The organism is Vibrio lentus, assembly GCF_030409755.1.
In the GTDB taxonomy this organism is placed as follows: domain Bacteria; phylum Pseudomonadota; class Gammaproteobacteria; order Enterobacterales; family Vibrionaceae; genus Vibrio; species Vibrio lentus.
In genome coordinates, this window is record NZ_JAUFQE010000002.1 from 1,326,445 (window position 1) to 1,557,130 (window position 230,686).

At 43.6% G+C, this 230,686-nt stretch carries 170 protein-coding genes, 10 pseudogenes and 1 riboswitch (2 of these 181 running past the window's edge); of the genes and pseudogenes, 94 read left to right on the forward strand and 86 right to left on the reverse strand.

Annotated elements, in window-relative coordinates:
• Window positions 1-385, forward strand: the 3' portion of a protein-coding gene (locus QWZ07_RS14520; RefSeq protein WP_192854207.1) for an MlaD family protein. It extends 2,273 nt beyond the left edge of the window; only the last 385 of its 2,658 coding nucleotides appear in the window; its start codon lies off the left edge, out of view; the stop codon is at window positions 383-385.
• 149 nt (window positions 386-534) lie between these two features.
• Window positions 535-1,956 (forward strand): 16S rRNA (cytosine(1407)-C(5))-methyltransferase RsmF, encoded by a 1,422-nt coding sequence (rsmF, locus tag QWZ07_RS14525; RefSeq protein ID WP_102518876.1) that lies wholly within the window; start codon window positions 535-537, stop codon window positions 1,954-1,956.
• Between the two features lie 293 nt (window positions 1,957-2,249).
• On the opposite strand, the gene QWZ07_RS14530 is transcribed toward rsmF, so the two are convergent.
• Window positions 2,250-3,158: a CvfB family protein gene (locus QWZ07_RS14530; protein ID WP_192854208.1), complete on the reverse strand. Its 909-nt coding sequence runs from the start codon at window positions 3,156-3,158 to the stop codon at window positions 2,250-2,252.
• A gap of 28 nt (window positions 3,159-3,186) precedes the next feature.
• On the opposite strand from QWZ07_RS14530, the gene QWZ07_RS14535 reads away from it, so the two are divergent.
• On the forward strand, window positions 3,187-4,542 hold the full coding sequence (locus tag QWZ07_RS14535; RefSeq protein ID WP_017106997.1) for a hypothetical protein: 1,356 nt from the start codon (window positions 3,187-3,189) through the stop codon (window positions 4,540-4,542).
• A gap of 101 nt (window positions 4,543-4,643) precedes the next feature.
• Here QWZ07_RS14535 and QWZ07_RS14540 read toward each other — a convergent pair whose 3' ends face one another.
• Together QWZ07_RS14540 and QWZ07_RS14545 are read right to left on the reverse strand one after the other, a co-directional pair.
• The gene (locus tag QWZ07_RS14540) at window positions 4,644-5,129 is read right to left on the reverse strand and encodes a PaaI family thioesterase (RefSeq protein WP_017082222.1); all 486 of its coding nucleotides are present in this window, start codon (window positions 5,127-5,129) and stop codon (window positions 4,644-4,646) included.
• A 135-nt stretch (window positions 5,130-5,264) separates the two neighbouring features.
• Window positions 5,265-6,152, reverse strand: a complete 888-nt coding sequence (locus QWZ07_RS14545) for a putative PEP-binding protein (RefSeq protein ID WP_102558602.1) — start codon at window positions 6,150-6,152, stop codon at window positions 5,265-5,267.
• A gap of 207 nt (window positions 6,153-6,359) precedes the next feature.
• On the opposite strand from QWZ07_RS14545, the gene QWZ07_RS14550 reads away from it, so the two are divergent.
• Both QWZ07_RS14550 and QWZ07_RS14555 read left to right on the forward strand, forming a co-directional pair.
• Complete coding sequence (locus QWZ07_RS14550; RefSeq protein WP_017106999.1) at window positions 6,360-7,418, forward strand: 3-deoxy-7-phosphoheptulonate synthase; 1,059 nt, start codon at window positions 6,360-6,362, stop codon at window positions 7,416-7,418.
• A gap of 12 nt (window positions 7,419-7,430) precedes the next feature.
• Window positions 7,431-7,913, forward strand: a complete 483-nt coding sequence (locus QWZ07_RS14555) for a YajQ family cyclic di-GMP-binding protein (RefSeq protein ID WP_004733632.1) — start codon at window positions 7,431-7,433, stop codon at window positions 7,911-7,913.
• 164 nt (window positions 7,914-8,077) lie between these two features.
• On the opposite strand, the gene QWZ07_RS14560 is transcribed toward QWZ07_RS14555, so the two are convergent.
• Together QWZ07_RS14560 and tnpA (QWZ07_RS14565) are read right to left on the reverse strand one after the other, a co-directional pair.
• Complete coding sequence (locus QWZ07_RS14560) at window positions 8,078-9,019, reverse strand: precorrin-2 dehydrogenase/sirohydrochlorin ferrochelatase family protein (protein ID WP_192854209.1); 942 nt, start codon at window positions 9,017-9,019, stop codon at window positions 8,078-8,080.
• A gap of 554 nt (window positions 9,020-9,573) precedes the next feature.
• Window positions 9,574-10,011 carry an IS200/IS605 family transposase gene (gene tnpA / locus QWZ07_RS14565; protein WP_192854767.1) on the reverse strand — a complete coding sequence of 146 codons (438 nt, stop codon included), beginning with the start codon at window positions 10,009-10,011 and terminating at the stop codon, window positions 9,574-9,576.
• A gap of 161 nt (window positions 10,012-10,172) precedes the next feature.
• Here tnpA (QWZ07_RS14565) and QWZ07_RS14570 point away from each other — a divergent pair, with 161 nt between their 5' ends.
• The 6 genes from QWZ07_RS14570 (at window position 10,173) to QWZ07_RS14595 (ending at window position 15,698) form a co-directional block, all read left to right on the forward strand.
• Window positions 10,173-11,150 carry an amino acid ABC transporter substrate-binding protein gene (locus QWZ07_RS14570; protein ID WP_192854623.1) on the forward strand — a complete coding sequence of 326 codons (978 nt, stop codon included), beginning with the start codon at window positions 10,173-10,175 and terminating at the stop codon, window positions 11,148-11,150.
• A gap of 71 nt (window positions 11,151-11,221) precedes the next feature.
• On the forward strand, window positions 11,222-12,427 hold the full coding sequence (locus QWZ07_RS14575) for an amino acid ABC transporter permease (protein ID WP_192854625.1): 1,206 nt from the start codon (window positions 11,222-11,224) through the stop codon (window positions 12,425-12,427).
• Between the two features lies 1 nt (window position 12,428).
• The gene (locus QWZ07_RS14580; RefSeq protein ID WP_065104242.1) at window positions 12,429-13,526 is read left to right on the forward strand and encodes an amino acid ABC transporter permease; all 1,098 of its coding nucleotides are present in this window, start codon (window positions 12,429-12,431) and stop codon (window positions 13,524-13,526) included.
• Between the two features lie 22 nt (window positions 13,527-13,548).
• Entirely contained in the window at window positions 13,549-14,313 is a 765-nt protein-coding gene (locus QWZ07_RS14585) for an amino acid ABC transporter ATP-binding protein (RefSeq protein WP_009846639.1), read from the forward strand.
• 234 nt (window positions 14,314-14,547) lie between these two features.
• Window positions 14,548-15,213 (forward strand): Bax inhibitor-1/YccA family protein, encoded by a 666-nt coding sequence (locus tag QWZ07_RS14590; RefSeq protein WP_017110713.1) that lies wholly within the window; start codon window positions 14,548-14,550, stop codon window positions 15,211-15,213.
• A 155-nt stretch (window positions 15,214-15,368) separates the two neighbouring features.
• Complete coding sequence (locus QWZ07_RS14595) at window positions 15,369-15,698, forward strand: TusE/DsrC/DsvC family sulfur relay protein (RefSeq protein ID WP_192854627.1); 330 nt, start codon at window positions 15,369-15,371, stop codon at window positions 15,696-15,698.
• A gap of 47 nt (window positions 15,699-15,745) precedes the next feature.
• On the opposite strand, the gene yccX is transcribed toward QWZ07_RS14595, so the two are convergent.
• Window positions 15,746-16,033 (reverse strand): acylphosphatase, encoded by a 288-nt coding sequence (gene yccX, locus QWZ07_RS14600; RefSeq protein WP_102339095.1) that lies wholly within the window; start codon window positions 16,031-16,033, stop codon window positions 15,746-15,748.
• A gap of 88 nt (window positions 16,034-16,121) precedes the next feature.
• Between yccX and QWZ07_RS14605 the strand changes: the two genes are divergently transcribed.
• Window positions 16,122-17,525 carry a methyl-accepting chemotaxis protein gene (locus QWZ07_RS14605; RefSeq protein ID WP_192854629.1) on the forward strand — a complete coding sequence of 468 codons (1,404 nt, stop codon included), beginning with the start codon at window positions 16,122-16,124 and terminating at the stop codon, window positions 17,523-17,525.
• A gap of 123 nt (window positions 17,526-17,648) precedes the next feature.
• On the forward strand, window positions 17,649-18,842 hold the full coding sequence (locus tag QWZ07_RS14610) for a class I SAM-dependent methyltransferase (protein ID WP_017110716.1): 1,194 nt from the start codon (window positions 17,649-17,651) through the stop codon (window positions 18,840-18,842).
• A gap of 72 nt (window positions 18,843-18,914) precedes the next feature.
• Here the strand turns inward: QWZ07_RS14610 and QWZ07_RS14615 are convergent, their stop codons facing one another.
• On the reverse strand, window positions 18,915-25,271 hold the full coding sequence (locus QWZ07_RS14615; RefSeq protein ID WP_261890941.1) for a VCBS domain-containing protein: 6,357 nt from the start codon (window positions 25,269-25,271) through the stop codon (window positions 18,915-18,917).
• Window positions 25,272-25,674: 403 nt separating this feature from the next.
• Between QWZ07_RS14615 and QWZ07_RS14620 the strand changes: the two genes are divergently transcribed.
• The 4 genes from QWZ07_RS14620 to QWZ07_RS14635 all read left to right on the forward strand — a co-directional run bounded on the left by QWZ07_RS14620 (window position 25,675) and on the right by QWZ07_RS14635 (window position 30,294).
• Window positions 25,675-26,982: a TolC family outer membrane protein gene (locus QWZ07_RS14620; protein WP_446697940.1), complete on the forward strand. Its 1,308-nt coding sequence runs from the start codon at window positions 25,675-25,677 to the stop codon at window positions 26,980-26,982.
• Window positions 26,982-27,599, forward strand: coding sequence for an OmpA family protein (locus QWZ07_RS14625; protein WP_102315329.1), 618 nt, complete (start codon window positions 26,982-26,984; stop codon window positions 27,597-27,599). The genes QWZ07_RS14620 and QWZ07_RS14625 overlap by 1 nt, the downstream gene beginning before the upstream one ends.
• 136 nt (window positions 27,600-27,735) lie before the next feature.
• Window positions 27,736-28,086, forward strand: a complete 351-nt coding sequence (locus QWZ07_RS14630) for a DUF2750 domain-containing protein (protein WP_017106730.1) — start codon at window positions 27,736-27,738, stop codon at window positions 28,084-28,086.
• Between the two features lie 366 nt (window positions 28,087-28,452).
• Entirely contained in the window at window positions 28,453-30,294 is a 1,842-nt protein-coding gene (locus tag QWZ07_RS14635; protein ID WP_225998528.1) for a diguanylate cyclase, read from the forward strand.
• Here QWZ07_RS14635 and queC read toward each other — a convergent pair.
• Both queC and queE read right to left on the reverse strand, forming a co-directional pair.
• A complete protein-coding gene (queC, locus tag QWZ07_RS14640; protein WP_065103989.1) occupies window positions 30,254-30,949 on the reverse strand; it encodes a 7-cyano-7-deazaguanine synthase QueC in 696 nt (231 codons plus the stop codon). The two genes, QWZ07_RS14635 and queC, sit on opposite strands and share 41 nt — an antisense overlap.
• A 60-nt stretch (window positions 30,950-31,009) precedes the next feature.
• Entirely contained in the window at window positions 31,010-31,678 is a 669-nt protein-coding gene (gene queE, locus QWZ07_RS14645) for a 7-carboxy-7-deazaguanine synthase QueE (RefSeq protein WP_318842399.1), read from the reverse strand.
• Window positions 31,679-31,863: 185 nt separating this feature from the next.
• Between queE and QWZ07_RS14650 the strand changes: the two genes are divergently transcribed.
• On the forward strand, window positions 31,864-32,673 hold the full coding sequence (locus QWZ07_RS14650; RefSeq protein WP_192853835.1) for a Cof-type HAD-IIB family hydrolase: 810 nt from the start codon (window positions 31,864-31,866) through the stop codon (window positions 32,671-32,673).
• 88 nt (window positions 32,674-32,761) lie between these two features.
• Here the strand turns inward: QWZ07_RS14650 and QWZ07_RS14655 are convergent, their stop codons facing one another.
• From QWZ07_RS14655 to QWZ07_RS14705, 11 genes are all read right to left on the reverse strand, one after another.
• Window positions 32,762-34,174, reverse strand: coding sequence for a bifunctional NUDIX hydrolase/phosphatase PAP2 family protein (locus QWZ07_RS14655; RefSeq protein WP_192853836.1), 1,413 nt, complete (start codon window positions 34,172-34,174; stop codon window positions 32,762-32,764).
• A gap of 80 nt (window positions 34,175-34,254) precedes the next feature.
• Window positions 34,255-34,734, reverse strand: coding sequence for a GNAT family N-acetyltransferase (locus QWZ07_RS14660; protein ID WP_017106725.1), 480 nt, complete (start codon window positions 34,732-34,734; stop codon window positions 34,255-34,257).
• Between the two features lie 189 nt (window positions 34,735-34,923).
• Entirely contained in the window at window positions 34,924-35,325 is a 402-nt protein-coding gene (locus QWZ07_RS14665) for a YMGG-like glycine zipper-containing protein (RefSeq protein WP_017106724.1), read from the reverse strand.
• Window positions 35,326-35,541: 216 nt separating this feature from the next.
• Window positions 35,542-35,988, reverse strand: coding sequence for a hypothetical protein (locus QWZ07_RS14670; RefSeq protein ID WP_065103993.1), 447 nt, complete (start codon window positions 35,986-35,988; stop codon window positions 35,542-35,544).
• Between the two features lie 146 nt (window positions 35,989-36,134).
• Window positions 36,135-38,039 carry a propionyl-CoA synthetase gene (locus QWZ07_RS14675; protein ID WP_192853837.1) on the reverse strand — a complete coding sequence of 635 codons (1,905 nt, stop codon included), beginning with the start codon at window positions 38,037-38,039 and terminating at the stop codon, window positions 36,135-36,137.
• 116 nt (window positions 38,040-38,155) lie between these two features.
• A complete protein-coding gene (gene prpF / locus QWZ07_RS14680) occupies window positions 38,156-39,328 on the reverse strand; it encodes a 2-methylaconitate cis-trans isomerase PrpF (RefSeq protein WP_192853838.1) in 1,173 nt (390 codons plus the stop codon).
• Window positions 39,329-39,337: 9 nt separating this feature from the next.
• Entirely contained in the window at window positions 39,338-41,974 is a 2,637-nt protein-coding gene (gene acnD / locus QWZ07_RS14685) for a Fe/S-dependent 2-methylisocitrate dehydratase AcnD (protein WP_192853839.1), read from the reverse strand.
• Between the two features lie 100 nt (window positions 41,975-42,074).
• Window positions 42,075-43,274 (reverse strand): bifunctional 2-methylcitrate synthase/citrate synthase, encoded by a 1,200-nt coding sequence (prpC, locus tag QWZ07_RS14690; protein WP_099165530.1) that lies wholly within the window; start codon window positions 43,272-43,274, stop codon window positions 42,075-42,077.
• A gap of 146 nt (window positions 43,275-43,420) precedes the next feature.
• The gene (gene prpB / locus QWZ07_RS14695; RefSeq protein ID WP_102575876.1) at window positions 43,421-44,317 is read right to left on the reverse strand and encodes a methylisocitrate lyase; all 897 of its coding nucleotides are present in this window, start codon (window positions 44,315-44,317) and stop codon (window positions 43,421-43,423) included.
• Window positions 44,318-44,413: 96 nt separating this feature from the next.
• Window positions 44,414-45,133: a GntR family transcriptional regulator gene (locus QWZ07_RS14700; protein ID WP_102474823.1), complete on the reverse strand. Its 720-nt coding sequence runs from the start codon at window positions 45,131-45,133 to the stop codon at window positions 44,414-44,416.
• A gap of 426 nt (window positions 45,134-45,559) precedes the next feature.
• On the reverse strand, window positions 45,560-48,733 hold the full coding sequence (locus QWZ07_RS14705) for an HD domain-containing phosphohydrolase (protein ID WP_192853840.1): 3,174 nt from the start codon (window positions 48,731-48,733) through the stop codon (window positions 45,560-45,562).
• Window positions 48,734-49,105: 372 nt separating this feature from the next.
• Here QWZ07_RS14705 and QWZ07_RS14710 point away from each other — a divergent pair, with 372 nt between their 5' ends.
• From QWZ07_RS14710 to QWZ07_RS14820, 23 genes and pseudogenes are all read left to right on the forward strand, one after another.
• Window positions 49,106-51,088, forward strand: coding sequence for a type VI secretion system Vgr family protein (locus tag QWZ07_RS14710; protein ID WP_192853844.1), 1,983 nt, complete (start codon window positions 49,106-49,108; stop codon window positions 51,086-51,088).
• Between the two features lie 86 nt (window positions 51,089-51,174).
• Window positions 51,175-51,735: a DUF6931 family protein gene (locus tag QWZ07_RS14715; protein ID WP_017110733.1), complete on the forward strand. Its 561-nt coding sequence runs from the start codon at window positions 51,175-51,177 to the stop codon at window positions 51,733-51,735.
• A 24-nt stretch (window positions 51,736-51,759) separates the two neighbouring features.
• The gene (locus QWZ07_RS14720; RefSeq protein ID WP_192853845.1) at window positions 51,760-52,059 is read left to right on the forward strand and encodes a PAAR domain-containing protein; all 300 of its coding nucleotides are present in this window, start codon (window positions 51,760-51,762) and stop codon (window positions 52,057-52,059) included.
• 220 nt (window positions 52,060-52,279) lie between these two features.
• Window positions 52,280-53,740 carry a type VI secretion system protein TssA gene (locus tag QWZ07_RS14725; RefSeq protein WP_192853847.1) on the forward strand — a complete coding sequence of 487 codons (1,461 nt, stop codon included), beginning with the start codon at window positions 52,280-52,282 and terminating at the stop codon, window positions 53,738-53,740.
• Window positions 53,741-53,772: 32 nt separating this feature from the next.
• On the forward strand, window positions 53,773-54,294 hold the full coding sequence (locus QWZ07_RS14730) for an Hcp family type VI secretion system effector (protein ID WP_017110736.1): 522 nt from the start codon (window positions 53,773-53,775) through the stop codon (window positions 54,292-54,294).
• 19 nt (window positions 54,295-54,313) lie between these two features.
• Window positions 54,314-54,817 carry a type VI secretion system contractile sheath small subunit gene (gene tssB, locus QWZ07_RS14735; RefSeq protein WP_017110737.1) on the forward strand — a complete coding sequence of 168 codons (504 nt, stop codon included), beginning with the start codon at window positions 54,314-54,316 and terminating at the stop codon, window positions 54,815-54,817.
• Complete coding sequence (tssC, locus tag QWZ07_RS14740) at window positions 54,817-56,295, forward strand: type VI secretion system contractile sheath large subunit (protein ID WP_102277928.1); 1,479 nt, start codon at window positions 54,817-54,819, stop codon at window positions 56,293-56,295. The genes tssB and tssC overlap by 1 nt, the downstream gene beginning before the upstream one ends.
• 38 nt (window positions 56,296-56,333) lie before the next feature.
• Window positions 56,334-57,728 carry a type VI secretion system contractile sheath domain-containing protein gene (locus QWZ07_RS14745; RefSeq protein ID WP_192853849.1) on the forward strand — a complete coding sequence of 465 codons (1,395 nt, stop codon included), beginning with the start codon at window positions 56,334-56,336 and terminating at the stop codon, window positions 57,726-57,728.
• Window positions 57,728-58,150, forward strand: coding sequence for a GPW/gp25 family protein (locus QWZ07_RS14750; protein ID WP_102513337.1), 423 nt, complete (start codon window positions 57,728-57,730; stop codon window positions 58,148-58,150). The genes QWZ07_RS14745 and QWZ07_RS14750 overlap by 1 nt, the downstream gene beginning before the upstream one ends.
• Window positions 58,143-59,894, forward strand: a complete 1,752-nt coding sequence (gene tssF, locus QWZ07_RS14755; protein WP_192853853.1) for a type VI secretion system baseplate subunit TssF — start codon at window positions 58,143-58,145, stop codon at window positions 59,892-59,894. Before QWZ07_RS14750 ends, tssF begins: the two co-directional genes overlap by 8 nt.
• Window positions 59,895-59,958: 64 nt before the next feature.
• Entirely contained in the window at window positions 59,959-60,891 is a 933-nt protein-coding gene (locus QWZ07_RS14760; RefSeq protein WP_076669415.1) for a type VI secretion system baseplate subunit TssG, read from the forward strand.
• A gap of 46 nt (window positions 60,892-60,937) precedes the next feature.
• Window positions 60,938-63,550 (forward strand): type VI secretion system ATPase TssH, encoded by a 2,613-nt coding sequence (gene tssH, locus QWZ07_RS14765; protein WP_192853855.1) that lies wholly within the window; start codon window positions 60,938-60,940, stop codon window positions 63,548-63,550.
• 10 nt (window positions 63,551-63,560) lie between these two features.
• A complete protein-coding gene (locus QWZ07_RS14770) occupies window positions 63,561-65,804 on the forward strand; it encodes an MFS transporter (protein WP_290255624.1) in 2,244 nt (747 codons plus the stop codon).
• Window positions 65,805-65,875: 71 nt separating this feature from the next.
• The gene (gene tnpA, locus QWZ07_RS14775; RefSeq protein ID WP_192854767.1) at window positions 65,876-66,313 is read left to right on the forward strand and encodes an IS200/IS605 family transposase; all 438 of its coding nucleotides are present in this window, start codon (window positions 65,876-65,878) and stop codon (window positions 66,311-66,313) included.
• A 58-nt stretch (window positions 66,314-66,371) separates the two neighbouring features.
• A pseudogene (locus QWZ07_RS14780) lies at window positions 66,372-66,749 on the forward strand (MFS transporter); the annotation flags it as partial.
• On the forward strand, window positions 66,746-67,744 hold the full coding sequence (locus tag QWZ07_RS14785; protein WP_192853858.1) for an ABC transporter substrate-binding protein: 999 nt from the start codon (window positions 66,746-66,748) through the stop codon (window positions 67,742-67,744). The pseudogene QWZ07_RS14780 and the gene QWZ07_RS14785, both read left to right, overlap by 4 nt.
• Window positions 67,731-68,459, forward strand: coding sequence for a type 2 periplasmic-binding domain-containing protein (locus QWZ07_RS14790; RefSeq protein WP_065104007.1), 729 nt, complete (start codon window positions 67,731-67,733; stop codon window positions 68,457-68,459). The genes QWZ07_RS14785 and QWZ07_RS14790 overlap by 14 nt, the downstream gene beginning before the upstream one ends.
• 3 nt (window positions 68,460-68,462) lie before the next feature.
• Window positions 68,463-69,413 (forward strand): FHA domain-containing protein, encoded by a 951-nt coding sequence (locus QWZ07_RS14795; RefSeq protein ID WP_192853859.1) that lies wholly within the window; start codon window positions 68,463-68,465, stop codon window positions 69,411-69,413.
• Window positions 69,410-69,898 carry a type VI secretion system lipoprotein TssJ gene (gene tssJ, locus QWZ07_RS14800; protein WP_065104009.1) on the forward strand — a complete coding sequence of 163 codons (489 nt, stop codon included), beginning with the start codon at window positions 69,410-69,412 and terminating at the stop codon, window positions 69,896-69,898. The genes QWZ07_RS14795 and tssJ overlap by 4 nt, the downstream gene beginning before the upstream one ends.
• Window positions 69,899-69,939: 41 nt before the next feature.
• The gene (tssK, locus tag QWZ07_RS14805) at window positions 69,940-71,271 is read left to right on the forward strand and encodes a type VI secretion system baseplate subunit TssK (RefSeq protein ID WP_029223513.1); all 1,332 of its coding nucleotides are present in this window, start codon (window positions 69,940-69,942) and stop codon (window positions 71,269-71,271) included.
• Window positions 71,271-72,473 (forward strand): type IVB secretion system protein IcmH/DotU, encoded by a 1,203-nt coding sequence (gene icmH, locus QWZ07_RS14810; RefSeq protein ID WP_192853860.1) that lies wholly within the window; start codon window positions 71,271-71,273, stop codon window positions 72,471-72,473. The genes tssK and icmH overlap by 1 nt, the downstream gene beginning before the upstream one ends.
• Window positions 72,474-72,475: 2 nt before the next feature.
• Window positions 72,476-75,868 carry a type VI secretion system membrane subunit TssM gene (tssM, locus tag QWZ07_RS14815; RefSeq protein WP_192853865.1) on the forward strand — a complete coding sequence of 1,131 codons (3,393 nt, stop codon included), beginning with the start codon at window positions 72,476-72,478 and terminating at the stop codon, window positions 75,866-75,868.
• Between the two features lie 103 nt (window positions 75,869-75,971).
• Complete coding sequence (locus QWZ07_RS14820) at window positions 75,972-76,703, forward strand: protein kinase domain-containing protein (RefSeq protein ID WP_261891364.1); 732 nt, start codon at window positions 75,972-75,974, stop codon at window positions 76,701-76,703.
• A gap of 81 nt (window positions 76,704-76,784) precedes the next feature.
• Here the strand turns inward: QWZ07_RS14820 and QWZ07_RS14825 are convergent, their stop codons facing one another.
• Window positions 76,785-78,014, reverse strand: a complete 1,230-nt coding sequence (locus QWZ07_RS14825; RefSeq protein ID WP_192853866.1) for a hypothetical protein — start codon at window positions 78,012-78,014, stop codon at window positions 76,785-76,787.
• Between the two features lie 321 nt (window positions 78,015-78,335).
• Here QWZ07_RS14825 and QWZ07_RS14830 point away from each other — a divergent pair, with 321 nt between their 5' ends.
• The 7 genes from QWZ07_RS14830 (at window position 78,336) to QWZ07_RS14860 (ending at window position 88,038) form a co-directional block, all read left to right on the forward strand.
• Window positions 78,336-79,379, forward strand: coding sequence for a response regulator (locus tag QWZ07_RS14830; RefSeq protein ID WP_192853868.1), 1,044 nt, complete (start codon window positions 78,336-78,338; stop codon window positions 79,377-79,379).
• A 32-nt stretch (window positions 79,380-79,411) separates the two neighbouring features.
• Window positions 79,412-83,086, forward strand: coding sequence for a response regulator (locus QWZ07_RS14835; protein WP_192853869.1), 3,675 nt, complete (start codon window positions 79,412-79,414; stop codon window positions 83,084-83,086).
• A 290-nt stretch (window positions 83,087-83,376) separates the two neighbouring features.
• Window positions 83,377-84,348: a tripartite tricarboxylate transporter substrate binding protein gene (locus tag QWZ07_RS14840; RefSeq protein WP_009846588.1), complete on the forward strand. Its 972-nt coding sequence runs from the start codon at window positions 83,377-83,379 to the stop codon at window positions 84,346-84,348.
• Between the two features lie 245 nt (window positions 84,349-84,593).
• Window positions 84,594-85,094, forward strand: coding sequence for a tripartite tricarboxylate transporter TctB family protein (locus QWZ07_RS14845; protein ID WP_065111250.1), 501 nt, complete (start codon window positions 84,594-84,596; stop codon window positions 85,092-85,094).
• Window positions 85,095-85,104: 10 nt separating this feature from the next.
• Complete coding sequence (locus QWZ07_RS14850; RefSeq protein WP_192853870.1) at window positions 85,105-86,625, forward strand: tripartite tricarboxylate transporter permease; 1,521 nt, start codon at window positions 85,105-85,107, stop codon at window positions 86,623-86,625.
• A 195-nt stretch (window positions 86,626-86,820) separates the two neighbouring features.
• Window positions 86,821-87,579: a sulfite exporter TauE/SafE family protein gene (locus tag QWZ07_RS14855; RefSeq protein WP_192853872.1), complete on the forward strand. Its 759-nt coding sequence runs from the start codon at window positions 86,821-86,823 to the stop codon at window positions 87,577-87,579.
• A gap of 267 nt (window positions 87,580-87,846) precedes the next feature.
• Window positions 87,847-88,038: a hypothetical protein gene (locus QWZ07_RS14860; RefSeq protein WP_009846584.1), complete on the forward strand. Its 192-nt coding sequence runs from the start codon at window positions 87,847-87,849 to the stop codon at window positions 88,036-88,038.
• Window positions 88,039-88,206: 168 nt separating this feature from the next.
• Here the strand turns inward: QWZ07_RS14860 and QWZ07_RS14865 are convergent, their stop codons facing one another.
• On the reverse strand, window positions 88,207-88,620 hold the full coding sequence (locus QWZ07_RS14865) for a VF530 family protein (protein WP_192853873.1): 414 nt from the start codon (window positions 88,618-88,620) through the stop codon (window positions 88,207-88,209).
• A 423-nt stretch (window positions 88,621-89,043) separates the two neighbouring features.
• Here QWZ07_RS14865 and QWZ07_RS14870 point away from each other — a divergent pair, with 423 nt between their 5' ends.
• Window positions 89,044-90,204: an HD-GYP domain-containing protein gene (locus QWZ07_RS14870; protein WP_192853874.1), complete on the forward strand. Its 1,161-nt coding sequence runs from the start codon at window positions 89,044-89,046 to the stop codon at window positions 90,202-90,204.
• A 145-nt stretch (window positions 90,205-90,349) separates the two neighbouring features.
• Here the strand turns inward: QWZ07_RS14870 and gnd are convergent, their stop codons facing one another.
• From gnd to QWZ07_RS14895, 5 genes are all read right to left on the reverse strand, one after another.
• Entirely contained in the window at window positions 90,350-91,798 is a 1,449-nt protein-coding gene (gnd, locus tag QWZ07_RS14875) for a decarboxylating NADP(+)-dependent phosphogluconate dehydrogenase (protein ID WP_004733587.1), read from the reverse strand.
• A gap of 28 nt (window positions 91,799-91,826) precedes the next feature.
• The gene (pgl, locus tag QWZ07_RS14880; RefSeq protein WP_065104019.1) at window positions 91,827-92,543 is read right to left on the reverse strand and encodes a 6-phosphogluconolactonase; all 717 of its coding nucleotides are present in this window, start codon (window positions 92,541-92,543) and stop codon (window positions 91,827-91,829) included.
• Complete coding sequence (gene zwf, locus QWZ07_RS14885; RefSeq protein ID WP_065104020.1) at window positions 92,540-94,042, reverse strand: glucose-6-phosphate dehydrogenase; 1,503 nt, start codon at window positions 94,040-94,042, stop codon at window positions 92,540-92,542. Before zwf ends, pgl begins: the two co-directional genes overlap by 4 nt.
• Window positions 94,043-94,496: 454 nt before the next feature.
• Window positions 94,497-95,192 (reverse strand): response regulator, encoded by a 696-nt coding sequence (locus QWZ07_RS14890; RefSeq protein WP_102291114.1) that lies wholly within the window; start codon window positions 95,190-95,192, stop codon window positions 94,497-94,499.
• A gap of 69 nt (window positions 95,193-95,261) precedes the next feature.
• On the reverse strand, window positions 95,262-96,917 hold the full coding sequence (locus QWZ07_RS14895; protein ID WP_435434141.1) for an ATP-binding protein: 1,656 nt from the start codon (window positions 96,915-96,917) through the stop codon (window positions 95,262-95,264).
• A 595-nt stretch (window positions 96,918-97,512) separates the two neighbouring features.
• Here QWZ07_RS14895 and QWZ07_RS14900 point away from each other — a divergent pair.
• Window positions 97,513-97,740, forward strand: a complete 228-nt coding sequence (locus QWZ07_RS14900) for a hypothetical protein (protein WP_017110762.1) — start codon at window positions 97,513-97,515, stop codon at window positions 97,738-97,740.
• Between the two features lie 247 nt (window positions 97,741-97,987).
• Here QWZ07_RS14900 and QWZ07_RS14905 read toward each other — a convergent pair whose 3' ends face one another.
• On the reverse strand, window positions 97,988-99,505 hold the full coding sequence (locus QWZ07_RS14905; protein ID WP_080967516.1) for an ISNCY family transposase: 1,518 nt from the start codon (window positions 99,503-99,505) through the stop codon (window positions 97,988-97,990).
• Between the two features lie 210 nt (window positions 99,506-99,715).
• On the opposite strand from QWZ07_RS14905, the gene QWZ07_RS14910 reads away from it, so the two are divergent.
• The 4 genes and pseudogenes from QWZ07_RS14910 to QWZ07_RS14925 form a co-directional block, all read left to right on the forward strand.
• Complete coding sequence (locus QWZ07_RS14910) at window positions 99,716-101,170, forward strand: TolC family protein (RefSeq protein ID WP_192854703.1); 1,455 nt, start codon at window positions 99,716-99,718, stop codon at window positions 101,168-101,170.
• A gap of 3 nt (window positions 101,171-101,173) precedes the next feature.
• The gene (locus tag QWZ07_RS14915) at window positions 101,174-102,148 is read left to right on the forward strand and encodes an HlyD family secretion protein (protein WP_065104022.1); all 975 of its coding nucleotides are present in this window, start codon (window positions 101,174-101,176) and stop codon (window positions 102,146-102,148) included.
• 7 nt (window positions 102,149-102,155) lie between these two features.
• The gene (locus QWZ07_RS14920; protein WP_192854701.1) at window positions 102,156-103,412 is read left to right on the forward strand and encodes an ABC transporter permease; all 1,257 of its coding nucleotides are present in this window, start codon (window positions 102,156-102,158) and stop codon (window positions 103,410-103,412) included.
• Window positions 103,409-104,197: pseudogene (locus tag QWZ07_RS14925) on the forward strand (ABC transporter permease); the annotation flags it as partial. The gene QWZ07_RS14920 and the pseudogene QWZ07_RS14925, both read left to right, overlap by 4 nt.
• 20 nt (window positions 104,198-104,217) lie before the next feature.
• On the opposite strand, the gene QWZ07_RS14930 reads toward QWZ07_RS14925, so the two are convergent.
• Complete coding sequence (locus QWZ07_RS14930) at window positions 104,218-105,174, reverse strand: IS110 family RNA-guided transposase (protein WP_192854760.1); 957 nt, start codon at window positions 105,172-105,174, stop codon at window positions 104,218-104,220.
• Between the two features lie 202 nt (window positions 105,175-105,376).
• Between QWZ07_RS14930 and QWZ07_RS14935 the strand changes: the two are divergent.
• Window positions 105,377-105,754, forward strand: a pseudogene (locus tag QWZ07_RS14935) (ABC transporter permease); the annotation flags it as partial.
• A 680-nt stretch (window positions 105,755-106,434) separates the two neighbouring features.
• Window positions 106,435-107,976: an alanine/glycine:cation symporter family protein gene (locus QWZ07_RS14940; protein ID WP_065104025.1), complete on the forward strand. Its 1,542-nt coding sequence runs from the start codon at window positions 106,435-106,437 to the stop codon at window positions 107,974-107,976.
• Window positions 107,977-108,069: 93 nt separating this feature from the next.
• Here QWZ07_RS14940 and QWZ07_RS14945 read toward each other — a convergent pair whose 3' ends face one another.
• Window positions 108,070-108,255 carry a hypothetical protein gene (locus tag QWZ07_RS14945; protein ID WP_065104026.1) on the reverse strand — a complete coding sequence of 62 codons (186 nt, stop codon included), beginning with the start codon at window positions 108,253-108,255 and terminating at the stop codon, window positions 108,070-108,072.
• A 233-nt stretch (window positions 108,256-108,488) separates the two neighbouring features.
• Entirely contained in the window at window positions 108,489-109,703 is a 1,215-nt protein-coding gene (locus QWZ07_RS14950) for an MFS transporter (protein ID WP_225998580.1), read from the reverse strand.
• A gap of 152 nt (window positions 109,704-109,855) precedes the next feature.
• On the opposite strand from QWZ07_RS14950, the gene QWZ07_RS14955 reads away from it, so the two are divergent.
• Window positions 109,856-110,758: a LysR family transcriptional regulator gene (locus QWZ07_RS14955; RefSeq protein WP_192854312.1), complete on the forward strand. Its 903-nt coding sequence runs from the start codon at window positions 109,856-109,858 to the stop codon at window positions 110,756-110,758.
• 140 nt (window positions 110,759-110,898) lie between these two features.
• Here the strand turns inward: QWZ07_RS14955 and QWZ07_RS14960 are convergent, their stop codons facing one another.
• Entirely contained in the window at window positions 110,899-111,633 is a 735-nt protein-coding gene (locus tag QWZ07_RS14960) for a chromosome partitioning protein ParA (protein ID WP_076669467.1), read from the reverse strand.
• 149 nt (window positions 111,634-111,782) lie between these two features.
• The gene (locus QWZ07_RS14965; RefSeq protein WP_004733573.1) at window positions 111,783-111,941 is read right to left on the reverse strand and encodes a hypothetical protein; all 159 of its coding nucleotides are present in this window, start codon (window positions 111,939-111,941) and stop codon (window positions 111,783-111,785) included.
• A gap of 301 nt (window positions 111,942-112,242) precedes the next feature.
• A riboswitch (glycine riboswitch) is annotated at window positions 112,243-112,362 on the forward strand.
• Window positions 112,363-112,490: 128 nt separating this feature from the next.
• Between QWZ07_RS14965 and QWZ07_RS14970 the strand changes: the two genes are divergently transcribed.
• From QWZ07_RS14970 to QWZ07_RS14985, 4 genes are all read left to right on the forward strand, one after another.
• Window positions 112,491-113,861 carry an alanine/glycine:cation symporter family protein gene (locus QWZ07_RS14970; RefSeq protein WP_192854311.1) on the forward strand — a complete coding sequence of 457 codons (1,371 nt, stop codon included), beginning with the start codon at window positions 112,491-112,493 and terminating at the stop codon, window positions 113,859-113,861.
• Between the two features lie 363 nt (window positions 113,862-114,224).
• Window positions 114,225-115,031 (forward strand): winged helix-turn-helix domain-containing protein, encoded by an 807-nt coding sequence (locus tag QWZ07_RS14975; RefSeq protein ID WP_102558225.1) that lies wholly within the window; start codon window positions 114,225-114,227, stop codon window positions 115,029-115,031.
• A complete protein-coding gene (locus QWZ07_RS14980) occupies window positions 115,028-115,489 on the forward strand; it encodes a hypothetical protein (RefSeq protein ID WP_076669475.1) in 462 nt (153 codons plus the stop codon). The genes QWZ07_RS14975 and QWZ07_RS14980 overlap by 4 nt, the downstream gene beginning before the upstream one ends.
• Before the next feature lie 555 nt (window positions 115,490-116,044).
• Window positions 116,045-117,520 (forward strand): aerolysin family beta-barrel pore-forming toxin, encoded by a 1,476-nt coding sequence (locus tag QWZ07_RS14985; RefSeq protein WP_192854310.1) that lies wholly within the window; start codon window positions 116,045-116,047, stop codon window positions 117,518-117,520.
• A 105-nt stretch (window positions 117,521-117,625) separates the two neighbouring features.
• On the opposite strand, the gene QWZ07_RS14990 is transcribed toward QWZ07_RS14985, so the two are convergent.
• Window positions 117,626-118,261 (reverse strand): LysE family translocator, encoded by a 636-nt coding sequence (locus QWZ07_RS14990; protein ID WP_065104032.1) that lies wholly within the window; start codon window positions 118,259-118,261, stop codon window positions 117,626-117,628.
• A 296-nt stretch (window positions 118,262-118,557) separates the two neighbouring features.
• On the opposite strand from QWZ07_RS14990, the gene QWZ07_RS14995 reads away from it, so the two are divergent.
• The 3 genes from QWZ07_RS14995 (at window position 118,558) to QWZ07_RS15005 (ending at window position 122,853) form a co-directional block, all read left to right on the forward strand.
• Window positions 118,558-120,030: a carboxypeptidase M32 gene (locus QWZ07_RS14995; RefSeq protein ID WP_192854309.1), complete on the forward strand. Its 1,473-nt coding sequence runs from the start codon at window positions 118,558-118,560 to the stop codon at window positions 120,028-120,030.
• Between the two features lie 492 nt (window positions 120,031-120,522).
• The gene (locus QWZ07_RS15000) at window positions 120,523-122,010 is read left to right on the forward strand and encodes a SulP family inorganic anion transporter (RefSeq protein WP_192854308.1); all 1,488 of its coding nucleotides are present in this window, start codon (window positions 120,523-120,525) and stop codon (window positions 122,008-122,010) included.
• Between the two features lie 9 nt (window positions 122,011-122,019).
• Window positions 122,020-122,853 (forward strand): universal stress protein, encoded by an 834-nt coding sequence (locus tag QWZ07_RS15005; RefSeq protein WP_192854307.1) that lies wholly within the window; start codon window positions 122,020-122,022, stop codon window positions 122,851-122,853.
• A gap of 208 nt (window positions 122,854-123,061) precedes the next feature.
• Here QWZ07_RS15005 and QWZ07_RS15010 read toward each other — a convergent pair whose 3' ends face one another.
• The 13 genes from QWZ07_RS15010 to QWZ07_RS15065 all read right to left on the reverse strand — a co-directional run bounded on the left by QWZ07_RS15010 (window position 123,062) and on the right by QWZ07_RS15065 (window position 131,305).
• The gene (locus QWZ07_RS15010) at window positions 123,062-123,412 is read right to left on the reverse strand and encodes a YbbD-related protein (protein ID WP_192854306.1); all 351 of its coding nucleotides are present in this window, start codon (window positions 123,410-123,412) and stop codon (window positions 123,062-123,064) included.
• A gap of 139 nt (window positions 123,413-123,551) precedes the next feature.
• On the reverse strand, window positions 123,552-123,794 hold the full coding sequence (locus tag QWZ07_RS15015; protein WP_225998579.1) for a hypothetical protein: 243 nt from the start codon (window positions 123,792-123,794) through the stop codon (window positions 123,552-123,554).
• Between the two features lie 165 nt (window positions 123,795-123,959).
• A complete protein-coding gene (locus QWZ07_RS15020; RefSeq protein WP_192854305.1) occupies window positions 123,960-124,430 on the reverse strand; it encodes a GNAT family N-acetyltransferase in 471 nt (156 codons plus the stop codon).
• An 83-nt stretch (window positions 124,431-124,513) separates the two neighbouring features.
• The gene (locus tag QWZ07_RS15025; RefSeq protein WP_192854304.1) at window positions 124,514-124,846 is read right to left on the reverse strand and encodes a YnfA family protein; all 333 of its coding nucleotides are present in this window, start codon (window positions 124,844-124,846) and stop codon (window positions 124,514-124,516) included.
• Window positions 124,847-125,038: 192 nt separating this feature from the next.
• On the reverse strand, window positions 125,039-125,485 hold the full coding sequence (locus QWZ07_RS15030; protein ID WP_136994864.1) for a methyltransferase family protein: 447 nt from the start codon (window positions 125,483-125,485) through the stop codon (window positions 125,039-125,041).
• Between the two features lie 60 nt (window positions 125,486-125,545).
• Window positions 125,546-126,136, reverse strand: a complete 591-nt coding sequence (locus QWZ07_RS15035) for a Crp/Fnr family transcriptional regulator (RefSeq protein WP_192854303.1) — start codon at window positions 126,134-126,136, stop codon at window positions 125,546-125,548.
• Window positions 126,137-126,237: 101 nt separating this feature from the next.
• On the reverse strand, window positions 126,238-126,720 hold the full coding sequence (locus tag QWZ07_RS15040) for a tetratricopeptide repeat protein (RefSeq protein WP_192854302.1): 483 nt from the start codon (window positions 126,718-126,720) through the stop codon (window positions 126,238-126,240).
• A gap of 164 nt (window positions 126,721-126,884) precedes the next feature.
• Window positions 126,885-127,304, reverse strand: a complete 420-nt coding sequence (locus QWZ07_RS15045; RefSeq protein WP_102558237.1) for a GNAT family N-acetyltransferase — start codon at window positions 127,302-127,304, stop codon at window positions 126,885-126,887.
• A gap of 62 nt (window positions 127,305-127,366) precedes the next feature.
• Complete coding sequence (locus QWZ07_RS15050; RefSeq protein ID WP_192854301.1) at window positions 127,367-128,368, reverse strand: metal-dependent hydrolase; 1,002 nt, start codon at window positions 128,366-128,368, stop codon at window positions 127,367-127,369.
• Between the two features lie 245 nt (window positions 128,369-128,613).
• Entirely contained in the window at window positions 128,614-129,072 is a 459-nt protein-coding gene (locus QWZ07_RS15055; protein WP_192854300.1) for a GNAT family N-acetyltransferase, read from the reverse strand.
• Between the two features lie 133 nt (window positions 129,073-129,205).
• Window positions 129,206-129,562 carry a hypothetical protein gene (locus QWZ07_RS15060; protein ID WP_136994853.1) on the reverse strand — a complete coding sequence of 119 codons (357 nt, stop codon included), beginning with the start codon at window positions 129,560-129,562 and terminating at the stop codon, window positions 129,206-129,208.
• A 221-nt stretch (window positions 129,563-129,783) separates the two neighbouring features.
• Window positions 129,784-130,683, reverse strand: a complete 900-nt coding sequence (locus QWZ07_RS26405; RefSeq protein ID WP_192854299.1) for an EamA family transporter — start codon at window positions 130,681-130,683, stop codon at window positions 129,784-129,786.
• A gap of 61 nt (window positions 130,684-130,744) precedes the next feature.
• Window positions 130,745-131,305 carry a Crp/Fnr family transcriptional regulator gene (locus QWZ07_RS15065; protein ID WP_136994851.1) on the reverse strand — a complete coding sequence of 187 codons (561 nt, stop codon included), beginning with the start codon at window positions 131,303-131,305 and terminating at the stop codon, window positions 130,745-130,747.
• A 680-nt stretch (window positions 131,306-131,985) separates the two neighbouring features.
• On the opposite strand from QWZ07_RS15065, the gene QWZ07_RS15070 reads away from it, so the two are divergent.
• The 3 genes from QWZ07_RS15070 (at window position 131,986) to QWZ07_RS15080 (ending at window position 135,372) form a co-directional block, all read left to right on the forward strand.
• The gene (locus tag QWZ07_RS15070; protein WP_099165485.1) at window positions 131,986-132,510 is read left to right on the forward strand and encodes a hypothetical protein; all 525 of its coding nucleotides are present in this window, start codon (window positions 131,986-131,988) and stop codon (window positions 132,508-132,510) included.
• 478 nt (window positions 132,511-132,988) lie between these two features.
• Window positions 132,989-133,441 (forward strand): hypothetical protein, encoded by a 453-nt coding sequence (locus QWZ07_RS15075; RefSeq protein ID WP_192854298.1) that lies wholly within the window; start codon window positions 132,989-132,991, stop codon window positions 133,439-133,441.
• A gap of 413 nt (window positions 133,442-133,854) precedes the next feature.
• Window positions 133,855-135,372 (forward strand): ISNCY family transposase, encoded by a 1,518-nt coding sequence (locus tag QWZ07_RS15080; RefSeq protein ID WP_080967516.1) that lies wholly within the window; start codon window positions 133,855-133,857, stop codon window positions 135,370-135,372.
• Between the two features lie 208 nt (window positions 135,373-135,580).
• On the opposite strand, the gene QWZ07_RS15085 is transcribed toward QWZ07_RS15080, so the two are convergent.
• The 3 genes and pseudogenes from QWZ07_RS15085 to QWZ07_RS15090 all read right to left on the reverse strand — a co-directional run bounded on the left by QWZ07_RS15085 (window position 135,581) and on the right by QWZ07_RS15090 (window position 136,945).
• Entirely contained in the window at window positions 135,581-135,862 is a 282-nt protein-coding gene (locus QWZ07_RS15085) for a hypothetical protein (protein ID WP_102297952.1), read from the reverse strand.
• 149 nt (window positions 135,863-136,011) lie between these two features.
• Window positions 136,012-136,098, reverse strand: a pseudogene (locus tag QWZ07_RS26500) (GNAT family N-acetyltransferase); the annotation flags it as partial.
• 1 nt (window position 136,099) lies between these two features.
• Window positions 136,100-136,945: an MBL fold metallo-hydrolase gene (locus QWZ07_RS15090; RefSeq protein ID WP_192854751.1), complete on the reverse strand. Its 846-nt coding sequence runs from the start codon at window positions 136,943-136,945 to the stop codon at window positions 136,100-136,102.
• 147 nt (window positions 136,946-137,092) lie between these two features.
• On the opposite strand from QWZ07_RS15090, the gene QWZ07_RS15095 reads away from it, so the two are divergent.
• A complete protein-coding gene (locus QWZ07_RS15095; protein ID WP_132982278.1) occupies window positions 137,093-138,292 on the forward strand; it encodes an IS4 family transposase in 1,200 nt (399 codons plus the stop codon).
• A gap of 140 nt (window positions 138,293-138,432) precedes the next feature.
• On the opposite strand, the gene QWZ07_RS15100 is transcribed toward QWZ07_RS15095, so the two are convergent.
• The 5 genes and pseudogenes from QWZ07_RS15100 to QWZ07_RS26410 all read right to left on the reverse strand — a co-directional run.
• Window positions 138,433-138,858 (reverse strand): hypothetical protein, encoded by a 426-nt coding sequence (locus tag QWZ07_RS15100; protein ID WP_192854570.1) that lies wholly within the window; start codon window positions 138,856-138,858, stop codon window positions 138,433-138,435.
• Window positions 138,859-139,031: 173 nt separating this feature from the next.
• Window positions 139,032-139,439 carry a GFA family protein gene (locus QWZ07_RS15105; protein ID WP_192854569.1) on the reverse strand — a complete coding sequence of 136 codons (408 nt, stop codon included), beginning with the start codon at window positions 139,437-139,439 and terminating at the stop codon, window positions 139,032-139,034.
• 54 nt (window positions 139,440-139,493) lie between these two features.
• Window positions 139,494-139,646: pseudogene (locus QWZ07_RS26505) on the reverse strand (opioid growth factor receptor-related protein); the annotation flags it as partial.
• 18 nt (window positions 139,647-139,664) lie between these two features.
• On the reverse strand, window positions 139,665-140,528 hold the full coding sequence (locus QWZ07_RS15110) for an MBL fold metallo-hydrolase (RefSeq protein ID WP_192854567.1): 864 nt from the start codon (window positions 140,526-140,528) through the stop codon (window positions 139,665-139,667).
• Between the two features lie 55 nt (window positions 140,529-140,583).
• Window positions 140,584-140,880, reverse strand: a pseudogene (locus QWZ07_RS26410) (hypothetical protein); the annotation flags it as partial.
• On the opposite strand from QWZ07_RS26410, the pseudogene QWZ07_RS15115 reads away from it, so the two are divergent.
• Window positions 140,856-140,977 (forward strand): annotated as a pseudogene (locus tag QWZ07_RS15115) (IS5/IS1182 family transposase); the annotation flags it as partial. The pseudogenes QWZ07_RS26410 and QWZ07_RS15115 overlap by 25 nt on opposite strands.
• A 259-nt stretch (window positions 140,978-141,236) precedes the next feature.
• Here QWZ07_RS15115 and QWZ07_RS15120 read toward each other — a convergent pair.
• From QWZ07_RS15120 to QWZ07_RS15130, 3 genes are read right to left on the reverse strand one after another with little or no spacing between them, the layout of a single operon-like run.
• Complete coding sequence (locus QWZ07_RS15120) at window positions 141,237-141,710, reverse strand: response regulator (RefSeq protein WP_099165477.1); 474 nt, start codon at window positions 141,708-141,710, stop codon at window positions 141,237-141,239.
• Window positions 141,697-143,052 (reverse strand): ATP-binding protein, encoded by a 1,356-nt coding sequence (locus tag QWZ07_RS15125; RefSeq protein WP_192854566.1) that lies wholly within the window; start codon window positions 143,050-143,052, stop codon window positions 141,697-141,699. Before QWZ07_RS15125 ends, QWZ07_RS15120 begins: the two co-directional genes overlap by 14 nt.
• A 6-nt stretch (window positions 143,053-143,058) precedes the next feature.
• Complete coding sequence (locus tag QWZ07_RS15130) at window positions 143,059-144,477, reverse strand: SLC13 family permease (RefSeq protein ID WP_016768662.1); 1,419 nt, start codon at window positions 144,475-144,477, stop codon at window positions 143,059-143,061.
• 354 nt (window positions 144,478-144,831) lie between these two features.
• On the opposite strand from QWZ07_RS15130, the gene QWZ07_RS15135 reads away from it, so the two are divergent.
• On the forward strand, window positions 144,832-145,740 hold the full coding sequence (locus QWZ07_RS15135; protein ID WP_192854564.1) for an IS5 family transposase: 909 nt from the start codon (window positions 144,832-144,834) through the stop codon (window positions 145,738-145,740).
• Between the two features lie 202 nt (window positions 145,741-145,942).
• Here the strand turns inward: QWZ07_RS15135 and QWZ07_RS15140 are convergent, their stop codons facing one another.
• Together QWZ07_RS15140 and QWZ07_RS15145 are read right to left on the reverse strand one after the other, a co-directional pair.
• Entirely contained in the window at window positions 145,943-146,833 is an 891-nt protein-coding gene (locus QWZ07_RS15140; RefSeq protein WP_192854562.1) for a hypothetical protein, read from the reverse strand.
• A gap of 38 nt (window positions 146,834-146,871) precedes the next feature.
• A complete protein-coding gene (locus tag QWZ07_RS15145; protein ID WP_192854560.1) occupies window positions 146,872-147,321 on the reverse strand; it encodes a GNAT family N-acetyltransferase in 450 nt (149 codons plus the stop codon).
• A 54-nt stretch (window positions 147,322-147,375) separates the two neighbouring features.
• Between QWZ07_RS15145 and QWZ07_RS15150 the strand changes: the two are divergent.
• Window positions 147,376-147,656: pseudogene (locus tag QWZ07_RS15150) on the forward strand (transposase); the annotation flags it as partial.
• Between the two features lie 14 nt (window positions 147,657-147,670).
• On the opposite strand, the gene QWZ07_RS15155 reads toward QWZ07_RS15150, so the two are convergent.
• The gene (locus QWZ07_RS15155; protein ID WP_192854559.1) at window positions 147,671-149,410 is read right to left on the reverse strand and encodes a hypothetical protein; all 1,740 of its coding nucleotides are present in this window, start codon (window positions 149,408-149,410) and stop codon (window positions 147,671-147,673) included.
• A gap of 156 nt (window positions 149,411-149,566) precedes the next feature.
• The gene (locus QWZ07_RS15165; RefSeq protein ID WP_192854557.1) at window positions 149,567-150,220 is read right to left on the reverse strand and encodes a hypothetical protein; all 654 of its coding nucleotides are present in this window, start codon (window positions 150,218-150,220) and stop codon (window positions 149,567-149,569) included.
• Window positions 150,221-150,847: 627 nt separating this feature from the next.
• Here QWZ07_RS15165 and QWZ07_RS15170 point away from each other — a divergent pair.
• Window positions 150,848-151,276: pseudogene (locus QWZ07_RS15170) on the forward strand (hemagglutinin); the annotation flags it as partial.
• 61 nt (window positions 151,277-151,337) lie between these two features.
• On the opposite strand, the gene tnpA (QWZ07_RS15175) reads toward QWZ07_RS15170, so the two are convergent.
• Window positions 151,338-151,775 (reverse strand): IS200/IS605 family transposase, encoded by a 438-nt coding sequence (gene tnpA, locus QWZ07_RS15175; RefSeq protein ID WP_192854770.1) that lies wholly within the window; start codon window positions 151,773-151,775, stop codon window positions 151,338-151,340.
• A gap of 116 nt (window positions 151,776-151,891) precedes the next feature.
• Between tnpA (QWZ07_RS15175) and QWZ07_RS15180 the strand changes: the two are divergent.
• Window positions 151,892-153,292, forward strand: a pseudogene (locus QWZ07_RS15180) (M4 family metallopeptidase); the annotation flags it as partial.
• Between the two features lie 62 nt (window positions 153,293-153,354).
• Here QWZ07_RS15180 and QWZ07_RS15185 read toward each other — a convergent pair.
• On the reverse strand, window positions 153,355-154,260 hold the full coding sequence (locus QWZ07_RS15185) for a LysR family transcriptional regulator (RefSeq protein ID WP_065111202.1): 906 nt from the start codon (window positions 154,258-154,260) through the stop codon (window positions 153,355-153,357).
• Window positions 154,261-154,572: 312 nt separating this feature from the next.
• Between QWZ07_RS15185 and QWZ07_RS15190 the strand changes: the two genes are divergently transcribed.
• The gene (locus tag QWZ07_RS15190; RefSeq protein ID WP_099165470.1) at window positions 154,573-155,115 is read left to right on the forward strand and encodes a DUF3332 family protein; all 543 of its coding nucleotides are present in this window, start codon (window positions 154,573-154,575) and stop codon (window positions 155,113-155,115) included.
• Between the two features lie 197 nt (window positions 155,116-155,312).
• Here the strand turns inward: QWZ07_RS15190 and QWZ07_RS15195 are convergent.
• Both QWZ07_RS15195 and QWZ07_RS15200 read right to left on the reverse strand, forming a co-directional pair.
• Window positions 155,313-156,463 (reverse strand): IS3 family transposase gene (locus QWZ07_RS15195; protein ID WP_192854759.1). Its coding sequence is split into 2 segments (ribosomal slippage): window positions 155,313-156,220 and window positions 156,220-156,463, totalling 1,152 coding nucleotides; the frame shifts between segments, so codons are not numbered across the junction.
• 98 nt (window positions 156,464-156,561) lie between these two features.
• The gene (locus tag QWZ07_RS15200) at window positions 156,562-158,031 is read right to left on the reverse strand and encodes an MltF family protein (RefSeq protein ID WP_225998472.1); all 1,470 of its coding nucleotides are present in this window, start codon (window positions 158,029-158,031) and stop codon (window positions 156,562-156,564) included.
• A 438-nt stretch (window positions 158,032-158,469) separates the two neighbouring features.
• Between QWZ07_RS15200 and QWZ07_RS15205 the strand changes: the two genes are divergently transcribed.
• Window positions 158,470-161,130 (forward strand): beta-N-acetylhexosaminidase, encoded by a 2,661-nt coding sequence (locus QWZ07_RS15205; RefSeq protein WP_192853365.1) that lies wholly within the window; start codon window positions 158,470-158,472, stop codon window positions 161,128-161,130.
• Between the two features lie 380 nt (window positions 161,131-161,510).
• Entirely contained in the window at window positions 161,511-162,722 is a 1,212-nt protein-coding gene (locus QWZ07_RS15210; protein ID WP_192853366.1) for a DUF3103 domain-containing protein, read from the forward strand.
• A 93-nt stretch (window positions 162,723-162,815) separates the two neighbouring features.
• Here the strand turns inward: QWZ07_RS15210 and QWZ07_RS15215 are convergent, their stop codons facing one another.
• Together QWZ07_RS15215 and QWZ07_RS15220 are read right to left on the reverse strand one after the other, a co-directional pair.
• Window positions 162,816-163,133 carry a Dabb family protein gene (locus tag QWZ07_RS15215; protein ID WP_192853367.1) on the reverse strand — a complete coding sequence of 106 codons (318 nt, stop codon included), beginning with the start codon at window positions 163,131-163,133 and terminating at the stop codon, window positions 162,816-162,818.
• 214 nt (window positions 163,134-163,347) lie between these two features.
• Window positions 163,348-163,587, reverse strand: a complete 240-nt coding sequence (locus QWZ07_RS15220; RefSeq protein WP_017081013.1) for a VPA0252 family protein — start codon at window positions 163,585-163,587, stop codon at window positions 163,348-163,350.
• Between the two features lie 277 nt (window positions 163,588-163,864).
• Here QWZ07_RS15220 and QWZ07_RS15225 point away from each other — a divergent pair, with 277 nt between their 5' ends.
• Window positions 163,865-164,749: a LysR family transcriptional regulator gene (locus QWZ07_RS15225; protein WP_065111197.1), complete on the forward strand. Its 885-nt coding sequence runs from the start codon at window positions 163,865-163,867 to the stop codon at window positions 164,747-164,749.
• An 83-nt stretch (window positions 164,750-164,832) separates the two neighbouring features.
• Here the strand turns inward: QWZ07_RS15225 and tnaA are convergent, their stop codons facing one another.
• The 3 genes from tnaA to QWZ07_RS15240 form a co-directional block, all read right to left on the reverse strand.
• Window positions 164,833-166,305, reverse strand: a complete 1,473-nt coding sequence (gene tnaA, locus QWZ07_RS15230; RefSeq protein ID WP_017105824.1) for a tryptophanase — start codon at window positions 166,303-166,305, stop codon at window positions 164,833-164,835.
• A gap of 829 nt (window positions 166,306-167,134) precedes the next feature.
• Window positions 167,135-168,823 (reverse strand): GTPase family protein, encoded by a 1,689-nt coding sequence (locus QWZ07_RS15235; protein ID WP_192853368.1) that lies wholly within the window; start codon window positions 168,821-168,823, stop codon window positions 167,135-167,137.
• A complete protein-coding gene (locus QWZ07_RS15240; RefSeq protein ID WP_192853369.1) occupies window positions 168,810-169,922 on the reverse strand; it encodes a YcjF family protein in 1,113 nt (370 codons plus the stop codon). The genes QWZ07_RS15235 and QWZ07_RS15240 overlap by 14 nt, the downstream gene beginning before the upstream one ends.
• 285 nt (window positions 169,923-170,207) lie before the next feature.
• On the opposite strand from QWZ07_RS15240, the gene QWZ07_RS15245 reads away from it, so the two are divergent.
• Complete coding sequence (locus QWZ07_RS15245; protein WP_192853370.1) at window positions 170,208-170,717, forward strand: peptide-methionine (S)-S-oxide reductase; 510 nt, start codon at window positions 170,208-170,210, stop codon at window positions 170,715-170,717.
• Between the two features lie 177 nt (window positions 170,718-170,894).
• Here QWZ07_RS15245 and QWZ07_RS15250 read toward each other — a convergent pair whose 3' ends face one another.
• Window positions 170,895-172,511: a polysaccharide lyase 6 family protein gene (locus QWZ07_RS15250; protein ID WP_192853371.1), complete on the reverse strand. Its 1,617-nt coding sequence runs from the start codon at window positions 172,509-172,511 to the stop codon at window positions 170,895-170,897.
• A gap of 85 nt (window positions 172,512-172,596) precedes the next feature.
• Window positions 172,597-174,369, reverse strand: a complete 1,773-nt coding sequence (locus QWZ07_RS15255; RefSeq protein ID WP_065104081.1) for a sodium:solute symporter family transporter — start codon at window positions 174,367-174,369, stop codon at window positions 172,597-172,599.
• A 509-nt stretch (window positions 174,370-174,878) separates the two neighbouring features.
• Here QWZ07_RS15255 and QWZ07_RS15260 point away from each other — a divergent pair.
• The 3 genes from QWZ07_RS15260 (at window position 174,879) to QWZ07_RS15270 (ending at window position 178,997) form a co-directional block, all read left to right on the forward strand.
• The gene (locus tag QWZ07_RS15260; protein WP_192853372.1) at window positions 174,879-175,490 is read left to right on the forward strand and encodes a toxin-antitoxin system YwqK family antitoxin; all 612 of its coding nucleotides are present in this window, start codon (window positions 174,879-174,881) and stop codon (window positions 175,488-175,490) included.
• Between the two features lie 350 nt (window positions 175,491-175,840).
• Window positions 175,841-177,394, forward strand: a complete 1,554-nt coding sequence (locus tag QWZ07_RS15265; protein WP_192853373.1) for a methyl-accepting chemotaxis protein — start codon at window positions 175,841-175,843, stop codon at window positions 177,392-177,394.
• An 853-nt stretch (window positions 177,395-178,247) separates the two neighbouring features.
• Window positions 178,248-178,997, forward strand: a complete 750-nt coding sequence (locus QWZ07_RS15270; protein WP_065104084.1) for an oligogalacturonate-specific porin KdgM family protein — start codon at window positions 178,248-178,250, stop codon at window positions 178,995-178,997.
• Between the two features lie 139 nt (window positions 178,998-179,136).
• Here the strand turns inward: QWZ07_RS15270 and QWZ07_RS15275 are convergent, their stop codons facing one another.
• From QWZ07_RS15275 to QWZ07_RS15285, 3 genes are all read right to left on the reverse strand, one after another.
• The gene (locus QWZ07_RS15275; RefSeq protein WP_065111188.1) at window positions 179,137-179,853 is read right to left on the reverse strand and encodes a 3'-5' exonuclease; all 717 of its coding nucleotides are present in this window, start codon (window positions 179,851-179,853) and stop codon (window positions 179,137-179,139) included.
• Window positions 179,853-181,715 (reverse strand): DUF294 nucleotidyltransferase-like domain-containing protein, encoded by a 1,863-nt coding sequence (locus tag QWZ07_RS15280; RefSeq protein WP_192853374.1) that lies wholly within the window; start codon window positions 181,713-181,715, stop codon window positions 179,853-179,855. The genes QWZ07_RS15275 and QWZ07_RS15280 overlap by 1 nt, the downstream gene beginning before the upstream one ends.
• A 285-nt stretch (window positions 181,716-182,000) precedes the next feature.
• Window positions 182,001-182,720, reverse strand: coding sequence for a FadR/GntR family transcriptional regulator (locus QWZ07_RS15285; protein WP_192853375.1), 720 nt, complete (start codon window positions 182,718-182,720; stop codon window positions 182,001-182,003).
• A 342-nt stretch (window positions 182,721-183,062) separates the two neighbouring features.
• On the opposite strand from QWZ07_RS15285, the gene QWZ07_RS15290 reads away from it, so the two are divergent.
• The 3 genes from QWZ07_RS15290 (at window position 183,063) to QWZ07_RS15300 (ending at window position 186,231) form a co-directional block, all read left to right on the forward strand.
• On the forward strand, window positions 183,063-183,839 hold the full coding sequence (locus tag QWZ07_RS15290) for an SDR family NAD(P)-dependent oxidoreductase (RefSeq protein ID WP_065104088.1): 777 nt from the start codon (window positions 183,063-183,065) through the stop codon (window positions 183,837-183,839).
• Between the two features lie 151 nt (window positions 183,840-183,990).
• Window positions 183,991-184,713: a FadR/GntR family transcriptional regulator gene (locus QWZ07_RS15295; protein WP_065104089.1), complete on the forward strand. Its 723-nt coding sequence runs from the start codon at window positions 183,991-183,993 to the stop codon at window positions 184,711-184,713.
• Window positions 184,714-184,941: 228 nt separating this feature from the next.
• Window positions 184,942-186,231: an MATE family efflux transporter gene (locus QWZ07_RS15300; RefSeq protein WP_241906909.1), complete on the forward strand. Its 1,290-nt coding sequence runs from the start codon at window positions 184,942-184,944 to the stop codon at window positions 186,229-186,231.
• Between the two features lie 349 nt (window positions 186,232-186,580).
• Here QWZ07_RS15300 and QWZ07_RS15305 read toward each other — a convergent pair whose 3' ends face one another.
• The gene (locus QWZ07_RS15305; RefSeq protein WP_102311298.1) at window positions 186,581-187,618 is read right to left on the reverse strand and encodes a polysaccharide lyase family 7 protein; all 1,038 of its coding nucleotides are present in this window, start codon (window positions 187,616-187,618) and stop codon (window positions 186,581-186,583) included.
• 535 nt (window positions 187,619-188,153) lie between these two features.
• Here QWZ07_RS15305 and QWZ07_RS15310 point away from each other — a divergent pair.
• Window positions 188,154-188,912: an oligogalacturonate-specific porin KdgM family protein gene (locus QWZ07_RS15310; RefSeq protein WP_065104092.1), complete on the forward strand. Its 759-nt coding sequence runs from the start codon at window positions 188,154-188,156 to the stop codon at window positions 188,910-188,912.
• A 236-nt stretch (window positions 188,913-189,148) separates the two neighbouring features.
• On the opposite strand, the gene QWZ07_RS15315 is transcribed toward QWZ07_RS15310, so the two are convergent.
• From QWZ07_RS15315 to QWZ07_RS15335, 5 genes are all read right to left on the reverse strand, one after another.
• On the reverse strand, window positions 189,149-190,681 hold the full coding sequence (locus tag QWZ07_RS15315; RefSeq protein ID WP_192853376.1) for a polysaccharide lyase family 7 protein: 1,533 nt from the start codon (window positions 190,679-190,681) through the stop codon (window positions 189,149-189,151).
• A 998-nt stretch (window positions 190,682-191,679) separates the two neighbouring features.
• Complete coding sequence (locus QWZ07_RS15320) at window positions 191,680-192,561, reverse strand: NAD(P)-dependent oxidoreductase (RefSeq protein WP_004733521.1); 882 nt, start codon at window positions 192,559-192,561, stop codon at window positions 191,680-191,682.
• A gap of 629 nt (window positions 192,562-193,190) precedes the next feature.
• Window positions 193,191-195,269, reverse strand: coding sequence for a DUF4962 domain-containing protein (locus tag QWZ07_RS15325; RefSeq protein ID WP_065111180.1), 2,079 nt, complete (start codon window positions 195,267-195,269; stop codon window positions 193,191-193,193).
• Window positions 195,270-195,473: 204 nt separating this feature from the next.
• Window positions 195,474-197,252 carry a sodium:solute symporter family transporter gene (locus QWZ07_RS15330; RefSeq protein ID WP_017110873.1) on the reverse strand — a complete coding sequence of 593 codons (1,779 nt, stop codon included), beginning with the start codon at window positions 197,250-197,252 and terminating at the stop codon, window positions 195,474-195,476.
• Window positions 197,253-198,023: 771 nt separating this feature from the next.
• Window positions 198,024-198,740 (reverse strand): FadR/GntR family transcriptional regulator, encoded by a 717-nt coding sequence (locus QWZ07_RS15335; protein ID WP_192853377.1) that lies wholly within the window; start codon window positions 198,738-198,740, stop codon window positions 198,024-198,026.
• A 265-nt stretch (window positions 198,741-199,005) separates the two neighbouring features.
• Here QWZ07_RS15335 and phnD point away from each other — a divergent pair, with 265 nt between their 5' ends.
• The 4 genes from phnD (at window position 199,006) to phnE (QWZ07_RS15355) (ending at window position 202,615) form a co-directional block, all read left to right on the forward strand.
• Window positions 199,006-199,962: a phosphate/phosphite/phosphonate ABC transporter substrate-binding protein gene (phnD, locus tag QWZ07_RS15340; protein ID WP_192853378.1), complete on the forward strand. Its 957-nt coding sequence runs from the start codon at window positions 199,006-199,008 to the stop codon at window positions 199,960-199,962.
• A gap of 142 nt (window positions 199,963-200,104) precedes the next feature.
• Complete coding sequence (gene phnC, locus QWZ07_RS15345) at window positions 200,105-200,923, forward strand: phosphonate ABC transporter ATP-binding protein (RefSeq protein WP_102311293.1); 819 nt, start codon at window positions 200,105-200,107, stop codon at window positions 200,921-200,923.
• The gene (gene phnE, locus QWZ07_RS15350) at window positions 200,920-201,774 is read left to right on the forward strand and encodes a phosphonate ABC transporter, permease protein PhnE (protein ID WP_017110881.1); all 855 of its coding nucleotides are present in this window, start codon (window positions 200,920-200,922) and stop codon (window positions 201,772-201,774) included. The genes phnC and phnE (QWZ07_RS15350) overlap by 4 nt, the downstream gene beginning before the upstream one ends.
• Window positions 201,775-201,784: 10 nt before the next feature.
• Window positions 201,785-202,615: a phosphonate ABC transporter, permease protein PhnE gene (gene phnE, locus QWZ07_RS15355; protein WP_192853379.1), complete on the forward strand. Its 831-nt coding sequence runs from the start codon at window positions 201,785-201,787 to the stop codon at window positions 202,613-202,615.
• Window positions 202,616-202,718: 103 nt separating this feature from the next.
• On the opposite strand, the gene QWZ07_RS15360 is transcribed toward phnE (QWZ07_RS15355), so the two are convergent.
• The 3 genes from QWZ07_RS15360 to QWZ07_RS15370 all read right to left on the reverse strand — a co-directional run bounded on the left by QWZ07_RS15360 (window position 202,719) and on the right by QWZ07_RS15370 (window position 208,275).
• On the reverse strand, window positions 202,719-203,543 hold the full coding sequence (locus QWZ07_RS15360) for a fumarylacetoacetate hydrolase family protein (protein ID WP_192853380.1): 825 nt from the start codon (window positions 203,541-203,543) through the stop codon (window positions 202,719-202,721).
• 353 nt (window positions 203,544-203,896) lie between these two features.
• The gene (locus QWZ07_RS15365; protein ID WP_192853381.1) at window positions 203,897-206,065 is read right to left on the reverse strand and encodes a heparinase II/III domain-containing protein; all 2,169 of its coding nucleotides are present in this window, start codon (window positions 206,063-206,065) and stop codon (window positions 203,897-203,899) included.
• Between the two features lie 2 nt (window positions 206,066-206,067).
• Window positions 206,068-208,275, reverse strand: a complete 2,208-nt coding sequence (locus QWZ07_RS15370) for a heparinase II/III domain-containing protein (protein ID WP_192853382.1) — start codon at window positions 208,273-208,275, stop codon at window positions 206,068-206,070.
• A 332-nt stretch (window positions 208,276-208,607) separates the two neighbouring features.
• On the opposite strand from QWZ07_RS15370, the gene QWZ07_RS15375 reads away from it, so the two are divergent.
• The 5 genes from QWZ07_RS15375 (at window position 208,608) to QWZ07_RS15395 (ending at window position 214,060) form a co-directional block, all read left to right on the forward strand.
• Window positions 208,608-208,943 (forward strand): cupin domain-containing protein, encoded by a 336-nt coding sequence (locus QWZ07_RS15375; RefSeq protein WP_009846518.1) that lies wholly within the window; start codon window positions 208,608-208,610, stop codon window positions 208,941-208,943.
• A 34-nt stretch (window positions 208,944-208,977) separates the two neighbouring features.
• Window positions 208,978-209,910 (forward strand): 2-dehydro-3-deoxygluconokinase, encoded by a 933-nt coding sequence (gene kdgK / locus QWZ07_RS15380; protein ID WP_192853383.1) that lies wholly within the window; start codon window positions 208,978-208,980, stop codon window positions 209,908-209,910.
• 73 nt (window positions 209,911-209,983) lie between these two features.
• Window positions 209,984-210,610, forward strand: a complete 627-nt coding sequence (locus tag QWZ07_RS15385; RefSeq protein WP_017110887.1) for a bifunctional 4-hydroxy-2-oxoglutarate aldolase/2-dehydro-3-deoxy-phosphogluconate aldolase — start codon at window positions 209,984-209,986, stop codon at window positions 210,608-210,610.
• 618 nt (window positions 210,611-211,228) lie between these two features.
• Entirely contained in the window at window positions 211,229-212,995 is a 1,767-nt protein-coding gene (locus QWZ07_RS15390) for a sodium:solute symporter family protein (protein WP_017110888.1), read from the forward strand.
• 300 nt (window positions 212,996-213,295) lie between these two features.
• The gene (locus tag QWZ07_RS15395) at window positions 213,296-214,060 is read left to right on the forward strand and encodes a transporter substrate-binding domain-containing protein (RefSeq protein ID WP_102350745.1); all 765 of its coding nucleotides are present in this window, start codon (window positions 213,296-213,298) and stop codon (window positions 214,058-214,060) included.
• 74 nt (window positions 214,061-214,134) lie between these two features.
• Here QWZ07_RS15395 and QWZ07_RS15400 read toward each other — a convergent pair whose 3' ends face one another.
• A protein-coding gene (locus QWZ07_RS15400) for a retention module-containing protein (RefSeq protein ID WP_192853384.1) crosses the window boundary here: on the reverse strand, window positions 214,135-230,686 show its 3' portion. 3,863 nt of this gene lie beyond the right edge of the window; only the last 16,552 of its 20,415 coding nucleotides appear in the window; its start codon lies off the right edge, out of view; it ends in the stop codon at window positions 214,135-214,137.

Here is a 230,686-nt window from a genome sequence, read left to right on the forward strand (position 1 = left end):
GTTGCAGAGTGAAACAAGAGGTTCGGTATCTGAAGGCACACCAATTCTATTCAGAGAACTAGAGATTGGTTCTGTAATTGACGTACAGCTAGGTGAATTCGCTGACCGTATTATCTCAACCATTCAGATCAAACCTGAATTCGCCTATCTGATTCGCTCAAACAGCGTTTTTTGGAATGTGTCAGGTGTTGATGTCTCAATCGGTTTATCTGGTGCAAACATCAAGGCTGGTACAGTAGATAGCTTGTTAAGAGGCGGGATTACTTTCTCAACGCCACCAACGAATGAACTCCAACCGTTGGCAGAAGAAGACCAATCTTTCTATTTATATCCTCAAGCCGAAGATGAATGGAAATCTTGGAGAACCGCCATACCTCGCCCTTAGTGAACTAAGTTTCTACACTGAAACACACACGATTCAACTTAAAATGCAGCCAAACGGCTGCATTTTTATTGTTTGAAGCAAATTTGGTTTAGGACAATCTCATTTTGCTTTAAACTGCGCGCATTAACGCTATAAATCGAGATACCCTTTTGCACGCTAACGTATATATCCCAGAAGAATTCCTGACTCATATTGAAGGCATCATGCCAAGCCATCTAGATATGGCTTCATTTGTCGCTTCTTGTCAAAAGCCACTTCGTAAAAGTATTCGAGTGAACACACTGAAGATCAGTGTTGAAGATTTCCTCGTACGCGCGAAAGACAAAGGTTGGGAACTGGAACCAGTACCTTGGTGTGAAACGGGTTTTTGGATTACTGCAGATGAAAGTGAAGCGCCTTTAGGCAACACAGCAGAGCACATGTCTGGCCTATTCTACATTCAAGAAGCCAGCTCGATGATGCCACCGTCAGCTCTATTCCAAGGTGAAGAGAATTATCAAGCCGTGTTAGACACAGCTGCTGCGCCCGGCTCAAAAACGACTCAAATAGCGGCCTTGATGGATAACCGTGGCGTACTGGTTGCTAATGAATACGCAGCAAGCCGAGTGAAAGTCCTTCACGCCAACATCGAGCGCTGTGGCGTGCGTAATGCAGCCCTAAGTAACTTTGATGGCAGAGTCTTCGGCGGTTGGCTACCAGAGCAATTTGATGCTGTGTTGTTAGACGCTCCCTGCTCTGGTGAAGGTACGATTCGTAAAGACGCCGATGCAATGAAAAACTGGACTTATCAGTCTGTGGTCGATATTGCTGACACTCAAAAAGATCTGATTGAAAGTGCGTTTCACGCTCTTAAACCTAACGGTGTGTTGGTTTACTCAACCTGTACATTAAGTACCGAAGAGAACCAACAAGTATGTCATCACCTAAAAGAAACCTTTGGTGACGCGGTTGAGTTCGAGTCTTTAGAAAACTTATTCGACAATGCAAAAGCGACGACGACTGAAGAAGGCTTTCTTCACATCTTCCCGCAGGTTTATGACTCGGAAGGTTTCTTCGTTGCACGTATTCGTAAACTTGCTTCTGTGACGCCACCAGAAGTGAAAAAGCGTTTGGGTAAATTCCCATTTGAAAAAGCCAATAAGAAAGCGCAGCAAGAAGTCGCTGATCAGCTTTTAGGCGCACTGGATATCGAGTTACCAAGTGACACTCAGGTATGGATTCGTGACAAAGACGTTTGGCTATTCCCTGAAGCACTAGAGCCGATGATTGGTGAATTCCGTTTCTCTCGTATGGGCATTAAGATCGCAGAGACCCATAAGAAAGGCTACCGCTGGCAGCATCAGGTAGCGACAACGCTCGCAACGGGCAACGAAGCCAACATTGTAGATCTGAATATTGAAGACGCACGTGAATGGTTTATGGGACGAGATGTTCGCCCAGAAGGCTTGTCAGGTAAAGGCGAAGTGCTGGTTAAATACAACGGTGCGATCATTGGCCTTGGTAAGTGGGTTGGCAACCGAGTGAAGAACGGTTTACCGCGAGAGCTAGTACGCGATAAGAACCTGTTCTAATTATGCTTAAAGCATGCGAATAAACAAAAAGCCCAAACAACGTAAATTGTTTGGGCTTTTTCTATTCACATCAGATAACTCGGTACGATTAAAACAATGTCGAATCAACGCTTAATTACATAAACATCAATTCAAGTCACTATTTGCGTTATGGAAAATCGCATATCGAGAAATTTAAACTAGACTTCCGTCTATCAGACAAAGAATTACAACGATTAGCGTAGGCTCTTCGGAGCCCTTTCCCCTAAGCCCAAACAGGAAAGTTTGGGCTTTTTTTTAACCGAGAGGCTCGCTTATTCTGCTAAGCGAATGCCTTCTTTATCAATAGAGATTTTACCTGACTTGTACAGACCACCGATGGTCTTTTTGAACGTACCTTTACTGGTTCTGAATGCCGTGAAAATCGCTTCAGGTGAAGACTTGTCGTTCAGTGGTAAAAAGCCGCCTTTCTTCTCAAGCAGATCTAGAATCTTAGTGCTCAAGTCATCCATCTTCGCAACACCGATTTTTTGAAGAGACAAGTCAATCTTACCGTCTTCTTCACGAATGTTTTTGATGTAGCCTTTTAGTGATTTACCAATGAATAGCTTACCAATAATGTCTGATGGGAAAATCATTCCCCAGTGTTCGCCATTAACGATCGCTTTGTAGCCCAATTGGCTGCGCTCAGCGATGATAAGATCAACTTGTTCGTTTTGCTTATAAGTCGCAGGCGTGTTGTCTAACCATTTGTTGAACTTAGTTGTTCCAACAATACGGCTCGATGCTTTATCGATATACACATATACTAAGATTGACTGACCTTCGTTTAAACGGCCACGCTGCTCGCTGAAAGGAACCAGAAGATCTTTGCCTTTCACACCCCAGCTCATGAATGCACCGGTGCTGTTTACACCTTCAACTGTCATCAAACCAAACTGCCCTACTTGAGCTATAGGTTTTTCAGTGGTTGCAGCGATCTGGTTGTCAGAATCAATGTATAAGAAAACATCTAGCTTTTGACCAATTTCAACACCTTCAGGAGTAAATCGTTTCGGCAGCAACACCGTTCCATAGTCGCTAGCGTCAAGGAATACACCGAAGTCTGCTTGTTTTACTACTTCTAGGTTGTTTATTTGACCAATATTAATCATCAAGATTGTCTCTACTTTAAATTTGGCGGTGATTATACGTGATCTCTGATATGCTTTCGCTAGTTTCATTCATATTTTTATATTCTAGGAGACATCGTTGATCACCGTTGATAAACAAGATGCGATAACACTTAAAATTAACCATGCGATGGCTAAGACAAAAAAGCTCGATATGGACGTTTATCTATTCATTCCCGGTGAACTCGGACTGACGCCTGAAGTCCTTTCTGAAAGCGCATTTTTCTACAGTTCAATTACTCAGAAACGCGCTTACTACAGTGATAAAACGCTGCTACCTCTAGTACACAGCCGTTTAGCAAAACGTGGTCGACTCTCCATCACGCAGTATCGTGTCAGTTTGAGTTTGTTCGCTTATCAATATGTTATCGCGCTAGACAAAGCCGTCAGCAGCTTGAATAAAAATGAGAGTGACAATGTCACGGCTGATGAAGTAGATGAAGTCATCGAACTGGCTCTCGATATATTAAAGAAACTGCGCCGAAGCATTCCTTATGAAGAAAACCTTAAACGTTACTATGCCAATATAGATAACTACCTATCTTGGTACACAGAGCAGAAGTTCTTATCACTGGTTTCCCATATGCCACGCGGCAGTGAATATTCCACCATCAAAGAGCGCCTATTAACGCTTTGTGATAAAGAAACTGCCCACCGCAAGCTGAATCGATACAACTCAGCCAAGGTTCGAGAAGATGTCACTCGTTTGAGCAACAAGATGCGATTGCTGCGTCGTTTGATTGAGCACCCTATCGTCCTTAAAGAAAAGACGACATCAATGGGTAAGAACGTGAAGAGAGCCGTTAAAGGCATTGCCACGGGCTTAGTCATGGTGGTGGTTACCACGACCGTCATATTGGCTCGTGACTTCCTAGGAGAGATTACCGCGTCTTTCATCGTATCCATGTCATTCATCTACGCTTTGCGTGAAATCTTCAAGGATGATTTAAGGGATATACTTTGGCGTTGGCTCCGTAAAGGAAAACCAAAGTGGAAGCGTCGCTACTTTGACCCGACAACAAATAAGTCAGTCGGTCATAAACTTGAATGGTTGGATTACGCCAATTTCTCTAAGTTAGCGGACAAAATTCAGTTGATTCGTAAGAAGCGAGTTGTTCAGCGTGAAGAACAAATTTTGCATTATCGTTCCCAAACCGAAATGTCGACATCGACGTTTATGAGTGGTTACGAAGAGACGCGTGAAACACTGTCTGTCAGCCTGAGAGCTCTCACTCGTTTGATGGATAAGGGTTCAAATAACGTATATCGACTAAATGAAGGTCAAGTAAGTCGTGAGTCAGTAGAAAAACGTCACCTGCTGAACTTGATCATCAAAGAGAACAATCATGATAGCGAACCGACTTATTATCGTTGGAAAATCGTAATGAACCGTTCAAAAATCGTTGATATCGAGCAGATCACTCAAGAGTCATAGTCTTTAGGGGATGTGGGTACGAAATAAGGTATGTGGGTACGAAATCCACATACCGCTCTTTCATTTCTCACCGTTTCTTAGTGTTTCCACAAAGCTTTTAGCTACTTTCTAGAAGGCACTTTCTTAATAGAAAGCGTTAGCGTGAATTCAGCCATCGGTTCATCACCATGTAGAGACGGACAAGTCGCGATAATGGTCACAGGTTGGTTAACACGCTCTCCAGTCGACATGGTTTCAGCCAACATGGTATTGATCAGCTCTCCATCGTTACACGTAAAATGCACATCTCCCTCAGGGCGCTTCAAAAAATTACCCGTCACCTCTTTAAATGCCAGCGAGATTTTTTCACCTTGTTGCTGCGACTTACTCATGGCAAGAAAACCGCCTGCGACATCAGCACCCACAGCCAACACACCAAAGTACATACTATTAAGGTGATTCTTCGTTCGCCTTTTAAGAGGGATTTTCACTTCAACATGTTGGTTATCCAATGCGAGTAGCTTTGGGCGACACAACCAGATCAATGGCACTTTGAAAAAGCCAAACATACTTAAATAGAAATTTGCTTTTTGTAGAGGGGTCAACATTCGGATTACCTAATCAAATCAGTCATCAGACCAGTTAATCCGTTAGCGATAGAGATGTCAAAAAAATGTTACAAAAAAGAGATATCACGTCTCCATGATATCTCTTCATTTTCAAACTCTTGCAACAAGGGAAGATTAAGCCGTAATGACGGTATCAACCCCTTCCAGATCCGCAATATACCCTTGAAGCCTTGGGTAATCGACCAAACCTTGAGTCACGATTAGCACAGGCTTCTTCGCGTGTTGAGTCGCTTTTACGATGCTAGAGATTAACGTAATCACCGCTTCGTTCTGTGGGTCAAACGCATGTTGCTGAGCTTCATTCTGCTTATCAACACCCAACGCAAATTGAGTCAGACTATCAACGTTCACCGCCGCACCGTCAAAGTAATGCAGAAGTCGTTCACTAAGAAGAACGGCAGAAGGGACATCACACGAGAAGAGCACTTTTAGGCCATTCAAGCCGCGTGGTAAACCTTGCTCAGCTAATAGATCAATGATTTTCGCGGCGTCACTCAGTGCTCGAACATAAGGAACAACGATTTCAACGTTGATACCTTGCTCACGCAGGGTTTTGATCACCTGACACTCTAGCGCAAAAGCCTTGCTGTATTCTGGTGTCGCATAACGCGCTACGCCGCGTACACCGAGTGCCGGGTTTACTTCTTCAACTTCGCAGTTGCCGCCAAGTAGAGAGCGGAACCCATAGCTGTCGGCACTGCTCAACGCAACACGAACCGAATTATGGTTTGGCTGAACGGCAGCTTGAATAGCGACAACTAAGGTTGAAACAAAATGTTCATCAACACTTTTATCACCAAGAATAGCGTCTAAAGAGGTTTTCTCAATATCAGACAAAGTATCTAAGTGGCTTTCAATACTTGGATGATAGAACACACGATCCATGACCAATTCAGACAGGGAAACGTACAAGTGGTTGGAATTATTATTATCGTTATAAGAAGGCAGCACATCACCTAAGACAAGTTCTGGGTGCAAAGTGCTTTGATTTTCTTGAGTCATTGCTGCTCCAGCATTTTTATGTTGTGTTCAAACGAAAATACCGATAGCTGCCTGTTAATACAAGTGAAAATCCCCTATTTGACGCTGGCCTGCTGATAAAAATAAGAATATTAGCAATAACTGAGATAACTTTGACGTAAGAGAGTTTATTCCTCTGTTCAATTCCGTTATCTTAACCACTTCGCAATAGAATAAAAAAGCTATCACATGCCATTAAAAACTGATGAGTTGAGAACCCAAGCTCTGGGTCCTATGCCAACTCCTGCCGAATTAGGCAATGCACACCCTATTACTGACGACGTTGCTGAGCGCATTAAAAACTCTCGCCGCCAAATCGAAGATATCCTAACGGGTCGTGATGACCGCCTATTAGTTATCGTTGGCCCTTGTTCTGTTCACGATACAGATGCGGCACTTGATTACGCTGAGCGCTTAAGTCAGATTCAAGACCAGTATAAAGATGAACTGTTCGTTGTCATGAGAACCTACTTCGAGAAACCTCGTACAATTGTAGGTTGGAAGGGTTTGATTACCGATCCGAATCTAGATGGTTCATACGCACTTGAAACTGGCTTAAACAAAGCACGTAAACTACTGCTTGATATCAACAAGCTTGGCCTAGCTACCGCGACTGAATTCCTTGATATGATCACAGGTCAGTACATTGCAGACCTTATCACTTGGGGCGCGATTGGCGCTCGTACGACAGAATCTCAGATTCACCGTGAAATGGCTTCAGCACTTTCTTGCCCAGTAGGCTTCAAGAACGCAACCAATGGCAACATCAAGATTGCAATTGATGCGATCCGTGCTGCGCATGCTTCACACTACTTCTATTCTCCAGACAAGAATGGTCGTATGACAGTTTACCGCACTTCAGGTAACCCATACGGTCACGTTATTCTACGTGGTGGTGATAAAGGCCCTAACTTTGACGCTGAATCTGTTGAGAACGCATGTAAGCAACTGGCAGAAGTTAACCTTCCTGAGCGCTTAGTTGTCGACTTCAGCCACGCAAACTGCCAAAAGCAGCATCGTAAGCAGTTAGAAGTGGCACAAGACATTTGCGAACAGATCAAATCTAACAAAAACCAAATTGCAGGCATCATGGCAGAAAGCTTCATTAAAGAAGGTAACCAGCCAATGACTGACATCAATAACCTAGAATACGGTAAGTCAATCACTGACCCTTGCCTAAGCTGGGAAGATACTGCAACCATGCTAGACATGCTTGCAACTGCAATTAAAGATAGAAATTTAGCTTAAGGAACGAACACAATGCCATCATTTGACATTATCTCTGAAGTAGAAGCAGTAGAACTACGTAACGCTGTAGACAACGCAAACCGTGAGCTATCGACTCGTTTCGATTTCCGTGGCGTTGAAGCTAGCTTCGATTACAAAGACGAATCAGTAAAACTGACAGCGCAAGATGACTTCCAACTAAAACAGATGCGCGACATTCTTCGTAGCAACTTAACGAAGCGCAACGTTGACCCGAACGCGATGGAAGCGAAAGCAGCAGACCAAACAGGTCGCACTTGGCACCAAACGGTTATCTTTAAGCAAGGCATCGAAACTGATGTAGCGAAGAAGATCGTTAAGCTAATCAAAGACAACAAAGTGAAGGTTCAAGCGTCTATCCAAGGCGACAAAGTTCGTGTAACTGGTAAGAAACGTGATGATCTACAAGCAGTTATGGCTTTAGTTCGTAGCGGTGAACTTGGTCAACCTTTCCAATTTGATAACTTCCGCGACTAATTTCTGAGTTTTAGCGACTGCTTATTTGGGTTGCTCATTCATCAGCACAATGTCGTGTTCGAAATAGCAAAAAGCCACTTCTTTGGGAAGTGGCTTTTTATTTATCTAGAGACTTTATTCAAGGATCGTAAAGTAAGTACGAGCTGAACTAGATAGTTCTAGTCTTAGCTAATAACTTTAGCGGAAGACAGTTTCAAGTCTTTGCCGACTAATAGATTGAACTCAACACTTGCTGGTGGAATAAACACACACACACGTAAGTTCTCTTCCCTTGCCTTCTCAAGCTTTGTCGATAACTCTCCACTATCGCTGAAACTCTCTCTCTCGGCGTCTCTACGGCACAAGTCAATGTAATCAAATGGGCACTCTTTAGGTGACAACACCAATTCTGCTTCTTGCATCAGGCGCAGCGCCTTCATTGAGAGAAGTTCTACATCTTGCTCGAACTCAATCCAAGTCACTTGCCCTTCATTATCGACAGGTTCCGCCAAAGATTTCTGATAATAAGCTTCAAGTTGCTCCCGCTCCGTGACTTGATTGATGAAACTGGAAGACAAAAATCGCTCCCAGAATTTGCGGCGTTCATCAACAGTAGGAAAGGACTCTTTAATCGAATTGCGTTTTGATGCACCAAAGTCTGCGATCAAACCAATATTCTGAGGCAAGACGGTTTCGAGTTTTTCTCTAATATTTCTCACCAAAACAGGTGATGCACCCCCGCTTGAGATCGCAATTTGGATTCTTCCGCGATTTATCATTGAGGGAGTGATGAAGTCACAGTAGGGTAAGTCGTCGACCACATTGACAAGAATACCCAACTTTTTTGCATCATTATGTACTTGATGATTTAGGTCTGGGTTGTCTGTGGTTGCCCACACTTGTAAGTAGTTTTTCGAGATAAGTTGCGAAGAATAAAAGTTTTGAACCCAATGGACTTTATTATCATCAACAAGCTGCTTTAAGTAAGGCTCTACCTTGGGGGATACTAAAGTGACATCCGCCCCAGCTCTTAACAAGCTATCTACTTTTCGGCAAGCAACCTCACCCCCACCCACCACTAAGATCGGCTTATTTTCTACATCTAAAAACATTGGGAAATAACGCATGTTCTTCCTTGAGATGACTTCAATAACTATTCAGCCATGCTACCAAATTTGGAGCATATTAATAACTATCCGAGTGCAATAAAAATATTTATTCACCAAATTTCAATCTTTCTGAAGTTTAATGTTTCATCATTGTGATGTTGATTCAGAATATTTATCTAGTCAATTGTCAATATAAAAATCTAAATCTCGTTGCACCAACAGTGTGAACCGCTGCACTATTTACATTAAGTTAACATTTGGTCATTCTAATTGTGTTCGGATTTGTGATTTCATTCAAAATTCTTTTTAAATTATACATTTGTGAAAGTACGGATCCTTTCCTAACCTTATAAATAGTTGTTTAAATCGCACACAGTTTCATTTGCAAAATGCAACCAGTTTGATTTGAGTAACAAGGTCTTAGAAAGCGCAACACATATAGAAAAACTCAAATGAGCACGAGTATCAGGTGTCACCTGGTTAACAAGGAAGGATACAAATGACAAAAAAATATCCGCCTTCTTAGAAGGCGGTTTTGCTTTATAACCCCCTAAAAGGGGGCGTCCGCGCTATCAGTTCTTCAATAACTGTAATTGTTGTTCATACTCTATGTCCTGCTTATCTTGGTGTCGTACATATCGCCGAATGACTTCTTCATTCACACCGACCGTATCTACAAAATACCCTCTAGCCCAAAAGTGATTTCCCCATAATTTCTTACGTATATGTGGGAATCTATTGAAAAGTCGAATTGCTGTTCGGCCTTTTAAAACTCCTAACAAACTCGATACTGATAACTTGGGAGGAATAATGACAACAAGATGAACATGATCTGGTTGAACATTTAATTCTAAAACTTCGCAGTCTTTCATATTGCACAAAATATAGATTGAACGATAAAGCTCCTTTCCTACCTTATCTTTCAAAATCTTATATCTGTACTTTGGAGTCCAAACTATATGGTATTTGCAACGCCAATAGACATGTGATGAACTTCTGTAATCGCCCATGTGGTTGTTTCCTCTTACTTGTGGTGAATAAGAGGTTACTTCTAACATGGGCACTTCTTCAGGCTATAGCCTCAAGGAACAATCACCACCGCCCTAGGCGGTGGTTTTGAGGAGCCAATAAACTAACACTTCTTGCTTCAGTAGTAGCTGCATCAACTGCGATGATGGCAACATCAGCATCAGCGGCAGAAAGCACTCTGGACAAAGTCACATCTCAAGGATTTTTAACTTGTGGTGTAAGTACAGGTCTTCCAGGGTTCTCTAACCCTAACTCAAAAGGTGAATGGGAAGGAATCGATGTTGAGTATTGTCAAGCTCTTGCAGCGGCTGTACTCGGTGACAAGACTAAAGTTAAGTATGTACCTTTAACAGCGAAAGAACGTTTCACTGCCCTTCAATCGGGTGAAATCGACGTACTATCTCGTAACACAACATGGACACTACATCGTGATACTGCTCTAGGTCTGAACTTCGTAGGTGTTAACTACTACGATGGTCAAGGCTTCATGGTTAAGAAAGAACTTGGCCTGACAAGTGCTCAAGAACTTGATGGTGCTTCAGTATGTGTACAATCAGGTACAACGACTGAACTTAACCTAGCTGATTACTTCCGTAACAGTGGTATGTCTTACAAGCCAGTAGTATTTGATACTGCAGCACAAACGTCTAAAGGTTTTGATGCGGGTCGTTGTGATGTTCTTACAACTGACCAATCTGGCCTATATGCACTTCGCTTGAACCTAGCCGATCCTAAATCTGCGCAAGTACTTCCTGAAATCATCTCTAAAGAACCACTAGGTCCTGTTGTTCGTCAAGATGATGACAAATGGTTCAACGTCGCTAAATGGACACTTTCAGCGATGATTAACGCGGAAGAGTACGGCATCTCTTCTAAGAACGCTGATGAAATGCTTAAGTCAAAAGATCCAAACATCAAGCGTATTCTTGGCGTTGACGGTCCTAAAGGTAAAGGGCTAGGTATTCGTGACGATTGGGGTTACCAAGTAATTAAACAAGTTGGTAACTACGGTGAGAGCTTCGAACGTACTGTTGGTACAGGTTCACCACTACAGATCTCTCGTGGCGTAAACGCACTATGGAATGCGGGCGGCTTTATGTACGCTCCACCTATCCGTTAATAAATTTCCAAGCATCAATTAGGGCGGACTTTTCCGCCCTATTTATTAAATGGATTTGAGGTTATAGCAGTATGAAACCTAATGAAACTATTTCTCCAGCTCAGGCAAAGCCACAGCCCAAAAGTGCCAACCTTTTTTACAACCCCACTTTTCGCTCAGTTATTTTCCAAATTCTCGCTGTCGGAGCACTCTGTGCTTTCTTTTACACGATCGTAAATAATGCACTCACTAACTTAGATTCCCGTGGTATCGCCACTGGTTTTGATTTTCTCTCCCAAGAAGCTGGTTTTGGTATCGGCTTAACTCTCATTGAATACGACGAAACGTTCTCATACGGTCGTACTTTCTTTATCGGTCTTCTCAATACCGCTTTAGTTTCTGTGCTAGGCATCATGCTAGCCACGGTACTGGGCTTTAGTATGGGTATTGCTAGGCTTTCTTCAAACTGGCTAGTGAGCCGATTTGCGGCGGTCTACATAGAAATATTCCGAAATATCCCTCTTCTTCTACAAATATTTTTTTGGTATTTCGCCGTTCTACAAGCATTACCTTCCGCTCGTCAAAGTATGAGCCTTGGTGAAGCTATTTTCTTGAATGTACGTGGTCTGTACTTCCCTGCCCCTATCATGGAGCAAGGCAGTAGCATTGTTATCGCATCGCTAATTGTCGGTATCATCGCTACGTTTGTTATCAACATCTGGGCTAACAACAAGCAGAAATTAACTGGTCAGCAAACACCTATGGGGCGTATTGCCGCAGCACTCATTGTGGGTTTACCACTGGTTACGTACTTTGTTATGGGCATGCCTATCTCTGCTGAATACCCTGTTTTAAAAGGATTTAATTTCAAAGGTGGTATTAGCATCATTCCTGAACTTGCCGCATTGATGCTTGCTTTAAGTATCTACACAGCTGCATTCATCGCTGAAATTGTGCGTTCAGGTATCAACGCGGTAAACCATGGGCAAACAGAGGCTGCTATGTCTCTAGGGCTCCCGCGAACAAGAACTCTTAAGCTAGTCATTATTCCGCAAGCATTAAGAATTATTATCCCACCACTAACCAGTCAGTATTTAAACCTGACCAAAAACTCATCACTTGCGATGGCCATTGGTTATCCCGATCTTGTGTCTGTATTTGCAGGAACAACATTGAACCAAACTGGACAAGCTATCGAAGTAATCGCGATGACAATGGGCGTCTACCTGACTCTAAGCCTATTAACATCCGCTCTAATGAACATATACAACCGCAAAGTAGCGTTAGTGGAGAGATAAGATGAGTACACATCAATTTCAACCTGATCTTCCGCCTCCAGCGAATACCGTTGGGCCTGTCGGTTGGTTAAGAAAGAACCTATTTAATGGACCAGTTAACAGTGTCGTCACTGTGGTGCTTGCTTATTTTGCTTTCACTTTATTGTGGGCGATAGCAGATTGGGCATTCATTAATGCTGATTGGATAGGAACAACACGAGATGCTTGTACAAGTGATGGCGCTTGTTGGGTGTTTATTAGCGTGCGCTGGGATCAATTCATGTATGGCTTCTATCCTGAGGCTGAGCTGTGGCGCCCACGCTTATTCTATATCACACTAGCGATATTTGTTGCTTTGTTAGCCTACGAAAGAACACCAAAGCGTACTTGGATTTGGTTATTTTTTGTAAACATCTACCCTTTCTTGATCGCTGGTCTTCTTTACGGTGGTATCTTCGGACTAGAAGTCGTCGATACACATAAATGGGGTGGATTGCTAGTTACACTGATCATCGCGCTTGTGGGTATTGTGGTATCACTGCCTATTGGTGTCGCACTCGCACTGGGTCGACGTTCAGAGATGCCAATCATCCGCAGTATGTGTACCGTTTACATCGAGATTTGGCGTGGTGTACCGCTGATTACGGTTCTATTCATGGCCTCGGTAATGCTTCCCCTCTTTCTATCAGAAGGGACAGAAACCGATAAACTGATCAGAGCGCTTGTTGGGGTTGTACTCTTCAGTGCAGCTTACATGGCAGAAGTAATCCGTGGCGGTTTACAAGCGATACCAAAAGGTCAATACGAAGCGGCTGACGCCTTAGGGTTAAGCTATTGGAAAAAAACGGGGCTTATTATTCTGCCTCAAGCTCTAAAAATCACAATCCCTTCAATTGTGAACACCTTTATTGGTTTGTTCAAAGATACCAGTCTAGTTTTGATTATCGGTATGTTTGATGTACTAGGGATTGGCCAAGCCGCGAATACCGACCCTGAATGGCTTGGTTTCTCAACAGAAAGTTATGTATTTGTCGCGTTAGTGTTCTGGGTGTTTTGTTTTGGCATGTCGAGATACTCGATTTGGCTAGAAAACAAACTTCACACCGGTCACAAACGATAATTAACAAGATCAAGGACGTATTATGACGCAGCAAACAGAAAACAACTCTCAAGGTCTTATGATCGAGTTAAAGGACATGAACAAGTGGTACGGTGAGTTCCACGTTCTTAAAAACATCAACTTGGAAGTTAAAAAAGGCGAGAAGATCGTTATTTGTGGCCCTTCAGGTTCAGGAAAGTCAACGATGATTCGTTGTATCAACCGCCTAGAAGAGCACCAAAAAGGCCATATCTTTGTATCCGGTAATGAGCTAACGGAAGACCTGAAAAACATCGAAGCCGTTCGCCGCGATGTCGGTATGTGTTTCCAGCACTTCAACTTGTTCCCTCACCTAACGGTATTAGAAAACTGCACCTTAGCACCAATCTGGGTGAAGAAGATGCCGAAAGAGGAAGCAGAAGCCATCGCGATGAAATTCCTCGAGCGTGTAAAAATACCAGAGCAAGCGGATAAATTCCCAGGCCAACTGTCTGGTGGTCAACAACAACGTGTGGCAATTGCTCGTTCTTTATGTATGAACCCGCAAGTTATGCTGTTTGATGAACCTACATCAGCGCTCGATCCAGAAATGGTACGTGAGGTGCTCGATGTAATGGTCGAACTTGCAGAAGAAGGCATGACGATGTTGTGTGTAACGCACGAGATGGGCTTTGCTAAAGAAGTTGCCGACCGCGTTATCTTTATGGATGCGGGTGAAATTATCGAAGAAAACAACCCAGTCGATTTCTTCGAGAACCCACAATCGGATCGAACTCAGAACTTCTTGAGTCAAATCTTGCACCATTAATGTGATACTATACTGATATAGGCAGAGGCGGCTTCGGTCGCCTCTTCGTTATTAAAGCTTCTTAAAATTGTAAACATGAAACACTAGTAACAATTTGTTACATCTTGAGAAACACTTAAACGACTATTTTGATTATTATTTTAAGTATACAGAAGGAATGAAAGACTTGATTTTTCGAACTTTCAGCCCCATAAATGTACTAATAACTATTGAAGTCACCTTACGAGGAAGATTATGAACAGCCCTATGTTTTCACGCACAGCAACTCAAGAGAATGCTCTGCAAACCAATAAAGTGTTGCGTAACACATACGCACTACTGTCTATGACACTACTTTGGTCTGCTGTTGTAGCAGGCGTATCTATGGCGATGAACCTTCCTCGTCCTGGTCTTATTATCATGCTGGTTGGTTTTTACGGCCTACTATTCCTAACAGAAAAGAACCGTGACAACGGCATGGGTCTTGTGTTTACGTTCCTGTTTACAGGTTTCCTAGGCTACACGATCGGTCCAATCTTAAACATGTATGTCGGCGCAGGTATGGGTGATGTCATCTTAACTGCACTTGGCGGTACTGCGCTTGCCTTTATGGCAGCATCAGCTTACGCACTAACAACTAAACGCGACCTTTCATTTCTTAACGGTATGTTGATGGCTGGTTTCGTTGTACTGCTAGTGGGTATGGTTGCAAACATCTTCCTACAGATGCCTCTACTATCATTGGCAATGAGCGGTATGTTCATCCTGTTCTCGACTGGTGTTATCTTGCTAACAACGCAAAGCATCATCCGTGGCGGTGAAACGAACTACATCTCAGCAACTATTAGCTTGTATGTTTCGATCTACAACATCTTCATCAGCCTACTAAGTATCTTAGGTATTATGAACAGCAACGACTAATCATAGTTCGTTCAAAATCGAGCCCAAGAGCCTGTCTCTTGGGCTTTTTTGTATCTGTAGATGCAATATTCCTATAGATAACGACAATATCTCTTGAGAAAGGTAAACGTGGTCATGTACCCTATTTACTGAGTTAAACTGATTCTGGACTAAACATGTTTGAATATAACGGCAAACAAATTGAAACCGACGCTCAAGGCTACCTATTGGACTACACACAATGGGAAGAAGGTATGATTGAAATCCTGGCTGAAGACGAAGCGATTGAACTGACTGAAGCACACTTGGAAGTCGTCCATTTTGTAAGAAGCTTTTACGAAGAGTTCAAGACCTCTCCAGCTGTTCGCATGCTCGTTAAAGCAATGGAAAAAGCCCACGGCCCTGAAAAAGGTAACAGTAAATACCTGTTCAAATTGTTCAAGAAAGGCCCAGCTAAACAAGCAACAAAGTTAGCGGGTTTACCTAAGCCAACGAAATGTTTATAAGCTCCATCCGCTAACAAGATCTACCTGTCAATACTGTAGTAACAGCGCTACAGTATTTTAAACTCTCCAACAGAAACAGTCCGCTTATCCGTCTCACTGATTCGATGCTTAACAACCTGGTCTACTGTAGCGCTAGAAGGCCCTAACTGTAACCACGCGTATAACTTCTCTATCTGCTCCATATCCCCAACCGCTAATACTTCGACACAACCATCGTTTAAGTTCATTGCATAGCCTGAAATACTCAAGGCGCGCGCCTGCCTGCTTGTGTGATAACGAAAGCCAACACATTGAACTCGGCCTGATACGACAAATATACATTGTGAATTTTTCATAACGTTGCCTCATAAATTATATGAATGATATAGTTGAGACTCTATTCAATCACCGTTTGGCGGTGGCATTACTTCGAGTATAACGATTATGAAAGAAATCCCATTTCGTTGGATTGACAAATATCTCATTCACCTAAAAATCCAAGAAAAGTTCTATCTACTCTTCTTATTACCTCTTCTCGCCCTGGTTATTTTAACGCTTGTTTTAGATAGTGCTGCGGACTCTTTACTGGCCCACCTTTACCAAGAAGAGATGCTCTTGATGAAAGGACTAATCGAGGCCGGTCAACTCACCAAAGACCAAGTGGCACAGCTTGTCAGTAACTCTGACACCATCTCCCTAGGTTATGGCGCTGGCTCAGTCTCGGTCATGAACGGTGCATTCAGCTTGATCGCCAACCACGATCAAAACCTTTGGTCAGCGCTCTCTGCGACTCAAGTTTCAATCATTGCCGTTACTCTATCCCTGATCGCGCTAGGCGTTTATTACATCATGACGTTCATTGGCGGTGCGATGTTCTCTATGAACAAAGCATTAAGCACGTTGGCGAATGGCGATCTCACCTGTCGTATGAACTACTTCCTCGTTCGTGATGAATTCAGTGAAATCGCAATTACTATTGATAAAGTAGCAGAGCGTGAACAAAACATGGTGTTATCGATTCAAGAGTCTGTCGCACTCATGCAGCAAATCAGTTCTGACTTAAACCAATCGACACAACAAAGCTCAGACATCTCAGGTAATCAACAAGAACACCTGAATAGCTTGGCAAGTGCAACAGAACAAATGGCTGCGACGATTCGTGAAGTCGCAACGCTTGCTCATGAGTCGAGCTCTCAAACCATGGATGCTCGTGGTGTAGCGCAAAGCGGACAATTGAAGGTTTCGAATACGCTAGAGTCTATCTCTAATTTATCTCAAGAGATCCAATCGGCTTCGCAAGCAGTAGAAGAACTTGATGCCAACGCCGCACAAATCGATGAAGTGGTCGCGACCATTAATGGGATTTCAGAACAGACCAACCTATTAGCTCTCAACGCGGCTATCGAAGCGGCTCGAGCTGGTGAACAAGGTCGTGGTTTTGCTGTTGTTGCTGATGAGGTTCGCGCTCTTGCGGGACGCACGCAACAAGCTACTGTCGAAATTCAAAGCATGATTGAATCATTACAACGTAACAGCCAATCTCTCACCAAACTGATGGAAGTGACGGTTAACAATGCGAATGAAGGTCAAACTCTGATGTCAGAAGTGAACGTTGAGATCGGCTCGTTAGCTGAGAAGAATCAATCAATATCTGACAGCAGTACCCAAATCGCGACCGCCTCTGAAGAGCAAGGTGTGGTTGCTGATAATATTGCACAGAGCGTTGCTGAAATTCGTCACCAATCAGACAACATTTGCGAAATGATCAGTAAGAGTAATTCCAATGTCGATCAGCTGCGCAAGCAGAGCGACACCATGGAAGGCTTACTAACAGGTCTGAAAGCGTAATCATTAAGATCTGAACATAAAATATCGATATTTGGGCTGCTTCTGCAGCCCTTTCTTATTTGCTTTTCGATTTGACTTCCCCGACAATACGTCTCCTTCAAATTTCAACCAACAGAGTAAATTATGACTCCTTCTATTCATCTAGCTAAAGCCCGAGACAAATCGTTACGTCGTAAACACCCATGGGTATTTTCACGCGGTATCGATAAGGTTGAAGGCGAGCCACAACAAGGTGAAACTGTAGACGTATATGCTCAAAATGGTCAGTGGCTTGCAAAAGCAGCTTACTCTCCTGCTTCTCAAATTCGTGCTCGTGTTTGGACATTTGAAAAGGAAGAAATCAATAAAGCGTTTTTCATCAAAAGATTTAAAGACGCACAATCACTGCGTGAAGATATTATCGAACGCGATGGTTTGACAGGATACCGCTTAACGGCAGCTGAATCTGACGGCCTACCAGGTATTACTATCGACAAGTACCAAGACTTCTTAGTTTGCCAGCTACTGAGTGCTGGCGCTGAGTTCAACAAGAGCATTATCGTTGAAGCCCTAGTTGAGTGCTTCCCTGATTGCAATATTTACGAACGCTCTGACGTAGCAGTTCGTAAAAAAGAAGGCTTAGAACAAACTGTAGGTGTACTGCATGGCGAAGAGCCACCTAAGTCAGTAATCATTGAAGAAAACGGCGTGAAGATCAGCGTGAACATCATGGAAGGCCATAAAACAGGCTTCTATATGGATCAACGTGATAGCCGTAAAGAGTCAATGAAGTACGTTAAAGGCAAAGATGTTCTTAACTGTTTCTCATACACCGGTGGTTTTGGTCTGTATGCCCTTAAAGGTGATGCTAAGCGTGTAATCAACGCAGATGTATCTCAGCTGGCTCTCGATACAGCTAAGTTCAACGCTGAACTGAATGAATTCGACATCTCGAAAAAGCGTGCTGTATTCCTAAACGCAGACGTATTCAAACTGCTTCGCGAATACCGAGATCAAGGCACTAAGTTTGATGTCGTTATCATGGATCCACCAAAATTCGTTTCAAGTAAGAACAACCTAACATCGGGTGCTAACGGCTATAAAGACGTTAACATGCTTGCGATGCAAATCCTTAAGCCAGGTGGAACACTACTCACTTACTCTTGCTCTGGTTTGATGGGTGCAGATCTATTCCAAAAAATCATTGCTGATGCCGCTCTAGATGCAGGCAGAACTGTGAAATTTGTTGAACGCTTCGAGCAAGCTGCCGATCACTTGATCGATACAGCTTACCCAGAAGGTTTCTACTTGAAAGGTTTTGCTTGTAAGGTTCTTTAATTTCAGAGCCTTAGAATCAAGCTTCTATAGCAAAACAGATGTATTAAAAAAGGGCCTTTCGGCCCTTTTTTGTTATTGGTCTGGTAAGTTCACAAAGAGTTGATTAACCAAGTTACTCAAATCACTGCTTATCACACTACCGTCACCTTGAGCGTTCACAGAGTCAAACTGATTCCCCGTATTATCGAGTACAATCGTTTGTGTCTGACCACTGTTATTGGCACCTTCAGAGATAGTGATCACCAGATCTTTATCACCACCGCCGTTATCCACTTTTTCAATAGCGATGTGTTCTAAAAGATCTGACATATTATTCTCAGTCGGCAGCAGTTGAGAGATATCCAAATGGTCTTCACCCAAAGCAAAGTCGGTAATGGTATCAACATCGCCTTGGAATGGTTGGTCAACCCATTGGAACAAATCGTCACCGTCATCCCCGGTTAAAATGTCATCTCCAAGGCCACCAATAAGGATGTCATTACCATCCTCACCTCTCAAATGATCATCTCCTGAGCCTCCAATAACAATATCATTACCGCTACCGGCACGAATGTAATCATTTTCTGAGCCACCATCTAGATAGTCATTCCCAGAACCGCCAGAAATCAAATCTATGCCAGACTCACCTAAAATCACATCATTTCCAGCACCACCTTGACCTACATCAGCCCAACTTGGCGCCACGTACGGAGATTCAAGAGTACCGTCTTCATTGTTCCCTTGGTAAATATCGTCAACATCCAGTTCAACGAACTCTGTAGCATCCTGCAAATCGAATGCCGCATTGCTGCCACTATCGCCAAGATGGATAATGTCATCAAAATCACCACCTTCTACATGGTCATTATCACCACCGGTAACAATCAAATCCGCGGCATCAGTCAGTGAAGGGTTTTGCTGGCCGCGTTCTACTTTAATACCGTTAACGGTTATAGATGGTTGTGGCTGATTTTGCCAATCATCGCCATGGTTACTTGAAACGGTCCCTTGAGGCATATAAACCGCATTGATACCTACTCCATCAGATATGATGTTTCCGCTGTGCCCTGTCATCGTAACTGACATAGTAGCTGTATCACTATTACCATTCTTATCGGTAGCTGTGTACGAAATTTCCACTATGTCACCAGCACTAGCGCTATCGTTCGGCACAAACAAAACTTTACCATCGACAATTGATACTTGACCTAAAGCTGGATTGACCAAAGCCACACTGGATAAAATCAAAGCTGATGTCAATGCGTGTGGGTTGTAATCATTCGCTAGTACATCAATCAAAACAGGAACCAACTCAATAGTTGATGTCACGTCATCGTTAGCATCGAGCACTGGAGCTTGGATATTAAAAGTCATACTGCTATTGCTCGTATCGCCATCTAAGTCGGATAGTTCATAATCAAAATCTAACGAAATATCGTTATCAACAACAGCAGCGAAGAATTGGTAAGACCCTGTAGCCATGTCTAAAACTAACGTATGACTATTGTCGATAAAAATCGATATTTCGCTACCGTCTATCGCAGTACTAACACCTGGTTCCAAACCTGAAACAGATACTGTACTACCATCATAAGAAACTGTTGTTCCACCGTATTTCACTTCAGAGACGTGCCCGCCATCAGCTCCAAAACCGCTAATAGAACCGTTGCTGCCGTCGTTCACAACCTCACCTGAAATAGGATCAACAACCGATTGAAGAATGATTGGTGGAAGCTGAGTAATATCAGGAACAACAACGGCTCCTATTTCACTGTCTGTTGCGCCGTTATAAGCAATGTCTTCAAGGTAGCTTATTGGTACGGCTTCGCCCATTCCGTAAGCCAATGCCGTAATATCGTTAGATTCTACGAAGCTTTCCCAGCTAGATTTTTCCGAGTCTGTTAAGGCACCGCCAGAATTTGGCGCACCATCAGATAAAAAGTAAGTAATGTTAGATGGGTTACCGTCAACCTTACCTACGTCAGTCCAGTGGTCCATCGCCGCATCAATAGCACTGTCGTAATAAGTTGCGCCATCTGCCGTCAAATTATTAATAAGCTCTAAGGCTTCGGTAACAGACATCCAGCTTGTACCACTTGCGCCATCTTGGGCATTTGAACTGCCTGAAAACGTGACTATTTGAACCTGTGTAACACCTAAGCTTTGGTATTCAGCAAGCAGCTGTTTCGCCGCGTCTTGCATAATCGACAATCTAGACTCGTTCGTAATAGTGCTTTGACCCGTAACTGAATCCCACGCCATAGAGCCGGATACATCCAAGATAAGCTGCACGTTTGCACCAGCTTTTGCTGAGGGTTGTAAGTCATTAATAATCGGCTGAGCGACAGGAACATCATCATCGATAGTTAGAGAAATAGATCCGGTTTGAGTACCAGCTTCGTTACTTGCAACGATCCCAATAGCAATGGACATTTCGTCTAATGGAACATTGGCGTCTAAATGATCGACCGGCCCATTGAGAGTCACAGAGTAATTCCCAACATCATCGATAATTGCAGTAATCACTGCTAGGCCATTCGCACTACCAATTAAGGTTTGGCCACCGTTTGATGAAGACCAAGTGATATTTTGTCCCGCTGATGTATAACTCTCCGAAGGCTCTTCTAAAACTATGCTATCCGCGTATAAAACCTCTATATTGCCAGAAACAGTTTGTACTGAATCAGAGTCTTCAGAAACATCTCGAGAAACACTAGTAACCTCTGGTGACGGTTTTACTATTGAATCCGTGACGATCGTTACCTGTGCTGACGCACTCTCTAAATCGGTAGAGTCTTCCGCTTTATAATCAATAGTCTCTGTTACTTTGGCGTCCACTACGTCTACGCCTTTAAAAGTAATATTTGAATTTCTATTTGGATTAGCAGAGCCATCTTGGGTAGTAAAGACTCTTAACTCTGTAAATGGTACAAATCCGCCGTTGCCATCTGGAATAGATACATTAACTATAGAGTTGCCATTACCGTCTATAGAAAGCGTATATTCATTACCAGAATTTGAAGTGTTTTCAGTATTAAAGTTAAATGTCCCAACAACATTGCCAGATGCGTCTAGTGCAACGACATTAATTTCACCATCGGCACTACTGTTAGCGTTGTAGTTACCAAAAACGCTTCCAAATTCTAAATTAGCAGACAAAATTTCGGCGCCACTATTTCCAAAATCAACAGAAATAAATTCTTTTGATGTAACGTCTAACTCACTTTGACCGCTCTTACTGGTTGAGACGCCAAAGCCATCTTCTACTCTATAGTCATCGTAATTTAGGTAAACCCCTGGATTACTCACTACGTCATTACCTACTGGGGAATTACCAGTATAAGTTCCGGCTGAAATAGAAACTAGGTCGTTGAAGTAACCGATTGATGTACTTCCATTCGAAGTGTCAATTAGTGATGAAAGATCTGACGCACTAAAACTAAGCTGCTCGGCAATATTTGAATCAACTACATATTCAAAGTTGTCTGAATCGCCATACTCTTGACCGATAACGACTTCTGTCTTAGTTCCGTCGTCTGCAACTTCATACAAAGTACCAAACACTGGGGCACTCTCTACGATAACGGAAGTCTCAACGCCTACAGCATCATCTTCTTCGTCACTAGTGTGGGGAGCAAAGTCGATAGAAGTAGCGCAGTCCACGGTTGTTTCAGTGAAGCTCTCTGCCGTCGGAACGTCATCGGTGCCGTTGATGGTGATCGTCACGGTCGTCGTGGTCACGCCATCCGCGTTCGTCACCGTGATGGTGTCTGTTAGCGTCTCATTCGCTTTCAGCCCTTGGATTGCCGCTTGCTCGTTGTCTGCGGTGTAAGTCCAGTTGCCATTCGCGTCGACATCAAGCGTGCCGTAGCCACCCGTGCCGGTCAGACCCGTCTCTGCTGTGAACTTGTCTTCGCCCGCGTCGCCGCCTGTGCCCGCCGCCAAGGTGCCGCTGTCGGTCAGGTTGCCGCTGCCATCAACGCCTGTGTCTTCGGTCACCGAACCGGTATCCGCCGTTAAGGTCGGAACGTCATCGGTGCCGTTGATGGTGATCGTCACGGTCGTCGTGGTCACGCCATCCGCGTTCGTCACCGTGATGGTGTCTGTTAGCGTCTCATTCGCTTTCAGCCCTTGGATTGCCGCTTGCTCGTTGTCTGCGGTGTAAGTCCAGTTGCCATTCGCGTCGACATCAAGCGTGCCGTAGCCACCCGTGCCGGTCAGACCCGTCTCTGCTGTGAACTTGTCTTCGCCCGCGTCGCCGCCTGTGCCCGCCGCCAAGGTGCCGCTGTCGGTCAGGTTGCCGCTGCCATCAACGCCTGTGTCTTCGGTCACCGAACCGGTATCCGCCGTTAAGGTCGGAACGTCATCGGTGCCGTTGATGGTGATCGTCACGGTCGTCGTGGTCACGCCATCCGCGTTCGTCACCGTGATGGTGTCTGTTAGCGTCTCATTCGCTTTCAGCCCTTGGATTGCCGCTTGCTCGTTGTCTGCGGTGTAAGTCCAGTTGCCATTCGCGTCGACATCAAGCGTGCCGTAGCCACCCGTGCCGGTCAGACCCGTCTCTGCTGTGAACTTGTCTTCGCCCGCGTCGCCGCCTGTGCCCGCCGCCAAGGTGCCGCTGTCGGTCAGGTTGCCGCTGCCATCAACGCCTGTGTCTTCGGTCACCGAACCGGTATCCGCCGTTAAGGTCGGAACGTCATCGGTGCCGTTGATGGTGATCGTCACGGTCGTCGTGGTCACGCCATCCGCGTTCGTCACCGTGATGGTGTCTGTTAGCGTCTCATTCGCTTTCAGCCCTTGGATTGCCGCTTGCTCGTTGTCTGCGGTGTAAGTCCAGTTGCCATTCGCGTCGACATCAAGCGTGCCGTAGCCACCCGTGCCGGTCAGACCCGTCTCTGCTGTGAACTTGTCTTCGCCCGCGTCGCCGCCTGTGCCCGCCGCCAAGGTGCCGCTGTCGGTCAGGTTGCCGCTGCCATCAACGCCTGTGTCTTCGGTCACCGAACCGGTATCCGCCGTTAAGGTCGGAACGTCATCGGTGCCGTTGATGGTGATCGTCACGGTCGTCGTGGTCACGCCATCCGCGTTCGTCACCGTGATGGTGTCTGTTAGCGTCTCATTCGCTTTCAGCCCTTGGATTGCCGCTTGCTCGTTGTCTGCGGTGTAAGTCCAGTTGCCATTCGCGTCGACATCAAGCGTGCCGTAGCCACCCGTGCCGGTCAGACCCGTCTCTGCTGTGAACTTGTCTTCGCCCGCGTCGCCGCCTGTGCCCGCCGCCAAGGTGCCGCTGTCGGTCAGGTTGCCGCTGCCATCAACGCCTGTGTCTTCGGTCACCGAACCGGTATCCGCCGTTAAGGTCGGAACGTCATCGGTGCCGTTGATGGTGATCGTCACGGTCGTCGTGGTCACGCCATCCGCGTTCGTCACCGTGATGGTGTCTGTTAGCGTCTCATTCGCTTTCAGCCCTTGGATTGCCGCTTGCTCGTTGTCTGCGGTGTAAGTCCAGTTGCCATTCGCGTCGACATCAAGCGTGCCGTAGCCACCCGTGCCGGTCAGACCCGTCTCTGCTGTGAACTTGTCTTCGCCCGCGTCGCCGCCTGTGCCCGCCGCCAAGGTGCCGCTGTCGGTCAGGTTGCCGCTGCCATCAACGCCTGTGTCTTCGGTCACCGAACCGGTATCCGCCGTTAAGGTCGGAACGTCATTAATAGGAGTAACATCGATATTAACGATTATTGTGTCTGTGCCACCTTGGCCGTCAGAGACTTCTACGGTAAAGCTGTCATCACCGTTGTAGTTTTCATTGGGTGTATAAGTCCAGTCGCCGTTTTCATCGATAACAACAGAGCCGTTCGAAGGATCTGTAGCTTTAACGAAAGACAGAGAATTGCCATCTTCGTCTGAAGCCGACAAGGTTCCGTTTACTGGCGTATCTTCATTTGTGGTAAAAGAGACAGTGTCACCGATAGGTGAATTGTTGTTATCAACAAAAGTGGGATCGTTGTTAGGTTGCTCAAACGAGCGAAAGGCATCTAGAAGGCTTAGGCTCTGAGTGCGGGACATGCCCAGAGCTTCAAAACCCGTTGTTACAAAATCGGTACCGGGGATAGTTTCTTCGCCATCTCGCTCGATGGTTCCGCTCGCACTCAAACTAGAACCATTCTGACCAGCAGCTGTAGCGAACTCTTCACCTAACTCTGTTGGGTCTTGACCTTCTTCTAATGCAGCAAAAATATTCGCTATGTCTTGGTCAAGTTCAACTTCCCCACCTTCTTCTGGTGAAAAACGCTTTACTGATACCTGAGGTTCATTGGATCCGTTCTGAGATTCAAGAACTACATCCCCTGTTTGTAGTGGTTGGCCTTCTTCTAAGACTTTAATCGTACCATCTACCGAGATAACAATGCGCTGGCCAAGTGCTAATGCACCACCCAAATTCAATGTTGTCATGTCCATATAAACCCCTAAAAAAGCATTTCTTGTCATTAACGTCAAAATAGTGACATTATATTTATAATATTAGTTAAAATATAACACTTAAAGTCATATAATTCCTAGTTATGAATCTAGTATTTAACAACTTGAGTGACAAGCTAATGACGGTGATCACATCGCATAACAATCTTAGTGCTCACACCAGTAATATAAGTTATTGTGTTTGCGGAAAATAATAGATTTAAAAACGTAAGATTGACGTGTCTAAAAACACCATAAAACGCACGCTGATCGGTTAACATTTTGACAACCATTTGCGAACGCCAGCTTAGCGAACGTGATTTTTTTGGCGGTTCATCTAAATTTCGTATATAACATCACGAATTCAAGATTTAGATGCGAGCTAACTTTAGGGAGATGCACATTGAATAGGCTTCAAAAGACAACATTAGGGTTAGCTATAGCACTGAGTTTACCGGCTAAAGCCCAGACCTTAGAGCAAGCCGTTGCGTTTACTTTAGAAAGTAACCCTGAAATCAAAAGTGCTTATAATGAATACATCAGTAAGCGTTATCTTAATGACGCTTCTGGTGGTGCTTACCGTCCAAGTATAGACTTAGATGGCGGGATTGGATATGAACATACCGACCTTGCTACCAATCAGGACACAACTGACCTGACACGAAAAGAAGCAACGATTACGCTTACCCAACTGATATGGGACGGTGCAAACACCTCTAATGATATCGACCGAACTGCCGCAGACGCTGAATCTGTTCGCTATCAATTGCTATCAAATGCTCAAGATATCGCATTAGAGGTGACTAAGGTGTATCTTGACGCCGTAAAAGCCTATGAAGTGCTGTCACTTTCTGAAAACAATCTAGCGACACACAAAGAGATATACAGCGATATTCGTAAGCGTGTTGAGTCCGGTATTGGTTCAACAGCAGATATGTCACAAGTAGAAGCTCGTATTGCGAAAGCACACGGCAATTTACTTGCGGCTCAAAACAATCTTTTTGATACTCACACTCAATTTAAGAGGCTTGTTGGCCAATCTCCGCTTGGACTAACTTTCCCTCGTGCAGACGCGGGCGCTATTCCTTACACTGTTGACGGTGCATTGGCAAAAGCGTTTAACCAGCACCCAGTAATTAAGATCGCTCAAGCCGATGTTGACTCAGCAAAGTATCAATACAAGCAATCTAAGAGTACCAACTACCCGACGGTTTCTTTTGAAGCCGCTCAAACCTGGCGTGATGATGCCGGCGGTACAGAAGGCAGCAGCGATGAGTTTTCCGCTATGGTTCGTTTAAGGTACAACCTATACAACGGCGGTGCTGACCAAGATCGTGCTGAAAGTGCCGCTTATCAACTCAACAAAGCCAAAGACCTCCGCGAGAGTACTTACCGTAATGTTGAAGAAAGCTTACGTTTATCATGGAGTGCGCTTGATTTAACCGTACAACAAAAAGAGTTCCTGTCTGACCACGTAGACTCGGCATCAGACACAGTTATCTCGTATGAGAAACAATACCGCATCGGTAAGCGTACCCTTCTCGATTTACTTAACACCGAGAATGAATTATTCGAAGCTCGTAAAGGCTATTTAGACGCTAAGTATGACGAGCAATACGCAAAATATCGCGTAATGAACGCAACTGGTAACCTACTCATCGGTTTACGAGTTGAGATCCCAGAAGAATGGAATGAAAAGGTGGAATATTAATGAAGCTTACCAACACAGTATTATCGCTTTGCTTCATGGTTGTATCTGCCAATGCTTTAGCTGAAAACAACGAGGACGAATTTGAATATCGCGCTCTTCCGCCTGTTACTCAAATTTACGACCTTCAAGATGATGACAATGACGGTGTAATCAACGCGCGAGATCTGTGTATCGATACTCAGATTGGTGCAGAAATCGATAACGACGGTTGTGGTTCATATTTCGAGTCATCAGAGAAAAAAGAGCTTCACATACTCTTTGCTAATAACTCTACAGAAATTAATCCAGTCTTTCTTGGCCAGATACGCCAGATGGCTGCGTTTTTGAAGCGTTACGAGGGTACATCGATTGAGTTACAAGGTTATGCTAGCAAAGTAGGTAACGCGGCACACAACCTAAAGCTTTCGAAAGAACGAGCATCGCATGTAAGACGTGCACTCATCAGCAACGGTATTCAGCCATCTAGAGTCAACATCGTCGGTCATGGTGATTCTGAATTCAGCAGCGATGACACCCAAATCAATCACGCGTTACATCGAAAAGTTGTCGCTTCTGTTGCTGGCTTTAAAGGCAATATCAAAGAAGAATGGCATATCTTCACCAAAATCAAAAAGTAGCTTCTACCTCACTCCACCCATACTGAAACGTTATCTTAAGCTAACGTTTCAGTATTCTTATAATTCCTTGAATAGCATATACCTAAGCCGTCTATAATGTTAATCTTGCGTCGTTATCAACATAGAGAATTAATCCATGAGCAAACTAACTGCTGATATTCAAGCAAATCTAGAACTTTTCGTTTCTGAAACACAAGAAACTAAACTGGTGTGGGGCCTTCGCAATGATGAAGGTTGGCTAGCATGTGATTCAAGTGAATTCGAAAACAGCGAAGTGATGCCGTTCTGGTCTTCAAAAGAAGATGCTCAAACTCATAACGTTGAAGAATGGGCTGATTTCGAAGTACTAGAAATTCCACTAGATATCTTTGTAGAAGATTGGTTACTGACTCTTGCTGAAGACGGCGTTCTTGTTGGTACTAACTGGAATGCAACATTAGAAGGCAAAGAACTTGAGCCTTCTGATCTGGCGAAACTATACATCTAGTTTCCAGTATCGGCCGTGTAAACGCGCATGGCCGATATCTCTCTAATTTATGCTATCTGTCTGAGAGATATCATAAATTAGAGACTTCACCCGCATAACTTCATACCAAAACCATTCAAAATTTGAAGCAAGATCAAACTAAACATAGAATGCCGTTCTTTATCTGAATAATAGTCTGTTGTGATTCGTTCCGTTTTAGTTACCTCCCTGATTTTCATTAGCTTTTTTACTGCTAGCCAAGAATCACCATCAGATCGATATTCCTCAAAAAATACTTCTATTCTCGGGGCTATTGCAACCCCCAACGCTGACTGGAATGCCCTCTATCTTTCTACATTAGAACGCTCACCTTCTCGCGCATTGAATATGTTGCAAACCCGCTATACAAGCTTGAGTTCTTTTGGAGACAAACTCTATATATCATCTCTCTTGTATCACTACATGAGCCACAGAGATCAGCCCTTCTATGGTATTGCCTCAATAAACGACGAGTACCAATCCATAGAAGAGTCTTTTATTTCAGCGCTAGTGATGGATGGACAAGGCCGATATCAAGAAGCTCAGCAAGGCTTTTTAACACTATTGACCAAAATGCAATCACGTAACGATTTGACGGGACGTGCGTTGTTAAAATATCAACTTTGTCGCTCTCTTAACGAGCAGGCCAAATATCATCAAGCTAACTACTACTGTTCTGCGCTTCAAGCTGACTTAAATGGCATTGCTGATCCAGTCTTACCAAAGTTTGCAACTTATCGAGTGATTGCCAACAATCAACATTTTCGTAGTGACTATCAAGCGGCTCTAAGTACTTATCTGTCACTGATCAATGTCTTTCCACAAGGTCACGATATCTCCGGGATCTACAACGATGTCGGCAATTTACTCAAAGAACTCAAACAATACAAAAAATCAGAACAATACTTGGAAGAAGCTCTGGTACTAAGGGACGATGCCTCTGATTTAATGAAAGCTCAAGTACACCATAGCCTTGCTGATTTATATTTAACTCAATCCAACAATGAACGAGCGATTGAACACTTCCTAAAGGCTAAGGTATTGCTAAGTACGTCTTCTCATAGCTACGGAATCGCACTGACAAATTTAGGCTTAGGCAAAGCCTATACACAAACACGACAATATGATTTAGCGAGAGATTACTTAATCGAATCTCTGTCGGCTTCCAATGAAATGAACAATGATGTCATTCGTATCAACGCCTATTTGGCAATCAGCGATATGTTTGAGGAGCGTAAGTTAACAACAGAAGCACTCAATTATGCTCAACAAGCGTTAGAGTTAGCAGAACTTGTCACGAGGCATAAATACATCGCTCAAGCACTTCTTCAACTTTCAACAATCCATCAGAAACTCGAAGACTACAAGCAAGCTTTCTATTTCTATCAACGATACTCATCCATTCAGATGGAAGCACGAGACATCGACAACCGACTTGCTTTTGAGGCGCTTGATCTTACGCACGCTAAATACGAACAAGAATTAGAAAACTCTTTTTTAACGAATCAAACTAGACTCGATCGTCTTCATATCGAGAAAATGGAACACCAGCGATTGATGTACAACATCATTGTCGTACTTTTAATATGCGCAGCGAGCTTTACTGTGTTTACCAACCGGAGTATTCGCGCGAGAGCGGCTATTGATAGGATGACTAAGGCTTATAGTCGAACCGAAATAATACGAAGAATCAAACGAGTGAAACGTTGTAAAGGCACGAACAGGCAACACGTTCTGGTTTTGCTTGACCTAGATAAGTTCAAGAAGATAAATGACGAACATGGCCACCCTACTGGTGATCGAGCACTCGTCCATATTAGTCAACAAATAAGAAAGCACTTGATGAGTGATGAATTGTTTGGCCGCTTAGGCGGTGAAGAGTTTCTTATCATGCTGACCGATACTAAACCTTCAGAAGTCCGGGAGCGTGTTGAAGAGTTGCACTACGCGATATCAAGCACTGTCTTCTTATCAGAAAGCAAAAAGCCACTTAATGTAACCGCGAGTTTTGCTTATCTAGCAACCTCAAACGCATTAAGTGACTTTGATGACTTGTACTCGGTTCTTGACCAAGCACTTTATCAAGCGAAGAGTAATGGCCGAAATTGCATCATCGATGCTTATAACGACCCAATAGACTTACCTGATGTTATTTATTCTCAGCTTGTTTACGAACCAACTCAGCCATAATGCCTTCGCGATCACCTAGGTAATCGTTAAGGCCAACTTTTCTTAGTTCACATGCAGGACAATCACCACAACCGTCGCCGATGATGCCGTTGTAGCAAGTCAGAGTTTTATTGCGAACAAGCTCAAGTGCTGAATATTGGTCAGCCATCGCCCATGTTTCAGCTTTGTTCAGCCACATCAATGGTGTTTTGATATCGAGCTTCTTGTCCATGCCTTGTACAAGCGCAGAATTCATCGCTTTTACAAAATCATTGCGGCAATCAGGATAGCCCGAGAAATCGGTTTCACACACACCAGTAATCACAGTTTCAGCACCGATTTGGTACGCGTAAATACCGGCCAGTGTTAAGAAAAGAATATTACGACCAGGAACGAACGAGTTTGGCAATCCATTCTCTTGTAGCTCGTGTGATACAGGAATATCGTCACGCGTTAGAGAGCTAATCGCTAGCTCATTCAACAGGGTCACATCCATCACTTTGTGTGCTTTCACACCAAGCTCTTTTGACAATGACTCTGCCACTTCAATCTCTAGCTTATGGCGCTGACCATAATCAAACGTAATCGCATGAACTTCATCATACTCTTTTAGAGCTTGAACAAGACACGTTGTTGAGTCTTGACCACCACTGAATACTACAACTGCTTTTTTCATCTTAAATCCTTACGAGAATCTTTTACTAGCGACTTATCTAGGCCAGTAAACAAATACGATCTATGCGATGCTCAAATATTTGTGGGTTTGAATAGATAAACGCCAGTTACGTTCAATACAAGTGTCGATACACAGCTGTGTTGCACGTTCTTTTTGGCTAATAGGTTGAAGTGCAATGACTGTCTTTTCTGGAACGTCGGCTCTAGCAATAAGAGCATCTAGTTGCTCGATATCTTTACCTGTGCCAACAGGGTGCTTGATTTCATTCGCACGAACGAGTGCGCTGTCAAGGATGTCCAACTTGGCTTTCATTGCGACTTTCGGTGACACCGTAACCCAAGTGTCCGGTGTGGCTTTTACTTCTGATGTTCCGCTGGTCTCAATCTGACAGCGACAACCGTGTTGCTCAAATGCTTCAGTAAGAGGGACAAGATCATAAATGCACGGCTCGCCACCTGTGATCACAATGTGCTTAGCTGTGTAACCTTGTTTGATGTATTCATTCACGATTCCTTGAGCATCAATTGCTGACCAAGTTGGTGAATCCTCTGTCTTAACCATAATATCGCCAAGGCTAGTTTCATCTTCAGGTAATGCTTCCCACGTCTGTTTGGTGTCACACCAAGAGCAGCCTACTGGGCAAATTTGTAGACGAACAAAAACAGCAGGAACGCCGGTAAATACGCCCTCGCCCTGGATGGTTTCAAACATTTCATTAATCTTGTACAACTTACCCTCAGCTCAATCATTTGATGAAATTAATCAACCGCAGACCTTAAAGCACTTACCCCTTTTGGTCAAACAAATGAGTACTGATAAATGAGTTGATCAAAGCCCTAGCCTGAGCTTTCAAGTTCCCTTATCCTTTCGCCCATTAGATTTTGTTAGCTTTTAATTTTTTGGTAAGGAAAAACATGTACAAACTGATTGCTCTTGATATGGATGGCACACTACTTAACAGTGAAAAAGTGGTTTCTCAAGAGAACAAAGACGCGATAGCTAAAGCTCGCGCTGCAGGTGTGAAAGTGGTTCTGGCTTCTGGTCGCCCTTTAGAAGGCATGCAGAGTAAGCTAGACGAGCTTTCGATTAACGGCGAAGATGACTTTGTGCTTTTCTACAACGGCTCCATGGTTCAGAACGTTTCAACAAAAGAGAGCATTCACAGCGAGATCAGTAATGGCAAAGCCGCGAAACAGATTGCTGCATTAGCACAAGAGCTAGGTGGTTATGTGCATGCCTTCAGCAAGCTTCATGGCTTAATCACACCCGAGAACAATGAGTACACAGCGATTGAAGCGCGTATTAACGGCTTAGAGATTACCGAGTTCGACTTTTCGCAACTAGAAGACGACCACAAAATCATCAAAACAATGATTGTCGCTGAGCCAAGCAAGCTGACTGAAATCATCGGCAAGTTGCCACAAGAGCTTAAGACTCAGTTTACTATCGTGCAAAGTGCACCATTCTTCTTAGAGTTTTTAAACCCAAATTCAAACAAGGGTGTGGGTATTGAAGCAATCGCTAAACATTTGGGGATTACAGCGGAAGAAGTGATCTGCATGGGCGATGCTGAAAACGATCACCATATGCTTGAATACGCGGGCATGGGTATTGCGATGGAAAACGCAATGGAAGAAACCAAGAAGCTCGCTGACTACATTACAGCAAGTAACGATGACCATGGTGTCGCATTAGCTATCGAGAAGTTTATCTTCAACTCATAATCGCTAAAGTGACATTAATACTCTATTGCAAGAACGACAAAGGCTGTGCATTGCACAGCCTTCTTTCATTATAAGTGACTAAGTTCGCTTACTGTCTTTTCCAAGGCAAACGAAAGGCCACGACCCCCAACAAGATCAACAGCGGGAAACGTAAAGTTTCAATAACAAACGAAGCGAGACCACTGAAAGACACGAAACTACCAGCCCAACTTATCAATAGATTCCCCGCTAGCAACATCACAATCACGCCAATCACAATAGTAAACGAGAACTGACCCGTTAGCGGTTTTGAATCTGTTAACGTCACCAAACACGCAATCGTCATTAAAATCGCAACCCAAAACGTGAAGGTCGGCAATGGCCAAATTACGGTTAAGACGATTGAGAGTAAGCATAAGCCCCACCACACGCTTTTTGAGCTTAGTAATACACTGATGTCGATATCAGGCTTACTGTCTAATCTCACGATATGCCACGTCGTTAAGGCACCTAAGACGCCGCCCATCAACACATCACTAAAGAACGCGCTGCCTGAATAAGTTTTGAATAACATGATCCACAATAGTCCAACTGTCACTATCAACAGCGATTTCTGATCTGTTAAGCGTTTGAGTTTCCAACAAACTAACAAGGTTAAACTAACCCATAAAGCCGCCAACAAGCTCGGAAAGCTATACCCACTACTCGTCACTAGCTTTAACGTTGGGAGATAAGCATGTGGGCGAGGAAAACCAAAACCTTGATGAGCGATTAACGTAAGCAGAGTCACTGATATCAGCGTGAAACCAAATTTCAATGCGAAATTACGACCAAAATGCCAAGCAACTAGCGGCAAGATCACGATAAAGATCCACGGCTTTGCTAAGAAGTCAGTCAAAAGTACCGTATTAGCAAAAACATTCGGCAGGTTATCGAACGTGTTTTGAAGTGAAACAATCCCGTTCAATTCAGATTGATGAACTCTAGGGGCTGCGCCCACCAGCTCAGTCACGTAAGTCACTGGTTGATTTTTCGCGGATAGAAAGAATTCGTTAATCTCAGACCATTGTTCAGGATAGCGGTATTGGTTTGCTTCCAATTCAGTTGGCGGCAATAACATCGCGCGACTCACTTCCACTCCATAATGAGGAGCGAACCAAATTGGTAGCTCAAAGCCACCTAACTCATTTCGAGCTTGGTAGCTGATCACTTCAGAATCAGAAATACAATCATACACAACGGCACTATCGGTATAACCCAACACATCACCGACCGTAACAGACAAGCCGGCCTCTTCCCAAGTTTCACGTTGCGCTGCGATAGCTGGCGGCTCACCAGAAACAACAGTACCACCGGGCAGAGATAAATGACCGGTGATCAATTCATCAACCAACACGATTTGGTTATCAGCACGTACTACACACAAAGCGCCCGCAATGTGATCAGGCAAGGTATTGTTAGCCCAAGCGGAGGTTGCACTCAAAAGGGACAGAATAAAAACTAATAGATATCGAGTAACCAACGAATTTACCTAAAAATAAGAGAAAAAATGAAAGACTGCTAATGCATCGTATTGTAATCAAACCCACACAAAATCGCTGTCTATGTTTTGTTCAAAGCCTTTCTCATCCATTGAATGTGAGGTGTGAACCCCATTTTTTGATAGAAGTCCTTGGCAGGTGAATTAAAGTCCCAAACCTCTACAAAAACCTGGGTAACACCATAGTCTTCAAAAGTAGATTCAACGCGATTAAACAACATTTGAGCCACATCCGCTTTTCGATATTCCGGCAACACAAAAAGCTCATCGACACTGCCCATCTGAACCGGTTTACTCACGGTAGAAATAAGCTCACAGAAATGCCCCGAGATAAAGCCAACAATCAGCTCTCCTTTTAATGCCACATATACCAGACACTCAGGATCATCTAAGTATCGTGCAATACTCTTTTCCTGCTCTATCTCTTCCGCCGTTTTAAAATGTTCAGGACACGCAATATGATGATGGTGGTGAAGATCAAACATCAACTCATTCAGTTGCTCTAGATCGGTATGCTTTGCAGCCCTTAAGGTGACATTCATGACAAGTACGCTTCTCAAACCCAATTGATAATTAAACTGAGTCTAGTTTACTTACAGTGAGTATCTATACAAGTTATTGAATTAATTCGTTGTTTGAACTGCGTGCTTTAGATGCAAAAATGGCCACATAGAGTGACCATTTGTTTTGATTTGGATAGAACTGATAGAACGTGTCTCGAAGCTCTCGCTTTATGCGCCGTTGTCTTCTTTCTCTTCATTGAGTTCAGCAAGCTGTTGTTCCAGTTCAATAAGCTTAATTTCCGCTTCTACTTCAGCGACACGCTTTTCTGCATCAGTACGGTTATCCTGTGCCAAACCATCTGCTGTAACTTGGGTTCTTTGAGCATTTCGAGCGTCGTCAGTATCTTTCATCGAACCAGCAACACCGCCAGTCACGCCACCCAGAGCTGCGCCCTTAACGGCCAAACTTGCATCTCCAGTCAATGCACCAGCCGTAGCACCTAGCAATGCACCACCTATAGCACCGCGATTACGCGCAGCGTTTTCATTTTCGTTGTCTGTCGCTGGTGATGCACAACCAGAAAGAGTCACAATTAATGTTGCTAGCAATAAAGGTTTAGTGAATGTCATAAGTGTCTCGCTTAGTTCTTCGTTTGGAATGAAGCTATCTTAAGCAGAACCGTTAACTAGATAAATAAAGCCACCTTTAGATGATACATCATACTTAGCTATGTATTTCGTAGTAAACACATAACCGATTGATGACGCATCGCATTGGTGTACTTAATTCATCAGACACAAAAAAGCGACCAACAAGGTCGCCTTAAGAATGATTGCCGTTCAGGTTTAGTCTTTGGACCAAAAGTTCTGCATATCCGCAGCACTTGGAGGTGGTCTTACGCCACAATCTCGATAATGATTTTTGTCACCTATCCCCAGTATTTTACCATTTTCATCATTAATCATCGCTGCGACTTTCACACCATCACCAACATGACGGGTCAACACGACTATTTCACCGGCCCTTTCAGATCTTACCGCGCCCAAGATTTGGTATTCATAGCGGCCTTTCCTTGAATTAACAATCATCTTCGAGTTAATAGGATCTGCTTCATACCCTACGCCAATATCAAAAACCGCTTGATACAAATCGACACCAGTCTTAGATACGCATTTAAATACCTTCGGATGACTCAAAGGTTCTAACAACGTTCTGCTGATATCATGCTGTGAAGTGGCAGCATTAGCAGATCCACTAACAAGCAAAATTATGAGTAAAAAGTAGGCTCGCATAAAAAGACCTCAATATGTGGGATTCATAATGAGGTCATAGTAAGCGCAATGGGTAAGCGGATGAATAAAGTAGAGTTTAGGTAAACCATCACGTTTGGCTATGCGTTTATAAACGCACCAAATAGAGATTAATTAATCTTCAAAGTTCATCTACCTAGCTTTTCTGCAATTTCCGTTAAGCTTGTTGGATCATCAATAGTAGAAGGCACCACATATTGCTCGCCTTCGGCTATCTGTCGGATAGTTCTACGCAAGATCTTACCTGAACGCGTCTTAGGCAACCTCTCAACCACCAAGGCTTGCTTAAAACAGGCAACCGCACCAATCTCGTTACGAACCTTACCCACTAGCTCGGCTTGCAGTTCAATGCTATCTACTTTCACGCCATCTTTTAGCACAACTAAACCCAGTGGTAATTGCCCCTTCAAATCATCGTGAATACCCACAACAGCACATTCAGCAATGGCTGGGTGACCGCCAACGATCTCTTCCATTTCACCAGTCGACAATCGATGTCCTGCGACATTAATCACATCATCAATACGCCCCATGATAAATAGGTAACCATCTTCATCGAGATAACCACCGTCACCAGAAACATAATAGCCCGGGAACTGACTCAGATAGCCAGATTCAAATCGGTCATGATTGCGCCAAACCGTCGGTAGACAACCTGGTGGTAATGGGCGTTTAAGAGCCACAAATCCTTGTTGATTAGGCTGGGCTACTTCACCGAGTTCATTGAGGATCTCCACTTGGTAACCGGGTACAGGTTTCGTTGAAGAGCCGGCTTTCACTGGCAAAGATTCCAGCCCTGTTGGATTGGCAGAAATAGCCCAACCCGTTTCGGTTTGCCACCAATGATCGATAACCGGCTTATTGGTATGAGATTCAACCCAATCCAATGTTGGCGGGTCTAAGCGCTCTCCCGCCATGAAAATCGACTTGAGCGATGATAAGTCATACTTGGTGAGCAACTCGCCTTCGGGATCTTCTTTCTTGATTGCCCTAAACGCTGTTGGCGCAGAAAACAACACATCGACGTTGTACTCTTCACACACACGCCAGAATGCACCCGGATCTGGCGTTCGTACTGGTTTGCCTTCAAACAAAATGGTCGTGCAGCCATGAATCAATGGTGCATACACAATATAGGAATGCCCCACTACCCAGCCGACATCAGAAGCTGCCCAAAATACACCATCTTGCGGCATATCATAGATAGTACTCATCGAGTATTTCATTGCGACCGCATGACCACCGTTGTCACGCACAACACCTTTTGGCTTACCCGTAGTACCTGATGTGTAAAGGATATACAACGGATCGGTTGCCAAGATAGGAACACAACTGTGTGGCAATGCATCGCTAACCGCTTGCTGCCAAAGTACATCGCGTTCATTGTTCAATTCGGCTAAAGACTGCTCTCTTTGGAACACTACGACTTTTTCAGGCTTCCAGCGGCTGTCCATGATTGCGCGATCAACCATCGGCTTATATGGCAGCACCTTGTTTATCTCGACACCACAGGATGCCGTGATCAACACCTTAGGCTCGGCATCTTCAATTCGAACGGCAAGCTCATGAGGAGCAAACCCACCAAACACCACGGAGTGAACCGCGCCTAGTCGAGCACAGGCTAGCATTGCCATTGCCGCTTCAGGAATCATTGGCATATAAATCACCACACGATCACCTTTGGTAACGCCTTGCGCCGCTAACATCCCCGCGACTTTAGCCACTTGATCACGCAATTGGTTGTAAGTGTATGAGGATTGATTTCCTGTCACTGGAGAGTCGTAAATCAGCGCCACTTTATCACCACGACCATGTTCGCAATGATAATCTAGGGCCAACCAGCACGTATTCATCACCCCATCAGGAAACCAACGCTCAATACCGTTATCGTCAGTTTGTAATATCGTTTTTGGTGACTCAAACCAATCTATCGCTTGTGATTGTGTTTCCCAGAACGAATTTGGGTCTTCCCTCGCCCATTGATACTCGGTGATGTAATCTGTTTTTCTATTCATTCGATTCGTAGCAGACATAGTGCCTCCTCCATGATTTATCCATTTTCCAAGCGCCTAGCTTTTGGCTGTCCACTTGGGTGCACTCTTTTCTCAGCGTTGTGTTCGTGAACATTTAGCCGTTCACGACAATCGCTTTACTTGGAAAAAGGCACACGAATGGCACCTTCCATGATCACTCGGGCACTACGACTCATAATCGCCCTTTCAATTTTCCAACCGCTTTCGGTCTGCAAAGCTTTAGCTCCCACCTTTAAGGTTCCTGATGGATGGCCAAAGGTCACAAAATCACGGGAACCCTCACCGGCTGCCAAGTTCACTAACGTGCCCGGAACACTCGCCGCTGAAGCAATGGCGACTGCAGCTGTGCCCATCATGGCGTGATGCAATTGCCCCATAGACAAAGCTCGCACCAGAAGGTCGGTATCGTCAGCTAATACCGATTTACCACTTGAAGCTTGATACGCTTGAGGCTTAGCAACAAACGCGACTTTCGGTGTGTGTTGGCGTGATTCCGCTTGTTCTAAAGAATCAATCAGCCCCATTGCAACCGCGCCATGTGCTCGGATGGATTCAAACAATGCCAAGGCTTTTGAATCGCTGTTGATATCCGATTGAAGCTCTGTGCCTTGATAACCCACCGATTCAGCATCAACAAAAATGGTTGGTATTCCTGCATTGATGTATGTCGCTTTGATGCAACCCAGATCTGGGACATCTAAGAAATCGACAACATTCCCTGTTGGAAACATTGAACCACTCGCATCGGCTGGGTCTAGGAAATCAACTTGGATTTCAGCGGCGGGGAAAGTGACACCATCGAGTTCAAAATCACCCAATTCTTGGACTTCACCATTAACGATAGGCACGTGAACAATGATGGTTTTCTCTATATTCACTTGCCATACTCGCACCTCGACCACACCGTTTTCTGGAATACGATTTGAATCAACCAATCCACTATGAATAGCAAATGGGCCCACTGCAGCAGACAAATTACCGCAGTTACCGCTCCAATCAACGAAAGGCTTGTCTATTGCCACTTGACCAAAGAGGTAATCAACATCGTGATCGGCTTTACTGCTCTTCGAAACAATCACGGTTTTACTGGTACTCGAAGTTGCGCCACCCATGCCATCGGTTTGTTTACCATAAGGATCTGGACTGCCAATTACTCTCAGCAACAACTTATCTCTCGACTCTCCAGCAACTTGCGCTGATTCAGGTAAATCACTTAGGTTGAAGAAAACGCCTTTGCTCGTCCCGCCTCGCATATAGGTCGCAGGCACTTTTATCTGTTTAGTGTTCATCACAAGCTCCTACTGGGCGAGAAAGTCTTTGGCGAAACGTTGCAATACGCCACCAGCGCTATACACGTTCACTTCGTCTGCTGTGTCTAATCGGCAAGTTACTGGCACATCAAGCTTTTCACCGTTTTTACGAGTGATTACTAGAGCCAAATCAGAACCAGCTTCAATGTCGCCGTAAACGTCGTAAAGCTCGGTGCCGTCCAGTTCTAAAGTATTTCGATCCGTTCCCGCTTTAAACTGCAAAGGCAACACGCCCATGCCAACTAAGTTGGTTCTGTGGATTCGTTCAAAGCCTTCAGCCACAATCACTTCAACACCCGCTAAGCGCACCCCTTTGGCTGCCCAATCACGTGATGAACCTTGTCCATAATCGGCACCCGCAACAACAATCAAGGGTTGTTTACGGTTCATGTAGGTTTCTATCGCTTCCCATATTCGCGTAACTTGACCTTCGGGTTCAACCCTTGCCAATGAACCTTGCACGACTTCTCCTGCGTCCTTCACCATTTCGTTGAACAGTTTAGGGTTGGCGAAGGTTGCTCGTTGTGCGGTTAAGTGATCACCTCGATGGGTCGCGTAAGAGTTAAAGTCCTCTTCCGGCACTTCCATTTTGGTGAGGTATTCCCCCGCAGCGCTCGAAGCGAGAATCGCATTTGAAGGGGATAAGTGATCTGTGGTGATGTTGTCACCCAGAATCGCTAAAGGTCTCATCCCTGAAAGGCTTCGTTCTCCCGCAAGAGCCCCTTCCCAATAAGGTGGTCTGCGTATATAGGTGCTTTGAGGTCGCCAGTCATAAAGCGGCTCAGTAGTCACCTGCTCCTCGTCTGTCTGGAACATTTTTACGTAGATTTGTTGGAATTGCTGAGGCTTAACATGCTCACCGACAACGGCATCGATCTCTGCATCACTCGGCCATAAATCACTTAAGTAGATTGGCTTTCCATTGTTGTCCGTACCTAAACTGTCTTTCTCGATATCAAAGCGCATCGTACCCGCTAAGGCATAAGCAACCACCAATGGCGGTGACGCTAAAAAGGCTTGCTTTGCGTATGGATGGATTCGACCATCGAAATTTCGGTTCCCCGATAACACAGCGGTTGAATACAGGTCGCGGTCGATGATCTCTTGTTGGATTTTAGGATCCAACGCCCCACTCATTCCGTTACAGGTCGTACACGCATAACCCACGATACCAAAGCCTAATTGTTCAAGCTCTGGAAGCAAACCTGCGGACTCAAGATAGAGCTTGGCAACTTTAGAACCCGGAGCAAATGATGTTTTCACCCACGGCTTGCGAACTAATCCAAGTTGATTGGCTTTCTTAGCCACCAGTGCGGCGGCGACCACGTTTCTTGGATTACTGGTGTTAGTACAAGAGGTAATTGCCGCAATGATCACGGCACCATCTGGCATTTGTTCATCAGAATATTGTTCAGCGTGTTGCTCTTTCCAAGAAGCTTGGCTGATACCTTGCTGGGCAAGTTCGCGGGTAGGCAAACGGCGATGAGGATTCGAAGGCCCCGCAAGATTTCGCTCAACCTTCGATAAATCAAACTCAAGCACACGTTCGTATTGAGCGGAATCTAAGTCATCAGCCCAAAGTCCGGTTTGCTTGGCATAGCGTTCGACTAGTTCAACTTGTTCAGGCTCTCGTCCTGTGAGTTTAAGGTATTGAATAGTCTGCTCATCGATGTAGAACATCCCCGCAGTCGCACCGTACTCAGGCGTCATATTGGATATAGTGGCACGGTCGCCAATAGTCAGTGCACGAGCACCTTCACCAAAGAACTCTAAGTAACTAGAAACCACTTTTTCATTTCGAAGAAACTCGGTAATCGCAAGCACAATATCCGTTGCCGTTATCCCTTCTTGTCGTTGACCCGTTAGCTTCACGCCGACGATGTCCGGCAATCGCATCATCGAAGGCCGACCTAGCATCACAGTCTCAGCTTCCAAGCCACCTACACCAATCGCAATAACGCCCAGAGCATCAACGTGAGGAGTGTGGCTATCGGTACCAACACAGGTATCGGGGAACGCAATACCTTCTTTAGATTGAATAACCGGAGACATTTTCTCCAAGTTGATCTGGTGCATGATCCCATTACCCGCAGGAATCACACTCACGTTTTTAAACGCGGTTTTACACCATTCAATAAAATGAAAACGGTCTTCGTTTCTGCGTTCTTCAATCGCGCGGTTTTTATCAAATGCTTCGTTATCAAACCCGGCATGTTCCACTGCTAAAGAGTGATCAACAATCAGTTGAGTTTCGACTACTGGGTTCACCTTGGCAGGGTCTCCACCTTGATCGGCAATCGCATCGCGTAAGCCAGCTAAATCAACTAAAGCGGTCTGACCTAGAATGTCATGACACACCACTCGCGCAGGATACCAAGGAAAATCTAAGTCACTCTTGCGTTCAATGATCTGCTTTAAGCTGTCTTCAAGGGTTCTAGGATCACAGCGTCTTACTAATTGCTCTGCCAATACTCGCGACGTATAAGGTAAGGTTTTATAAGCGCCCGGGGATATTGCTTCTACCGCTTCGCAAGCGTCGAAATATTCTAAACCCGTTCCCGGTAAAACCTTTCGATACTTGTTTTCATCAAGCTCTTGGTTTCTTTCAAGTTTTACATCAGACATACATCCACCATTATCTGTTAAATTCTATTCGTTGGTTCTCGAGGTCTTATCATGTGAAGACAAAGTCGCCTCGAGATATAAGTCGGTTCGATATAGAGGACTAACGTAGATGAATAGGTAGCCAGTCTTGATGCTCTGGCCCGGTGTAGTCTGCACTTGGACGAATGATGCGATTGTTTTCTCTTTGTTCGAACACGTGTGCCGTCCAACCTGTGAGGCGGCTCATCACAAAGATTGGCGTAAACAGTTTGGTTGGGATGTCCATGAAGTGATAAGCCGACGCATGGAAGAAGTCAGCATTACAGAACAAGCCTTTCTCGCGCTTCATAACCGCTTCAACACGCTCTGAAACGGCATAAAGCTGTTCATCACCCACCTCTTGAGCTAGCTCTTTCGACCAGCGTTTGATTAAGGCGTTTCGTGGGTCGCTCTCACGATAAATGGCATGCCCGAAGCCCATGATTTTGTCTTTGTTGGCGAGCATATTCATGATGTTCGCTTCCGCTTCATCGGCGGTTTGCCAATCTTGGATCATTTCCATCGCAGCTTCGTTTGCACCGCCATGTAAAGGGCCTCGCAACGTACCAATCGCTGCGGTGACACATGAGTGAATATCCGACAACGTTGATGCACACACACGAGCTGCAAAGGTTGAAGCATTAAACTCATGCTCCGCGTAAAGGGTTAGCGAGCAGTGCATCACCTTCTTATGAAGTTCACTAGGCGCTTTATCCGTTAGCATCTTCAGGAAGTAGCCACCCAGACATGCTTCGCTTTGGTCTTCAGTATCTATACGCACACCATCATGGCTAAAGCGGTACCAATAACAAATAATCGCAGGGAAAAGCGCGAGCATTCGTTCAGTCGCAGGCAGTTGCTCGGAGAAATCAGTCTCTTGCTCTAGGTTACCCAACATTGAACAACCCGTTCTCATCACATCCATCGGATGAGCGTCTGCTGGGATAAGCTCCAGTGCTGCTTTCAAAGGTTGAGGTAAGCCGCGCAGACCAACCAACAGTGTTTTGTAATCATCTAGCTCTTTTTCACTGGGTAAATGACCTCTTAGTAGCAGATGCGCCACTTCTTCGAACTGAGCGTGATTAGCAAGGTCAGTAATATCATAACCGCGGTAGGTTAAGCCGGTTCCTGATTTTCCTACCGTACATAGCGCTGTGGTTCCCGCACTCTGGCCACGTAGACCAGCACCACCGATTGCAGGTGTGCTTGTTGTTTTTGTGCTTTGTTGTTCTATTTTTGAAGCATTTTCGACAGCTGCTTTATCACTCAAAGATACAGACATGGTGAACTCCTTTTCTGTGTTAGCCGCCTGCACTCTTTGGTGCTGCCTGTTTATGTGTCCGATGATCTTTATCATCGGTACTGGATATGGCGACTAACCATTTCACGTTATTGGATTAAGTTGATTTTTGATTAATTGAAACTGGTTTACCCTTCACTTGAAAACAACTGATCAAGCTTGTTTTCGTAGTCGTGGTAATTCAGGTGTTCGTAAAGCTCTTTACGGGTTTGCATTGAATCCAACAGGGCTTCTTGATTGCCTTCAACTAACAAGTGCTTATAAACATTCTCTGCCGCTTTGTTCATCGCACGGAACGCGCTCAATGGGTAAAGCACCATGTCGACACTTGATTGGGCCAACTCATTACAGTTGTAGAGTGGTGTTTGGCCAAACTCAGTGATGTTCGCAAGAATAGGCACGTGCTTACCCGTTGCTGATTTCAGCGCCGCCGAGAACTTCACGTATTGATCGAGTTGATTCATCGCTTCAGGGAAAATCATGTCAGCACCCGCTTCAACACACGCAATAGCTCGTTCAATCGCACTGTCAATACCTTCAACCGCCAATGCATCCGTACGCGCCATAATCACAAAGCTGTCATCGGTTCTAGCATCGGTTGCCGCTTTGACTCTATCGACCATCTCTTGCTGACTAACAATTGCTTTATTTGGTCGATGGCCACAGCGTTTCTGAGCAACTTGGTCTTCCATATGAATAGCAGCCGCGCCCGCCTTCTCCATCGCGCGAATCGTACGCGCAATATTGAACGCGCCACCAAAACCTGTGTCGATATCCACCAGCAAAGGCAAATCACACGCATTGGTAATACGTTCAACATCGACCAATACATCGTTCAATGTCGTAATACCTAAATCAGGCAAGCCATAAGACGCATTGGCGATGCCTCCACCAGACAAATAAATCGCCTGATGACCCAAGTTCTTTGCCATCATCGCGCAATATGGATTCACAGTGCCGACGATCTGCAATGGATCGTTGTCTTTCACAGCTTGTCGGAACTTTGCTCCTGCTGATAACTTCATAATGACGCTCCCTGTTAATTGTTTATTTCTAATCTTTATGACTAATGATGCTTAGCTCTCGCCAGCGAAGAACCGCTAGCAAATACCAGTCGACAGTTAATCAAGATCTTTGGATTGAATTTGTTGCTCTATAAGCAATCGGCTACCCGAGATGTGTCTTCGCATTAGCATTTCTGCTAGCTCTTCATCACGGTTGCGAATAGCTTGTAAAATGTATTTATGTTCATCAAGCGCCTCTTTTGGTCGAGACTGTGCTCGAGGCGATTGGTAGCGGTACATGCGTAATAGGTGATAAAGCTCATCACACAACAGCGAAATGAGTTTGCTGTTACGACTCGCTTTGATAATGCGGTAATGGAAATCAAAATCCCCATGTTGATGAAAATAAGAAGAGCCTTCGACTTCATCGATATGTTTAGAATGTGTCGACAATAAGCCTTCAAGCCCGATCAACTCTTCTTGTGTGATGTGTCTCGCCGCCAATCGAGCAGCCATGCCTTCTAATGCTTCACGCACCGCATAAAGCTCAAGTAGTTTGTCTGCTGAGAATGTAATAACTCGCGCACCAACATGTGGAATACGTTCTATCAGACCAAGTCCTTCAACACGCATTATCGCTTCACGTAATGGACCTCGACTTACTTCAAAGCGTTTAGCCAGTTCAGGTTCCGAGATCTTACTGCCCGGAGGTAATTCACCGCTAACAATTGCCTCAACGAGGTATTCCGTCAGGTTTTCTGACTTGGTGTTTTCTTTATCGCTCACACGAGTTTTCGTGTTTGCACTTAAGGTGAGATCTTTTATCGCAGTATTCATATTCACGCTGCTCACTTCTGATTGTTGAGCCTTAATTGTCAACAATTCCATAACATGAACATAAAATACACGATTAAATTGTCGACAATCAAGTAAATTGTCGACAATTTAGACTAAGGTAGTATTTTTATTAATCGGCAGAGAAATAGTAAAACGAAGTAACAAAAGACAATAAATACATGTTATTCATAAACTTAAATTATAAATGAGTGAGCAAAACCCTTACCACCCCAAAGTTACTCGAAAGCAATGTGTCGACAACTGACAGTCAACTTTTCAAACGCAGATCCATCCATCAAGGATCTCAACCAAGATATAGGTATCAACACCCTTCCGCTCCGTTTAACTCCAAACCACAGATATAAAAAAGGCGCACTCATGTGCGCCTTTCATTCATAGAACTCGTTCTAACAAGCCAACCTTTGGTCAAGCAATCTGGCGAGTCACTTCGAGGTATTTATTGATATCAACAAAATCAATCTGTTCCGGTTTTAGATACTCTTCTGCATATCGGATATGCGTACCGCTGGTTAAGAACAGCCTAAACAGTTCAATATCGATATGCTCATCCAGCGCCATTTTGTGCATGATGTCGACAGCAACACTAATTGGCTTCGCTTTCTTGTAAGGTCGATCGGCAGCGGTTAACGCCTCAAAGATATCTGATATCACCAGAATGCGTTCTGGGATTGAAAGGTCGTCACCAGTCAACTTCCTTGGATAGCCTGTACCTTTAAGGGTTTCATGGTGAGTCGACGCATAACGAGGCACGCGGCTTAACTCTTTCGGGAATGGTAGGTTTTCAAGCATCTTGATGGTACCAAGCATGTGCTCATTTATCTTGAACCTATCTTCAGCAGTTAAGGTGCCTCGCGCAATACTCAGGTTATAGACTTCACCTAGATTGTATAAGTGCTCTGGAACGTCCATCTTGATCTGATGTTTCGGGTCAAATTCTAATGGTCTATCTCTTTTCACTATGTGTTCAGGTTTGTCACTCAGAAGTGGCTCTGTCGCAGGTAAGCTTGAACTCGATGCCCTATTCATCGCTTCAATTGGCGATAGGCCGAGTTGATCGTCGAAATTACGCGTCCAAGTCGTTTCAGCGATAGAATGAATACGGGCAACCTTATCATCACTCATAAATTCACCACCCACATTAGATGTTGCGATAAACGCAAAATCGTCTTGTAGCTTTTTCTTCGTTATAGCTAACTCTTCGGCTATCTGATCCGTTGGTAATTCACCTTCAAGCTGCTTACGCAAAGCCGTAATTTCTGCATCACGCCAAAGCACCTCAAATCGTGTTCTCACCTCGTGAATACGGTTATAGTTCGCTTCTAGCTTAGAGCCTTTATCCACGATATGTTCTGGCGTGGTGATCTTTCCGCAATCATGCAGCCACGCAGCTATTCTAAACTCACGGCGCTCATCATCATTCTCAAACTTAAAGTCTTTGAAGTGCTCAGATTGTGATTGTTCAGCCGCATCAGCCAGCATCAAACCGAGTTCTGGCACACGATTACAATGTCCTGCCGTATAAGCGGACTTATCATCGATCGCTTGAGCGATGAGCTTGATAAACGACTCAACAAACGCCTCTTGAGTTTGCTCATGTTGCTTGAGTTCTGTCGACATCTCTTTGACTGCAACCGACAACTCCCATATTTCCTTAATTCGAGTATCCAGCACGGTCACGCTGTCATAATCACGCAGTTTAATCTTACTCGTCTCTGCTTTTAATTGACGAATAGGACGGACAATAGGCGCACCAAAGATCCAAGCTACAGGCAAGGTTAGGCTCATCAAAAGCACGGTCACGCCAATAGAAGTTGCCACTCGCTTGTTCACCGCACTGTAAATTTCCGCTTCTGGTATCGCTACTGCAAAATATTCAGAGTACTGCGCGCCCGTCTCAATCTTTTTCAGATATAAGCGCTTAGCTTCACCATTAAGCACAATCTTAACCATTTCGCCTTCAGTGGTCGCTGTCGCAGTTCTTTCATAGAGCTCCGCATAAGGAATAGTTGTACCGGTATTTAGGGCCGGATGTTGAAACCACTTTTGCGATAATGCGGCTTTCTGCTCTTCCGTTAATGCATTTATGGCTTGGTTGATGATTGGTAACAGCTGTTGATGTTTATTCTGCAGCACAATGTGAAACTGGTTTGGATAGATCGCTTTCAAGTCTGATAGCGCTTCATTCACTTTGAGGTTTGCATGGAAAAATTTATCCAATGAAAACGACAGCACGGGCTTAGCATCGAGTACCGCAAAATATTCACCATTTTCAACAGCATCCAATGCCGATTCCATGTCGGAAAACTCAACAAGCTCGATATTTGGGAAGTCTGTTCTCAACTGAGGTGTAATCGACCACCCTGATAGAATCGCGACTTTTTCACCTTCAAGCTCAGCGTAATTTGAAAGGGTTTGAACGTCACCTCGAGTGACAACAGAGAAAGGCAGTTCATAGATAGCGTCAGTGTATAAACCTTTCACGCCGTTGCTTTCGTAGTTCTGAATTGAATGCAGGCCATCAATGCTTCCCTCTTGAAACTTGCCGGTTAACTCCGCCCACGAAAAGCCATTCACAAATTCAAACCTAACCCCGCTCATCTCACTGATCATTTTTAAGAGATCAATCGCGTAACCGTGTGGTTCTCCAGATACAGAGAAGTCCATCGGTCCCCAATCATTTTGATTAGAGAACAACAAAGGAGGTGTTTTTTCTATAATGGCTTGTTGCTCAGAAGACCAATTGATTTCACTAGCTTGAGGAAGTACTTGTGTCGTTTCAACATCACGATTAGACGCGATAATGTTGCCGGATTTGGAGTATAAGAAAGATTCAACCTGACTGTCTTCATCAAGATCCAATGCACTCGCAGATAACTTGCTTGCCAAAGATGACAAGACGATATCGATGCCTATCACATGTTGTGTATCGCCGGCAGCTTTTGATTCAAAGGCTAGAGAATAGGTTTGTCCCGTTATCTGGAGATGCTGGAAAAGATAAGGCTGCGTTTTTTCAACCGTCTCTGTATTAGCGGATTCATACCAAGGTCTTGTCGTCGGAAAGTAATTACTCGGTTCTGTCTTTGACTCCCTGAGATTAAACTCAAGGTCATAGTATTTGGTCGTACGGATACGGCCGGCTTCTCTATCACTGATCTCAATCACAACCCACCGGTCTGAACCATCAGCACCGATTTTATCTCTAACAAAAGGAGATGATTCCAGATTGATAATCTGAAAGAAACGCTCGTTAGAAGATCCAATATAAATACTGTAAAACAGCGGATTGTCTTTTATCGCTTCTGAGAGAATTCCACGCGACTCTTCCCGAGAGATCTGGTGGCTAATAGAGCGATGTACTGAAGAGAGTAAACGAGCAGTATTTATCGCGTCTGAGTCGACGTTACCGATATAGTCGCTTAAGTCCTGAGATACCATGGTCAACTTGGACAAGGTATGCTCTGTCGCCATTTTTTTACTGAAGTAATATTGAAGTGAAACCGCAACGATCGCTGTCAGTACCGTTGCAAGCAAAAACATCCCTCCAACGGTAAACCGTAACGAGATTTTTGTGTTCGTCATTATTCTATCCTTGAATAACCACTAGCCCAGAAATGTAACATGCTAGCAATATTTATATTATTACTACGGCATACTGTCTCTAGCAACACATTATTCTATATATTATTTAAGATCTCCCTATATCCCCCTCTGTGTCGCAATAACCTCGTATTTAAATGACACTTAACAATATAAACCAGCAAGTAATTACCCTAATTAAATTAATGGTATTTGTTTTCATAAAATGGAAACACCTCACGCCTTTGTTATGATGCTTATTATATTATTTACTTTATGCTATAAATTTAGATATAAAGTTTTAACATCAAGTTAGTTCGTTAGTATCGACATAACCTTATGTCAGGACACCTTCGAGCATTATCAGGCGAGCCTATGACGGATAATTTCTCCCCTTCTGCCAGTACGATTGTGGCAAAAGATTCTAAAAGCAACGAGCATGCAGTCAGTGATTTTGCTATTTCTGAGTATTTATCGAAGCCTTTTAAAATCGAACTCACAGTCATTTCAAAGAACTTCGTTATCGATGACCAACTGGGCCAAAAACTCTCTATCACCCGCTTTGTTAATGACACCGATAACTTGACCGCTACGCGAGTTTTCAACGGCATTGTTACACAAGTTCAACTGCTGGGTATGGACAGTAATCTGCAGTACTCTAGTTACCGCGTCACCCTAAGGCCATGGTTTTGGTTATTGAAACACACCCACTCTTTCCGCGTTTATCAAAGCCAATCGACCAAAGACATCGTTTCAGATGTGCTAACCCAAGCTGGTTTCAGTGGCTCCTTTAAGGCTGGCACGATGCCCTCATCGAAACGTGAATATTGCGTTCAATACGATGAAAGCGACTTTGATTTTGTTACGCGCTTGTTGGCTGAGGAAGGCGTTCACTACTTTTTCCAGCACAGTGATTCCGATCATCTAATGATGCTTCAAGATGCGCAGAGCCCTTTTCAAAAGTCTGATGCCAGCAAACTCGACATGATTGAAGTTCCTTCAGGCAGTAATCCATTACTTGATAAATGGATGCCACAAAGCCAGTTTCATGGCGCCAGCATCGAATTAACCAGTTATGACTACTCACAGACTAAACTTGTGAGCAGTAAAGAAAAGAAATCCAGCCATACAATCGCTAACAACACCAAGTTAACGAAACAGTTTTACCCGAAACTTGGCATCACGGGTGGAATGGAAGATCTCGCCAGTAATCTAGTTAAGCGACGTATTGAGCAACTCGAGCAAAACTATCAAACTGTCGAAGCCGAAGCACAACACGACTCATTTGAATTAGGTACATGGTTCTCACTGTCATCCCACTTAGACAAAGCTCAACTCGGCGATTATCTGGTCACGGAACTTCACATTCGATACAGCACTGAAAATCACTGTGATACACGCCTCACTCTACTTGATACTTCAATTCCTAATTACCCGACACCGCGAGATAAGGCCAGAATACACGGTCTACAAAGCGCAATTGTCGCAGGAAGCACCGCGGGTGAGATAAATCAAGATGACCAAGGCAGAGTTCGTATTCAGTTTCATTGGGATACGGAGGCCTCTGGTGACAAAACAAGTTGTTATGTGCGGGTTGCTCAGATGATGGCAGGCAGTGGTTATGGTGCTCAGTTTATCCCGAGAGTAGGACAAGAGGTTCTGGTCAGCTTCATCGATGGCGACCCAGACCAACCGATTATTACAGGAAGCGTTTATAACAGTAAAAATCCGCCCCCATACAAAGAAGCCAATTCGACGAAAACAGGCATTAGCACTCAGTTAAGTGGATTAGCCAACGAGCTCTATTTCGATGATAAGAAAGACAATGAGCTCTTATATATGCACGCGACCAAAGACTTCACCAAAGAAGTCGAGAACAACCTGACTGAGACAATCAAAGGCGAACTGCTACAGAAAACAACCAAGCAAGTTACTGTCTCAACAGAAGATAATTACACACTGAGTTCAGACAAAGCGATCAGTGAGAAAGGCAAATCAATCTCATTAGAAGCCGATGACAAGATAGAGCTGACAGTAGGATCGAGTAAGATCACCATGTCTTCATCTTCCATCAGTATTGAAGCCAGCAACATTGATATTAAAGCGAGCAGCGCGCTAAACCTTGAAGGGTTGAATGTGACGAGCAAGGCAACATCCGCCAATAAGATATCCGGTGTGACAACCGCTCTCGAAGCAACAAGCTCCAACAGTATCAAAGGACTCAGTGTCGCCATTAAAGCGGATACGACACTGTCAGCTGAAGGCTCATTAAGTGCCGAATTTAAATCTGGTTTGAAAGGCACTTTTGATGGTGGAGTGATGGGCGAGTTGAAAGGCGCAATTGTTAAGGTGAATTAATGTGTTCAAAGAAAGTCACCTCTCAATATCAAATCGCGATGGAAGTTCATCAATCGCCTCGGACAAAATTTAGGTAGAACGAAAACATGTATAAGAAAATTCCATATCAGACTGGCAGACAGCTGCTAGACAGGTTCTCGAGCTCTGACGAAGCACAAGCACTGATTGATGAAGAGCTCAACATTGATGATTCCATTGAAGCTTTGTTGGAAAACGAACTCTATTTCGACTTGGTTCAGTTTCTTGCGCATGGGCTGCCTGTTCGAGAAGCCATTTGGTGGGGCGCGCATACACTCGATGCAAGAAATGATGTGTGGTCTACAATGCAAAAGCAGTGTATTTCAACAGCCAAGGCTTGGGTGAAATCGCCTTCAGAAGAACAGAGACGTAAGAGCGAACTCTTTTCTAACAAGCTTAAATTGAATTGCGGGCCATCTTGGTTGGCTCAAGCTGTATTCTGGAATGGAACTGGCAGTATCGTGGCACCAGATTTACCCAGCGTCCTGCCCGACCCGTTCCTATACTCTAAGGCAGTCGCAGGCGCGATCAACCATTCTGCGGCCTTACCCAATTGGGATAAAACCAACGAGTACTATAAGAAATCCATTGGTATTGCTCTCGAGCTTGCCAAAGGCAGCCAATCATAAAGTTACGGATGACAGGAGTGAACGATGACATTAGCCGCACGAATAACTGATATGCATGTTTGCCCAATGCAGACGCCTGCGGTTCCACCCATTCCCCACGTTGGCGGGCCAATCAGTGGACCAGGAGTTCCTACGGTTCTCATTGGCAATATGCCAGCCGCGACGCTTGGGGACATGTGCGTTTGTGTCGGGCCTCCAGATAGCATCATCAAAGGCAGTGCCACTGTGCTCATAATGAGTAAACCCGCTGCGCGTATGGGCGATACTACAAGCCACGGTGGCACGATTGTTCTTGGTATGCCAACCGTGATGATTGGTGGTTAAACACCTTACATTTCATAGGGTTTCAAATAATCGTGACATCCGTCCACTTTCTTAGATGAAGTTCAAAGTTTTAAGTAAATATCTATTTTGCATGAGACTTTTCAAGAAAAAGCTCTAGAATTAATAAATGTTAACAAGTGTTTACGAAACATAAGGAATATGTATCGAAATGAACACTTAATGCGAGCGGGATAACAAATAGATTTTTTACAGGATGTATATGACAGAAATCGCTAACTTACTTGTTCCAATCTCAGATGAAGAGCCATCAGGCTCTTACTTGAAGTTAGATCGAAGTGCCTACCGCAGCTTGAGAAACGTTTACAATAGCGCTCAATCTTCATTTCGACAGTTGGTTGAAACGCCTGATGCATCGTCTGACCCCGCCATTGTTGATGCCAATACAGAAAATTGGGCTGAATTGAGAAAAGTTTCAGAAGAAACACTTGCTAAGCAATCTAAAGACCTCGAAATATTAGGTTGGTACATCACTAGTCAACTTTTCACTTCACAGCCGTTTTATAACCTTGCTAACGCTGTCCCTACTCTGAATCTTTTCATCGACCAATTTTGGGACACACTCAATCCAATGCTGCCAGAAGCTAAACTCAAAGCTTCTGACGAGGCAGGGAAAGCAAAGGAAATCACTGAATTCAGAACTAAACCCCTACTTCAATTAGTTGGAGAGTCTGCTGACTCAAGCTCTGTGTACATCCCTTTTCAAATGCTCGATTTTTGCGGTGGTGTTACATTCGGCGATTACCTCACAGCTGAGCGTAAAGGCAACATTGCAGAGCTGAAAGAAACAGCATTAGGTTCATTTGATCAAAGCGTTTCAGAGACACTCTTTCAATTAGCGAGTATTTATAGTGAATTGGAAGTTGCTGAGAAAAACCTAGCTGAAAAATGCCAAGCTGTTGGCGCAACCGTTATCAGTTTCAACTTCATCAAGACCAACGTGCGTGATCTGATTAAAGCAATACATTTTCTTGTTGGAGAAAAATTCACGCCTTGGCCTTTGGATAACGACTTCCACGTTCTGCAAAACACAGCTGAGGAGCCTCAGCAAAGTGATTCGATACATTCGGCATCCCAACAATCGAATTCAGCCTCGAACGACTTAGGTTCTGCATCTGAAGCAAACCAAAGTCCAGGCCAAGCTAACCCCGTAAATCAGGGCAATGAAAGTGTTGCTAATGGTAGTCCGGCTCAGGCAGCAAACGATCAACCCGCTCAAACTCAAATGACCGTACAAAATGTATCGAGCATCAACGGCATTGTGAATCGTGACCATGCGTTTCAAGAGATTAGAAAAATAGCGGAATATTTTAAAGAAACAGAGCCTCATAGCCCTATCGCTTTCTTACTTGAGCGTTCTATTCGTTGGGGCTACATGAGTTTCCCTGAGTTACTCCAAGAAATGGTTGGCAATGACAATGTCATCGCCCAGATCAATCAAATGACCGGAATGGACAACCTAGACAAACTCGATTTGTCGGGAAAGTCGGTTCCTGTAACAACTTCCGCTCCGGTGAGAACTCCGGTAGCGACCTCGACTATTGAAGAGCCAGCGGCAGTATCGCCAGTTCCTGATAGTTCAAATAGTACGACAGATACAAACCAAATATCTGAACCGACTTCCAACTCATCATCGAGCAGCCTGCAAGATTTTGAGTGGTAAAGCACATTAATGCGTTGAGCAAGGAGAAAGTAATGGCTTCTATTTTTATGAGAATTGATGGTACGACACCAAAAGGTGCAGCAACGGTAGAAAAGATCGGGGGTAAAGATGGATTCTTTGCACTTGATAGTGTTTCTTGGAGTGCGGTACGTGGTGTTGGTATCGATGTAGGTAATGCAAACAATGCGGACCAAGGCATGGTTGCTCTTGGTGAAGTCAACATGACTCGTGGCTGTGATGGTGCAACACCGCATCTAACCACATTCTTATATGCGCCAGGCCCTGAAGGTCGCACTGTTGAAATCGTTATGACAAAACCAAACCGTGAAGGTTCTGGTGCTGATCCATACCTGATTCTAACGCTAAAAATGGCTCGTATGTCTAGCTACAACATGTCAGGTACCGACGGTTCACTTCCAAGCGAATCATTCAGCCTAACCTACACAGAAATTTCTAAAGCTTACTACATTGAAGCAGACGGCGGTAAGATCGAGAAAGGCCCTGAAGTTGGCTTCGATGCTACTACAGCTAAAGTTACTTCAACTGCTAAGTAATTAAACAAGGAGAGTTACCGTGGCACTAAATTCCCAACATAAACGCGTAAGTAAGAACCGCGTAAGTATTACCTATGACGTTGAGACTAATGGCGCTGTAGAAACCAAAGAGCTCCCTTTTGTTGTTGGGGTTATTGGTGACTACTCAGGCCACAAGCAAGATAAAGAAGAAGTAGAAGATCGTACCTTCTATAACGTTGATAAAGACAACTTCGACACAGTAATGAAGCGTGTAGGTCCAGAGCTATCATTGAAAGTCGATAACGTTCTTGCTGGTGATGACAGCCAATTTGCGGCGAGTCTTAAGTTCAATTCGATGAAAGATTTCGAACCTGAAGCGATAATCGAACAGGTTGAACCGCTTAAGAAGCTAGTCGAAACCCGTAATCAACTGAAGGTACTGCTTTCTAAAGCCGATCGTTCTCGCGACCTAGAAAAGCTGCTTAAAGAAGTTCTACAAAGTGCAGATACGATTAATGCTCTTTCTGATGAGCTTGGTATTAAAGAAGAAGGAGCTGAGTAATGAGTACTGAAACTGAAAATCAAGCGCAACCGGAGGCGGCGGAAGGCTCACTGAGCTTCCTAGACCGTGCGATTGAAGCAACCACTCAAACACCCGCTGACACAACGAAAGAACTGTTTTCTGTACTAACAGAGCAAGCTCTTTCTGGCACAGTGACATGGGATAAGAACGTTACAAAGACCATTGAAAACGCAATCTCTGAAATTGACAAAAAGCTGTCTCAACAGTTGTCTGAAGTCATGCAACAGAAAGATCTGCAAAAGCTTGAAGGTTCTTGGCGCGGTCTACAAAAACTGGTTAAAGAGAGCGAACTTGGCCGTGATCTGAAGATCAAAATGGTCGATTACACTCAAGAAGAGCTGCTTGATCAATTCGAAGATGCGCCTGCGATTGACCGCAGCCCACTATTCAATGCGGTTTACCAAGGTGAATTCGGTACTGCTGGTGGTGAACCTTACGGTACATTCATTGGTGACTACGAGTTTAGCGCTAAAGATGAAGATGTTGCCCTACTTCGCTACATGGGTGAAGTTGCTGCAGCGTGTCACGCGCCATTCATTGCCGCTGCAAATGCTGAGATGTTTGAGTTTAACGACTTCCAAACCTTCTCTGAAGGCAAACCGGTAGCCGCTGGTTTCGACTCTCCTGCTTACGCAGCATGGAACTCTTTCCGTGAGAGTGATGATGCACGTTACGTAACGCTAACGCTGCCTCGTACTCTGGCTCGTCTACCTTATGGTGACAAAGGTCTAAGTACGGATGTGTTCTCTTATGAAGAACTTGGCACTGATATGGATGGCAATCCTAAACCAACCAGCAATGACCAGTTGGTTTGGTCAAATGCAGCGTATGATCTGGGTCTGAAAATGACTCAAGCGTATACCGCTTCTGGCTGGTGTACTTCCATTCGTGGACTTGATAACGGTGGTAAGGTCGAGAATCTTCCAAACCTAACTTACAAGTCTGAAGCTGGCGATCTACTTCAGCAGTGTCCAACAGAAGTTAACCTAACAGATGAGCGTGAGAAAGAGCTTTCAGACCTTGGTTTCCTTCCTTTGGTTCACTACAAAAGCTCTAACTACGCAGTATTTATCGGTGGTCAAACAACTCAGAAGCCTAAAACCTTCACTGACCCAGATGCAACAGCAAACGCTGCAATTTCTGCGCGCCTACCTTACATCATGGCGAGTAGCCGTATCGCCCACTACTTGAAAGTAATGGGTCGAGACAAATTAGGCTCGAATCTTGAAGCTCCGGATATCAAACGAGAGCTACAACTATGGATCGACCAATACACCAACGCTGGTGCAATTGGTAATGAGCAACGTGCAAAAACCCCTCTTTGTGAATCTCGCATTGAAGTGGTCGAGCAACCTGGTAAGCCCGGTGCCTACTCAGCAGTCGCTCATTTAAGACCTTGGTTACAACTTGAAGAACTGACGACCTCAGTTCGAATGGTTGCGAAGATTCCAGGCTAATATGGATTTGGCCGGAGCAATCCGGCCAAAAATTTTGTATGAAGTTAAATACAGAATGGCAAAACAAATTCAACCAATTAGATGACACAGATAATACCTTTATGGAAGAGGCTTTATCTCTGTTATCTGAGCTAGACAAACACTCCTTAAGCTCTAAATCCTCACTAATTTCATTGATATCAACACTTATATCAACAATCGATACTAAGCTCAGTTTGCAGCTTGATGAAGTCTTACATGAACCAGAGTTTCAAAAGCTAGAGCGTAACTGGCTAAGCCTTCAACAACTTGTTTCCCTACCCGTCAGCTATCAAAGAGCTCATGTGAAGCTACTCGATATGAATTGGGCGGAGATCTCCAGTGACGTAAACCAAGCTTATTCAACCAAATCCAGCGACTTGTATAACAAGATAGGCAACAACGAATTGAATACCTTAGGTGGACACCCTTTTGGTTGCATCACATTCAGTCACCCTATCTCGATGGACATCGATTTTGACGCTGATTACGACGATCTGTTTACCGTAGAACTGTTAGGTAAATTAGGCGAAGCGACACTCTGCCCTATGTTGTTTTCGCCAGTCTCCACGTTCTTTGGTGAAAGTGGCGCAGATTGGCTATCAGACATAGAACGTATCAACAAGATCCTTTCCGGCCCCGACTTTAAAGCGTGGCAAGATTTACGCAGTAAACCAAGTTCTCGCTTTATCGGCATGGCGCTTCCTCAAGTGCGCCTTCGTGAGGCTTACCAAAACCGACGAGCAGGATTTATTTATAACGAGCAAGGCAAAGGCTGTTGGGGTTTAGCCAACATGGTGCTGGCAACCACGATCATGCGAGAGTTCCACCGTGTGAACTGGTTTGGTTTTTTGAAGTCTCGTTGGAACGATAAGCTTCAAGGCGCCGTCATCAACCTCCCTGCGAATCACTATTTCGATAGCCACCTGCAAAAGCCAGTAACGGACATTAGCTTGTTCGGGCAACTGTCGAATTTCTACGCGCAGAGCGGCTTTATCCCATTAGCGAAGAGTCCTTTAACCGATAAGTTTTACTTCAATGGTAACAATTCGATTTGGCAATGCGGACAAAGTGACAACGACAAAGTACTGACCCAAATTCAAACCACACTGATGTCTTGCCGAATCGCGCACTACCTAAAAGTTCAAGTAAGAGAGATGATAGGTAGCTTCAACAACGCCACAGAATGTGAGTTGTTTTTAACACACTGGATAGAGAAGTTCTCAAGTAACGTTTCATTTGCCAATGAGGAAACCTTATCCAAATACCCACTCAGCTTCGCCAAAGTGAGCGTGACGGAATCGAGTTCTCAAGCTGGCAGCTTCGCTTGTACTCTGCGCATTGTTCCTCAATACCAGTTTGATTACTTCAGTGGCGAAGTGGTCCTAACTACCGACCTAAATGAGGTGGCGTAATGAGCTTTTGGACAACCTTTATTAGCGATTCGAAGCCTTATAAGGATGCAGAGATTGAAGACATCAAGTTCCATCTCACCAAACTCCTAGAAGCTGAGGCATCACTGACAGACATTGACAACAGATTGGTCGAAGTAAACCGTTCCAACTTGAAGTTTGGTATCGAAGATATTCAGTTATTGAGTGCAACCTTAGAAAAGACTCAGCTTACCTTACGTATAGAAACATGGATTAAGAGCTTTGAACCACGATTGCACGACATCTCCGTTGAGTTAGGAGAACGTAAAGAAGGCGATAACTCACTGTCGTTCAACATCATTGCCAAGGTAAAGACTAGCTATGGTGAACAGGACCTTATCTTTGATTCCAAAATCGCATTAAACGACTTAACGACCTCTTTAGAAGAAGATAACTATGACTGAACCTATTATGCGTTACTTCGAGCAGGAACTGGCCTTTGTGCGCCGTTCATTAGGACAGTTTGGTCAAGAATATCCGACGCACGCTGAAAAGCTCAATATTCATCAAGGTAAGATCGAAGACCCGAGCATGGCTCGTCTATTGGATGGCGTAGCACTATTAAACGCGAAGGTAGAAAAGAAACTATCAGAGCAGTTACCTGAGGTTATTGAAGGCATTTTAAGTGTCCTCTATCCTTCTTATATTCAGACTGTGCCTAGTGTCGCTTATCTTGAATTAACTACCGAAGACGGCCCTGTTGAATCCAACATATTGCCAAAAGGATCTTTGTTTTCGAGTACAAACACAAAAAATGAGTGCTTATTTAGAACCGTTGATGAACTTAAAATTGCCCCGTTTAACCTAGACAACATCAAAGCTCTAAGCGCCCCATTTAGCTTCAACAGACCCAAATCGGCCAATCAAAGCTCTGCTGTTGTTCAAATATCACTGAGCACTGGGGACCCAGAAGTACATTTCAGCCATTTAGAACTGAATGACCTCGATTTCTTTGTCAAAGGGTTTGAAAACAACGCAGACTCACTAGTCGAACTTCTTCTCAATAACACCTTGTCGATTTCGATTTCAGACAGTGAATGCGCTCGACACGTAACCGTTGATAGCCACCAGCTTAAGAACCGAATTAGCGACCTCGAGTTTAAGTTTCTACCTGAACATGGAAATCAATTCACGGGTTACCAACTGATTAACGAGTTCTTCTTTTTCAAAGAGAAGCGACAATTCTTCAGGCTCAAGAATTTTGCCGAATACGCGAGACAATTTGACGAATCTGAAATCGTCATTAACTTATTCATGTCGTCATTGCCGTCTGAGTTTATCCGCTTATTCAATAAAGATGTCTTCAAGCTCAATGTGATGCCCGCGATTAACTTGTTCGAACAAACAGGCGAGCCGATCCCTTACGATCACAGAACCCTTTCTGTTCCAGTCAATGCCGACGCGCACAGTGACAACAATATCGAAATCATTGAAATTCAGAACGTTTACGAAATCACGCCCAATGGTGAGATACCTTTAGTCCCTCTTTTTAAAGAAAAATATTCACACAACCAACAGTACGACTACTGGCAAAGCAAACACAATCACTTCGGTGAAATGAGCATTGCGATTTCGTTACCTGAAACACCAAATACTGAATTCAGTAAGCTACTCGGTACTCGCTTACTGTGTACTAATGGCAAACAAGCTTGTGGTGTAAGTGGCACGTTAGAATGCCTAGAAAGCATCGACTTACCCGGTGAGTTTTCACCTATTTATCCACCTTCAGCCCCCATTCCCAAAGAAGTTGACCAAAACATCCATTGGGAATTTATTAGTTTACTGAACACCAATTTTTCATCATTGGTGCAATCGAGCAACCCAGTCGCCGACCTAAAGCACATGTTGAGTTTGTGTAGTCGTGAACAGGTATCAAGCGCTGAAATTCAGATGATTCATTCCATTACGTTCAACTCCCAAGTGTCCGCTATTCGCGTGTTGGGCAAGAACGTGTTCTCTCCCGGAACCGAGATTGAACTGACACTCGATGCGACCTCCCCTTATTTGGCGTTTGCCGATGTGTTGAATCGCTTCTTCCAGCAATTTTGTAGCTTTGACCGATATATTCAACTCAAGATCCGTATTTACGGACGAGATGGTATCGTCAAAAAGTACCCTAAAATTCACGGTAGTCAGTTGTGTCTATAACGCAGCGAATATCGGTAATACCGCCAGCGGTACATAGCCAAAGCGATGGTCATAGGGAGATGATATGAAGAACTTCATCGAAGATTTAGCAACTCAACCTGAGAAATACGACTTCTCACAGGCGATGAGGTTGTTGGAGCAACTTCAGTCCCAAAGTACCGCGCCGTTACAGATTCAATTGAAATCTGAGGCAATGCCGACGGGCAATCCTCAGGAGATTCAATATTTCTCGTTAAAGGGAAATAAGGCCAAGCTCAGACTAGCGAAGCAAGCGCTCTCTGGCGTTAAAGGCGTGATACCGAATTATATTTACGAAGAGCTATTAGCGGCGATACACAACGAAGATCATTCTCTGCAAGATTTTCTGGACGTGTTCAATCAAAGACACTTCGAAATTACCTATCGAACCAATGCACGACGTTGGTTGCTCGTTGAAAGCGAACAAAACCCGAAGAAAACTGCGTTATTGAATCATTTAGCAGCGCTAGGGAAAGAACACAAAGAGTACCTTCAATACTCTTTGCTACTGAGCCAACAAAGCCGCAGCCTTACAACTTTGAAAAAGATCCTAAATGACTTTTTCCCTTATTCGATAGAAGTTGAGTGTAAAGCCTTTGAACGACGTCTTTTACCTGCAGATTCATTGACTCGAATCGGTACTGACCGTGATTTCAACAGTCGCTTAGGACAAGGTTTTTTAGTTGGAAGAACCTGCCTAGCCCACTTTAATAATTTGAATATTTTCGTTACTCCGGAAAACCGACAGGAGTTTCTAGAAATTCAACAAGATGATCAATTTGCCAAAGCCGTGTTGTCTTTGACTCAGCATTACCTAAAAGACAGTACGCCCATTGCCATTTACCTGAACGTTAAGCGTTCATATTTAACCAGACCCCGTTTATCAAGCAACGTTTCTATTGCCGCTCGTTTAGGTGAGATTGACTACCTAGCACCTGAACGTAACCCCAATGAAACCGTAAAGATTTTGCTTTTGTAGTTCGTAATACGGAATGTATAGATTATAGAGATACAAGGAATTGACTATGACACAAGTAACTCTCACTAACTTAGTAGGAAAGCTATCTCCCGAGCTAAAGCAAGCGCTGGAAGCGTCGGCGGGCGCGGCGATGAACCAAGGTGTTGGAGCGATAGAAACAGAACACTGGATTCTTCAACTCATCTCGCAGAAAGACGCAAAACTCATGGCGCTGTGCGAATCTCAAAAGCTTTCATTAGACGCACTAGTTAATGAACTGACCAAGAAAATCTCTATGTTGCCTAAAGGTAATGAAGGTCAGCCAACATTAAGCCACAGCTTAACTGAGTTGATCAAAGATGCTTGGATGATTGCATCTGTAAACTACGGCCACGGCGAGATTGTCAGCTTGCACCTTATTCAAGCGCTGATGCAACAAAACGTGCTCGGTGTGAGTACCCTGCAGCTTGAAACATTAAACAGTGTGTCATTAGAATCTCTGCAAGGTCTGATCAAGAAAACCCCTATTGCACGCAACTCTGCCACGCCTTCAGCTAATGGAACTGTCGACACGACACCCGCAGGCAACGACGCATTAAGCAAATACACCGTCAACCTGACTCAACAAGCGATTGATGGGAATATCGACCCAATTTCTGGCCGTAATGCCGAAGTAAGAAAAGCGATTGATATCTTATGCCGTAAACGCCAAAACAACCCGATTATGGTAGGTGAACCTGGCGTGGGTAAAACCGCAGTTGTCGAAGGCTTAGCGCTAAGAATCGCGGCGGATGAAGTCCCGAGTGCGTTACAAGGTGTACAAATTCACTCACTAGATCTTGGGTTACTGCAAGCTGGAGCTAGCGTTAAAGGCGAGTTTGAAAACCGCCTCAAAGACGTCATCAATGAAGTGAAAAGCTCTGAAGTTCCCATCATTGTTTTCATCGATGAAGCTCATACTCTCATTGGTGCAGGCGGTGCTGCCGGACAAAACGATGCGGCCAACCTTCTCAAACCAGCGCTAGCACGTGGTGAATTCAAAACCATTGCAGCGACAACTTGGGCGGAATATAAAAAGTACTTCGAAAAAGACCCGGCTCTAACACGTCGATTCCAAGTCGTAACCATTGAAGAACCTAACGCTGAAGATGCAATGCAAATGCTGCGTGGCGTAGCCGCTTCATTGCAAGCTCACCATGGTGCGTTTATCGCAGAATCAGCAATAGAAGCAGCGGTTAACCTATCCATCCGTTACCTACCAAGTCGTCAACTACCAGACAAAGCAATCAGCCTGCTCGATACCGCCAGTGCACGAATCGCACTGACACAAGGTGCGAAGCCTGAGGTATTGGAAACGCTAGAGCAAACCATTCGCTATCAAGAAAACGAGAAGTCGGCGCTTGAGAAAGAGGATGCCCTATTCTCGAACAGTGCTGAGTTAATCAAAGAGCTCACTCTATCTATTGAAGAAAACCAAAAGGCATTAGCTGCTTATTACACGCGTTGGGAAAAAGAGATTGAGTTAGTCGACCAAGTCAAATCTGTTCAACAAGAGATAACCGAAGAACAAGAGCAAAATGCGGTTGATTCCAACAAACAGAAGCAACTCGATACTCTAAGAACTGAATTAGCGGGTCTTCAAGGGGAAGAACCTCTTGTTTATGCCATGGTCGACGACAACACCATTGCTCAAGTCATTGCCAATTGGACAGGTATCCCTGTGGGCAACATGATGAGTGATGAAATCGCTAAGCTGCTTACCTTGGAAGACGAACTTAATACTCGAGTAATTGGCCAAGATGTTGCGAAGAATGAGCTAGCAAAAGCGATTCGCATCTCCCGTGCTGGTTTAACCGATAATCGTAAACCTATTGGTGTGTTCTTGATGTGTGGCCCGAGTGGTGTGGGTAAAACCGAAACCGCCATGGCGCTTGCGGAGCAACTGTACGGAGGTAGTAACGACCTTACCGTGATTAACATGACCGAGTTCAAAGAAGAACATAAGATCTCTATGTTACTCGGCTCGCCTGCCGGTTATGTCGGCTTTGGTGAAGGAGGTGTGTTGACGGAAGCTATTCGACGCAATCCTTACTCAGTGCTTCTATTGGATGAGATGGAGAAAGCACACCCTGGCGTGCATGACTTGTTCTATCAAATCTTCGATAAAGGCCATATCAAAGACAGTGAAGGTCGCACCGTCGATTTCAAAAACACCATCATCATTATGACGTCGAACGCAGCCGACCAAGCTATCTGTGATGTATGCGCTAAAACCACAGACCGTATCGACAACGATGAGTTACTTGAAGCAATTCGTCCAGATCTGCAGCAATACTTTAAGCCAGCTTTCTTAGGCCGAACCACTATTGTTCCTTACTACCCACTTAATGACGAAGAGCTCGCGAAGATCACAGAGATCTCGCTCAATCGCATCAAGAAGAAACTTGCGGAGCAATATCAGGCTTCGTTCACTTGGGATGCGGATTTCATTCAGTTCGTGGTTGACCGTAATACCGACCCAACGACAGGTGGCCGTGCTGTTGAACAAATCATTAATCGTTCATTGATGCCGAGATTGGCTGAAGAATGTATTGGTCGACTCAGCCGTAGCGAACCAATTACTCAAGTGACTGTTAGCGCGACCAACAATAGTGCCGACTTCGATTTATCTATTAAGTAGGTCTTAACTAATGAACAGCAAAGCCAGCCAAACCTTGACCAAACCTTCATTACTTAACCTGTCTCTTCGGGTTAAGTTGATGTTGGCGATCATGGCGGTTTTGCTGTTTTCCATCACTTTAAATGCTACGTTAAACTATTTCAATTTCGAGAAAAGACTCACTGAAACCTCAGATTCTATCTATGAGATTGTGTTGGAAGAAACACATAACGATATCAACCAAGCCATCAGTTTGGGCTTACCTCTCTCGGCGATATCCAACATCCAAAGTATGCTGGACCGTCGTTTAAAAATCGTTGACGGTATTACCGCCTTGGTGGTCGTCTCTAGTTCTGGCGAACGACTATTTAGTACTGGAGAGGGAAATCAAGAAGATGACCGTCAGCTATCGCTCGACATCACTAACTCCTTTGGTTTAGTCGAAGGCCAAGTAAAGCTCTACTATTCCACAACGCTATTAGAGCAACAGAAAACCTTCTTGCTCAAGCTCCAGTTCCTCTATTCGGCAATTTGGATACTACTCTCTTGTCTAATTGCCTTTATCGCCTTGAAGTACCTATTGGAAGGTATTGTAGGCCGAGTAAAAGGCGCAACTGCAATATTTGAATCAGCTACCGATTCGGATGAATTGCTACCAACGATTACCCAAGCTCACAAGGCGCTGCAATCATCGAACTCATTGTCTAAGTTTGAGAAGTTAAAAAATAAGCACTTTCCTGTTTTCATTATCTCACTTGCTATCCTTCTAACGATCATTGCTAACCTTGGGGTTTCGTATCAATCGCTAGACAAGTTTTCACAGATTTACGAGGTTAAGCTCGAACAAAAGTCCAACCTGATTGGCGACTCGTTAAATCAGATGATTAAAGGGTTACTCGACAAAGGCGTTCCTGACGACAAACTGCACGGCTTAGAAGATGAATTTGCTTTCTTCGTTGATCACCATAGCGAAATTCTCTCGATTAACTTTGAAGGACAGTCAGGCTCTTCCTATCGCTACCCAGAAGAACAAGTTGTGCACCCTTCTATTCGAGAATCGACGTTCTCACTCAACAACAGTCATACGATTCAATTGAACGTCACCACCGATAATAATTTGATCATCAACCTACTCAAAGAAAGCGTCATGGACATGATTACTGTCTTGGTCGCCTCTTGCCTTGTGGTGGCCGAAATCATTCTGTTCATGTGCAATTTCATGATCATTTCGCCTTGGAACCAAGTAAAGAAAGTGTTCATGTTGGTGAATCGCGACATTGTGAATCATTTGGCGAAGATCTCTACCCGCGATGAAATTGGCAAACTGCTTAACCTCACCAACCAAGCCATTACTAAGCTCAACCCAAATCAGCCATCTCAAGATATCGACAAACAAGACTTTCGATTCATTCGCTTACCCCTATTCTTATTGGTGTTCTCAGAAGCGTCTTCGTTGGCCTTTTTCCCTAGATTCGTCTCTTCATTAGAAAACACAACCGGTTGGATACCTGAAAACCTAGTCACTAGCTTACCCATCTCCCTATTCATGCTTTGCTGGGCCATCTCGCTGCCGTTTGCTGGTTATTGGTCAGACAAAGTAGGTAGAAGACATTCGTTAATGACTGGGGGACTAATCACTTGTATTGGCTTAGTCGCGACGGCTTTCATTCACTCTTTAGAATTTTTGCTGATAGCGCGTGCTTTCACGGCTGTCGGCTACGGTATCGTTTTCATTTCGGCGCAAGGCTATGTTTCAGATACCACCAATGACTCTAATCGCACCAAAGGCATGGCGACTTTCTTGTCATCATTCTTCTCTGGCTCTTTATGTGGTGCCGCTATCGGAGGAATCTTAGCGGAGAAACTTGGGTACTCAGAAACGTTTATGCTTGCAGGATTATTGGCAACACTCAGTGTGTTACTTGTGTATGTGTTTTTTGAAAAATCAAACACCGGAAACTCAAGCAAGCCCGTCAAACTAAAAGATTTCAAGCTGCTGTTAAGTAACAAGTACTTTGCCTTGATCACGATATTCAGTGCCATACCTGCGAAGATCGTACTCACCGGTTTCCTTTACTACATCTGCCCTGTTTATCTGCAATTTCTTGGTGAAAGTAGCTCTGTTTCTGGGCGTGTGATTATGGCTTATGGCCTCGCGATCATTCTAATTTCACCATTGAGTGCCATTTTGGTCGATAAGCTTAAAAACAAAATGGCCTTTATTTTTATTGGCTCCTCAAAACCACCGCCTAGGGCGGTGGTGATTGTTCCTTGAGGCTATAGCCTGAAGAAGTGCCCATGTTAGAAGTAACCTCTTATTCACCACAAGTAAGAGGAAACAACCACATGGGCGATTACAGAAGTTCATCACATGTCTATTGGCGTTGCAAATACCATATAGTTTGGACTCCAAAGTACAGATATAAGATTTTGAAAGATAAGGTAGGAAAGGAGCTTTATCGTTCAATCTATATTTTGTGCAATATGAAAGACTGCGAAGTTTTAGAATTAAATGTTCAACCAGATCATGTTCATCTTGTTGTCATTATTCCTCCCAAGTTATCAGTATCGAGTTTGTTAGGAGTTTTAAAAGGCCGAACAGCAATTCGACTTTTCAATAGATTCCCACATATACGTAAGAAATTATGGGGAAATCACTTTTGGGCTAGAGGGTATTTTGTAGATACGGTCGGTGTGAATGAAGAAGTCATTCGGCGATATGTACGACACCAAGATAAGCAGGACATAGAGTATGAACAACAATTACAGTTATTGAAGAACTGATAGCGCGGACGCCCCCTTTTAGGGGGTTATAAAGCAAAACCGCCTTCTAAGAAGGCGGATATTTTTTGGCGGATTACTTTCGTCCCTTGCCTTGCTCAACTTCTATTTTTTCCAAGGCACATTAGGGTTGCTACTTATTGTGATTATTATTGGTATCGCACACGGCATCTGCGTTTCTCCTCAAATCCCTTTAGTCATCGACCTACTTTCTGGGCAAGGGATCGAGAAAGGCAAAATCATCGGTATCTTCAGGCTTACAGAGCGTATTGGTAATATCGCAGGGCCAATGCTAGCTGGGGTATGTTTGAGTATCTTCGGTTACGACCAAACCATTCTTATATTTGGCGCGTCACTACTCGCAAGTTCCTTTAGCTTAATTGTCTTTTTCTCAATATTTCTGAAGTCTGATAAGCAGAAGCTAGGGGTTCAATCATGAGATTTATAGTGTTAGTCCTTAGCTTTATTTTAATGACCCCACTCTCGTTCGCTAAAAGCGATGAAAAACATGTCATTCTTTTATTATGGCGAGGGGTAACCGATGCCGAGCAAGGCTTCATGGATTATTTATCGCAGCATGTTGATGTGCGGTTTACCATTCTCGATGCAAATAGGGATAAAGCACAGCTCAAACAACACATTCAAGATCTAGAATATAAAGATGCCGATCTCATTTATTCCTTTGGTACGACTATCACCTTGAATTTACTAGGGACTTATACAGAACCCAGCGAATTTAGAATGAATAACTCGACGCCTGTTGTGTTCAGTATTGTCACCGACCCAGTGGGTTCTAAATTGATTGCTGATTTATCTTCAGACGATAGAAATTTTACCGGTGTATCGCACATCGTACCCCATGAAATACAATTTAAAGCGATAGAAAAACTGAATAGCATTTCAAGCCTTGGGGTTATATATAACGCTGACGAAAATAATTCGATTATCACTGCAAATAAAATGATGGAGTTATCGGAAATTTATAACAAGCGTGTTATGTTGTACCCACTAAACATTGATAAAAGTAAGTCAAACAGCGACTTAATTAACCTCACGATAAACAATATGAAACGTGATGGTGTCGATATGGCTTATTTACCACCTGATTCATACATCATCACCCAAGGAGGGGAAGTCGTATCAGGGCTACATTCGAACGGTATCCCCACATTCTCGGCAACTGAAAGCCCGATAAGAAACCATAAGGCCTTATTTGGTATTGTTAGCCGCTACTACAATGTTGGTCAATTTGCTGGATACAAAGCGAAGAACATATTGAAAGGAACTCAAAAAGCTTCAGACATTCCTATAGAGTCACTTAGCCAATATTCCTATATTGTTAATATCGAAGCCGCTCATAAGCTCGACTATTACCCGCCAGTGTCAATATTGAAAATCTCTGAAGTGATAGGACACTCTAATGATGTTAACTAGAGCCTCAACCATCAGATTATCGTTACTCACCCTACTCATCTCAACGTTTTGGTCGATGAGTGCTTCTGCTCAGGTAAAAACTGGGCCATCTCGCCTAATGCTTACCACACAAGATTGGCCGCCGTACCAAACCTATGAAAACGCCTCAATGCAAGGAATCGCATTAGACAAGGTTAAATGCGCCTTAGGCATGATGGGACAACCTTATCAGCTTACGATGACCACTTGGTCTGACGCGCAGCTGCGTGTTCATAGTGGCAGCCAACACGGTTTCTTCGTTGCAACCAAAACCTCAGAACGTGACGAATACGCTACGCTCTCGGCACCTATCGCGAAACAAACTTTAAATTGGTATTTTGGTCCAGGAGTGGAGCCGAAGGTTGATGAATTGTCAAAATTAAACCTTAACTTTTCTGCCAAATTTGGCTCAAACAAATGGTTTTGGCTAAAACGTAATGGATTTAACGTCGTTAAGCAGCCACGAGATGCTAAAGTATTACTAAGACTTTTAAAACAAAGGGAAATTGATGTTGTTTTAGAGGATGAGTTGGTCTTTAAAAGAGAACTGGATAAAGCCTCTTTACCACTCGATTACTTCAATTCGACGAACTTAGATACCAAGGATATGGGGGTCTACTTCTCGAATCGATTCCTTAAAACCTATTCAGGTTTCTTAGACAGTTTTAACTCAGCCATATCCAAGTGCAAGGAGTAGCCATTGTCCATCAGTGTCCACATGATTTCTGTACCTGCTGAAGAGGTTGTATCCTCTAGAGTGACGTATCTGCCCGAAAGTGGCGGAAGCTTAGGTCGTTCTCCATCATGTGATATTGCGCTACCCGATCAAACGAAATGGATCTCAAGAACTCACTGCCAGCTTTACCCAACAGACCGCGGTTACGTGATTAAAGACATCAGTAACAATGGAGTGTCGTTAAACGACAAGTCGTTGGCAAAAGAGAAAGAGTACGTCATTACCGATGGTGACATCATCAAACTGGGTGGCTACACACTACTGGTGAGCCTATTGAGTGACCCGAAAATGAGCGCGACCAATAACACCACACAGGATGAAACTTTTATAGAACCTTTCAACTTAAAACTCGATGACAGCGACACAGACTTTTTAGATGACGCACCACAAGTCGCGACAGTTAAGAAAGCCTCAAACTTCTCTTCAAAGAATGTATTGAGTGACGACCCCTTCTCGTCTGATCCTTTTGAAGACTTAGATGACGACAAAGTCATTCCCAACATTGAAGTGGACGAAATCGCTCATGGCGATAGCAACTCTCTCTCTTCTACTGAATTAGAATACTTACCCGTAAATGTTGAGAACAATACTCGTATTGAAGAGTCGATCGACAAACTCATTACGTTAACTGAGAAGAATCAGCAGTACTTACAGAATCCACAGATGCAACAAAAAGCACTATTCGACGCGTTGGAACAGACGGTCGATCAGTTCTTAAATGAGTTTGCACCAAAGCAACTTGAGAACCAGTTTAGCGAGTACGTAAGTAACGGCATTTTTACCAACAAAGATAAGAAGTATTGGAAGATCTACAGAAAACACTTCCAACACCGCCAAGACAACGGAGATTTCAGACGCCAGTTCAAAGCGCTGTTTATGGAGAACATGCAGAAGCAAAGTGAGGAAAGAGAATGAAACGTCTCATACTCTTATCCCTTTGTTTACTGATCGCAGCATGTTCTTCATCAGATCCGGCTCCTGTGGTCACTCAATACTCGTTGACCGTTAAAGCGGATGCGACAGTCAACCAATACAACGACGACCAAGCTAATCCAGTAGTGGTTAGGCTTTACCAATTAACGGACCAACAACTGTTCAAGCAACTTCCGTTTATTGATTTATACAACAATGACTTGCAGTTATTGGCGGCCAACCTAGTTTCAAAACAGGTATTACCCATTGTACTGCCGAGTTCACAACAAAAACTGACGTTAGATATCAATAAGAACACTCAGTACATTGCAGCACTGGTCGAATTCGCTGATTACCAGAACGGCACAACTAAGACTGTTTTGATGATGCCTTCTGATCCAGAGCAAACCTTAGAGTTAACGATTACAGGGAAGAAAGCAGAGTTAGCCGTGATACAGCCTGACTCCAGCTGGTGGCAAATCTTTTAATAAAAAAGCCAATATATAAAAATAATAGAAAAGGATTTTACGTGGACGCTTTCAAAAAAGTAGTTTGGCAAGAAGGGATGTTTATTGCGCCTCAGCACTTTCAGCAGCAAGACCGCTACGTGCAAAACTACATTCGTCAGAACATCGAAACACTGGCTGGTTTTGCCCCTTTCTTCGGCATCACCGAGTTAGTACTTAACCACGATCTATTGAAGATCGGTAAGTTGTCTATCCCAAGCTGTTCTGGTGTATTCCCTGATGGAACCCAGTTCAATCTCAAGCAAGAGATCGTCGTCGACATACCTCAAGGCACCATTGAAACCATCGTTTATCTTGCTCTGCCAATCTCCTTACAAGGCAACAATGATTACAGCGAAGATGGCCAAGAACAAAGCCGTTACATCACTCGCTCAATCAATGTCTTCGACACCTCTACCTCTGAAAATGCCAGTGTTGAAGTTGATGTCGCTCAGCTTAATATCGGCCTCAAATTCGCTGGAGAAGACACGTCTGGTTTTACCCTAATTCCCGTCGCTAAGATTTTAGAAATTAGTGACTCTGATGAAGTGATGCTCGATAGAGCCTTTATTCCTGCCTGCTTACATTACGGTGCTTCAACTCTCCTTAGTGAACGAGTCAAAGAAATTCATGCGCTGGTCAGTAACCGAGCTCAAAACCTTCTTAAACGCATCGAGGCTGGCCAAGGGCAAAAAAGTCCTCAGTCTATGATGCAAGACTTCTTGTGGCTTCAAACGCTCAACACTTGGCTGCCGTGGTTTGAATTAACCATCAGTAACACCAAATACCCAACGCACGAACTGTATTCGAAGTTGAAACAGTTTGAAGCCCAAGTTATGGCGTTGACACCGGCGATTCCAGATGAGTGCCAGCCTTTAAAATATGACAAGCTCTACGACAATTTTAACCCGCTATTTTCGAGCCTGAGAAACTTACTCACGCTGGTTCAGCAAGATTCGGTTATTGAGTTCAAGTGGGATATTTCACTGTTTGAAAAACGTCGCCTACTTCGCACGCTAATCAAAGATCCAAGCAGCGTTTATAACCGCCGTTTCGTTCTGAGTGTTAAATCCGACATCAGCAGTACAGAGCTAAATGAGCTGTTCCCTATTTCCGCTAAGCTCAGCAGTAACAATAAGATTGTGGAACTCGTTCGTAGCTCGCTGTCTGGTATCTCGTTAACGCCACTGCCTATTGCACCAAGTGAGCTGAAACCGATGCAAGGTGTCGCTTATTTTGAGGTCGATACAAAAGACAGAAACTGGCTTGATATGCTCGATACGCGTGATGCGATTGCGCTGCACGTCGATGCTCGCATACCCGCTCTCGAAGTCGTTCTATACGCGTTGAGATAATGGCCATGGATTATTTAGACGAAGAAACACTGGTCATAGATAAAGCATCAAAAGGCTCTGCGAATACAGAGTCTGACCAAGCTTTATCTAAATTAGTTGCGGTGCACTCCACCAGCACCCAAGAAGAGTTTCTGCGTCACTTTGATAAGGCAGAGAATCAACTGATCAACATCAGTAGTGATTTGCTGACCAAAACACTCAAGATCTCAACGCTGTCTGAACCGGAAGATTTAACCGTTTTCCGAGAGCAGTTTATTCACGGCATTAACGATATAAAAGCTCAAGCCACTGAGCTTACCTACCCTATTGCCGTTATCGATAAACTTTGCTTTTTGTATGCCGTAGTCATCGATGAGTTCATCATCTACACCGAATGGGGAGAAAAACGCGGCTGGGAAAACAAAACACTGCTTAGCGAACTGTTTGGCATGCGTAATGGTGGTGAACTGTTCTTTTCTGTTGCTGAAAAAGCCGCAAGACAGCCACACAAACTGATCGATCTTCTGGAGATTATCTACCTGTTCATCAATATTGGATTCAAAGGCCAATATCGTGAAGGCGGCGCGGAACAGTTAAAAGCATTCGTCCACCAACTAGAACAAACCATCAGCCAATATCGTACCGCCAGTGGCGTTCACTGCCGCACGAAGGTAAAGCTACCTGACGTAAGAAAACCGACAAGACGTAAGCGTTACTTCATTACCAGCTTGTTTTTCTTTTGTTTGATAGCAACCAGTATTGGTTTAACAGAGTTCTGGTACAACAAAACCCACGCACAGCGATCGCGTGATTTCACCTTTTTGCCGAACTTTAGCCAACGCTACGTTCTATCTGGAGAAATCAAAGACATTGTTTTCATCAGCCAAGATAACGATTTGGAAAACCCTCCTCGTCACGCGAGTAAAGCTGACGCGGTAGAAGCCGCAAAAACGACTAACTTTACGCCAAGCTCAGCCAGTTGGTTGGTTCAACTCGCGACGTTCTCAAATAAGAAAAATGCTCAAGCTTTCATCAAAAATCTCTCTCCATCAGCTTATGAGCCAATCATCTCACCTTACAAGAAATACTATCGAGTGATATTAAGAGCTAACACCTCAGAAGAAGCGAGAACAACCAAAGCTTGGTACGTAGAAAACGACCAAATAAATGCCATTATTGTTCGCACTTCTGCGCATGACTTAAACAAGGAAGAGTCTAACTGATTATGCCGGATGCCAAATCAAACAAGTCAGGCAACGTTAAGAAAACAGTAGGCATTTCTGCCCTAGCCTCTGTCGCCTTTTTTACCGTCGCCTCTAGCGTTATTCTGCTAACACCACTCAATGCTTATTTGGTGTGGGCACTGACCACTATCGCCATTATCTCTACGCTTATCGGCTTCATTTGCTATTGGGTGCTCATCAAACGCAGCGCAAAATCGCAACAAGAGTCTTTCGACAAAGAACTGATCCAGAAAAGAAAAAAGCAATTAGCAAACCATTTCAAGCGCATGATCAACGGGCAAAAACGCAAAACTCGCTTAACCAGCCGTTACGATCAACCGATTTATTTACTATTGAGTCAAAACCCAAACAAAGACAAAAGCATCATTACTCAAATGGGTTACGAAGCCTACAAGCTTGATGACTTCGGCAATGACATTGAATTCCCTGTTCTGTTTTGGGTTAGCGAGCATTCTATTTTAGTGTCGGTAAGTATGGGCGAAGACCAACATCCTGAATATCTAAAGACCCTCACTCAATCACTCACCGAATGGCGCCCGAGACAAGCTGCAAATGGTCTGTTGCTTACCACTGATGTATCGTCGCTGCTGGAAAACAATGAAAAAATAACGCAGCAAGCTGATGAGATAAAATCAACTATCAAGACATTTAATCAAGCATTCGGTGTCAGCCTACCGATTTATAACGTCATCTCCAATATGGGTAGCATCAGCGACTTTTGTCAGTTCTTCTCTGCTTTTGACGAATCAAAAAGGGATGAAGTATTCGGTGTCACAGCCCCTTACTCTGCTCACGGTGGTATCGATGCGAACTGGTATAATGATGAATACGATCATTTAATCAGTGAGTTGATCGCTAACATGAGCAATGCATTGGCTGGCCAGCTGAATCAAGATTATCGAAATTCTATTGCTAGTGCGCCTTTCCAGTTTGGACTATTGAAACAAAATCTTTGGCTGTTCCTCAATCGATTGTACCGAGGTGAACAACTCAGTGACGCACTGCAGTTCAGAGGCTTCTATTTCACTCATGATGGCCAAAGCTCTCCGCAATCAGACTTGCTAGCGAGTGCAGTATCTTTTTCTGTAGGTCACGAACACTATCAACAGAATGAGCAAATCCCTGTTAATCAGACCTTGTTTGCCCAATACCTCATGACACACGTGATTTTATCTGAACGCGAGTTGGTCGGCGTAAACAAGCGCAAAGAGAACACTTTGTTGGTTAACCAAGTACTATTCACGCTCTCTTGGGTTGGCTTACTCGCGGCTGTGTTGTTGGTAATTAAATTCGACTTTGACTTCCAGAACCAACGCGAGACCAGAGCTGATGTAATGCTTGAGCGCTACAAAGAAGCGATATCTGCCTCACCTTATGACATCGAGAATATGGCAGATAACATTCCGAACCTGTTTTCACTACAGCGAATCTATAACCTCTACAATCAGCCAGAGCCTTGGTATAGCTTGCCGTTTATGCCGAACCCTAGCATCAAGGAAGAAGTGGAAGAGGCCTATTTCACAGAGCTACAACAAGTGCTTATCCCTTCGATGGAAAATACGATCGAGAAAGACCTGTTTGTATATGTAAACTTAGAAGATCAATCACAAACGCTGTCTCTGCTTAATAACTACCGTTTACTTTTCAGCAAAGACAGAACCAATATCCAAGAGCTTAAAAACTACTACATTCGTACGCTGCAAGACCAAGGAGAAGCGGATAGCGTCAACATTGCTCAGCTTGAAGTACTGTTAAATGACATCTTTGCACGTAACTTGACGCCTATAAAATCGAATCATGACTTAGAGAGCCTCGCTAAGAAAGTGATTACCCAGACAGGTATTGAAACCCTGTTGTACGAACATATCCAAAGTTCTACGGCTTACGCAAAGCGGGTCGATATTCGTGGTGAGTTAGGTGATAATTTTGGCTCAGTACTCCAGTTCTCGCCAAGTTACGCCGGCTACTTAGTTCCTTATATCTACACACCGACAGGGTTTAACGAACTCGATTTATCGGTCAATTCCCCGACTCTTAAATCTGCATTGCAGTCTTATGAGGGCGTTGCTGGAGCTTACCCTAGCGCACTCGAGCTTCATCGAATCAGCAGAGAGTTAAAACAAACCTATCAGAATGATTACATTAACTATTGGCGTGATTTAGTTCGTAATGTCGAAGTCAAAGAAGTGGCCGATCCGACACAACTAAAAAACACGTTAACGAGCCTGTCGCAAGCCAGTAATAATCCACTAGTCAGTTTGTACTCGACGATCGCTAAGTACACCTATGTAGAACTAGAAATACCAGCTAAGAATGACAAGGAACAAGATCCTGCAAGCATGCCGATTCAAGATCCTGATAAAAAAGAATCCGCTCGCCAGATATCTCTTAGTTTCCAAGCATACAAAAAACAAGTTTCTGCCAATGACCAAGGTAAGAAGCCCATCGACAACCTACTGACAGCATTCATCAACGCGAAAAGGTGGGGAGACAAATTTTACGAGACCAAAGAGCCACAAAAGGTCGCCTTTGAAACACTGTCTGTGACGTTGCAAGCTGGTAATCCGATTGCATCACTATCAAGCCTGTCCAACAATCATTTAGCGGTCGCTGAAGAGCTGATTAATAAGGTGGTACATCAAAGCAATGAAACGGTGATGTCATTAGCTCACGATTACTTGAATACAGCGTGGTCAAAAGAAGTGTATCAACCTTACCAACAACGATTGGCTTCGTTTTATCCGTTCAACCGAAAATCCAAATCGGACGTGAGTGTTGCGGATGTTAAAGCATTCTTCGTGACTAATGGCATCGTTGATAAATTCTCTCAAACTCGTCTAAATGGATTCATCAAGGACAATGACGAAGCACCCTACTTACCGGGATTGCTACCAGGTACAGGGTTATCCATTACGCCAGAAGTTTGGACAATGATTGATAAGGCCGCTGACATACAGAATGCCCTATTCTTAGCTGATCCATCGAACATTCTGATCAATTTCCAACTGAAAGCCGTCGATATGACACCAAACATCACGGAATTTTCGATCATTTCGGATAAGCCTATCTTTACCTACCGTCATGGCCCAACACTATGGAGTCAACAATCATGGCAAGGTGATGCGAAGTTTATCGAGAAGTTAGGCATTCAACTTAATGCTCAGGATTCTACAATTGGCCAAAACACCGTAAAAGGGACATGGAGTTGGTTCCGCTTGTTTGAGCCAAACGTGAATTTCACATCCGCTCAAGATACTCAAGTTGAGTTTGTTTACGGTGACAGCAAAGTGAAGCTGACCATCAAAACTCAAGGTCAATCAAACCCATTTGTTCCCGGTTTCTTCTCTGGATTCTCACTGCCAAGTGGTATCTGATAACGCATTTTCAAACAGCTCGTCTTGTCCATCAAGGCGAGCTCAAACTTCTGAGGATGATATATTCTCAAAAACGGACTTGAACGATAAAAAGCTTCTGCAAGTGTTCAAGGCTCATGGATACACTAACCTCTCTCGTTTAAGTTCACGGGTTTTCAAAGCCCAACATCCTAGTTGGGGGCTGGTTACGATAAAATCTGCTCAAGAGCTAAAACACCGTCATTTCTTAAAACAAGAGGCGGAGTTCCTATATTCAAATACCAATTTCAATACCGACTCGAATAAAAAAGATATCTGGCCGAACTATTGTGATTATTTTTCTAGCCACAAGAGTGACTGTTTAGTTCTTTCTTACATGAATGGTAAAACACTGCTAGAGATACAAGCAGATTCAGATTTGGCGGAATGCTTACCCTCCCACTGGATTCGTACTTTAGAAGCTACGATTAACCAAGTCCACACGTTAGGTTTCGTTCATGGTGATATTAAGCCATCCAACATCGTATTCAGCCCGCAAGGCCAAGCCCAACTCATTGATTTTGGATCTGTTACTAAGATAGGCACGAAACGCGAACAGCTTCGATTTGAGAGTTACACGCCTAGATACTCTAGACAGCACTTGGTCACTAGCAAGCTTGACGATTGGTTCGCTCTTGCGGTTATGTTAGAGGAATGGATAGATGATTCAGCCGTCCTGCCAAGTCGATATGAAATTCTATTGAAGCAAAACCGGAATACCGAGCATACCGAGCATACCGAGCATACCGAGCATACCGAGCATACCGAGCATACCGAGCATACCGAGCATACCAGCAGGCAACAAAAAAGCGGATGACTGATCATCCGCCTTTTACATTCATTTAAGCACATTACGTCTTCGTTTGGTCTCGGTGGTTAAATAATTCAGATAGCTTTATTATTCAGGTACTAGGAGCGATTCTAGTCCACCAGCCACCGTGGCCGCCAATGCTTTGGGAGCAAGGCTTTCTTTTACGCTCTCTTTAATTGTGGTGCCATTGAAGAGATTTTTGACCTGCTGTTTACGCACTGCCTTAGTAAACGCTTTTTCATCGGTTCCCGGAATAAAGTTCGGTTCGCCACGCGCGGCATTTAACGCCTGCTTCACTCCCGGTTTATTACTCTCTAAAGCGATTTCGCTATTGGCAATAAACGCCTTAGCCTCTTCTTGCAATGTGGCATAAGCACTTAGAGTCGATTTCTGGAAAGATAACTTAATCACGGATGGGTCAGTGTTCACCTTACGGCCAAACTTACGCTTAATTCTTCGAGTTAAGCGAGTCCTCATATTCGGAGGTGGTGGCGTGATATCGGTAATTGAGAGAAAATTGTATGGCGAACTATAACAAGGCATACAAACCATGTAAGAAGCGATGACAGGGATCTCTTCCATCTTCATTTTGAACCAGTCTCGGAAAAAATTCGCGCCAATAACATCTCTCTTCTGATTAAGCATCACACACTCTTGCTTAAACTTACGAAACTTACGCTCCATGACCCATTTGTCGTATAAACCGCGGAAAAAATTGAAGATAGAAAGAACGGCTTTAACAATACTAGTTACGGTAGCACCAATTCCTGAGCTGGCTAAGTTAATCGCGATTACACCACCATGAGCCAGTGCAATCATTGAGTCTTCGATCGCAACAGCGCGAATCTCACCACGAATTTTATCAATCACATCAGCACCAACACGCGTCGTTGTCATTGAACTAAGGTGACGAGTTTTATGATTATTAACCGCTTTACCCAGCGCCGAGTAAATTCGTGTTGCCGCTTCTTTGATATCATCAATCGCAGGGGCTAGGTCGGCAAATATTCGTTTAACCAAACTAGGGATCATAGCGAGAATCTGAGCCTTAATATCATCCATCGCTATGCTAGTAATACTCTTCGCATAGTCCAAGAATTTTTCTTTTATCTGCTCGGTTATGTTTTCAATCAAACCCGCAAGGCTTGTTCCACTCCCTGTCACAGCCTCAGTAATGGTGCCGGTTAAGCTGTCAACTTCTGTTGCAGCGGCAACAGCAATTTTAACCTTATCAACTTTAGTCACACCCACCAAATCTGCATTCGCAAACAGCGATAGCATGTCTTTCTGAATGATGGTCAGCCCTGTATTCGGCATCGTACGTTCTCCCTGTAACAAGTCCACTTTAGATTTGAAAAGTTACTTGAACGACTAAGTACCTCTGAATGATTCAGTCTTAGCAAACTCGATCCTGAACTATTCAACCTTGATCGCACTACTACACAATCCATGTCGTTATTCTTTGTTAAATAAAGGTTAACATATAAAATATCTATTCATAGAAAGGGACTCCATTATTTCCTTTTAGATTCCAAAACCAATAATTAACCCTCCAGAAATCATGCATTTCCACCAAATTCCACTACGCTTTAAAAGCATAGAACATAGCAATCTGATTAAATTTTTTAGGGACGAAAAATGAATCAAATTACGACAGATAAACCCATTATTCTGGTTGTTGATGATATCCCAGACAACATCCATACACTCTCAGGGATCCTCAACGACGATTTTAAGATCAAAGCGGCGACATCTGGCGAAAAAGCATTAAAGATAGCTTCCTCCTCACCAAAACCTCATCTAATTCTTCTCGACATCATGATGCCGATTATGGATGGCTATGAAGTCTGCCGCCGACTTAAAAGCGACCCTGTCACCTCTGACATTCCAGTAATCTTTGTTACCGCCAAGACAGATGTAGTCGATGAGCAACGTGGTTTTGAATTGGGCGCCGTGGATTACATCACCAAGCCTGTTAGCCCACCGATTGTCAAAGCGCGGGTTGCTACCCATATTTCTCTGTATGACCAAAACTTGGCACTTTCTCGCAAAGTAAGGCAGAGAACGGAAGCTCTGGCAATGAGTCGATTGGAGATAATCCGCAAGCTCGGTCGTGCAGCGGAATACAAAGACAATGAAACGGGAATGCACGTTGTAAGAATGAGTTACTACTCGAAAATTCTTGCTCAACACTTGGACGTTAATGACGATTGGGTAGAACTTCTTTTCCAAGCCGCACCAATGCATGACATAGGGAAAATCGGTATCCCCGATTCCATATTAGGTAAACCAGGAAAACTGGATCCTGATGAATGGGAAATCATGCAAACACACGTCACCATTGGTGGTGACATTATTGGTGACAATGACTCTAAATTACTCAAGCTTGCGCAAGAAATTGCGCTCTATCATCATGAAAAATGGGATGGTAGTGGCTACCCTCACAAGCTATCCGGTGAAGATATCCCTCTCAGCGCGCGAATTGTAGCGATTGCCGACGTATTCGACGCACTGACCAGCGAACGCCCATACAAAGAAGCTTGGCCTATTCAAAAAGCCATTGAGCTGATTCAAGAACAAGCTGGCCATCATTTTGATCCTAACTTAGTGCCTATCTTCATAATTAAGCTCGACGAGATGTTAGCGATCAAAGACTCTTTTTCTGATGAACCAGAACGCTAAGTTCGCTGGTACTTTATCAATACAGGTATTTTATGAATACTGTTTCAAGATTTGCTAACGATTCGAAAATAATCTTAGTCTCTTTTCTCGTAGCAGCCATCGTGGTGTTTTCTGTCGCGGTAGGCGCTTGGATCAATCTCAACGATCGCTTCATCGGCGTTGAACAATACGCTTCCAGTACTCGCTTATTGACCTCACTCGATAAGCTCCGTGTTTATGAGTTGTCTTTCAGTAACGACTACAGCGAACCAGTCATCTCTAGCTTTGATCAAGAAGCAGAACAGACTGTGGGTCTAGCCAAAGATTATTCCGACCAATATGTAACGTCCCTTCCTATCAACTTGCTCACGGAATATTTGGTTCAATTCAAGCAATATGTCGACATTGTTGAGTTGAACCAATCAACTCGAACGCTTATGGACGAGCGCTCCAATGCCGCGACAGAGTTATTGCGAGAGATGAGGGATCTACACAATCAAGCGATCAATCAAAACAATCAGAAAACTCGCGGTCTACGACTAAACAGCGAAGAACTGACCAACGTTGCACTAAAAACCAGTCAACTTGCCACTCTAGCCGTTAACATACAAAATCTTGAAAAAGAGTATTTACTCGACGGCGACCTAAAGACTCACTCGTTAGTCAAACTTGAGATGCAAAAGGCTTCACGGCTCATTTCAGAGTTGCAAGAACAGATTTTGGATGACAAAGGACAACAACTCTTAGAGGTTGTAGATAAGGCAAAAAATCGCTATTACACCAACTTGGTTCAACTTCAGGGTGTACCCATCTCGTCGAAAAAACTAAGATCCTCGTTTATCAATCAGGTCACCCTGAGTGGTTCTGAGTTTTCTCGCTCGGTTGGTTTGCTCTATCAAACTAAACAGAATCAAGTCGCGGAATTGAATCATCTCGTTTCTCAATCTCAAGCAGAACTCTCTTCCCAATTGCTCATAGGGCAAGACCTATTGGCAATTCGCACGCTACTAAGCCGTTCAAATCGATTCAACCGAGATTTTCTGCTCGCAAATTCAAAGGAACAGAAGCTCATCGCCGACAAAGTGTCACATGTAATTAATGAGATGCAATCTAAATCAAGCAACGCACAACGACTGATTGCCTTGTACGCACCAGAGGTAAAAATTACTGCCTTTGACGACCATATCAGCGTTTATGAGGCACAATTCACTGAGTTAGTGAATTCACAAAGGCTGAGTCATCAGTTACTCAAGGCGATGGATGAGAGCTTCTTAGAATTTCGAGATTTCGTCTCTCAACGTCACCTTTCAGAAAGCGTCAATGTAAAAGACTCCTCTAGCGTGACGTTCCATTTAGCCATCGGTGGAATGATTTTCTTTGTGATTATTTTGTTGATGGGCTTGCTCGCTAACAAAGCGCATTCTGCGTTAGAAACCTTCGCGCACAGCCTAGCTGCTGCACGTGATGAAGCCGATGCCGCGAATCATGCAAAATCCGATTTTTTAGCTAATATGAGCCATGAAATTCGTACGCCAATGAACGCCATCATTGGTATGAGTTACTTAGCATTGAAAACAGATTTAACCAAGGCACAGCGTAACTACATTCACAAAGTGAAGCTCTCTTCCGATACCCTGCTAGGGCTAATCAATGACATTCTCGATTTCTCGAAAATTGAAGCAGGAAAACTCGACATAGAGAAAGTCGATTTCCATCTAGAGAATGTGCTCGACAACATAACTAACTTAGTCGGGCTGCGCGCGTCAGAACGAGGTCTAGAACTACTTATCCAAGTCGATAGAGATGTGCCGACCAATCTTATTGGCGACCCTTTAAGGCTTGGGCAAATATTGATTAACCTAAGTAACAATGCCGTCAAATTCACGGAACAAGGTGAAGTGAAGATCTCTATCTCTGTCGCGGAAAGGCAAGGCGATGATATCAAATTGAACTTTGCTGTTTCAGACAGCGGAATTGGTATGACACAAGAGCAAGCCGCTAAACTGTTCAATAAGTTCACTCAAGCGGATAGCTCTACCACTCGAAAATATGGCGGTACAGGCTTAGGCTTAGCGATCAGCAAAGAGCTCAGCCAATTGATGGGTGGAGACATTCACGTCTCAACAGAACTTGGTAAGGGCTCAACCTTTTCGTTTACGATTGCCACTCGCGTTAGTCACTCAATTCAGCAGCATCGAGTTGTCGTACCTACTTCAATTAACAATTTGAAAGTCTTGGTCGTCGACGATAACTCCAGTGCTCGTTTGATCATGGGCGATATTCTAGAGTCGCTCAAACTAACTCCAACGCTGAGTTCATCCGTTGATGAAGCGCTTGCTGAGTTACACACTGCCGACGCTCAAAGCCAACCATTCGATTTAGTGATATCGGATTGGAAGATGCCTAAGCGAGATGGTGTCGACTTACTTGAAGCACTAAACGTTGGCCAACCGTTAAGCATGATGCCTAAGATGATGATGTTGACCGCTTACGATCGAGAAGAACTTGCAGAAGCTATTCAACAACGCGGCTTTGAGATTCCAAGCATTCTCGACAAACCCATTACCTCCTCTCATCTCTATGATTCTATCGTTTCCCTCTATGGACTCGACTCAGACCGCGTATCTCGCAGCGAATTGGAACAACAGAATCAACTCGCTAACGTGCAACAACTGGCTGGAGCTAACATATTGCTGGTTGAAGACAATGAGATAAACCAAGAGCTCGCAACAGAGCTTTTAGAAGGGCAACAAATTAAAGTGACCATTGCAGAGAATGGTCAGCAGGCGATAGACCTTTATCAACAAGCCATAACTGACGACGTGCCTTTCGATGGTATTTTGATGGATTGCCAAATGCCAGTGATGGACGGTTACGAAGCAACCCAGCATATTCGTAACAAGATAAAAGACACACAAACCCCAATCATTGCGATGACAGCAAACGTGATGGAGCGGGATAAAGAAAAAGCACTCAACTGCGGGATGACTGACATTATCGCGAAACCGATTGATGTCGGCTCGATGTTCGCGACCTTAGCCAATTGGGTGTCGCCTTCTAACCCTGTGCAATTTAATGTTGCATTGCAAGAATCCCCTAACGCTCCACAAGAGAGCAACAACGCAGAAAAAGTGCCTGAGGCATTACCAATCATTAACGGTCTTGATACCAACATGGGATTAATGAGAGCGAGCAATAATCACACCTTATATACGAAGCTATTGAAACGATTTGTTGAAGCCTACTCTGATAAGAGCACCTTAACTGTCGAACTATCAAGTAGTGCTCAACAACGTTACTTGCACACTCTCAAAGGTGTGGCCGGTAACCTCGGAGCTAGCGACTTGCATAGTCTATGTGAAAACCTAGAGTCCGAAATCACCGATGACGACCTAAAAGAAAAAGTCATCAAAACCACGATTGAACTCAGCCAAGAGATCGCTAACTCGATCTGCCACACAACAGTCGCCACCGAGAATACACGTGGCCAGCAAGCAAAACCGGAGACATCGCCTAATCAGCCAAGTACTGAACTATACGGCCAATTATTAGAAGCGGTATCCAATGATGACACCGAAGCTCTTAACATTGTTCTTAACATTGAGGACTGTGCTGTGGTTGGGCTAACACCTTCGGAATTTAAAAGGTTGGAAAGCGCACTCGAGGAGTTCGATTTCGATAGCGCAACTGAGCTGCTAAAAGGCTCAACGCTGGCTAGTTCATCATGATCGAGAAACACTAAATATGTCATAAGTTACAAACTGTTAAAGAGAGCCCAAGTGGCTCTCTTTTTTCATCTGTCTCCAACAGTTAGGACATCCTCACCTCTCTGTGAACTTTATGCACTTTATTCACCCAATGTTCTTTATCCTCAATATCGCCGCATTAAAGACAATTCGTTAACACATCGTTAACTTTAACCTCATCTACTAAACACCCGATTCGTGTATTTAGTAGCTGGATATAAAACATAAGTTTCTCTCCATTGAAGAGATCCCCTACATAAGGAACGTGAACCATGTTCAAGGCACTGAAACCTACTCTTGCGGCTTCTATCATCGCAGCAACCTTTTCTTTTAACACTTTTGCTGCTGACGTAGAGAAAATCCACTTCCTAATCCCTGGCGGCGCTGGTGGCGGTTGGGATATGACGGCTCGTGGTACGGGTGATGTATTAGTGAAATCCGACATCGTAGAAAATGTCTCTTTTCAAAACTTGTCTGGTGGTGGCGGCGGTAAAGCCATTGCACACTTAATCGAGACGGCTCAACGTCAAGAAGACACGCTGATGGTGAACTCAACACCTATCGTTGTGCGCTCGCTGACCGGTATCTTCCCTCAATCTTTCCGTGACCTGACTCCGGTAGCAGCAACTATTGCCGACTATGGCGCAATCGTTGCGTCTGCTGATTCGAAGTACAACACTTGGGAAGACGTAGTAAAAGAATTTGAAAGCAACCCACGTAAAGTGAAAATCGCAGGCGGCTCGGCTCGTGGCAGCATGGACCACCTTGTTGTAGCGGCAGCGTTCAAAGGCGAAGGTTTTGATGCGAAGAAAGTACGTTACATTGCCTACGATGCTGGCGGTAAAGCGATGGCGGCACTGCTTTCTGGTGAAACACAACTGCTTTCGACAGGCCTTGGTGAAGTGCTAGAAATGTCTAAATCAGGCCAAGTAAAAGTATTGGCAGTAACGGCACCAAAACGTCTTGATGCGGCACCAAACATCCCAACACTAACTGAGTACGGCAACGAAACAGTATTTGCTAACTGGCGTGGCTTCTTCGCTGCACCAGGCACTAGCCAAGCAAAAATCGACGAGTGGAATGTAGCGCTTGGCAAAATGTACAAGACTGATGAATGGCAAGTGGTTCGTGACCGTAACGGTTGGATTGACAACTACAAAGCTGACAAAGATTTTTACGCCTTCCTAGAAGACCAAGAAAAACAGATGGGCGACCTAATGCGTGAGCTTGGTTTCTTGAAATAACCAGCAACCATAGAGGGTCTATGTGCCCTCTTACTCTTTCCTTGTTTCGCCGTACATGAGTTAACTTCAAACTCCTTTGTTTATTCGTAGACGTATTACTAACGCTTGCCGATTCGTTGTAAACGCAAGTGGCTGATAAACCAGTACCGTAATTCGCTTACCTTTGGTTAGTGATCCCAGACATTTCATTGACTCGCTCATGTACGGCTTTTTTATTTTCTATACCATCCCAAATGGAGTTGGATATGTCGGACTTACCAACCAAATTTTTGAGTAAGGAATCTTTGCTATCGAAAGATCGCATCGGAGCCATGATCTTTATGCTGGCGTGCTTGTGCTATGGCTACCAAACCACGCTAATTCCTTTGTTTCCCGGTGACGAGTACGAACCCTTCACTGCAAGAACTTTACCTACCCTATTAACGTTTATCGGCATCGGCCTGTCGTTGATCCTACTAGTTACAGGACAACCGGACCAGAAGGTTTCATGCGACACCACGCCGCTGAACTGGAAGCTGCTTATTGGCTTTTTAGTGTTAATGGCTTTGTACGGTGTTGGACTGACTTATCTTGGCTTTGTTTTAGCAACCAGCTTCTTCTTGCTTGCTGGCTTTTACCTATTAGGTGAGCGCCGTAAATCTGTTTTATTTGGCGCGTCATTTCCTTTCGTTATCGCGTTCTTTTTATTATTAACTCAAGGCTTAGATATCTACCTAGAGCCTGGCTTAATCTTCACTCTTTGGTAGGGATAACATTATGTTAGACGGAATTTTACAAGGACTTTCTACCGCTGTGATGCCAATGAACATCATGATGGTAATTGTGGGCTGCTTCGTGGGTACCTTCATCGGTATGCTTCCGGGGCTAGGTCCAATTTCAGCAATCGCGTTGATGATCCCGATTACATACGGCCTAGATCCTTCTTCTGGCTTAATCTTAATGGCAGGTGTGTACTACGGCGCAGTATTTGGTGGCTCAACGTCATCAATCTTAATCAATGCTCCAGGTTGTTCTTCAACAGTAGTAACCACGTTCGACGGCTACCCAATGGCACAAAAAGGCCAAGCTGGTAAAGCGTTGGCACTAGCAGCCTACTCTTCTTTCACTGGCGGTACGCTGTCAGCAATCATGCTTTTAATTGCAGCACCGGCTTTAGCAAGCGTCTCATTGAGCTTCCAGTCGTCAGACTACTTCGCATTGATGTTGTTAGGTCTATCGGCTGTAGCGGCGTTTGCAGGTCCAGGTCAGGTAATAAAGGCATGGATGATGACCATTCTTGGTTTGATGCTATCTACTGTTGGTATCGATAAAGGTGTTGGTGTTGAGCGTTTCACGTTTGGCCTAACAGACCTAATGGATGGCTTTAGTTTCCTACTTCTTGCTATGGCAACATTCGCTTTAGGTGAGACTTTAATGGGTATTTTGAAACCTGAGAAAGACACCAGCGGCGAAGAAAGCCAAAAGATGGCCGATATTGGCAGCATGAAAGTAACTAAAGAAGAGTTCAAAGAAGTCGCGCCCGTTTCGATTCGTTCTTCAATTCTTGGCTTCTTCACTGGCGTACTTCCGGGTGCTGGCGCGACTATCGCAGCTTTCTTAAGCTACGGCATGGAACGCAGCCTAGCGCCAAAAGACAAGCAGAAAGAGTTTGGTAAAGGCAGTATTCGTGGTCTTGTGGCTCCTGAATCAGCAAACAATGCAGCTTCAAGCGGTTCATTTGTACCGCTGTTAACACTCGGTATTCCGGGCTCTGGTACTACAGCAATCATGCTCGGTGCATTAATTGCCTACGGTATTCAGCCGGGGCCTCGCTTGTTCGTTGAGCACCCAGATGTATTCTGGTCGGTAATTATCTCGATGTACTTTGGCAACATCGTGCTGGTTATCTTAAACCTACCGTTGATCCCTTACATATCTAAACTGCTAGCGGTACCAAGAACGGTACTACTGCCAATGATTATCTTCTTCTCAATCACAGGTGTGTACTTGGTGTCTTTCAACACGATGGATGTGTTTGTGATGCTAATTGTGGCAATGGCGGCGATAGCGTTAAGGCTGGCCAACTTCCCGCTCGCACCGTTACTGCTTGGCTTCATATTAGGTGGTTTAATGGAAGAGAACTTGAGACGCGCACTGATGATCAGTGATGGTGAACTCAGCTTCCTTTGGGAACGCCCTATCACCATGACCTTCACTATTTTAGCGGTATTGGTTCTATCTAGTCCGATTCTGGTTAAGCTGTTCAAGAGCTTTAGAGCAAAGCCTGTTGAAGTGTAAACTTGGCTTAGCCTAGAAAACAAAACGAAATAAGGGAGCCTCAGGCTCCTTTTTTCGTATCAGCCCTTTGACAATAAACACAGCTCCAAGATGGTAGCAAACTCACAAACCCACCTCTTCACTGCACATTGCCCTGATATTAATAACAAAATCAAGTAAGGTGATTCATCATTTAACGCATTGGATTCTAAAACTATGGATTGGTTGATTCTATTCTTGTCAGGCGTGATCGGTGGCGTGTTGAATTCCATTGCTGGCGGAGGCAGCTTCATCACCTTCCCCGCTTTGTTATTCGCTGGCGTCCCTCCGATTGCGGCCAACGCGACCAATACCTTTGCTTCATGCGCTGGTTACATCAGTGGTGCTTACGCACTGCGCCACGAAATTCAATCTGGTACCAAACAACTCAAGCTCGTTGTTGGGCTATGCGTAATTGGCGGCGGCATTGGTGCATTTTTACTACTACATACGCCGGAAGCGCTATTTACCCAATCCGTACCTTGGTTATTACTGTTCGCCGCTCTGCTTTTTACCTTTGGTGGCACTCTCAACAAATGGCTAAAGAAAGTAACCGCTAGACATAAGCACGCCACCAGCGCAGGCGCGTTCTTTTCAGCTGTATTGCTTTTGATCGTGTGTGTTTATGGTGGTTATTTTAATGCAGGCTTAGGTATTGTGACATTGAGCTACTTGGCACTGGCAGGGTATACCAATATCAACGTGATGAATGGCATCAAATTGTTGGTATCAGCATGCGCATCACTCGCGGCAATCGTATTCTTTGTTGTGAATGGTTCGATTGATTGGCCGTCAGGCATGGCCGTTTTGTTTGGGACATTGGTCGGTGGTTACTATTCAGCAAAAGTTTCTCGTCGTATCCCACAACAATATGTTCGCACCACAGTGATCATCGCAAGCTTTTTGATCACCGCTTACTTCTTCTATGCTAACTAGGTTCTATACCAACTAGCTTTTACTCGAACTACTTCGTGCAGCAATCACGGTTTTCGTTAGCAAACCACAACGTAAATCGTTAAGCATTAAGAAGTGACAAAGCCCACGACTGGTTATTTTATGAACCATAAAATAACCAAGCCAAAATGTGTGAGACGAGCCCTTTAATTAGCAAATTTGATAACAATTTAGACTGTTTTTTAGCCTTTATTTTGCCAAAGGTGGGATAATTCTCCTGTCGAAAGTGAGACTTCATTAGGAGGCGTTATGAACATTAAACTCGGTCATGTCATGTCATCAAGTCGACTCATTTGCTTTGTCGCTTTTCTTGCTGCCACATTCGCGTGGATTCTGAAAATGCCCGCTCTGTTTTCTGTGTCAGCGCTCTTCTTACTGATCAGCGCCATTGTCTATGGCGTTGACCTTTGGAAGAATCAAAGAAAGAACCGCGAAGCTTAAGGCGAACGACTAAAGCGACACGCATTAAAAAAGGAGCACTTAGGCTCCTTTTGTATTTTATGCTTATCGCTTTAGCTGATTAGGCTATTTCGACGGCTTTTCTAGCGACGCCTTTTTATTAGCGAAAGCCTTACTTAACGACGCCTTTCGATTAACGACGCCCTTTTGCTAGCGACGGAAATTACGACCGTTGCCGCCACGACGCTCTTTAAATGCAGACGCCGCTTTAGCTTGTGATGCTAGAATCGATTCAACCGTTAATTCCATTGGCTCACGAGGCTCTAACCCGTGACGGAATGTACGTGAACGCGGAGGCATCTGGTATTCGATATCTGAAGCTTTAGGCATGCGCTTGAAACGGTAAAGGTAGAAATTCTCTACTTTCTCACGAGCCCACTCTGTTTTCTTCAAGTATTTAACGGCACTTGCTACTGTCGGCTTAGTGTTAAAACAGTTCATGCGCATTGCTGCATCCAAAATTTCCCAACCGTAATGCTCCACTAATTCGTTGATCATGGTATCTAGTTTTAAGCCATGCAGTGGGTTGTTTTGTTGCAGTTCGATTCTTTCTTCTTCAGTCATAACATTACCTTTTCCAAGGCAACTAAAGGCCTTGAATTTACTCTAGAACACCGTCATCACTGACCGCTTCTAGCTCAATCATTTGGGCATATCATCCATTGCCCTTATCTATGCCTTTATGATGGCATAAAGCATGCTCGTTATCCTATTTATCTTTCAATTTAATTTTAAAATGGTCACTTACCATCCTGATGTTGCGTGTAATACAGCCGCCCCTCCTAAAAAGGGTCTCTTTTAAAGATCCACCAAACTCGCTCAAGTTAACAAAAACCATGATAGAAGAATGAAATATCCCTACTTTACCAATGGAATTTAAACTTATTAGAACGCAGTGTTGCTAATTAACAGCGAGGTGCTATGTTAGAAGTGGTATAGAAACCTACTAATAATGATATTAAACAATGATATAACTATAAATAAAGGTTGGCTTTGACCATGTTTGACTACTCCCAAATCAGCAGAGTAGCCGCCCAAGATAAAGATATTATCGTTATCGTTGATGATCTCTTTCGGCTAGCTCGCGAACATTACCCCATTCTGTCTCGGCTTTCGGTCGTGCTATGCAATGAAAATAGAGCATCGAATTATTTTGTTTCGGATACTCTGTGCCAAGAAGCCGAGCATCGCTACATCGAGCAAGAACTTAAGCCAGAATCAGCTTTATCTAGAATGGCAGAGTCTTTAGATACTCGAATCATCCACGACCTCACCACCATTAGCCCAACCAAACAAATATCTCACCTGCTCGATATCGGTCATCAAAGCAGTTACACAACACCTATTCATCACCAAGAAAGTAATCTTGGGTTTGTGTTTATCAATGCTTCATCAGCGGGGTTCTTTGCTAACCAAACTATCCAGTGTGATATCGCTTATCTCACTCAAGTGATCTCTAGCCTTTTCGTTCAATGGTTTGAGCGCCAACGTCACTTTCAATCCTCTTTAGCGATTGCTTTAAACATGGGTCATGCGAGAGACCCAGAGACTAAAGAACACCTCATTCGCATGGGTAAATACAGTGAACACATTGCTCGTACTCTGTCGCACAGCAAGGAAGAAATAACGCACCAATTCATTCACCGAATTCGGCTGTATGCGCCCTTTCACGACATAGGTAAATATCGAATTCCAGATAAAGTGCTATTCAGTAGCGCACGCTTTAATGAAGAAGAACGAGCCGTCATGGACAACCACACCTTGTACGGTGAAGAGATGATTAACAATGTGGTTGCCCTATCATGCCATAGCGCTATGTGTTCTGAGGAAATCCAATTCATTAAAAATATCGTACGTCATCATCATGAAAGGTTTGATGGCACAGGGTTGCCCGATGCTTTGAGTAACACAGCGATACCGCTCGAAGCACGCATCGTGACATTAGCCGATGTATTCGATGCGCTGATGAGCAAAAGAGCCTATAAGCACGCGTGGACACTCGATGAAGTCATGGATTACATTGAGGCTCACTCGGGTTCGATGTTCGACCCTGAGTGTGTTGTGGCTCTTAAACAGAACCTAGATGGCTTTATAGCAATTAGGGAACAATACAATGACGATGTTCAACCGCACGTCATGACAGCTTGAACTGTGATGCCTTGAACTGTAACGCCTTGGTTGTGTAGACCAAAGAAAACGCGAACCAACAAAAAAGGATGCCAATTGGCATCCTTTTGTTTTCTAGTTTTCAGCTGAAAGAACGAACGTGTTCTTTACTGATTCTAACTAACGATTATACGTCGTAAGTTGTAGAAGCAGTGTCGCCGCCTGTACCAGTCCAGTTTGTGTGGAAGAATTCACCACGTGGACGGTCAGTACGCTCATAAGTGTGAGCACCGAAGTAGTCACGTTGAGCTTGTAGAAGGTTCGCTGGAAGACGAGCTGTAGTGTAGCCGTCTAGGAACGTTAGTGCAGAAGTCATACATGGCATTGGGATACCAGATTCCATAGACTTAGCTGCAACTTTACGCCAAGCGCCCATGCAGTTGTCTAGGATGCCTTTGAAGTATGCATCTGAACCTAGGAAAGCGATCTCTGGGTTCGCTTCGTAAGCATCACGAATGTTGCCTAGGAATGCAGAACGGATGATACAACCGCCACGCCACATAAGTGCAACGTTACCGTAGTTTAGATCCCAGCCGTTTTCGTTCGACGCTTCACGCATTAGCATGAAACCTTGAGCGTAAGAGATGATCTTAGAAGCAAGCAGAGCCTGACGGATTGCATCAACCCACTCTTGCTTGTCGCCTTCAACTGGAGCAACAGTCTTGCCGAACAGTTTCTCAGCTTCAACACGTTGATCTTTAAGTGCAGATAGGCAACGAGAGAATACAGACTCAGTGATTAGAGTCAGTGGGATACCCATGTCTAGTGCGTTGATACCTGTCCATTTGCCTGTACCTTTTTGGCCAGCAGTGTCTAGGATCTTCTCAACTAGCGCTTCACCGTCTTCATCTTTGTAGCCAAGGATGTCAGCAGTGATTTCTACTAGGTAGCTGTCTAGCTCAGTTTTGTTCCAGTCGGCAAATACAGCCTGCATTTCGTCGTGGTTCATACCTAGGCCATCTTTCATGAACTGGTATGCTTCAGTGATAAGCTGCATGTCACCGTATTCGATGCCATTGTGAACCATCTTAACGAAGTGACCAGCACCGTCGTTACCAACCCAATCACAACAAGGCTCACCCGCGTCAGTTTTCGCAGAGATACCTTGGAAGATAGGCTTAACCGCTTCCCAAGCTTCAGGAGAACCGCCTGGCATAATAGAAGGACCGAAACGAGCGCCTTCTTCACCACCAGAAACACCCGTACCGATGAAGTGGATGCCTTTCTCACGAAGAGCAGCAACACGACGGTTAGTGTCTGGGAAGTTAGTGTTACCACCATCAATGATGATGTCGCCTTTATCTAGAAGTGGTACAAGCTTGTCGATGAACGTATCTACAACGTCACCAGCACGAACCATAAGCATCACTTTACGTGGCGCTTCTAGCTTCTCAACTAGCTCTTCTAGAGAGTAAGCACCAACAATGTTAGTACCTTTAGCTGGGCCTTCTAGGAACTCGTCTACTTTCGCAGCAGTACGGTTGTGAGCCACAACTTTGAAGCCGTGGTCGTTCATGTTTAGGATAAGGTTCTGACCCATTACTGCTAGGCCAATTACACCGATATCACCTTTCATTATTTTATCTCCTTGCGGCTATTCGCACTTATGCGATAGCACTTGCTGCATTTGAATCTAGGAACCACTCTGTTTCGCCAGTTTTAGACTGGATTTTCGCTGCCGGGTAAGGCAGTTCTGAAGCAGGAGTTGTATGAATTTCTTTAACGATCTCAACTTTACCTGCACCCAGTACTAGGTAGCTGATTCGTTTTGCTGCTTCTAAAACTTTCGCTGTTTTAGAAACACGGATCTGGCCCGACTCTGGGTGAGAAGCTAATACAGATAGGTTCTCATCTTGGTAGTCAGTTGCACCCGGGAATAGTGAAGCTGTGTGGCCGTCTGCGCCAACACCTAGCAGGATCCAATCGAAAACAGGCGTGCCGTTTTCTGTTGGAATCACGTCTGCCATTTCTTTCGCGAAACGCTCTGCTTCTGCTTTTGGCTCATCTTCACCACGAATGCGGTGGATGTTCTCTGCAGGAAGGTTTACCTGAGTAAACAACAATGCGTTTGCTTCGCCGTAGTTGCTTTCCGCGTCGTCTGGTGCCACGCAACGTTCGTCGCCCCACCAGAAATGAAGGTTATTCCATTGAATGCCTTCTGCGTATGGCGCTTGAGCTAAAAGCTTGAAAAGCATTTTTGGCGTGCTGCCACCCGACAATGAAATGTGAACAGGTTTGCCCTGCTCGCTGTAAGCTTTCATTTCGTTTGCTAGGTTTTCAACGACTAATTCAGGCGTTGCAAAGATCTTGTGATTGATCATAGTTCGCAGTAATCCGTGTCTGTTAAGTTTTTGCATGGGAAACGCCATGCGCGGCCATCACGTTGCAGAAGCTCATCGGCTTCTTGTGGGCCCCAAGTACCACAAGCATAGCCAAACAGTGCTTGAGGATCTTGCTTGAAATCTAAGATCGGTTGAACGTACTTCCAACATGCTTCTACTGCATCGGTACGTGCAAACAGAGTCGCATCGCCGTTCAGTGCATCAAGAAGAAGACGCTCATAAGCCGTTAGCATTTGAGTTTCAGGCAAGTCAGAGTAAGAGAAGTTCATTTTCACTTCTTTTGCTTTAAAACCTGCACCTGGCTCTTTCAAACCAAAGCTCATCTGAATACCTTCATCCGGTTGGATACGGATAATCAGCTTGTTCTCTGGTGCATCTTGACCAAACACTGGGTGTGGCGTGTTCTTAAAGTGAATCACGATTTCAGTCACACGTGTTGGTAAGCGTTTACCCGTACGTACGTAGAAAGGAACCCCATTCCAACGCCAGTTGTTGATGTGTGCTTTAAGACCAATGTACGTTTCAGTACGAGAGTCATCTGCTACACCATGCTCTTCACGGTAACCAGGCAAATGCTGACCACGAACGTCTGACGCTGTGTACTGACCTAGAACCAAATCTTTACGTAAGTCGTCTTCTTCCAGTGGTTTCAGACACTGAAGTACTTTAACCACTTCGTCACGAATAGAATCTGCATTGATTTGAGCAGGTGGCTCCATACCAACCATTGCTAACACTTGTAGCAGGTGGTTTTGGAACATGTCACGAACTGCACCAGAACCATCGTAGTATCCGCCACGCTCTTCAACGCCAAGGAACTCAGCACCTGTGATTTCAACGTATTCAATAAAGTTACGGTTCCACAGTGGTTCAAACATCGCGTTTGAGAAACGAAGCACTAGAAGGTTTTGTACCGTTTCTTTGCCAAGGTAATGGTCGATACGGTAGATCTGGTGTTCTTGGAAGTGATGATGGATCTCTTCATCCAGCGCTTGAGCTGATGCTAGATCGTAACCAAATGGCTTCTCAATGATCAGACGACGCCAGCCGTTCTTCTCATCGTTCAGGCCATGTGCAGCAAGGTTTGCTGGAATCACACCGTAAAGGCTTGGCGGGGTTGCCAAGTAGAACAATGTGTTATGGTTTTCGAATTGGTAGTCTTGCTCAAGCTTATCCAGACGTTGAGCTAGACGAGCGTAATCGTCTACATCTGAAGTGTTGATCGCTTGGTAATGCAGATGTTCAATAAATGCATTCAGCGTCTCTGGCTCAGTTTTTTCCATTTCCTGAAGAGACTTCTTCAGCTTCTCACGGTAAGACTCGTCGCTGTACTCAGTACGGCTCACTCCAAGAATCGCAAAGGATTCTGGAAGTTGATTGCTAGCATACAGGTGGTACAAAGCAGGAATTAACTTGCGGTAAGTTAGATCTCCCGACGCACCAAAAATAACGATGCTGCTGTTTTCAGGTATTACCATCATCTTTCCTATAAAAACAAGGTTTTTAGTATTCGCCAAAGGTATCAGCGACATACGAAAATAGATAATAGGTCTTAGCTATTACATCAATAGCGAGTGCCTATTACACTTGAGAATGCGTTTGGTAAACGAGGGTGAATGCTATCACCTCTATTCGGGACAGTATTGTCTATGAGTATTTGATTTACATCAACCACTGTGAAAGCAATCGATTAAATATTGACTCATTTCGAACAAATTCTAATCGATAGCGAAGTTAACAAAGGTCGAAATAGCAGTAAATCGGCATTCTCAAACATTGTAGTAAAGAAAGAATGCCATCTGGTCTGTGGAGTGAGTGGTAGATTGGTGTTAAAAAGTAAACCGTTCTTATTCAACTTGTTTTACAGTTGAAATATGACAGGATTGTGTCTGTTGTTATCTGTCTTGGGGAAGTCACATTTGCTGAGCGCGACTACTTTCTCGGCTTGTTATAGCAACGTTCAGGTCGCCCTACTGTGCCATAGTTTAAGTCAGCCACTAACTCGCCAGTTGTGATGAGAAATTCCAAATAGCGTCGAGCTGTCGTTCGGCTTGCTCCAATGCGTTCGCCTGCCTCATCAGCTGTAATATCAGCGATGTCGGTTTGCTGAAAAATGGCTCTAATTTTATCAAGCGTTACACCATCGATCCCTTTAGGTAACGTAGAAACCTTTCGAGAATCTGCCTTGGCATTGGCTTGCAGCATCTTGTCGACCAAGCCTTGGTTTAAGTCAGACACACTTTCAAACTCTTGCTGCTGTGACTGATACTTTTTCAGTGCCGCTTCCAAACGGGGAAACATCACAGGTTTCAGTAGATAGTCGACGACTCCACCGCGCATCGCTTGCTGAAGGGTGTCGACGTCTCGAGCTGCGGTAATCAGAATCACATCACAGCCCTGATTACTGCCACGAACATGGTTCAAAATATCAAGTCCGCATCCGTCCGGTAGATACACATCCAATAAAACCAAATCAGGCTTTAAGATATCTAACTGCATCAACGCTTCGGACTGTGTGGTCGCAATCCCGACCACATCAAAGCCTCCCATCTGTTCTAAATAACGATGGTGAAGCTCTGCAATCGCAATATCATCTTCAATGACCATGACTCTCGTGATTGCGTTCATTTATGTTCTTCCTTTAACCATTGTATTCCTGTCACAACGATCTTCAGTCGATCGCTCCGTGCTCAATTATTATTGTTGTTCTTCTTTCGGTAAATACACCGTCATGCGTGACCCAAAATCAGGGTTATCAACCATTTCTAGCTGCCCTTGATAACGGTCAGCAAGCTGCTTAATAAGGTACAAACCAACACCTCGGTTCTGCTTCGCTTTACTCGATACGCCTTTTTCGGTAAGCGCATTGGTTGCCAAGTGTTTTGGCAGACCACAGCCCTTGTCTTCGACTTCCACTATGATTTCATTGCCGAAATCACTGATCGACACATCGATTACGCGGCGAGCTGGTGCAATTTGTCCTTCTTGTTTAATCGCCATCATGGTGGCATCAAACGCGTTATCAATGAGGTTGCCAAGAATCGTCACGACATCCTCTGCGTTTAACCAAACGGGTAATGCCTCAAGCCTTGATCCCTCTTCAACTTTAAGCTCTAACCCAATCTCTCGAGCTCGTTCTGTTTTGCCTAAAAGCATGCCTGCAATAAGAGGGTCTTTCACCGTCTCTCTTAAGAACTCTATTAAGCTCTGGTAATGAGCGGTTTCTTGACCAATCAATTGTTGAACAGAGTCCAGCTCGCCCATTTGAATCAAGCCACTGATCGTATTGAGCTTGTTTTGATGTTCATGCGTTTGCGAACGAAGTAAGTCTGCATACTCTTTAGTTTGAGAAAGCTGATCGGTTAAATCGTTAATCTCATCTCGTAATCGGAAACTCGACACCGCACCAACCACTTCACCCGCCACTATAATTGGGCTGCGGTTGGCAATGATTCGCTTATTGTTCAGGTACAATTCAACATCATGATCAGTGTCACCCGTTGATAACAGCTGCTCTAAGTCACTGCCCACCAACACATCTGATAGACGTTGCTGATTGAGTGCTTTATCTCGGTCTATAGACAAAATATCGCAAGCGCTTTTGTTTATTGAGCGCAAAATACCGTTCTTATCAATGCTCAAAATACCTTCTTTCACGGTACTCATAGTCACATCAAGTTCTACATATAAGCGACCTATCTCTTCAGGCTCAAAGCCTAAAATAGCGCGCTGAAAACGACGAGAAACATAGCTTGAAATCACCGCATTGACGGCAACCACCAGCAACGCCATCACAATCAAAAAGGCTAAGTAAGGTTCGATTCGATCTTGTAAAGAATCCAATAGATAACCTACCGACACTACCCCAATAACGGTACCTTGGGTGTCTTTTACCGCAGATTTACCACGGACAGAGAAGCCAAGTGAACCTTTAGCCGTCGACACATAAGACTCGCCTAATATCAGCGCTTTTTGGTTGTCACCACCGCGCATTGGCTTACCCAGCCTATCGTCATAAGGGTGAACCAGACGAATGCCTTTTTCGTCACCGACAACAATAAACGCAGCGCCAATCAGTTGAGTGAGGTTTCGGAATTTAATTTGAGTTTCGTCGGATACAACATAAGGAGCACCATTGGGATCAATGGTTCCGTTTTGTTGGATAGCACGCAAGACAACTGGAGACTCGGCAAGAAAATCGGCAACACCTAGTGCTTTCAAACCCATCTCTTGTTCTTGAGATTGTTTGATATAAGAAAAGCCGGCTGCTGATAGTATTAATAGTTCAACAAGGCCAGTCACCGTCATGATAATCAGCAACCTTTTTCGAAAGCTGACATTACTCCATTTCATACAAAACCGTCCCTAGTGCTTAATCATCAATGTTAACACCAAGTTAAAGGTATAGCCTTTTTGCTTATGCGAATTTGTGACTGTTACTCAACTAAATTATTGAGCGGATTGTTAATTGATATTCCTTTACGTTATGCAACCAGATTGGCTGTTCATTTTTAGAACTGATTAGCTCTAAAAGACAAATAAACGAGTAAATATTGAGCTAGATCACTAAGCTTTTAGGTGTTTTTTAGGTTGTTTAAAATAAATACAATTATAATGGTTGCATATGCAGAAGTTCATTGTTACTAAGCTATGTGTCGCAATTTTAAGACAGCATTGATAACTGAATTTTCAGTTAACAGAAAGGTAACAATCATTCACTCAGTGGACGTGTCAGCACGTTACGAAATAACAAACTCGCCGTTACCGAACGTTTATCAATGTGCGTACCGCTCCAACCCCATTGATACAACAAATCAGTATGAGAACGAAGAGGCGCTACGTATCAATCGGCGCTCAATAAATAACACTGATAGGCAGAGTGACACCGTCGACACGAAACAGGATAAAAAACATAACGTACAAACATTGTTGAAAAGGAAACCAGGCAATGAAACGCGATAATTTTGGAATTTGCCTTACTAAGGCTATGCTGTTCAAAAACTTACAATCTACTTTTACTCATGTCAGAGCTTATGAGAAGGACGAGACATCCCCACTCGACCTAAAAGTGTTGTTAGCTTTCCCACAAATGTCAGGCAGAGATTTATTACAAACCATGCAAGGTTCAAGACAATTGGTGTGGCGTGCCGACCACCATTGCCCAAGCTTCAAATAAAGCCCTTCATTTTGTAACAAACGCTTCTATACTGAACTTAAAGAGCACGCTTTGTCGTGCTCTTTTCGTCTCAGTGATCTTTAATATCCATATCACGTAATATATTACATTTAATTAACGAGTTATGAGAGTTTCTATTCATGTGAGACAATCAACTCATGTGATTACCGAGGGAGGTTGACGGTCTAAATACCGAAGGATTCTGTCGTTGCTTTATTCATAGTAGTCCACTATTGCAGATTAGTTTCTATTCGATAATTGATTCCTCGGCACGTGCCTCCCGTAACTCTCTTGTATTCAGCTTTTCTTCAAGCCAGATGTTCCTTACTGTTGAGTGACTAATCGAGATGTTAAAGCGCTTCCTCATCTCACCACTTATCCTAATAGAGGTTAGGTGAGGCGATTTTAGTGTTAATGAGATGACGATATTTCGAGTCTTTTCATCGATGCGATTATTGTTGTGTGATTGACCATACAGACGTTTCAAAGCAAGTGGGCCATGGGCTTCAAGTAATTGACGGTTGTTGTGAATGCTTTTGACAGAACAACCGCTTTGTCGAGCCGCTTCTCTCACATTGCCTAACTTATTGGCAAGCTCTATGACATCGAGCTTTTTCTGAACTTCTTCTCCGTATTCTTTCCTAGAGCTAGGCTCAGTAAGCTCTTTAATCGATAACTCTCGGTCGGCAAAATAAGCCGTAAAACCCCCATCAAGTTGCTTACGTAATTCGACTTGTTGACTCACGATAGAGTGCCGTAACGGGGAGGTGATTTGATACATTGCGTTGGCGTAACTGAAGGTATGATCTCGACGGATTTTTCGATATTCTTTTTGAATACATATCGCGTCAATGTTCAGGTACTTCGGAACGGGTGTATGCTCAGAGCGCATTAATTTGGCGTTAACTGTGAGGGTCGTTGCCCAATACTCAGGGATGAAGGTGTTTTGTAGGTAGTTATTTGCACTGATCATATCAGTAACCCCAGCCAACCTTAACTCAGGGACTAGACGATCTTGGAACGTATCAAAGGCACGTTCGATGCGACCCTTGCCTTGAGGCGAATTGGCAAAAATAATTTCTATACCCAGCTCTTCACAGGCTCGTTGCATCTGGGAGAAGTGGCAACGTTTTGGTCCACCGAAGATGCCAGCTCTATCGACATAAAGAGTCTTAAAAAGCCCTTTTTTCTCGATATAAGTTTTCATTACTTTGAGGCATCCTTCGGTGGTTTCTGAAGGGAAAAACTCCGCATGAACCTCACTGGTTGCATCATCAATCATGGCGATAAGACAAGATTTTTTATCACCGAACCAAAGGTGTGGACTGCCGTCCATTTGCAGCATTAAGCCTTCGGCCTCCATACGCTCACGTCGTCTTCTTACCTTAGAACGTCGATGTTTGGCTCGTTTTACATGATGGATTTCATGTGCCCAGGTACGAAGCGTCTCCCGCTTTACTTTGATGCCTTCAAATACCTCTAACATGTCGGCGAGATGAAGCATGTTAAAGTCGTAATACTTGGCCTTTATAAGAGCTTGAACTTGCTGCTTTAAGGTAATGGGTATTTTATTAGCGGGTGTCCTTCCTGTGTTGCCATGAACCACAAATCGGATACCATCAGAGCGATATCGCCTGAGATAACGTTCAATGGTTCTGCGAGACTTATTGAGGAGCTTAGAGGCATTAGTAATTGATATTTTACCGAGAGCAACTTTCGCGATGATATCCACGGTAAGCTGAGATTGAGTATCCATAACGATCATCCTATACACCCCTGACTAATTCGTAGCACTAGTCAAAGGATTACGTAAAAATAGAGACCGTCAATTTCCCTCGGTAATTAAGCGAATGACAAAGTCGCTTGGTAGTTACGATACGACAGAATCGCTTGGTGATCACAGTGAGACAATCAACTCAAGACAAACGATGATCCCCCTGTTAACATTAGAGCTAATACTCTAATTTGGTATTTAATGCAGATGACCAAACCAAAATTACGATGCCTTGCGATTGCCAGTATTCTTATCGGTACTATCGGCGCGCCAAGCTATGCAGCCCCGCTCTCTTTCCCAGAAGCGTGGCAAATATTACAAGAGAACAATAACTCTCTTGCCGCTCAACAAGCGAATGTTGAGCGTTATCAGCACCTTCAGAACTCAACAAGTAGTCTCAACTTGCCTTCAATCACCTTAGGGGCTAACTACACGCACCTTGATAGTGACGTGACGATCAATGGTGAACAGTTCACTGACAGCTTAAGTGGTGTACCAAACTTAGGCGCAGTTGGAGGTATTCTTCAGCCTATATTAAGTGGGCTTGGCGGCGTTACCTCAACCATCACTGAACAAGACATCTTCAGCTCTTCCATTCGTGCTATTTGGCCTATCTTTACCGGCGGACGAATTACCGCTGCGCAAACTGCTGCCGAAGGTAAAAGCGAAGAGGCGCAAAGCCAGTTGTTGATGGAAAGACAAGCTCGCTACGAAGACTTAAGTAAATATTACTTCTCGGTGATCTTAGCAGAAGATGTCGTCAAAACACGTCAAGCCGTTGAAGCAGGATTAACTCAACACCGTGATTTCGCTATCAAGCTTGAACAGCAAGGGCAAATTGCACGAGTAGAACGCCTGCAGGCGGATGCTTCTTTAGATAAAGCCGTTGTTGAACGCACCAAAGCGCAGAACGACCTTAAGATTGCTCAGTTAGCGCTGACTCAGATCCTTGGCCAGAGCCAAAGTGTCGAACCTTCAGAACAACTCTTTATCAACAAAAACCTGCCTCATATGGACGTCTTTGTTGATCAAACACTCATGACCTACCCTGGCCTCAAAATCCTCGATGCAAAAGAGAAACAAGCGAGTAGCTTAATCAAGGCCGAAAAAGGCAAATACTACCCAGAAGTCTATCTATACGGTGATTACAGCCTGTACGAAGATGACTCGCTAGCCAGTGAAATGAAACCCGATTGGTTGGTCGGTATTGGTGTGAATGTACCGCTACTTGACACATCAGGTCGTTCCGACAAAGTCGCTGCCGCTCATAGTGCCGTGTCTCAAGTCCAGTTCCTTAAGTCACAAGCCAAGCAAGACTTAACCGTTTTAGTACAAAAGACCTATCTTGAAGCGAACCAAGCAATTGAAGAAGTTCAAGGCCTCAACTCAAGTCTGTCTTTAGCTCAAGAGAACCTTTCACTTCGTAAAAAAGCCTTCACTCAAGGGTTATCTAATTCGTTAGAAGTGGTTGATGCCGAGCTATACCTTGCAAGCATTAAAACACAGCAATCTGCTGCGCGATTCAAATACCTAATTTCTCTTAATAAGCTGTTAGCACTCACCAGCGAAATGAATGCTTATTCAAGTTACTTAACGTCTTCTATCCCGTCTGACTTCGATTCAAAAGCAGACACCGCTAGCCAGTCAAAAGGATAATTCATGAAACCTATTAAACCACTTATTCTCTCTCTGGTTGGCATCGGCATTATTGGCTGGGTTGGGTACAGCTTTTACCAAGCGTACCAACCACAGCCTGTTAAGCTTCAAGGCCAAATTGACGCGCAGCAATACAGCATATCTTCTAAAGTACCCGGCCGAATAGACGAAGTTTTCGTACGTAAAGGTGACTCTGTTGAGAAAGGTGAGTTGATCTTCTCCCTACTTAGCCCAGAAATTGACGCTAAATTAGAGCAAGCAAAAGCAGGTCAAAAAGCCGCTGGTGCTTTAGCAAAACAAGCAGAGAATGGTGCTCGTACTCAGCAAATCCAAGCCGCTAAAGACCAATGGTTGAAAGCAAAAGCGGCAGCTGATCTCATGGACAAAACTTACCAACGTGTAAACAACCTTTATAACGATGGTGTGGTGGCCGAGCAAAAACGTGACGAAGCGAAAACACAATGGCAAGCGGCGAAATACACTGAGAGTGCCGCTTTCCAAATGTACCAATTAGCGCGAGAAGGTGCGCGTGACGAAACCAAAGTCGCGGCAGCTCAAAAAGCATTAATGGCGGCTGGCGCCGTGGCAGAAGTTGAAGCCTACGCAAAAGACACACAGATCCACAGTTGGTTTAGTGGTGAAGTGGCTCAAGTACTATTAAGTAGCGGTGAGTTAGCTCCTCAAGGTTTCCCTGTTGTGACCGTAATTGACACTAAAGATGCGTGGGCGGTGCTCAACGTGCGTGAAGATATGTTGAAACATTTTGAGAAAGGCAGCCAATTTGAGGCTTACCTTCCTGCTCTGGATAAGTCGTTAACCTTTCAGGTTACTCATATTGCCGTAATGGGTGATTTCGCGACTTGGCGTTCAACGGATGCAGCACAAGGCTTCGACTTACGTACCTTTGAAGTAGAAGCTCGCCCCGTTGATACAAGCGAGACTCTGCGCATGGGTATGAGCCTTGTGGTTGAGCTTTAGGTGACATATGTCTGCTAACTTTCGATCTACAGCCTCGCAATCTACAGGCGCGCAATCAACTGATCACCGTCGAGTGAAAAATACATTGCTTAGGCAGTGGGCGATTGTTCGCAAAGACAAATGGTTGCTGTCTTGCCTAACTTGGATTCCTTTGTTGCTTGCCGCCAGTATTTGGCTGATTTTTTCACAAGGGATCGCTCGAGACTTACCGGTTGCGGTTGTCGACCTTGAACACAGCCAAATCTCGCAACAGTTCACGCGCCTTGTTGATGCGTCACCTACCCTACAAGTGACTCAGAAATACAGCTCGGCGAGTGAAGCGGCGAAAGCGATGATTGAACGTGATATCTATGGTTATGTCGTGATACCAAGACATTTTGACCGAGACCTTTTTCTAGGCTTGAACCCGCAAGTGTCCGTTTTCTACAACAGTCAATTTATCTTGATCGGCAAACTGGTGAACTCGGCTCTGTTGCAAGCTCAAGGAACATTCAACGCGCAACTTGAAGTGGTTAAACAGCTCTCGCACGGTGATACCACGGTACAATCTGCATTGGGGCAAGCGGTGACAGTACAAAGCCAGATTACGCCACTGTTTAACAAGAACACCAGCTATGCTCAGTTCTTGGTGTCTGCGGTTATTCCGGCTCTATGGCAAATCATGATTGTGGTGGGCACGATATTGGTTTTAACGGCGAACGTTAGAGCTCGTGGCCTTCACGCTTGGTTATCCAACGCCCCGCTAAAGTCACTAACGTCAACATTAACGCCCTACCTTGTCTTGTTTTTGATGTTTGGTATCGCGTTTAGCTTTTGGTTCTATGTCCTCTTAGACTGGCCGTTTAACGGCAGTTTTGTGGCATTAACCATTGCCCAACTGCTTACCGTCATCAGTTGTATCATCATGGGGTGTTTGTTTTTCTTCTTAACGCTTGATCCAGCAAGGGCGATGAGTTTCGCTGGCGCCTTTACAGCACCAAGCTTTGCGTTCATGGGCATTACTTTTCCAGTCACCGACATGAACACGGCGGCGCAAATTTGGAGAAGCTTATTGCCCGTGAGTCACTACATTGAAGTACAAACAGCACAATCCAGTTATGGCGCGAGTGCGGCACAATCGCTAATCAGTCTCTCCTCTATGTTGTGGTATGCAGTTCCTGCTTTCGTGGTGATGTTGTTAATTAAGAAACACTTGGCGATATCAGCAATAGCAACATCGTCAACACAGCCAGAAGCATCAGCAGAACAAGGAGTAAAACAATGAGCTTTACTCAACTGCTAAAACAAGAACTGTTAGCGGTACTGCGCAACCCTGTTGTACTTCTTACGGTATTTGGCGGTGTGGTCTTCTATTCATTCTTGTATCCGCTGCCTTACGCAAATCAAGTTCCTCAACAGCTTAAAGCTTCCGTTGTGAACTTGGATAAGAGCCAAAGCAGCTACCAGTTAGAAAGAATGGTAGATGCCACGTCTCAAATTGACTTGGTACGCCGTGACTCCACCATCGCCGATGCTAAGCAAGCTGTTCTTAATCAAGAGATTGGCGGGTTCATCGTCATCCCAGAGAACTTCTATAAAGACCTGCTCCTAGGTAAGAGCCCGACGCTTTCTTACGCTGGTGATGCATCTTACTTCTTGGTCTACGGAACCATTGTTGAAGGGCTTGCCAAGGCAGGCGGCACGTTAGCTGCGCAGGTAAAGGTCAGCCACTTGTTAGTCGAAGGTGTGCCGTTAGAATCGGCTGCCAAAGGCTACAGCGCGTTTAGCTTGAACCTGAAACCAACCTTCAATAGCCGCATGGGATACATCGATTACGTAGTTCCAGCCGTCTTTGTACTGATCCTACAACAAACCTTGGCTATGGCTTCTGGCTTAATTGGGGCAACACAAAACGCTCAATCGACGTTTGGCTATTGGAGTAAGACCTCTCCAGCAAAACTGATGCTTGCTCGCTGTTGTACCTTAGTTGGCATTTATTACCTGTTGTCGATGTATTACTTCGGCGCAAGCTTTTCGATGTATGGCATTAACCTGCTTGCCTCCATAACAAACGACTATGGCGTCAATAGTTAATTTTTGGCGCTGTTTTCATCCCATAGAACACCATCTCTGAGCATTGAATTTAAGATCACAACCATCTTGCGCACGCATGCAATAATAGCGACTTTCTTTGGTTTACCAGCGCCTAAAAGTCGCTGATATGTCGCTTTAAAAACAGGATTACATTGCATGGCTGACATCATTGCCATATATAACACAGTGCGTACTTGCGCTCGACCTCCTTGGATCACGCGCTTACCTTTGTAGCGCCCACTTTCGCGTGTTATTGGAGCGACACCAATCAGTGATGCCGCTTGTTTATTCGTGATGTAACCAAGTTCAGGTACGTTGCTAATTATTGATGCGGCGGCAATGTTTCCTATTCCTGGGACGCTTTGCAATATTGTGTTTTTAGCCTGGTATTCAGGACTATCTTCAATGAGTTTAACGAGCTTTTCTTCTAACTTGGTGATTTGATTTTTTATCGTGGTTAGCATTGGTTTGATAGTCGGATGGAGAGAGGCGGGAAGTATCTGGATTCGGTTCTTTTCCATTGTTTGCATGGATAACAACTGGTTTCGGCGAATGACTAAGTCACTCATTAGGCGTATGTTTCTTGGCTTTATGACAGTAAGAGCTGGTTTGATTGCTTCTCCATAGTGAGCGATCAACTCTGCATCTAAACGATCATTTTTGGCTCTGCGGCCAATAGCACCAGCGAATCGTTTTATGTGGACAGGGTTTGCTCTGACAATTGGTAATTGAGCCTCTGCACATGCAAGAACAAAAGGCATTTCTAATCGGCCTGTAGCTTCAATAACGATTCGTTCAGGACTGTGACTTTTAATCGTTTTGAGTGCTTTTTTGATGCCTTTATCATTGTTCTCTACTGAGAAAAATAGATCTAGTGGCCTGATGTGGATGTCTAATTGTGTTTTGCCAGTATCAACTCCAACGTTGATGCTTTGATTGATTTTGGTATTCATAATAAGCTAACTCATGCTTGCGTAATGCGGGTTCGAGACCCAGTCGACTATTCGAGGTTTATGCTTGAAGTCCTATGTAGCGTTCATGTTTGTTATCGGTCTCTCGATAGAGGAGCCAGCATTTAAACGAACTGCTACATAGAAAGCTTTAGTTGCAGCTAAAGCCTGGGTCTCACATTACCCGATTGGAGTGCTTATTATCCATACAAACATTTTGACTTTACTGCTGCCCTTCTTATTGGCCAGTTGTTTGATTGGGATTTTTGTCGGTGAGCTGGTTCCAAGAAGAGAGTTAGTCACGGTTGTGGTGTTAATCAGTTCAATGCCACTCATTTTTTCTTCTGGGTTTATCTGGCCCGTTGAAATGATGCCTGAATGGTTAGTACTGCTATCACAGCTATTTCCGAGTACACCGGCGATTCAAGGTTTCTTAGCACTTAATCAGATGGGTGCTTCTTGGCAAGAAGTGGCGTCTCAATGGACTCTGTTATGGGGGCAAGTCGCTCTATGGGGATCGCTGTTAGCGCTCAAGCTCTTTCATAAATCAAGTAAGAGCATCAGTCGAGTCAGTCCCCACTAGCTTAGCTAAGAATGTTGAACCATCAGATTTATGGTTCTTCAAAAACCATTTAAAAGCTCTGATAAAGGGCTTTTTTATTATCCTCAGATCGGATTACATCTTCAGTCGTCAATGGTCAAAAACCTCCAAAAACATATCGAACATTCAACTTCGCCTACTTCCTTATAATCTGCCCTCTCTTAGTCATATCCACCAATCCTCATCCTCACTTTCGTCCGATGCTCCAAGGTTTAGGTTACTTTGACTGCAAAATCACGACTCAGGTTTTCATGGGAAGCGTTTAAGCAACGGAAAAAGCCTACATAGTGCAATTCACCAGTTGCTATAGCTACGACTGCATATGCCTTTTCCAACCCAAAAAGCATCGACTTATTCCAAAACAATGACAAAACCCGAACAAATGTAAATTTATTGTAAAAATTTCTTTGATGGTATTATTTTTATGTATAGGATTATCAGTAGGACGTGGTAAGCCGAATGCCATAGTCTTATTGGTTCACATTCCAAAAGGATATCCATACAAAGCAAGATCAGTACTTATATTTGTTTCGTTTTTCGACCTAGATACAGCCGTTTATATTGTCGTCGAATGAACTAAATAAACCACTGAAATATAAAAAATCAAATAGAAACAAACACAACAGCAACAAACATAATTTAATAAAAAGACAGGGAAAACCATGAAAAACATACGTGAATTATTTTTTGGGTTTATATTATTATTTAGTTCCAGTGCATTTGCAGAAGAAGGATCATTTAGTCAAAGTATCAGTAACTTGAGTAAAAGTGTTGATGGATTTTTCAATGACTACACAGGGTGGTTCGTTGGATTAATTTTTAAAAGTGTTCCGCTTGGTGAAGCGAACTTCCCAATCATTGTTGGTTGGCTCTTGCTCGCCGCGATTATCTTTACTGTTTATTTTGGCTTCGTTCAATTTAAACGTGTTGGCATGGCCATAGACATTATCAAAGGTAAGTATACCGACCCTAACTCCAAAGAGGATGGCGAGGTTTCTCACTTTCAAGCTCTTACAACGGCTCTTTCTGGAACCGTCGGGCTTGGTAACATTGCCGGCGTTGGTGCGGCACTTGCGATTGGTGGCCCTGGTGCAACATTCTGGATGATCTTGTGTGGTCTTCTAGGCATGGCTTCTAAATTCTGTGAGTGTACCTTAGGTGTAAAATACCGAACTATCCTACCTTCAGGCGTTGTTTCGGGTGGTCCAATGTACTACCTAAGCCAAGGTCTTGGTGAAAGAGGATTAGGTGGACTAGGTAAAGCCCTTGCTATTGGTTTTGCCTTAATGTGTATTTTAGGTGCGTTGGGCGGCGGTAACATGTTCCAAGCTAACCAAGCACATGCCATGCTCACTTATGCATTTGATGTACCGAGTGAATACGGTGTCATCACAGGGCTTGTACTCGCAACCTTAGTGTTTTCCGTTATCGTTGGCGGTATGCCTTCTATCGCGTCTGTAACAGAAAAAGTTGTTCCATGGATGGCTGCTCTGTATATCGGTATGGCTCTCATCGTTATCGGTTCTAACCTTGATCAAGTTGGTCCTGCGTTCAGTGCAATCTTTACAGGTGCATTTACCGGTGAAGGTGTAGTTGGTGGATTCATTGGTGCCTTAATCCAAGGTTTGAAACGTGCGACGTTCTCAAACGAAGCCGGTGTAGGTTCAGCAGCAATCGCTCACTCTGCCGTAAAAACAAAAGAACCAATCACCGAAGGTCTTGTATCACTATTAGAACCATTCGTTGATACGGTAATCATTTGTACAATGACAGCATTGGTTATTACTATCGCTGGCTTAAACGTAGGTCCATATGATGGAACAGGTTTAACGGGTGTAACGCTGACTGCTGCATCGTTTACTGAAACTGCAGAAGTGTTTAAATACACACTCGCTCTCGCGGTAATCATGTTTGCATTTTCTACCATGATTTCTTGGTCGTACTACGGTCTAAAGGCGTGGACTTACCTATTTGGTGAAGGCAAAACAACGGAACTGATTTTCAAAGTGATGTTTTGTGTGTTTGTTGTTATTGGTGCGACGATTCAGTTTGGCGCGGTAATCGACTTCTCTGATGCGGCTATCTTTGCGATGTCTATCTTCAACATTCTTGGTCTGTACTTCCTAATGCCTGTTGTGAAGAAAGAACTGCAATCATTTGTTGCTCGCGTTAAATCAGGTGAAATCAAGACTTACGACAAGTAGCTTATCGATTGTCGTTAATAACACTGTTCTAAAAATTTTTGTAAGACCCTTTGCTTGAGAAAGCGAGAACAGGACTGCAACTTATCCAAATCCCTACCTGCTTTGCTTGTGGGGATTTTTTATGCCTGAATTTTCTTGTTCAAGCAGTTCAGGATCTTGGCTTACTTTTTTACGATCCACCGCCTCTTCTACTTCAATCATATCTCGTTGCGCTAATGGCGAGTTACAATCATCAAAACAATAGGCTACAGTGCAGTTCTCACACAGATATTCATTCATGGTTTAATCCCTGTCCATTGAGATGGTCTAATCACAGAATGACAACAGACCGCGTGTTCATCCTAGAACACCGCTATTATGCTGTTTCTCAGCCGTATAAATATGCGTGCAAAGTCACCCAATATTCAACTGGCCACATATGAAAAGCAGTTTTACGATTCTAATCACAGATAACCTTAGTAACAACGTGCAAACGTAGCCTAGACATTCAACAACACAATGAACACTTTCACTCACTTTGCATCATTCAAGCCCAACCCTCTGCTGTAAGCCACCCAAAGACAGGGAGTACAAAGCACGATACCAACCGCCACATAAACCAAGGTATTGAAATCCAAAGACGCATCAGATTGTCGCTGTACCAGAGCACTACTGAGCAATCCCCCAAAACCCACAGCAAAATGTTGCAACGAACTTTGTAAACGAATCAAAAGCATGCGTTTGTTGACGTTAAGAGCGTTAATTAATTCGACGGATAGAACTAAAGTCCGAGTAGAGCTCACCACGACAAAGACAACAAAAGCCACAGCAGCGCTGCCCACATTGAGCGAACCAAAGCCCCAAACGATAGAAATGACCATGCCCAATGATAAACACACAATGAGGCGAAAAATTGCTTTATCAGTACCCCTAATACGTGCGAAAGCTTGCATCGCTATGAAGGTACAGGTTCCGCTGATGGCATAACAGTATCCTAATAACGTTGCTGATATTCCGAGGTTCACCTCAAGCATCACTGGGAACTGCGTAGAGACCAGAAAAGTACCCAGTACAGCGCTGAAAGCCAACACAATTGCAAAACGAAGATCCCGACTACATAAATAGTCACCTAACTTAAACTTTTGACTATCAGTGAATTCTGATTCTGCAGACCCCTCTTTTAATTGAATAGATGGTGACAGAGATACCACAGCGCCAATCAACAACAGTAATCCTGCAATAACTTGAAAACTGAGTTGCCACTCCCCCATTGAAGACAGCATGATAAGCGCCGGTACGCCCGCACTTAATGCCAATGGAAACGAGCTCAGTAAAACAGCAATGTTTCGCTTTCTATCGTCATCACAAGAGATCAACGTAAGATAGTTCAGGTTTAGAACGGCTAAAGCCCCACCAAATAGTCCCGAGAGCATTCTATAAACGATCAAGAGATCAAAATCTGAGGCCACTGATGTCAACCACGTCGTTACAGCTAAACCTACAACACAGATATAGACTCGTTTAATTTCTCTATTTGGGTCTAGACTGCCTTTTGTAAATAAACATATCACTGCAGCCGCGATAGCATAGGCTGAAACAAGGTAGCCTGCTTGCGAGGCATCATCTCTTAAGCTCAAGCTTATTGTTGAACTTAACGGGACAATAATAAGAGCATCAAGAGCGACTAGAAAGTGGATTACAAAACAACATAAAATGGCACGACGTGGTAATAAAGCCTTGAATTTCATTAAATACTTAATTAGAAATAACGCTTTAATTCGATTTGTACTTAACAATTTTTACTCTACTTTATTGATTGGTAATGGTGTTATTGTACAAAGTGAAACAGGTCAACAAAGTGGCTATTGTTGGTTTCATAATCCAATATTTCGGGATAAAGATGATTAATCAGATAGAACAACAATGGCTTCGAAGCTTTCACTGTGTCTTTGAGAACAACAGCTTTAAAAAAGCGGCGGAGTTTTTAGATTTACCAACATCAAACGTTAGCCGCCACATCGCCTTGCTAGAGGAAAAGCTCAATACTCGGCTGTTTGAAAGAACCACTCGTAAGATTGCGCCAACAGAAGCTGGCGAGAAGCTATATCAATCGACACAATCTTTACTGGGTCAGCTTGATGAAGCGCTAGAGGAAGTAACTCGATATTCACACGGCGTAGAGGGACAACTAAGAATATTGATGCCAGACACACCTGCACTCGCACAGGCTGTCATTTCATTCTGTACTGAGCACCCCAAAGTTTCATTGTGTTGTGACACGAGTTTAAGTCCTAAAGACGATCTGCTCGATGGTTTTGATCTTATCTTGAGCTTTGGCCGAGGCAAGCTACCAGACAGCAATTGGATAGCCCGAGAAATTAGACGCTGGCCAAGTGCTGTCGTTGCATCGCCGGAGTTAATTCAAGACTCCAAACGTCCATATCAAATAACAGATTTAGTCCACGTCCCATGTATTAGTAGTTTAACGGCATTGAGTGGAACGCCTTGGGTATTTAGAAGCACGGAGGGAGAGCTTATTACGCAAAAAGTTAGTTCTTCATTTCGAGTAAATAGTGGAAGCCTTGCCAAAGCAGGAGCCTTAGCTGGCCTTGGGTTTTCTATACTGCCAATCGAAGCCTGTGTTGAAGAGATCAAAGCAGGATCTTTAGAGGTCGTAGAACTCGAGCATAAACCTGAAGATTTAGTTTTATATGCGTTTTATGCATCGCGAAAACATCTAGCAAAGAAAATATTGATGTTTATTGAACACTTACAAACTAGTCCAGATCCCCTTCAGAAATAGTCTCAACGTATTCGCCATATACTATTGATAGTCGTAACGAAAAACGCCCACACCATTTTCATGATGTGGGCGTTTGAATATTTGCTGTCACACATTCGCTAGCAAACAGGCTTACTTATGAGTTGGCTAAGCACCTGAACTTATAAACCCATCTCTTCAGTTAGCGTTTTAATTTGCTTGAGATCCATGGTGTGAACTTCAATCATTTGTCTGATATCACTCAGTCGAGAGTTCGCGTTATCTTGTTTCTCACAAGCGTCAGATTTTGCATCCCATGATGTTCCATCTAAGAAAACATCACATGCCTTTTTCAATGAGCCAAGGCTCTGTTCAAGTTCGTCTCTTTCTTTCTGTAACTTCTCAAGCTCTTGAGATATCTGTAATTCTTTTCGGAAGACTTCACGTGAACGTTCAAAAAGGGTCGATTGCATATCAGCCTGACGATTCAGCTTTTGGTTGTTTTTCTGAGTTTCTTCTAGCGTTTGTTTCTGCTCATTAAGCTGCTGCTCTAATGAATAATTCGCTTTTTCTAAAACGGCAGACTGCTTCTCTAAATCTTTCAGTTCTTTTTGATGCTCTTCTGTCTGCTTCACTAAAGCGGCTTCTACTTTTGCATCGATCTCGGTATCGACTTTTGCCACCTTAGCTTCAACAGACGTCATCAATTCGGTTTTGCTGTCGCGCAGTTCTTGATAACGAGTTTCGAGTACCTGATAAGTAGACTCCCACTTGGAAGCCGTCACTGTAGAACCGATTAAGCCACCAAGAGCTAAACCTATAACCGCAGCAATGCCGATATAAAGCTGACTGCGCTTATCGCGTTCTTCAATAACAACCACTTCATCTTGTTCGCTTTGTCCAGATTGCTGGTTCACTAGCGGGTACTCCCAAAAATATGTTTAACGTTACGCGGTCACTGACACTAATGCCAATACTGATAGTGTAGGCTCAGTTAAACCTATCGCTCAAGTCAGAAGCACTTGAGCTTTGCTAACACGTTCATCCTATCTGTTCACAGACAGATTTAACGAGTTAACTCCGAAATCATCAAGCTGGCAGTATACAAAAGGAAGCTGCTAACGATAACTATCACTACCCATTTTTGCAGTTTTTCGTTTGTCCGGTAACGAAACAGCACAAATGCCAAAGCCAATAAAAAAACAATCGCTATTAATCGAGTCATAACTCCTCCTTGTTTCTCTATTTTATACCATTTAAATAAGCAAGTTACGTCAGAGACTCGTTGTTTGATCATTTAGTTGAACAACATTTGAGCAAACAGATATTTTGTAGCTGACATCACATTTTATATGATCTAGGATACGCCTACAGATTACCTAATTATTTAGGTAATTGTTCCAATGAAGACTGCAGGAGAGTGGTTTTTAACTAAATTTTAACATTTAGTTAGATTAACCCGCCGAAGAAGCAAATCTTTCAGGCGCTTTATGCTGGAGAAATCCAGAAAAGTGAGGACTGTCGTTGGAGGAACCTCTGGAGAGAACCGTTAGATCGGTCGCCGAAGGAGCAAGCTTAGTGCCCGTTACTTATCTATAAGTGATTCGCTAAGTGAAACTCTCAGGCAAAAGGACAGAGGAGTGGAAAGCAACAGCCTTAATTAACAAAAGAATTCTATCTAGAAATCCGTATGTATTAAGTAGTGCTATCGATCTCTGTGATCTGCACTGCCTTCCCTCTTCTCCTTAAATTTTTAATTTATTAAGGGGAAACTATGAACCACCTACAAGCTACACTACAAACCATCAACCAATTCGTTTGGGGACCACCACTGCTTATTCTGCTAGTGGGAACGGGTATCTACTTTACTTTTAGCTTAGGCTTACTCCAGTTTAGACACCTTCCAACTGCGCTAAAAATGGTGTTCACCAAAGATAAATCCGGCACAGGTGACGTATCAAGCTTCGCCGCTTTGTGTACAGCGCTTTCCGCAACGATTGGTACAGGTAATATCGTAGGTGTAGCGACCGCAATCAAGATTGGTGGCCCTGGTGCCCTATTCTGGATGTGGCTTGCCGCTGTCTTTGGTATGGCGACCAAATACGCAGAATGTCTACTTGCTGTTAAATACCGTAGAACCGATAGCAATGGCGAAATGGTTGGCGGCCCAATGTACTACTTGCAATACGGTGTCGGCTCAAGAGTCTTAGCAGTGATGTTCGCTGTGTTCGCCTTGGGTGTTGCCTGCTTCGGTATTGGTACCTTCCCACAAGTTAACGCTATCTTAGACGCGACTGAAATTTCCTTTGGTGCTTCGCGTGAAATGTCTGCTGTCGTTCTTACGATATTGGTGGCAGTGGTAACCCTTGGTGGTATTCAATCTATCGCTAAGGTGGCAGGAAAAGTCGTTCCTACCATGGCTATCATGTACATCGTCGCATGTTTGAGTGTTCTGGTTTCCAATGCAGACCAACTATTGAATGCCATTACCCTTGTTGTGACCTCTGCGTTTACTAATACAGCAGCAACCGGTGGCTTCTTTGGTGCGAGCATCATGCTTGCTATCCAATCAGGTATCGCTCGTGGTGTATTCTCGAATGAGTCAGGCCTAGGTAGTGCACCAATGGCGGCGGCGGCAGCAAAAACGGACTCATGCGTAAAACAAGGGCTGGTCTCTATGACAGGCACCTTCTTCGATACCATCATCATCTGTACCATGACAGGTTTAGCACTTATCTTAACGGGCGCTTGGCAGACCGACCTTTCTGGTGCTGCGATGACCACTCATGCATTCGCTGTCGGTTTGAATGCAGACACCCTTGGTCCTATGTTGGTTTCTGTTGGCTTAATCTTCTTTGCGTTTACCACGATTTTAGGCTGGAACTACTACGGCGAGCGCTGTGTTGTTTTCTTGCTAGGTACTAAAGCGGTTCTGCCTTACAAGATCATCTTCATTGCGTTGGTTGCTTCTGGTGCCTTCTTAAAGCTCGACATGATCTGGCTGATGGCTGATATCGTGAACGGCCTGATGGCAATTCCAAACCTAATCGGCCTGATCTTGCTGCGTCGCGTCGTCATCGAAGAAACAAAGCTATTCTTCAAACCTTTAACTTCTTCAAGTGATTGTGTAGCCGTTAAAGCGTAACCTGAATTGATTGAATACAGCCCGCATTAAAATGCGGGCTTTTTTATATTTATTCAAACGTTAAACTAAAAAAATCATGACTAACACTTATACCCTTACATATAAAATGATATTAATTAGGCCGCTGTGCGAATTAATATACCTCATAGAAAGCTAATAAAACCAAGTCTTAATTAGATGTTACTTATATTTAACAGATTATGTATAAATGGCCATTTTTAGTCATAAACGAATAAACAACGCTTTGTTTCTACCACACAAAAAATCACTAGAATAAAAAATGTGACTTTAATTCATATAATAGTCCGTTTATAGTCATCTACATTGTTGAGAGAATTATAATAAAAATAAAACGTTGGCTATATGATCAGATTTGACCCAATTAAAAACCGTATTTATAACGACGAACGTTCTATTAAAATAGGATATCGTGAGACTCGTGTTTTAGAGTTATTACTTAAAAACTCACCAGAGATTGTGAATAAGCAAGAGATCATTAGTTTCGCATGGGGAAGCGAATTCATTGGTGATACATCACTTGCGAAATGCATCAGTTTACTCCGCCAAGGATTCGTGAAGCTCGGCATCAAAGAGACGCCAATCGTGACGGTACCAAAGGTTGGTTACCGTCTTATCGATGATTGCGTCTTTATCGAATCGCAACCACAAAGCGGAACCACGATTCCTCTCACTCCAGTGAGCGATCAAGTTCCACTCGATAACAGCAGTATTGCGGCCTCTATTGCAAGTAGCCATGAATTTATTCCTAAACCAACTTCGCCTGCTCACCAGAAAATCAGGTCACACAGAAATAGACTCTGTTACTTCACAACCGGTTGTTTGCTGTTTGCATCGGCGCTGTTGGCTTTTGCTAAGGTGCACGACAGAAGCCTAGGCGATATCAACTCAGTCAACCGACTCAATGAGCAGTGGGTTGGTCAGGTTCAAGTATTCCAAGAGTCTGAGATGGCGATGAGCCCTGAACTCGAAGCCATTCTCTACAAATACCAATGCGATTGCGTGGCATACATTAGCGAAGAACCTGACTACTCTGAGCTTTCAATACTCAATAAAGAAACACGCCAGTCCGTCAATATCTTTTACACACCCACGCAATTAGATCGTGCGAGTAGCGAGATAGCGTTATTCCTAGAGAGAGGCCAATTATGATGCCATTTGTTGCTCTATTTTCCGCGTTAGCTCTATTGGTTGGCATATGGAGTATTCCTAACTCTCCACCGCAAGAAGAGCACCGTTACCAACATAGCGTGGTAGACCTCATACTCGATGGAAATGTATTACGTACCGATGGGCTCACCAAAATAAGTAACAACAAGGTTCTGCACCTGATGTCGGTTCAAGATGACAACATGCCCGACCCTATTGTTCTACGGTTTAGAGGTGAGGCTGGCCCTTCTCAATCACTTTCCTTTGCAATATCTGGCACCATTGATTTAGTCTCAGTACAAAAAATAAATAAAACAATGAATGACAGCTTATTGTCGCCCTATCTACTCATCAACAATGACCCATTAACGTTGAAGGTTGATGTCTTAAGTTCGAATGATTTATTTGCCATTATTCGAACGTGTAATACGGGGCGAACACAACTGCTGGCTAAACGATAATTTATCGTTATTTGGCTACCAACTTAATTTATCGAAGTTTAATTAACACCATCCTGAATATTACACATAAAAAACGGATGGTTATTTTTATGGCTATGTCAGTAAGTAACTCTCACGTTTAAACATTCGATTAATCGGATGTTTAAAACAACTGATTACATTTAAAACCTAAGTTAAATTTATATCGTTATTGTTAATTCACATATCAACATAAAGCTGTAGGCGATGTGAATAATATGTCTCCTATTGTACTTACTCATTCACCTCACATGTGATTAAACAACGTCAAAATAATTTGACGTTAAAGTCGCGAGAATAACTCCTCATTTTTCTAAAAACGGTTTGAGCCCCATCAAATAATTGACTTCCATTTGCATACAATTTCACCATAAAAACACTTCTAGTAATACAAGCCATTGAATTAATGAGGCAATTTAATTCAACCCTTTTCAGTATCTATCTATTTATCAACATGAAAAAGTGAATTGGTCTTGTTAACTGCACGGCGCACAAAACATTATCAAAATAGAAAAATTACAAACGAGGGAATTGTTAATGATTAATATAAACAGAAGTCTCTTAGCAACCGCAGTGTTGTCTGTTCTATCTACCGGCGTAAACGCAAAGGTTTACCCAGACCAAATAGTGTTTGACCAACTTGGTGAAGATGTATGTCGCTCTGGTTATCGTCCTCTAGACCGCTATGAGGCTGAAGAACAGAAGAGTGCTTTGGTCGCTCGTATGGGCACTTGGCAGATCACAGGGCTGAAAGGAAACTGGGTGATCATGGGGCCTGGCTATCATGGCGAAATTAAACAATCAAACAGCGGGTCAACGTTCTGCTACCCGAACAATGACCAATCTGAAATTCCAAACTACTCTGCTAAAGCCGTCCCAGAAGGCAGCGAGATAGATGTTGAATATGACTTAGTGAACAACCGCAATGATTTTGTACGTCCTCTTAGCTATCTAGCGCACAACCTAGGTTATGCATGGGTTGGCGGGAATAATAGTCAGTATGTTGGCGAGGACATGACGATTAAACGCTCAGGTGACTCTTGGGTAATACAAGGCAACAGCAGTGGTTCTTGTGATGGTTATCGCTGTGGGGAAAAAACTAAGATCACCGTCGACAACTTCACCTACACGGTTAACGACAATAATTTTTGGCACGGCGATGTCGTCGAGTCCGATCGTGAACTGGTTAAGACCGTTTATGCAACGGCAAGAAACAGAAGTAACATCGCGCAACAAGTCGTTGTCGATCTGAAAGTCGATGAGTCTACAAATTGGTCGAAAACGAATAGCTATGGGTTCTCTGAGAGTGTTCAAACAGAGAATACATTCAAGTGGCCTTTGGTTGGCGAGACTAAGCTAACGATTAAGTTAGAAGCGAACCAGAGCTTTGCTGAAACCAATGGCAACTCCACTAGCGAGCAAGTAACACTTCAAGCTCGTCCTATGGTTCCAGCAAATTCAGAGCTTCCGATTCGAGTTGAGTTGTATCGTTCAACCATCTCTTATCCTTACCGATTCAACGCTGACATCAGTTACGATGTTGAATTCAACGGCTTCCTACGTTGGGGTGGTAACGCATGGCACACCCATCCAGACAACCGCCCTTACAAAGCTCACACCTTCACTATGGGCCGTAGCAGCAATGAATCAGCCGATATTCGTTACCAATGGGATCACAGATACATTCCAGGCGAAACGAAATGGTGGGACTGGGGCTGGGCGATCAAAGAAGCCGGTTTATCGAGCATGCAGTACGCGACTGGAGGAAGCTTACGCCCATTCCACTCTTACGTATCTGGCGATTTTAACGCTGAATCTCAATTTGCAGGCACCATTGAGATTGGACAAGCAACGCCAATTACCAACAGTGTTCGAAGCAAAAGAAGTGTTGATTCAGTCAACGAAACCACTGAGCGCATTGGCGATATCGAAGTTACCACCAACTTCAATGCAGATGAGTTGAGTGACTTAGGTTTCGAAGGCGCTGAGATGAACATTAGCGTTGTTGAATAACACAGTGGCTCACATCTAACACTCGGTTTACCAATAACAAAAAAGCCCACGATACGTCGTGGGCTTTCATCTATTCATCTATTCATCTGCGACAGAAAAGGAAAACTACGCAGGCTCTTCCATCAGAAGCTTAACGCCAAGCCCCACCAGCACCATGCCCGTCACACCTTCCATCCACTTCATAAAGCTCGCGTTTTTAAGCAAGTTTTTAGCGGAGTTCAGAGCCCCAGCCAAACTGCATTGCCACACCATCGCAATCATAAAGTGCACCGACGCCATCACCATGGATTGCAATAAAGGTGAACCTTCTGGGTTTACAAATTGAGGTAAAAAGGCCAAATAGAAAACCGCCGTTTTCGGGTTCAGCACATTAGATAAGAAGCCCTCGCGTAGAGAGCGCTTGGCACTGTATGCTTGCTTAGCTTGCTCCCCAACCTGCATCCCGCCGCCATTTTTCATCAAAGCGCGTAAACTGCTTAAGCCAAGCCAAATCAGGTAAACCGCACCCACCATTTTAACGGCTTGAAAGAGTTCAGCAGATTGAGCAAGAATCGCGGAGATCCCCACAGCAGAGAAAAAGGCATGCACATAAAGGCCGCCACAAATACCAAAGCTGGTCATACAGCCATCAGCTAAGCCCGAGCGGCTAGTATTGCGAATCACCAATGCCGTGTCTAAACCCGGCGTTAGCGTTAAAATAGTGATGGCAATTAGAAATGCCTCAAAGTTCAAAATATCCATATCATTGTCATTCTTGTTCAGCGATCTATCATCAATACCGTGTATCTGAACAATTCGCAAGCAACAATTGCCATCTGCTATACAAGTCACTGATTTTGTGCACAATGGAACAGTTTAATTTGTTAAGAAATAGTAAATTCAAGGCATCGTATCGCTTCCTGCTTTTATCGCTAGATCTTCGACTACGAAGTACAGCGCATTAAAAAGCAAAGCCATAATCAAAGTACATGAGAGATGAACCTTAACCGAAAAGAAATTTAGGGATCATTTAAAGAAACCAAATTAAGAGTAGTCAAATGAGCGCATTCAAAAAACTAGTCGAACACTCTCAAAAATGTTCACGCTTTCAACACCTAGCCTCGATTTGTGGTTGGGACCAAGCTTCAATGATGCCATCTGGTGGCAATCAAGCTCGCAGTGAAGCGATGGCCGAACTCTCTGTTCATATTCACGGGCTAATGACTCAACCACAGCTTGGCGATTGGATTTCAGACGCTGAAAACGAAGCGCTAAATAACGAACAACAATCGTCTCTGCGTGAAATTAAACGCCAATGGCAACAAGCCAACCTACTCCCAGAAAAGTTGGTTGAAGCTAAATCTCTAGCAGGCTCAAAGTGTGAACATGCATGGCGCAGTCAACGTGGTAACAACGACTGGGTTGGGTTCGAAAAGAACTGGCGTGAAGTGGTTGAACTGTCTCGTGAAGAAGCGCAGATCCGCGCAGACGCAGCGAACCTAACACCTTATGATGCCATGCTTGATATCTATGAACCGGGCACAAGCTCTGCTTCACTTGATGTTTTGTTTGCAGACGTTAAGACATGGCTACCAAGCCTGATTGACGAAGTGATCGAAAAGCAATCGAGCGAGCAATTTAACGCGCCATCTGGCATCTACTCGACTGAAAAACAGAAAGCACTTGGCTTAGAAGTGATGAAGCTGCTTCAGTTCGATTTTGAACATGGCCGATTAGATGAAAGTGTTCACCCATTTTGTGGTGGCGTGCCTTCAGACGTGCGTATCACGACTCGCTACGACGAAGCTGAATTCGTTCAATCATTGATGGGGATCGTCCACGAAACTGGGCACGCACGCTATGAACAAGGCTTACCAAAACATCTGGCAGGCCAACCCGCTGGTGAAGCGCGCTCGATGGGTATCCATGAATCTCAATCTTTGTTCTTCGAGATGCAAGTTGGCCGAAGCGACCCATTCATCGGGCACTTAGCAAACTTAGCGGGACAGCAGTTCTCTGGTTCTGAGTTTGAGCAGAAGAACTTCCAGAAGATCTACACTCGAGTGAAGAAAGATTTCATCCGTGTCGATGCTGATGAACTGACCTACCCTGCACACGTTATCTTGCGTTACGAAATTGAACGCGACTTGATCAACGGCAACATCAAACACACCGATGTTCCAGAATTGTGGAATACTAAAATGCAGTCATACCTTGGTTTAAGCACTCAAGGTAATTTCACTAACGGTTGTATGCAAGACATCCACTGGACAGACGGCGCATTTGGTTATTTCCCATCGTACACATTGGGTGCGATGTACGCGGCTCAGTTCATGGCTTCAATGAAGAAGACGGTCGATGTGAACTCAGTAATTGAAAGCGGTGATCTATCCCCTATCTTCACTTGGTTAGAATCAAACATTTGGAGTAAAGGCAGCCTGCTGGCCACCGATGATTTGGTGAAAGGCGCTACGGGTGAAACCTTGAATGCACAGTACTTCAAAGATCACTTGAGAAGTCGTTACTTATAGTCACCTCAATGAGCAGCACTTTCGCTGCTCTTTTTTTTTGCTCGTTATGTGGGAGATGCAAATTTACTCACTTCGTCTCCTCTTGAACCATATACGCCCATTCTTTTGATAGTAAGAGCTCTTGTAGGCCATAAGACGAAAAGCTAAAGCGTCGAAAAATGGAATTTAAGTTTACACTGACGTACTCAGGACTCATTCCACCAGCGATTGTTAAATAAATACATCGGCGTATAGTGACCATTTTTAAAATACAACGAGAGGATATTAATACCTGTGTTAATTACGCCGCCTTAAACGTTCCATCCCCCCCTATAGCTCTCACTGCTAACCGAAGCTTAGTACTAACCTTTAGTATCTTGCTCACTCTTTGCGCTTGTTAATTATCCGCCTATCTTAGGCTGCTTTTTCGCGCCAAAATTTTATCAAAGAAGCACTCATCCGTACCCCAGATCTATTTCTGGTGCGTTTTGCCGTGCCCAAATTGAGAATTCAATGTACAAAAATATCAAACTTGATTGGATGTCGAACATCCGTGGAGACCTACTTGCCGGTCTCGTTGTTGCACTTGCTTTAATCCCTGAAGCCATCGCCTTTTCTATCATCGCTGGCGTTGACCCTAAAGTTGGCTTGTATGCCTCTTTCAGTATTTCTGTTGTAATTGCTTTCACCGGAGGCCGCTCAGGGATGGTTTCCGCCGCCACTGGAGCCATGGCATTATTAATGGTCACCTTAGTCAAAGAACATGGCCTGGAATACTTATTGGCTGTGACCGTGCTGACTGGTGTTCTGCAAATATTGGCAGGATATTTGAAGCTTGGTAGCCTCATGCGGTTTGTCTCGCGTTCTGTCGTAACTGGCTTTGTAAATGCCCTCGCTATCTTAATTTTCCTTGCTCAACTGCCCGAACTCACCAACGTAACTTGGCATGTGTATGCGATGACCGCTGGCGGCCTAGGGATCATTTACCTGTTCCCTTACCTTCCTGTTATTGGCAAATTAATCCCTTCTCCTTTGGTGTGTATCATCATCCTTACTGCGATCGTAATGTGGTTCGATATTGATATTCGTACCGTAGGCGACATGGGGAACTTACCCGACACTCTGCCTATCTTCCTATGGCCAGATGTACCTCTCAACTTAGAAACCTTGTCGATCATTTTCCCCTATGCCGTTGGACTTTCTGTAGTAGGTTTATTGGAATCGATGATGACAGCGACGATTGTTGACGACCTTACCGATACCAGCAGTGATAAGAACCGAGAGTGTAAAGGACAAGGCATTGCTAACATCTTTACTGGCTTCTTAGGCGGTATGGCAGGGTGTGCGATGATCGGTCAATCGATGATCAATATTAAATCGGGGGGTCGCGGCCGATTGTCGACACTATCGGCCGGTGTATTCTTGCTGATTATGGTCGTTTTTCTTGGCCCATGGCTAAAGCAGATCCCGATGGCAGCATTAGTTGCTGTGATGATCATGGTCGCGATCGGAACGTTCTCTTGGAGCTCTATTCGCGATCTAAAGAAGCACCCTTTATCGACTAACATTGTGATGCTTGCTACGGTCATTATTGTTGTGGCTACTCACAACTTAGCCGTTGGCGTGCTTGTGGGCGTGCTGCTTGCCTCACTGTTCTTCGCTAACAAGATCAGTCGAATGATGGTCATCAAAAATGACAGCACGGAACAAAACAGCCGCAGATATACCGTTATCGGACAGGTCTTTTTCGTTTCATCCGATAAGTTTATTGAGTCGTTTGATTTTAAAGAAGTGATTGAATCTGTGACGATAGATTTATCGGCGGCACACTTTTGGGACGTCACCTCCGTTTCGGCATTAGACAAAGTGGTCGTTAAGTTTCGCCGCGAAGGGACACATGTGGACTTGATAGGAATGAACCAAGCCACACGTACCATTGTCGACAAATTTGGCGTGCACGATAAACCCGAAGAAGTTGAAAAGTTATTAGCCGGACATTAAGGAAAACACATGAAAAATATAATCGCTTGTATTGATGGCGCTAACTCAACAACGTCAACCTGTGAAGCCAGTGCTTGGGTTGCGAACAAAGTAGAAGCTCCATTAGTTCTATTCCACGCTTTGGATCATTCTACTCAGCCCGTGGTGAGTGAGTTCTCTGGCCAAATAGGTTTAGGGAGCCAAGAAGAGTTGCTTGAAGAACTAGCTGAGCTGGATGAAGCACGCAGTAAAATCATGCTAAAACACGGTAATACGTTACTGGAAGAGGCTCAAAAATGGGCATTAAACCAAGGCGTGAAAGACGTGAGTAAATTGCAGCGTCACGGCAGTTTATTAGAAGGACTCTTGGATCTTGAAGAAGAGTTACGAGTGTTGGTTATCGGCAGATCAGGAGATTCTCACTCGGTCGGCTCGCAACTTGAAACCGTCATTCGCTCGATTAAAGCTCATATACTCGTTGTGTGTGAAGGCTTTAAGCTTCCAGACTCATACCTGATTGCATTTGATGGCAGTGCCATTAGCGAGAAGCTGATCGACAAGGCAATTCAAACCCCTTTGCTAAAAGGATTAGATTGCCACTTGGTGATGATTGATGATGGCGGAACTAAAGACGCCGCGTTCGAGAAGGCAAGAGTCCAACTCGAAGAATCAGGGATCAGAGTAACCGCAGCCTCACTAACAGGTGCAGTCGATAAAGCACTTATCGATTACCAACAACAGCATGAGATTGGCATGATGGTGATGGGTGCTTATGGGCATTCTCAACTGAGACAGTTTTTTGTAGGAAGTAATACCACCAAAGTTCTGTCGAACAGTTCCGTTCCGTTACTGTTAATTCGATAGGTTTTCGTCGGATCCCAATTCATTGGTGAAATCCCGATTGATCCTTATCTAATGCAATAAAAAATGGCTAAACATCGTGATTTAATCACGCATGTTTAGTCATTTAAACAATCCGTCGTATTCCACTAGCCATTTTTTCCGGCTTAGTTAGCGACCCATTCTATAAGTCATCGACCCTATAAATTACCTAACCTAAAAGCTATCCAGCCTATAAATCACCCAACTTATAAGTCACCAAACCATCATTGTTAACAGTGAAAGTCCAAACATGGTCGCCTTCAACAAAACGATACTGATTGTCTGAGTCAGTCGGCTTCACTTGTTGCAAGAAAACCTGAAGGCCTGACTCCTCAATCAAAAAACCACCATGCGAGGTGTTATTGTCGAGGTTATTAACCACCTCAATATCAATCGTCGATTCAGGCAAAATATCAGGCAACCACCCTCTTTCGAACAAGTTATCCTGTTGCGCTTCTGCGTATGTCGCGTATTGATTTGTAACAGCATCAGAACAGCCAGCTAATAGAACCAAGGCTGATAGTAGGGATATAGCTTTCATTTTATGACCAAATACTTATAAATTTCAGACTGGATCACAACACAAATTGGCGACTCCAGAACTACTTCGAATACATCATTTTAAAACGGCCAATCACCGTCGTACTTCCTAGACACCAGTATAAACTTGTTAGTAAGCATCAATGCCAAGATCTAGTACCACACTTTTCACACTTAAATTCTTCTTCGTGATCAAAGTGGAATGAACCGGTATGAGAATCACCTTTAAACAACAACGTCGTTAAATACTCGAATAAGATATGAAAGCTAGATTGCTTAACCTCTAATGCAGAATCTTCAGATCTTTGGATAGGAACATGCGGAGTCAAACATTGACACTTTTCGCAATTGTGCGGGTGCTTAATATATTTATTATCAAACATTTATATAAACCAAGTGAAGATATAAAACTAACTGCACAATATCAGTTTATCAATCAAATCTCTAACATCATATTCAAGGCGCCATTTGGTTAAATGGCATCAGCAATTCGAAAGAAGCATCAAAAATAGAACACCTTAGAATTCTGCATAACGCATGTTGATGCGTTAGGTTGATGGCTGGAAAGTCATCACCAACTCATTTCCATCGGTGGTCTTAGTTTCAAAACCAAAGTCTTGATAAACCTTAATAGCGGCGACATTGCTGGCAAAGACAGTCAGTCTCAACTCTTTTTCAGAGCGTGACTCTAAAATTGTATTAGCTTTAGCCAACATCTTGGACCCAATGGCTTGCCCTCTGAATTTTACAGAGACATACATCTGAATAATTTCTAAAGCGTTCCCACCAACTGGTGTTAAACCGCATAAGCCAACCAAACCCTCACCGACATAAGCACCAATCATGACACTTTCTTGATTGCCGCTTTCAATAAGCCCCTCAAAATACAGAGTCGGCAATTGCGATTGAGCTTCGTAACCTGAACCAAAGCATTCAGGGTGTAACTTCAAGCTTTCCAGCCTTACAGCACGGTACTTTAGGCTATCTTTACTTGCTACGATTTTACAATCAACGTCCATATTCTCTCCGAGATAGTGATGAATTTTACGTATTTCAAGCGAAGCAATACTTGCAACATTTAGGAGTGGTTTAGCATGTTTTTTTAGCCATGCTTGGGGGCAAACATGATGATCGCCATGCCAAAGAGTGCTATTGATCCACCAACCAAGTCCCACATCGTCGGCTTTTCGCCATCAACAAGCCACAACCATACCAGTGCAACTGAAATGTACACACCGCCATACGCGGCATAAACACGGCCTGTTGCTGTCGGATGAAGCGTTAATAACCAAGCAAACGCTGCTAGGCTTAGCGCTGCAGGGATTAAAAGTAATATGCTCTTGTCTTGCCTAAGCCACAGATAAGGTAAGTAGCAACCTACTATCTCTGCTATTGCCGTTAAAACGAAAAGACCCACGGTTTTAAATTCAAACATAAAAACCTCGAAATGGTGAAAGACGATACCTCGCTAAAATGCTCCTAAAGTGAGGCATTCAGCCAAAGCCGTTATTCCTTTTATGTTACAAGCAATCGACATCAACCGTTAGAGGAAAACTCAAAGATAAATACCGAGCATAATGAATCAACTTAGACGCACTATATTTTTTTAGATACCGTATATTGCTGTTTAGAACCACCGCCTTACTTTTCGGCAATAGTCCTCGTAGTCTCGACCAAATTTATCGCGCATCATTTGTTCTTCAAATTTTATGTACCATCGGTCAGTCACAAGGACAAAGATCGCCGTAAGCAAAAAAGAGGAATTCGCGGCACCGGTCAGTATTGCAAAACCCAACAATGAAATAACAAACCCCAAATACATTGGGTTTCGAGTGTACTTATAGACCCCTTCTGTTACCAATAGGGTTGGCTCATCAAACGTCATGATGTTTGTGTTTCGTTTTTTGAATAGTCGCTTGCCAGACATCGCCAGTAAAAGCCCAACACCAATGACAACCAGTCCAGCTAGGTTATACGGATAAAGCATGTGATGAGGAGAGCCAAGCCACCAGCATATTAAGCTCATACTAATGACGAAAATCAGGAAGAGAATGGGAGGTAATAGTTTTTTCATTTCGATACTCCGTTAAAAGAGTCATCAAGCATATAAAAACCGAATTGCCTTCACCTTAACCTATGTTAAGCCCAGCTCCCGACGAATTCTCGATAGAGTCACGTCAGTAACCCCTATATACATAGCCACATGGCGAAGCGGTATTTTCTTACTTTCGTCACCAAATTCAGTTAAGAATTCTTGGTAGCGTTCTTTGGCACTAAACAGGAGAAAGCCTGCTTCCCTTCTCTCTTTCTTGAGCACAAGACGTTCGAATAATTTACGCAGGAACTCGCCCCAATTACGGTGACTTCTCGATAGCTCAACCAAACTTTCATAACGTATTGAAGCCACAGTACATTCCGTCAGTGCTTGTGCAAAAAAGGGGCTGGGACTCGATTCGATCAATGAGCCCATACTAGTGAACGCGCCACCTACTCTCACTAGAGATTTGTTACGCTCATTTCCCTGTTCATCGATATAAAAATACCGGCCGATCCCATCGAGAACAAAGTGAACATCTGATACCAAATCACCACTATGAAATATGTACTCTTTCGGTTGGTATGTCTGAGTCGTGAAATATTGAACAGCCAATTCCACATCGTTTTCACTCAATGGAGCTATTGCTGAAAAAGTATCGTGTAATCGTATTTTGTGGGAATTATCCATAGTTCCTACTCAACCTAATTCGTTGACAGCACAACTATGCGATGCCTGATGCCATTGTCATAACCTCTCCCTCGGTTTGCGCGTATTACTGTGTATATCGCTTACCACTTTCTATCTAAGTCTTTGCTATAAAGTAAAATAGCTCGCTGATACTCTTTAATGGCATCGCTATTTGTTGTCGACACCAAAAGATCGAGCAATATAGACATCGCTTCCTTATGACGCCCTACATTGTACAAACACATAGCATAAAAAGGCTGAACTTCTATTGAATCAGGATACTCACTCAGAGTCTGCTCGAAATAACTTAAAGCCTCTAGATATTGACCCAAACTTCGATAAGTAGAAGCCAAACCAAATAAAGCATCAAAGCGTTCTGTCGCTGACAACTCGCCAGACAAAGACAAGAGGTAATGATCGATAGCTTCTAGCTCTTTACCTTCGTTGTCATATGACCACGCAATCTGTAAATGAGCTTTCGCCGCATAATGACTGCTGGTTAGCAACGTCTCTAACAAAGAGCGAGATTCGTGATACTTAGCTTCTTGACGTAATTCAATGGCTTCTTTGATGACCTGTTCCATAATTCCCTCGAAACTTATAACGATTATCGACTAGTGGTTAACCTTAACGATTAATCCTAACAAATATTGAGAATCAACCATCAAAATTTACCGCCCTACTGCTGATTAGTACATATAACCTAACCAATCGACGGGAATAGGATGGCTCTTAACTAAAATGAAGCTTATGAAGAGAACGTCATTAGGTGGTAACTGTCTAGCCCATCATCATAAGTTGAAGCAATCACAAAACCATTTGAATGGTAGAAATCAGTAGCGTTTTCATTAGCAACCAAGCATTTTAAGCTCAATGTAGAGTAATGTTGTTTACTGAGATTCAATAGTCTTGCACCCGCTCCATTACGTAATTTATGAGGGCTAACAAAAAGATGGTGGATAAAAGCGTCAGGTTCCCAGATCGAGATAAAACCTAATACTTCGCTCCCTTCAACAGCCACCCAAATTTGTTCGCCGTCCGTATCTCGTTCAAAATCTGACAGTTCAAATACGGTGGTATCTTGCCACGTAAACGTCGTGGTTCGAGAATCTAAATATAGCTGCCTTAATGCAGGTAAATAGTCACGATGATACTGTTCTATTTCCATTATTCGCCTTTATACCGGATGTCCAATTAAGCCACTTTTAGCGCGACCCAGACCCAACGGTATCAATCGCCCTTCAGCATGTCGAAGAAAAGCTGTCTGGATTCTGGTATATTGTCTCTGTGTGTTTCATAACTTACGTGCGCTTCTGAATCCACCGATGGTTCTAATTTAATGCTCCAAAGTGCTCTCAATTGGTTCGGTACAATCGAATACCGTACATCGATAATGCGCATTTCATCCATTGGGTCTTGTGCCACATAGCCATTTGAGAACCAGCGGAAACGTTCAATGTCTTTTGCCTGTTGAGAATCAGGATCGAGCCATGAGAAATCTCTGCTAACGTTGAGTTTAGCGATTGATTCGCCAGGGTATGTCTTAACAGAGGTACCGACCCGCACAGCATCTACGTAGTATCGATTCTCTGTTTCGTACACCACTTTCCAAACCAAGATATTCGCAAAGCTCGGCTTAGCCTCTAACCGGATAGGCGTATGTTGTCGCTCTTGCGCTAGTTGCCATCCTACAGCCTCTGCTCTATCCCTTTGAATCATCCCAAGCGTTGGATAAATCAAAGCCCAAAGAAACGCGACACGAGCCAACCAAGGGACTCGTTTCCATGTTGCAAACACAAGCAAGATTAAAATAGGCAGTGTATAGACAGGGTCGATAATCGAAATGGTGTTCCAAGCATAGCGTTCGTTGGTGAGAGGCCAAAACAACTGAGTGCCGTAAGTAGTGCATGAATCCAACAAAGCATGAGTGCCATAACCCAACGCGCAATACAGCCAACTTTGTTTAAAAGAGAGGCCACGCCTTTTGGCGATCAATGGATGTAAAACCAACGCGCAAATCAAGCTGCCAATGGGAATAAACAAAAGTGAATGAGTAAATTGTCGATGGAACTCCAAAGCCAACAAAGGATCACTCTGCGATCGAATAAGCGCATCTAAATCTGGCGCTAATCCAGAGAGTAGACCCAAAACTCCAGCAACCACCAAGTGCTGCTTTTTGCTCACCGATTGTGACAACGAAGCGCCTAGCACGCCCTGCGTTAACGGATCCATACGTCACTCATTTTTAGCATTCCATTGAATCTAACAAGTACATTTAGCTATAGCAGTGAATCGAGCCAAACAACAAGATTTCATCAACAGACTCATAGACATAATCGTATAAATGTAGACTTGCAAACAAAAAGAAGCATCAGATGAGAAGCTATGAGCAGTAGTCACTCTTGTCCTATTACCTTTCTTAACTTTCTTAACTTTCTCGTTTAGGGTCTTAGCTTGGACGTAAATGCTCTCCAGATTTACCTGCAAACCCTCAAAAAGTTCGACCATTTGTCTTTCACGTCGGACGTCAAATCCAAGGTAAATTCATAACCTAAATGATTCTCACGAGTAATCTCAAAGCCTAGATGCTTGTGAAACTTTACTGACAATTCATTAATGCGTAACACGTTACTGACCAGAACATTTGCTTGATTGTTCTTGAGTGTCTCGGCAATTGAACGGAACAACGCAAGAAAAGCGGCCTTGCTTCGGTAACTAGGATGAACAACAAACATCGGCACAAACCATCGCCCATCACCCAAGTTACGCAGCGTTGTGTATCCTATTAATTGGTCTTTCCTGCGATATTCGAAAAGTAACCCTTGCTCAATGGATTCAGCCCGTGACGCTAAGTAAACTTCTCTCTCGATTGGAAACCCAGCCTCTTTCGAGATTACCTCCAGAGTCAGCATGTCTAGTTTTAAATACTCTTCCATAACTCCCTTTACCAACGAATGCTTGAATGAATGGCTATCAGTAGTAAGTTGCTACTTAATCGTTCGCCACTAACACTGAAACCCAACCCTAAAGCGCCATGCGTTATGAATCAACCTAAATTGCCTATTTAGACTAAAACTCGTCGCTCGTATCTCGCTCATCGTAGTTAGGGAAGTCGATTTTCAGAAAGCCATTTTCATCGAGAGTAAATGACACTCTCCCGCGTTCTATTCCCGATTCATTCATGTCAGAACATCCACGAAAGACCTCCCAATCAAACGAATAATTAAGCTGATACTGAATACCTTCTACGTAACGCACACTTTCTATCTTTATACCGTTCGCGTTGTGAGCCATATGATCTATGTGAGAAAGGTCAGGGATTAACTTGCGTTCAAAGTCACTCTTTTTTTCAGTGAGGAAAACGGCCAATTCAGAGCATAACTCTGAACCGCGAACTAAAGATTTAGACGAACTAGAAAAGATCACGTTCAATTACTCCCGAGACCAATGTTGAATTTGAGTATTCACGCCTCATTAAAGCGAGAAACGATTAACATAAAACATTTTATTTCAATAAGTTAAAAACAAAACCTTAAACCTAGGTTTCGTATAACAAATATGTAGCTTGATAATTCTACATGTTTGAAGCCAACAACAGGTAAGTTTTGACTCATGTCTGGAAAATTGTGAGTTGGGCGTTTCAAACATTAACGATACATCATAGAGGGGCGATATCCGCAACCTAGAACCAACTCCCCGATAGTTGTCATACGATTAACCGAAAGTGTAATGGTTAAAGCTGACACTATTAGCCCAAATATCGATATGCAGAGTCTCTTTGTTACAGTCTCATTGTACTTATACCAACCAATCAAAATTGAAAACACAGTCGAGAATCGCCTTAGCGAAGATACAAAAGCAACGTTTCCTATCGAAGCAGCTTGATAAAATGTCAGTAAAGTTAGTAGGTGAGCCAGAGCGGGGACAATTAAAGAAGAAAAGTCACTTAAACTTATAGTCGATGCCCGTATTCTAAGCAGAAAAGGCAAATAATATAAGAACATGACTAAGCATATGTGCGCCGTCCAATTAACAGCTCCAATCTGACCAGAACCATCTTTATGAATGATTGAACTAAGTGACCAAAGCAGAACGACACATATCATGCTGTTTACCGCTTTGTCTTTTATTATGCTTATTAGGTTTAAACCCTCACCATAAAATATAAAAAAGATCGCAGAAATTATTCCTATGAATCCAAACAAGGAAGGGACTTCATTGTAAAAAACAAAGTTTAAAACTAGCTGAAATACAGGAACAAAGCATAAAAGAGGAATGACTTTGGCTAAGGAACCATTGCGCAAAGCTAAGAGATAAAATGTCATAGCAGCAGCATCAAGCGTGGCAGCCGAGAACATCATTATCACTAGATCAACGTCGTAGTTCACCTTTTCGAGAATGAATATGCAGGATAGACAAATAGGACAAAGAATGAGCAACATTACCGCTGTAGATTGTATTGCTGATAATCTAGATGTCGACTGTTTTAATGAGACATCCTTCATGTTTAAAAAAGCAGCGGATAAAAGAGAAAATAAAACCCACAAAATAGAGTTCTCTAAGTAAAGAATAGTGGTTCTATGTTCTATTGAAATTCAATGGTGTTAATTAACAATTGTTAATGCGGTTTTTTATTCTTGATAAACTAACAGGGCTTATCCCCATGTAATTAGCGATATCAACGCTTGTTAAGTGTTTGACCCAATGCGGAAAATCATTAACTAGATGCTTATATCTTTCTTCGTGTGTATTGAGCAGAAAAAAGCTTTCCTTTTTTTCTTTATAAAGCAGTTGCTGCTCTAGGAGCTGAATTTTTATGTTAACCCATTCTTGAGAATTAAGCATACTCATAGGGACTTTAATGAATTCTACTTTAGTTAATGATTCAATTTGATAGCTAGACTCTCGATTCTCTATCCAACTCGAAAAAAGTATGCAAAGGCTTTGTGGAAAATAAAACTCCTTACATCGCTCTACTCCTGAATCGGAATAATGGCAGGCCTTCAAGATACCAGAGACCAAATAGAATGCATGGGTCTGCTCTTCGCCTTGACGTAGTAATACACAAGATTCATCGACTAATGAAGTTGAAAACGTAGAAAAATAACGTTCAGGATGAGCAATACCTAGCCCTTCAAAAAATGAGCATACGGATTCTATATTTTTCATATTACCTACAATATTCCCTTGAATGGTAGGCTTTGCATTACCCTACACGTAAGCCCTTTCATACAGAAACGAAAGTTAACCACAATAATGTCTAACTTGTATAGGGGCAGTTTCGAGTTAGCAAGTGCCACGAGTAAAGTTCAACCTGAGAAGATTTTGGACAATTCTGAGTCAGTGACTTTGCTAGATTAGTCATTCACGGATAACTTCTGGTATCCCAAAGTTAAGAACGGCGCCTCTATGCGAGATGCCGGGCGTGAAAGCTTTTGGACATTTTCGAGCACGGTTAGTTTTGTCGCTTTTTAAATTACGCACTAATAACGACTAACTATGTGTACTGGCCATTTCACTCGTCAAGCTTTGGCCCGTTGCGCGTTATTACGATTGCTCTCCACAGTACAGTTTTACTAGTACGAATAATTCGCGATTGGGTTAATAGGAGGTCTTTCCTATATATATCTAGCGCCCGAACAAAATTAATAAAACATGTTGATGCTGGTCTGCTTTTATGTCTAAATTCAAGGAGATAGGTTTAGGTCAGAACCGGGAAAGTGGGATAACCCAGTTCGAGACTGTAAAGGTTTGGCAGGTCAACAGAGTTTTGTGGTGGGATTGGTACTCAGAAAGATATCAAACCAATGCCACCTAAAAGGATATTTGAATAAATAGCGAATACTTAAATGCTAACGAAAATTAAGTTACTTACATACTACTTCAATTTTAGTAGGTTAAAAATTGAGAGAGATTTTCCTCAGGAGAATTCATATACAAAGGCCCTTAGTGCACTATACTGGTTAGTTAGTTACATATTAGCTGCTTTGTTTTTCGCTCTATTACTCAATGTTGTTGACTATGATGTCATTGTTGATGCATGGCCATATGACTTTGGCCGAGAGCATGGAAAAAACTTTATTGCTCCAAGTGCTGTATTTTTTCTGATGGTTTGGTACCTGATAAGGCGAGCTTTTATAGCATCCTTCTTAAACGAAAAAGCAATAGTGGAGATAAAGCAATTCTATCGGTCAGAGAGCATTGAGCAGAAAGAACATGACTATCTAATTAATATTGATACTTTTCTATTCTTTGCCACCACGACATCCATCGTTTTTCAAGTATGGCCCGCTTTTATGGTCTGCTTTGCATTATTTTCCGCTCAGGAAGTATGGATACGGAAGCGTTTCTCACCAAGTAAAAGCCAGAACTAACATTACAGCCTAATCAGCGACGCTAAAAATACGCATAAAAACGCATTGATTAATGTCTGCCGAGAAACTCACTTTTTGCAAGAATTTGGGAGTAAGTGAGCATTGATTCTTCGAAGTCAGTCATGAGGAAAAGCACGGTGACTTCAGTGGCGCGTCTGCCACTAAGTAAATGCGTTAACAAACTTCGGGGCACAAACGTGCCAGCGACGATCATGCTGACACGCCTCTGGACAAACCCTTCTTAGGGCAGTCACTTAAATTAGGCAAATGCTGATAATTTCTGGGAATGGAAAGTCACTTTATGAAATGTCTAATTTTGCAGGTGCAGCTCAGATCACGCAGAGAAGTTTCGGGGCAGATAATTTTCACTTTATTGGCTGTTTATTCAATTTAGAATATATCCTTGGATTTGTTGAGTGGTTATTGTTTTTTAGTCTAAATATAAATTACAATGCTATTTTTATATATTAATATACTAATGATGAAAACAAAATTATCCCTAATATTTTTACCTTTTTGCTTAGTTGGCTGTGTAAATATGCAAGAGTTAGACTTGGTTAATCAAGGTGAATATTTAGTGCTTGAGAGAGATCTAACAAGAATTAGGACTCACGCCGTTTTGGGTATTCAAGACTTATTTCCAACATCTTGGGTTGAGGGTGTCTCCTCCGGAGTATATGTTTCAGAGGGGCAAGATTCTCAAGGTATGTTTTATCAAAGTGTAAATTCCTGCATCGGTTTAGAAAACAAGAGAAAAATGGTCGGATACATGCATGGGTGGGACTGTGGCATTTGGGTTCCCTACAATAAAAATGAAGTCGTTAAATCCTACATCCATAATGATAGCCACACTTTTGGGGCACCTTCCTATTTGGATTGGTACGCGGAATTTACATATGACCAATTTGAATCAACTTTGAAAAAACAATAAGAAATAGAGGCAAAGGGGAGCAATTTTATCTCAAACTTGCACAAAGATGTTTGTTGATTCCCTTACTTTAGTTGTTAACTTTTTCTAAACGAGTCTCTTTGAAATGGTTGAACGTCTCATACACTCAACGACCCACCTGAAAGATGACTCCAAGAAAAAAGTTTTTCTTAATGAAAAAAGTTCAAATAGAGGAAGACGCACGCCCCTAAAATTTTTAGAGCATTTGATCTAACAAGTTTTGGGGCAGAAATGCGTTAGCTAGGATTTCACAAACCCTGTGATCACCAAGCGATTCTGTCGTATCGTAACTACCAAGCGACTTTGTCATTCGCTTAATTACCGAGGGAAATTGACGGTCTCTATTTTTACGTAATCCTTTGACTAGTGCTACGAATTAGTCAGGGGTGTATAGGATGATCGTTATGGATACTCAATCTCAGCTTACCGTGGATATCATCGCGAAAGTTGCTCTCGGTAAAATATCAATTACTAATGCCTCTAAGCTCCTCAATAAGTCTCGCAGAACCATTGAACGTTATCTCAGGCGATATCGCTCTGATGGTATCCGATTTGTGGTTCATGGCAACACAGGAAGGACACCCGCTAATAAAATACCCATTACCTTAAAGCAGCAAGTTCAAGCTCTTATAAAGGCCAAGTATTACGACTTTAACATGCTTCATCTCGCCGACATGTTAGAGGTATTTGAAGGCATCAAAGTAAAGCGGGAGACGCTTCGTACCTGGGCACATGAAATCCATCATGTAAAACGAGCCAAACATCGACGTTCTAAGGTAAGAAGACGACGTGAGCGTATGGAGGCCGAAGGCTTAATGCTGCAAATGGACGGCAGTCCACACCTTTGGTTCGGTGATAAAAAATCTTGTCTTATCGCCATGATTGATGATGCAACCAGTGAGGTTCATGCGGAGTTTTTCCCTTCAGAAACCACCGAAGGATGCCTCAAAGTAATGAAAACTTATATCGAGAAAAAAGGGCTTTTTAAGACTCTTTATGTCGATAGAGCTGGCATCTTCGGTGGACCAAAACGTTGCCACTTCTCCCAGATGCAACGAGCCTGTGAAGAGCTGGGTATAGAAATTATTTTTGCCAATTCGCCTCAAGGCAAGGGTCGCATCGAACGTGCCTTTGATACGTTCCAAGATCGTCTAGTCCCTGAGTTAAGGTTGGCTGGGGTTACTGATATGATCAGTGCAAATAACTACCTACAAAACACCTTCATCCCTGAGTATTGGGCAACGACCCTCACAGTTAACGCCAAATTAATGCGCTCTGAGCATACACCCGTTCCGAAGTACCTGAACATTGACGCGATATGTATTCAAAAAGAATATCGAAAAATCCGTCGAGATCATACCTTCAGTTACGCCAACGCAATGTATCAAATCACCTCCCCGTTACGGCACTCTATCGTGAGTCAACAAGTCGAATTACGTAAGCAACTTGATGGGGGTTTTACGGCTTATTTTGCCGACCGAGAGTTATCGATTAAAGAGCTTACTGAGCCTAGCTCTAGGAAAGAATACGGAGAAGAAGTTCAGAAAAAGCTCGATGTCATAGAGCTTGCCAATAAGTTAGGCAATGTGAGAGAAGCGGCTCGACAAAGCGGTTGTTCTGTCAAAAGCATTCACAACAACCGTCAATTACTTGAAGCCCATGGCCCACTTGCTTTGAAACGTCTGTATGGTCAATCACACAACAATAATCGCATCGATGAAAAGACTCGAAATATCGTCATCTCATTAACACTAAAATCGCCTCACCTAACCTCTATTAGGATAAGTGGTGAGATGAGGAAGCGCTTTAACATCTCGATTAGTCACTCAACAGTAAGGAACATCTGGCTTGAAGAAAAGCTGAATACAAGAGAGTTACGGGAGGCACGTGCCGAGGAATCAATTATCGAATAGAAACTAATCTGCAATAGTGGACTACTATGAATAAAGCAACGACAGAATCCTTCGGTATTTAGACCGTCAACCTCCCTCGGTAATCACATAGGATTTCACAAACCCGAAGACAAAGAGAAACAACTTAACGGGTATTACATTAAGATCTAGGCAGCACTGCCGCCTAGTTTAAACCATCACATCATCAGCCAGCGCTGCTAAACAAATACTAAAGAACAGTGACGCCTTCAATCTCGATCACTGAGTTAGCGTTCGCTCTCTCGATTATTTTTAATAAGGTTGTTTGAATGAGCTCATTGTCTCTGATTTCAGTTTCACATGAGAAGCGCTCTTCTTGGACACTATCGCCCTCACCTAGCGTGAATTGAACAGCCACTTCAGTTGCGCACTCTTTAGTCGCTCCGTAGTACGCTAGAGTAATTTTAGGATAACCGTTAAAGCCTTTTTTGACCTGTTTAGCGATACGTTTTTTAGCTTTATCCAAGTTCATATTACTTCCTGTTTAATAGTGTTCCTAAGACCAATATAACGCCCAATTCATTAGTAAACCAACACAAATCTGAACCTCACGTAAAACACCTTTGCAGTAAAACCATTAAGGACTAAAAATGCCAAGCAATGGGAATCATTTTTCAGTGCTTAGCTATAATCTGACTCTAGGTTGAACACCTTTTCTAACCACATCGAACTGATGTACTGCCCGTTTTTCTTTGCGTACTCTTTGTAACTACACCTCAATACATTTACCTGTAGGCATCGCCTCCAGACGGTCTCCAAGTACTTCTTTCAACAAACCATAAGCCTTCTGGCCAGTACAGTGCCCTGTGTAAAGTTTATCAATCGGATATTCTGATAGTGCAATGCCGAGATCTTTAATGCCTTGCTTGGTTCCGCCAATACTATTGAATAGTGGTAACCCAACGAGATGAAAGCCCCCAACAACCGCCTTAATCTTCTCTCCTGGGAAAAGATCCATCGCAGTATCAACCATGTTGAGAACGCCACTGTGCGCACAACCGGTGAAGATAACTAAACCATCACACTCTTTGATTACCAATAATAACTCGTGATCGAACGAATCTTGCTCCCATCCACTTTGAGATTTTGTATAAAGGTATTGGTTTCCCTTTGGCTTCTCATGCTTAGAGTTGATATCTGTGACGGCAAAAACATTTGGGGCAATTTCAGTCGTTTTATTGATGAAGACTAACCGATCATTATTATTTTTTAGGAGCTCTGCATTGATACCAACATCACTTCTAAATCCATAAGATCGAAAGTAATAATTCTTTTCTTCGCAGTTTTTTAAATACACTTTCGCTTTAGAATTATGTTCAACAAAGTCGGTAGTGCCATTGCAATGATCATGGTGTCTGTGTGATATAACGGCTAAATCGACATCTTCAATATCAACATCCAATAGAGCAGCATTTTGGCAAAACGTAATGCCACTTCCCATATCGAATAATATCTTTGAGCACTCAGTTTCAATATGCAGTGATAGCCCTCGCTCAACGGCTAAATCTTGCCTTTCATCTAATCGGGTATTATCTACCAATGTCGTTATTTTCATGGCTTCCTTCAGGCTCTTTCTAACGCTTACGCCTAGAGCTTGCGAATCCCCTCATAATCAGGCTTAAAAACAATGAGGTAGACGTGCATCGCCGTCTTTGATCTAATGAATATCGCTGAACACACATTTCGAACAAGTGGGTTAATAATGCGCGACATTCAGATTCTACAACAAACCATACAAAACCAATGCCCCTCCATTCACAAAAAACGCGTTAGTTCTCTGATACTTGCTACAAAAAGTGTACTTGACGGCTCAGACTTAACGCTGACTAAACTAGGTCGCAAACTAGAAACTAATACCACGGTAAAACATGCGATCAAACGCGTTGATAGACTGCTTGGAAATCGCCAACTACATCGTGAAAAAGACCTTATTTATAAATGGCATGCCTACTTAATAACGGGCGCTAACCCATGCCCTGTGATCCTTGTGGATTGGTCTGATGTTCGTGAACAACTTCGTTATATGACGTTAAGAGCATCCGTTGCACTTGATGGTCGAGCCGTCACAATCTTTGAACAAGTTTTTGAGTATGGCCAATACAATTCACCGAAAAGTCACCAAACATTCCTCGATAAATTGCAGAGTATTTTGCCGAATAAAATCAGTCCGATCATCGTTTCTGATGCGGGTTTTAGAAATACTTGGTTCCGCCAAGTTCAGGAGAAAGGTTGGTTTTGGTTAGGTCGTGTCCGAGGTGAAGTATCAATCAAACAACCTCAAAAACCTTGGGTCTCAAATAAAACCTTTTATCCAAACGCTGTCCATAAACCCAAATATCTTGGCAACTGCTTATTAGCAAAGAGATCACCGATATCTTGTGAAGCCTATGTTTATAAGGGATTAGAAAAAGGCCGAAAAGCCCAGCGCCATAGTAGAACCAGCCAAAAACACTCCGCTACACATCTCTATCAACGCAGTGCAAAGGAGCCGTGGCTACTCGCGACTAATGTCCCTCGACATATCTTAAATGAAGTACAAATTACCAATCTGTACGCCAAGCGTATGCAGATAGAAGAAGCCTTCCGCGATCTAAAGAGTACCGCCTATGGGATCGCACTTCGTCACAACAGAACTCGCTGTACTAAGCGATTAGATATCCTGCTTCTTATTGCGTTGCTCGCTGAAATCTTGATGTGGTGGAATGGCCTAATTGCAGTACAAGCCAAATGGCATTTTGACTTCCAAGCCAACAGCATTAAACACCGCCGAGTTCTATCCATACCTCGTCTAGGGAGAGAGGTACGAAATCATCGGCGATATCAAATTAATGAATCCCAATATCAATGGGGAATGTTCGAATATCAAAGGCTCACACACAACGCAGGACTAGGGAAATTATGAGGGGATCCGTCAGCGCCTAGAGAATAATATCGGCTCCCTTATCGAGGGTCTACTGCGCCCCTGTGGTACTGAGATCAGAGATGGGGAATAGCGGTATTTCGAATTATCAGAACTCAATAACTAACACTTAATTGACTTATTTACAGCTGCCTATTTTCAACGGCGATAGAAAGGAGGTGTGCCTGTATAACAGATATCGTGAACACGATTAACGGCACGACTATTGAAAATAACGAGACGAAAATTATAAAGCCAGACATAAACAATTTCTCAATGTAACCAGTGCTATGAGCCCAACCCGCAACATGGCCATCTGCAAATAAACCGAATGCACCATAGTAATAGAATGCATAAATCACAGCAGACTTGTGCCATGAACCTCGTTGGAGATCATCTATTGTATAAATTGATGCGAAGCCAGCTAAAACAACGCCCAACCATAAGAACACAAAGTCGGTCGGGTAAACTGACGCTGTGGCTAGATACTCTCCTCGAGAACTTAGCCATACAATGACAAACCCTATAGTCAGCGTAATTAACGCATTTCTAATGATTAACCATCTCATACTTTCCTCCTAGGTTCAGTATGGATAGGTGCCAATATAGGATTGTGTGAAAACCCGATCTTTTCGAGCTACCTCAATAAAATTGGGGAGAGAAGTCAACATGCGTTAAGCATTGGGTAGCACCAAGCACGTAGCCCATCATCACTGTGCGATTCAAAGACTCGAAAGCTCGACTAGCTTGTTCGCCCTTCCGAATACGCAAGTAAATCTGGCTGTAATTCACACCAGTTCGCTTTGTAGTTTGTATAAATTTGAGCATCGATTTTGACTGGAATATCCACGTCGAATGTCGATATCGCTAGTTCGATGTTTTCTAAAGGTTCACCTTGTACTCTGAAGCCTAGACTTGAACCACAGTTGGAGCAGAATGTTCGTGTTGCGCCGTTTGATGCCACAAATTCTTTGAGTAAATCAATTCCTGAAAGCCAGTTTAAGCCTTGTACACCAACTAACGTCCCGAAAGCGGCGCCATGAAATTTTCGGCACATTGAACAATGGCAGTTGGCTGCTTTTTCGCTGAACCCTTCAACAGAAAAACGAACACTGCCACACAAACACGAACCTTTAAAACCTGTACTCATCCTGAGTCTCCTTCCCTTTCATACAGTGTGTAACCCACTGGCTTTTGCGAGCTTCTAACCATTTAACGTATTATGCCAATATTGCACCGTTTTATCAGACACAGAACCGGTTTCATTCGCTGCTGCGATCAAGAAATCACATAAGTTGGTTGCAACCTCTTCATTGCCTAGCAAGAACAAACTACGAATGGCTCGTGTTAGTCGTATCTATACTTAAGCGAGCGTCTACTGTGAACTTTCCGATTTATTCCGCTGTTGTGCATCACTGAGTTTTTCATTCGCTAAGGCTTCTTGCTGGTCTAAAAAGCTAAAGAAGTTACTTTCGCTAATGAACGGATTGTTCGAACCATCGGCATTTCGTTTCTCACGATTAGCGAATAGATGATTCTTATGGGGATGATTAGACAAATTCACGCTCACCACAGGTGGCTGCAAAGCGATCTCTCTCACTCTGTCCATGCTCTCGAAGAACTGCTTCGCTAACTTTGGATCTCGTGCATTAATACTGTGACCGCCAACTACAAATGCGCGATGTGATGTGCCGTTGTCTTTCACCATAAGATCTATTGAATAATCCCCTTCTGTGTGGCCGGGCGTAAGGTAGAACTTAAACTCGTCCGCAGCGACAATAAGACTACTACTATCTTGCACAAAGAAGTCTACCTTGGGCGGTAAAAACGTATTCTTACCACTGCTTTTGTTCGCTTGAGCTACGGCTAACTCATAACCCTTTTGTGTCATCACGACCTTTGAACCATATTCAGACTGGAGAAATTGCGCTCCACCAGCATGATCAGAATGGCCGTGAGTCACCAAAATATGAGTAATGGCCTTATCTTGTAACCCAAGCTTTTTTAGATTGATGGGTATCCACATCGAATAAGGGAAATCGAGTGTATCAATCAGAACTAATCCCTTTGCAGTCTCTACCGCATAAGACGACACCCATCTATCACCAACGTAATAAACGTTATCGAACATTTGGAACGGTTCAACATAGCCGTTTTTAATCGACATTTCCGGAACGTTTTCAGATGCCATCGCACTGGTCGAAACCAATAACAACAAAGCCAAAACCAATTTTTTCATTTTACTTCCTAGACTGATAACGACGCATAAGTTAGCTGTAACGTCCTAATTAAATTCACTGTTCTAACAGACGACACTGATACTCTGTGACACATTTTAGCTCTGTAGTATGCCCAGGCAATCGTTCCTGAAAAAAACACAATGCATCCGCTAGGGTTATCTGGTGTTGATTCGACGTATACCCAAAAACCAATCGGTGGACATTGTCATAGAGTCCATCTGAATTATCTGAGCTTTGACACTGCGCTAAGATAGCTTGATCAATCTCATCGTCGGGGTATTCCAAAGGGCTATTGGCCTGTTGATAGAGATTAGAAATCATCGACTCATATTGCTGTCGATGCAAGCACTCATGAAATTATTGCAGCCGAGCTAAGTTTGTCGACGGTTACAGATGGAGAAGTACTCCGAACTTACTGAAACAAGCACGCCGAAGTATCCTTGAGGTACTGGAGGCAGGAACGGCACTAATGTGGTGTATAAAGATATGCATTAACTTCAATTTTGGTTGGCGTTGGCGTAGCGTATGAGTTTTAGACTTAAGCCAGCAACCAGTGTGTTAATACTGAGTACTAAAACCTGAACTACTAAAAGAGATAGGTAATACATGCACCGAAAGATTACATCTTTCAAAGACTAAATCCTTCAGAAAGCGTCCTTCGGTGCATATAATTTCAAGCGACTGACAAAAGTGACTAACATAAGTGACTAGCGTAAGCGTCTCAACACAACCTGCTGGTCGAGCTCATTCTGATAGTCCGTGTAATCAAGCCCTTGATCAAATATGTACTCAGTGACAAGAGTGCGAATGCATTCAACTAATGTGCTTGATTGCCAAGGCTTTTCAAAGTAACGGTCGATGCCTGCTGCATTAATCGCATTGATGGTATCAGTATGAGTGGCCTGCCCCGTAAGAAGGATTTTCTTTGTATTCGGAAAGCGGCTGTCATGGAACACGTCAGTGAGTAACTCCACACCCGTCTTCCCTGGCATCACATGATCAGACACGATGACGGTAATGTGTTCGCCTTCTGCGTCAAGTTCATCAATGAGATCAAGCACTTCTTGCGCTGATTCACAATCTTCAATATTCAGCCAACTCGCCAGCGGCTCTAAATCTTGTACCACTGCGCTCAGTACTTCTCTCTGGTCATCGACACAGATTAAATTAAGCTTCTCCATGTTCACCCTCTATTGGTAACTTGATTCTAAATACAGTTTTAGAAGCATCACTTTTCACAATAATACTTCCGCCATAACCCGCCACAATCCGCTTAACGATTGATAAACCCAAGCCCAATCCAAACGATAAACCACCTTTTTTAGTGGTGAAGTTAGGCTGAAATATCTTTCTACGAGTCACCTCGTCTATCTCTGGGCCGTTATTCGTGATCGTAACTAATATTCTTTTCTTACTTAATCTGGTTTGAATTTCTATTGCAGCATCGTCTGAATTCGACATTGCATCACAAGCATTCTTTACAATGTTGACCCAAATCTGAACGAGCTCTGTTTTCGAGCCTTTAAAAGTCGGTAAATCTGCAGGGCTCAATCGCACAGATACTCTACGTAACTCACTTTGTAACAACGATAAGGCATGGTTAATGGAGTCATTAATATCAACCGCTTCTTCGGTGTCAATATCAACTCGGCCAAGTTGTTTAACCGATTTTACGATGCCGACAGTGTGTCTAGATGCCAAACGTAAATCATGTAAATCACAGCCCATCTGCCAAAAACGAATCGCTTCTTCTGGGTTTTTCAGCCAATGTTTTGAAATAACGTCTGTTGCAGATAAAGCGTCAATTGGAATCGCCTTTGCAAGAGAGCGTGCAATGTTTTTGTCTAAACCATATTTTCTTTCAAATTGTCGCCCACGTGTTCGCGCTTCTGACGACGACGTTTTCTGACCATGCATTAACCCAAAATCGAAAAATTGACTGGCTTCTGGATGCACTTCTTCAAGTAGATCCATGATGACCGTTTCAAGTCGGCCAGATTTACTATTGACTACACCAATAGCGTTGTTAAGCTCATGGGCAATCCCTGCTGCCAATTGACCCAAGGTCGTCATTTGCTCAGCAGTATGTAACTTCTCTAGCGCTTTTTGTTTCGCTATCGCTTCTTGTGTTGCACGGCGTTGACGACGCGACAGCTCATTGACAATCACAGGTGTGAACTGTGCGGTAAGAGGACCAAATTTACGTTCATCTTCTGCAGGCGTGTCTTTATCGATCCACGCTAACTCAACATCGGTTTTAGCAACAACCGTTGAAGATGCTGTCCAATTACCTGAAAAGAAGCTATGAACACCTATAAAAGCCCCACTACCCGCGCTAAATACTCGCACTTGCGGTGTGTTCGCTTCGGAATAAAACCCTTCCAGTTCTCCACTAAACACATAATATAAACGAGTGTTTAACGCTGATTGCTCAATAATGGTGTTACCGGCACGGCACGTCACCCGACGTTCTGTCTGATTAAAATAACGATCGATAAGTGCTTCTAGTTTTTGTTGATACACGTATCGTTATCCTATGTGACCAATTGAATGTAGCACCCACACCATAACAAAACTCAGTAGCACACCAACCACACCCAAAATAATACCGATTCTGGCCATTTGATTACTTTGCACATGACCAGTAGCATGAGCCAACGCATTCGGTGGCGTACTGATTGGCAGCGACATACCCAATGAAGCGGCAAAAGTCACAACCAGAATTAACGTTAACTCACCGCCTAGTGGCGTGAGTGAAGCCATAGACGAACCTAATGCAGCCATAATTGGCATCAACAAGTTAGCCGTTGCGGTATGAGACATAAAGTTTGCCATTACCAAACACAAGAACGCCGCTCCGAACAACACCACATATGGTGAGTAAGCATCAAACGGAATGCTGTGTACTACGAGCCTTGCTAAGCCAGTTTTATCGAGAGCTAAACCAAGCGCAATACCACCTGATACAAGCCACAATACGTCCCAAGAAATTTTCTTCAGGTCTTCTTTATTGATGATCCCTGTGAGTGAGAACACAGCGACAGGAATAAGAGCGACAGTATAAGAGTTCATGCCATGGCTTGAGCCCATTAACCAAAGAATGATGGTCAGCGCAAAAGTGACGTATACCGCAATGGCTTTGGGCGTTTTAAGGAATTTACCTTTGATGCTTAGCTCGATTTTCTTTTGGTCAGCTTTGTACATAAAGCCGATTAAAAACCACGCTAACGCCATCATAATAACGACAAACGGCACACCAAATGCCATCCATTCACCGAACGTAATGAGGTTATCGCCAACTAAATATTTAAGTGCGATAGCGTTCGGCGGGGTACCGATCGGGGTACCAATGCCACCGATGTTAGCGGCAACAGGGATACAAAGCGCAAACGCTATACGACCGGGGTCTTTGGGGCCAAACACAGCCAGTACCGGCGTTAAAATAGAGAGCATCATTGCCGTTGTTGCTGTGTTAGACATAAACATCGAAAAGATACCAGTGATCAGCATTAAGCCGAGCATCACAAACTTTGGGTCTTGTCCAAATGGCTTCAATAATACACGGGCTAAGTTTACGTCTAATCGATACTTAGTGGCGGCCATCGCTAAGAAAAAACCGCCCAAAAACAGCATGATGATTGGACTGGCGAATGTCGCCATGATATCGCTGTATTTTAACAACTCACCAAAATGTTCCTGCCCATGATCAAACCTTAAAAAGATCAGCCCTTTATCCGACAACATCAATAATTGCAGAACGATAATAACAACAGACGTCGCGTAAATCGGGATAGGCTCGAACACCCAGCACAATGCCGCTAATAAAAAGATCGCGATAACGCGTTGTTGAATAATCGTAAGGCCTTCAAATGGAAACGCTGATAGCGGCATTACGAGGATAATGAAAGGAATTAAAATAGGGATAATGTATTTAATATAGGGGCGCATAGCACAAAAACTCTTCCTGAGATAACAACTACTTAGAAATTAGATTTAAAGTTCTAATTTAGATCCGACAACGAATTATCGACCTCTTATCACTATCTCACTATCGGCTAGATCAATGATTGCGTAATCGCGATCTCCCCTTTTTCGTTTCTGTGCGCTACCTCTACGTTTGTGTGTCATTTACTGTTGCAATTAAATTCCGAGAAACAAAAGGCAAACGTTCGCCTTTGCGTGGGAGAACCGTAATATGTGAGCCATATTTGACACCTGACTGGGGCTTTGTTGCGTAATTCATTGGAACTAAACCTAAAACCTACGATCTGATCAGCTACATTAACTCCCTCTCGTAGCCCTATGCCTAAACCTCGTTACAAAACAACCAACTGGAAGCAATACAACCAATCACTCATTAACCGCGGTTCTTTGACCTTTTGGATTGATGAAGAAGCGATAAGTGGCTGGACGCAAAGCAAACAGAATAAGCGCGGGAGGCCTCGTCGGTTCAGTGATTTAGCTATCACGACAGCCCTCATGGTGAAACGAGTTTTTTCTATGCCATTAAGAGCGCTGCAAGGTTTTATCAACTCGATATTTAGGTTAGCCCATGTACCGTTAAGTTGTCCGCATTACACCTGCATCAGTCGTAGAGCCAAGCAAGTTGAGGTCTCACTTAAGACAAAAACGAGAGGTGCGATACAACATCTAGCTATTGATGCGACTGGCCTTAAGGTTTATGGCGAAGGTGAATGGAAAGTCAAAAAACACGGGACAGATGGCAAACGTAGAGTCTGGCGAAAACTTCATATTGCCGTGGATACAAACACTCATGAAATTATTGCAGCCGAGCTAAGTCTATCGACAGTTACAGATGGAGAAGTACTCCCGAATTTACTGAAACAAACTCGCCGAAGTATCCACGAGGTGTCTGGTGATGGCGCTTATGATACGAGAGCATGTCACGATGCAATTAAGATTAAGCGAGCCGTTGCGCTTATTCCTCCAAGAGAAGGGGCTGCCTTCTGGGAGCGGGGTCATCCCCGAAATCTCGCAGTAGGTTGCCAGAAGTTATATGGCTCAAATAAGTATTGGAAAGAGCGGTATGGTTACCACAAACGCTCCCTCTCAGAAACAGCGATGTATCGAGTTAAACAGTTACTTGGTGGTCGTTTAAGTTTAAGAAATTACAATGCACAAGTGGGAGAAACTTACGCGTTGAACAAGCTCACTGGGTTAGGTATGCCTGAAACTTGCCGTATTGACTAAGAAACGCACGAAATGGGGCTGCTCTATCTCTAAATTGAATTACGCAACAAAGCCCCTGACTGGCTTTAAGAAGTAAAGAGCATAGCTGCATTATCGAGTAACTCTTTTTTTCAATTTGAGATCTGATTAGCGTGTAAGTTGTACTTCTGCGCTAACTACACTGATAACGTTGCATAAGTTAAATGCAACGTCCTAATTAAACTCACTTTTCTAACAGACGACACTGATACTCGGCAATGCGCTTTAGCTCCGATATATGTTCAGGGAATTGTTCGTGAAGAAAACACAATGCATCCGCTAGCGTTATCTGGTGTAGATTCGACGTATACCCAAAAACCAATCGGTGGACATTGTCATAGAGCTCATCTGAATTATCCGAGCTTTGACACTGCGCCAAGATAGCTTGATCAATCTCATCGTCAGGATCTTCCAAAGGGCTATTGGCCTGTCGATAAAGATTAGAAAGCATTGCGTCATATTGCTCTTTCGACAGCTCTTCCTTGCAACGCATTATCCACGTAAGCGTAATTAGGTTATGTCCGAAGAAACCAAACTGTTTAAAGCATGCTTGTAATACGCAATTAAGCTCTACGACTTCGCTTGTGTCAGTGTTTCGGTCGCCACCAGAACGGGTCGATGTGACAAATTCAGTGAAGCGGTTAAGGAATGCTGGAACTTGAGACGGCTCTAACTCACGGTAAACACGATTCAGCGCCAATAAGATAGTCACATTGTGGGAAAGGTATTCGCTGGTTTGAGAAGCCTGCGAAACGTAATACGAGAAGATATCTTGAAAGCCCTTATTCTCATACCACTGCATTAAAGCAGCATACGCCGCTGGGTATACCCCGTTTTCCAATATCCTGTGAATACGAAAATCTGAGAACTTGGGCGCTTGTAGCGTTGCAGAGTACTCACCTAAAACTTCAACCTCAGTTTGGTCTATCAACTCACTCGTTTTAAGCCACACATTGCCTGATTTAGCGAAATAACCATTTAGATAATTCGCAGCCAAATAAGCTTTTAATGAATGAGGTTGGTGGATGCTGGCACTACTATAAAGTGCCTTTTCCAATAATTGGTCGCTTGTCATGTTTCCTCCGTGAAACTAAGGCCGTATAGATTTGGTTGTTATATGACTAGCGTCTTTGAGAGGCAAATCGAACGGTCTAGACCGACATATTTACCATAAGCACTGGATTCTGAGTAACCGTGACGACAATAAAAGGTCACCGCTTTTGAGTTAACTCTGCGTGTCGATAAAACAGCTTTTCGATACCCTTTTTCAATCGCAAAACATTCGAGTTGTTTCAACAAATAAGAGCCCGCACCAGCTTTGTTAGAATACATCCGCTTAAATTCACAAACTTCACTTTCGTGATATCTAAACACCCCACAGGCCACCGCAGTATCATTCAGATACACAACGATACATCCATCTTTTGATGGGTCAAAAGCGTCAGATACAAATGAGCTTTCACCTGTGTCATTAGTAATCTGGCGAAGTGACAAATTCAGCTCAGCGATTAATGACTGAAAATCTCTATGATTTAGTTCTACTTTCTTATATTCGAATTCCATACCTGCCACATAATGCCAACTCAATCAGCATGATCAAAAATAGGAAATATTGTCGTCTCTCCAATCACACGCGAAAGTGGACGCTATAAAGGTAAGCGCGTGATCCAAGGCGGTCGAGCGCAAGTACGAACCGTTTTATACATGGCGATGATGTCAGCTATGCAATGTAACCCCATATTCATAGCGACTTATGCTCGACTTTTAGCAGTTGAAAAACCTAAAAAAGTCGTAATAATCGCGTGTGGACGAAGGTGGTTGTAATCCTTAACTATATGCTCAGATATGGTGCCATGTGGGATGAAAATACAGCCAAAAACCAGTCATTGACGCCATAGTCGTTTGTTATGTTTTACTTGTTGGTCTTTAACCAACCCTCTAACTCAGAAAAAGACATACACTCAAATAAGTCATTAATATCTAGTTTTTTTCGATAGTCATAACCTACATAAAGTACATTTGGGGTAATAACAATACCATACACATTGTCATATTTTGAGAAATCGAAATTGTCGCCAACTTTAGTACCATTTAATACTTCAATTTTCTTTCTCCAATCTAATATGTATTTCTCTAGAGAACTAGTTGTGTTTCTAATCGAAATATAGTCACCGCGATCATACTCTTCTGTAAATAACATGCTTTTGCAAGACACCGCGATTAAATCACCATTAACTATAAATATTGAGTCCAAGTCAGTTATAAACTTACCATTTAATCGTAACTGTTTACCGACGATCCCCCTAATGCAAAAAGGTGGCCTATAATTAGTTAAATCAATCATTTCCTGAACTTGATCCTCAAAGAAATCACCTCTTAAATTTGCAATCTTCCCTTGAGACTTAGTATATTGTAAATATTTATTTAACAATTCAAATGAACTTGCCAAATCAAACCCAAGCATTGTTCCAGCATCAAATATCAGGCTAGAATTCGCAGGGTAAATTCCCTCATCGAGTGGTGAACTATATTTAGCTACCAGTTCTTCGGCATCTAATTCAAAAGTTACGCCCAAGTCACTCTTTTGATTCTTTTTACACCGGTGAACAAACGAAGAAATACTCCTTAATATAAAGTCCTTATCAATTAAAATGTAACCTTTCATCGCTATATTTGGTAAGTAAACCCAACCCTGAGCAATTATTAACGATACATACTCCAAGACACAGATTAATTCCAACAACTCAACTTTCCAAGGGAAGTCAATTTCACGTGTTTTAAACTCGCTATATACCGTTTCCAAATTGAAAGGCCCGATATTATAGTAAGACATAGTAAAGCGAGTATTATTTAACTTATTCGTATATTTTGGTATATACTCCATCTTGGGCTTAGAATTATCGTTCGCAATAATTACGAATTTTCCAACTTTATTTATGTGCTTCTGCTTTAAAGAAAAACCACTTTTTGTTGGCATATATCTATCTGACGCAACCTTTGACTCCAAGATGCCTCTTAGATCATATAATGCTACTGATTTATTTATATAATCATCCTCTATGGTTTCTGGTATCAGATACCTTCCTTTATATCTGAATGAGCAACCTTTCGACGAAAAACGAATGACCACATACATTTCGCATAGAATCTTAGATAAGGCTATTAGATAACAATAATCTTTAATAAACTCGTCATTTATATCAATAGAAACAGATTTTAACTCGCTTTCCTCCATACCCTTATACATTTCTTGTATATCGGGGGCTGTTTCACTAAACGAAATAGCTGATTCCATCATTTTGACACCAAATAACCATGTCGTATCCAACTTCCCTTTAAATACATCCTTAGGCAATACGGTAGAAATAAACTTCCAATAATATTTTGACCTCTTATTAACAAGGATTTTAATCTCATTTTCAATTTCTAAAACAACCTCATTTATATGGATATTCATCTCATAAGGCTCTATAATTCCGTCATTATTTAATACACGGTCAAAATTGAAAAACTTCATTGCAATTAAGTCATAGTTTTCTTCAACTTCATTTTCAACAACTACATTTGAGTCAACATATCCAAACCTACGTTTAGACTGTTTGTTAAGCTTTTTAAAATGCTTATCTAAGTTTTTTTTAGTTATTTTATTCACTAAGCAACCCTAAATTTCATAGAAATATGATGTAAAACGTAACGGCCTGCTAAGGGGTGAGCAACACAATACCGATGTTGCCGAAAACCACCTTAATCACTAAATTCAACGCATAGTGAAAATGCCACGCGTTGCGAATCCCTCTTGAGTAGTTTGTTATGCCATTGCTTCGATATTACTTTTCATTTCGTTCAAAACAGAGGACTTTTTAAGCTCACCCAGTTCTTTAGGGATAATTTTTGAGGATTTCAATTCAAAACCAAAATCCAATGATGTACTGGTATTTAAACAATAATTCAGACACTTAATTGAGTAAGTTGCTATTTCACATTTTCTAATATAGTTTTCAAAATCTATTTCAGTAAATTCAGATTTTACTAGTTCAATACCTTTCTCACTTACTTTCTTGCGCCACGAAGATACAGTTTTAATATCATTCCAACCGAGTAGTTGTGGTGACCAAGAACCATGTACCAAAGTATTACGAATGCTTATGATTTTCTTAATGTCTTTTTGAAGTTGATTTAATAGAACAGATGGATCAATAGGAGTCCGTTCTATCTTTAATTGCGCGCCATTTAGATTAGCGATACTTGAATCTAATTCGGTGGATATAAATGCAGAATACTTTGATAGCAATGGAGTTGCAGTACTCTCACCAATAATTATATTCCTGAATGGATCGTTCTCTATCCCCTTTAACCCTCTTCTTTCCAAAGAACTATCAATACCTTCTTTCAATTCATCACAAAGTTCTTCAAAGAGCCATGCACCAATACCAAAATACACAAAAAACTTACCTTTATTCATTTGAAATATCCATATTTATCATTTGGCATAACAGCTACTAGACAGAGAAATTCTGTACTTAAATGCAGAATTTTTCTATCTAGTTTCTTATGTAGCCTATCTTAAACGACTGCATCCTTTCATAACAATAACTTATCTTTCTTAGTTTGCGATTGAACAACAAAATGTAGAAATTTTCTGTCTAACGAAACCAAATGAAGAAAACTTGATAACTGTTCTGATTGATATTGTTAAAACAAGTTTACTATTGACAATAAAGACAATATACCCACTTCAAAAAACGCTCTTATTTACTCATTTGTAATTAAGGTAAAAACAGGAAAATATCGAAGTTAACTTATATATTTTCATTCTATAAATTAAAACAAAGTAGATTTTAATAACTCCCGTCCTATCATACATTTACGATAAATAACAAATTTGCATTTTATAAAAACAATTTGATCAATAAGAATTTTTGTAAACTTTGAATTACATACTCTAAAAATAAATCTCCTTGATAAACTTGTCATAAATCCAAATGCTCTTCCAATCTTGATTCGCAACACATGGCATTAGCGTGTTGCATATAGACTTCCTATAAAGCCGTTGGGAAGAAGGAGTTTATATTAAAATCAGGAACGAAAAATGAACCAACAACGTCAACTAAGCTGGAAAATAGCAGCTATTCTAGGTACATCTTTTGGCTTCAATGCACACGCTGCAGAAATGGTCAGAGTCGATAATGATGCATTACTACAACAAAGCCTCGTCGCTCAGTCGAAGAGTGTTGCTCCACTTGAATTAGGTTTTTCTGAAGTTAAACGGGTGGTACTGCCCAATGGAAAAACGAAAGTCCGCTACCAACAAACTCACTTAGGTTTACCCGTCTTTGATACCTCCGTTGTCACCACCCTTTCCAAAAACCAACCCACTCAGGTGTTCGGTTCAATGGCACAAGGGATCAGTGGAGACCTATCCAGCATCGCACCAAAACTGAATCAGGAACAAGCGATAGAAGCCGCACTCTCTGCTCACCGCACGTTTACCGTCGGCAAAAAGTCGATTGAAAAAAAATATCCGCCTTCTTAGAAGGCGGTTTTGCTTTATAACCCCCTAGAAGGGGGCGTCCACGCTATCAGTTCTTCAATAACTGCAGTTGTTGTTCATACTCTATGTCCTGTTTATCTTGGTGTCGGACATATCGTCGAATGACTTCTTCATTCACACCGACCGTATCTACAAAATACCCTCTAGCCCAAAAGTGATTTCCCCATAGTTTCTTACGTATATGTGGAAATTTATTGAAAAGTCTAATTGCTGTCCGGCCCTTTAAAACTCCTAACAAACTCGAGATCGACAACTTGGGAGGAATAATGACAACAAGATGAACATGATCTGGTTGAACATTTAACTCTAAAACCTCGCAGTCTTTCATATTGCACAAAATATAAATTGAACGATAAAGCTCCTTTCCAACCTTATCTTTCAAAATCTTATATCTATACTTTGGAGTCCAAACTATATGGTATTTGCAACGCCAATAGACATGTGATGAACTTCTGTAATCGCCCATGTGGTTGTTTCCTCTTACTTGTGGTGAATAAGAGGTTACTTCTAACATGGGCACTTCTTCAGGCTATAGCCTAGAGGAACAATCACCACCGCCCTAGGCGGTGGTTTTGAGGAGCCAATAAAAACGCGAAACTGATGGTGAGATTGGATGAGAACCAAGTCGCCCAAGTTGTGTACCTGGTCGATTTCTTTATCGCGTCCTCTATGCCAGAGCGCCCTTTCTACTTTATTGATGCCACGACTGGCGATGTCCTTCAAAAATGGAATGGGCTAAACCACGCTAAAGCATTAGGTACTGGCCCCGGTGGCAACCTCAAAACCACTCGATATGAATATGGCAGTGACTTCCCTAGCTTTCCCATCGACAAAACAGGCACGACGTGTAAGTTAGAAAATGATTCAGTTAAGACGGTCAACTTAAATCATGGAACCTCTGGCAGCGCTGCCTACAGCTACAACTGTGCCGACGGAGCCAACTACACCGATCATAAATACATCAACGGGGCATACTCGCCGCTTAACGATGCGCACTACTTCGGTAATGTCGTGTTTGATATGTACAAAGAGTGGATGAATACGTCACCTTTAACTTTCCAGCTGACAATGCGAGTTCATTACAGCACCGATTATGAAAATGCTTTCTGGAATGGTACATCCATGACTTTTGGAGATGGCAAAAATACCTTTTACCCATTGGTCGATATCAACGTGAGTGCTCACGAAGTCAGCCACGGGTTCACAGAGCAAAACTCCGGTCTTGTGTACCGAAATATGTCGGGTGGTATGAATGAAGCCTTCTCAGACATTGCGGGCGAAGCGGCTGAATACTACTTGCGTGGCAATGTGGATTGGGTGGTCGGTAGCGATATCTTCAAGTCTGAAGGTGGCTTGCGTTACTTTGATCAACCTTCAAAAGATGGTCGCTCGATTGATCATGCCTCTCAATACTACGATGGTTTGAACGTTCACTTATCTAGCGGTGTTTATAACCGCGCCTTTTACCTTTTAGCGAACAAATCGGGTTGGAATGTACGTAAGGGCTTTGAAATATTCACAGTCGCAAACCAACTGTATTGGACGGCAAACAGTACTTTTGATGCCGGTGCTTGTGGCGTAGCGAAAGCCGCAGCAGACATGGGCTATGTGGTTGCCGATGTTGCAGATGCTTTTAATACCGTCGGCGTTAATGCAAGTTGCGGTGTCACGCCTCCAACTGGCAATGTATTAACGAAAGGCACACCGATTGCGAACCTAAGCGGGAATCAATCTTCAGAGAGCTTCTACACGTTCACTGTTGATTCTGCATCAAGCGTGACGGTTTCAATGTCTGGCGGTTCAGGCGATGCCGACCTTTACGTGAAATCAGGCAGCAAGCCAACGACATCGAGTTACGATTGTCGCCCTTATCGTGCTGGAAACAACGAACAGTGCAGTGTGAGCGCGCAACCGGGCGTGACTTATCATGTTTTATTGCGCGGATACTCGAACTACTCAGGCCTAACATTGCGTTTAGATTGAGTTAGCGCGAGTCTCTATCGGTAATACAAACTAAAACGCCTACTCACATGAGTAGGCGTTTTTTATATTTCAGAGCTCAAGCTTAAAACTTCGCTGGTAAAGAGTTCCCTTAACCATAAATTCACGATGTCGTCGTTGCGGTTGCTGTGCCAATACACGCTCAATGATGGGGTTTTGTATTCAAATGGCAGGTCTAACATCTTGATTTTGCTTTTATCAAAGTAAGCATTAGCGATGGACTTAGGAAAAGTCGCGATCCAATCACTGTTATAAATCGTGTCCGAGAAATCGGCGATGGAGTTAAGCTTTCTCGCCACTTTACGCTCTGAAAAGATAGGGCTGTGGAACTCGGTTAATTGATGCACTCTATAGTTATCATGAGTTAGCATCACGTGCTTTTCAGACAGATATCTTTCTAAAGTGAGCTGTTCTTCTATCTGCGCGTGGTTTTGGCTACACACCGCACACAACTCATCACTCCAAATTTCTTGGCTCTGCAATGTTGGATGAGCGTTGGTGAGATCAACAACCAAGTCGATTTTTTTCTCTCGAATATCTGTGACCATATCTTCTTTGATATTGACCACTTCGATAACGCAATTAGGCGCCTCTTTTTGAATTTTATCCAAGATCTTGGGTAAGATAGCGCTGCTTGAAATACTCATCGCTGCGATTCTAAACGTGTAACTGCACTCTTGCGGATCAAAGTCGTGAGTTTCAGGTAAGGAATGCGAAACGAGCTTATATGCTTGCTTAAATATAGGGTACAGATCGTTAGCGACCGGTGTCGGCTCAAGTGTGTATGATTTTCTAACGAAGAGTAAGTCTCGATACTCATCTCGAAGCTGCTTAAGATGCGCACTGAGGCTAGGTTGAGATATGTTGAGCCTTTCTGCTGCGTACGTTAGGTTTCCCTCTTCATATATAGCGATAAAGTAATATATGAGGTTCAGGTTAAATCGTTTCATTCGAGCTCTTCAGGCAATCATTAAATTTAATAAACGATCAAAAATAATACCGTTTAAATGACTCCATATTATCGTTTTTTAATTCTATATTTTGGTTAGGGTTATGACAGAGCATTGTTAAAACACCAATTGAAAATAACATGAACTAGTACAGTAGGATATGGATAATTGAATTACAAAAATAGATAACATCATGTTTTTAATATAGATATAGCTTTTCCTGATATCTAGTATAGGCGTGGCTTTATATTAGAAACAGCTTGAGTTTTCCATAATTACCGGTTCCTAAACATACACTTATAGAAATAGAGAATGATGAACCGATTTGTAAAACCGATAATAATCTCAGCAAGCCTAGTAACTTTATTTGGCTGCGTAGGTAGCAACGCAGTAACGGGTAAACTAATGGAGTTTAACGTTAAAGCCGTTGATAACCGTTACGCTCGTGGTGGCTTAAACATGCTGCTTGCTCCTGCTTACGGTATTACCGTTGCTGCCGATTACATCGTGTTTAACTCGCTGGAATTTTGGACGGGTAAAAACCCAATCAATAAAAAACCACACATCTTTGATAGCAAGGTTGATACCTACATTGATGTTAACGACCAACTTGATGACAGCCTAACAGAAGCGCCAATCGACCCGCTGGCAAAGCATGTGATTGACCACAGTGAAATGAAAGTAATCAACCAAGATGAAATCATAATCGAGTTAACTTACAACGACGGTACTCGCGCGACACTGACAGGCCAACGCTTCGGTGATGAAGTGCACTACTCTCTCGATAACCAAGTGATAGCTAAGACAAGCTTAGAAGAGATGCAAATGTACATGGCAGCCGCTGAGCAATCTTAAGCAACGTAGAATTAACTGATACACCTCCATCCAGTCAGTTAATCAGTTAGTCAGTACCTATAAAAAAGAGAGGTTAGCTTAATCGCTAACCTCTCTTTTTGTGTTTATAGTTTTTGCTTTATGGCTTATGGCTTATGGCTTATGGCTTATGGCTTATGGCTTATGGCTGATCTGCTCCAGTCAGACTGGACACTTAGCTAAGCGACATTTTGCTTTTCAAAGTTCATTGGGCTTAGATACCCAAGTGCACTGTGCCTTCTCGTTCGATTATAATCAACTTCTATGTACTCGAAGATCGTTTGGCGCATCTGCTCTCTCGTCATGATCGGCTCATATTGGATTGCTTCAACTTTCATTGAGTGGAAGAAGCTCTCAACACATGCGTTGTCCCAACAGTTCCCTTTTCTACTCATACTTTGTTTTAAATTATAAGTACTTATGAGGTCTCGATAGTCTTTCGAACAGTACTGACTACCTCGATCGCTATGAGTTATAACCTGCTCAGGAAACCCTCGACGGAATAAAGCCATTGATAAGGCATCACAGACCAGTGAGGCCGTCATTCTCGTATCCATAGACCAACCAATAACTTGCCTTGAATAAAGGTCAATAATGACAGCTAAGTACAGCCAGCCTTCGCTTGTGGCAACATAGGTGATGTCTCCTGCCCATTTTTGATTCGGAGCCGTTGCGTTAAAATCTTGAGCGAGCAAGTTCGGAGCAACGGGCATTTTATGCTTACTGTCTGTTGTACACTTAAACTTGCGTGCTGCTTTCGCTACTAAATCCTGACGTTTCATACTGGCGGCAATGGTCTTAACATTATGGTTATCACCGCTCTCTGCCAGCTCTTTCTGAATACGTCTTGAGCCATCTCGCTCTTTGCTAACGTCAAAAGCTTCTTTTACTTTGGTATCAAGCTTTTGGCGCTCTGTCTCACGTTGAATCGCCTTGTGGCGATTCTCAACCCAATAATAAAACCCACTTCGAGAAACTCTGAACACCTTAGCCATACGGGAAATACTGAAACTCAGCAGGTGTTCGAGCATAAATTCATAGCAATTTACTTTAGATTTTTCGCGAAGTAGGTGGCGGCCTTTTTTACGATTTCTAGCTCTTCTGCTTGCTCTGCCAACTGCCTCTTTAGCTTAGCGACTTCAACGGCCAATTCTTGTTCTCGTTGGCTAATACTCGAATTCTTCTTTGTGGCTTTTCGCCAACCGTAGATCTGAGATTCATGTAACGAGAGCTGTCTTGCGGCTGCAGCGACTCCCACTTTCTCTGCCAGCTTCAGGGTTTCTGCTTTAAATTCAGGAGAATGGATAATACGTTTCTTCTTAATTGTCATGGTTCACCTCATTAGTGATTGTACTCACTTAACTCAGTGTCCAAAACTGCTGGTGCGGATCAGGCTTATGGCTTATGGCTTATGGAGAATAGCCACGACTAATAAGCAAAGTAAGGAGAAAAACGTTTCACATTCAGCTGACGAGTCATGTTACTTAGTTGCTCTTCTCGGATGTCTTGGAATTCATCGAGTCGCTGGTAAATAGTGAAATATCGATTAATGTTTGCGACGTATTTTACTGGTTCTTGGCTAATGTTTTTTCTCGCAATAACCTCAACATGGTTAAACCACTTATTTGGATTAAAACCCTGCTTGGCTGCCAATACTCTCATTCGTCTTATTTTAGCTGGGCCTGCGTTATAAGCGGCTAAGCTGAAATGAATCTTATCGATATCGGATAACTCTGGAAGATCAAAATATCGATCGTAAATGAAACGTAGATACTTACTGCCAGCGTGAATATTGCTTTCTAAATCGTAGACGTCATCAATGTCGACGTACCAATCACGCGCTGTTTTAGGCATCACCTGCATAATACCGACTGCACCACGATGTGATATTTTTGTGTTATCTAGACCGGACTCTTGGAAAGCCATCGCTAACAAGATGAGCCAATTGATTTCATACTTCTCACCGTACGCGACAAACAGTTCTTCGAGCTTCTCTCGCTCTTCATTTTGCAGAGCGTTCGATGCTCTATTCATCCACGTAATACTTTCCAGATAGCGATTATCAATAACATTACCAAGCAACGTACCCTGCTTTGAGTCTTGTAAATACTGATCGATTTGAGCTTTCAACTGTGGGTTATTTTTACGTATAGCCCAAGCAATATCCGCATTGTGCCTAAAGGCGAGATCCCTATGAATTCGGATATCTTGTTCTAGGTTTCCCCACAACTCCAACTTATGACTATCGACAATCGTTGCGGTGATTTTTCCACGCTTAATCAAACCCAACAGTTCCAGATCTTGGATATTGTTGTTTAACAAATGGATGTAGATCGGCACCATACCGTTCTGTTCTAGCTGCTTATTCACGGTATGCACACTGCTGATATAGCTGGAGTTCTGTTTTAGCCAAACTTCCTTACCTTGCAGCTGAGTAATGTCGGTAATCAACGGAGTAGACTGGTTCGTCACCAACAGTTCATCAATGTCGCTACGGATGGGGATACTGAAATCGACCAATTGCTCTCGCTCTTTTGTGACGGTTAAGTTCGCCACCGCAATATCGCCTCGGCCTTGATTTAACGCACTCAGCAGTTCACTTCGTTCAACCGGAATAACCTGAACACGCAGCAAAGGATCACGAACCTTCAACGACTGTTGAAAATAGTGAATTTGTTCCGCGAGAATCCCTTTCGGCTTGCCATTTTCAATATGATAAAAGCCAACATCACCAGAGACTAATACACGAACAACGCCTTTTTTCTGCAGCACATCGAAGTCACCGATATAGGATTTATGGGCGTTGTCAGGCACTTCGAAACCAAAAGCTGATTTGGAAATAATAGAAATAAAAACCAACACCTTCGATAAGCGTGAGGCGCCATTAAAATTCGTCATATTTAGTATTCCTAATGCGGTAGAAGCCCAAAACCTCAATTGTATTGTATGGGAGGTCTTTCACTTGAAGCAGTTCAACGTAAAGGAACTTGCTTAACGTTGGTCGAGTGCGGAGATTATTGCTGTTAAGAGTAACGTGGTGTGCGCAGTGGATCGTTTAAGTTGTGTTATTGATTAAGGGAGACGAATTATACCTAAAACCACCCGCTCCGAAATATCGAGCTCGCTATAGCCGATATAGGTGATTCCTATAACTGTTACTGGCGTACAACACCCTCATTATCTCGAAGACAACGACCCTCTAATGATCCTCCATACGAACCATTAAGAACGACGTGTTATAAATAAACCCTATATCTTGTATAGGCTACAGCGCATTAACGAAAGCCAACCACCCTTGCATAATACGGCCGAAATTTTCTTCCCATTGGAATAACCATGTTAAAAAAATCACTGCTTGCCATTTGCTGTTTCGCCGCTCTATCAGGGTGTGGTTCGCCTTCTCAAAACACCACACAAACTAAAGTCGACATGCTCGCCGACAATCTAGACATGTCGTTTGAAATCGTTACAAACTACGGCAACGAAAATGGTATTGCTTGTGCAGAGCTCAAAGCGGATTACGCATCTTGCAACTTGGTCAACATCGTTCTGACCAATGATGGGTCTCAAGTAAACATCGAAGATTGGTCGATCTATTTCCATAGTATTCGCCCAGTCTTAGAGAACCGTAACAAAGAATTTAAGGTCACACACATAACCGGAGATCTGCATAAGATCGAACCGAGTGATCACTTCACTGGCTTCCAAAAGAACAAGACCCACACAATTCCGATCATATCCGAAGCCTGGCAAGTCTCTTACACCGACTTTATGCCGCGCGCCTTTGTGTTTGCTAAAGGCGCAGAAGCAAAAAACATCGCATCTACAGATACGGAAGATCTCACTATGTTCGTTAAAGGTTTGGACCAGTCTCAAGTTCGATTCTCTGTCGACGACAACAACCCAAGATCAACCGCAGAAAGCCGCTATGAGAATAATCAAGACATGATATTTCGAGAAGCGACGGGCGAGATTCTACCAACACCGAAACACGTAGAGTTCACTGGCAGCTATTTACCCATTATCCAAGGTCTCAACCTAGATTCACTGCCGGTATCAGATTCAACTAAGCAAGCCGTGATTAACCAAGCTGACATGATGGGGATTACCAATCTGGAAAGTGGCATTAACATCAATGTTCAATATCAAAATGCCGAACTGATTAAGGATAAAGAGAGCTACCAGCTAGAGATCAACTCAGACAGCATTAACATTGTTGCTATCGACGAGATTGGCGTGTTCTATGCGATGCAGTCGCTCCTCAATGTCTACGATCCTTTGTCTCGTTACACCATTCCAACCATGAAGGTGGTCGATGCACCAAGGTTTGAATATCGAGGTTTCATGGTGGATGTCGGCCGTAACTTCCACTCTAAAGACACGATATTCAAAACCATCGAACAAATGGCTGCCTTTAAGATGAACAAACTGCACCTACACATGGGTGAAGATGAAGGTTGGAGATTAGAAATTCCGGGGCTACCTGAACTGACGGAGGTTGGCAGCCAACGTTGTTTCAATGAAGATGAGCAGCAATGTTTGATGCCGCAGCTCGGTTCGGGGGCTAACAACGATAACTTTGGCTCGGGGTATTTTACTCGCCAAGATTACATCGACATTTTGCTGTATGCCAAAGCACACAAAATCGAAGTGATTCCTGAATTTGATATGCCAGCGCACGCGAGGGCCGCCGTAATGTCGATGGAAGCTCGCTACCAAAAATACATGAATTTAGGTGACGTTGAAAAAGCGGAGCAGTATCGCCTACTCGATCCACAGGACGAATCCAACGTGACCACCGTTCAGTTCTATAATCGTCAAAGCTTTATCAACCCGTGTCTTGAGTCTTCAACACAGTTCGTAAACAAAGTCATCACTGAAGTTAAGAGCATGCACGAAGAAGCCGGTATGCCGTTAACCCTTTGGCATTTCGGAGGAGACGAAGCCAAGAACATCAAGCTTGGCCATGGTTTTCAAGACATAAACGATGCACCTCAAGTGGGCAAAGGACAAATTGATCTGTCCAAAGAACACAAACCTTATGAGAAATCGCCTCAGTGCTTAGCCAAGATCGAATCTGGTGAAATAGAAAACCAAGACGCACTGCTGAGCTACTTTGCCATCGAGGTTTCAAAGCTATTAAAAGAGCAGAACGTATCGACCTTCCAAGCGTGGCAAGACGGGCTAAAGTACGTTGAGAATTCAGACGCTCTTGCCACCGACAACACACGTGTCAACTTATGGGATACGGTTTTCTGGGGAGCAAGCGACGCGTCGAGCCAACTCGTGAACGATGGTTATCAAGTCGTGTTGTCTAACCCTGATCATATCTATCTAGACATGCCTTACGAGGTTGATGAACATGAACGCGGCTACTACTGGGCAACACGAGCCTCTGACACTCGCAAGATGTTTTCATACACCCCAGAGAATCTGCCGCAAAATGCAGAACTCGCGAAGGATAGAAATGGAGATTCTTATACCGCTAAAGGAACACTCACGCCGAACCAACCTGTTTACGGCCTCTCAGCAGCTCTGTGGTCTGAAACCATCAGAACTGACGCTCAGTATGAATACATGGCCTTCCCTCGCCTAATGGCAGTCGCTGAACGAGCGTGGAACAAGGCGGAATGGGAATTAGAGTATCAAGCCGATGTCGAGTACTCATCTACCACAGAGCGTACTAACAAGAACATCTTGACCGACGATTGGAGCCGATTTGCCAGTATTCTTGGCCAACGTGAATTGGCAAAAACGGAAATGAGAGACATCACATACCGCTTGCCCGTTCCGGGAGGGAAGATCCTCCAAGGTAAACTGCATATGAACTCTCAGTTTCCGGGCTTATCTTTAGAATATTCAACCGACAACGGTCAATCTTGGCACGTCTACCTCAATGCAAGTAAGCCTTCAGTAGAGTCCAGCGTTTTGGTTCGTAGTGTTTCTCACCTAGGGCACCGAACCAGCAGAACCATTCAAGTTCCATATAGCCAATAAACGAATACAGTTGAATAGCCATTAAACCCGCAGTTTGAAATTCTAAGTTTCAACAACCGCGAATCGATCAAGCCTGCCCATCATGAGCAGGCTTTCTTTTTACCTACAGATACGATGCTGTGGAGTAAACACCGAATTTACTCATAAGAAATACAAAGGAGTTAATTATATTGCAGAACCTCTTATTGATTGGTTTATAAATTTACATATATCAAGCCAGTGCCAACTTAATATTTTATAAATTCTTTAAATTGAGATCCTGTGCTGTACAACGAGATAAAAATAACTGACTAAGTTTTGAACACATTCATGTTGCTGATAGGTTTTATCCTGTAGGGCAAATGCTCTATTAATGAAAAAAACTAAAATAAGGATTATTTATGAGACCATCTTTTTCTATCAGTATGGTACTTGCAACGACAGTGGTTGGCTTTCAGTCCTATGCAAACAACATCGACACAACAAACTCACGCTCTCTTTCGGAGAACGCCTCAGCGCAAAAGCAATCTCTGGCGTTGCAAATCAGTGCCCGCTACTCCGATCTTGAGCTTTCTTTAAAAGACCAGATAACAGAAAAGCAACTGTCTACACCGATAGACAAGCTTAACTCAGCCAAGCCCTACTCCGCGTTTTCAAGCAAGATGCAGAAAGCCGATCTTAGCTACCGTAAGATGAAAGGGGTCAACGACTTCAGTGACTCTTTGCTAGAGATTCGCATGGCCGATGAAGCAATGATTGAAGCTTGGAAAAACGGTGAGAGCCCGCTGTTTGCCTTCGAACCATCAGGCGATGATTCAAATTGGCAATACATTGAAGCCTATGATGTATATGGGCAGGTTCACGAACTAGACGTGTACCAAACGCCAGACGTTCCTGTATTTGTCATTGATAGTAACGGTGCAGAAGAACTCAAAGCAGGCTTAATGGCAATGCAGAGCGAGATGCAGAAACTAGGCACCACCACGCAAATCAATAGCGATAGTAAAACTGACGCCAATACCCCCAAAATTCAGAAACAAACATTCTTAGGCAAAGCGACTCGCTCAATGACGATGTCTGAACCTGAAGAATTGAACACCACCCAATTATCTAAGATTCGTTTGGCTATCGATAGAGAACCGTGGATCTCTGGCAAAGCTGAAATCTACGCTATTGTCACTGGGGTTGATTCAAGCCGTATAGAGCCACAGATCGACCTCGTTGAGATGCCTTATCTGGATTACGACAAACAAACTTATTACCCAAATCAAACCGTCATTTTCTGGCCTCGTTACCGCTGGGGCGCTGCCGATATGATCTTGATGGAGCACGACGATGGTACTGACTATAAAGCGTTAGCAAAACTATTGGTTCAAGCCGCTGAAGAGATACTGAAGATGATTCCTGATCCAGAAGTTCAGGGGTATGCGATTATCCCTCAGATCACAGGCAAGATTATCGACGTAATTCCCGATGGCGTATTAGTGAATGATGATGACTTCGTGGACGTGTATTACACCTTAATGCAAAACACCCCTTATGTTGATCGTCCGGGTGCTGGCGGTAATGCGGTTGCTTCGTTCACCCCTGTTACGATTTCACCGACAGAGTAAACCGTTTCTTATTTAGTTAGGGCTTAGTCACATAAGCCCTAACTCTTCATTATCGAAGGTGAGTAAAACATAAGAGACATACTGAGAAGCTGATTACAGGGAGTAATCGAACACGATGATGTCATCTAACAAAGGACGAAATACATCTTTCAGCGCATCATGCTCTGGGTGCGGAAGGTAGTTCTGACGCCCCGCTTCATCTGCGAACGTCATTAAAACGGAATGGGTATAACCTTGGTTCTTGTTTTCTGGGCTGTCATTCAAGCCCCACTCTACCGAGTCAACACCTTCTACCTTACTGGGCATCGCTTCAAACAGTCCTTTCAGTTTCTCTATTTCAGAAGCTTCAGCCTCTACTTTAAACTTAATCAGCAAAATATGACGAATCATTCCCGTTTCTTTTCGATTCATTTCTAGTCCTTTTCGAGTCTTCGTTTGCTTGTGTGTCACACAAGCCCACATCGAGTCGCGAGCTAAAGTTAATAGAAACACAAAATGCCACACGTTACACACCATGCCAAGGCTAGATCACTAGAGTTTATAAAATATTCCAAATCCCAAAACGAAAAATGCTGCACCCAAGGGCGCAGCATTTCTCATGACAATGGTAAGCACATCTTTAACGTTAATCACGACGACCTGTAAGCTGGATCGTTTGGTCTTGATCTACGTTCTTTTGGAATTGGATTCCGCCGTTAGACGCTTCATTTCTTCCTTCCAGTGTTAAGTCAGATTCAACACGCTCAGCCTTTACTTGATTACCTTCGCTTCTTGTCATGTCGATAGTACCGGTATACGTACCATCGGCAGCAAATGCAGTATTCATTGAAAGCGCCATCAAGCCTAATGCGATTAGTTTTTTCATACGTCACCTCTTATTGTTTTAATTCTTGTTGTTTGGTTAGTGTGTTGCTTTGTTGAGGTAACTTTAACAACCCGATGTTGTGCACTCGAGGAAAACCAAGATTTACAAAATAGAAATCGCTCACAATCAATACAGTTTTAAATCAATGTAATAGTCACATTTTGACGCTGTTCTGTCTTAACTAAAGACTCTCAAGACTATGATACTAAGGTCAGATGTTTTTCTTTCGTGTAACTAACGCGAGAGCTCATCCTTATCAACTCAATTCGGAGTGCTTGTGGACTTCAATTTAGATATCCAAAATATCTTAGTCATCAAACGTATGTACGAACTTCGTCATGTTGGTTTGGTCGCAGAGTCGTTGGGCAAAACGGCGGGGGCAATCAGTAAAAACTTGTCTAAGTTAAAGGTTCAGCTCGACGACCCCTTGTTCATTCAAACCAAACAAGGTTTCGAACCTACTTCATTCGTAGAAGCCAATATCGCTAATTTTGAGCAGATTCTGAGTAGTGTTGAAGCGATAAAGCACCAAGAGTTTTCCCCTGAAACTTACCAAGGTGATATCAAAATCTACGCGAATACGCTTTTCTGGGAGCGCTTTGGTTCGAAACTCTACTTTTCTTTGAGTAAAGAAGCCCCGCATGCGCACTACTCGTTCGTTAGATGGGGAAGCAATGTTAAAAATAGGCTCATCGACGGCGAAGAAGCAATAGCGGTGCACTACTTTGATGAAACCCTGCCACAGTCAATTTCTCAGACAGAATTTGGAAAAGGAAAAGTCGTGTTCTTCGTCAGAGAAGACCATCCCGCGAAAGACTTTGAGTCACTCGCCAACTATCCAATTATTCTATTTAAAACCCCCGGATGGAATGACAACAAATATCCGATCCTTGAGCGACTTAGAAACATAGGTTTTCAGATAAACCCTAAAGTAGAAGTTGACCACCCTGCAATGATTCATGATGTCGTACTTAAATCTGACTATTTTGGTATCACTCTCAATGGCAGCGTACCAGATGGATGTCGAAGTATTGATTTGCCGGAAAAACTGACTATCGATGTCAGCTATGTAATGAGCTGTCGTCGCTCACAGAAAGACGCGCCTTTGAATCAATGGCTATTACAAATTCTGAAATCCGCTCTGAAAAACAAGCAAGCGTAGATCAACCGATAACGGCTTTATGATCGAAAAAAGGCTCCTTGAAGGAGCCTTTTGATTAGTGACTATTCGCTTATGTTTTTATTTTAAAATGCTTCTTCGAGCGTTTGTTCATTCTTTTTTCCTGCTTGCTTCTCGCTTATTTCTACCTCTTTCAAGCGCGCCGTAAAGTGTCTTAACACAGGCGGTTCATAGGTAAAATCGAGCCCTTTCACTTTCCCAGCATTCTCTTTTACTTTCTCGAATGCTTCGATAATGAAATCCATGTGGGTTTGTGTGTACGTCGCGCGTGGAATGGTTAAGCGCAATAATTCTGCAGGACATGGATGTTGATCGCCCGTTGCAGGATCACGACCTTGCAGTAAAGAACCAATCTCAACCGCTCTAATGCCCGCCACCTTGTACAGTTCACACGCCAACGCATGCGCTGGGAATTGGCCTGCTGGAATATGAGGAAGCAGTTTACCCGCATCCACAAACGCAGCATGACCACCTGCTTGCTGACACACGATACCCATCGCTTCTAAGCCATCAACAAGGTATTGAACCTGACCAATGCGGTATTCCAGCCAATCTTGACGCATGCCGTCATAAAGGCCAACCGCCAAACGCTCCATCGCGCCGCCTTCTAAGCCACCATAAGTTGGGAAGCCCTCTTGCACGACACACAAGGTTCGACATTCTGTGTACACATCCATGAATGACTCATCTTTAAAGCAGAGTAAGCCTCCCATCTGTACCATCGCATCTTTCTTAGCAGACATGGCTAAACCATCCGCGTATTTGTAAGATTCACGTGTGATCTGTTCGATTGTCCAATCTTGATAACCGACTTCACGCTGCTGAATGAAGTAAGCATTTTCAGCGTAGCGTGCAGAATCCATAATTACTGGGATATCGTACTTCTGTGCGATTTCATACACGGCTTTAAGGTTGGCAATAGAGACAGGTTGTCCACCAGCCGAGTTACAGGTAATGGTGCTCACGATATAAGGAACATTAGCCGCGCCTGCTTCTAAGATAGCTTCTTCCAGTTTCACAACATCGAAGTTGCCTTTGAAATCAGCGTTCACTGAGGTATCAAATGCTTCTTTGGTATAAACGTTTTTCGCCACACAGCAATTCACTTGGGTGTGACCTTGTGTTGTATCGAAGAAATAGTTAGACAGCGCGACCATTTTGCTGCGATCGAGTCCTTTTTCCATTTCGCGCTTCTTAATCAGAACAGGAATGTAAATCTGCTCTGCGCCGCGCCCTTGGTGTGTTGGAATCGTCAACTCGTAGCCGAAGATATCTTTCACCGCATTCGACAGTGCATAGTAACTGCGACTGCCGCTGTAAGCTTCATCACCCATCAACATCGCGGCTTGCATGCGTTGAGTAATTGAACCGGTACCGCTGTCTGTCAGCAAATCGATGAACACGTCATCACTGTCGAGTAGAAACGGGTTCATGCCCGCTTCGACAATGGCTTGCTCACGATAAGCGCGAGTTGTTCTTTTTACTGGCTCTACAACGCGAATACGAAACGGTTCTGGTAGATGTTTGAAGTTTTCCATAATAGTACCTTTCAATAAATTTAACCTAAATCGAAAAAGCCAAATCCATTATTTTTAGATGTCACTAGTCATCACCATTAATTTAATTTAACACACAATCACTATCGTGATGATTACGATTAAAATTAATAGCTATAAATAAATTATTTAATCAATGACGTATTGATTAGGATCCAGTTAATAATGACTAAGATATAAAAAACCACATGTATAACAACACAAATAGCGGCCACATGAGCTACGGCATATCTTAAAGAAAAAATTAACAGGACTGGGCAAAGCTCAAGGGCTCTGCTGGCGCGTGACGCCTAGAGGGTACTACTCTGAAGAAAGGTGGAACGAGAGCTGGTGATCTAAAGTATACCAAGCTAACAAGGTTAGCCATGTTGTTGATTGCCATTTCAGATACATGTTCACAATATATCCCTACGTTGAAATCAAGGTGATCCGAAATTTAAATATAGTGCAATTGTTTTATAAATACAGCGAAAGAAAGTATAAATGTGATCAATATTTAGAATGCCAACTAAATACCATAGCGTGTTATATAAACTGTGAATATCGTCAGTTTGTATACTATTAAACTAGTTTGCGAGTTAAACAAGCGTCGATAAATAACTGTAATGGTAAATAACGGTCGTTCTAAATAGCAGTAGTGACAAACAGCTTCGGCAATAAATGTTCAATAATAAGTAATGGTAGATTAAAACAAGCTCTGATAATCACTGAGTTCCGTTAACTCATCTTTAGCCTCATCAGAGCTTGATTGTTATTGTTATTGTTATTGTTTTGCCATTGCCATTGCCATTGCCATTGCCATTAAATCAGGTTACTTCTTCTTAACCACTTGTTTAATCGCCATTTCAGCTAACTTCGGTGTTGCGGCTTTCAGTGCACTTGGTGCTACTTTCTTACCGGCTTTTACCGCTTTGTTCAGTTGTCCTTTAACCGACGTCCCTCTTTTCATTGCTTCAAAACGTTGGCGATTTCTCTGAACGTTATTTGCGTCAGCGATGCGTTCGAGCAACGTCTGCCTTAAAGTATCTAAACCAAACTCCCCCTTTTCTGGCGCAATCGCCAGCGGCAAAGCAATGTCCGGCTGTAACAGTGTTTGATTGTATTCGAGCGCTTGAGCAATGATCTTACCCTTGGCCGATATTGGGTTCTCTAAGTCATACGGAGGTTGCCACTCATCTACAGGCTTTAACCTATCTACTTGATTCACAACCAACACCACAATCGGCTTCTTGCGCGAGATGTTCTTAGGATCGTCATAGAAAGCATCAAATCGATCTTTCAACTGCTTATCCAAATCACGCGCAGACTGATTGGCTTTAAGTACCCACAGCACCACATCGGCTTGGGTCATCTCTTTCAGCATTAAGGCTTCGGTTTTGGCATTGCCGTCAAGCCCTTGTAGATCAACCACTCGAACGTCATTGTCGTCGACAAACGCGTTGTAGACGGTTGATGTATCGGTTGATGGTAGAACATCGACTTCAGCAACCAGCTCTTGCTTAAGGGCATTAATCAGGGAGGATTTTCCCGAACTTGTTTGCCCCACCAACACAATTCGCACGGGTTCTAATTCAGGAGCAAAACGTTTCTCGTCGACTTCTGACACATCAGATACAGTTAACGCTTCGTCTTCAATGCTGAATCGCCCGCTATAAAGATCAATCGCTACTGCAGCCACTTCATCAAGTAAGGCCTGTTTGGCGGCGTATTGCATGTCATCCACCACGCCTTTGGTCATGGAAGATGTCGCTTGCTCTCGACCTAAATCGGAAATCACCTTCAATGGATTCAAATACAGGTTCTTAAGGTGGTTGCCCCAGATAGCCGCTTTGAAGATCTTCTGCCCTAGCTCACCGTATTTGTCATAGGCTTCATAGCCCGCTTTGATGTAGGAAACCTTGAGATATTCGATACCCGGAATGTGTTCTTTCACCACCAACTTGTAGCGGCGACTGACCTCTTCGAAGAGTTTTAGGCCTTCAGGGATAGAGAAGTCGAGTGATTTTTTATCAAACTTTTTGGCGACAAACTCAAGTACCTCTAAACCGGTTTGGTCGAGGTTGCCCCACTCTATCTCGACCATTAATTGCTGTCGTACATAGTGCTTTGAATCATTCCAAATCAACAACTCAGCTTGCGACCATTCATCGGATGCTTTGACCATCGCATCATTTATTAACGCACCATTGACTAACGCATCATCAGTGTCAGCAGTCTTAGGCGGTGATTCGGTTTCATCCTCGCTCGCTGGGTTTGCAGACGTATCGCTATAAGTTGGCTTCCGCGAAGAACGGCTAGAAATGAATAAAGGAATGGTGAACACCAAGGTACTCACCGCAATCGCAATCGACATTTCCAATAAGTAACCGTATTTGACCGCCAAGAAGACACCAAAACCCATCATGATAATGCTTGGGAAGATCGCCGAAATCAGAGCTATGCCCCAACGCCCACTGGATAGCACAGCAAGTAATCGAAAGAGGTTTCTAATTTTCTTCATAGCCCGACGCCGCCTTACCTTTTTTCAGGGATTCTTTGTAGATCTTCTGCATCTCTTGTTCAGAGACTTCTTCGCCTTTGTTCTTATGATAGAAGTAAAAACAAGCCGCGCGACCCAAACCATAAGAGGTTCCGAAACTCATGGCCGCAGCAGCAACTGCCCCCACCGTTTGACCATACACTGGAATCAGCTTTATCAGCTGTCGAGTTCCCAATTTCATTCCGTATTGCAACGCAAAGCTGCTTCCCAAAGTGCCTATCAACTCGCTAAACACTCTCTTGTTCCATTCGACCCCATATTGGTTCGCCAAACTATGGAGCATTTTCGCTTGGATCGCAGGTACAGACACCAAGCCAACCCCCGGAATAAGGTCACTGGCGGCGGCGCTTCCTGCATACCAAAGCACTTCATTTTCTACTTGGTCAAAGTTGGCTTCTTCTTGGGTAGAATGCTCTTTGTCTACCACCATCATGCCAATAACAGGAAGGATGTTGGTCAGCTTTTCTAACAAAACGTCAAAGTTATATATTGAGCCACTGTTATTGCTCGAATCATCCGTTTCGAAATCCACCGCGACGGATTCAAAGCCCTTGCCCCAAACCTTCTCTACTTGATTAGAATTGAACTGAATTTGCCTTGCTCGGTCGGTTTCACTCGAAGACAACACCGCCGTATGAACAAGCAGCAAGTGCTTAATTTTCTTTTGCTTCTTAATCTGTTTCAGAGCAGCAAGTACCGAGGATTGTTCAGGTTCATCGGCTTTCATCACCACGACTAACGCATTACCTGCCTGACCAATCTCTTCTAGGTCTTCTTTCGCATCGTAATTCGCTTCACTTAGCCCTCTGGTATCAAGAAAGCGCATCACCGGTTTGTCTTGCGGAAACTCATACGACATCGCCGTCATGGTACATGGGGCAAATCCATTGCCGACTTCAACAGAAGAGTCACCCGTGACCGCTTGAATAAACGATGACTTGCCCGCGCCCGTTTTACCCAACAACCACAAGGTCGGAAGATGTTGACGCTGATATTCATGAGCCTGAGTCAGATCGGGATTCTTGCTCGGATTGATGAAGTCTTTTATTTGATCAAACATGGTTAGACTAACTCTCACTTTATGTTGAGATTCGGTTTGGTGACAAGGCGCGATGACTTATATAATCACAGCATCGTATTTTACTTAAGTTGTTCAGTGGCGCGTTTGTTCAGTGTCACTGTTTTACAATGCTTAAGCGCTTGTTTTTATGAGCCTGTTTTATATACGGTTCTATCACGTATTTAAGCCTGCTCCAAGCTATTGATATGCATGTAGCCATAGTTACCACGGCGGTCTATTCACAATGAGTCGCCAGCAACAAACACAGAGAGCTCAAAAAGAAGTATGGAACAAATTTATTTAGCAGGCGGATGCTTGTGGGGCGTGCAAGAGTTCATTAAATATGTACCCGGAGTGATCAGTACAGAAGCCGGTCGTGCCAATGGCAGCGCCCAGCCAACAGAAAACGAGACAACACAAAGTGATGAGACCCAAAACGCTTATGATGGTTACGCAGAGTGTGTCCAGATTGAGTTTGATCCGAGCATCACGTCAGTCACGGTTTTGATGGAGCATCTGTTTGAGATCATCGACCCATACAGCGTAAACAAACAAGGGGTTGATGTGGGCGAGAAATACCGCACGGGTGTATACAGCACTAACGCCCTGCACTTATCAGAAGCTGCGAACTACATTGCCTCTCGTGAGGACGCAGACCGAATCGCACTCGAGATATTGCCGTTAACTCACTATGTCGCGAGTGATGAGATCCACCAGCATCACCTAAGCCAATATCCTGAGGATCACCACTTGTGCAATATCCCTTGGGATCTGCTGCATAAATACAAATCCTAGGCTTATACGTTAAATCTTAAGCCCTGAGCCTAAAACCTAAAATCAGGACACTAAAAAGCCCCAATAGACATTTACCTATTGGGGCTTTTTCAGTTTCTAGTGTTTGGATCACCTATCGAGTCGTTCTCGAATCGCTCTCCACACTTATCTCACTACTTACATGAGCTCGAATACTGATTACTTCTTGGTATTTTCAAGCACGTAATTTGGACCCGCTGTTTCAGCCGTTACCACTGCAAGTTTAGACACGTCAGCACCTTCGCCTTGGTAAGTGTTGATGCCGTTCTCAACCGTCACTTTTGGTAGTTCAACCGAGTAGCTTTCGATCAGTTCAGAATCCGTCACTTGACCCACGTAAGTTTCATCTGTGTAGGTTGCGCCGACTAATGGGAAGTCATGAGTTGCGCGAACACTGACAAACTCAGGTGATTGTGAGTTATCAACCACATTGTGTTTGAACGCCACATCCACACCTGCGTAAATACCTTCAACTTCTGCGTTGTTGAATAGACTTACACGGTGGCTTTGATTGCCGTAAACAATGCCCCACTCAGTATCGACTAGAGAGTTGTTCTCAATCGTGATGTTTTTCGGCGTCCATTGCTTATTCAACTCTTTGCCCTTCACTGATTGATCTAACTGCTCGCCATTCGCTACATCGATAATGCCGGTGTTAATAACGATACCGCCACGTAGGTCAGCGTTACCTTCAATCACACCATCACGGCCACGAGTGTTAGCAATGTAGTTGTTACGAATCACATGGTCTTCATCGTAGATACGCATACCACCAGTTAGGCGTTTCTCGTTACCCAGAATCATGTTGTTCTCAACCGTATTGCCTTTACCGTGACGCAGTGAAATCAGTGCCGCGCTTTGGAAGATGGTGTTGCCTGCAATCGTGTTGTCACCCGACTTAATAGAGATAAGCTCGCGCTCGCCATCCATATCGATCATTAGGTTGTTTACGAACTTAGAGCTTGAATCCCACTGTGAAGATTTAGAATCGCCGATGCGAATCGCTTCCCAGCTGTTGCCGTTGTAACGAATCGCTTCTTTGATATCGAATTCGTTGAACTGGTTAGGCTTTTGATCCATGAAGATGTTATTTGCGATCAGGTGGTTATCCGCTGTGTCATCTTTTTGAACGCCGATCAAAGTGCCGCGCTTCTGCTTACCTTCGAAACGGTTGTTGATCACTTTACCGTCTTTGCCCCATAGCGAAACCCAAAGGTACTTTGGATACTCAGAACGACGCTCGTCTGGCTCGTACGTGTAGTCGTGGTTGAAGTAGTAGAACGTTGAGTTTTGCAGCGTGTTGCCATTACCCATCATACGTACTGCGCCGAAACGTTCGTTTGGACCACCTTCCGTAAACACTAAGCCACCAAGCGTAATGTCGTCGCCTTTTAGCTCGAACTGAATCAAACCAGTGATCCATGCAGAACCTGCTTGCTCTGCTTTAATAGTGATGTCATTCGCGGTAATCGTCACTTGACCTAAGTTCGCGTATTTACCGTTAGGGATAACAACTTCGTCGCCATCTTTTAGGTTTTCAAATTGTGCTTTAAGCGCAGCGACTTGCTCTTCTGATGCAACGTCTAAGGTGTCACCATCAACTTCAGTTAAGCGGTCACTGCTCAATAGGTAACTACGGTCGATTTCGCTAATAGCGGGCGCAGCTTGTTCAGCGACATTGACTACTGGTGCTGTTTTTTCTTGTGTTGTACAGCCTGTTGCAAAAGCGAGCGTGAACGCGCTAATAATGCTTACCGATAATAGTTTTTTGTTCATCGTACATCTCACGTTAAATATTGGATTATAAAAATGACGACCACCCATTCAGGTGGTCGTGATGTTATTTTGGATGCGTATTAAATTAGCCTTCGGCTGGCGTCACTTCGTCTTGTTGCTCGACTTTGTCATCGACCGCTTTAACAAGTAACAGACCGACAGAGAACACAATCAAGCCACACAGAACGAATACCATGCGTCCCCACATTGGGTTTGGCAGTACAAACATGGTCATTACGCCCACACCCGCTACCGCGATAAGTGAACCCAACATACGACGTTGTTTGTTATCCAGTTTCTTCTGTTCATTACTTTCAGCAACTAATGGTGTCGCTAGGTTGTTGAAGAACTTGTCGACATCTTTCTCACGGTGTTCCGGTAATGGCTTGTAGAACAGTGTTGAAAGAACAAAGAAGCCAGCAGTGAATACGATGTGACCAATAAGGCCGATAGCCACTTTCAGGTCAGCCCACTCACGACCCGTTAGCTCATTTAGACCGAACCAGTTTTGGATCATGTCAGCAGTGATAACGAAACCAACGAAGTAAGAAACCACACCACCCACAACTAGCGTGCCCCAGCCAGCCCAATCCGGTGTTTTACGGATGAAGAAGCCACAGAATGCTGGAATCGTCATAGGGAAGCCGATCAATGCGCCCACGTACATCATGGTGTCGAAAAGGCTCAGACCTTTAAGAGAGTTGATGAACAGAGCAACCAAGATGATTGCGATACCGAAGAAAGTAGATGTTAGCTTAGAAACAACCATTAGCTCTTTCTCTGTCGCTTTAGGGCGAAGAATCGGCTCGTAGAAGTTCTTAACGAAAATACCTGAGTTACGGTTTAGACCAGAATCCATTGAAGACATCGTTGCTGCAAACATAGCGGCAATCAGAAGGCCAACCATACCAACTGGCATGTACTCTTGAACGAAGTAAAGGTAAGCGAAGTCAGCAGCTTTACTGCCTGCTTCTGGGTAGGCTGCTGCTAAATCAACACCTTGACCCGCCATGAACCAAGAAGGCATGAACCAAATGATTGGACCAAGCGTCATCAGTACACAAGCAAGTAGAGCGGCTTTACGTGCGTTGTTTGAATCTTTCGCAGCAAGGTAGCGGTAAGAGTTCAGCATGTTGTTGGTAATGCTGAACTGCTTTAAGAAGATGAACACAGCCCAGATGCTGAAGATGCTTAGGTAGTTAAGGTTGTCACCCGTAATGAACGAGTCCGTTGGGAAGTCGCTAATGATCTGAGTAACACCGCCACCGTGGTAAACCGCAACCACAGCACAGGTCACCGTTACTGCCATGATGATAACCATCTGCATAAAGTCAGATGCGATTACCGCCCAAGAGCCGCCCGTTACCGACATTATCAGTACGACAAGGCCTGTTAGAATGATCGTGGTTGTCATGTCGAAACCAAAGATCCCTGATGCGATGATCGCAAGACCGTTCAACCAGATACCCGCAGAAATAACGCTGTTTGGCATACCCGACCAAGTAAACACTTGCTCATTCACCTTACCAAAACGCATACGAATCGCTTCAATTACCGTCACAACACGCAGTTGGCGGAACTTCGGAGCAAAATAGAGGTAGTTCATTAGGTAACCGAATGCGTTAGCGATGAAGATAATCGCTACGGCAAAACCATCGGTAAAGGCTTTACCTGCGGCACCCGTAAATGTCCACGCACTGAACTGGGTCATAAATGCAGTTGCACCTACCATCCACCACAACATGTTACCTCCCCCACGGAAGTAATCACTTGTCGTACTTGTAAACGTTCGGAACATCCACCCTATCGCAATTAAGAATAGGAAGTAGATGCCAACTATCAGGGTATTGAGTTCCATCTTTAGACCTTTTATTTATGTTTTTTGTTGAGGTCACTATAGATAGATGGCTAGCACATTTGTACTACAATAATCCAAATGCGTGACAGTGATCTTACAGTCTGACACTCAATTAATCATACAAGTGATCAAGTTCAAAGTTGCACCACCTAGGAGCGCAATTCCTCAAGTCAGTGCAGTCATCCGCACTAAATTTCGACCAAAACCCCGAAAAACATGAACAAAGTCTCTAAAAACCGAAGAATGCTCGTTAAAAATTATTATTCGTCACGATCAAAGCTCAAATGTGAACAACAAAAAAATCGTTAGATATAATTTATAAAAATGAATCAAACCAACATATTTATAATACAAATAAGATTGGATATTTGCTTTTAAAAGTTCCCTATATTAGGTCGCTAATAATGAAAACTTGAAAACCACTATTAGATACTGACAGGGATACACGGAAGTGAAATGCTTTTAACACACCCGTTACAGTTTCTCTCGTCCATTAAAAAGGTGTCATTATGAAGAAATACGTTCCAATCTTAATTGCTCTTAGTGCGGTATCTTCTATGAGCTATGCAGCAACACCACGTGAAGATGCTGTTGACTACTTACAGATGCGTAAAGGCGTGGCTTACCAAGTAAACCATTCAAAACCCTTTACTGGTCAATTTGAAGAGAAGTTCGATAACGGCCAAGTCGCGACCCAAGCTCAGTTTGCCGATGGCTTAGAACTTGGGCTAGAAACTAACTGGTATCCGAATGGTCAAGTCGCCTCTAAAGTGAATTACGTAAAAGGTGAGCTGCAAGGCAAAGCTGAAACCTGGTATCCAAACGGACAGAAAAAAGCAGAACTCAATTATAAAGACAATGAACTATCAGGCACCGCCTCTCGTTGGTATCCCAATGGTGAACAAAGCCTGATCGCTGAATACAGCGACGGACAAAAAGATGGTTTGGTAACGGACTACTACCCTAACGGTAATAAGGCAAGCCAAGCGAAGTTCGATGAAGGTGAAGTCGCGAACGGAAAACTAACTCGCTGGAATACTAACGGTGACAAGGTTGAAGAACTGACCTTTAAAGACCACAAAATCACGTCTAAACAGGTGTGGATGCCGACAGAAAGCTAAATACAAACGGGTGAGTACTCGTGTTACAAAGCACAAGTACTCATCTTCTTTAATCTCAAGTAAGCACTGTGCTCTCCATTAATAAGATCTATTGACCTAATCTCCCGCTCCTTCCTTTTCCTCTCCCTTTATGTCCAAAACAATCACTAATAACAAAATAATCATCAATAGCCATTGAAAATAATAAATATTTAACTTGCGCATAACCTTTCCATAAAATACTGTAAGCAAACGTTTCCGTTGCGAGTCAGATCTCAATTACCGACCTCGTAAGCTATCTACACGCAAATAAGAGAAACACGATTCCAAATACGTTGTTGAGTCATATTGTTCTGCTTTGGTGCCCGCCTATGAAAATTAAAACCTCCCTTTTTAGCCTAACTTGTTTATCCATTGTGTCTTTGTTGGTTGTTGTGTCATTCACTGAACTGGCCAACCTAAAATTAATCAAACTTGAAAAAACGCTGATCAAAGTAAAGTCGCTCGAAGTCTCTATGCTTCAGCTCAATAGAACTGAATTAGAGTTTCTAATAAGCCATGAGAAAGCACTCAAGCCAGTATTCGCCAAAGAGTACTCTCACTTTCAACAATTGATGGGGAGCTTTTCCGTCCTGCTCAAAGAGTTTGACATTGCAGTCCCAGAGTTAGACAAGCTGACACTTGAAGTAAAGCAATACGACAAAGACTTCTCTTTAATGGTAGATGCCATCGACCGCAACCCCGCCAAGGTCGCGGAACTGAAATCTGAAATGAAGATGCTGTTTGAAGACATCATCTCGATATTCATCAGCCTTGAAGGCCGCTTAGAACAACAGGTCGAATCAATTCAACAAACCATTACGACCTTTATTGTTGGCTCTATTGTTACCGTCGCTGCATTACTGATGGCACTATCTTTTGGCATTTCATCTCGTGTCGCGAAAAAAATAGCCTCGTTAAACTCAACCATGTTGTTGGTCGCGCAGCAACGTGACTTTACCGTAAAAGCCGACGACAGCGGAACGGACGAAATAGCCGATATCGCAAGGGCGTTTAATACCGTACTCGCTGATATTCGTCAGTTGGTCGGCCAAGTTCAGGGCTCTATTCAAGAGTTAGGCAACATATCTAACCAGCTTCAGCACGATGGAATGGAAGTTGAGAGTGCTTTAAACAAACAACAGCAACAAACCGAAAATATTGCGACCGCGATAAACCAGATGGGCAGCAATATTCAAAATGTGGCCACCAACAGCGAAAATGCCTCATCCAATGCACAAACCAGTTTCGCCACGGCGAATGATGGCCTGAACGACGTGGCATTCACCAGAGACACCATCAATACGCTTTCGACTGATCTCGTCAGTGCGAGTGAAGAAGTGAATCGCCTCTCTGTTCATTCCGAGAAAATTAATACGGTTTTAGAAGTGATTAAAGGCATTGCAGATCAAACCAACCTACTTGCTCTGAATGCAGCGATAGAAGCGGCGCGCGCTGGCGAACAAGGTCGTGGATTTGCCGTGGTTGCAGACGAAGTAAGAACCCTAGCGGGCAGAACTCAGCTTTCAACCGAAGAGATTTCAACGATTATTCAAGGCGTTCAAGACCAGACCCAAACGGTAGTGAATACCATTCAAAACTGTTGTGAGAAAGGCAACAGCAGTGTCGACTCTTGTGAGAAGGCACATTCAAGAATCACATCGGTTATCGCAGACATGGAAACCATTCTAAATAACAGTTTGGAAGTGGCGAATGCAATGAAGGAGCAAAGTGAAGTTACGTCAGAGATCATCGAAAACGTAGATGCCATTAAACAGCTGACACTGACGAATGTAACGAGCGCTTCAAAAAACGCAGCTTCTGCAACTTCAGTGGTAAAGCAAACGGATTCACTTGAACGTGCAGTCATCAACCTAAAAGCCTAGCTCTTAAGCCGTGGTTTACACGCTTATTGAGCCTCAAACGACTCTCTACTCAAATTTCAGATAAAAAAACGCTCATGTTGCCTGTATCAACATGAGCGCAAGGGCAGATCTTCGACTACCATCCCCTACCTTTCTTAACGAAAGCAGAAGTTATAATTAGAATAGTTGGGAGCAATAATCAAAATGCTTTCGCAAGCACTTCAACGATTTCTTCTTTATCGCAGGTTAGAACAACGAGTAACTATTCGAACCCTGTTCATTCCTATCAAGTTCATACTTATATAGCAGGCTATGTCACTGCCTTGCCTACTACATTTCAAACCATCTCTAATTGAGCTTTAAATCACCTCAAGCAATTGCCTCATGCTCTTAAAGCGGTTGGATTTAATCCAATTAGCTTCAAGACCATTCTTACTTATTCGGCTTTGCACCGTCAGTGCATCCAATCAACACAGCAAAGTTATGTGTTGCTATAGAAAGTTAGTAAATAATAATGTATTACAAATAAAAATGATATCTAAAGGTTCAATTTTTTGCTGTAGCGCACATTTATTGACGAACAAAACCATTAAGAATCATCACCTGCAAACCAATAAACAACTAAAAATCATTAACTTACTGTGATACCTCAACTTTGTAACCCTTTGTAAACAGTGGTTTTGTCACTACAACACGATCTAATTCACAGATCATCACGCCTCGGATCGTTACCATATTTGTATTATTTAAATGCAAAATAAATTTGAAATAGCCAAGAAATAATTTCGAAAACAAAATGCATTGAAGACAAGAACTACTCTATTTGGCTTGTAATTATGGCCAATACTCAACCTATAAATATGGAACTAATACCATGAATAAAACTAAAATTGTGATTGCTGTGGCATCTGTACTCGCTGCTGGCTCTGTATCTGCTGCGTCTTTCGATATGAGACACGAATACAAGAGTCATACAGATCAACACGCTACTCGTGTAAAACTTGGCGATAGCATTGGCAACTTCCTTGTAGATATCGAAGCGAAATTCAAGGGAGAAGACGGTAAATTCATGGAAGATTTGAAGAACAATGGTTGGGAGCTTGGTCTAAATTACCGTCATGTACTAAACGATAACTGGACAATGACTTACGGTATGCCAATTGAAGGTCGTGAATCTGGCGTTACATACAAACCTCAAGTTCGTGCAACATACAAAGTGGATAGCGTTGATGGCCTAAGCCTAAGTGCTCGTTACCGTTACGATATGAGACAGAATACGAGCAGCTCAGAGTACCAGTTCGATAGTAATGGCGATGTTATCGTTGATAGTGATGGTGTTCCAATTACGGTCGATCAGAATGTTTCTAACCAACGCCGCCACCGTCTAACGGCAAACGTTAACTACTCAATGGAAAACTGGCGCTTTGGTCTAGAAGGTAACTACTACAAAGCGGATGGATATGACATCTACGACAACGACGATACCAACTACGAGTTGAACGCTAGTATTCGCCACATGATGGGTCAATGGGCACCGTATGTAGAATTTGGTGATGTGAGCACTTCATCAACAAAAGCAACTCGTGAACTACGTAGCCGTGTTGGTCTAACTTACAGCTTCTAAGCCGCACGCTACGTGAAAAATCTAAGATAATTACTGTCCTAATTTTCTAAGACCTAACCAAAAGCCAGCTTAATCGCTGGCTTTTTTATGCTTTGAAATCAGTTCATTCAATAAGAATCGAGAGATTGAAATTACTGCCCTAGTGACTAATTCGATATAGAAATGAAAGTGTCACTTCATCATTAGGGACCACTCGCTTCTGCTGAGCTAACAGCAATTCTGCTGTTGAGACGGCATCGGCCAATGCATTGTGGCTGTTGTATTCAGGAAGCCCGTACCTTTCGCGAGTTCCAGCCAAGGTTAAGTCGACTTCTTCATGATTGCTGATCGCTTTCTCCATGCTCTTCTCAATACACAGTGTATCTAACCAAAGTAAAGGCAGCTGTCTTAAGCCATAGCATCTCAATAGATACTGGCTAATGAACTTCTCTTCAACCACACAAGCATGCGCGACAATGATCTTACCTTTTGCGGCTTCAAAAAACGTCAGCATCGCATCATGAATTGAAGCGCCCTCTTCCAGCATTTGAGGTGTGATGTGATTGATAACCGCGGTTTCAGCGTTAATCTGCGAATCGTTATTGAGATAAATATGCTTGGCCGACGCTAAGTCTATTCGCCCCTTGACCACATCGACCCAACCCATGGACAAGATCAGATCTTGTTCGCTGTCTAAGCCCGTGGTCTCAAGATCCAACACGATATAGTCGCTGTCTTTGGCCAAGTCCGTCATTTCAGGGCAAGGTTGTTCAACAAGATCGTGTAACGCTTCTGGCAATTTAACCGTATTCAAATACTGCTTACGCTTACGTTTAATTCGCTCAAGCGGATGAAAGTAATTTAAAAACGATTTCATTAGCGCGCTCCGAAACGGATTTTCGCTGCTTCTTGAAGATCGGCAATGATCCTAAAGGCATCTTTCAAGTGCTTACGTTCAAAGCTACCAAAACTGTCTGGGTTGATGTTGTTATCTGGTACTTCACCGTTCTTCAAGGCTTCTAACTGATGACCGAAACGGAAAGACAGAATGAACTGATACGCACCAAGGATGTTCTTGAACGCGTCATCACTCAACATGCCTTTTTCATTGGCTGCGGCAAAGCGTTCATCGGTTGCCGACAAATCACATTCCACCGCTAATCCGTAAATACGTGCAAGATCGATAATCAAGTTAATGGCGTACTTCTTCACGTTCAACGTTTTCTTATTCTCACCTGACTTCTCTAATACCAAACTATTGAAGATGCCCAATGGCGGATTGGTGTTCACCGCATCTTTCACTAGAGTGCTTAAGAACTCACGGTTACCGCGAATATTGGAATGCAGCTCATCACGAAGAATGCCTTCAAACTCACTGTTGCCATAGATAGTACGAATCTCTAGGAACACACTGATATTAAGTAAGCGTTCGTACTCAGGGTTTGCGACCCACTTTTTATAGTAGTGCTTCCAAACACCGAGTGGCTGGCACCATTTTGGTGTCGCCGCCATGAATTTACCCGGACACAGTGGGTAATCACAGCTCGCTAATCCGTTCGTTACCATCATCGCAAGGTGTTTAAAGTAAATTCGGTCGCTATCGGTTGCATCGTCAGCCAGTACAATCGCACTGTCTTGATCCGACAACATATGGACTTCATTACGAGCGTGCGAGCCCGCAACAATCCAAGAAAAATCACAAGGTGGTGGGCCTAATTTATCAATCGCTATCTGAATCAATCGGCGTGTGTAAGCGTCCATAATCATGGTCATTACCTTACCGACCGTTTCAGGTGCAACCTTACCTTCCACCAGCGCTTCAAAAATGGCTTGTCGTTCTGAAGTAAATGAAGACATGGTTTTTACGCTGCCCGCATATTTGATTTTCTCGATTAAGAAGATCGCTTGAACACGGTGGTTTTGAACCAAGTGAGACGTAGTCAGCAAGCCAACAACTTTGTTCTCTTTCACAACAGGCAAGTTGCGGATGTTGAATTGCATCATGATAGACGCGGCATGTAACACAAGATCGTCCGGTTTAACCGTCAGTGGAGAATGCGTCATCACCTCGGAGATCAGGTTATCGGTACTGACACCATGAGCAATCACTCGCTTGGTCATATCGCGATCGGTGATCAAGCCAACAATCGTTTCACCTTCATAAATCACCGCACAAGGTGAGCGTTGATGCAGCATTTCAACCGCGACCGATTGGATAGTTTGTTCAGCCTTAACGATGGCTACCTGCCCGCTTGCCACTTCTTCAACCTTACGAATGAATAAGCCTTTCTCTTTATTTGACCACACCACGTCCAATGCTGACTTCAAACGAACCTGAGCCTGCGACGCAAAGTGTTCTGCGCAGCTTGGAAATGCTTTGAACAGCGCTTGAAGTGCCGAGTGTGGAATCACATAAAGTAAGGTGTTTTCGATTGCGATCGCTCGATAGCCTTTCTCATCGTTGACTTCAGAGTCTAAGAACGTAAAGCCGAACAAATCTTCACTACCCAAACGCGCACGAAGTACACCATCCGACTTTCTTTGTTCCATAGAACCGGTCCGAATGATGTAGAGCGACTTTTCTTTACCCGACTCACACAAATCAACCACATCCCCTTTGCCGAGATAAGTGATCTGAACATTAGAGGCAAGTTCACGAAGCGCTTGTTTAGGGATCTTATCGAAAGGGTCTATCTGACCGATAAATTGAAGAATATTTGGCAAAAGAGACTGAGGCATAATCACACTCGCAATAATTTAATTAGTATTATTATATAACTTAAAATACTGGTTACTAGTGATTTTAATAAAACGATAAATAATAGATTAAATATTGGACACTGGTCAGGTTTTCATCAAATTTGAATACAAAAAAAGCACGTATCAAACGTGCTTTCTTGTCGTCCGGTTTGGTAACCGTTGCGATGTTAACTTTAATTATCTTAACTTTTTGAGATAGAAACCCTAAAGAGTGAACTTAGAACTCAGCACTAAAATACCTTCTAAAACAATTAGCTAAAACAATTAACTAGCAATTGGTAATCTATGATTTGTTTCTAATAGATGACTTGCTGATGCTTGACGTGCTTTGTCACTATTTCCAGCCATAATCGCTTCGTAAATAGCGCGATGCTCGTTAATGCATGTACTTCCCTCTTCCGAAGAGTGAGAAATAAAGTTAACAAACATGATCGTTAAAATATTACCGAACGGTAGGTAGAAATCGTTACCCGTTGCGTTGAAAATCAAGCTATGGAACTTCATATCAATATCTAACCAACGCTCTTTATCAAGAGTCTCTTCGCTAGATATCTCTACCATCTTTTGGAAAATTTCTGATAATTCAATTCGTTGATCCGCAGTGGCAAATGTAGCAGCCAATGCGCAAGCTTCAGGCTCAATAGCACGACGTAAACCTAAAAACTGGTGACAGAATTGGTCTGTATCCGCAAGTCCGTCCATCCATTCGATAAGCTGTGGATCTAAGAAGTTCCAGTATGCACGGTCGACAACACGAGTACCAATCTTAGGGCGAGATTCTAATAGGCCTTTTGAGGTCAGAAGCTTAACCGCTTCTCTTAATGCTGTTCTACTGATACCAAATTGCTCACACAGAGCCATTTCACCAGGGATAATAGAACCTTGAGGCAAATTGCCCGACAAAATACCACGAGCGATTTCACGTGCGACTTGCACATGAAGGCTTCGCTTAGAGCCTGAAATAGAATTGAAATGACCAGCCATGTGTCTACTTACTTATTAGATATGTATTATTTAATTCGGACTATAACACTGATTTATATCTCGACCAACTCAGCATCAGAATAACGTGAGGTCACTACCAATATAGGCTAGAGCATTATTTTGACAATCTTGTAAGTATTAAGCTCATCAAACCAAACAAGCCCATTTATTCATACAAATAGTTCTTATTTACACATTTTTTGTATGCGTTAACTCACAAAACCACTCTTCCTGTCACTATTTATGCCGTTAATGATCGGTTTTGAGATGAACATCCTTGAATATAGCAAGTGTTATTGTATGATTTATTAATGCAAATGATCTACAATATAGGCGACTCTGATGTTTAACGATTTAAAAGGCAAACGCATTCTAATTACTGGCTCTACTGCTGGTATGGGCTTAGCTACCGCACGTATTTTTGCAAAGTACGGCGCAAAGATCGGCATCAATAGTCGTGCTTTCAGCCCAAAAGTGGATGAGGTTCTAACAGAACTGACTGCACTTGGCGGCGATGTTGCGTTTTTCCCAGCAAACCTAATGGACACATTAGAGTGCGAAAGATTAGTTAATGAGTTCACCGAACATTTTGGTGGTATGGATGTGTTGATCAACAACGCAGGTGGCTTAGGCGGGCGTGCAAATCTCGAAGACATCGATGACGAGTTTTATGAGCGAGTCATGGATCTAAACGTTCGCTCTGCATTGATGACAACCAAGTTCTCTATTCCCCACTTACGCGCCTCAGCGGCTGAGTCAGGTCAAACATCGTGTGTTATCAGCACGGGTTCTATTGCCGCTCGCGAAGGTGGTGGTGTGGGTGCTGGTATCTATGCCGCATCAAAAGCGTGGTTACACGATATTCACCGTAACTGGGTGAAAGAGTTTGCGAAAGACAATATCCGTTTCAACATTGTTTCTCCTGGCACGATCGACACTGCATTTCACGATGGTAAAAGCGACGAGCTGAAATCAAACATTGCTAACAACATCCCAATGGGACGCTTTGGCAGCATCGAAGAAGTCGCCCCTACTTTTGCTTTCTTTGCATCGCACGCTTGTAGCGGCTACATCACAGGACAAATCCTAGATGTTAACGGCGGACAAATAGCGCCTTAGTAGGTAGCTAAGTTAAATACATAAAACCTGTTTGACAGGTACGAGTAGATGAGGGAAAACCTCACACTATATTAGACGTATACACTGACACCAAAACGCCAGATTCGTCTGGCTTTTTTTGTTTTTAAAATTTCAATTTCAGGTGGTTTAAATGTCAATATTTACATTGGTGGAAGATTCAAGCCGCCGAATTCATGTTCAAGTCGCGAGACAAATTGCTCGTAAAATCTTGTCTGGCGAGTTAGAAGAAAATCAGAAATTACCCAGTGAAATGGAGTTGTGCGAGATCTTTGGAGTCAGCAGAACTGCCCTTCGAGAATCGACTAAGCTGCTTTCAGCAAAAGGGTTGATTGAATCCAAGCCTAAAGTGGGCACTCGCATCAAGCCAAGAACGCAATGGCACTTTTTAGATCCTCAATTACTGTATTGGATTCAAGACTTAGAAGACACCAAGCCCTTCTTATCTCAATTTTTAGGGTTAAGAAAAGCGATTGATCCAGAAGCGTGTGCGCTTGCGGCATCCAACGCTACGGTAGAGCAACGCAAAGAGCTTTCGATTCTTTTCCAAAAGATGACCATCGCGGCAAACGGCTTTGATTATGAAGAGTGGACAACGAACGATCACCTGTTTCACCAAACAATTTTTCTATCGACGGGTAACCAATTTTATATTCCGTTCGCGAACATTCTCTCGACAATCTTCAAGCAGTTTATCGACCATTCAGCCGAAGGCGGCCGCTTCTGTTTAGAAGAGCACAAAGCGATATACGATGCGATTATGTCAGGCAATGCAAATCAGGCTCGAATCGCCTCTCAAGCTTTACTTGATGATGAAAACCAAAAGCTGTCTAGAGTTGAACTGGCCATCGCATAACCGAGATTTACCAGACTGACTCGTGTATCCCAATACACGAGTCAGTCATGTTTTAGCGCCCCCTTTTTTAACCATCCATTACCGTAGTGTTTCACCTATAAATGGTGAACTCGGGTCCTCTCAGAGAAAACTTACGGTTATACACATAAGGTATTGTTTGTGTCTTCGCAATCGTATGTAAGGAAAAACTTCTCTCTCGCTTGGCCCCTAGCCTTAAACGCATTATTGATGCAGTCGATGTTAATGATCGACACGCTATTGGTTTCTCCGCTCGGTGAAATTCCTCTTGCTGCCATGGGGATTGCTACGACCATCATCGCGTTTGTGTTGGGTATTCAAATGGCGCTGGCGAATGGTACGCAACTGGTTCTCAGTCGTGCGGTTGGTTCTGGTGTCACCTCTTCGTTATCCAAAGCATTTTGGGCAGGATTGTTCATCAACTTTGGCGTTGCAGCAATATTCTGGCTTCTACTTACCTTTTTTGAACAACCTTTAATTCAAGCCTTAACCGACGACAAAACTCTTCACCTTGAGATCAGCCACTATCTGGATATTTCAAAATATCTGGTGATTTTCACTGCATTAACGCAAGTTATCATCGCGTTATTTAACGGATTAGGAAGAACCAAAGTTCCGTTTAAAGGCTATTTGATCGAACTGCCGATCAACGCTGTGCTCTCTTATGTGCTTATTCACGGCTTCACAAACTTTGAAGGGGTTGGCGTACAAGGTGCCGCGCTCGGCAGCGTTATCGCTATCACTATTCGTCTTGTGTATTTGATTCTGTGTGTTCACTACGACTCATCTGTTTCACTAAAATTGGATACGGAAAAGTCAGAATTCATCACCAACATTCATCGCCACTTCATTGAGATATTCCCTGTCGCTGCGAATGTGACCATGCTTTCGATTGGTGCCACGATTTACCAATTGCTGTACTCGCAACTCAACATCAATGCCTACGTAGCGATTACCTTGGTGATGCCATGGATACGTGCAGGCACTCAATTTATTACCGCTTGGGCTCACTCTTCCGCGATTACGATCAGCCAAGCGATCGGTTCTAAGAAAATGGGTGACCTGACTAAGAACGTTGATACCAGTATTGATGTTGCAGTCGGTATATCTGTTGTTTGTGCGGTGTTGTTTGCAGGCTTAAGTTTGGTGATTGGCGATGTGTATCCAGACTTAGATCCTTCTACCTATCAAGCCTTGTCTGTTATTGCCCCACTCTACATCTTCTTGCCGATCGTTCGTGGCTACAACACCGTTCACGGACACGTATTAAGAGCACTAGGCAAAACAACTGACGTATTCAAAATCAACTTTACGGGTCAATGGGTCGTTTCAATCCCGCTTTGCGCATTGATCATCTTTGGTTTAGACGGTTCTATCTTTTGGGCATTTGCTATCCAACCATTCGAAGAGATAGTCAAAGCGTTCCCATTCCGACATCTAGCACGTAAGTCTTTAAAAGAGTTTGATGCAAACAAAGCCGACGAGCTGATGTATGACTAATCGTCTTACCTAGCTCCAGAAAAAGCTTCAGCTGAGCTGTCGACAACAACCTTGCCACTTGGCGAGGTTGTTTTGTTTTAGAAGCCAGACTTTGGGGCCTAACTAAATGGTAAGGAGTTGGAGGCTTGGTTGATCTGAGTTAACCAACGTTTAAGCATTGGATAGGATTCACCGTCAACACATCACTAGAAACGGTGTGGCGAACTCGACTGACAAAAAAGGCCACTTAACGTTGTGTTAAGTGGCCTTTGAACATGTTCTTTGAGGCTAGCGTGTCGATCGCCCTACTCTGTTATCTATCTAATCAGCTCTAGCTATTAACTGCTAACTGCTAACTGCTAACTGCTAACTATTTTCCATTCAGCTTAAGTGCTGAGAAAGTCACACTGTTGTAATCGCCATTCTTTTTATCGACAGCGAAATCGCCAGTACCGCCACAACCAGGCCCCCATACAGGGTGAGAATCACTCACGCTACATTGGCCGTATGCGCCAGCTTTGTAGTAGAAGTCATCTTCCGCATAACCCGTAGGTGAATCAAGTTCATCGATGCCCTTACTCAGGTCGATTTCATACTTAACTGTATCGTGGCGAGCCGTTTCAAATGTCAGGTACATCATGGTGCCTTTCACTTCCACTTTGTAACTGAACTCTTCACCTAACGCTATCCCCGCTTCACCCGGATCTGCTGGGTTTTCCCAAGTATTGCCCCATACTGGGTAAGCAATATCGGCACGGTTAGGATCTTTTTTCTCTAGGTTACGTTCATAGTTCCAGAATACTGAACCCATTTCTTGGTCAGGAAACTTCTTATAGAAGATCTTCAGTGGTTCATTACCATGCCCATAACCGGTTCCAGCTTTGATTAGCTCGTTGTGTTTTTTAGCATGAATCTGACCAACCACAACAGAATGCGCTGGGTATTTTTCTGGGAACTTAGCATTAACTGAGACGTGATTCACTTTTAGCGTCGCTTCTAGCGTTCCACCAACCGCACTGTATTCACTGGCTGCTGGATGGCTCGACAATGCCCACTGGTTTCCTTTATCGGCCGTATCAATCGAGAAATCGGCTCCGCGCGGCATCTGACGTAACTCTGAGCGAGCATTTTTCGAGTTCTTAGTCGTAATAGCTTGGTTCTGCACTTCAAATACAAGATTGCCGTCTTTATCGAGATGGAAGAAATCACTATGTGAGTAGCTCATCATGGCTACCCCTTCTATTTCATCAACACGACCATCTTCATTAATATCCGAAGGAATCGTTATTTTCCAATTATGCATATCGAATTTATCGGCAGGTACGGGGTAAGAAACACCGTTATTTGCGAAAGTAACCATTGGCACAGTCGCTAATAACGCCACTGCTAATATGTTTTTCTTAAACATGACTCATCCTTTATTGTTAACAGATACTGAGCACACTCTCAGCACAGAAACTGCTTTTGAACACGAATTAGTACTAAATATTTTCTCTTCGACTTAAATAAACCAACCAGTAAATAAGATTTACACTTAGCCATCTTTTAACTTTTATTAAACATTTGTCGATGGTTTATATCTATATCCCTCAACATGCTCCGCTATGTTAGAACCACAATAACTAAATCATCGACAAAAACGTGGCACCACTCAATATTTGTATTATTTTAACACATGGTAAATTTCAAGAACCCAAGGTTTGTTAATATGAGAACTGAGTCATGATTGATTTGATAGACAAGCCTTAAACTGAGATATTCATAACATTTAGCTATATAAATAGGCCATTAGTCGGAACTTTTGATAGATCTCACAGAAATTTAACCCAGGAATAAATACCATATTTGTCATACATTAATTTAATACCATTTATGGTGTTAATTTGTGAGCCGTGGGTATATTGGATGTATCCAAAATAAAAAAATAATAGTGAGACAAAGGTATGAACTCTGTTACAAAAATTGCTGCAATTGTTGCTACAACTCTTCTTGCAGGCACAGCGACTGGCGCAACTCTTGATTACCGTGCAGAACATAAGCATGAAGACGATAAATACGCGCATCGTATTAAAATTGGCGGAAGTACGAAAATAGCAGACGAGACAAAGCTATATTTTAGCGTTGAACAAAAGTTCGCTCCAAATGCAGAAGGCGATATATATAACCAATTGGAACGCGGAGATTCTGAATTTGATTGGGGGGTTCGTTATGCGCTAGATGAAAAATGGTATTTGCAGCCAGGTATGCCTATTACGTTCGGCGATGAAAAAATGACACTTAAACCACAGTTTCGTGTTGGGTATAAAGCCGACTTCGGCCTAACAACGGCTCTCCGCTACCGTCATGAATTCCAAAACTACACAGACAGTTCAAGCAGTTCTCTCACAAAAGTTAACGGCGACAAAATAGCATTAGCTGGTGAGACTGTTCAGCAAGGTAAATTTACATTGACTGGCGCTTATAAATTCCAAGACGAAGATTTGAAAAACCTTCAATTAAGTTATGAGGCGAACTACGTCAAAAGCTACGAAGATCAAGTCAAAGCGAATGGTGAAGATTGGGAATGGGATTTAGGTGTAAAAATCGGCTATAAATTCGATAACCTAAGACCTTATGTTGAATTTTGGACATCAGATTACGGCTCAGCGGAAGAGAATGAACGTCAGTTAAAAACACGCGTTGGTGTTACATACTCATTTTAATCGCTCTCATGAACCATATCTAACGTGTGCTCTAAATAGGCTTAGAAAATATCTAAGCCTTTTTTATATATAAATACCCCTCTCACTATACCCACCTTACTCACCATGCTTAGTTAATTAAGATCAATTAGTTACGTAAGATCATTGGGCTCGCGAAGTACAATTGGAACTAACCGATAAAACAACAAAAATGGCCGCTAGTACTAGCGGCCATTTTTGTATGTGCAGATGATTCGTTATTCCTGATATTTATCGTGCGACGTCGCTATTTTGTAGAATGTCGCTTGGGCATAGTCATCAAGCTCACCGTTGATGTTTTGATTGTAAACACCCGCTTTGAAATACATGTAACGCCCACCTTGATCGTAACCACTTTCGCTCATATCAACCATTTGAACAACGTCATCTTTGCCTTCACGCATCAGCGTAACAGTCATCGTGTTACCTTTTACATCAATGCGGTAGCTAAACGTCTCGCCAAGTGCAATACCTTGGTCGCCGATCTCTCCTGTCATGTCTCCGACTAAGTTGAAATAGTTATCTGTGCCTTTGTTGGTATTCTCATGAGCAAAATAAACCGTCCCTGTTTCGTGGTTTGGTAATTTTCGGTAGTAAAGACGAATGGGCTCATCATCTTTATCATGTATCTGACCAATGATGAAACGGCCAACTTCGTGCGCGTCACCAGTTGTCGTTGTATGATCAATCTTAAGCGTTGCTTCTAAAACACCATCAATCGCGCCTGCAGCTTTTAGATCTTCAACGGGAGCCGAACTAAATACCCAGTTGTTCTCATTGACACCTTTAGTGCTAATAGATGTATCACCACGACGTAACATCTCACGCATCTCTGTACGTGCATATTTCGTATTCTTTGAGGTACGTGTGCCTTTCACGTATGTCTTGAATACCAAGCCACCGTCGTCTGCTGTGTAGAAAATCTCTGGATGCTGATAACCATTCGCTAAGTTCCATTCAGAGACGTCGTCTGGCTTGCCGTTTTTATCGTGGTCAAAAGGTTGAGATAAATACCATGTCGTTAGATCGAAGTTTTCGCTTGGTGCATTACCCGCAAGTGGTGACTTTGGTAGATTAGTCGGTACAGGTAAAGGAGTGCGAGTGTCGCATTTTACTGTAGTTTCACAAGGATATACCGCTGGTTCCCCAAAGTTACCTTTACGTAAATCTTTACGTGCTTCCTTTAGTGCTTTAGTTGCTGCGGCCATTTCCGCGATCATCACTTTCTCAGCTTCAACCACATCATCGGTAATGATATGACTTACCGGACAAGCATTGATTCCACAGTTAATTGCTGCAAGCTCAGTAACTGAGTTCCAACTATTTTTACTGTTACCGTGACCTACATATTTTACATAGCGCGCTTGTACCGGTTGGAACTGAAAACGCTCTAAGCCAATCACTCTTCCCGAACTTAATTGACCTTCTAAAATCGTTGTCCAGTTTTCTCCATCAACACTGACGAGCAGATCGAACTTAGACTGGCGTTGGTCCCCTTTACTAAATGAAGCTTGAATCGCATCAATTTCAATCACCGAACCGTAATCTAACATTGCCCATTCACCCGCACCGTTTGCAGACCAACGAGTCGTGATATCTTGATCAAAGAGTCGATCAGGGCCGTTGCCATCGTGGCTGCTAGCCGTAATAACGGTCGGCGTTAAAATATTTGACTTGGTGTTAGAAGCACAACCCGATATTGCGAGAATGATAGAGACAGCTAAGACGCTTTTTAATTTGACCTGTTTCATATTGAATCCATTATTGTATTTAAGGTACAGCATTAAGAGCTAAAACGAGATCGACTATGATGACGCTAAAGCCGCTTAGCTAACTTCATCATCTCGACAAGTTTAAATTTTACATATTCTTATAATACAAATAAATCAATTGATAAAAGAAATGAGAAGATGCGCAACTCCACTGGGATTTTCTGATTTAAAAGTGTGTTGAGAGGCAAATCATAGTCACGATAAATAGTTAAAACCGGCTTAGTTTCTCGTAAAAAACTAAGCACACGAGAGAATAAGAAGACTATAAATTCAAATAGAACTGCGCCATAAATTTATTTCCTTTTAAAAGACTCATCGAGTCTCAACAAAAAAACGAGTGCTAAATCACATTATCTCCAACCAAGCATTCACTAAAGGCATTCAATCTTTAGATTTATTTGTAATACAATAACCCTTAATGTATGGTATATTTGAATCATAACTTAAGTTCTTTCTGGATGCTTTTGTGCAATTCAAAGTGGTAATTGAAGCAACTCGCTTTAAGGTCATTGAACACGTTTAACGCAGAAACTGTCGGGGGATCTCGTTAATCGTTATTTCACTTGGATTGTTCATTGGTTTTTCCAGACGGCTAGTCCGAATACGCCCACACAGTCACCAGCTGTGTGGGCTTTTTTTTGCTTTTCATTGACGTTGGGGATGTGATTGCTCAGCTGCACTAACTATCACGCATCAGCACTGCTTTGAAAGGTCGTTCTTAAATGGAAGTAGAAACAGGTAGAGTTTTGCGAAGGTAGAACAGAAAGAAGCAAAAAGGTAGAGCTAGAAGAGTAGAATTGATGGTAAAAAGCTTTGCGAGGAAGAGTGAAACCGTGGAAGCAAACAGAAAGTTGTAGATAACGCGGGATTTGAGATAAAACGGGCTTGTAGATAAGACTTTGTGTTAAAAAAAACGAACCTCGCGGAGGTATCGCCGTCTAACAGACAAGCAATACCCTGGCGAGGTCGTACGTCGATTACTTCTCTAGTTTAGCGAAGTAGTCGAAGATTACTGGTACGTCGTTGTTGCCCATGCCAGCGTCAACAGCAGCTTGTAGGCTTGTTGCAGTACCTTGAGCGATTAGAGACTCAGTACCTAGCTCTTCACAAAGAGCAAGGAAGTAACCAAGGTCTTTGTTAGCGTTAGCAACAGAGAAACCTAGCTTCTCTTCGCCGTCTACTGCGTAGAACTTACAGAATTGCATGAACGGAGAGTTAGATGGACCTGCAGACATAATGTCAAACAGTTGTTGGCCATCAACACCAGCGCGTTGAGCAACAGCGAAAGCTTGAGACATGGTCGCAACAGTTGTCATACCCATGAAGTTGTTTACAAGCTTAGTCACGTGACCAGAACCTAGAGCGCCTAGGTGGAATACGTTTTCGCCTTGCTCTTCAAGAACAGGTTTAACTTTGTTGAACGTTTCCATGTCGCCAGCAGCCATGATGTTCAGAAGACCATCTTTAGCGTGTGCAGGAGTACGACCTAAAGGTGCGTCGATCATGCCCGCGCCTTTTTCAGCAAGAGCAGCGCCGATTTTCTTAGTAGAAGCAGGGATAGAAGTACCGAAGTCTACTAGTACTGCGCCTTCTTTGATGCCCGCTAGAACGCCGTCTTCGCCGTAAACGATTTTTTCAACAACAGCTGAAGTTGTAAGACAAAACTGAACGATGTCACTTGCAGCAGCTAGTTCTTTAGCAGAAGTGAATGCAGTTGCGTTGCCGCGATCTGTAACGCGAGCAACAGCTTCAGCGCTTAGATCCATTACGTTTACGTGGTAGCCGCGCTTTTGTAGGTTTTCAACCATGTTGCCGCCCATAAGACCTAGGCCAATGAAACCGATTACAGGTTTAGTCATGTTCAAACTCCAAATATAGTATTGTATGATTATATGCTCATTATAATAACTACGTATTTCTCGTTACGCAATAGTTTTAGGGCATTGATTCGATGGTTCGATGTAAGTTGTGACGGGGATTCACTTTACGAGAAAATATGGGTCACGCTTTGTACTTACAGGAACTATTTGCCACTTTAAAAACCGTCTATTGATGAAATAACATACGTTAAATGTCATACGATTAGTAAGAACAAGCTACGCCTTTACCTATGTATAGTTCACTACTCCCTTACTCAGCCAGTGATTAAACTGTTCACAGAAAAGTAAGTCATAACAATTTCTAGGAAACAGGCGTTGGCGCCCTATTCTTCTAACAGAGCGATACATGCGGATCTCGTATATGACTCCTGCACATTTCATTCAACATATTGGTTAAGTACTACTCGGTCTTTGTGTATCAGTGTCCAGATTCAGCCCTTGAACCACTGACTTGGCATCGAGAAGTTATTTATCTCTGGCCAATCAAGTTTTCTTTCAACCTGATGGGTTTGCCAACTTATCCAACTTAACTAGCTCGCTCGCCAAACAAAAAAACTCCGAGCTTTCACTCGGAGTTTTTAATATCTAGCTTCTGTTACTTCAGCGAATTACAGTTCGATTGAAACCGTTTCGCCATCAACATTGAGCAATAGCGTGTTGCCTTCAAGCTTGTGAGACACTTCAACTTGCTCGCCTTCGTTCTTATTAGGAACGAGAAGCGTCAGGATGTTGTGCTCTTTCGATGGCTTGAATTCCACTTCCACGTGACGGTGGATCTCAAGATCTTTGAACTCGTATGGGTCAACTTCGCCAAAGCCTTCAACGTTCTTAACTGAAGTGATGTTATCAGCAGACTCGTTGATGAAGTTTACGTCTAGGTGTGCAACTTCGCCACGGATAGTGAAAGACTTGTCTGCCACTTCGTTTGCGAAGGTTGTATGCATTAGCCAAGTCATGTCTTTCTCTTCAGAAAGCGTTGCCTTGTCTTGCATTACGAATACTTTACCTTGAACGAACCAGACTTTACGCTTGTAAGATTCAATTTCAGGAACGAAGTACTTGTAAGATGCCGTCGCATCACCTTCAACCATCTTCACATCAGATTCAGTGTCGAAGTCAGAGATAGTGCCGCCCGCTTCGATACAGAAGCGATCTTGGTGGTTTTCGTAGCCTGTGTTCTTGTTCTCGCCGTACTGACCTTTACCACCGAATAGTGGAAGGTTTTTAGAGAACGTTTGACGACGCCACTTCGTGTGCATATCAACACCGAAACCACCGTAGTAACCTGTTACTGACGCTAGCGTTTCACCAAATGCGTGAAGCGTAAATGCGTTTTGGTCACCGTGAGAGTGGCTGATTGAGCCAAACGGAGAACATTTGAATACCATGTGAATATGGTTATCACGCTCAGTCATCTTGTTGTGGAATGCAGCCCAACCCGTGATTGGGAATACTTTCAACAGTGGATCGTTCGATGGGGCTTTCTCTTCAGGTGCATCCCAAAGGAAGTTAAAACGAAGATCGTCGTAGCCGAAGTCCCACCAACCGAAATTGTAAAATTTCGTGTGAGCTTCAGTATCACGGCCTTTCAGTTGGTTGTAGTACCAAACGTACTCAGGCTTCTGGTTAACACCTGCGTAGTGCTTGATGTTGTAAGCCAGTTTTAAACCTGGGAAATCGCCGATTGAAGACTGGTCACAGAAGCTCGCGCGCTTAGAGTGAACAGGCATACAATAAAGCGGGAAGTCACCGGTGTTTTCGTAGAATGTTTTGTTAAACATGTCTACACCACAGTATGCTTTCAATAGGTCGAATGCTTCGCCTAGGAATGCAGTTTGCGTGTTCCAGTAATCAGGGCCTTCAGCCCAACCGCCGTCTACACCGCCCCATGGTGGGTAGTGTACTGCGTAGTATTCTAGAGCGTATGCAATGTACTCGCCTGCTTTCGGGTGATCATGGTAAAGCGCGATACACGTTGGGATAATAGCAGAAGAGATAGAACGAACACCGTGACTGTTTAGAGGGTTGTTCAATAGATCAACCGTCACTTTCAGGTGGTGCATGATTTCGTCTAGACGCTCAATCAAAGCATCTTGAACCTGCTGACGTTCTTCATCTGTGAAGTAACCGTGTAACCAGTCGTAACCCCAAGCCATAGCTGCGATGACACGGAAAGCCGCTTCATCGTTATAACCACGAGAAGTCACACCTTCTGGATCGTACGTAGACAGTTTTAGAGTCCAAGCTTTTGCTTTTGCAATTAACGCTTCGTCTTCTTTTACAACACCAGCAATCGCTAGGTTACGTGTCGCGTTCAGTGCCATTTGGCAATCAACGTACATTTGACGCCAATAAGGACGCCATAGAGAAGCTTTACCTACCGTCTCAGCTGGGTAAGCTTGAGGCTCTTCAAAAGGAGCAGTCTCAAGGAACTTAACTGTAGAGTTGTTGTAGAAATCATCAAACATGCAGTGAGCTTCATCAGCTTTCACTTTCGCTTTGAATTCTTCTAACTGATCAGCTTGAACAAGAAGACGCGGACGTGCTTCGCTCAAGGTGTCTAGGAATGATAGGTCGAAGTCACGTGTTTGAACTTCGATAGGGAGTAGGTCTACAAGATTACCTGCTGAAGTATCATTCTCCAGCTTCATCTTCCTGATTGCATCAAGAGATTTTTGGTCGCTCATTCTAACTCACTTATTTTTCAAGTTGATTGAAAGGAATTAGCAATAATATACGTCTTATTGTAGGACAATTGAATGTATTTCGATTCAATCGTACAATTTTTTACAGTTTTCGTGATTTGGGTCTGATGTTGTAAGGCTGACACGTTTACTCGATTCGCAAAGCAAAAAAATGCGACGCCCTTTCGAGTCGTCGCATTCTATGGTTTAGCTTTCGGTTACTGCTTTCGCCTGCTTGCCGCCGTCATCAACCGCTTTAACCAGTAGTACACCAACACCACCAACAATCACACCACAAAGGATGAAGACTAGACGCCCCCACATTGGGTTAGTGAGTAGAGCCATTAGCATGATACCAACACCTGCTACCGCAATCAGTTTACCAAGCATTTCACGCTGTTTGTTATCCAATGCTTTCTGCTCAGCCGACTCAGCAACAAGTGGCGTTGCTAGGTTGCCAAAGAACTTATCAACGTCGGCTTGACGCTTCTCAGTTAATGGCTTGTAGAACAGAGTCGATAGGATGAAGAAACCACCTGTCAGTGTGATATGACCAATTAGACCAATTGCAACTTTAACATCAGACCATTCACGGCTTGTTAGCTCTTCTAGACCGAAGACTGAAGACACCATTTCAGCATTAACAACAAAACCTACGTAGTAAGAGACTAAAGCACCGACCACTAGCGTACCCCAACCAGCCCAGTCCGGAGTCTTCTTAATAAAGAAGCCAAGGAATGCAGGGATTGTCATTGGGAAGCCGATTAGAGCGCCGACATACATCATTGTATCGAACAGGCTCAAACCTTTAAGCGAGTTGATGAACTGCGCGATAAGAATAATAGCGATACCAAAGACTGCAGAAGTAATCTTAGAAACAGTTACTAGCTCTTTTTCACTTGCCGTACCTTTACGAACGATTGGTTCATAGAAGTTCTTAACAAAGATACCTGAGTTACGGTTTAGGCCAGAGTCCATTGAAGACATTGTCGCGGCAAACATAGCAGCAACTAGAAGACCAACCATACCTGCTGGCATGTATTCTTGTACGAAGTATAGGTATGCAAAGTCACCCGCTTTTTTACCTGCATCTGGGTAAGCTGCTGCTAGGTCGACACCTTGACCTGCAATGTACCAAGAAGGCATGAACCAGATGAATACACCACAAAGCATGAGTACACAGGCTAACAATGCCGCTTTCTTAGCGTTCTTTGAGTCTTTAGCCGCTAGGTAACGGTAAGAGTTAAGCATGTTGTTAGTAATAGAGAACTGCTTCACGAAGATGAAGAATGCCCAAATACTGAAGATGCTTAGGTAGTTAATGTTATTACCAGAAAGGAAAGAACCGCCTTCCGCTACCGGGAAGTTATTCACGATTTCACCAACACCGCCGCCTTGAACTACTGCTACAACAGCACATGTCACGGTTACTGCCATGATGATAACCATCTGCATAAAGTCAGATGCGATTACCGCCCATGAGCCACCCGTTACAGACATGGCCAATACAACCAAACCGGTAATCCAGATAGTGGCTGTCATGTCGAAGCCGAAGATACCCGAAGCGATGATTGCCAGTGCGTTTAACCATACACCCGCAGAAACAACACTGTTTGGCATTGAAGACCAAGTGAATACTTGTTCGTTAGTCGCACCGAAACGCATACGAATTGCTTCGATTACCGTTACTACACGTAGCTGGCGGAATTTAGGAGCGAAGTATGCAAAGTTCATGAAGTAACCAAATGCGTTGGCTACGAAGATGACCGCTACTGCAAAACCATCGTTATACGCTTTACCTGCCGCACCGGTGAATGTCCATGCACTAAACTGGGTCATAAAAGCGGTTGCACCAACCATCCACCACAACATATTACCGCCCCCGCGGAAGTAGTCACTGGTGGTACTTGTAAATGTTCTAAACATCCAACCTATCGCAATCAAGAATAGGAAATAAATGCCAACAATAATCGTGTTGAGTTCCATCGTGTGTCCTTTGTCCGTTTTAATTTGTTACGAGGACTATAGGAAATTCGACCCTTTATTTGTAGTACAATAATCCAAATAAGTGATGGTGATCTTATTTTGATTGATTAAGTTAATTATATATATGACATAGGATGGAATATGACCAATTCATCAAGGCAATCACTGATATTTTAGATAAAAATTTGACCAATCAAAAAATAAAACAAAATAATAATTTAAAATCAGACACTTACATAAACAAGTAAGACTTTACGCACTAAATTAAAAATGCAACCAAATACATATAAATATAAAGTCCTCAAAAATAATCAAAGCCAAGCCAAAGGACAACCCAGCCCATTAATCACACAATAAACCAGTGTTTTTATCGAAATCGAGCGGGTAATATCATTAGAATTCAATTTAAATATCTAAATATTAAATCCACGAACCCTGTTTGTGTTATCCCAGATTTAGAATACTTAGAAGTAAAAAATCCCGGCTGTCGCATAACTATTTGTCTGATACGGACAGTCTAAAAATGTGTGTTTAGAACGATACTTGGGGATTGTTACCCAGACGTTAAAAATAAGGCGGGTTGTAACGAGGAAGAATAGCTTAACTGACGTAGCGAAAAGGCTGACCCAAAATAGTGCTACAGATGGTGCAACAAGCGGCCTAAAAACCCAAAAAGGCATGCACTTGGCATACCTTTTTAAATCATTTATCTGAGCGTGTGCCTGTTCATCTCGATGTGAGATGGCTTAGGTGCGCTTTAAATCATTTCTACTACGCTGTAGCCAAACGGTGGTTGGCATCTTGCAAGTGAACGGCAGAAGCAATTCTAGCCTTGTCACAATCACCGGCCATGATAGCTTCATAAATTCTGCGGTGTTCATTGATACATGTGCTTCCCTCTTCAGAAGAATGCACGATGAAGTTAACAAACATCGTAGTCAGAATATTGCCGAACGGTAGATAGAAGTCGTTACCTGTCGCATTGAAGATCAAGCTATGGAAACGAGTATCAATGTCTGTCCAACGTTCTTGGTCAAACACTTCAGCTTGATCTACTTCTACCATCTTTTGGAAGATCTCTGAAAGCTCGATACGTTGTTCAGCCGTCGCAAATTTTGCCGCCAATGCACACGCTTCAGGTTCAATCGCACGGCGAAGGCCTAAGAACTGTGAACAGAATTGGTCTACGTCGGTTAGGCCGTCCATCCATTCAATCAGTTGAGGATCAAGGAAGTTCCAGTATGCGCGGTCTACTACACGAGTACCGATTTTCGGGCGGGACTCTAATAAACCTTTAGAGGTCAATAGTTTAACTGCTTCACGAAGTGCCGTTCGGCTGATACCAAACTGTTCACACAACGCCATTTCACCAGGAATAATAGAACCTTGTGGCAGTTCGCCAGACAAGATTCCACGAGCGATTTCACGCGCTACTTGCACGTGCAGGCTGCGCTTCGAGCCCGAAATTGAATTAAAAGTGGTAACCATAAGTTCACTTATTTTATATGTTATGTTTATGTATTATTTAAGGATCACTATAACAGTATTTCAACCTACAGCCAATTGAGTAAAATCAAAACGAATCACAGCTTATTAATTTGCTCGCCTAATCAATCACTTAGAAAGTATCTAACTCTACTCTGCTAGAAACATTATGTTACACCATTCATAAATCCGTCATCAAAAAGCATCGGTTCTGTCATCCTCGATTCCTATACTTCCTTCCAACAAATCACTCTATTGGACTGACATAATGAAACCGACAAAAACAAATCTCACGCTTAGAAGCGCGATTACTGCTGCGCTGATTTTTTCTGGTTCTGCATTAGCGATGGATACGCGATACGAGGACCGCTCTGGTAACTTGGTCGCAGATGTACCCCAAGATGAATCACAATGGGTGGATCCAAACACGCTAATTTTTGCTTACACGCCAGTTGAAGACCCAGCAGTATACGCTGATGTGTGGAGCGAGTTTTTGAGCCACCTTGAAAAAACAACGGAAAAAACGGTTCGTTTCTTCCCTGTTCAAAATAACGCAGCTCAAATTGAAGCAATGCGTTCAGGTCGTCTACATATCGCAGGTTTCAACACAGGTTCAACGCCGCTAGCCGTTAACTGTGCTGGCTTTGCTCCATTCACAATGATGGCGGCTGAAGATGGCTCTTTCGGTTACGAAATGGAAATCATCACACACCCAGGTTCGGGCATCGAAAAGGTTGAAGACCTAAAAGGCAAAAACCTAGCATTCACATCGCAAACGTCAAACTCTGGTTTCAAAGCCCCTTCTGCGATTCTGGATGCTGAATACCAGCTTCAACCTGAGCGTGATTTCAAACCGGCTTTCTCTGGTGCCCATGACAACTCAATTTTGGGTGTGGCACACAAAGATTACGACGCAGCAGCCGTCGCTAACTCAGTATTGAACCGTATGCTTTCACGTGAAGTTGTGAAAGAAGGTCAAATCAAGAGCATCTACAAGTCACAAACCTTCCCAACAACGGCTTACGGCACAGCGCACAACCTAACGCCAGAGCTTCAAGAGAAGATTCAAAAGGCCTTCTTCACTTTCGACTGGGAAGGCACGAAGCTTCAGGAAGAATTTGAGCGTAACGGTGAAGCGAAGTTTGTTCCGATCACTTACCAAGAGCACTGGGAAGTGATCCGCACTATCGATACAGCTAATAAAGTGTCTTACACGTGTAGCTAAGTTCAACCGAACTAAAAAGCCAATCACACATTGATAAAACTAACTGCGGGCTTACGTGCCTGCAGTTATTCATCACTCTTTCGGTTTACTTTCCATGCCTGTCTCAGGCGAACTCTTAGTACACCGCTCTTATAGGAATTCTATGTCTACTCTTACCCTTAAAGGGCTTACCAAGCACTACTCCAGTTCTGATAAAGCCCTGACCAACGTTAGCTTATCGGTGAATGCCGGCGAAGTCGTTGGATTGATTGGCCCATCTGGTGCGGGTAAATCAACGCTGATTCGCTGTATTAACCGACTAACCGAGCCCACCAGCGGCGAAGTTATCTTCTCCAACACCAACCTTGAGACACTGTCTAAGCGACAACTAAGACATTCACGACGTGAAATTGGGATGATTTTCCAAGAGTACGCATTGATTGAACGCTTAACGGTGATGGAAAACGTACTATCTGGGCGTTTGGGATACGTAAACTTCTGGCAAAGTTTTACTCGTCGCTTCCCAGAGTCGGATATCCAAGCCGCTTATGCCCTACTTGACCGTGTTGGCTTATTAGAGCACGCCAATAAAAGAGCCGACGCCCTATCAGGTGGCCAGCGTCAACGTGTTGGTATTGCACGCGCACTCGCTCAGAAACCAAAATTACTGTTGATTGATGAGCCAACAGCAGCACTTGACCCACGTACGGCTCGCCAAATCATGCGATTGATCAGCGAGATTTGTTCAGAGCAACAACTCCCTGCCATCATCAATATTCACGATGTTCAGTTAGCTAAACAGTTTGTCGACCGTGTTGTCGGCCTAAATGCTGGCTGTGTAGTATTTGATGACAAACCAACCTTGCTCACCGAAGACGTACTCACACAGATCTACGGTGAAGAAGATTGGAGCCAGCAAGCAGAAGAAGAGGAAGATGAACTCATCATCATGAACCCTCGCTTGTCTGAGGCAACAATATGACTCAGCCATATCCAAATCAAGCTCAGCAACATTTGAAGTCAGCACAACAGAATCCCAAACAATACCCGACACAGTGGACAAAGCCGCCACTGATATCCAACTCATGGTTGCGTTGGAGTTTGATCATCATCGTCGCGGTGTACTTATACCTTGCGACTCAATCGGTACACGTAAACTGGGCTCGAATCTACGAAGGCAGCGAGCGCGGCTGGCAGTTCATTTTAGCTTTCATGAACCCAGACTTTGGCGGACGTTGGAACAACATCTCACAAGGTTTGATTGAGAGCTTAACCATGACGCTCACATCAACCGTGGCAGGTGTCATTCTTTCAATCCCATTCGGATTAGGCGCAGCCAAAAACCTTGCCCCTACTCCCGTTTATCTATTCTGCCGTGCGTTTATTTCGATCGCTCGTAGCTTACAGGAGATCATCGTTGCGATTCTGTGTGTGGCTCTGTTTGGCTTTGGTACGTTTGCGGGGTTTGTCACGCTGACATTTGCAACCATCGGCTTTCTCGCGAAACTGTTTGCCGATGAGATTGAAGCCATTGACCCTGCACCACTCACCGCAATGCGCGCAACTGGCGCAAGTTGGTTGCAACAGGTGAATTACGCGATTCAAGCGCAGGTTATGCCGCGCTTTATCGGCCTTTCGATGTACCGACTCGACATCAACTTTCGTGAGTCTGCCGTAATTGGCATTGTTGGCGCAGGTGGTATTGGCGCAACATTGAATACAGCAATGGACCGCTACGAATACAGCGCCGCAGCCGCTATTCTATTGATTATTATCGTAATCGTGATGCTGTGTGAATACCTATCGACCATCATCCGCAAGCATGTGCAGTAAGGAACGACTAATGAGCACGCTAAATGACACACCTTCAAGCGCCATGAATCGTACCCGATGGCAGCGTTACGACAGTAAACAGAGCCTAATGCTCTGGATTGGCTGGCTTTGCTTTGTCGCTTTGACCGTTTTTGCCTGGCAAGTCATGAACAAGGATACGATTTGGTACTTTGTGACGGACTCACCGAATCAACTTGCTGATATATCTTCACGTATGTGGCCGCCGAGATGGAGCTACTTAGAGTCTCTGTGGAGTCCGTTGTGGGACACGATCAACATAGCGACACTTGGCACATTGTTGGGGATCGTATTGGCGTTTCCGGTTGCGTTCTTAGCGGCACGTAACACGACACCAAGCATGACGTTTATCAGACCTATTGCGCTGTTCATCATCGCGGCAAGTCGTTCAATTAACTCGTTAATTTGGGCTCTGCTATTAGTGGCGATCATCGGCCCAGGTTTGTTGGCAGGTATTATCGCCATTGCCCTACGCTCGATTGGTTTCGTGGCTAAGTTGATGTACGAAGCAATTGAAGAAGTGAACGCAACACAAATGTCGGCGATTCAATCGACAGGTGCATCTCCGCTGCAAGTGTTGAATTACGGCATCCTTCCTCAAGTGATGCCAAGTTTCATTGGCACGAGCCTGTTCCGTTGGGACATCAACATTCGTGAATCTACAGTATTAGGCTTGGTCGGTGCAGGCGGTATCGGTTTGAAACTGCAAGAGTCGATGGCGATGCTGGCATGGCCTCAAGTGACTGTGATTTTCTGTGCGATTCTCGTAACGGTTATCTTCTCTGAATGGTTGGCTGCCAAAGCTCGGAAAGCCCTTATCTAAATAATAAAACAACGTCAAATAGACGGTTCGCTAGTCAATAAGATCAAAGCCTACTCATTGAGTAGGCTTTTTGTCTTTTGAGGTGTTACGGACAAACCATCGCTTAGAACCGCACTTCATTGACGACAGTCCCTACTCCTTCTATGCTGACACTCACTTGGTCTTTATCGGATAAAGCAAACGTTCTGCCCGGTGTTCCCATAAAAATTAGGTCGCCCGGTTTGAGGGTAAAATAATGGCTCAAATAGCTGACGACTTTTCGAGGCTTGTGAATCATGAACGAGGTATTTTCTTGCTGCACAACCTCACCGTTGACACGAGTGGTCAGTTGTACCTTGTTATAATCGACACCACGAACAATCGTATTACCAATTGGGCCAAAGCCGTCGGATGCTTTCGCTCGTAGCCATTGTAAATCCGTGCCTTGCCAACTTCTTTCTGTAATATCGTTACCCACAGTGACACCAAAGATCGCTTGTTCCGCTTCTTCTTCACTGGCTCGGCTCAACTCTTTACCAATCACAACCACCAGCTCTCCTTCAAAGTGCACGTTCTTCGCTTTCGGTGGCACTTGAATCACTTCACCTGTAAGAATTAAAGAAGAAGGGAGTTTAAGAAACATAGGGGGTGGCGCATCTGCAGGTGATGCTAAGTGGCTGGCGAAGTTCATCCCTACCGCAAACACCTTTTCAGGCTTCGTAGGCAATAATACTTCGACTGACTCAAGAGGAATCGAGGTTTTCGCGACTGAATACTCACTGAAGATATCGCCACTGATTGGCAACACATCGCCTTTATCTAACTTCCCATAACTGATTTTATCTTGATATTGATAGCGCACGAATTCCTCGGTGCTGCCCTTAACTGCGGTTTCCGCATTGACATAAGCAACGCTTGAAATCATCAATATCGCCATTAATCCCTTCATGCTTGATTCCCTTGTCGATTAATCTCCAATCTAACTCTAGTCCACTATGGTTACCTTCGACTTATTCTAGTTATTTTCGGCTCACTCTTGTTATCTTCGAGCAACTCTAATTACCCACGGTCAATTCCAGTACGCGTGAAAGAATAACTCTCAAATCGCAGACATAAAAAAACCGAGCAACTCGCAACGAGTTACTCGGTTTGACTTATTTCCGATATTCTTTGTCATCGACTTTAGTTTCGTTCAGTTACTTAGATGCGAACCCCCTTACAACCGAACATGACATGGCGCTTCGTTCCCGCAAAGCACCACATCAGCACACACCATCGTTAAATGGTAGGTGTGTTGATCATTTACAGTTGAGCAAATGATCCTTCCCACGAGTATGTCTCACCAGCAAACTCAACAGTGTGAGTTGCTTGCTGCTTATCTTCAGCTTGGTTTGAAATACCGTAGTGGTAAGTGTTGCCAGATGTCGTTTGAATGCGCACAACAGTCCCGACACTGTTATGGCCAACAACAGACACTGATTTAACCAGACCACGAGCGCCTACAGAGGCTTCGATAGACTCGTTAAAGTAACCGTGTGTTTCCAATACAGAAGCAAACACATGGTTTTGACCAGACTGACGTAAGATGAACGCAGGCTCACTCTTAAGGTTGAAGTCTGGATCGTTAGCACCAGTGCGAGCAAAGATAACTTCGCTGCCCGCACTCGCGCTGGTTACTAGGCTGTAGTAGCTGCTGTCATGTAGCCAGCTTACTAGAGAACCTTCTTCGTTCACTTTGCCTGAAGCAACGTTCCATAAATGTTGGTAACCGTTGTCTTCACCTAATGGCTTAAGCGTTTTTTCCATGTTGTAATCGAAGTCAGTACGGATGATTTGGCCCGAGTGGTGAACTGGTAAGTCGTACTGGTGCTCAGCGTCAGCTTCGATGCGGTAAACATCAATCACTAGCGGCTTTTCGAACTCAGGAAGGTCAGCAAGAATTACGCTGCGCTGCATGTCTACGCCAGTGTAGTACTCAGAAATCGTGCCGCTCATTCCTTGTAGAGACTGGTCGTCTGCTACGAAGAAGTGCTTCTGACCAAACTTAGACTCAGCCAATGCTGTGTTGAAGTTGTTCTGCGTTTTCTGATCAACCGTTACTGTGTTGTGAGCAACCGTCTGCTTACAGTAAGACTTGTTCTCTGGGATGTAACGGCCGCCAAACTTAGGCTCAACGTTTACCCAACGACCAAAGCCGTAATCGTGCAGCACTTCGTGGCCACGGTTGAATACGCTTAGATGCAGGCCGTCGTAGTGACCGTGGTCTAGTGCTGAGTGGTACTGATGATCAGAACCGTGTTGACCAAACCAGATCAACGCCATGGTATCTGCGGTTTTAGGGTCGTCGTCTTGCTCATCACGGTGACGCAGGATGCTTACGCCGCCTTTTTCGCCTTCAGGGCCGTCCGTTACAAACAGGCTACCCCAGTTGAATGCTTTGATGTCGTCTGCTGCATCAACCGCGTCAGACAGTGTTTTACCAGAAGCATGAACCCAAACGTCTTGTTGGTGATCAGCCATACCAAGCAGAGTTTCAGTCTGCTCGTAACGGTGGTAACACACAGACGTCGCCATGATCACGCCTTCATCGTTGATAGAAATCGTCTTCGATGAATCATTTAGAGCTGGCAATGTGCCGTCTGGGAATGCAGTTTTGAATACAGAGTAAGACGTTGTCTTGATCACTGAATCGTTAAATTCGTAAATACCGATTTCTGGTTGACGACGTTCAATCGCTTCTGCGAAAAGGTAGATTGGACGTAGAGAGAAACGGTGGTAGTAAGGACCTTCCATGTAGTAGCCGTCTGGCGAGAACAGTTGGTCAAGTTGCGCTAAGAAACCGCCGCTTACTTTGTCCAATTTCAGGCCGTAAAGTGCTTTATCTACAGATTCTTGATCGTTGATCGCGTAACCACAGATACCTACCGCAGCCACTGCCCATAAGCCGTGGTTGTGTACGATATCGAAGTCGTGTGCGTAAGTAACAACGAACATTTCGATCATTTGCTTAAGAAGATCGTCTTCGATAAGGCGCTTCTGCTCTTCAGAGATAGTGTGGTAAATGCAGCTGTACGCACAAGAAGCGTAAAGCATCCACATGTTCTCGTTCAACGTTTGGTGGAACAGCTTACCCGGAGGGTTAGTGTCACGGCTTACGTTGCTTTCCAATGTTGGGTATACCGTCGCGTACGCTGTTAGCATATCAACGATGTAATCACGGTACTTTGTTTCCTCAGTGATAAGGAACAAACGACCCGCTAGATCCATATGGATGTAATTTTGCTTGTGACGGTTGTGTTCGTAACCGCCGCCTTCACCGTGACCTGGTACTTCAATGCCAACTTCAGCCATGTAAGCGTCAGTTTGTTTAATGTCACGAGTTAGTGCGTTACCTAAAAGGCTATCCTTGCCAAGTTCTTTACGAAGCTCTGCTGCTTCATCAAAGTTAAGTAAAAGTGGTTGATAGCTCATTATTATTTCCCCTGCTCTGCAGTGCTAAGTTCTTCTAAATTCGTTTTTTGTAACGTTGTCTCTACTGAGTAGAAGCCTGTCCAGCTGTATACTTTGCCGTTCAGTTCTACTTTGTGTTCAGTGCTGTCAGTCGCGCCAAGTTGGTTGCTGATCATCACTGTCACGTTTGATTTCTCTGTCGTAATTTCTACTACTGAACCGATATTGGTGTGAGCCACTACTTTGATGTCTTTCACAACACCACGTGCGCTTACAGATTGCTCGAATTCTTCGTTGAAGTAACCATGCGTTTCAACAACAGAAGCAAACAGTGTGGTTTCGCCTTTGCTGCGTAGAATGAATGCAGGCTCTGAACGTAGGTTGAAGCTTGGGTCGTTAGCACCAGTGCGAGTAAAGATCACTTCAGCATTGTCGTTAGAGGTTGCGCCTAGCCAAGTGTAGTAAGTGTTGTTTTGTAGCCAGCTTACAAGTGCTGTGCCCTTCACTTCACCGCTTGCCACGTTCCATAGGTGTTGGTAACCGAAATGGTCACCTAGAGTGTTTAGCTCTTTGTTTGCTTGGTATTCAAAGTTAGTGCGAACAATCTGACCAGCATATTGGTGTGAGTAGTCGTATTGGTGTTCACCTTCACCGCATTTCTCTGAATCTAAGCGGTAAAGATCCAATAGTAGCGGAGATTCCAACTCTTCAAGATTTAGCATGAACACGCTGCGTTGCATGTCAAAACCTTGATAGTGATCATTAGCAAATGCACTCATACCGTTGATTTGCTCGTCTTCTACTTTGAAGAAGTGTGGTAAGCCGTGTACTGCATCCGCGCGCTCAACATCAAAGTTGTTCTGACATTTTTCATCAATCGTTACTGCGTTGTGAGCAATCGTTTGACGAGCGTAAGATTTGTTTTCATCTAGGTAGCGGCCGCCAAATTTTGGCTCCACGTTAACCCAACGACAGAAACCGTATTCACGTAGCACTTCTTGACCGCGGTTGAAGAAAGAAATACCCAGCGTATCGAAGTTGCCGTGACCCATGCCGTGTTGACCGTAGTTCATCACTAACTGAGAAACGTCGCCTTTCTTATCCTGCATACGGATAAAGCCTTGCGCACCGTTGTGACCTTCAGGGCCTTCGTTCAATTCAACACTTGGCCAGAAAGGCATGCCGATTTCTTGCTCAGCAGACGCCGCTTCATAAGCTTTAGATAGCTCAAGGCCACATGGGTGCATCCAAACTGCGTCTTGAATCTTCGCCATACCAAGAATGTTTTGGTCTACGCCATTTTCAGAAGAGTAATGCTTGCTGTAAACGCTCACTGCAACCTGAACACCCATGTCTGTGATGCCCATGGTGCGAGATGCATCGTTCAGAGCTGGGAATTCGCCGTTCGGGTACGCTGTCGCCAGCATCGCTTGTACCGTGTTACCAATCACGCCACCTTTGTAGTTGTAGATATCCACTTCAGGCATATGACGGTGAATAACTTCAGCGAACACACATGTAGGGCGAATCGCGTAACGGTGGTAGTAAGGACCTTCCATGTAGTAGCCAGAAGGTGCGAACAGTTGAGAGATTTGAGCTAAGAAGCCGCCAGTGTCGTTACGGTCAATGCCGTAGACTGACATTTCAAGGTACTCACGTTTGCCAAGAGCAAGACCACAGATACCCACAGCGGCTACGGCCCAAATACCGTGGTTGTGGATGCGGTCGAAGTCGTGTGCGTATTTAACTGTGAACATTTCTAGCATTGGTTCGAAAATACGCGACTCAATGTTGTCACGCTGCTCTTGTGTCAATGTTGAAGCAACACAAGAGTAAGCCAAGCTTGAGAACATTAACCAGCAGTGTTCGTTCAAGATTTGGTGGAACAAACGACCTGTAGGGTTAGTGTTTTTCTGTACGTGGAAATCAAACGTTAGGTATTTGTCTGCGTATTCTTCTAGTAGTTCTGTAACAAAGTCAGCGTACTTTTGCTCTTTAGTGATCAAGAACATGCGACCAGCTAGATTCATGTACGTGTAATTTTGCTTATGGCGGTTATGTTCGTAACCCCCAGCTTCACCATGACCTGGGACATCAATAGGTAAACGCATGAATGCTTCTAGATCTTTCGCGTTCGCTGCAATGGTTTTGCCCATTAAGCTAGAACGGCCCACTTCAAGATGAAGCTGCTCGATTTCTGCTTCAGTCAACAATACTGGTTTAGTCGTCATATTCTTTGTCACCCTCAATAAAGAGTTTATCTGCTTAAACTTTGATTTAATTTTCAAACCCCACATAAAGTAATACAATATTAGCTTTAATTATACCTATTCGTCGCCAAATGATGAGTAGAGTCACACAATTACCCATAAGTCATTGATGTAGCTGACTAATGGTAAATGTCAGCCATTTATTAAGTTGTTGATTTATTTACGCTATATAAAGTATCGCTTGATCAATATCACACAATTTTAGATATATTGTATTACAATTGAAGTCATTCCCTTATGATGAACACAGTTAAGTAACATTTGAAAGATTTAAACAGATTAGGAGATACACAATGAACTCTTTCTTTATCCTAGATGAAAACCCATGGGAAGAACTTGGCGGCGGCATTAAGCGTAAAATCGTTGCTTACACTGACGATCTTATGGCTGTTCACCTATGTTTTGATAAAGGCGCGATTGGCCACCCTCATACTCATGAGATTCACGACCAAATCGGTTACGTAGTTCGTGGTAGCTTCGAAGCTGAAATCGAAGGCGAGAAGAAAGTGCTTAAAGAAGGCGATGCTTACTTTGCTCGTAAACACATGATGCACGGTGCGGTTGCTCTAGAGCAAGACAGCATTCTTCTTGATATCTTCAACCCTGCGCGTGAAGATTTCCTAAAATAATGAATAGCGCAACCTCAGTTGCTAAGGTAAGCATATGAAATCATTAAACATCGCGGTCATTGGCGAGTGCATGGTTGAGCTACAAAAGAAACAAGACGGGCTTAAGCAGAGTTTTGGTGGCGATACACTGAATACAGCACTTTACTTGTCACGCTTAACAAAAGAGCAAGATATCCAAACAAGCTATGTAACGGCGTTAGGTACTGACCCATTCAGTGTCGACATGTTGGAAAAGTGGCAAGCAGAGGGTATCGACACAAGCTTAATTGCTCAGCTTGATCACAAACAACCAGGGCTTTACTACATCGAGACCGATGAAACTGGTGAGCGTAGCTTCCACTACTGGCGTAGTGACGCTGCTGCAAAATTCATGTTTGATCAACAAGACACGCCTGCTCTACTTGATAAGCTATTCTCTTTTGACGCGGTTTACCTAAGTGGTATTACGCTTGCTATCTTGACAGAGAGCGGACGCACGCAGCTATTCAACTTCTTAGACAAATTCAAAGCTCAAGGCGGCCAAGTATTCTTCGACAATAACTACCGTCCTAAACTTTGGGAAAGCCAACAAGAAGCAATTTCTTGGTACTTGAAAATGCTTAAGTACACTGACACGGCTCTACTCACGTTCGATGACGAACAAGAGCTGTACGGTGACGAAAGTATTGAACAGTGTATTGCACGTACGTCTGAGTCTGGTGTGAAAGAGATCATCATTAAACGTGGTGCAAAAGATTGCTTAGTGGTTGAAAGCCAAAGTGCTCGATACGTTGCACCGAACCCTGTAGACAACATCGTTGATACTACCGCAGCTGGTGATTCATTCAGTGCTGGCTTCTTAGCTAAACGCTTAAGTGGTGGTAATGCTAGCGATGCAGCATTAGCAGGTCATATTGTGGCAGGGACTGTGATTCAGTATCCAGGTGCTATCATACCTCTAGAAGCGACGCCTGATTTGTCTCTATAATTACGCACTTTATATATTAATCAAGGGTTTGCTTAGTTGAAAGCAAGCCCATAATTAACGTGAGAAAGAATTCATGACTACATTAAATGAACAACTAGCAAGCCTAAAAGTAATCCCTGTAATCGCTATCAACCGTGCTGAAGACGCTATCCCTCTAGGTAAAGCACTTGTTGAAAACGGCATGCCATGTGCAGAAATCACACTACGTACAGAATGTGCAATCGAAGCGATTCGCATCATGCGTAAAGAGTTCCCAGACATGCTAATCGGTTCAGGTACGGTACTGACTAACGAGCAAGTTGATGCATCTATCGAAGCAGGCGTTGATTTCATCGTAAGCCCAGGTTTCAACCCTCGTACTGTTCAATACTGTATCGACAAAGGTGTTGCAATTGTACCGGGTGTAAACAACCCAAGCCTAGTTGAGCAAGCAATGGAAATGGGTCTTCGCACGTTGAAGTTCTTCCCTGCTGAGCCTTCTGGCGGTACTGGTATGCTTAAAGCACTAACCGCAGTTTACCCTGTTAAATTCATGCCAACTGGCGGCGTAAGCTTGAAGAATGTAGATGAATACCTATCTATCCCTTCTGTACTTGCGTGTGGCGGTACTTGGATGGTTCCAACTAACCTTATCGATGAAGGTAAGTGGGACGAACTAGGCAAACTTGTTCGTGACGCAGTTGATCACGTTAACGCTTAATCTGTTTTAGATTTCGTGATAAAGCCTCACTTCGGTGGGGCTTTTTGTTATCTGAGGTTTTTCAATAACTGAAGATTTTGTTATCTAGGTCTTTGAGTAACTGAAGTTTGATAGTTTGTTGGACAAACCAAGCCCCCAACACAAGAACAACAGAAAATTTGGCGGATAAATCGCGTAGATAAAGAGTACGGATAAATAACGAACAGATCGGGACGTGAAATAGAAAATAGCGACATAAAAACAATAAGCTACACTTAAATTCCAGAAACAATATTTTGCGATTTAGCACTGAGATTTAACGTGAATCCGATCGCACAACCATGCTCAGTTGTAGCACATTTGTTACGGTTATAATTAAAATCTTATAAATAAGCTCAACCAACACACCATTACTTATATTGTAATACATATAAACATTTGAGCATCAATTTTCCTTGAATCTGAAGCAAATCATAAAAACAAATAAACCCAACAAAAACAATATCTTAAATTAACTTACAGAGCCATTCCAAAAATCAATGCGACCTAGATCATACTAAAGACATATTGTAGTACAAATAAACCTTTGGACGCGTTAATCTAAGCGCAGTTAATTATGATATTTAAAAGGCTGAAAAGATGACTATTGATACTTTTGTTGTTCTCGCCTACTTCTTCTTTTTAATCGCTATTGGTTGGATGTTCCGTAAGTTCACCACGTCGACTAGTGATTACTTCAGAGGGGGCGGCAAAATGTTGTGGTGGATGGTTGGTGCAACCGCCTTCATGACACAGTTTTCAGCATGGACGTTTACAGGTGCCGCAGGACGCGCGTTCAATGACGGTTTCGTTATTGTAATCCTATTCTTAGCCAATGCTTTTGGCTACTTCATGAACTATATGTACTTCGCTCCAAAGTTCCGCCAACTTCGTGTGGTAACAGCGATCGAGGCTATTCGTCAGCGCTTTGGTAAAACGTCTGAACAGTTCTTCACATGGGCAGGAATGCCTGACAGCCTTATCTCTGCGGGTATCTGGCTAAATGGTCTCGCTATCTTCGTAGCAGCGGTATTCAACATCCCAATGGAAGCAACCATTGTGGTAACGGGTATGGTTCTAGTATTGATGGCAGTAACAGGCGGCTCTTGGGCGGTTGTTGCTTCTGACTTCATGCAAATGCTTGTTATCATGGCAGTAACCATTACTTGTGCGGTTGCAGCTTACTTCCACGGTGGCGGCTTAACGAACATCGTTGCTAACTTCGACGGCGACTTCATGTTAGGTAACAACCTAAACTACATGAGCATCTTCGTTCTTTGGGTTGTGTTCATCTTCGTGAAGCAGTTCGGTGTAATGAACAACAGCATCAACGCTTACCGTTACCTATGTGCAAAAGACAGTGAAAACGCACGTAAAGCGGCAGGCCTAGCATGTATCCTTATGGTTGTTGGCCCACTAATCTGGTTCCTACCACCTTGGTACGTAAGTGCATTCATGCCTGATTTCGCATTGGAGTACGCTTCAATGGGTGATAAAGCGGGTGATGCTGCTTACCTAGCATTCGTACAGAACGTAATGCCAGCAGGTATGGTTGGTCTTCTTATGTCAGCAATGTTCGCTGCAACAATGTCTTCTATGGATTCAGGTTTGAACCGTAACGCTGGCATCTTTGTAATGAACTTTTACAGCCCGATTCTTCGTCAAAACGCGACTCAGAAAGAGCTGGTTATTGTAAGTAAGCTAACCACCATCATGATGGGTGTTATCATCATCGCGATTGGCTTGTTCATTAACTCTCTACGTCACTTGAGCTTGTTCGATATCGTAATGAACGTAGGTGCGTTAATTGGGTTCCCAATGCTTATCCCTGTACTACTTGGTATGTGGATTCGTAAGACGCCTGACTGGGCTGGTTGGTCTACGCTAATCGTTGGTGGCTTCGTTTCTTACATCTTCGGTATCTCGCTTCAAGCAGAAGACATCGAGCACCTATTCGGTATGGAAACAGCGCTTACTGGCCGTGAATGGAGCGACTTGAAAGTGGGTCTTAGCCTAGCGGCTCACGTAGTGTTCACTGGTGGTTACTTCATCCTAACTTCTCGCTTCTACAAAGGCCTATCGCCTGAACGTGAGAAAGAAGTTGACCAACTATTCACTAACTGGAACACGCCGCTAGTAGCGGAAGGTGAAGAGCAACAAAACCTAGATACTAAACAGCGTTCAATGCTTGGTAAGCTTATCAGCACAGCAGGTTTCGGTATCCTAGCAATGGCTCTGATTCCAAACGAACCAACAGGACGCTTGTTGTTCCTACTATGTGGCTCAATGGTACTCACCGTTGGTATCCTACTGGTTAACGCATCTAAAGCTCCGGCTAAGATGAACAACGAGTCTGTTGCTAAATAGCTAAACAGCTAAACAGCTAAACAGCTAAACAGCTAAACAGCTAAACAGCTAAACAGCTAAACAGCTAACAAGTTAAACCAATAATGAAGCCCATGTTATTCGATAACATGGGCTTTTATTTGCTTTCCATTCATCAAATCAGAATATGAAATGCATCTCTATCAATGCTCACAAGCCCATCGAAGCCCCTATCTCCTGCCCTCGCTTTATCTTCTTTTACAACCTTTCCAATGGTTTGATCTCTTTCTCTGATTGTTTCTGTTACTTTGAATGACAACACAAACACAACAGATAATTACAATGAAAAAAACATCACTATTACTTGCTTCCATTACTCTGGCTCTTTCTGGTGTAGCACAAGCTGACCAATTAGAAGACATCCAAAAATCAGGTACACTTCGTGTCGGTACTACAGGCGACTACAAACCTTTTTCTTACTTCGACGGCAAAACCTACTCTGGTTATGACATTGACGTAGCCAAACACGTTGCAGAGCAGCTGGGCGTCGAATTACAGATTGTCCGTACTACATGGAAAGATCTACTGACCGATCTAGACAGCGATAAATACGACATCGCGATGGGCGGTATCACGCGTAAAATGCAGCGTCAGTTAAACGCAGAACAAACTCAAGGCTACATGACCTTTGGTAAGTGCTTCTTAGTCGCGAAAGGCAAAGCAGAACAATACAACAGCATTGAGAAAGTGAACCTTTCTTCTGTGCGTGTTGGCGTGAATATTGGCGGGACTAATGAGATTTTTGCGGATGCTAACTTGCAAGACGCGAGCTTCACACGTTACGAGAACAACCTAGACGTTCCGCAAGCCGTTGCGGAAGGTAAAGTTGATGTAATGGTGACAGAAACTCCTGAAGGCCTGTTCTATCAAGTGACGGACGAGCGTCTTGAAGCTGCTCGTTGTGATACACCGTTTACCAACAGCCAATTCGGTTACCTGATTCCAAAAGGTGAACAACGCTTGTTGAACACAGTGAACTTCATTATGGATGAGATGAAATTGAAAGGCGTTGAAGAAGAGTTCTTGATCCACAACTCTCTTAAGTAACTCTTTCGATTTATACAGTGACAAAAAGGAGGCCAGCATTGCTGGCCTCTTTCGTTACGGTTTAATGGTTCGCTTTAACCGTGAGTGATGACATTCTGTTGCACTAACGCATCCAAAATATCTGACGGCATGGTGCCACTTAGCGTTAACTGAGGAGCAAGGTCTTCAACCACAATCACTTGCTCTGCGGTGCCCAAACCATCAGGGTTGATGGTTAGCTCTACATCATTTCCATCCACTTTTGCATCGATATGTTGCAACAGCGTCGTCATGTTTACAGTGGCATCTTTCAGTTCCGGCAACACCTCTCGTAGGTCAATCTGATCACCTTCAGATAGATTGAAATCGGTAATCGTGTCTGCGACACCATCTTCAATATTGAGCCACACAAACGAATCCATTCCATTGCCACCCGTCAGGATATCGGAACCACCTCCACCAATGAGAGTATCGTTGCCGTCACCACCAATAAGGGTATCGTCACCTGACCCACCGACCAATCGATCATTGCCCGATCCACCGGTAAGTTCAGTATTAAAGCCACTGGCGACAAGCAAGGCATCATCAGTTTCAGAAGAAACATCAATGTCTCTTGGGTTCGCGACAATATTGAGGTTTAGATCAATGTTTTGCGATATCGCGATATCGTTATTATCCGTTTCCTCAGACACCGCCTCAACTTTCAACGTGTAGTTACCCGGAGTTAACGGCTTACCTACTGATGGTTGCTCGACGAGTCTTAGGCTATCAATAGCATCAGCCGTCGCTACCCAAGTATCACCCACCTGCGAAACCGTACCTGCATCACTGGTTACATCAACACCATCTGGAACATCACTGATCTTCAACGTCAATTCTTCTGTAATATCCGTTAACGCAGCAACAATACCGACTAATGCGATCCCATTGTTTGCAATCACAGATGAGCTTGTCGTTATGTTTCTTACATAATTAAATGCAGGATCAATAGATAGGCTTGGCGCATTCGCAACTGGCGTAACCGCGATGTCGTATACAACAGGCGTCGTCTCTATCGCGATACCAGAAGGGTTTCCGCTGTCTTTGGCGATAACTTCTAAGCCAATACTATTGGTTGGAGACAGACTCGCATCAAGGAACACACCGCTTGGACTGGTTGGTGTATCAATCAATGCATTTAGGTCACTCAAAGTACCGACTAAGATAACCGAACCAGTGTTGTTGCCGTTGACCATCACCGTCGTCACTGCCGGAAGTGAAACGTTCAATGTACCGTAATCCACTGTCAGCGTGACGGTCATGAGATCATCGGAGAATGTATCAACATAATCAGGGTCACTGACATTGATACCACTCAATAGCTGACCAGCGTCCTCATCAACAACCGTAGTGACACTGTCACCATTGACGACAGGTGTATCGTTCACTCCATCGACAATCGCGGTGATCTCCGCAGTATCGGTTAGGAAATCATTGGCACCGTTGGTAGTACCATCATCTTCGATGGTGTAGGTGAACTTAACGTTACCGCTGTATTCATCAGCAGCCGTAAATATCCAGTACGGGCCAGTAATCATAGCGTCATCAGCACCACCTACGTTCTCAAAGCGCTGTAACTGGCCTTGGCCTTCGTCGAGCACCAGATTGGTCACGGTAATCGTGTCGTTTTCCGGATCGCTCGTAGCAGCAATTAAATCGCCCTCTTTGATGATCAACTGACCTTCTTCAAGGATGTTACCTAAGTCGATATCCGTTGCCACTGGCTGATCATTCACTTCAGTTACCACAACACTGATTTCGCCGGTATCTGTTAAGAAATCATCAGCGCCATTGGTTGTGCCATCGTCCTCAACGGTATAAGTTAACTTAACATCACCGCTGTACTCGTTGGCTGCGGTAAATACCCAGTATGGGCCAGTGATCGTCGCATCATCAGCACCGCCCACGTTCTCAAAGCGTTGTAATTGGCCCTGACCTTGATCGAGCACCAAACTGTTCACAGTAATCGTGTCGTTTTCCGGATCAGTGGTTGCTGAAATCAGGTCTTCCTCTTTGATGATCAACTGACCTTCTTCAAGTATGGTGCCCAAATCAATATCCGATGCCACTGGCTGGTCATTGACTTCAGTAACTACGAGGCTAATTTCAGCATTATCAGTTAAGAAATCATCCACACCGTTGGTGGTACCGTCATCAATGATGTCGTAATTGAACTTCACATCGCCATTGAAATCACTGGCTGCAATGAATATCCAGAATGGTCCAGTTATCCCAGCGTCATCAGCACCACCAGCATTTTCATAGCGTGTAAGCTGACCTTGCCCTTGAGTAAGAGTCACACCGGTTACTGTGAGATTGTGGTTTTCTAGATCAGAACTGGCTGCAATCAAGTCACTTTCAACAATCACGATTTGACCGTCTTCCGCAATCGAGCCTAAATCCACATCAGTCGCCACCGGAGCGTCATTCACTTCCGTCACCTTAATGGTGAACGTAGTTTGATTGGTTTGAGCGGTATTCGGATCACCCGCGTCAATCAAGCCGTTATTGCCACCATCATCGAGCGTTGCATTGATCGTAACTAAACCACTCTGGTTGAGGTAGTTCTGGTCTGGATCGGGTTTGAATGTCACAGCCCCATTGGTCAACGCGGTATTGATGTCGGCCTCTTTACCGGTAATCACCAATGAGCCGTCAGGTTGCAATACAAACGTCACGTCAGGTGAGCTCGTAAACTCAAACACACCTTGCGCTCCTGGCAGTGTTTGATCCACTTGTAACGTCAGAACATACGGCGCATCTGGGTTATCAAAGTTAGCGTCAACATCGTAGATACTGAAGTTATCGATAGCGATGCTAATATCTTCAGGCGTTTCAATGTTGGTCACATTCACAAACGTCGGTTGATCGTTGATAGGATCAATCACTAAATCAACATCGAAGCTGGTTGGCGTACCTAAGTATTCGGTGTTGTCGGCGTCTGTATCCACAGAGCGAACCGTAATTTGCAATGGCCCATTGATGCCAAGCGCATTGCCCGCATCGCTATTGTGTTCACCCGAATTAAATACGATCTTATCGAGCGACTGAGCAGGAACATCAAGTGTCCAAAGCTGCGTCGCCGGATCATAGCTCGCTAACGTGGTTCCGTCTGGATAGAAAATAGAAGCATCTTGAGGCACACCCGCCACTTCAACTCGAAGTGTTTCAGGTGCATTTTCAGTAAATGTTCCGCTTCCTGTTGCAGACAGTTCTTTGTCCAAAATCGTCGCATTGATTTCGATATCAATATTTTGGCCTTCATTGCCTGTCACAGAGTCGGTCGGGTTGGTATCGACATCATCACCAACAGGTACCACATGCAGTTTGAAGCTTGGCAAGTTTGCCGCCGCAGTAGGCACACCCAACAAAGATTCTTGAGTGAAGACTTCCACACCAAACTCGGCGGTACCACTGAAGTTTTTCGGCGGTAAAATCGACAGCTCACTCAGGTCGAATGACAGTCCTGATGCTTGAGGCAGTTGAACACTCCATTCACCACCACCGTTGTTCTTCACTGTGTAAGTTGAGGCAGCATCTGCACTCATTAAGAAGCCATCTGGTACACCCGTAAACTTAATCGAAACGAACTGCTCTGAGCCATCAAGGTCAGTCAATGCGATCGATACTGGCCCCGTACCGGACAAGGAAATAAGCTGATCTTCGTTACCAGTAATCTCGATAACATCCGGATCACTACCCGGCCCTGTGACAGACACGTCATCCACCACAGGAACGACTTCAAAGCTGACACTTGTAGAGAAGGTATCGGAGTCTGTTGCCGTACCCACAGGAGAAGCAGGATCATTATAAGTTGCTGTATCGGTAACGGTGCCGCTGACATTAACCTGCACTTGATTAATATCATTGCCCGTCGGGTAATTTTCGATTGCCCTAAAGAGCACATTATCGAGTGCACCTGCCGCAATTTCAGCCTGATTAAATGTCACAGACGTACCTAATGAAGTGCCCGTATTGTCATAAAATGCGCCTATAGAAGGATCGTCCAACGTCAAGGTAATCGAAGTAAACTCTTCTTGACCGCCTTCGACGCCTGATACTTGATCCGAAATAGTCGAATTGAAGTCGAGTTGAATATAAGTGTCTTCGTAACCCACCGGATCTTGTCCGGCTTGGCCATCGTTATCGACAGGATTAAAGGCATCATCAAGAGAACCCACGACATTCACCTCAATCGTTGGATCCGTCTCTGCATCCGGTGCGACTTTGATGATAACTTCGGTCACTAAGGTCTTCTCATCGCCAGATTGTAAATCTTTAGTCACGATGGTCATTGGCAACCTAAAGTCACCAGAGTAGTTTGGTGGCAAGTTCAACAACAAACCTGAAGAATCGACGGTTGTACCTTGTTCAACCGTTGTCTCGTAAACATATTTCCCGTTCACAAAGTCAACATCACTTCTTCCCGAGAGGCTAATCGGGAATGATGTAGTAGCATCAATGACCAGGATACCATCAATGATCACCGTCACTTGGTCAGGAGAATCATCACGGCCCGTAAAGCTCAAAATGCCATTGAGTGCCGCGCCGAGATCAAGTTGAGTATCTTCAACCGCATCGATAACGCTGTCTTGCACAATGGAGATCCCAGCTGCAACTTTATCCGGAGCAACAAGTACTTCAGGATAAGAAAGCGTTACCTCACCGGTGCGTTGCTCTTGGACGGACGTTTCATTGTTGGCATCTCCAGGATCTGACACTAAGGTATGAATCGTCATCTTGATATTATTAAAGTCCCCCACCACGTCATCTGTATCATTGGCAGGGGTAAAATCTAAGCCATTTGGCGCACTGACGCTAAAGGCATCTTCATTGGTCACAACCCATCGGCCACCACCTTCGTATGAGGCACCAGTTACTAAAAGTTGCCCTAAAATATCATCCGACAACGCGCTTCCGTCAGTGTTAGTCAGCTGAACAATCACTTCGTCAACTTGCTCTTCGACTGTGCTTAAATCCGTTTCTTGGTATCGGATGACGTATTCACCGTCCCAAATTTCGTCTCCGTTAATATCAGTCGTTTGGTTATCACTGTTGGTTGTAAATTTAATTACGCCATTAGCGTCAGCCGTAATCGTAGTCAGGTCTCCAGAGCCATCTTCGTTTGAAACAACAATCTTGTTGTCGGCATCTCCTGGTTCAACCACAGGTCGTACTTGAACGTTAATGATTCCGGTTATATCTGGATCGGCTTCGACATAACCACCATCTTCATCCTCTAGACCGCTAGACGTATACTCATGATCTCGCTCTTCCATTTTAAGCTCGGTGGTCAACGTAAAATCTGCACTAGAATCAGCCGGAGGCGTCATTTGAATGAAGTTATTCGCCAAAGCAATCTGAGTGAATTGCTCCGGTGTCTGACTAGCGTCTTTAGGAGTAATCGTTAACGTACCTGCACCATCGTTTACAACAGTAACATCACCATTTACGGTAGGTGTGACACCCGATGGAATACCGGAAATCGTAATCGAAGTGAAATGCTCATCAGAATCAATATAGTCTACACCTTCGGGGTGCCAATCAATGTTGATAGCCGTATCTTCATCACCGTTAGTCGTGTTGACATAAGTTGCTGATGTATCGATTTGAGGTATAACAAGCACTCGAATTTCTTGATCAAACGTAAGCGTGTGACCATCATTCTCGGTCACAATCACTTTACCTTGGATGTGGATATTCTCTGTCGATGAGTCGACAGGTCGAATGCGAATGCCTGAGGTTTTACCTGCCTCAGTAATGTTCGCTTCGTAGATAGGTTTCGATAGATCAGGACTACCGCCCGGTCCAGTTTCGTAACCGACAAAGTTAAGATCGATCACCGTACCGTCGCCGTCTTCGAGAATAACGCCATCAGGAATACCCGAGAGGATAACGGTTATGGATTCTGACCCATCATCAGCTAATGGTGTAGTGCCAGTATCTGGTCTTCTCTCTCCAGATAACACAGTGAAGTCAAGCAGAGCAAAGTTATCACCGTTTTGACTTTCTTGAATCGTGGTTTGAACGCCGGTTATGCCACCTTCGTTAAACGTCGTCCAATCTGTACCATTCGTCCCACCATAAGGCGTGTCGGCAACACCTTTGACCTCGACGTTGACCGTCTTAGTACCCAGTATTTCTTCATCGACTTGCGCACCTGAAGAAAGGTTCGCGGTGTCTTTAACCACACCGGTGACATCGAAAGTAAAATCCACATTGCTGTGTTTGGTTGGAACAACTTCCACGTTAGCCAAATCGGAATACGCAATTTCTTGGTAATCAACGCCATTGATCGTGATGGTCGGAACGACTGTCGTGGTGCCTAAGAAGTAAAGTACCGCGCCTTCAGTAACATTGCTGATACGAACAAACAGCTCTTCAGAGCCATCGGTATCCACTGACCCAGTCATGGTGATGACTTCGTCTAACGTGAATACGTCCTTATTATTAAGAGGACCTAGATAATCAGGATCATCAATGTTGTCCTCGTTGATCCTAATGCGGCTCACACTGAGTTTTCCAGGGTCGGCGTCAGCATTCACATCGATAATGATGTTTTGCTCTACAGAACGAGCGGTCGTCTTATCGTTTGCTCCACCGTTGGCTGAGTCATCGTATGGGTTAAGCGTCTCTTCCGTAATTGCCGTCGCTTTGAACTCAATCTGCCCTGAGAAGTTATCAATAGGGTTAACTACGGTGCTATTGATATCAGCAGATGCGATGATATAAACACCATTAACGGGCGTTAACACATTGCCATTTTGATCAAGTAACTCAAACTTCCCGTCGCCTTGAACTGCTTCAAGTTCATAGGTAATCGTCTCAGTATTACTGCTATCTTGCGACTGTGCATTCAACTGCAGCGTGACATTGTCTTCATCTTCGTTCACTTGATACTGATACGTGCTACTGGTGTCATCCCAAGTCGCAATATCCGCTACCGCTTCAATCTCAATTCTGAAGTTTGAATTAACAGTGTGATCCGTACTGCCATTTTTCTCAATTTCAAGCTCATAACGAACTCGCCCACCAGTTTCATCCGAACTAGCGTGTTGGTCTGGAACAAAGAACAGGTTATCTATCGTCGCGATAGTTTGTCTTGGTTCATTCGGGTTTGGAGCAAAGCTTTGTTCGAGTGGAGGAGAACCAAATATAATGCTCCCATTTGACTCAGGCACTAATTCAATGTACTTAGCGCTAACACTATCAAAGTAATAGAAAGTACCTTGGTGACTGTCACCTCCGTTCGGACTTTTAATCGTCAACTGCCCAATAGATTCAGCGTTATCTTGGTCATACAGATTAACTTGCAGCGCAACTTGCACTGGTGCATCAGGCAAATCAATCTGGTTATCTTGAACATTCTCAAAAGTCGGCTCATCGCCTGTTGCGTAAGGTATGGTTGAGTCTCTACCCGCATCCTCGAAGGTAGTCACTTTCAGCGCAATTTTTGTAGAATCCCTATCAGTAATCGTTATATCTAACGGTGTTTCAGAGGTGTCTAAATCGCCATCCGTCGCAATCACGTTAATCGAGAAGTCGATCGTATCAAGACCGTCATGATCGAGATAGCCGTTAGCTCTGAATTCAACCTCACCATTTGAGTTGATAAGCAATCGACCAAGCTGTCGGGTATCAACGCCTCCATTACCATCATCGGTTTGCTCGTAAACGCGAATCTGTTGGCTGCCACTGTTTAAATCGAAACCGCTACTGTATGGCCCGTTATTTCCTGTACGGAAAACAATATCTGCACCATTACTTGAGATACCCTCAATTCGGCTCAGTACCGCGCCATCAGCCCCCACATCCGTCGCATTGGCAAACATATCGACTTTAGAACCATTGTAATTCTGACCTTCAAGACGGGTGATCGACTGAGTTGTCACTAACGGAACATCATCCGTCACTGTGATTGTCAGATCAATTGCGTTTGATTGGTCTTGGTCAAAGTCTTCAGCCACGACCGAGAAACCAAGTTCGATGTTGTTTTCATCAGCACCATCAGGATGTTTCAGAGGTTTAAACAGTTCAAACTGATAACTGTTGTTTGAGGTATCGAAAACAATTTCGAACACAGCTTCATTACTCGTCACCGTTTGAGCAGTATAAGTAAATGTTGTGCCGTTTTGTGAAACAGCTTGCCACTCTAGGCTTTCTCCATCGGAAGTTAAGCCAGCCAGAACCAAATCTTCATCAACCAGTTCATACTTCACAACGCCATCGGCACCTTCATCGACTGTGAACAGTCCATTGATAATGGTGTCTTCCGTTTGATCCGAACCAATCCCAGTAAGATCGTCTTCATCAACAACCGTTTCACCCGTTGGCGCACTCATTACTGGCGCATCGTCTAGTACCTCGATTGGCAATACATACTGATTAGAATCATCTCCGTCGCCATCAACCGCAACGACATCGAATGGTATTGTTAATGTATCGAGGTTACTCGGTGTCGTAGCGTGATTGAGAGGGCCAAGTAAGGTAAAGGTGTAAGCACCATCATCAGTCAATACTAATGTGAAAATTGGCGTTCCACTTGGGTCGGTTGCACCTTGGTAGGTGGTCGTATTAGCAGCACCGGTAATTTCGGTGATCTTAATACCTTCACTACCCGACGATAGCGTCGCTTCCAGCGTTGAGATATTACGCAGCTCGTAAACCTCAACTTGGTCTGCACCTTCTGTGGTGACAAACGAACCCGTCGCTTGTGCCAGAGTGCCTAAATCATCTTCATCAACCACAAACGTACTTGCAACAGTCGTATCAGTAATGGTTGGTACATCATCAGTAATGGTCACCGTTAGCGGTTTCATCGCTGAGTCAGTGTTGTCTTTGTCGACTGCGATAACTGGTAAGGTGAAGATTTGATCGTTATTACCTTGCACTGGTAGGTGATCTAACTCTTCTAACAATGTGAAGGTATATTGACCAAGCACCAAGCTATCAAAAGTGATGGTGAAGATATCCGTTTGGACACCGCCGCTTTCAACGTAACCAATATAATTATCGCTGTTCAGAGGATCTTCTTTTAGCTGAACCACCAAGCCATCCGCTTTCAGATCACCTGATGTGTTGAATTGAGCCGTATCAATGCGGAAGTGGCTAACATCATCACTTCCTGCTGTGAAAGTAATGGTTTCAGTTTGGCTCACAGGTAACCCCGGTGAAGAGCCGTCGACCAGATTCGCTTCTTCCAATGCAACCGTTGGTACTGTGTCTATTACTGGTGGAGCACCATCTGCAATCGTCAGTGTCACTGTTGAAGTGACAATATCGCCATCTTTATCTTCCGATGTCACCGTAATGGTCTTAACAATGTCACCACCAGAATGATCGAGGTTACGGTTAGGTTCGAAACGTACATCACCTTCAAGATTGATAAATAAGGAACCTTCAGCGAACACAAATTCTTGCTCACCCGTGTCGGTTTGTACCAGAGACTCTTCGGGTTGACTGCCATAGGTAAACTTAGTGATTGTGGCGCCATCTGCACTTTGCGCAGGCATCACATCAAATGTCGTTGTGGTAGGCGTTCCTGTAGTAGGCTCTGTGATGCTGAGCGTACCGGATTGCATCAATTGGACATCATCACTAATGGTCACAGTCAGCGGTTTAGACGCTGAAATATCACCATCGGTATCTTCTGCATAAACAGAAAGATCAAAGCTCAGATCGTTGTTTCCTAAACCATCAACATGGTCTAAACGCTCAAGCAGAGTAAACGTATATTGGCTCGGATTCGTGTCATCAAAATCCAGAGTGAAGATAACTTTCTCAACACCCGAACCATCCGTCGTGAATGCTATGTAGTCACCAGAGTTTGCAGGGTCTTCACGCAAACTCAACTCAAGGCCATCCGACTTCAACGCGCCATTGGTATTAAACAGCCCCACTTCCACCACTATTTCAGCAATATCATCACTGCTTGCAAGTGAAGTAATGGTTTGAGTCATACTCACAGGGTTTACGCTAGGCGTAGAACCATCCGCAAGTAAGCTTTCTGACAATGCCACACCCGGTACAACGTCGATTGTTGGCCCATCACCATCGACAATGGTGAGAGTGACTTTTGATGAGAAGATGTCGTTATCAAAGTCTGAAGACGTGAACACGATTGACTTAACAATGTCTCCCGCAGAGTGATCAAGGTTTCGATTTGGCTCAAACCTCACATCACCATCTAATGTCACAAACAGTGAACCTTCAGTGAAAACAAACTCTTGTTCACCGCTGATGCTTTGATTCAGAGTAATTGCAGAGCTACCGTCGTACGTAAACTGCGTAATATTCGCGCCGTCTGCACTTGGTATTGGCATCACATCAACTGTAGCCGTTGTAGGAGTACCAGTATTAGGCTCAGTGATGGTTAAGAAGCCATCTTGCATTTGCTGGAGGTCATCTTCTATCGTAACCACTACATCGCGCTTTGTTGACTCAGAATCATCTGTATCAACAGCATAGATAGGTAAGCGGAAAGTAAGGTCGTTGTTGAGCACGCCATCAAGATGGTCGAGTGCCTCAATCAAGGTAAATGTAAACTGAGCTTTGTTTGCACTATCAAAGCTAATGGTAAATACATCGGTAACGTTACCCATACCATCATCGGTATAACCAATGTAGTCACCAGCAGAAGCAGGATCTTCTTTTAGTTGAACAACAAGACCACTTGATTTCAACAGATCGCCCGGATTGAATTCGTTGGTCGCAATTCTAAAGTGACTAAAATCATCACTTCCTTCGGTGTAAGTGATTGTGTGAGTCGAACTGACCGCAGAGCCACTTGGCGTCGAGCCATCCGCTAGGTTAACTTCCGATAAGTTAACATCTGGAACCACATTGATAACGGGATCGATACCGTCTTTGATCGTCAAGGTGACATCCGCGGTATCTGTATCGTTATCAAGATCACTGGTGGTAACGACAATCGTTCTTACGATATCGCCAGATGAATGGTCAAGATCTCGGCTCGGCTCGAAACGAACCTCCCCTTCAATGGTGATGTACAGTAAGCCATCGGTTACGATAAAGACTTGTTCTGTAGAGATGCTTGGGTCTAACGTTACAGCTGTGCCACCATCGTAAGTAAACTGTGTCACTTTCGCGCCATCAGCACTCTGCGTTGGCATGACATCAATGATTGCCGTCGTTGGTGGCGTACCCGATGCCAAATCAGCTAATGAAGGCTCAGTGATACTCAAGGTGCCATCTTGAACACCTTGTACGTCATCGGTGATCGCAACCGTCATTGGCGACATTGCAGAATCATCACCATCCGCATCAACCGCTAACACAGGGACATCGAAGCTTAGTATATTGTTTTGTAATCCATCGACATGATCTAACGCTTCAAGCAGTGTGAACGTGTACTGCCCTAAATTGCTCGTCGAGAAGCTGATCGTAAAGACGTTGGTTTCTACGTTAGAACCGTCTTTGACGAAGCCAATGTAATTACCAGAATTAGCTGGTTGTTCTTTTATTTCGACATCTAGACCGTTCGATTGCAAAGCCCCTGAAGTATTGAACTGCGTAGGGTCAATTCTGAAATGGCTTACGTCGTCACTACCCGCTGTGTAGGTAATGGTTTGTGTCATTGTCACTGGATTGCCCGTTGGCGCAGAGCCATCAGCCAGATCCACTTCAGATAACGTAATTCCAGGAACAAGGTCGATGGTAGGAAGGTCACCATCAACAATCTTAAGCGTCACTGTCGATGTGACAATATCGCCATCGAGGTCAACAGACGTCACTTCAATCGACTTGGTAATATCACCACTAGCATGATTTTGATTACGTACAGGCTCGAATCGTATCTCACCTTCTGTCGTAATGAATACCGAGCCTTCCGTGAACACGAACTCTTGTTCACCATTCACATTTAAATCAAGGCTTTCTGCAGTGTTACCATCGAAAACAAATGAAGTGACTTTCGCTCCGTCGGCGCTTTGACTTGGCATCACATCAAAGGTATTTGATGTTTCAACACTTGCTGCCGGTTCACGACTGGTGATCGTGCCATCTTGCATCAACTGCACATCGTCGCCAATGGTCACACCAAGCTGAGAAACTAACGAGTCATCGCCATCACTATCAACCGCATACACAGGCAGATTAAAGCTTAAATCGTTGTTGCCACGTGCATCTTGATGATCCAGAGCTTCGATTAAGGTAAATGTGTATTCACCTAAGGTTCCGGAGTTGAAGTCCAGTGTAAATACTGTCGTCTCTACATTAGACGAGCTGGTAGTAAAACCAATGTACTGACCAGAGCCTTGGGGATCTTCGCGCAGTTCGACCGCTAAGCCATTCGACTTAAGTGCATCGTTAGTATTGAACTCGGTTGGTTCCAAACGGAAGCGAACCACATCATCACTTTGGTTGGTGAAAGTAATCGTCTCCGTTTGACTCACCGCACCACCGCTTGGCGCAGAACCGTCCGTCAAATTCGTTTCAGAGAGCGTGACACTTGGCACTGCATCGATGGTTGGAATATCACCATCGGTAATGGTTAGCGTAACGGTTGAAGTCACAGAATCGTTATCAAAATCACTTGAAGTAACGACAATCGACTTCACGATGTCTTCGCTAACTGAATGGTCAAGGTCGCGATTCGGTTCAAAGCGCACTTGACCTTGAAGAGTGATGAATAGCTCACCTTCAGTGAAACTAAACTGCTGCTCGCCTACGATGCTTTGATCGAGTGTTTTGACAATACCGCCAAATGAGAATTCAGTGATCGTCGCACCATCGGCACTCTGATTTGGCATCACATCAATGGTGTTGGTTGTGATTGTTCCGTCTGCAAGATTTGGCTCAGTGATATCTAACGTACCGTCTTGCATTATTTGGACATCATCACCAATGGTCACATTGAGCTGAGACACCAGTGAATCATCACCATCACTGTCGACAGCATAAACAGGCAGATCAAAACTCAAATCGTTCTTATCTAGGCCATCTACATGGTCTAACGCTTCAAGTAAGGTAAAGGTGTACTCACCTAGCGTGGTTGCCGAGAAACTAATAGTAAACACTGGAACTTCAGCGTTCGAACCATTGGTAATAAAACCTATGTAAGTGCCTGGATTAGCAGAGTCTTCTTTTATCTCGACTGCAAACCCATTCGATTTAAGTGCACCGCCGACATTGAACTCGGTTGGTTCAATACGGAAGCTGGTCACATCATCACTTTGATTGGTGAAGGTAATCGTCTCAGTCTGACTGACTGCACTACCGCTTGGTGCTGAACCGTCATTAAGATTGGTTTCAGACAGAGTCACACTTGGCACGGCATCAATGGTTGGGATATCACCATCGGTAATAGTCAGAGTTACTGTTGATGTCACCACATCGTTATCTAAATCACTTGAGCTCACCACAATCGACTTCACGATATCTTCGCTAGCCGTATGGTCTAGATTGCGATTTGGTTCAAAGCGAACTTCACCTTGCAAGGTGATGAACAGTGAACCCTCAGCAAAGACAAACTTTTGTTCACCCGTATCGTTTTGATCGAGCGTTATTACCGCTCCGTTATCGTAGATAAACTGAGTGATTGTTGCACCATCGGCACTTTGACTAGGCATCACATCAACAGTGGCTGTCGTCGGAGTACCCGCAGCCAAATCAGCAACCGTAGGCTCAATAATATTAAGTGCTTGGTTTTGCATGACCTGTACATCATCACCAATGGTGACTTTAAGTTGAGACACCAGTGAATCATCACCATCGCTATCAACGGCATAAACAGGAAGATCAAAACTCAGATCATTCTTCGCTAAGCCATCTACATGGTCTAGGGCTTCAAGTAAGGTGAAGGTGTATTGGCCTAAATTGGTATCCGAGAAGCTAATCGTAAATACGTTAGTTTCAACATTCGGAGCCGTTGTCACAAAGCCGATATAGCCACCCGGCGTGGTTGGGTCCGCTTTCAACTCAACCGCCAATCCGTTTGATGTTAAAGCACCACCAACATTAAACTCAGTCGGTTCAATGCGGAAACTCGTCACGTCATCACTTTGATTAGTAAAGGTAATGGTTTGAGTTGAACTTACCGCACTTGCATTCGGAGCAGATCCGTCACTCAGATTCGTTTCTGACAGCGTAACGCTTGGCACTGTGTCAATGGTTGGAATATCGCCATCGGTAATGGTTAGCGTTACCGTTGAAGACACAAGATCGCTATCAGAGTCACTTGAGGTTACGACTATCGACTTAACGATATCGCCACCAGTATGGTCTAGGTTACGATTTGGTTCGAAACGAATATTACCTTGTAGAGTGATATACAATGACCCGTCAGCAACCACGAACTTTTGCTCACCCGCGTCATTTTGGTCAAGCGTTAATACCGCCCCACCATCGTAAGTGAACTGAGTAATGGTCGTGCCATCAGCACCTTCTTCATCAAGTACATTAACGGTAGCTGTCGTCGGAGTACCTGCTGCCAAATCTGCAACCGTTGGCTCTTCAATAGTGAGAGAGTCATTAACCATCACTTGAATATCATCAGTGATAGTCACAGCCAGTGGCGACATTAGCGAATCATCGCCGTCACTATCAACAGCGTATACTGGCAAGTTGAATGTTAGGTCGTTATTGCCTTGAACAGGCGTGTGGTCAATCGCTTCCAGAAGCGTGAAGGTGTACTCACCCAACGTGGTACTGCTGAAATCGAGTGTAAATACCGTGGTTTCGACATTTGAAATATCAGTCGTGAAACCAATATAATTGCCAGAGCCTGTTGGTTCCTCTCGAACCTCAATGCTCAAGCCATCGGACTTGAGCGCATTGTTAGTATTAAATTCACTTGGTTCTAAACGGAATTTTTCGACATCGTCACTTTGATTAGTGAAAGTGATGGTTTCCGTTTGGCTAACCGCACTGCCACTTGGCGATGAGCCATCAGTTAAATCAGCTTCTTCAAGTACAACGCTCGGTACCGAATCGATAGTCGGATTGTCACCATCAGTAATGGTCAGCGTAATGGTTGAAGTCACCGGATCGTTATCGAAGTCGCTTGAAGTCACTACTATAGACTTCACGATGTCTTCGCTAACGGAATGGTCTAGATCGCGATTAGGTTCAAAACGTACTTCCCCTTCAAGGGTGATAAACAACTCACCTTCAATGAAACTGAATTGCTGTTCACCTGAAATGCTTTGATCCAATGTGTTTACGACACCGTCATACGTAAACTGAGTGATCGTCGCGCCATCGGCACTCTGATTTGGCATCACATCAATGGTGCTAGTTGTGATTGTTCCATCAGCCAGATTTGGTTCAACAATATCTAACGTACCGTCTTGCATGATCTGGACATCATCACCAATGGTCACATTAAGCTGAGACACCAATGAATCGTCGCCGTCTGTATCAACTGCATAAACAGGAAGATCGAAACTCAGATCGTTGTTATCTAAACCATCCGCATGATCTAACGCTTCAAGCAGAGTAAAAGTGTATTCACCCAACGTACTCGTAGAGAAGGCAATCGTAAATACAGGTACTTCAGTGCCCGAACTGTTGATAATAAAACCAGTGTAAATACCTGAATTAGGAGAATCTTCTTTTATTTCGACCGCAAATCCGTTCGATTTTAATGCTCCACCCACATTGAACTCGGTTGGCTCAATACGGAAGCTAGTCACATCGTCGCTTTGATTGGTAAAGGTGATGGTCTCAGTCTGACTGACTACACTGCCGCTTGGTGAAGAACCATCTACAAGGTTCGTTTCAGACAGAGTCACACTTGGCACTGCATCAATGGTTGGGTTATCACCATCCGTAATGGTCAGTGTCACTGTGGAAGTCAGTACGTCATTATCTGAATCGCTTGAGGTCACCACTATCGACTTCACTATGTCTTCATTAGCAGTGTGGTCTAGATTACGATTGGGCTCAAAGCGCACGTCACCTTGAAGAGTGATGAACAACTCACCTTCAGTGAAGCTAAATTGCTGCTCACCATTATCCGTTTGATCCAGTGTTCGAACTTGACCGTCATAAGTGAACTGAGTGATCGTCGAACCATCAGCACTTTGCTCTGGCATCACATCGATGGTATTGGTTGTGATTGTGCCATCTGCAAGATTTGGCTCAGTGATATCTAACGTACCATCCTGCATGATTTGGACATCATCACCGATGGTTACACTCAATTGAGATACCAGCGAGTCATCGCCATCGCTATCGACCGCGTAAACCGGTAAGTCGAAACTCAAATCATTATTTGCGAGGCCATCAACATGGTCTAACGCTTCCAGTAAGGTGAAAGTGTATTGGCCTAAATTGGTACTTGAGAAACTAATCGTGAACACGCTGGTTTCGACGTTCGAGCCATCGGTAACATAACCGATGTAGCCGCCCGGTGTGGTTGGATCGGCTTTCAGCTCAACCGCCAATCCATTTGATGTTAGAGCACCACCAACATTAAACTCAGTCGGTTCAATACGAAAGCTGGTTACATCATCACTTTGAGTGGTGTAAGTAATCGTTTGAGTTGAGCTAACCGCGCTGCCACTTGGTGCAGAGCCGTCACTCAGATTCGTTTCTGACAAGTTCACTGTTGGGACATTATCAATGGTTGGGATATCCCCATCGGTA

What these genes read in the sequence shown, in the direction of transcription:
- QWZ07_RS14530 (WP_192854208.1), bottom strand. Translation starts at nt 3,158, where the DNA reads ATGAAACTAGCGAAAGCATATCAGAGATCACGTATAATCACCGCCAAA.
- QWZ07_RS14540 (WP_017082222.1), bottom strand. Translation starts at nt 5,129, where the DNA reads ATGTTGACCCCTCTACAAAAAGCAAATTTCTATTTAAGTATGTTTGGC.
- QWZ07_RS14545 (WP_102558602.1), bottom strand. Translation starts at nt 6,152, where the DNA reads ATGACTCAAGAAAATCAAAGCACTTTGCACCCAGAACTTGTCTTAGGT.
- QWZ07_RS14550 (WP_017106999.1), top strand. Translation starts at nt 6,360, where the DNA reads ATGCCATTAAAAACTGATGAGTTGAGAACCCAAGCTCTGGGTCCTATG.
- QWZ07_RS14555 (WP_004733632.1), top strand. Translation starts at nt 7,431, where the DNA reads ATGCCATCATTTGACATTATCTCTGAAGTAGAAGCAGTAGAACTACGT.
- QWZ07_RS14560 (WP_192854209.1), bottom strand. Translation starts at nt 9,019, where the DNA reads ATGCGTTATTTCCCAATGTTTTTAGATGTAGAAAATAAGCCGATCTTA.
- tnpA (WP_192854767.1), bottom strand. Translation starts at nt 10,011, where the DNA reads ATGGGCGATTACAGAAGTTCATCACATGTCTATTGGCGTTGCAAATAC.
- QWZ07_RS14570 (WP_192854623.1), top strand. Translation starts at nt 10,173, where the DNA reads ATGATGGCAACATCAGCATCAGCGGCAGAAAGCACTCTGGACAAAGTC.
- QWZ07_RS14575 (WP_192854625.1), top strand. Translation starts at nt 11,222, where the DNA reads ATGAAACCTAATGAAACTATTTCTCCAGCTCAGGCAAAGCCACAGCCC.
- QWZ07_RS14580 (WP_065104242.1), top strand. Translation starts at nt 12,429, where the DNA reads ATGAGTACACATCAATTTCAACCTGATCTTCCGCCTCCAGCGAATACC.
- QWZ07_RS14585 (WP_009846639.1), top strand. Translation starts at nt 13,549, where the DNA reads ATGACGCAGCAAACAGAAAACAACTCTCAAGGTCTTATGATCGAGTTA.
- QWZ07_RS14590 (WP_017110713.1), top strand. Translation starts at nt 14,548, where the DNA reads ATGAACAGCCCTATGTTTTCACGCACAGCAACTCAAGAGAATGCTCTG.
- QWZ07_RS14595 (WP_192854627.1), top strand. Translation starts at nt 15,369, where the DNA reads ATGTTTGAATATAACGGCAAACAAATTGAAACCGACGCTCAAGGCTAC.
- yccX (WP_102339095.1), bottom strand. Translation starts at nt 16,033, where the DNA reads ATGAAAAATTCACAATGTATATTTGTCGTATCAGGCCGAGTTCAATGT.
- QWZ07_RS14605 (WP_192854629.1), top strand. Translation starts at nt 16,122, where the DNA reads ATGAAAGAAATCCCATTTCGTTGGATTGACAAATATCTCATTCACCTA.
- QWZ07_RS14610 (WP_017110716.1), top strand. Translation starts at nt 17,649, where the DNA reads ATGACTCCTTCTATTCATCTAGCTAAAGCCCGAGACAAATCGTTACGT.
- QWZ07_RS14615 (WP_261890941.1), bottom strand. Translation starts at nt 25,271, where the DNA reads ATGGACATGACAACATTGAATTTGGGTGGTGCATTAGCACTTGGCCAG.
- QWZ07_RS14625 (WP_102315329.1), top strand. Translation starts at nt 26,982, where the DNA reads ATGAAGCTTACCAACACAGTATTATCGCTTTGCTTCATGGTTGTATCT.
- QWZ07_RS14630 (WP_017106730.1), top strand. Translation starts at nt 27,736, where the DNA reads ATGAGCAAACTAACTGCTGATATTCAAGCAAATCTAGAACTTTTCGTT.
- QWZ07_RS14635 (WP_225998528.1), top strand. Translation starts at nt 28,453, where the DNA reads ATGTTGCAAACCCGCTATACAAGCTTGAGTTCTTTTGGAGACAAACTC.
- queC (WP_065103989.1), bottom strand. Translation starts at nt 30,949, where the DNA reads ATGAAAAAAGCAGTTGTAGTATTCAGTGGTGGTCAAGACTCAACAACG.
- QWZ07_RS14650 (WP_192853835.1), top strand. Translation starts at nt 31,864, where the DNA reads ATGTACAAACTGATTGCTCTTGATATGGATGGCACACTACTTAACAGT.
- QWZ07_RS14660 (WP_017106725.1), bottom strand. Translation starts at nt 34,734, where the DNA reads ATGAATGTCACCTTAAGGGCTGCAAAGCATACCGATCTAGAGCAACTG.
- QWZ07_RS14665 (WP_017106724.1), bottom strand. Translation starts at nt 35,325, where the DNA reads ATGACATTCACTAAACCTTTATTGCTAGCAACATTAATTGTGACTCTT.
- QWZ07_RS14670 (WP_065103993.1), bottom strand. Translation starts at nt 35,988, where the DNA reads ATGCGAGCCTACTTTTTACTCATAATTTTGCTTGTTAGTGGATCTGCT.
- QWZ07_RS14675 (WP_192853837.1), bottom strand. Translation starts at nt 38,039, where the DNA reads ATGTCTGCTACGAATCGAATGAATAGAAAAACAGATTACATCACCGAG.
- prpF (WP_192853838.1), bottom strand. Translation starts at nt 39,328, where the DNA reads ATGAACACTAAACAGATAAAAGTGCCTGCGACCTATATGCGAGGCGGG.
- acnD (WP_192853839.1), bottom strand. Translation starts at nt 41,974, where the DNA reads ATGTCTGATGTAAAACTTGAAAGAAACCAAGAGCTTGATGAAAACAAG.
- prpC (WP_099165530.1), bottom strand. Translation starts at nt 43,274, where the DNA reads ATGTCTGTATCTTTGAGTGATAAAGCAGCTGTCGAAAATGCTTCAAAA.
- prpB (WP_102575876.1), bottom strand. Translation starts at nt 44,317, where the DNA reads ATGAAGTTATCAGCAGGAGCAAAGTTCCGACAAGCTGTGAAAGACAAC.
- QWZ07_RS14700 (WP_102474823.1), bottom strand. Translation starts at nt 45,133, where the DNA reads ATGAATACTGCGATAAAAGATCTCACCTTAAGTGCAAACACGAAAACT.
- QWZ07_RS14705 (WP_192853840.1), bottom strand. Translation starts at nt 48,733, where the DNA reads ATGACGAACACAAAAATCTCGTTACGGTTTACCGTTGGAGGGATGTTT.
- QWZ07_RS14710 (WP_192853844.1), top strand. Translation starts at nt 49,106, where the DNA reads ATGACGGATAATTTCTCCCCTTCTGCCAGTACGATTGTGGCAAAAGAT.
- QWZ07_RS14715 (WP_017110733.1), top strand. Translation starts at nt 51,175, where the DNA reads ATGTATAAGAAAATTCCATATCAGACTGGCAGACAGCTGCTAGACAGG.
- QWZ07_RS14720 (WP_192853845.1), top strand. Translation starts at nt 51,760, where the DNA reads ATGACATTAGCCGCACGAATAACTGATATGCATGTTTGCCCAATGCAG.
- QWZ07_RS14725 (WP_192853847.1), top strand. Translation starts at nt 52,280, where the DNA reads ATGACAGAAATCGCTAACTTACTTGTTCCAATCTCAGATGAAGAGCCA.
- QWZ07_RS14730 (WP_017110736.1), top strand. Translation starts at nt 53,773, where the DNA reads ATGGCTTCTATTTTTATGAGAATTGATGGTACGACACCAAAAGGTGCA.
- tssC (WP_102277928.1), top strand. Translation starts at nt 54,817, where the DNA reads ATGAGTACTGAAACTGAAAATCAAGCGCAACCGGAGGCGGCGGAAGGC.
- QWZ07_RS14745 (WP_192853849.1), top strand. Translation starts at nt 56,334, where the DNA reads ATGAAGTTAAATACAGAATGGCAAAACAAATTCAACCAATTAGATGAC.
- QWZ07_RS14750 (WP_102513337.1), top strand. Translation starts at nt 57,728, where the DNA reads ATGAGCTTTTGGACAACCTTTATTAGCGATTCGAAGCCTTATAAGGAT.
- tssF (WP_192853853.1), top strand. Translation starts at nt 58,143, where the DNA reads ATGACTGAACCTATTATGCGTTACTTCGAGCAGGAACTGGCCTTTGTG.
- QWZ07_RS14760 (WP_076669415.1), top strand. Translation starts at nt 59,959, where the DNA reads ATGAAGAACTTCATCGAAGATTTAGCAACTCAACCTGAGAAATACGAC.
- tssH (WP_192853855.1), top strand. Translation starts at nt 60,938, where the DNA reads ATGACACAAGTAACTCTCACTAACTTAGTAGGAAAGCTATCTCCCGAG.
- QWZ07_RS14770 (WP_290255624.1), top strand. Translation starts at nt 63,561, where the DNA reads ATGAACAGCAAAGCCAGCCAAACCTTGACCAAACCTTCATTACTTAAC.
- tnpA (WP_192854767.1), top strand. Translation starts at nt 65,876, where the DNA reads ATGGGCGATTACAGAAGTTCATCACATGTCTATTGGCGTTGCAAATAC.
- QWZ07_RS14785 (WP_192853858.1), top strand. Translation starts at nt 66,746, where the DNA reads ATGAGATTTATAGTGTTAGTCCTTAGCTTTATTTTAATGACCCCACTC.
- QWZ07_RS14790 (WP_065104007.1), top strand. Translation starts at nt 67,731, where the DNA reads ATGATGTTAACTAGAGCCTCAACCATCAGATTATCGTTACTCACCCTA.
- tssJ (WP_065104009.1), top strand. Translation starts at nt 69,410, where the DNA reads ATGAAACGTCTCATACTCTTATCCCTTTGTTTACTGATCGCAGCATGT.
- icmH (WP_192853860.1), top strand. Translation starts at nt 71,271, where the DNA reads ATGGCCATGGATTATTTAGACGAAGAAACACTGGTCATAGATAAAGCA.
- tssM (WP_192853865.1), top strand. Translation starts at nt 72,476, where the DNA reads ATGCCGGATGCCAAATCAAACAAGTCAGGCAACGTTAAGAAAACAGTA.
- QWZ07_RS14825 (WP_192853866.1), bottom strand. Translation starts at nt 78,014, where the DNA reads ATGCCGAATACAGGGCTGACCATCATTCAGAAAGACATGCTATCGCTG.
- QWZ07_RS14830 (WP_192853868.1), top strand. Translation starts at nt 78,336, where the DNA reads ATGAATCAAATTACGACAGATAAACCCATTATTCTGGTTGTTGATGAT.
- QWZ07_RS14835 (WP_192853869.1), top strand. Translation starts at nt 79,412, where the DNA reads ATGAATACTGTTTCAAGATTTGCTAACGATTCGAAAATAATCTTAGTC.
- QWZ07_RS14840 (WP_009846588.1), top strand. Translation starts at nt 83,377, where the DNA reads ATGTTCAAGGCACTGAAACCTACTCTTGCGGCTTCTATCATCGCAGCA.
- QWZ07_RS14845 (WP_065111250.1), top strand. Translation starts at nt 84,594, where the DNA reads ATGTCGGACTTACCAACCAAATTTTTGAGTAAGGAATCTTTGCTATCG.
- QWZ07_RS14850 (WP_192853870.1), top strand. Translation starts at nt 85,105, where the DNA reads ATGTTAGACGGAATTTTACAAGGACTTTCTACCGCTGTGATGCCAATG.
- QWZ07_RS14855 (WP_192853872.1), top strand. Translation starts at nt 86,821, where the DNA reads ATGGATTGGTTGATTCTATTCTTGTCAGGCGTGATCGGTGGCGTGTTG.
- QWZ07_RS14860 (WP_009846584.1), top strand. Translation starts at nt 87,847, where the DNA reads ATGAACATTAAACTCGGTCATGTCATGTCATCAAGTCGACTCATTTGC.
- QWZ07_RS14865 (WP_192853873.1), bottom strand. Translation starts at nt 88,620, where the DNA reads ATGACTGAAGAAGAAAGAATCGAACTGCAACAAAACAACCCACTGCAT.
- gnd (WP_004733587.1), bottom strand. Translation starts at nt 91,798, where the DNA reads ATGAAAGGTGATATCGGTGTAATTGGCCTAGCAGTAATGGGTCAGAAC.
- pgl (WP_065104019.1), bottom strand. Translation starts at nt 92,543, where the DNA reads ATGATCAATCACAAGATCTTTGCAACGCCTGAATTAGTCGTTGAAAAC.
- zwf (WP_065104020.1), bottom strand. Translation starts at nt 94,042, where the DNA reads ATGGTAATACCTGAAAACAGCAGCATCGTTATTTTTGGTGCGTCGGGA.
- QWZ07_RS14890 (WP_102291114.1), bottom strand. Translation starts at nt 95,192, where the DNA reads ATGAACGCAATCACGAGAGTCATGGTCATTGAAGATGATATTGCGATT.
- QWZ07_RS14895 (WP_435434141.1), bottom strand. Translation starts at nt 96,917, where the DNA reads ATGAAATGGAGTAATGTCAGCTTTCGAAAAAGGTTGCTGATTATCATG.
- QWZ07_RS14900 (WP_017110762.1), top strand. Translation starts at nt 97,513, where the DNA reads ATGAAACGCGATAATTTTGGAATTTGCCTTACTAAGGCTATGCTGTTC.
- QWZ07_RS14905 (WP_080967516.1), bottom strand. Translation starts at nt 99,505, where the DNA reads ATGATCGTTATGGATACTCAATCTCAGCTTACCGTGGATATCATCGCG.
- QWZ07_RS14910 (WP_192854703.1), top strand. Translation starts at nt 99,716, where the DNA reads ATGCAGATGACCAAACCAAAATTACGATGCCTTGCGATTGCCAGTATT.
- QWZ07_RS14915 (WP_065104022.1), top strand. Translation starts at nt 101,174, where the DNA reads ATGAAACCTATTAAACCACTTATTCTCTCTCTGGTTGGCATCGGCATT.
- QWZ07_RS14920 (WP_192854701.1), top strand. Translation starts at nt 102,156, where the DNA reads ATGTCTGCTAACTTTCGATCTACAGCCTCGCAATCTACAGGCGCGCAA.
- QWZ07_RS14930 (WP_192854760.1), bottom strand. Translation starts at nt 105,174, where the DNA reads ATGAATACCAAAATCAATCAAAGCATCAACGTTGGAGTTGATACTGGC.
- QWZ07_RS14940 (WP_065104025.1), top strand. Translation starts at nt 106,435, where the DNA reads ATGAAAAACATACGTGAATTATTTTTTGGGTTTATATTATTATTTAGT.
- QWZ07_RS14945 (WP_065104026.1), bottom strand. Translation starts at nt 108,255, where the DNA reads ATGAATGAATATCTGTGTGAGAACTGCACTGTAGCCTATTGTTTTGAT.
- QWZ07_RS14950 (WP_225998580.1), bottom strand. Translation starts at nt 109,703, where the DNA reads ATGAAATTCAAGGCTTTATTACCACGTCGTGCCATTTTATGTTGTTTT.
- QWZ07_RS14955 (WP_192854312.1), top strand. Translation starts at nt 109,856, where the DNA reads ATGATTAATCAGATAGAACAACAATGGCTTCGAAGCTTTCACTGTGTC.
- QWZ07_RS14965 (WP_004733573.1), bottom strand. Translation starts at nt 111,941, where the DNA reads ATGACTCGATTAATAGCGATTGTTTTTTTATTGGCTTTGGCATTTGTG.
- QWZ07_RS14970 (WP_192854311.1), top strand. Translation starts at nt 112,491, where the DNA reads ATGAACCACCTACAAGCTACACTACAAACCATCAACCAATTCGTTTGG.
- QWZ07_RS14975 (WP_102558225.1), top strand. Translation starts at nt 114,225, where the DNA reads ATGATCAGATTTGACCCAATTAAAAACCGTATTTATAACGACGAACGT.
- QWZ07_RS14980 (WP_076669475.1), top strand. Translation starts at nt 115,028, where the DNA reads ATGATGCCATTTGTTGCTCTATTTTCCGCGTTAGCTCTATTGGTTGGC.
- QWZ07_RS14985 (WP_192854310.1), top strand. Translation starts at nt 116,045, where the DNA reads ATGATTAATATAAACAGAAGTCTCTTAGCAACCGCAGTGTTGTCTGTT.
- QWZ07_RS14990 (WP_065104032.1), bottom strand. Translation starts at nt 118,261, where the DNA reads ATGGATATTTTGAACTTTGAGGCATTTCTAATTGCCATCACTATTTTA.
- QWZ07_RS14995 (WP_192854309.1), top strand. Translation starts at nt 118,558, where the DNA reads ATGAGCGCATTCAAAAAACTAGTCGAACACTCTCAAAAATGTTCACGC.
- QWZ07_RS15000 (WP_192854308.1), top strand. Translation starts at nt 120,523, where the DNA reads ATGTACAAAAATATCAAACTTGATTGGATGTCGAACATCCGTGGAGAC.
- QWZ07_RS15005 (WP_192854307.1), top strand. Translation starts at nt 122,020, where the DNA reads ATGAAAAATATAATCGCTTGTATTGATGGCGCTAACTCAACAACGTCA.
- QWZ07_RS15010 (WP_192854306.1), bottom strand. Translation starts at nt 123,412, where the DNA reads ATGAAAGCTATATCCCTACTATCAGCCTTGGTTCTATTAGCTGGCTGT.
- QWZ07_RS15015 (WP_225998579.1), bottom strand. Translation starts at nt 123,794, where the DNA reads ATGTTTGATAATAAATATATTAAGCACCCGCACAATTGCGAAAAGTGT.
- QWZ07_RS15020 (WP_192854305.1), bottom strand. Translation starts at nt 124,430, where the DNA reads ATGGACGTTGATTGTAAAATCGTAGCAAGTAAAGATAGCCTAAAGTAC.
- QWZ07_RS15025 (WP_192854304.1), bottom strand. Translation starts at nt 124,846, where the DNA reads ATGTTTGAATTTAAAACCGTGGGTCTTTTCGTTTTAACGGCAATAGCA.
- QWZ07_RS15030 (WP_136994864.1), bottom strand. Translation starts at nt 125,485, where the DNA reads ATGAAAAAACTATTACCTCCCATTCTCTTCCTGATTTTCGTCATTAGT.
- QWZ07_RS15035 (WP_192854303.1), bottom strand. Translation starts at nt 126,136, where the DNA reads ATGGATAATTCCCACAAAATACGATTACACGATACTTTTTCAGCAATA.
- QWZ07_RS15040 (WP_192854302.1), bottom strand. Translation starts at nt 126,720, where the DNA reads ATGGAACAGGTCATCAAAGAAGCCATTGAATTACGTCAAGAAGCTAAG.
- QWZ07_RS15045 (WP_102558237.1), bottom strand. Translation starts at nt 127,304, where the DNA reads ATGGAAATAGAACAGTATCATCGTGACTATTTACCTGCATTAAGGCAG.
- QWZ07_RS15050 (WP_192854301.1), bottom strand. Translation starts at nt 128,368, where the DNA reads ATGGATCCGTTAACGCAGGGCGTGCTAGGCGCTTCGTTGTCACAATCG.
- QWZ07_RS15055 (WP_192854300.1), bottom strand. Translation starts at nt 129,072, where the DNA reads ATGGAAGAGTATTTAAAACTAGACATGCTGACTCTGGAGGTAATCTCG.
- QWZ07_RS15065 (WP_136994851.1), bottom strand. Translation starts at nt 131,305, where the DNA reads ATGAAAAATATAGAATCCGTATGCTCATTTTTTGAAGGGCTAGGTATT.
- QWZ07_RS15070 (WP_099165485.1), top strand. Translation starts at nt 131,986, where the DNA reads ATGCTAACGAAAATTAAGTTACTTACATACTACTTCAATTTTAGTAGG.
- QWZ07_RS15075 (WP_192854298.1), top strand. Translation starts at nt 132,989, where the DNA reads ATGATGAAAACAAAATTATCCCTAATATTTTTACCTTTTTGCTTAGTT.
- QWZ07_RS15080 (WP_080967516.1), top strand. Translation starts at nt 133,855, where the DNA reads ATGATCGTTATGGATACTCAATCTCAGCTTACCGTGGATATCATCGCG.
- QWZ07_RS15085 (WP_102297952.1), bottom strand. Translation starts at nt 135,862, where the DNA reads ATGAACTTGGATAAAGCTAAAAAACGTATCGCTAAACAGGTCAAAAAA.
- QWZ07_RS15090 (WP_192854751.1), bottom strand. Translation starts at nt 136,945, where the DNA reads ATGAAAATAACGACATTGGTAGATAATACCCGATTAGATGAAAGGCAA.
- QWZ07_RS15095 (WP_132982278.1), top strand. Translation starts at nt 137,093, where the DNA reads ATGCGCGACATTCAGATTCTACAACAAACCATACAAAACCAATGCCCC.
- QWZ07_RS15100 (WP_192854570.1), bottom strand. Translation starts at nt 138,858, where the DNA reads ATGAGATGGTTAATCATTAGAAATGCGTTAATTACGCTGACTATAGGG.
- QWZ07_RS15105 (WP_192854569.1), bottom strand. Translation starts at nt 139,439, where the DNA reads ATGAGTACAGGTTTTAAAGGTTCGTGTTTGTGTGGCAGTGTTCGTTTT.
- QWZ07_RS15110 (WP_192854567.1), bottom strand. Translation starts at nt 140,528, where the DNA reads ATGAAAAAATTGGTTTTGGCTTTGTTGTTATTGGTTTCGACCAGTGCG.
- QWZ07_RS15120 (WP_099165477.1), bottom strand. Translation starts at nt 141,710, where the DNA reads ATGGAGAAGCTTAATTTAATCTGTGTCGATGACCAGAGAGAAGTACTG.
- QWZ07_RS15130 (WP_016768662.1), bottom strand. Translation starts at nt 144,477, where the DNA reads ATGCGCCCCTATATTAAATACATTATCCCTATTTTAATTCCTTTCATT.
- QWZ07_RS15135 (WP_192854564.1), top strand. Translation starts at nt 144,832, where the DNA reads ATGCCTAAACCTCGTTACAAAACAACCAACTGGAAGCAATACAACCAA.
- QWZ07_RS15140 (WP_192854562.1), bottom strand. Translation starts at nt 146,833, where the DNA reads ATGACAAGCGACCAATTATTGGAAAAGGCACTTTATAGTAGTGCCAGC.
- QWZ07_RS15145 (WP_192854560.1), bottom strand. Translation starts at nt 147,321, where the DNA reads ATGGAATTCGAATATAAGAAAGTAGAACTAAATCATAGAGATTTTCAG.
- QWZ07_RS15165 (WP_192854557.1), bottom strand. Translation starts at nt 150,220, where the DNA reads ATGAATAAAGGTAAGTTTTTTGTGTATTTTGGTATTGGTGCATGGCTC.
- tnpA (WP_192854770.1), bottom strand. Translation starts at nt 151,775, where the DNA reads ATGGGCGATTACAGAAGTTCATCACATGTCTATTGGCGTTGCAAATAC.
- QWZ07_RS15185 (WP_065111202.1), bottom strand. Translation starts at nt 154,260, where the DNA reads ATGAAACGATTTAACCTGAACCTCATATATTACTTTATCGCTATATAT.
- QWZ07_RS15190 (WP_099165470.1), top strand. Translation starts at nt 154,573, where the DNA reads ATGATGAACCGATTTGTAAAACCGATAATAATCTCAGCAAGCCTAGTA.
- QWZ07_RS15200 (WP_225998472.1), bottom strand. Translation starts at nt 158,031, where the DNA reads ATGACGAATTTTAATGGCGCCTCACGCTTATCGAAGGTGTTGGTTTTT.
- QWZ07_RS15205 (WP_192853365.1), top strand. Translation starts at nt 158,470, where the DNA reads ATGTTAAAAAAATCACTGCTTGCCATTTGCTGTTTCGCCGCTCTATCA.
- QWZ07_RS15210 (WP_192853366.1), top strand. Translation starts at nt 161,511, where the DNA reads ATGAGACCATCTTTTTCTATCAGTATGGTACTTGCAACGACAGTGGTT.
- QWZ07_RS15215 (WP_192853367.1), bottom strand. Translation starts at nt 163,133, where the DNA reads ATGAATCGAAAAGAAACGGGAATGATTCGTCATATTTTGCTGATTAAG.
- QWZ07_RS15220 (WP_017081013.1), bottom strand. Translation starts at nt 163,587, where the DNA reads ATGAAAAAACTAATCGCATTAGGCTTGATGGCGCTTTCAATGAATACT.
- tnaA (WP_017105824.1), bottom strand. Translation starts at nt 166,305, where the DNA reads ATGGAAAACTTCAAACATCTACCAGAACCGTTTCGTATTCGCGTTGTA.
- QWZ07_RS15235 (WP_192853368.1), bottom strand. Translation starts at nt 168,823, where the DNA reads ATGAAGAAAATTAGAAACCTCTTTCGATTACTTGCTGTGCTATCCAGT.
- QWZ07_RS15240 (WP_192853369.1), bottom strand. Translation starts at nt 169,922, where the DNA reads ATGTTTGATCAAATAAAAGACTTCATCAATCCGAGCAAGAATCCCGAT.
- QWZ07_RS15245 (WP_192853370.1), top strand. Translation starts at nt 170,208, where the DNA reads ATGGAACAAATTTATTTAGCAGGCGGATGCTTGTGGGGCGTGCAAGAG.
- QWZ07_RS15250 (WP_192853371.1), bottom strand. Translation starts at nt 172,511, where the DNA reads ATGAACAAAAAACTATTATCGGTAAGCATTATTAGCGCGTTCACGCTC.
- QWZ07_RS15255 (WP_065104081.1), bottom strand. Translation starts at nt 174,369, where the DNA reads ATGGAACTCAATACCCTGATAGTTGGCATCTACTTCCTATTCTTAATT.
- QWZ07_RS15260 (WP_192853372.1), top strand. Translation starts at nt 174,879, where the DNA reads ATGAAGAAATACGTTCCAATCTTAATTGCTCTTAGTGCGGTATCTTCT.
- QWZ07_RS15265 (WP_192853373.1), top strand. Translation starts at nt 175,841, where the DNA reads ATGAAAATTAAAACCTCCCTTTTTAGCCTAACTTGTTTATCCATTGTG.
- QWZ07_RS15270 (WP_065104084.1), top strand. Translation starts at nt 178,248, where the DNA reads ATGAATAAAACTAAAATTGTGATTGCTGTGGCATCTGTACTCGCTGCT.
- QWZ07_RS15275 (WP_065111188.1), bottom strand. Translation starts at nt 179,853, where the DNA reads ATGAAATCGTTTTTAAATTACTTTCATCCGCTTGAGCGAATTAAACGT.
- QWZ07_RS15280 (WP_192853374.1), bottom strand. Translation starts at nt 181,715, where the DNA reads ATGCCTCAGTCTCTTTTGCCAAATATTCTTCAATTTATCGGTCAGATA.
- QWZ07_RS15285 (WP_192853375.1), bottom strand. Translation starts at nt 182,720, where the DNA reads ATGGCTGGTCATTTCAATTCTATTTCAGGCTCTAAGCGAAGCCTTCAT.
- QWZ07_RS15290 (WP_065104088.1), top strand. Translation starts at nt 183,063, where the DNA reads ATGTTTAACGATTTAAAAGGCAAACGCATTCTAATTACTGGCTCTACT.
- QWZ07_RS15295 (WP_065104089.1), top strand. Translation starts at nt 183,991, where the DNA reads ATGTCAATATTTACATTGGTGGAAGATTCAAGCCGCCGAATTCATGTT.
- QWZ07_RS15300 (WP_241906909.1), top strand. Translation starts at nt 184,942, where the DNA reads ATGCAGTCGATGTTAATGATCGACACGCTATTGGTTTCTCCGCTCGGT.
- QWZ07_RS15305 (WP_102311298.1), bottom strand. Translation starts at nt 187,618, where the DNA reads ATGTTTAAGAAAAACATATTAGCAGTGGCGTTATTAGCGACTGTGCCA.
- QWZ07_RS15310 (WP_065104092.1), top strand. Translation starts at nt 188,154, where the DNA reads ATGAACTCTGTTACAAAAATTGCTGCAATTGTTGCTACAACTCTTCTT.
- QWZ07_RS15315 (WP_192853376.1), bottom strand. Translation starts at nt 190,681, where the DNA reads ATGAAACAGGTCAAATTAAAAAGCGTCTTAGCTGTCTCTATCATTCTC.
- QWZ07_RS15320 (WP_004733521.1), bottom strand. Translation starts at nt 192,561, where the DNA reads ATGACTAAACCTGTAATCGGTTTCATTGGCCTAGGTCTTATGGGCGGC.
- QWZ07_RS15325 (WP_065111180.1), bottom strand. Translation starts at nt 195,269, where the DNA reads ATGAGCGACCAAAAATCTCTTGATGCAATCAGGAAGATGAAGCTGGAG.
- QWZ07_RS15330 (WP_017110873.1), bottom strand. Translation starts at nt 197,252, where the DNA reads ATGGAACTCAACACGATTATTGTTGGCATTTATTTCCTATTCTTGATT.
- QWZ07_RS15335 (WP_192853377.1), bottom strand. Translation starts at nt 198,740, where the DNA reads ATGGTTACCACTTTTAATTCAATTTCGGGCTCGAAGCGCAGCCTGCAC.
- phnD (WP_192853378.1), top strand. Translation starts at nt 199,006, where the DNA reads ATGAAACCGACAAAAACAAATCTCACGCTTAGAAGCGCGATTACTGCT.
- phnC (WP_102311293.1), top strand. Translation starts at nt 200,105, where the DNA reads ATGTCTACTCTTACCCTTAAAGGGCTTACCAAGCACTACTCCAGTTCT.
- phnE (WP_017110881.1), top strand. Translation starts at nt 200,920, where the DNA reads ATGACTCAGCCATATCCAAATCAAGCTCAGCAACATTTGAAGTCAGCA.
- phnE (WP_192853379.1), top strand. Translation starts at nt 201,785, where the DNA reads ATGAGCACGCTAAATGACACACCTTCAAGCGCCATGAATCGTACCCGA.
- QWZ07_RS15360 (WP_192853380.1), bottom strand. Translation starts at nt 203,543, where the DNA reads ATGAAGGGATTAATGGCGATATTGATGATTTCAAGCGTTGCTTATGTC.
- QWZ07_RS15365 (WP_192853381.1), bottom strand. Translation starts at nt 206,065, where the DNA reads ATGAGCTATCAACCACTTTTACTTAACTTTGATGAAGCAGCAGAGCTT.
- QWZ07_RS15370 (WP_192853382.1), bottom strand. Translation starts at nt 208,275, where the DNA reads ATGACGACTAAACCAGTATTGTTGACTGAAGCAGAAATCGAGCAGCTT.
- QWZ07_RS15375 (WP_009846518.1), top strand. Translation starts at nt 208,608, where the DNA reads ATGAACTCTTTCTTTATCCTAGATGAAAACCCATGGGAAGAACTTGGC.
- kdgK (WP_192853383.1), top strand. Translation starts at nt 208,978, where the DNA reads ATGAAATCATTAAACATCGCGGTCATTGGCGAGTGCATGGTTGAGCTA.
- QWZ07_RS15385 (WP_017110887.1), top strand. Translation starts at nt 209,984, where the DNA reads ATGACTACATTAAATGAACAACTAGCAAGCCTAAAAGTAATCCCTGTA.
- QWZ07_RS15390 (WP_017110888.1), top strand. Translation starts at nt 211,229, where the DNA reads ATGACTATTGATACTTTTGTTGTTCTCGCCTACTTCTTCTTTTTAATC.
- QWZ07_RS15395 (WP_102350745.1), top strand. Translation starts at nt 213,296, where the DNA reads ATGAAAAAAACATCACTATTACTTGCTTCCATTACTCTGGCTCTTTCT.